The organism is Geodermatophilus sp. CPCC 205761, assembly GCF_051383655.1.
GTDB lineage: Bacteria > Actinomycetota > Actinomycetes > Mycobacteriales > Geodermatophilaceae > Geodermatophilus.
In genome coordinates this window covers 1-166045 of the sequence record NZ_JALPKQ010000005.1, presented here as the reverse complement: position 1 = coordinate 166045, position 166045 = coordinate 1, and the positions used below count along the sequence as shown (strand labels likewise).

The 166045-nt window shown below is 74.3% G+C and carries 149 protein-coding genes, 1 tRNA gene, 3 pseudogenes and 1 riboswitch; of the genes and pseudogenes, 75 read left to right on the top strand and 78 right to left on the bottom strand.

Features of this window, described 5'->3' with window-relative positions; all coding sequences use genetic code 11:
* A partial coding sequence (locus MY526_RS04860; RefSeq protein ID WP_436703369.1) for a hypothetical protein occupies positions 1-192 on the bottom strand: 192 nt, incomplete at its 3' end.
* A 163-nt stretch (positions 193-355) separates the two neighbouring features.
* On the opposite strand from MY526_RS04860, the gene MY526_RS04855 reads away from it, so the two are divergent.
* The 6 genes from MY526_RS04855 to MY526_RS04830 all read left to right on the top strand — a co-directional run bounded on the left by MY526_RS04855 (position 356) and on the right by MY526_RS04830 (position 8119).
* The gene (locus MY526_RS04855; protein ID WP_436703368.1) at positions 356-1819 is read left to right on the top strand and encodes an O-antigen ligase family protein; all 1464 of its coding nucleotides are present in this window, start codon (positions 356-358) and stop codon (positions 1817-1819) included.
* Entirely contained in the window at positions 1809-2966 is a 1158-nt protein-coding gene (locus MY526_RS04850; protein WP_436703367.1) for a glycosyltransferase, read from the top strand. Before MY526_RS04855 ends, MY526_RS04850 begins: the two co-directional genes overlap by 11 nt.
* Entirely contained in the window at positions 2963-4069 is a 1107-nt protein-coding gene (locus MY526_RS04845; protein WP_436703366.1) for a hypothetical protein, read from the top strand. The genes MY526_RS04850 and MY526_RS04845 overlap by 4 nt, the downstream gene beginning before the upstream one ends.
* 81 nt (positions 4070-4150) lie before the next feature.
* On the top strand, positions 4151-5401 hold the full coding sequence (locus MY526_RS04840) for a hypothetical protein (protein WP_436703365.1): 1251 nt from the start codon (positions 4151-4153) through the stop codon (positions 5399-5401).
* A 168-nt stretch (positions 5402-5569) separates the two neighbouring features.
* Positions 5570-6628, top strand: a complete 1059-nt coding sequence (locus tag MY526_RS04835; RefSeq protein WP_436703364.1) for a glycosyltransferase — start codon at positions 5570-5572, stop codon at positions 6626-6628.
* Between the two features lie 258 nt (positions 6629-6886).
* Complete coding sequence (locus MY526_RS04830) at positions 6887-8119, top strand: hypothetical protein (protein ID WP_436703363.1); 1233 nt, start codon at positions 6887-6889, stop codon at positions 8117-8119.
* 83 nt (positions 8120-8202) lie between these two features.
* On the opposite strand, the gene MY526_RS04825 is transcribed toward MY526_RS04830, so the two are convergent.
* From MY526_RS04825 to fdh, 7 genes and pseudogenes are all read right to left on the bottom strand, one after another.
* Positions 8203-9144: a glycosyltransferase family 2 protein gene (locus MY526_RS04825; RefSeq protein ID WP_436703362.1), complete on the bottom strand. Its 942-nt coding sequence runs from the start codon at positions 9142-9144 to the stop codon at positions 8203-8205.
* Between the two features lie 46 nt (positions 9145-9190).
* Entirely contained in the window at positions 9191-10381 is a 1191-nt protein-coding gene (locus MY526_RS04820) for an ABC transporter ATP-binding protein (protein ID WP_436703361.1), read from the bottom strand.
* Positions 10382-10484: 103 nt separating this feature from the next.
* Positions 10485-11324, bottom strand: coding sequence for an ABC transporter permease (locus MY526_RS04815; RefSeq protein ID WP_436703360.1), 840 nt, complete (start codon positions 11322-11324; stop codon positions 10485-10487).
* Positions 11325-11374: 50 nt separating this feature from the next.
* The gene (locus tag MY526_RS04810) at positions 11375-13267 is read right to left on the bottom strand and encodes an ArnT family glycosyltransferase (RefSeq protein ID WP_436703359.1); all 1893 of its coding nucleotides are present in this window, start codon (positions 13265-13267) and stop codon (positions 11375-11377) included.
* A gap of 210 nt (positions 13268-13477) precedes the next feature.
* Entirely contained in the window at positions 13478-14512 is a 1035-nt protein-coding gene (gene nrfD / locus MY526_RS04805; RefSeq protein ID WP_436688824.1) for an NrfD/PsrC family molybdoenzyme membrane anchor subunit, read from the bottom strand.
* A gap of 40 nt (positions 14513-14552) precedes the next feature.
* Positions 14553-15620, bottom strand: a complete 1068-nt coding sequence (locus MY526_RS04800) for a 4Fe-4S dicluster domain-containing protein (RefSeq protein ID WP_436688822.1) — start codon at positions 15618-15620, stop codon at positions 14553-14555.
* A gap of 10 nt (positions 15621-15630) precedes the next feature.
* Positions 15631-18921, bottom strand: a pseudogene (fdh, locus tag MY526_RS04795) (formate dehydrogenase).
* A 196-nt stretch (positions 18922-19117) separates the two neighbouring features.
* Between fdh and MY526_RS04790 the strand changes: the two are divergent.
* Positions 19118-21061: a PAS domain S-box protein gene (locus tag MY526_RS04790; RefSeq protein ID WP_436703358.1), complete on the top strand. Its 1944-nt coding sequence runs from the start codon at positions 19118-19120 to the stop codon at positions 21059-21061.
* Positions 20992-21663 carry an EAL domain-containing protein gene (locus tag MY526_RS04785; RefSeq protein ID WP_436703371.1) on the top strand — a complete coding sequence of 224 codons (672 nt, stop codon included), beginning with the start codon at positions 20992-20994 and terminating at the stop codon, positions 21661-21663. Before MY526_RS04790 ends, MY526_RS04785 begins: the two co-directional genes overlap by 70 nt.
* Before the next feature lie 85 nt (positions 21664-21748).
* On the opposite strand, the gene MY526_RS04780 is transcribed toward MY526_RS04785, so the two are convergent.
* A complete protein-coding gene (locus MY526_RS04780) occupies positions 21749-22618 on the bottom strand; it encodes a type IV toxin-antitoxin system AbiEi family antitoxin (protein WP_436703357.1) in 870 nt (289 codons plus the stop codon).
* 296 nt (positions 22619-22914) lie between these two features.
* Between MY526_RS04780 and MY526_RS04775 the strand changes: the two genes are divergently transcribed.
* The 4 genes from MY526_RS04775 (at position 22915) to MY526_RS04760 (ending at position 27584) form a co-directional block, all read left to right on the top strand.
* Positions 22915-23724, top strand: coding sequence for an MBL fold metallo-hydrolase (locus tag MY526_RS04775; RefSeq protein ID WP_436703356.1), 810 nt, complete (start codon positions 22915-22917; stop codon positions 23722-23724).
* Entirely contained in the window at positions 23721-24359 is a 639-nt protein-coding gene (locus MY526_RS04770; protein ID WP_436703355.1) for a DedA family protein, read from the top strand. Before MY526_RS04775 ends, MY526_RS04770 begins: the two co-directional genes overlap by 4 nt.
* On the top strand, positions 24356-26509 hold the full coding sequence (locus tag MY526_RS04765; RefSeq protein ID WP_436703354.1) for a phage holin family protein: 2154 nt from the start codon (positions 24356-24358) through the stop codon (positions 26507-26509). Before MY526_RS04770 ends, MY526_RS04765 begins: the two co-directional genes overlap by 4 nt.
* An 85-nt stretch (positions 26510-26594) precedes the next feature.
* The gene (locus MY526_RS04760; protein ID WP_436688812.1) at positions 26595-27584 is read left to right on the top strand and encodes a glucosyl-3-phosphoglycerate synthase; all 990 of its coding nucleotides are present in this window, start codon (positions 26595-26597) and stop codon (positions 27582-27584) included.
* Here the strand turns inward: MY526_RS04760 and MY526_RS04755 are convergent.
* On the bottom strand, positions 27541-28890 hold the full coding sequence (locus tag MY526_RS04755) for a phage holin family protein (RefSeq protein WP_436703353.1): 1350 nt from the start codon (positions 28888-28890) through the stop codon (positions 27541-27543). The two genes, MY526_RS04760 and MY526_RS04755, sit on opposite strands and share 44 nt — an antisense overlap.
* Before the next feature lie 133 nt (positions 28891-29023).
* On the opposite strand from MY526_RS04755, the gene MY526_RS04750 reads away from it, so the two are divergent.
* Genes MY526_RS04750 through MY526_RS04740 form a run of 3 tightly spaced genes read left to right on the top strand, consistent with a single transcriptional unit; the run spans position 29024 to position 31120 of the window.
* Positions 29024-29827 carry a glycosyltransferase gene (locus MY526_RS04750; RefSeq protein ID WP_436703352.1) on the top strand — a complete coding sequence of 268 codons (804 nt, stop codon included), beginning with the start codon at positions 29024-29026 and terminating at the stop codon, positions 29825-29827.
* Between the two features lie 59 nt (positions 29828-29886).
* Entirely contained in the window at positions 29887-30360 is a 474-nt protein-coding gene (locus MY526_RS04745) for a DUF5946 family protein (RefSeq protein ID WP_436703351.1), read from the top strand.
* Between the two features lie 46 nt (positions 30361-30406).
* Positions 30407-31120, top strand: coding sequence for a TetR/AcrR family transcriptional regulator (locus MY526_RS04740; RefSeq protein ID WP_436703350.1), 714 nt, complete (start codon positions 30407-30409; stop codon positions 31118-31120).
* A 9-nt stretch (positions 31121-31129) separates the two neighbouring features.
* On the opposite strand, the gene MY526_RS04735 is transcribed toward MY526_RS04740, so the two are convergent.
* From MY526_RS04735 to MY526_RS04725, 3 genes are all read right to left on the bottom strand, one after another.
* Positions 31130-31699 (bottom strand): TetR-like C-terminal domain-containing protein, encoded by a 570-nt coding sequence (locus MY526_RS04735; protein ID WP_436688806.1) that lies wholly within the window; start codon positions 31697-31699, stop codon positions 31130-31132.
* Positions 31700-31866: 167 nt separating this feature from the next.
* Positions 31867-32199 carry a hypothetical protein gene (locus tag MY526_RS04730; RefSeq protein WP_436688804.1) on the bottom strand — a complete coding sequence of 111 codons (333 nt, stop codon included), beginning with the start codon at positions 32197-32199 and terminating at the stop codon, positions 31867-31869.
* 42 nt (positions 32200-32241) lie between these two features.
* Complete coding sequence (locus MY526_RS04725; RefSeq protein WP_436688802.1) at positions 32242-33132, bottom strand: 1,4-dihydroxy-2-naphthoyl-CoA synthase; 891 nt, start codon at positions 33130-33132, stop codon at positions 32242-32244.
* Positions 33133-34210: 1078 nt separating this feature from the next.
* On the opposite strand from MY526_RS04725, the gene MY526_RS04720 reads away from it, so the two are divergent.
* A complete protein-coding gene (locus MY526_RS04720; RefSeq protein ID WP_436690912.1) occupies positions 34211-35017 on the top strand; it encodes an endonuclease/exonuclease/phosphatase family protein in 807 nt (268 codons plus the stop codon).
* A 36-nt stretch (positions 35018-35053) separates the two neighbouring features.
* On the opposite strand, the gene MY526_RS04715 is transcribed toward MY526_RS04720, so the two are convergent.
* Positions 35054-35518 carry an NUDIX domain-containing protein gene (locus tag MY526_RS04715; RefSeq protein ID WP_436690914.1) on the bottom strand — a complete coding sequence of 155 codons (465 nt, stop codon included), beginning with the start codon at positions 35516-35518 and terminating at the stop codon, positions 35054-35056.
* Between the two features lie 54 nt (positions 35519-35572).
* Here MY526_RS04715 and MY526_RS04710 point away from each other — a divergent pair, with 54 nt between their 5' ends.
* From MY526_RS04710 to MY526_RS04700, 3 genes are read left to right on the top strand one after another with little or no spacing between them, the layout of a single operon-like run.
* Positions 35573-36142, top strand: coding sequence for a TIGR00730 family Rossman fold protein (locus MY526_RS04710; protein WP_436690916.1), 570 nt, complete (start codon positions 35573-35575; stop codon positions 36140-36142).
* A gap of 48 nt (positions 36143-36190) precedes the next feature.
* Complete coding sequence (locus MY526_RS04705; protein WP_436703349.1) at positions 36191-37165, top strand: alpha/beta fold hydrolase; 975 nt, start codon at positions 36191-36193, stop codon at positions 37163-37165.
* Between the two features lie 10 nt (positions 37166-37175).
* Complete coding sequence (locus tag MY526_RS04700) at positions 37176-38297, top strand: NAD(P)/FAD-dependent oxidoreductase (protein WP_436703348.1); 1122 nt, start codon at positions 37176-37178, stop codon at positions 38295-38297.
* A gap of 4 nt (positions 38298-38301) precedes the next feature.
* Here the strand turns inward: MY526_RS04700 and MY526_RS04695 are convergent, their stop codons facing one another.
* The 3 genes from MY526_RS04695 to MY526_RS04685 form a co-directional block, all read right to left on the bottom strand.
* Entirely contained in the window at positions 38302-38916 is a 615-nt protein-coding gene (locus MY526_RS04695; protein ID WP_436703347.1) for a GerMN domain-containing protein, read from the bottom strand.
* Complete coding sequence (locus MY526_RS04690) at positions 38913-40286, bottom strand: sensor histidine kinase (RefSeq protein WP_436690924.1); 1374 nt, start codon at positions 40284-40286, stop codon at positions 38913-38915. The genes MY526_RS04695 and MY526_RS04690 overlap by 4 nt, the downstream gene beginning before the upstream one ends.
* Before the next feature lie 79 nt (positions 40287-40365).
* A complete protein-coding gene (locus MY526_RS04685; RefSeq protein ID WP_436703346.1) occupies positions 40366-41103 on the bottom strand; it encodes a response regulator in 738 nt (245 codons plus the stop codon).
* Positions 41104-41244: 141 nt separating this feature from the next.
* Here MY526_RS04685 and MY526_RS04680 point away from each other — a divergent pair, with 141 nt between their 5' ends.
* The 5 genes and pseudogenes from MY526_RS04680 to MY526_RS04660 form a co-directional block, all read left to right on the top strand.
* Complete coding sequence (locus MY526_RS04680) at positions 41245-41589, top strand: STAS domain-containing protein (RefSeq protein WP_436690928.1); 345 nt, start codon at positions 41245-41247, stop codon at positions 41587-41589.
* Positions 41586-41831: an STAS domain-containing protein gene (locus MY526_RS04675; RefSeq protein ID WP_436690930.1), complete on the top strand. Its 246-nt coding sequence runs from the start codon at positions 41586-41588 to the stop codon at positions 41829-41831. Before MY526_RS04680 ends, MY526_RS04675 begins: the two co-directional genes overlap by 4 nt.
* Before the next feature lie 143 nt (positions 41832-41974).
* Entirely contained in the window at positions 41975-42469 is a 495-nt protein-coding gene (locus MY526_RS04670; protein ID WP_436690932.1) for a DUF2975 domain-containing protein, read from the top strand.
* Positions 42469-42705: a helix-turn-helix domain-containing protein gene (locus MY526_RS04665; RefSeq protein WP_436690934.1), complete on the top strand. Its 237-nt coding sequence runs from the start codon at positions 42469-42471 to the stop codon at positions 42703-42705. The genes MY526_RS04670 and MY526_RS04665 overlap by 1 nt, the downstream gene beginning before the upstream one ends.
* Positions 42621-42854 (top strand): annotated as a pseudogene (locus MY526_RS04660) (ATP-binding cassette domain-containing protein); the annotation flags it as partial. The gene MY526_RS04665 and the pseudogene MY526_RS04660, both read left to right, overlap by 85 nt.
* Positions 42855-43171: 317 nt before the next feature.
* On the opposite strand, the gene MY526_RS04655 reads toward MY526_RS04660, so the two are convergent.
* The gene (locus MY526_RS04655; RefSeq protein WP_436690936.1) at positions 43172-43888 is read right to left on the bottom strand and encodes a Crp/Fnr family transcriptional regulator; all 717 of its coding nucleotides are present in this window, start codon (positions 43886-43888) and stop codon (positions 43172-43174) included.
* A 296-nt stretch (positions 43889-44184) separates the two neighbouring features.
* On the opposite strand from MY526_RS04655, the gene MY526_RS04650 reads away from it, so the two are divergent.
* From MY526_RS04650 to MY526_RS04640, 3 genes are read left to right on the top strand one after another with little or no spacing between them, the layout of a single operon-like run.
* Complete coding sequence (locus MY526_RS04650) at positions 44185-44970, top strand: ANTAR domain-containing protein (protein ID WP_436703345.1); 786 nt, start codon at positions 44185-44187, stop codon at positions 44968-44970.
* Positions 44967-45740 carry a GAF domain-containing protein gene (locus tag MY526_RS04645; protein ID WP_436703344.1) on the top strand — a complete coding sequence of 258 codons (774 nt, stop codon included), beginning with the start codon at positions 44967-44969 and terminating at the stop codon, positions 45738-45740. Before MY526_RS04650 ends, MY526_RS04645 begins: the two co-directional genes overlap by 4 nt.
* 40 nt (positions 45741-45780) lie before the next feature.
* Entirely contained in the window at positions 45781-46104 is a 324-nt protein-coding gene (locus MY526_RS04640; protein ID WP_436703343.1) for a hypothetical protein, read from the top strand.
* A 508-nt stretch (positions 46105-46612) separates the two neighbouring features.
* Here MY526_RS04640 and MY526_RS04635 read toward each other — a convergent pair.
* The 4 genes and pseudogenes from MY526_RS04635 to MY526_RS04620 all read right to left on the bottom strand — a co-directional run bounded on the left by MY526_RS04635 (position 46613) and on the right by MY526_RS04620 (position 50968).
* On the bottom strand, positions 46613-47686 hold the full coding sequence (locus MY526_RS04635; RefSeq protein ID WP_436703342.1) for a nitrilase-related carbon-nitrogen hydrolase: 1074 nt from the start codon (positions 47684-47686) through the stop codon (positions 46613-46615).
* Positions 47687-47750: 64 nt separating this feature from the next.
* Positions 47751-48956 carry an MFS transporter gene (locus MY526_RS04630; RefSeq protein WP_436690945.1) on the bottom strand — a complete coding sequence of 402 codons (1206 nt, stop codon included), beginning with the start codon at positions 48954-48956 and terminating at the stop codon, positions 47751-47753.
* 99 nt (positions 48957-49055) lie between these two features.
* Positions 49056-49574 (bottom strand): annotated as a pseudogene (locus tag MY526_RS04625) (UGSC family (seleno)protein).
* Positions 49571-50968, bottom strand: coding sequence for a thioredoxin family protein (locus MY526_RS04620; protein ID WP_436690947.1), 1398 nt, complete (start codon positions 50966-50968; stop codon positions 49571-49573). The pseudogene MY526_RS04625 and the gene MY526_RS04620 overlap by 4 nt, the downstream one beginning before the upstream one ends.
* Positions 50969-51086: 118 nt before the next feature.
* Here MY526_RS04620 and MY526_RS04615 point away from each other — a divergent pair, with 118 nt between their 5' ends.
* Together MY526_RS04615 and MY526_RS04610 are read left to right on the top strand one after the other, a co-directional pair.
* Positions 51087-51737, top strand: coding sequence for an amidase family protein (locus MY526_RS04615; RefSeq protein ID WP_436703341.1), 651 nt, complete (start codon positions 51087-51089; stop codon positions 51735-51737).
* Between the two features lie 8 nt (positions 51738-51745).
* Positions 51746-52039 carry an antibiotic biosynthesis monooxygenase family protein gene (locus MY526_RS04610; protein ID WP_436690953.1) on the top strand — a complete coding sequence of 98 codons (294 nt, stop codon included), beginning with the start codon at positions 51746-51748 and terminating at the stop codon, positions 52037-52039.
* 102 nt (positions 52040-52141) lie between these two features.
* On the opposite strand, the gene MY526_RS04605 is transcribed toward MY526_RS04610, so the two are convergent.
* From MY526_RS04605 to MY526_RS04555, 11 genes are all read right to left on the bottom strand, one after another.
* Entirely contained in the window at positions 52142-52972 is an 831-nt protein-coding gene (locus tag MY526_RS04605) for an FAD binding domain-containing protein (protein WP_436703340.1), read from the bottom strand.
* Positions 52969-53490: a (2Fe-2S)-binding protein gene (locus MY526_RS04600; protein ID WP_436703339.1), complete on the bottom strand. Its 522-nt coding sequence runs from the start codon at positions 53488-53490 to the stop codon at positions 52969-52971. Before MY526_RS04600 ends, MY526_RS04605 begins: the two co-directional genes overlap by 4 nt.
* Positions 53487-55922 (bottom strand): xanthine dehydrogenase family protein molybdopterin-binding subunit, encoded by a 2436-nt coding sequence (locus tag MY526_RS04595; RefSeq protein ID WP_436703338.1) that lies wholly within the window; start codon positions 55920-55922, stop codon positions 53487-53489. Before MY526_RS04595 ends, MY526_RS04600 begins: the two co-directional genes overlap by 4 nt.
* A gap of 410 nt (positions 55923-56332) precedes the next feature.
* Positions 56333-56419 (bottom strand) — tRNA-Ser (locus MY526_RS04590).
* 41 nt (positions 56420-56460) lie between these two features.
* Positions 56461-57327 carry a hypothetical protein gene (locus MY526_RS04585; RefSeq protein ID WP_436703337.1) on the bottom strand — a complete coding sequence of 289 codons (867 nt, stop codon included), beginning with the start codon at positions 57325-57327 and terminating at the stop codon, positions 56461-56463.
* Positions 57328-57724: 397 nt separating this feature from the next.
* Positions 57725-58432: a class I SAM-dependent methyltransferase gene (locus tag MY526_RS04580; protein ID WP_436703336.1), complete on the bottom strand. Its 708-nt coding sequence runs from the start codon at positions 58430-58432 to the stop codon at positions 57725-57727.
* Positions 58433-58471: 39 nt separating this feature from the next.
* The gene (locus MY526_RS04575) at positions 58472-59509 is read right to left on the bottom strand and encodes an ABC transporter ATP-binding protein (RefSeq protein WP_436703335.1); all 1038 of its coding nucleotides are present in this window, start codon (positions 59507-59509) and stop codon (positions 58472-58474) included.
* Positions 59506-60549, bottom strand: a complete 1044-nt coding sequence (locus MY526_RS04570) for an ABC transporter ATP-binding protein (RefSeq protein ID WP_436703334.1) — start codon at positions 60547-60549, stop codon at positions 59506-59508. Before MY526_RS04570 ends, MY526_RS04575 begins: the two co-directional genes overlap by 4 nt.
* Positions 60546-61451, bottom strand: a complete 906-nt coding sequence (locus MY526_RS04565; protein ID WP_436690969.1) for an ABC transporter permease — start codon at positions 61449-61451, stop codon at positions 60546-60548. Before MY526_RS04565 ends, MY526_RS04570 begins: the two co-directional genes overlap by 4 nt.
* Positions 61448-62389 (bottom strand): ABC transporter permease, encoded by a 942-nt coding sequence (locus tag MY526_RS04560; RefSeq protein WP_436703370.1) that lies wholly within the window; start codon positions 62387-62389, stop codon positions 61448-61450. Before MY526_RS04560 ends, MY526_RS04565 begins: the two co-directional genes overlap by 4 nt.
* A complete protein-coding gene (locus MY526_RS04555; protein WP_436703333.1) occupies positions 62386-63918 on the bottom strand; it encodes an ABC transporter substrate-binding protein in 1533 nt (510 codons plus the stop codon). Before MY526_RS04555 ends, MY526_RS04560 begins: the two co-directional genes overlap by 4 nt.
* A gap of 230 nt (positions 63919-64148) precedes the next feature.
* Here MY526_RS04555 and MY526_RS04550 point away from each other — a divergent pair, with 230 nt between their 5' ends.
* Positions 64149-65102 carry a UDP-glucuronic acid decarboxylase family protein gene (locus MY526_RS04550; RefSeq protein WP_436703332.1) on the top strand — a complete coding sequence of 318 codons (954 nt, stop codon included), beginning with the start codon at positions 64149-64151 and terminating at the stop codon, positions 65100-65102.
* Between the two features lie 48 nt (positions 65103-65150).
* Here MY526_RS04550 and MY526_RS04545 read toward each other — a convergent pair whose 3' ends face one another.
* Together MY526_RS04545 and MY526_RS04540 are read right to left on the bottom strand one after the other, a co-directional pair.
* Positions 65151-66074: a hypothetical protein gene (locus tag MY526_RS04545; RefSeq protein WP_436690975.1), complete on the bottom strand. Its 924-nt coding sequence runs from the start codon at positions 66072-66074 to the stop codon at positions 65151-65153.
* Between the two features lie 46 nt (positions 66075-66120).
* Entirely contained in the window at positions 66121-66999 is an 879-nt protein-coding gene (locus MY526_RS04540; RefSeq protein ID WP_436690977.1) for a sulfotransferase domain-containing protein, read from the bottom strand.
* A 121-nt stretch (positions 67000-67120) separates the two neighbouring features.
* Here MY526_RS04540 and MY526_RS04535 point away from each other — a divergent pair, with 121 nt between their 5' ends.
* From MY526_RS04535 to MY526_RS04520, 4 genes are read left to right on the top strand one after another with little or no spacing between them, the layout of a single operon-like run.
* Positions 67121-68527 (top strand): hypothetical protein, encoded by a 1407-nt coding sequence (locus MY526_RS04535; protein ID WP_436690979.1) that lies wholly within the window; start codon positions 67121-67123, stop codon positions 68525-68527.
* 5 nt (positions 68528-68532) lie between these two features.
* Positions 68533-69858 carry a lipopolysaccharide biosynthesis protein gene (locus tag MY526_RS04530; RefSeq protein WP_436690981.1) on the top strand — a complete coding sequence of 442 codons (1326 nt, stop codon included), beginning with the start codon at positions 68533-68535 and terminating at the stop codon, positions 69856-69858.
* Positions 69855-70778, top strand: a complete 924-nt coding sequence (locus tag MY526_RS04525) for a sulfotransferase family protein (protein WP_436703331.1) — start codon at positions 69855-69857, stop codon at positions 70776-70778. The genes MY526_RS04530 and MY526_RS04525 overlap by 4 nt, the downstream gene beginning before the upstream one ends.
* Positions 70775-71965 carry a glycosyltransferase family 4 protein gene (locus MY526_RS04520; protein ID WP_436690985.1) on the top strand — a complete coding sequence of 397 codons (1191 nt, stop codon included), beginning with the start codon at positions 70775-70777 and terminating at the stop codon, positions 71963-71965. The genes MY526_RS04525 and MY526_RS04520 overlap by 4 nt, the downstream gene beginning before the upstream one ends.
* Here MY526_RS04520 and MY526_RS04515 read toward each other — a convergent pair.
* On the bottom strand, positions 71928-73124 hold the full coding sequence (locus tag MY526_RS04515) for a glycosyltransferase (RefSeq protein WP_436690987.1): 1197 nt from the start codon (positions 73122-73124) through the stop codon (positions 71928-71930). The two genes, MY526_RS04520 and MY526_RS04515, sit on opposite strands and share 38 nt — an antisense overlap.
* The gene (locus tag MY526_RS04510) at positions 73121-74041 is read right to left on the bottom strand and encodes a sulfotransferase family protein (protein WP_436690989.1); all 921 of its coding nucleotides are present in this window, start codon (positions 74039-74041) and stop codon (positions 73121-73123) included. The genes MY526_RS04515 and MY526_RS04510 overlap by 4 nt, the downstream gene beginning before the upstream one ends.
* Positions 74042-74183: 142 nt before the next feature.
* Between MY526_RS04510 and MY526_RS04505 the strand changes: the two genes are divergently transcribed.
* From MY526_RS04505 to MY526_RS04490, 4 genes are all read left to right on the top strand, one after another.
* On the top strand, positions 74184-75683 hold the full coding sequence (locus MY526_RS04505) for an exopolysaccharide biosynthesis polyprenyl glycosylphosphotransferase (protein WP_436703330.1): 1500 nt from the start codon (positions 74184-74186) through the stop codon (positions 75681-75683).
* 91 nt (positions 75684-75774) lie between these two features.
* Positions 75775-77370: a glycosyl hydrolase family 28-related protein gene (locus tag MY526_RS04500; protein ID WP_436703329.1), complete on the top strand. Its 1596-nt coding sequence runs from the start codon at positions 75775-75777 to the stop codon at positions 77368-77370.
* Between the two features lie 27 nt (positions 77371-77397).
* Complete coding sequence (locus MY526_RS04495; RefSeq protein ID WP_436703328.1) at positions 77398-79038, top strand: glycosyl hydrolase family 28-related protein; 1641 nt, start codon at positions 77398-77400, stop codon at positions 79036-79038.
* Between the two features lie 172 nt (positions 79039-79210).
* Positions 79211-80749: a glycosyl hydrolase family 28-related protein gene (locus tag MY526_RS04490; RefSeq protein WP_436703327.1), complete on the top strand. Its 1539-nt coding sequence runs from the start codon at positions 79211-79213 to the stop codon at positions 80747-80749.
* Between the two features lie 5 nt (positions 80750-80754).
* Here MY526_RS04490 and MY526_RS04485 read toward each other — a convergent pair whose 3' ends face one another.
* Positions 80755-82290: an amidase gene (locus tag MY526_RS04485; RefSeq protein ID WP_436703326.1), complete on the bottom strand. Its 1536-nt coding sequence runs from the start codon at positions 82288-82290 to the stop codon at positions 80755-80757.
* A gap of 113 nt (positions 82291-82403) precedes the next feature.
* Here MY526_RS04485 and MY526_RS04480 point away from each other — a divergent pair, with 113 nt between their 5' ends.
* Positions 82404-83153, top strand: coding sequence for a trimeric intracellular cation channel family protein (locus MY526_RS04480; RefSeq protein WP_436691001.1), 750 nt, complete (start codon positions 82404-82406; stop codon positions 83151-83153).
* A 2-nt stretch (positions 83154-83155) separates the two neighbouring features.
* Here MY526_RS04480 and MY526_RS04475 read toward each other — a convergent pair whose 3' ends face one another.
* The gene (locus MY526_RS04475; RefSeq protein ID WP_436691003.1) at positions 83156-85990 is read right to left on the bottom strand and encodes a SpoIIE family protein phosphatase; all 2835 of its coding nucleotides are present in this window, start codon (positions 85988-85990) and stop codon (positions 83156-83158) included.
* Positions 85991-86182: 192 nt separating this feature from the next.
* On the opposite strand from MY526_RS04475, the gene MY526_RS04470 reads away from it, so the two are divergent.
* Together MY526_RS04470 and MY526_RS04465 are read left to right on the top strand one after the other, a co-directional pair.
* Positions 86183-87277: an EAL domain-containing protein gene (locus MY526_RS04470; RefSeq protein ID WP_436691005.1), complete on the top strand. Its 1095-nt coding sequence runs from the start codon at positions 86183-86185 to the stop codon at positions 87275-87277.
* A 73-nt stretch (positions 87278-87350) separates the two neighbouring features.
* Entirely contained in the window at positions 87351-87524 is a 174-nt protein-coding gene (locus MY526_RS04465) for a DUF1059 domain-containing protein (protein WP_436691007.1), read from the top strand.
* Positions 87525-87576: 52 nt separating this feature from the next.
* Here the strand turns inward: MY526_RS04465 and MY526_RS04460 are convergent, their stop codons facing one another.
* Complete coding sequence (locus MY526_RS04460; RefSeq protein WP_436703325.1) at positions 87577-88500, bottom strand: aldo/keto reductase; 924 nt, start codon at positions 88498-88500, stop codon at positions 87577-87579.
* A gap of 156 nt (positions 88501-88656) precedes the next feature.
* Between MY526_RS04460 and MY526_RS04455 the strand changes: the two genes are divergently transcribed.
* The 6 genes from MY526_RS04455 to MY526_RS04430 all read left to right on the top strand — a co-directional run bounded on the left by MY526_RS04455 (position 88657) and on the right by MY526_RS04430 (position 93991).
* Complete coding sequence (locus MY526_RS04455; protein ID WP_436691011.1) at positions 88657-89019, top strand: HU family DNA-binding protein; 363 nt, start codon at positions 88657-88659, stop codon at positions 89017-89019.
* Positions 89020-89164: 145 nt separating this feature from the next.
* Positions 89165-90421: a serine hydrolase domain-containing protein gene (locus MY526_RS04450; RefSeq protein WP_436703324.1), complete on the top strand. Its 1257-nt coding sequence runs from the start codon at positions 89165-89167 to the stop codon at positions 90419-90421.
* Between the two features lie 64 nt (positions 90422-90485).
* Complete coding sequence (gene folP, locus MY526_RS04445; protein ID WP_436703323.1) at positions 90486-91391, top strand: dihydropteroate synthase; 906 nt, start codon at positions 90486-90488, stop codon at positions 91389-91391.
* A gap of 65 nt (positions 91392-91456) precedes the next feature.
* On the top strand, positions 91457-91837 hold the full coding sequence (locus MY526_RS04440) for a VOC family protein (protein WP_436691017.1): 381 nt from the start codon (positions 91457-91459) through the stop codon (positions 91835-91837).
* 43 nt (positions 91838-91880) lie between these two features.
* A complete protein-coding gene (locus MY526_RS04435; protein WP_436691019.1) occupies positions 91881-92306 on the top strand; it encodes a PaaI family thioesterase in 426 nt (141 codons plus the stop codon).
* A 71-nt stretch (positions 92307-92377) separates the two neighbouring features.
* Positions 92378-93991 (top strand): AMP-binding protein, encoded by a 1614-nt coding sequence (locus MY526_RS04430; RefSeq protein ID WP_436703322.1) that lies wholly within the window; start codon positions 92378-92380, stop codon positions 93989-93991.
* Positions 93992-94067: 76 nt separating this feature from the next.
* Here the strand turns inward: MY526_RS04430 and MY526_RS04425 are convergent, their stop codons facing one another.
* Positions 94068-94703 (bottom strand): hypothetical protein, encoded by a 636-nt coding sequence (locus MY526_RS04425; RefSeq protein ID WP_436691023.1) that lies wholly within the window; start codon positions 94701-94703, stop codon positions 94068-94070.
* 100 nt (positions 94704-94803) lie between these two features.
* On the opposite strand from MY526_RS04425, the gene MY526_RS04420 reads away from it, so the two are divergent.
* Both MY526_RS04420 and MY526_RS04415 read left to right on the top strand, forming a co-directional pair.
* Positions 94804-95796, top strand: a complete 993-nt coding sequence (locus tag MY526_RS04420; RefSeq protein ID WP_436691025.1) for an NAD(P)H-quinone oxidoreductase — start codon at positions 94804-94806, stop codon at positions 95794-95796.
* Positions 95797-95853: 57 nt separating this feature from the next.
* A riboswitch (guanidine-III (ykkC-III) riboswitch) is annotated at positions 95854-95918 on the top strand.
* A gap of 10 nt (positions 95919-95928) precedes the next feature.
* Complete coding sequence (locus tag MY526_RS04415) at positions 95929-96243, top strand: DMT family transporter (protein ID WP_436691027.1); 315 nt, start codon at positions 95929-95931, stop codon at positions 96241-96243.
* Here MY526_RS04415 and MY526_RS04410 read toward each other — a convergent pair.
* The 5 genes from MY526_RS04410 to MY526_RS04390 form a co-directional block, all read right to left on the bottom strand.
* Positions 96240-96875 (bottom strand): anti-sigma factor family protein, encoded by a 636-nt coding sequence (locus MY526_RS04410; RefSeq protein WP_436691029.1) that lies wholly within the window; start codon positions 96873-96875, stop codon positions 96240-96242. The two genes, MY526_RS04415 and MY526_RS04410, sit on opposite strands and share 4 nt — an antisense overlap.
* On the bottom strand, positions 96872-97396 hold the full coding sequence (locus tag MY526_RS04405) for a sigma-70 family RNA polymerase sigma factor (protein WP_436691031.1): 525 nt from the start codon (positions 97394-97396) through the stop codon (positions 96872-96874). The genes MY526_RS04410 and MY526_RS04405 overlap by 4 nt, the downstream gene beginning before the upstream one ends.
* On the bottom strand, positions 97396-97839 hold the full coding sequence (locus MY526_RS04400; RefSeq protein WP_436691033.1) for a hypothetical protein: 444 nt from the start codon (positions 97837-97839) through the stop codon (positions 97396-97398). Before MY526_RS04400 ends, MY526_RS04405 begins: the two co-directional genes overlap by 1 nt.
* Positions 97840-97865: 26 nt before the next feature.
* Positions 97866-98033: a hypothetical protein gene (locus MY526_RS04395; protein ID WP_436691035.1), complete on the bottom strand. Its 168-nt coding sequence runs from the start codon at positions 98031-98033 to the stop codon at positions 97866-97868.
* Positions 98034-98133: 100 nt separating this feature from the next.
* Positions 98134-99357 (bottom strand): cysteine desulfurase-like protein, encoded by a 1224-nt coding sequence (locus MY526_RS04390; RefSeq protein WP_436703321.1) that lies wholly within the window; start codon positions 99355-99357, stop codon positions 98134-98136.
* Between the two features lie 88 nt (positions 99358-99445).
* Between MY526_RS04390 and MY526_RS04385 the strand changes: the two genes are divergently transcribed.
* On the top strand, positions 99446-100003 hold the full coding sequence (locus MY526_RS04385) for a bacterial proteasome activator family protein (protein ID WP_436691039.1): 558 nt from the start codon (positions 99446-99448) through the stop codon (positions 100001-100003).
* 122 nt (positions 100004-100125) lie between these two features.
* Entirely contained in the window at positions 100126-100419 is a 294-nt protein-coding gene (locus tag MY526_RS04380; RefSeq protein ID WP_436691041.1) for a hypothetical protein, read from the top strand.
* Positions 100420-100509: 90 nt separating this feature from the next.
* Here MY526_RS04380 and MY526_RS04375 read toward each other — a convergent pair whose 3' ends face one another.
* From MY526_RS04375 to serS, 3 genes are read right to left on the bottom strand one after another with little or no spacing between them, the layout of a single operon-like run.
* Entirely contained in the window at positions 100510-101313 is an 804-nt protein-coding gene (locus MY526_RS04375; RefSeq protein ID WP_436691043.1) for an HAD family hydrolase, read from the bottom strand.
* A complete protein-coding gene (locus MY526_RS04370) occupies positions 101306-102247 on the bottom strand; it encodes an HAD family hydrolase (RefSeq protein ID WP_436691045.1) in 942 nt (313 codons plus the stop codon). Before MY526_RS04370 ends, MY526_RS04375 begins: the two co-directional genes overlap by 8 nt.
* Positions 102244-103539, bottom strand: coding sequence for a serine--tRNA ligase (gene serS, locus MY526_RS04365; RefSeq protein WP_436703320.1), 1296 nt, complete (start codon positions 103537-103539; stop codon positions 102244-102246). The genes MY526_RS04370 and serS overlap by 4 nt, the downstream gene beginning before the upstream one ends.
* Positions 103540-103653: 114 nt before the next feature.
* On the opposite strand from serS, the gene MY526_RS04360 reads away from it, so the two are divergent.
* From MY526_RS04360 to MY526_RS04350, 3 genes are all read left to right on the top strand, one after another.
* Positions 103654-105084, top strand: a complete 1431-nt coding sequence (locus MY526_RS04360) for a GuaB1 family IMP dehydrogenase-related protein (protein WP_436703319.1) — start codon at positions 103654-103656, stop codon at positions 105082-105084.
* On the top strand, positions 105081-105428 hold the full coding sequence (locus tag MY526_RS04355) for a metallopeptidase family protein (RefSeq protein WP_436691051.1): 348 nt from the start codon (positions 105081-105083) through the stop codon (positions 105426-105428). Before MY526_RS04360 ends, MY526_RS04355 begins: the two co-directional genes overlap by 4 nt.
* Positions 105429-105517: 89 nt before the next feature.
* A complete protein-coding gene (locus tag MY526_RS04350; protein WP_436691053.1) occupies positions 105518-105847 on the top strand; it encodes a GroES family chaperonin in 330 nt (109 codons plus the stop codon).
* A gap of 6 nt (positions 105848-105853) precedes the next feature.
* Here MY526_RS04350 and MY526_RS04345 read toward each other — a convergent pair whose 3' ends face one another.
* Entirely contained in the window at positions 105854-106321 is a 468-nt protein-coding gene (locus MY526_RS04345; RefSeq protein WP_436703318.1) for a MarR family winged helix-turn-helix transcriptional regulator, read from the bottom strand.
* 81 nt (positions 106322-106402) lie between these two features.
* Between MY526_RS04345 and MY526_RS04340 the strand changes: the two genes are divergently transcribed.
* Positions 106403-108547, top strand: a complete 2145-nt coding sequence (locus tag MY526_RS04340) for an MMPL family transporter (RefSeq protein WP_436703317.1) — start codon at positions 106403-106405, stop codon at positions 108545-108547.
* Positions 108548-108562: 15 nt separating this feature from the next.
* On the top strand, positions 108563-109453 hold the full coding sequence (locus tag MY526_RS04335) for a ketopantoate reductase family protein (protein ID WP_436691059.1): 891 nt from the start codon (positions 108563-108565) through the stop codon (positions 109451-109453).
* 96 nt (positions 109454-109549) lie between these two features.
* Here MY526_RS04335 and pheA read toward each other — a convergent pair whose 3' ends face one another.
* Positions 109550-110485, bottom strand: coding sequence for a prephenate dehydratase (pheA, locus tag MY526_RS04330; RefSeq protein ID WP_436691061.1), 936 nt, complete (start codon positions 110483-110485; stop codon positions 109550-109552).
* A gap of 99 nt (positions 110486-110584) precedes the next feature.
* On the opposite strand from pheA, the gene MY526_RS04325 reads away from it, so the two are divergent.
* The 3 genes from MY526_RS04325 (at position 110585) to larC (ending at position 116405) form a co-directional block, all read left to right on the top strand.
* Positions 110585-112252, top strand: coding sequence for a diguanylate cyclase (locus tag MY526_RS04325; protein WP_436703316.1), 1668 nt, complete (start codon positions 110585-110587; stop codon positions 112250-112252).
* Between the two features lie 113 nt (positions 112253-112365).
* The gene (locus MY526_RS04320; protein ID WP_436691065.1) at positions 112366-115122 is read left to right on the top strand and encodes a diguanylate cyclase domain-containing protein; all 2757 of its coding nucleotides are present in this window, start codon (positions 112366-112368) and stop codon (positions 115120-115122) included.
* A gap of 104 nt (positions 115123-115226) precedes the next feature.
* The gene (larC, locus tag MY526_RS04315; protein ID WP_436691067.1) at positions 115227-116405 is read left to right on the top strand and encodes a nickel pincer cofactor biosynthesis protein LarC; all 1179 of its coding nucleotides are present in this window, start codon (positions 115227-115229) and stop codon (positions 116403-116405) included.
* Here larC and MY526_RS04310 read toward each other — a convergent pair.
* Entirely contained in the window at positions 116390-117481 is a 1092-nt protein-coding gene (locus MY526_RS04310) for an MFS transporter (protein WP_436691069.1), read from the bottom strand. The genes larC and MY526_RS04310 overlap by 16 nt on opposite strands.
* 206 nt (positions 117482-117687) lie before the next feature.
* Between MY526_RS04310 and MY526_RS04305 the strand changes: the two genes are divergently transcribed.
* Together MY526_RS04305 and MY526_RS04300 are read left to right on the top strand one after the other, a co-directional pair.
* Positions 117688-118290, top strand: coding sequence for a TMEM165/GDT1 family protein (locus MY526_RS04305; RefSeq protein WP_436703315.1), 603 nt, complete (start codon positions 117688-117690; stop codon positions 118288-118290).
* A 106-nt stretch (positions 118291-118396) separates the two neighbouring features.
* Entirely contained in the window at positions 118397-119878 is a 1482-nt protein-coding gene (locus tag MY526_RS04300; RefSeq protein WP_436703314.1) for a diguanylate cyclase domain-containing protein, read from the top strand.
* Here MY526_RS04300 and MY526_RS04295 read toward each other — a convergent pair.
* Positions 119808-120404, bottom strand: a complete 597-nt coding sequence (locus MY526_RS04295; protein WP_436703313.1) for a TetR/AcrR family transcriptional regulator — start codon at positions 120402-120404, stop codon at positions 119808-119810. The two genes, MY526_RS04300 and MY526_RS04295, sit on opposite strands and share 71 nt — an antisense overlap.
* Before the next feature lie 73 nt (positions 120405-120477).
* Here MY526_RS04295 and MY526_RS04290 point away from each other — a divergent pair, with 73 nt between their 5' ends.
* Entirely contained in the window at positions 120478-120858 is a 381-nt protein-coding gene (locus MY526_RS04290; protein ID WP_436703312.1) for a hypothetical protein, read from the top strand.
* A 6-nt stretch (positions 120859-120864) separates the two neighbouring features.
* On the opposite strand, the gene MY526_RS04285 is transcribed toward MY526_RS04290, so the two are convergent.
* Positions 120865-121767: a haloalkane dehalogenase gene (locus MY526_RS04285; RefSeq protein ID WP_436691079.1), complete on the bottom strand. Its 903-nt coding sequence runs from the start codon at positions 121765-121767 to the stop codon at positions 120865-120867.
* A gap of 11 nt (positions 121768-121778) precedes the next feature.
* Complete coding sequence (locus tag MY526_RS04280; RefSeq protein ID WP_436691081.1) at positions 121779-122375, bottom strand: DinB family protein; 597 nt, start codon at positions 122373-122375, stop codon at positions 121779-121781.
* A gap of 92 nt (positions 122376-122467) precedes the next feature.
* Between MY526_RS04280 and MY526_RS04275 the strand changes: the two genes are divergently transcribed.
* On the top strand, positions 122468-123223 hold the full coding sequence (locus tag MY526_RS04275) for a MerR family transcriptional regulator (RefSeq protein ID WP_436691083.1): 756 nt from the start codon (positions 122468-122470) through the stop codon (positions 123221-123223).
* Positions 123224-123270: 47 nt separating this feature from the next.
* On the opposite strand, the gene MY526_RS04270 is transcribed toward MY526_RS04275, so the two are convergent.
* Together MY526_RS04270 and MY526_RS04265 are read right to left on the bottom strand one after the other, a co-directional pair.
* Positions 123271-124068: a methyltransferase domain-containing protein gene (locus MY526_RS04270; RefSeq protein WP_436691085.1), complete on the bottom strand. Its 798-nt coding sequence runs from the start codon at positions 124066-124068 to the stop codon at positions 123271-123273.
* A gap of 61 nt (positions 124069-124129) precedes the next feature.
* Positions 124130-125668 carry a glycerol-3-phosphate dehydrogenase/oxidase gene (locus MY526_RS04265; RefSeq protein ID WP_436703311.1) on the bottom strand — a complete coding sequence of 513 codons (1539 nt, stop codon included), beginning with the start codon at positions 125666-125668 and terminating at the stop codon, positions 124130-124132.
* Positions 125669-125684: 16 nt separating this feature from the next.
* Here MY526_RS04265 and MY526_RS04260 point away from each other — a divergent pair, with 16 nt between their 5' ends.
* Positions 125685-127391, top strand: coding sequence for an FAD-binding oxidoreductase (locus tag MY526_RS04260; RefSeq protein WP_436703310.1), 1707 nt, complete (start codon positions 125685-125687; stop codon positions 127389-127391).
* Between the two features lie 95 nt (positions 127392-127486).
* Here the strand turns inward: MY526_RS04260 and MY526_RS04255 are convergent, their stop codons facing one another.
* Both MY526_RS04255 and MY526_RS04250 read right to left on the bottom strand, forming a co-directional pair.
* Positions 127487-127657 (bottom strand): hypothetical protein, encoded by a 171-nt coding sequence (locus MY526_RS04255; RefSeq protein ID WP_436703309.1) that lies wholly within the window; start codon positions 127655-127657, stop codon positions 127487-127489.
* Entirely contained in the window at positions 127650-129104 is a 1455-nt protein-coding gene (locus MY526_RS04250) for an FAD-binding oxidoreductase (protein WP_436703308.1), read from the bottom strand. Before MY526_RS04250 ends, MY526_RS04255 begins: the two co-directional genes overlap by 8 nt.
* Positions 129105-129282: 178 nt before the next feature.
* Between MY526_RS04250 and MY526_RS04245 the strand changes: the two genes are divergently transcribed.
* The 3 genes from MY526_RS04245 to MY526_RS04235 all read left to right on the top strand — a co-directional run bounded on the left by MY526_RS04245 (position 129283) and on the right by MY526_RS04235 (position 134550).
* On the top strand, positions 129283-132693 hold the full coding sequence (locus MY526_RS04245; protein ID WP_436691095.1) for a BTAD domain-containing putative transcriptional regulator: 3411 nt from the start codon (positions 129283-129285) through the stop codon (positions 132691-132693).
* 122 nt (positions 132694-132815) lie between these two features.
* A complete protein-coding gene (locus MY526_RS04240; RefSeq protein WP_436691096.1) occupies positions 132816-133286 on the top strand; it encodes a DUF7144 family membrane protein in 471 nt (156 codons plus the stop codon).
* A gap of 37 nt (positions 133287-133323) precedes the next feature.
* The gene (locus MY526_RS04235; RefSeq protein ID WP_436691098.1) at positions 133324-134550 is read left to right on the top strand and encodes an arginine deiminase; all 1227 of its coding nucleotides are present in this window, start codon (positions 133324-133326) and stop codon (positions 134548-134550) included.
* A 63-nt stretch (positions 134551-134613) separates the two neighbouring features.
* Here the strand turns inward: MY526_RS04235 and araA are convergent, their stop codons facing one another.
* The 8 genes from araA to MY526_RS04195 all read right to left on the bottom strand — a co-directional run bounded on the left by araA (position 134614) and on the right by MY526_RS04195 (position 145134).
* Positions 134614-136125: an L-arabinose isomerase gene (gene araA / locus MY526_RS04230; RefSeq protein ID WP_436691100.1), complete on the bottom strand. Its 1512-nt coding sequence runs from the start codon at positions 136123-136125 to the stop codon at positions 134614-134616.
* 10 nt (positions 136126-136135) lie between these two features.
* Complete coding sequence (locus MY526_RS04225) at positions 136136-136816, bottom strand: L-ribulose-5-phosphate 4-epimerase (RefSeq protein ID WP_436691102.1); 681 nt, start codon at positions 136814-136816, stop codon at positions 136136-136138.
* A gap of 99 nt (positions 136817-136915) precedes the next feature.
* Positions 136916-138511: a xylulokinase gene (locus tag MY526_RS04220; RefSeq protein ID WP_436703307.1), complete on the bottom strand. Its 1596-nt coding sequence runs from the start codon at positions 138509-138511 to the stop codon at positions 136916-136918.
* Between the two features lie 139 nt (positions 138512-138650).
* Positions 138651-139685, bottom strand: coding sequence for a LacI family DNA-binding transcriptional regulator (locus tag MY526_RS04215; protein ID WP_436691106.1), 1035 nt, complete (start codon positions 139683-139685; stop codon positions 138651-138653).
* Between the two features lie 83 nt (positions 139686-139768).
* Entirely contained in the window at positions 139769-141034 is a 1266-nt protein-coding gene (mmsB, locus tag MY526_RS04210; RefSeq protein ID WP_436691108.1) for a multiple monosaccharide ABC transporter permease, read from the bottom strand.
* On the bottom strand, positions 141031-142569 hold the full coding sequence (gene mmsA, locus MY526_RS04205; protein WP_436691110.1) for a multiple monosaccharide ABC transporter ATP-binding protein: 1539 nt from the start codon (positions 142567-142569) through the stop codon (positions 141031-141033). Before mmsA ends, mmsB begins: the two co-directional genes overlap by 4 nt.
* Positions 142570-142727: 158 nt before the next feature.
* Positions 142728-143876, bottom strand: coding sequence for a multiple monosaccharide ABC transporter substrate-binding protein (gene chvE, locus MY526_RS04200; protein WP_436691112.1), 1149 nt, complete (start codon positions 143874-143876; stop codon positions 142728-142730).
* Between the two features lie 322 nt (positions 143877-144198).
* The gene (locus tag MY526_RS04195) at positions 144199-145134 is read right to left on the bottom strand and encodes a DUF5926 family protein (RefSeq protein ID WP_436691114.1); all 936 of its coding nucleotides are present in this window, start codon (positions 145132-145134) and stop codon (positions 144199-144201) included.
* A gap of 215 nt (positions 145135-145349) precedes the next feature.
* Here MY526_RS04195 and MY526_RS04190 point away from each other — a divergent pair, with 215 nt between their 5' ends.
* Positions 145350-146558, top strand: a complete 1209-nt coding sequence (locus MY526_RS04190; protein WP_436703306.1) for a cytochrome P450 — start codon at positions 145350-145352, stop codon at positions 146556-146558.
* Here MY526_RS04190 and MY526_RS04185 read toward each other — a convergent pair.
* The gene (locus tag MY526_RS04185) at positions 146548-147840 is read right to left on the bottom strand and encodes a PIN domain-containing protein (RefSeq protein WP_436703305.1); all 1293 of its coding nucleotides are present in this window, start codon (positions 147838-147840) and stop codon (positions 146548-146550) included. The genes MY526_RS04190 and MY526_RS04185 overlap by 11 nt on opposite strands.
* Before the next feature lie 336 nt (positions 147841-148176).
* On the opposite strand from MY526_RS04185, the gene MY526_RS04180 reads away from it, so the two are divergent.
* Complete coding sequence (locus tag MY526_RS04180; protein WP_436691119.1) at positions 148177-149793, top strand: long-chain fatty acid--CoA ligase; 1617 nt, start codon at positions 148177-148179, stop codon at positions 149791-149793.
* Positions 149794-149812: 19 nt separating this feature from the next.
* Here the strand turns inward: MY526_RS04180 and MY526_RS04175 are convergent, their stop codons facing one another.
* On the bottom strand, positions 149813-150142 hold the full coding sequence (locus tag MY526_RS04175; RefSeq protein ID WP_436691199.1) for a rhodanese-like domain-containing protein: 330 nt from the start codon (positions 150140-150142) through the stop codon (positions 149813-149815).
* Positions 150143-150197: 55 nt separating this feature from the next.
* Here MY526_RS04175 and MY526_RS04170 point away from each other — a divergent pair, with 55 nt between their 5' ends.
* The 3 genes from MY526_RS04170 to MY526_RS04160 are packed head-to-tail and all read left to right on the top strand — an operon-like array spanning position 150198 to position 152978.
* Positions 150198-150707, top strand: coding sequence for a PH domain-containing protein (locus MY526_RS04170; protein ID WP_436691121.1), 510 nt, complete (start codon positions 150198-150200; stop codon positions 150705-150707).
* Positions 150704-152185: a PH domain-containing protein gene (locus MY526_RS04165; RefSeq protein WP_436691123.1), complete on the top strand. Its 1482-nt coding sequence runs from the start codon at positions 150704-150706 to the stop codon at positions 152183-152185. Before MY526_RS04170 ends, MY526_RS04165 begins: the two co-directional genes overlap by 4 nt.
* Positions 152186-152219: 34 nt before the next feature.
* Positions 152220-152978, top strand: a complete 759-nt coding sequence (locus MY526_RS04160) for a VOC family protein (protein ID WP_436691125.1) — start codon at positions 152220-152222, stop codon at positions 152976-152978.
* On the opposite strand, the gene MY526_RS04155 is transcribed toward MY526_RS04160, so the two are convergent.
* From MY526_RS04155 to MY526_RS04140, 4 genes are all read right to left on the bottom strand, one after another.
* The gene (locus MY526_RS04155) at positions 152956-154287 is read right to left on the bottom strand and encodes a glutamate mutase L (protein WP_436703304.1); all 1332 of its coding nucleotides are present in this window, start codon (positions 154285-154287) and stop codon (positions 152956-152958) included. The genes MY526_RS04160 and MY526_RS04155 overlap by 23 nt on opposite strands.
* On the bottom strand, positions 154284-155384 hold the full coding sequence (locus MY526_RS04150) for a saccharopine dehydrogenase family protein (RefSeq protein WP_436691129.1): 1101 nt from the start codon (positions 155382-155384) through the stop codon (positions 154284-154286). The genes MY526_RS04155 and MY526_RS04150 overlap by 4 nt, the downstream gene beginning before the upstream one ends.
* Before the next feature lie 181 nt (positions 155385-155565).
* Complete coding sequence (locus tag MY526_RS04145) at positions 155566-157212, bottom strand: solute symporter family protein (RefSeq protein WP_436691131.1); 1647 nt, start codon at positions 157210-157212, stop codon at positions 155566-155568.
* Positions 157205-157609, bottom strand: a complete 405-nt coding sequence (locus MY526_RS04140; protein WP_436691133.1) for a DUF485 domain-containing protein — start codon at positions 157607-157609, stop codon at positions 157205-157207. The genes MY526_RS04145 and MY526_RS04140 overlap by 8 nt, the downstream gene beginning before the upstream one ends.
* A gap of 158 nt (positions 157610-157767) precedes the next feature.
* Here MY526_RS04140 and MY526_RS04135 point away from each other — a divergent pair, with 158 nt between their 5' ends.
* Entirely contained in the window at positions 157768-159075 is a 1308-nt protein-coding gene (locus MY526_RS04135; protein ID WP_436691135.1) for a Rieske 2Fe-2S domain-containing protein, read from the top strand.
* Between the two features lie 3 nt (positions 159076-159078).
* Here MY526_RS04135 and MY526_RS04130 read toward each other — a convergent pair whose 3' ends face one another.
* The gene (locus MY526_RS04130; protein WP_436691137.1) at positions 159079-159258 is read right to left on the bottom strand and encodes a hypothetical protein; all 180 of its coding nucleotides are present in this window, start codon (positions 159256-159258) and stop codon (positions 159079-159081) included.
* 37 nt (positions 159259-159295) lie between these two features.
* On the opposite strand from MY526_RS04130, the gene MY526_RS04125 reads away from it, so the two are divergent.
* Positions 159296-160510, top strand: coding sequence for an MBL fold metallo-hydrolase (locus tag MY526_RS04125; RefSeq protein ID WP_436691139.1), 1215 nt, complete (start codon positions 159296-159298; stop codon positions 160508-160510).
* A 42-nt stretch (positions 160511-160552) separates the two neighbouring features.
* On the opposite strand, the gene MY526_RS04120 is transcribed toward MY526_RS04125, so the two are convergent.
* The 4 genes from MY526_RS04120 to MY526_RS04105 form a co-directional block, all read right to left on the bottom strand.
* Positions 160553-161407, bottom strand: a complete 855-nt coding sequence (locus MY526_RS04120) for an Fpg/Nei family DNA glycosylase (RefSeq protein WP_436703303.1) — start codon at positions 161405-161407, stop codon at positions 160553-160555.
* A gap of 136 nt (positions 161408-161543) precedes the next feature.
* Positions 161544-163052 carry an NAD-dependent malic enzyme gene (locus MY526_RS04115; RefSeq protein WP_436703302.1) on the bottom strand — a complete coding sequence of 503 codons (1509 nt, stop codon included), beginning with the start codon at positions 163050-163052 and terminating at the stop codon, positions 161544-161546.
* Positions 163053-163107: 55 nt separating this feature from the next.
* Complete coding sequence (locus tag MY526_RS04110; RefSeq protein ID WP_436691145.1) at positions 163108-163548, bottom strand: SRPBCC domain-containing protein; 441 nt, start codon at positions 163546-163548, stop codon at positions 163108-163110.
* Between the two features lie 4 nt (positions 163549-163552).
* Positions 163553-164863: a DUF309 domain-containing protein gene (locus tag MY526_RS04105; protein ID WP_436703301.1), complete on the bottom strand. Its 1311-nt coding sequence runs from the start codon at positions 164861-164863 to the stop codon at positions 163553-163555.
* A gap of 153 nt (positions 164864-165016) precedes the next feature.
* Between MY526_RS04105 and egtA the strand changes: the two genes are divergently transcribed.
* The coding region (gene egtA / locus MY526_RS04100; protein ID WP_436703300.1) for an ergothioneine biosynthesis glutamate--cysteine ligase EgtA at positions 165017-166045 on the top strand (1029 nt) is incomplete at its 3' end.

Genomic DNA, 166045 nt, shown 5'->3' with positions numbered 1-166045 from the left:
CCGCAAGGTCATCAAGCGCGCCTCCACCATCAAGAAGGCGAAGGTTGCCTGACCCGGCACTAGTAGCGCGCCGTCCTCCAGTCCGGCCGACGTGAGACGACGTCGCATGCGGAGTCCCGCGTCACCCCCCGTCACTGTCCGGGCAGCGGTCCGCCGGTCAGCGCCATCGTCGACACGCAGGTGCGACGTCATCCCGGGTAGGGTCCGCGCACCAGATCGGCGGCGATGGCGGTGAAGGCCGATGTCGAAGGGCGTTGTCCCGGTCCCGCGCCGTGCCCCCACCTGCCCTCTCGAACCGCGACAGCGCCCTGCGGACGGTGCCGCCCTCGCCCAACTCGCAGTGTTCTGCGTCGGGGTGGTGCTGTCCTACGGGCTCGGCACACTGACGCAGGCGGTGTTCCTCGTCGGCCTCATGTTCGTCACCCTGGTGCTTCCCGCGTGGCACCGCATGGCCAACCGTCAAGACATCTCCGTCTTCCTGCTCGCACCCACCATCATCTCGGCCACGCAGAACGTCTACCTGCTGACGGTGGCCGATCGGGTCAGCGCCGTGCAGCTCCAGTTCCTGATCGTCGTCAACTACGCGCTCGCGGCGACGCTGCTGCTCTTCCTGCTGCCCTTCCGTGCGGGGTTGCAGGAGCCGGGACGGACGTTGTCCCGCTCCATCTGGACGTGGCTCGTGATCCTGGTCGGCTATGGGGGCATGACGGCCGCGGCCTTCGGTACGGACCCCATGGCGGCGGTCGCCTCCCTCAGGAACCTGACGACTCCCTTCCTCTTCTGCCTCCTCGGTCTCTACGCCTCATCACTGGCCAGCCCGGCGCGGTACGCGCGGATGGTCGCGGTCCTCGGGGTGGTGGTGGTGGCGTTCGGCCTCTACGAGTTGCTCTCGCCGGACTTCTGGCAGCGCAGCGGCATCGCCGCGCTGTGGGACGGCAAGGGCATCGCCGTAGCGCCCGGCACGGGCCTACCGGCCAACTTCTACTCGTCGGAGTTCATCGGCGGCAGCCAGATACGCAGGATGGCCGGCTCCTTCGCGGACCCGGTGAACCTGGGGACGTTTCTCCTCGCCGCGCTCATCGCCGCCTGGATGACGAGGAAGTGGCTGAGCATGGTGCTCATCACGTGCGGCGTGGTGGCTGCGGTGAGCAAGGGAGCGATCCTCGGCATCCTGGTGTTCCTGACACTCTGGTTGCGCCGGCGCACCAGCCCCGGCCTCTTCATCCTCCTGTCACTCCCCATCCTCGGCGCCGCCGTGGCCATGTACGTGTTCGTCCAGGACAACTCGACGGGCAGCACCACAGCGCACATCAACGGGTTGACCGCAGCCTTCGTCGAACTGCCGCAGCACCCGTTCGGACGGGGACTGGGCAACATCGGGGTCCTCGCCGGCCTGCTCGGCCAAGGAGCGACCTCCGCGATCACGGAGAGCGGCGTCGGGATGGTCATCGGCCAACTCGGCATCGTCGGCCTCGTCCTGTACACGTGGTTCTTCCTGGAGCTCGCACGAGCCACACGAACGGTGGCAGACCCACGCGAGAAGCTCGCGGTGATCGGTCTGCTGGCTGCATTCGTGTTGAACGCGGCCTTCAACGAGGTGGCACTCAGCCCCAACTCCGCGGCACCATACTTCCTGCTCACAGGCCTCGTCCTCGGGCGGCAGGCATCTGTGCCCATCCCGGCCAGACGCGTGCCGCCGCGTCATGCAGGAGCGGGCAGCTGGAGTGGGAAGGCCGCGGGTCGGCCTCCCGTGACGATCCCCTCGGAGGGGACACCCATCCGAGGCGTGACGAGAGGAGGCAAGCCCGGTGCCCGGTGACGATGAGATCCCCCAGCAAGGGCCACGGACGCCACGTGGACGAGTCGTCATCATCGGGACACGCGGCTACCCCAGCTACTACGGGGGATTCGAGACACTCGTCCGCCGCCTCGCACCGCACCTCGTCGACGAGGGCTGGGAGGTGACCGTGTACGGGCGCGCCGGATCGACCCGTCCCGACGACCCCGAGCGAGACGCCAGAATCGCCACCGTCGACACTCCGGGACGGGAGAGCAGGTCACTGAGCACGCTCTCGTACGGCCTCACGTCGAGCCTCCATGCTGCGAGAACCCGACCTGACGTCGCTCTGGTGATGAACGTCGCCAACGGCTACTGGCTACCGCTGCTCAAGGCCCGCGGCATACCGACGGTCGTGAACGTCGACGGGATCGAATGGGATCGCGACAAGTGGGGCCGGCTGGCCCGGTCGGTGTTCCGCGGCGGAGCCCGGGCCACTGCTCGCTTCGCCGACGTGCTGGTGTACGACGCGGAGGCCATCCGCGACCGTTGGGTCAGGGACTTCGGGCGCGACGGGGTGGTCATCCCCTACGGAGGCCAGCCGCCCGGGGATCTTCCGCTCCTCGACGGGCTGCGCCACCGGGGATACGCCCTGATGGTGGCCCGTCTGGTGCCCGAGAACACCGTGCCGCAATTCCTCGAGGCCGCTTCGGAGATGAGCCGGGTGGCCGACGTGGTGGTGGTCGGCACCTCGGGTTACGGCGGCGAGCTCGACGCCCGGGTCGCTGCGCTCGCCGCCGGCAACCAACGGATCCGGTGGCTCGGCCACGTCAGTGACGACCGCACGCTGTTCTCCCTGTGGCAACACGCCGGCGCGTACTTCCACGGGCACAGCGTCGGCGGGACGAACCCGGGACTGGTCCAGGCCATGGCGTGTGGAGCGCCGGTCGTCGCCCGGGACACTGTCTTCAACAGAGAGGTGCTCGACGACGCCGGCGTCTTCGTGGGGCCCACGCCGACCGACATCCGCGACGGGATGCTCGCGACCCTGTCGGACCCGTCCCTGCAGGACAAGCTGTCCCAGGCGGCTCTCGCCCGAGCACAGGCCCACTACAGGTGGCCGGACATCAACCAGGCGTACGGGAGAACCCTCATCGACGCCTGTCGCTCCAGCGAGGTCGCGTCATGACCTCGGCGACTTCGCGAACCGCCCTCGGACACAGCGACGCAGCACTGTCGCAGCGACCCCGCCTCAACCGGCTGCGCCTGCGCCGGCCGGCTGAGGGGCGCGCGCAGCGACCTCCGGATCGCCGTCCTCCGCTCGTCGTCGTCAACCCGCTCAGCGCGGCCCTGCGACACTACGAGTCAGAGATCGTCAGTCTCGTGGGCGACGCCGAGACCGCCCCGCTCTCATTGACCACGGCGGAGCCCTCGGTCGATGGTCGGCATCGGCTGCGTTGGCTCGTCAGCTACCTGATCCTCCTCCTGAGGGCAGGTCGGCGAGCACGATCCCGAGCACGCTGCAAGGTGCTCGTCATCTGGCCTGTCGTCGGTTACTGGGACCTGGTCCTGATCCGACTCATCGTCGGGCGAAGTGGCACCCTGGTCATCCACGATCCCGTGCCACTGGTTCGCGCACGGGGTTACGGGGCGGTCGCTCGGTGGGCCGGCGTCCATCTGGGTGGTGGCGTTCGCATCATCGTGCACAGCAGGGTGGCCGCGGACGCACTGGATCCCCGGCTGCGGTCGGAATCCGTCGACCTCCTGCCGCACCCGATGCTCGTCCCCGACTCAGGACGTGACGGTGGTGCCGACCGAAGGCGGCCGATCGTGCGGATCGTGGGCCAGTACAAGGCGCACCGGGATCTCGAGGCCCTCCGCCTGGTTGCGGAGCAACTCGGGGACACCAGGGTGCTGGAGATCCACGGTCGCGGATGGCCGGACGTCCCCGGCTGGCTCGTCCGCGACGCGTTCGTCCCCGAACAGGAGTTGGACCGGCTCATCGCATCGAGCGATGCTGTACTGATCCCGTATCGCCGGTTCTTCCAGAGCGGCATCGCCATGCGCTGCCTGGAACACGGCACCCCGGTCGTCGGCCCCCGTGACTCGAGCCTGAGCGAGGTCTTCGGCCGCCACTCGCATCTGCTCGTCGACGGTCACGACGACTGGTCCCGCGCCATCGACCACGCCACCTCGGAGGGCATCTCGGAGACCCGGAAGGCGGCCGCCCGATGGCGGTCGACCTGCGAGCGCACGTGGAAGGCCTGGCGGAATGGGCCCGCACCGGCGTGACGAAAGCGCCCAGACGCGTGCTCCCGCGGGGTCGGTCATGACGACGCGCAGGAGAAACCGCAGGCACCGCCCTGGCACGCGATGAGTCTCCTGACGAATCGCATCGTCCGAGTCGGGCTTCGGGGCCCCGTCGCCTCCATCGCCTCCCAGGCGGCCGGGCTGCTGCAACTGGCGCTGTTGCTCCTGCACGGAGGGGCAACTGCGGCCACGGACGCCTACCTGTACCTGTTCACGTTGGGACAGACACCGGTTCTCCTCCTCGTCGTGGGCGTCGTGTATCCCATGCTGCTGAACGACCAGCGCATCTCGCCCCGAGGCCTACGCCGTCTGCGGGTCGCAGCACCGCTGCTCGGAGCCACGTTCGTCCTCGCGGGTTCTCTGTGGCTCCACGCGAACCGGGGGCTGGACGGGCAGTTCGTCGCGATCGCCGTCGCCTTGCTCCTCAACGCCGTCCTCCAAGGGAGGTTGTTCTTCCGGGCGGTGGTTGCCGAAGCCGCCGGGGACGCGCTGTGGATCGCCGGGATCGCGCTCCCCGCCAACGTCTGCGCCTGCATCGCCCTCGCCTTCCCCTGGGGATCCTCAGAAGACGCCACGACAGCCATGGTCGTGGCTCTGGTCGCGGGGAACGTCACGCTGCTCGCGGTCATGGCACGACGGAGGATCGGCCACGCGGTCCTGAGTGGGGCAACCGAGAGCGAGCCGGAGAAGATGGCATCGCTCTGGTACTTCGGTCTGGCCTCGGCCAGCCACATCAGCCAAGCGGTCTTCACGTCGCTGGCAGTGATCCTCCCACCTTCGAGCGTGACGATCATCAACGTCGCGACCAAGGTCGTCACGTCGGTCACGGGGACCTTCACGAACGCCGTGATGCCCGTTCTGGTCCACCAGCGGACGGACAGCCCCGCCCAAGCGCGTCGCTTCCAGCGGCTCATGATCGGGCCGCTGCTCGTCGTGGGCGCCGGCGCCTGCGCGGCGGCCGCCGTTCTCAGTCGGCAACTCCTGCCCATCGCGGTCATCGTCGCGGTATGGCTTTTGGCGTCGTCCGCCGCGCACATCGCCCAGCGGACGTCCTTCCGCTTCCTCCCCCCAGTCGCCATGCGGGGTCCGATCGTGGGCGTGGCGGCCATCGTGGCCCTGACCGCGGCCCTGGCCCCGACCCAGGTGTTCGGCGTTTCGATCCTGCTGTGCGCCTATGCCGCCATCGATGCGGTGACGGCGGCCGTCCTGCTCTGGAAACTGCACGATCGGACGATCAGTGTCCTGGCCTGGGCAGTCTTCGCAGCGCTCGTCATCTTCCCGTTCGTGTCGACCACCGGGTTCTCCTCAGCGTGATGATCCAGCCTGTGCGAGTCGGGAGCCGATGTCATGAGTGCTCGTCCCGCTGACCGGGGTTCTACGGGGACGACCGCGCCGAGACGCTCACCCATCCCTTCTGGCCGAGGCATCGGCGATCCGACGGGTGTGCACATCCGGGTACTGGCTGACCTCCGGTCCGAGTCCGTGAGGCTGAGCCCGCTTCTCACGCCGACAGAAACGCACTACTTCGACGCGGGGAGGCGCACGACGTCGACGCACTACTTCGGCGCAGGTCCCGACGTCGTCGACCTGCCCATCCCCCCGCACACCCACCGGACCTCCTTGGTGCGGGCGATGTGGCGGATCGCCACCGCGAGCGCTGCAGTTCTCGAACTGCCGGAGCCGCTGTGGGCCAGGTTCCTGCCGCGCACCGTCTGCCTGGCCATGTCATGGACCCTCTCCGGGCTGCTCCGCGGACGGTGGCGTCGCGCTCGGACGTACGCCATCGAGAACAACGACCCGGTGTCGGCACTCATCGGCAGCCGGGTGCCTCCCGATCCCGTCGCCAAGGCCCTCCGCATGGGCATCGGGCTCCTGGTGCGGCTGATGTACGAGAAGATCGCCTTCGGTTCCGACGCCGCTGCCGCTGCCTACCGGTCCCTGCCTGGAGTCGCACGGATCGAACACCGGGTCTTCACCGAGCTCCCCGCTCGACCCGGGAGACCGGCCTCCCGGCCACCGCTCCAGCGATCAGCCGTCTTCGTGGGTGAGCTCGCACCACGCAAGGGGTTGTCGATCTTGCTGGATGCATGGCGGTACGTGGAGGCAAGGTTCCCGGATGCCCAGTTGCACGTGATCGGGAGTGGACCGCTGTACAGGGCGGCGACCGACTGGGCGGGGACGCGTCCCACGGCACGGACCCTCCACGGCCAGCTGCCGCAGCGCGACGTCATCGAACTCCTGCCCGGGTTCACCGTGCTCGTCGCACCGTCGATCCGATGGGGGCGGTGGCGGGAGCAGATCGGGCTGCCCATCACGGAGGCCCTGCAATCGGGACTCACCGTGGTGACGACGACCGAGACCGGGCTGGCGCCGTGGCTGCGCGAGCACGGCCATCACGTCCTCACGACACCCCTGACGGCCGAGGCGCTGGCCGAGGCCCTCTCCAGTGCTCTCGACGACCCGCTCCCCCGACAACGGGTGCTCGACTCCCTGCCTGCGGTGTCCACACGTGTCGAGTCCGATCGCTGGCTGCACTCCTGAGTCCAGGACGACCGGCTCGACCGGGCGGAGGCGGTCCGCGTCCACCCGTGCGTGCCGACAGACGACCTCTGTCAGCCTCTGCGCAGGCGGCATAGGATCTCGGCCTCGTCCGTCGTGCGATCAGGAGAACGATCTCGGCCTCGGTGCTGACTCAACGGCAGCACACCCTCAGACCTGCGGGGATCCATGCGCGTCAGAAGGTGGCACGGCCGTTCCGCTCGATGGAGGGAGTCCTCCGGCCACCGTCGAGGTCTGGGCGTGGCGATCGTCGTCGCACTCGCCGCGGTCATCAGCACCTCGCTCGGTCTGATGGACGGCGACTGGGAGGGCGCGCCGGAACAACGCCCGGACGTCGGACGACCGGCCGGAGCCAGCGGGTTCTGGCGGCCGGTGGAGCCCCCCGTGGCGACTCCTGCAGCGCACGCCGCGGTGGACGTCGTTGCTCACTGGTACAACGACTTCGGGCTGCAGGCGACCGCCACGGCGCCCCACGAGGCCAACGGCTGGTACGGCTGGTACGACTGGCGGTGGAACGACCCCACCAACGCCGGCAACGGCGTCACGACCTTCGGGTACGACGAGGCTCGGGTGCCTCTCTACGGGCCGTACCGGGGCGACGATCGACGAGTGCTCGGCTGGCACTGCTACTGGCTCGCAGATGCCGGCGTCGGCGCCGTCAGCATCGTCCAGTCCCAGGGCTTCCACTCCGCGGGTTGGGAGGACCCGGACAGCCCGGACCACTGGGTGTACGTGCTCTTCACGGAGACGCCCAACTTCAGCAGCCTCGAGTACGTCCTGTGGCTGCAACCCTCCGGGACCCCTGAGTCGATCGAGGCGCAGAACGACGATCTGATCCGCGCCTACTCGACCTACCCGGGTGCCTACACGTACGTCGACGGCGGTCGACGGTATGCCGTCACGTACCTGTGGGACCTCGAGGGCCTGCGAGGGGTCTACGACGACTACCTGGGGCAGACCAACACGGTCGCCTACCTCAAGGAACTCGCGGCGAAGTTCCGGTCGGTCGGGTACGACGGCGTGATGGTGATGGCACGCCATGGCGGCCTCGTCGTCGCGCAGCCGGACCCGTCCCTGCGCGAGGCCGGTGCGTACGTCGTCTCTGCTGGTTACGAGGACAGGTACGGCTCTGATGCCGACTACGGGCACTCCTACAGCGCGTACGCGACGTCAGCACCGTTCCCCACCGCACGGGATGAGGTGGTGAACGTCGTCACCGCGGCGGAGACGCAGTACCCCCACCCCGGGGACTTCCACCTCGTCGGCTCGACTCCCGACCTGTTCGAAACGGTGCTCGCCCGTGCGGTGGAGTCGGTCCTGACTCACGATCAACTGCGGCTGATCACCGTCTACAACGTGTCGGAGTGGGCCGAGGGCGGCCCGGGTCTCCTGCCCAACCGCCAGGACGGCTTCGGCTACCTGAGGGCGCTGAAGGCTGCCGTGACCGGTCACCCGGAGGAGCACCCTGGCTGATGGCCTGCCCCGTCCCGCTCTGACTTCGACCCGTCAGCCGGCGCCGCGTCGCCGACGCATGGTCGGCGGGCGCGCGCCCGTGCTCACCCCTCTGTCGACCGTGATGGCCTCCGAGATCGAGTGGCGAGGTGGCGCTCGAGTTGTCGCACTGTCTGCCGCCCCCGGCGCGCGATTCGGCGGGGGGAGGACATCAGAGCGTCGGCGAGCGGTCGTCGATAGGGACGCAAGGCACGGGTGAGTGCTCTTCGCACAGCCGGCGGCCCTCCGTTCGGGAGCCCGCTCAGGTAGCCCTCGAACCACGTGAGGAAATAGCTGCGAACTTCGTGGTAGCGACCGTCGCGGAGGACCGTGGCAACGCACGAGTCGGGGTGCTGCCGGTAGTCCAGCCAGACGGCGTCCGAGAAGTAGACGGGCCACCTCAGATAGAGCTTCGCCAAGAAGCCCTGGTCCTCGTACATCTGCCGTACACCGGTGAAGTGTTCCTCGAATCCACCCACGGAGACCACGGCGTCGCGTCGCAGCAGCATGTCGGAGGGGCACGGAGCCGCTGCACCCCCGAGCGGGTACAGGCAGAGCGACGTCTCGGGCGGTCGCACCACGCGACACTGGACGTGCCCGGTGGGCTTGATGGCATCCCCCCCTCCAGCCCAGGACCGCCAGTACCGCACCGTTCCGCAGACCATTCCGAGTTCTGGGTGGGTGTCCATGACGGCGAGCTGGTCGATCAGCTTCCCGGCGTGCCACACATCATCGGCGTCGATGAACGCGATGAAGTCCCCGCGCGCGGCCGCGATGCCGAGGTTCCGGGTTGCGCTCATGCCGCGGTTGACATGCCCCTGGTGTTCCAGATAGCGGACCTGGCCCGGACAGCGCGCAACCCAGTCCAGGGCCATCGCGGTGCTCCCGTCTGTCGACCCGTCGTCGCACAGGAGCAGCTCGAACTCCGCCGTCGTCTGGCCCATCACGCTGCGGATGGCCTCGTCCATGAACTCCTCGCCATTGAAGAAGATCATGATGACGGACACCCGCGGTGGACTCTCACTCATCGCACGACCCCTCTGAGCGCCGCGGTCACGACGTGTCCGACAGCCGATGGACGCTGAACGGGAGTCCGAGCGCCAGCAACCGATCCGGACGATCGATCCCGTTGCCGCTGAGCGTGAACGACAGGGCGGTGGGTTCGTGGATCAGGTTCTCGGTCGAGGTGCCGATCCAGAGGCCGAGGGTGTACTCGCCGACGTTCAGGATCGGGGGGACCTCGAGCTCGGCGCGATGGAGGCCAGGCTCCAGACGGGTCACCCCGTGGTCCCTGAGCGCCTCGTCGAAGACCCTCGTCCCGTCCTGCGTGGTGACGAAGAGGGCCACGTCCAGACCCGGCACGACTCCGTCCAACTCGAACTCCACCTGTATGCGCAGTGCCTCATCACGCATGAGCGCCCCGCCGGTGTTCCCGTTCGCCGACTGGATCCGGAGGTCCCTCACCGTCAGGAGACCTGAGCGGACCGACCTCCACCCCGTGGAGGACACCCCCGAGGCCAGATAGCCGCGGACGATGTCGCTGGTGGCCCCGGAATCGCGGATGCTCCCCACCTCCAGCCACAGGGCACGGCGGCAGAGCCTGTTGAGTGTCGCCAGGTCGTGGCTGACGAAGATGACGGTGCGCCCTTCCCCCTCGGCCTCGGCCATCCTCCCGACGCACTTGCGCTGGAACTCTGCGTCACCGACGGCGAGGACCTCGTCGACGACCAGCACGTCCGGCTCGAGGTGCGCCGCGACCGCAAAGGCCAGGCGCAACTGCATACCGCTGGAGTAGCGCTTGATCGGGGTGTCGAGAAACCGCTCCGTGCCGGCGAACTCGACGATCTGGTCGAATCGGGCGGTGATGTCGCGCCGGCTCATGCCGAGGATGGCGCCGTTGAGGAAGATGTTCTCGCGCCCGGTCAGTTCCCTGTGGAATCCGGTGCCCACCTCGAGCAACGCAGCGACCCGCCCCCGGGTCCTCGCCACACCGGCCGTCGGGGACGTGATCCCCGTGAGGATCTTGAGGATGGTGCTCTTGCCCGCACCATTGCGCCCGACGATCCCCAGGGAGTCACCGTCACCCACGGAGAAGCTGACGTCCCGCAGTGACCACAGGGACTGCTCTCCGGCGCGACGCCGACGGGCCAACTTCCGGGCTGCAGACGTCAGTGCTTCCCGTGCGGTCAATTGCTCGCCGAGGACATAGCGCTTGCTCACGCCCTCGAACTGGACCCGGTCCACGCGGAGAGATTACGTACGCACGAGCGGAGAAAGGGTGTCCCGGCACTGCCGTGCCTGGCACCACGGCCCGGGGCCACCAGGAATCCGTCGGGATCGGCACCGCTCAGATCACGTCGGCGAACGACCGCTGCGCGCGGTTGAAGTACGTCCATCCACCGACGAGCACGACGCCGGCCGTGACCGCCGAGACGGCGAGGGGCCAGCCTGGCCACGGGGCGCCCAGCAGTGACCATCGACCGAGGCCGATGACACCCACCATGGGGTTGACCGCATAGACGAGTTCCTGCCAGCCGCTGAAGAGCGTCGAGGGATACGCGACCGGGCTGGCGAACAACCACAGCTGGAGGATCGGTGCCACCGCGTGCTGGACGTCCCGATACCGGACATTGAGGGCCGACAACCAGAGAGACACCCCGAGCGCGGCGACGAGCAGGAAGACCAGCCAGGCCACCGCCCCGACGATGCGCAGACCGGGGGACTCCTGGTAGTACGCAGCCACGCCTGCCACGAGCAGCAACGAGATCCCCAGGTCCACACCCGGTGGCAGGAGAGCGGCGGCGGGAGCGGCCATGCGCGGGAAGTAGACCTTGGTGACCAGGTTCGCGTTCGTGACCAGGGAGCTGCTCGCTGCCTGCACGGAACTCGCGAAGTACGTCCACGTCACCATGCCCACCAGGGCGAACAGCGGATAGGGGATGCCCTGGCTGCTGATCCCCGCGAGGCGACCGAACACGACCGTGAAGATGGCCACGCTGGCCACCGGCTGGAACAGCACCCACACCACACCGAAGGCCGCCTGCCGGTAGCGCAGCTTGAGGTCGCGGAGGGCGAAGTAGCCGATCAGCTCCCTGGCTCGCCACAACGCCGTCCAGGGAGCGCCATGGACGAGGCCGCGCTCCGTGTTCTCCGTCCACGGCACTGCCGTCTCGGGGGGCATGGGCATGCCGGACATCATCTCCACCGAACAGCGGCTCCGGTGACGCCGCGTACCTGTCACGTGCAGTAGACGTCCGCGCCGCCGGTCGCAGGCTGGAGTCCGTCGGGCAGCGACGGGCGGCCCTGGACCCGCCAGACGGCCAGCTCCGCGTCCGGTTCGGTCACGAGTCGGAGGTGGGCCGGGTCCAACGCGGCCCACCGCCCGATCATCGACGTCCGACAAGCGACCAGGGCGTCCGCGTCCTCGAGCGCGCGGGCGACGGAAGCGAGGTCGTGAGCGGCCACGGGCAGGACCTCCCGCTCGAAGTGGGGCCCGAACAGTGCTCCGACGATCCCGACCTCGTCGATGGCCACGCGGACCCGGCGCACACCGGCGAGGCTGTCGGCTGGGAGACCACCGGTCGGCCCGTTGTCCAACCGCTCCCCGGGAGGCACGGTGAACGCCTGCCAGGCGGCGACCGGGTTGCTGCCGTTGGTCGGCGTCACGGTGCGCACCAGCAACGTCGGCTGCATCGCCAGGACGAGCACCACGACCCCGCCCAGCACGACGGCGGCCCACCGATGCCGCGCGTGCGCCGGCTCCGGCCCGGCCGAGCCGGGGGTCAGGACCTTGGCCACGGCCACCGCTGCGAGGGCGGCCAGGGGGAGGGTGAAACGGGCCCACCACGGAAAGGGCTGGACGAGGAAGGGGACCACGACCACCCCGAGCAGGAGAGCCCAGAGCCGGTCGCGATGCCTGATCGCCGCGATCGTCACCGCGACGAGACAGGGCAGACCGATCCAGAGGAACAGCGAACCCAGTCCCCCTGTCCGGTGCTCGTAGGAGATCCCGGACCGCGGCAGGAGGTCGTGCGCCCATGAGTACGGCACGGCCATGAGGCCCTCGAGGGAGGTTCCCGGGGGCGAGGTCGAGAATCTCCCGGGCTCGACGGCCCCGGGCAACCCCGCAACGGCGACGGGGTAGACGGGGTTGCCTGTCACGAGCAGGTTCTCGACGTACCAGCCCCCGCCTGCGATGAACGCCGGTACGAAGAACATCGCAGTGACCGGCAGGACTCTGGTGCGCTCCTGTCGCAGTGCGACCACCGTCACCGCCACCAGGGACGCCACCGCCCCGAGGACCGCGATGTGCTTCGTCCCGACTGCGAGACCCGTTGCCAGCCCGGCGACGACCAGCCGGCCGTGGCCGTCCCAGGGGTCCCTGGCCCAACGGACCAGGAAGCACACACCGGCCAGCGAGAGCGACGCGGCTGTCACGTCCACGTAGGCCGTCATGGTCTGGGCCAGCAGCGCAGGCGTCATGAGGAACAGGCAGCCCGCGAGCACGGACGGCACCCGCGCGGCCCCGACCGCGCGCGCGAGGCCGATCGTGGCCGTGCCACCGAGCACAGCGCTGAGGACCTGAACCCCACGGGAGAGGACGTCGTCGTGCAGGAGCACCGCAGGCCAGGCCGCCAGCAGTTCGCCGCCCAAGGGGTACCCCGACACCCAGATGCCGGTCTCCGGCCCGGGGAGTCGCCCGTCCTGCACGAGCCAGCCCACCGCCGGCAGGTGGTACCCCAGCGCGTCGTACCCGAAGGGCGCCAGGCGCACCGCGAGTACTGCACGGACGACGAGGTGCCCCGCGACGAGCAGCACCATCGAGGCCGTCACCCACTCCAGCGCAGTACGTGGACGGCGCCAGGACCAGGTCCGTTCCCCACGCCAGGGCTCCGGATCCCCCAGCGCGACGTTGGCGGCGAGGCTGACGACTGCTGCCCCGGCGGATGCAGCGGTCAGAGGGCCAGCGGCGTACGCCGACAGTGCTGCGAGCCCGAAGGACAGCACGACGACGTTGGTGACGGCCAGAACGGCGGTCCCGAGCAGTGCGTCCCAGCCACGGAGCCGCAGCAGGCGGCTCTGCAAGGCCGCAGCCACCAGGATGCAGACCGTGGCGCCGACCAGGTACACGTCGCTCCTCCGTGCCGCGCCCCCCGGACACCGCCGTCCCCGCTGGCACGCGACCGCGCTGCGAGATCGGCTGCACTGGGCAGCGAACGGTACGTGAACCCAGCGCTGCCGTGTGGGTCTCCGTCCGCGCCAGCGCAGGAACGGCCGACGGGCCGGCGATTCGACGGGCCGCCCGTCCGTCGCCCCCCCACGCCCCCGTGGACGCGCCCCTCAGCGCACGATCGAGCCGGCGTCCTCCCGGGCCCTGATCCGCTCCCGCTGCGGGACGACGGTGTACTTCGGGTCCTTGGCGCTGGCCATGCCGGCGTCGAACACCCCGAATCGGGTCAGCAGCGACCCGGCCGCCAGGAGGGCGCCGGAGACGACGGCGCCGGCCCTGGTGCGCCCGACCAGGACGGCCAGCCCGAGACCGGTGGCGCTGCAGGCCTTCGCCGCACGCATGAACGTCCCGGCCCGGCCCTCGTGGTACGGCTCGGCGACGATGCTCTCGTCGTTCTCCACCCCGTGGACCGCGACCAGCTCGATGCCCGCGCCGATGATCGCCATCTTCCGGGCCGGCTCGGACTCCGCCAGCGGCGCGAGCGCCATGCAGAGCCCGCCGCCTGCGGCCATCGCCGAGCCGCCGAAGACGAACGGCAGCCGCGTGTGGAAGGCGTGCCAGGACGGGACGGCGGTGTTGGCCAGCAGCACCGCGGTGTAGGTCGCCATCGGCCCGCCGAAGACCGCCGCCACCAGCCCGCCGAAGCGCTTGAGCCGCGGGAACCAGCCGAGCAGCTCCACGGCCGCCGTCGCCGCGGTCGCCGCGCTGAACGGCGACAGGATGTAGGTGCCGACCGACAGCGGCGACGTCACCTTGATCACCCGCAGCATGTGCAGGAACCGCTCCGGCCGGCCGAGGTCGTGGATGAGGAACCCCACCGAGGCCATCGCGCCGCCACCGGCGACGAACCGCGCCACCCGCGTCAGGCCCGGCCGGCCGCTCAGGTCGGCCATCGCGCCGAGGATCGACGACGACCCCGCGGCGCCACCGAGGAAGAGGTAGAGCGGCACGTCCGGCGTCTTCCACACCGGCGACTTGATGATCGGCCGGCCGTAGTACGAGGTGAACTCCACCTCGTCGACCATCGCCACCTCGCCGCCGGAGCGGCCACCGCCCCGCCGGCGACGCCGCCGGCCGTTCGTCGTGACGTCCGAGCCCCCGGCCCGGCGCCAGCCCGCACCCGGCGTCGCGATCCCCTCGGTCACGCGTTCCCCTCCCTGGGCAGAAATGGCCATTTCTGCCCCATCAGCGAGACCTCCGTGAGCCGAGGACGGCGGACAGCGCCACCCCGACGATCATCGCCGCACTGGCCGCGGCCGCCCGCCACATGGCCGGGAGGTCGCGGGTCGTGACGATCGGGTCCGGTGGCAGGCCGTACACCTCCGGCTCGTCGAGCAGCAGGAAGAACGCGCCCGCGCCGCCGACGCCGTCGTCCTCGTCGCGCCCGTAGAGCCGGGCGGTCTCCACGCCCTGCTCCTTGAGCGTCGCCAGCCGCGCGTCGGCGCGGGCCTGCAGCTCGTCGAGGTTGCCGAACTGGATCGACTGGGTGGGGCAGGCGGTCGCGCAGGCCGGCTGCAGCCCGTCGGTCAGCCGGTCGTAGCAGAGGGTGCACTTGAACACCCGGCCGTCGTCCTTGCGCTGGTTGATGACGCCGTACGGGCACGAGGGCACGCAGTAGCCACAGCCGTTGCAGATGTCGCCCTGGACGACGACCGTGCCGAACTCGGTGCGGAACAGCGCGCCGGTCGGGCAGACGTCCAGGCACCCGGCGTGCGTGCAGTGCTTGCACACGTCCGAGCTCATCAGCCAGCGGATCTGCTTGTCCGCGCCGCTCTGCCCGGTCTGCGGGTCGAACTCGCTCAGCGCCTCGGCGTTGAGCACGCTGGACTGCTGCGCCTCGGCGAGGGTGTCGCGCGGCCCGTCGGCCGGCGAGGGGCCGCTGTCGCGCCGGTCGTCGCCCGGCCGGCCGAACGTCGGCATCGGCAGGTCCACCGCACGGCTCTGCTCGATGAACGCCACGTGCCGCCAGGAGTTGGCCCCCAGCTGCCCGGTGTTGTCGTAGGACATGCCGGACAGGCCGATGACGTCCCGCGTGCCGTGCGAGTCGTCCATCGGCAGCAGGTTCCACTCCTTGCACGCCACCTCGCAGGCCTTGCAGCCGATGCACACCGAGGTGTCGGTGAAGAAGCCCACCCGCGCCGGGTGGTCGCCGTCGTAGCCGGCCTCGCCCTGCACGTCGGGCAGCGGACCGAAGAGCCGGTGGTCCGGGTCCTTCCCGGTGAAGGCCGGGCTCGCCGAGCTGATGGAGGTCACTCCGCTCCCCTCACAACGTCGATCCCTCGCCGGCGTCGGCCTCGACCGGATCCCGGCCGTTCACCCCGACCCGCCCCGACCGCACGCCCGCGCGCCGCCGGTAGGACTCCACGAACTCCAGCAGCTCCTTCCCGCGGGGCCGGCGTCCGGGCCGGATGTCGCAGGTGCTGGCCTTGGACTCCTGGATGTGGGTGTTGGGGTCCAGCACGATGCCCAGCAGGTCGTTGGCGGCATCCCCCGTGGAGATGCCGGCGTAGGACCAGTGGTACGGCACGCCGATCTGGTGCACCACGGTGCCGTCGCGCAGCCGGATCGGCCGGACCCGCTCGGTCACCAGCACCTTGGCCTCGACCGCCGTCCGGGCGCTGACCAGCGTGGCGTACTCGCCGTTGGCCAGCCCGCGGATCGCCGCCAGCTCAGGGCTCACCTCGACGAAGAACTCCGGCTGCAGCTCGGCGAGGTAGGGCAGCGTGCGGCTCATCGCGCCGGCCGTGTGGTGCTCGGTCAGCCGGTAGGTCGTGACCTGGAAGGGATAGACGTCGCTGCGGGCCGGGTTGGTCCGGTTCCACGGCCCCTCGATCCGCTCCAGCGTGGGGTTGGCCTGCTGCTTGTAGAGCGCGTTCTCGACCACCGACTCCGCCGGCTCGTAGTGCGTCGGCAGCGGGCCGTCGACCAGGCCCGCGGGCGCGAACAGCCAGGCCTTGCCGTCGCCCTGCATCACGAAGGGGTCGGTGCCGGCGATCGCGTCCTGCGCCCTCGCGCCGTCCGGCGGCACGTAGTCCGGCCGCTTCTGCGCCTCGAAGTCGGGGACGTCGAGCCCGGTCCAGCGACCGGCCTCCTCGTCCCACCAGACGTACTTCTTCCGCTCGCTCCAGGGCCGTCCCGAGGGGTCGGCCGAGGCGCGGTTGTAGAGGACGCGGCGGTTCAGCGGCCACGCCCATCCCCACTCGGAGGCGACGTCGCCCTGCTCGCGGCCGGGCTTGCGGCGGGCGGACTGGTTGACCTCGTCGGCGTAGACGCCGCAGTAGATCCAGCAGCCGCCCGTCGTCGAGCCGTCGTCGGTCATCTGCAGGTAGGACGACAGCGCCCGCCCGTCGGGGCCGGTGCCGTTGATCTCGCGCAGCACCGCCTCGGCGCTCGGGTCCCTCGTCTCGCCCTCCAGCGGGTAGTCCCAGGTGAGGTCGAGCAGCGGGCGGTCCCGCGGGTCGGTGGAGTCCGCCAGCCGTTCCCGCAGGATCCGGCCCAGGTGGTAGTAGAACCACAGGTCGCTGCGGGCGTCGCCCGGCGGCTCGACCGCCCTGTGCCGCCACTGCAGCACCCGCTGGGTCTGGGTGAAGGTGCCCTCCTTCTCCGCGTGCGTGGCCGCGGGCACGAAGAACACCTCGGTCGCGATCGTCTCCGGCGCCAGCTCGCCGGTCTCGATCTCCGGCGCCTCCTTCCAGAAGGTCGCCGACTCGATCATCTGCAGGTCGCGGACCACCAGCCAGTCGAGGTTGGCCAGCCCGAACCGGTTCATCCGGCTGTTGGGGTGGCCGACCACCGGGTTCTCCCCCACGAGGAAGTAGCCGGAGACCTCGCCCCGGATCATGGCGGCGATCGTCTGGTACGAGCTGTGGTCGCCGCTGATCCTGGGCAGGTGGCCGAAGCAGAAGTCGTTCTCCGGCTGCGCGGCGTCGCCGAACCACGCCTTGAGCAGGCTGACCGTGTAGGACCGCTTGTTGCCCCAGAAGCCGCCCTTGCCGGCCGCGTCGGCGCAGTAGTCGTCCAGCGTGTGGTGCTGGACGGAGTGCGGCATCGGCAGGTACCCGGGCAGCAGGTTGTACAGCGTGGGGACGTCGGTCGACCCCTGGATGCTGGCGTGCCCGCGCAGGGCCATGATCCCGCCGCCGGGCCGGCCGATGTTGCCCAGCAGCGTCTGCAGGATCGACGCCGTCCGGATGTACTGCGCGCCGACGCTGTGCTGCGTCCAGCCCACCGAGTACACCCACGCCGTCGTCCGCTCGCGGCCGCTGTTCTCCGTCACCCACCGGGCGACCTGCAGGAACACCTCCGGCTCGACGCCGCAGACCTCGGAGACCATCTCCGGCGTGTAGCGGTCGAAGTGCCGCTTGAGCACCTGGAACACGCAGCGCGGGTGCTGCAGCGTCTCGTCCCGCTTCGGCTTGGCCGGGATCGGCGGGCCGCCGCTGCCGGCCGCCTGGGCGCGGTCGGCGGACTTGACGTCGGGGTGCTGCTCGGCGCGGTCCTGCTCGGCGGCCCCGGCCGGGTCGTCCGACGACGCGTGCGGCGGCTCCTCCGGCTCGTACTGCCAGCTGGCCTCGTCGTACGTGCGGTGCTCCGGGTCGAACCCCGAGAAGATCCCGTCGAGGTCCTCGGAATCGACGAACTCCTCCCCGACCAGCGCCGACGCGTTCGTGTAGGCGGCCACGTACTCCTTGAAGTACAGCTCGTTGTCGAGCACGTACCGGATCAGCCCGCCGAGGAACGCGATGTCGGTGCCGATGCGCAGCGGCACGTGCAGGTCGGCGATCGCACTGGTGCGCGTGAACCTCGGGTCGATGTGGACGACCTTCGCCCCGCGCGCCTTGGCCTCCGACACCCACTGGAAGCCCACCGGGTGGCACTCGGCCATGTTCGAGCCCTCGATGACGATGCAGTCGGCGTTCGCCAGGTCCTCGAGGGTGTTCGTGGCACCGCCACGACCGAACGAGGTCCCCAGACCGGGGACCGTCGCGGAGTGCTATATGCGGGCCTGGTTCTCGATCTGGATCGCGCCGAGGGCGCTGTACAGCTTCTTCATGAGGTAGTTCTCCTCGTTGTCGAGGGTCGCCCCTCCGAGGCTCGCTACTCCCATGGTCCGGTTGACGCGCCTGCCGTCGTGCTCGTCCTGCCAGCCCTTGCGGCGGGCCTCCAGGACGCGGTCGGCGATCATCTCCATCGCCGTGTCGAGCTCGAGGTCCTCCCACTCCGTCCCGTACGGACGGCGGTACTTGACCGTGGTCACCCGCGTCGGGCTCGTGACCAGCTGCTTGCTCGCGCTGCCCTTGGGGCACAGCCGGCCGCGGCTGATCGGCGAGTCCGGGTCGCCCTCGATCTGGACGATCCGCTCGTCCTTCACGTAGATCCGCTGCCCGCAGCCGACGGCGCAGTACGGGCACACGCTCTGCACGACGCGGTCGGCGGTGGCCGTGCGGCTCACCACGTTCTCCGTCGCCTTGCTGCGCGCGGCCCTGCCGCGTCCGAGCGGGTCGGGGCCGGTCAGCTGCCGGAACACCGGCCACGCGTCGAGCCAGGTCTTCACCCGGTCGACTCTGCCACTTCCCGGGCGATCCGGCGCATCGGGGCGGCGGCTCCTGCGCTGGTCAGATCGCAGCCGCAGCCAGGGCCGACCCCTTACGGGTGAGCGGCCGGCGTCTCCGGCTGGAGAGCGGCCGATCCCGTCCCGATGACCCTGCTGTGACCACCGTCCCCGCCCTCGTGCGCCCGGCCCCCTGCGGGTGCCCGCGCCGCTGCGCCTGCCGCCGGTCATCGCGGCCGCGCTGCTGTCAGCGGCGACGGCCCTGCTGGGGCTCGGCCCGGCCGTGGAGAGCGCCGCCGGTGCCGCCGTCACCCTGACCACGACCTGGTTCGTGCTCGCCTCGGCGCGCGGCACCGCCGCGCCCGCCGGCTGGCGCTGGTACGCGCTGGCCGTGGTCGTCACCGGCGCCGGCGGCGTGCTCACCCCGCTGGTCACCGGCTCCCCCGTCACCGCGCTGCTCGGCGTGATCCCCGGTCACCTGCTCACCGTCGCCGCGCTCGTCGCCATGCGGGGCCGCAACCCGTGGCCGACCGGCCGCACGCAGCTGGCCACGGCGGCCGTCCTCTTCGTCATCGCCACGCTCATCGCCGTCCACGTGGTCCTGCACCCGCTGGCCACCGGCCCGGACTCACCGCGGGCCCTGATCGCCACCGTCCGCACGCTGCCGCTCGTGGTGTCGCTGACCATCGCCGCGGCCCTGCTCCTCCGCGGGACGGTCGACCCCGGGCGCGCACACGTCGCCGGCCTGCTGCTCGCGGCGCAGTCGGTGACCGCCGGCTCCCTGCTGCTCGCCGTGTTCGCCTGGGGCCTCGCCTCGCCGGCGCTCGGGGCGTGGGTGCGGCCGGCGATGGCCGTCGCCGCCGTCCTGCTCTGCCTGGCCTGCCGGCTCGACCTCCCCCGGCCGGCGACGGCCGACCCGCGGCTGCGGACGATCGGTGCCACGGTCTCCCTGCTGCCCCACCTCGTGGTGCTCGTCGCCGGCACGCTGCTGCTGGTCCGGCTGAGCACCGCGTCGGAGGTGGACCGGTTCGACGTCGGCCTCGGCGTGGTCGGCCTGCTCGCCGTGCTCCTGCACCAGGTGGTCATGTGGCGCAGCCAGCACCGGCTGACCGCGGACCTGCTGCGCAGCGAGAACTACTTCCGGACGCTGGTGCGCGGCAGCACGGACCCCGTGGTCATCCTCGACGACCGGATGCGGGTCACCTTCGCCTCCCGCGCGCTCACCGACCTGCTCGGCCGCGACGCCGAGGACGCCGTCGGCCGGACCCTCACCGACTGGCTGCACCCCGACGACCTCGACCTGCTGACGGCGGCCGCGTGCGAGGGGTCCACCGTGCGGACCGGACGCGTGCAGCACTCCGACGGCCGCTGGCGGCTGATCCAGGCGACGGTGCGCGACCTGCGGCAGGACCCCGACGTCGGCGCGTTCGTCCTCTACTGCCGCGACGTGACCCCCGCCCAGCCGACCGGGGGCGGCGCGCCCGCGCTGCTCGAGCTCTCCCTCGCCGACCCGGTCACCGGGCTGCCCAACCGGGCGGCCCTGGTCCGGCGGCTGGCGGCGCCGCGGGCCGGTGGCCGCCCACGGGCGCTGGCCGTGCTCGGCGTCACCGGGTTCCCCGACCTTCCCCCGGAACGGCTGCGCGCCGTGGCCGTCTGCCTCGCCCGCGGCCTGCGCGGGGAGGACTGGCTGGCCCGCACCAAGGACGGCGACTTCGCCGTCGTCGCCTCCGGCACCGTGGCCGACGCCGAGGTGCTGGCCGCCCGTCTCGTGACCGCCGTGGCCTCGCTCGACGGGGCGGACCTGCAGGCCTGCGCCGGGGTCACCGCCCTGCCCGACGACGTCGACCCCGCCGAGGCCCTGCGGGCCGGCGACGTGGCCCTGCGCAGCGCCCGCACCGGTGGCCCGGGCTGCGTCCGCCGCGCCGACGAGGCGCTGCGCCTGGAGCGGGACCGCCGCGACGCCCTGCGCGCCGACCTGGCCGGCGCGCTCGACCGGGATGAACTGCTCCTGGTCTTCCAGCCCGTGGTGGACGTCGTGCTGCACCGCACCGTGTCCGTCGAGGCCCTGCTGCGCTGGCGGCACCCCGTGTTCGGGAACGTCTCCCCACCGAGTTCGTCCCGCTCGCCGAGGAGACGCCGCTGATCACCGAGCTCGGCCGGTGGGTGCTGGAGCGGGCCTGCGCCACCGTGGCCGCGCTGGCCGACACCGAGCTGGCCGTCGCCGTGAACGTCTCCGCCCGGCAGGCGCGCAGCGGGTCGCTGGTGCCCGACGTCCTGGCCGCACTGGCCTCCAGCGGGCTGCCCGCGGCCCGGCTGACCGTCGAGCTCACCGAGTCCATGCTCGTGGACGAGGAGGTCGTCGACGACCTGGTGACCCTGCGCCGGCTGGGCGTCCGGGTGGCCGTCGACGACTTCGGCACCGGGTGGTCGTCGCTGGCCTACCTGGTCGGGCTGCCGATCGACGTGCTCAAGCTGGACCGGCAGTTCCTCGACGGCGTGGAGCACGACCCGCAGCGGCAGGCGCTGTGCCGCTCGGTGCTGCACCTGGGCGGGAGCCTGGACCTGCCGGTGGTGGTCGAGGGCGTCACGACCGACGCCGAGCTGCGGCTGCTGCGCGACATGGGGCACCGCTTCCTGCAGGGGTACGCGCTCGCCCGGCCGCTGGAGGTGGAGCAGCTCGTGGCGGGCGGCTGGCCGACGGGCGTGGTGTCCGCGGCTTCGTCCTCTTCGCCTTCTCCGCGATGATCATGGGGTCGTTGCCGGGCGCCGCGGCGAGTCGTCGCGTGTCGCCTGCACCGAGCCCATGATCAACTTCGAGGTGGGGGCGCCGTCACGGGCGCCAGCCCCGGCTGCGCAGCGCGCCGCGCATTCGTTCCACCACCACCCCGGGACCGGTGAGGTGACGCGCAGCGAAGCGGAGGGTGAGCCAGCCGTCGGCCGCCATCAGCGAGCAGCGGTCGACGTCGCGGCCGAACTGGTCGGCGTCGGCGTGCTGCCGGCCCTCGTACTCCAGGGCGATCCTCCACTCGGGATGGCCCAGGTCGGCGTGGGCCACCTCGTGCCCCCACCGGTCGTGGATCGGGACCTGCAGGTCGGGATCGGGCAGGTCGCTGGTCACCAGCCAGTAGCGGATCAGGCTCTCCGGGCGGGAGGCCGCCTCCCGGCGCAGCAGCGGGGCACAGGTCCGGGCCCGCACCACGCCTCGGGCACGGTCGGCGCGCTCGAGCCGTCGCCCGAGGGTCGCGGGGTCGAGGTGACCGGCGCGCAGCAGGGCATCGCCCACCGCGACGAGCTCCGCAGGGGGCAGCCCGGCCGCCAGGTCGAGGAAGGTCTGGGCGCCCGAGGTGAGGCGCAGCCCTCCACGCGTGGCGACGTCCTCGTCCTCCAGCAGCCGCTCGTGCACGATCAGGCCCGCCCGCCGGGGCAGCTGCCGGCGGGACGGGATGACGACGTGCACGGTCGGCGGGGACGTGAGCGGTGCCCCGTACAACTGGGCCGCCGTCCCGAGGCCGAAGGCGGCGTCCCCCGGCAGGACCAGCGCCCACGCCCGGCACCGCGTCGCCAGCTCCGGCTCGACCGACGAGGAGAGGTACACGCCGCGCCCCAGGCGGACGCCGTCCTGCGCGATCTGTCCCCGCGTCGCTCCGCGGGCCCGCGCGTCCGCCCAGGTGTACGCCGTGCCGAGCTCGATCTCCGTCATGCCGGCGACGGTGCGGACCGCCCGACCGGTCCGGGCCGGTCACGGTCGATCTGTGGACAGCCCCGCGCCCTGTGGACACCCCTCCCCCGCCCCGGTGATCATGGGATCGTTGCGGCCGCAGCGCCGGGTCGTCGCGTGTTCCGCGCACGAAGCCCATGATCAACGCGGGAGGGATCAACGCGGGAGGGATGCGGGAGTCCGGCGGGCGCGCGGCCGGGGGTCACCGTTCGATCAGGGTCTACCCGGAGGGGTCTAACCGGTCCCGGAACGTCACAGGTGAGGTCGATACTGGCCCGGTGAGCGACCCGGCCCTGCACTTCCTCGGCCACTCGACGGTGCGCATCGAGCTGGCCGGGCACGTCGTGCTGACCGATCCCCTCCTCACCCCCCGCGTCGGGCCGCTGCGCCGGGTGGTCCCCCCGCCCGCACCCGAGACGCACGCCGGCGTCGACCTCGTGCTGATCAGTCACCTGCACGGCGACCACCTGCACCTGCCGTCCCTGCAGCTGCTCGGGCCCGACGTGCGGGTCGTCGTCCCGCGCGGCGCCGGTGAGTGGCTGCGCTCCCGTGGCTTCCGGCACGTCGTCGAGGTCATGCCGGGCGAGGGCTTCCCGCACGGCTCGCTGCACGTCACCGCCGTCCCCGCCGACCACACCGGCCACCGGTGGGGTCCGCGGCTCACGCACGGGCCGGACACGCAGGCGATCGGCTACCTGGTCGAGGGCTCCGGGCGGACGGTGTACGTCAGCGGCGACACCGACCTGTTCGACGAGATGCACCTGCTCGGCACCCGGGGTGTCGACGTCGCCCTGCTGCCGGTGTGGGGATGGGGCCCCTCGCTCGGCCCGGGTCACCTCGACCCGGAGGGCGCGGCCGAGGCGGTCGAGCGGCTGCGCCCGCGGATCGCCGTCCCGGTGCACTGGGGCACCCTCGCGGTGCGCGGGAGCACCCTGCTGCCGGGGCTCGGCGCGAAGATGCGCCGCCTCCTCGTCGAGCCGCCCCGTGCCTTCGCGGCCGCGGTCGCCGCGCGCGGGCTGGACACCCTCGTCGCGATCACCGAGCCCGGGCGGCCGGTGGTCGTGCCCAGCCCGACGGGAACGGCATGAGCTCCGGCGCGCTGGCGGCGTGGACTGACGGCTCCGCGATCGGGTACCCGGTCGTGTTCGGGGGCGTGCTGCTGGGCTCGATCGTGCCGGTGGTCCCGACGGGGGCGGTGGTGGGCGCCGGCGCGGCGTTCGCCATGACCGCCTCCGGGCTCAACCTGCCGCTCGTGTTGGTGGTGGCCACGCTGGCCGCCTGGTCCGGGGACGTCGTCACCTTCGCGATCTGCCGGTTCGGCGGCCCGTCGGCGGTGCGCTGGGTGGCCCGCGGGCAGCACGCCGAGCGGATCGACGAGGTCCGCGAGCAGTTCCGCCGGCACGGGTGGCAGATCGTCGTCGTCGGCCGGCTGCTGCCCGCGGGCCGGATCCCGGTGCTGCTCGCGGCCGGCGCCCTGGCCTACCCGTGGCGGCGGCTGCTGCCCGCCTCGCTGCTGGCCGCGTTCCTGTGGGCGGTGGCGTACTCGCTGCTCGGCGTGGTCAGCGGCGGGATCTTCGACTCCCCGCTCACCGCCGTCCTGCTCGCCACCGTGCTCGTGCTCGTCGTCGGCGCGGTGCTCAACGTGGTGAGCGCGCACCGCAAGCGCGTGCCGGCGGCCGAGGAGCCGGCCGAGCCGGACCCCTCCCCCTGCGGACCGGCATGAGCGGGGGAACCCCCTCCGGCCGGGTCCTCCAACGCGGCCGGGCACCGGCCCGCGTGCTGCTCACCTGGGCCGCCACCACCGCGGCGCTCGCCGCACTCGACTCCTGGCTCGCCGACTTCACCATGGACTCCTGGTGGCAGCCGCCGGTCATCGCGCTGCTGCTCGGGCTGCTGACCGCGGTGGTGTGGCCCCTGGTCATGCGGGTCGCCCTGCCGCTGGCCTTCTTCACCCTCGGCCTGGGCAGCTTCCTGCTGCTGGGCGCGGCGGTGCTGGGGCTGTCCTTCCTGGTCCCCGGGGTGGTCATCGAGAACCTGTCCACCGCGGTCACCGTCGGCGTCGGGATGGCCGCCGTCTCCGGCGTGGTCAGCAGCGTGCTGGCCATCGACGAGGACGAGCTGTTCTTCCGCCGCGCCCGCCGCCGGGCCCGGACCACGGCGGACGCCGTGCCGCGACCACCCGGCGTCCTGTTCCTGCAGATCGACGCGCTGTCCTTCGACATCGCCCGCCGCGCCGTCCGCGACGGCTCGATGCCGAACCTGGCCGCCTGGCTGCGCGCCGGCACCCACACGCTGACCTCCTGGCACACCGACTGGAGCTCGCAGACCGGCGCGGCGGTGTGCGGCATCCTGCACGGCTCCAACTGGGACATCCCCGGTTTCCGCTGGTACGACAAGGAGCGGGACCGGATCGTCCGCGTCTCCTCCCCCCACGACGCCTCCGCGCTCGAGCGCGCGCACTCCGACGGCCGGGGGCTGCTCTCCGGCGGCGGCGCCAGCCGCGGCAACCTGTTCACCGGCGACGCCGCGCACGTCAGCCTCACGATGAGCTCGCTGGCGCACGTCGTCCCCGCGTCCAGCCGGCGCACCCGCCAGGCCCGCGACCGCGTCGGCTCGGGGTACTACGCCTACTTCGCCAACCCGGTGAACGCGTTGCGCACCATCGCCGTCTCGGCCGTCGACATCCACCGCGAGCTGGTCGCGGCGGCGCGGGAGCGCCGCGACGACGTCCGGCCCCGGGTGTCGCGCGGCGGGATCTACCCGCTCGCCCGCCCGGGGACGACGGTCATCGCCCGGGACGTCGTCGTCTTCGCGCTGCTCGAGGACATGATGGCCGGCCGGCCGGTCGCGTACGCGGACTTCCTCGGCTACGACGAGGCCGCCCACCATGCCGGGCTGGAGCGGGCCGACAGCCTGGCGGTGCTGCGCAGCATCGACCAGCAGATCGGCCGGCTGCACCGGGCGTCCCAGCTGGCCCCCCGGGAGTACCACCTGGTGTGTCTGTCCGACCACGGGCAGACCCAGGGCGAGGCCTTCGTGCTCCGGTTCGGGGAGTCGGTCGAGGAGCTGGTCGGCCGGCTCTGCGGCGCGGAGCGGGAGCTGCCCGAGCGGCACCTGACCGGCCCGCGGGACAGCCGCCGTCTCACCGAGGGCTGGCAGGTGGGGGCGGCGCTGGCCGAGAGCGGCGGGCCGATCGCCCGCCGGCTGCGGGAACGGGTGGAGCGCGCCGAGGAGGTGCCGCACCACCACGAGCTCGGGACGGAGCGCGAGGGCCGCGCGCCGCGGGTGGCTCCGGGCGTCGTGGTGACCGTCTCCGGCCACACCGCGACGGTGTCCTTCGCCGACATCCCGGGCCGCGTGTCGCTGGAGGAGATCGAGCGGCACTGGCCCCGCCTGCTGCCCGGCCTGGTCGACCACGACGGCGTCGGATTCCTGCTGGTGCACTCGGAGGAGTTCGGGCCGGTGGTCCTCGGCCGCGACGGGGTGCACCGGCTGGCGTCGGGGGCGGTGCTCGGCGAGGACCCGCTCGCGCCCTACGGCCCGCACGCGGCACGGCTGGTCGCCCGGGCCTCGGCGTTCCCCAACTGCGCCGACGTGGTGATCAACAGCCGCTACGACCCCGACACCGACGAGGCCTCCGCCTTCGAGCCGCACGTCGGCTCACACGGGGGCCTGGGCGGACCGCAGCAGCACGGCTTCCTCGTGCACCCGCGGTCCTTCCGGCCGCCGGGGGAGATCGTCGGCGCCGAGCAGCTGCACCGGGTGTTCCGCGGGTGGCTGACCGACCTCGGCCACCCCGAGCCGACCGGGGACGGCGCGGCCGTCGGCCCGCTCAGCGCGACCGCACTCCGGGGTGCCGGTGTGGGGGTGTGACCCGGCGCGGCACAGTGGGTGACGAACGCATGAACTCCGTCGAGGCGCGTGGCGACGCCCCGGCCCGGTCCCGGAAGGTGGGGCGATGAGACCCGACGCGCGCGCCTGGTTCGAGCAGCGCACGACCTCGGCGCCCTCGCTGGCCGGGATCGACCTCGCCGCGCTGCTGCGCGCCAAGCGGCGGGGCGGGCACCGGGTCAGCGTCGTCCTGCCGGCGCGGGACGAGGAGCGCACCGTCGGCGAGCTGGTCGCCGTCCTCCGCGAGCGCTGGGTGCGGCGGGTGCCGCTGGTCGACGAGCTGCTCGTCGTCGACTCGGACTCCACCGACGCGACGGCGCGAGTGGCGCGGGCCGCCGGGGCCGACGTCGTCTCCGCGGCCGACGTCCTGCCCGGCCACGGCAGCCGCCCCGGCAAGGGCGAGGCGCTGTGGAAGTCGCTGGCCGCGACCACCGGCGACCTCGTCGTCTTCCTGGACGCCGACCTCCTCGGCGACGTGACGCACTACGTTCCCGGCCTGCTCGGCCCGCTGCTCACCGAACCGCAGGTCGACTACGTGAAGGGCTGCTACACCCGCCCCCTGCAGGTGGACGGCGCGACCGTGTCCGCCGGTGGCGGCCGGGTCACCGAGCTCACCGCCCGCCCCCTGCTCAACGCGCTGTGGCCCGAGCTGGCCGGGTTCGTGCAGCCCCTCGGCGGGGAGTACGCCGGCCGGCGGTCGGTGCTCGAGAGGGTGCCGTTCGTCTCCGGGTACGGCGTCGAGGTGGGTCTCCTGGTCGACCTGCTGGAGCTGGTCGGCCTGGGCGCGCTGGCGCAGGTGGACCTGGGCGTGCGGCGGCACACGTCGCAGGGCCAGGAGGCGCTCGGGCGGATGGCCGGCCAGGTCGTCTCGACGGTGCTGGCGCGGGCCGGGCGGGGCCGGACGGCGTCGCAGCGCTCGGAGGCCGGCGGGCTGCTCACCCAGTTCCGCCACGACGGGCTGGGCTTCGTGCCGCACAGCACCCCGGTCGCCGTCGACGAGCGTCCGCCGATGATCACCGTCCCGGAGTACCGCGCCCTCCTCGACGTCGTCGGCTGAGCTGTCCACTGCCTCGACCGTCGCGCGTGCGCCGCGGTCCGGGACTGCGGAGGACGCGCGACGGACGACGGATGACCGCGTAGACCAGGGCGAACGACAGCGCCACCAGCACCACCTGCGCGAGCGCGAGCGCACCGGCGTAGCGGGTGGGCACGTCGGTGAAACCGACGTCGAGCACGAGGGCGACCGCCAGCTGGACCGAGCTCTGCAGACCCAGGACCAGGGCGCCGCCTCCGAACAGCGCGGCCGCCAGACCGCCGCTGCGTTCGGTCGCCGACTCGATCCGGGCCTGCAGCGCTCCCAGGTTGCGCCGGACCTGCTCCTCGAGGGCGTCGAGGCTGCGCAACCGCGGGTCGCGCGCGAACGTGACGCGGACGGACTCCAGCAGCGACCCGATCCGGGCGTCGAGCACGTAGTCGTCGGTGGTGGCTCCGACCAGGTGCTCCCAGTTGTCGATCTGGGCCCTCGTCACGTGCTGTCGCTCGACCAGGCTGATCTGGGACGCCCGCCGGACACAGGACAGCGCCGCGCGTCGGAGCGTCACGAACTCGATCAGCTGGGTCCGGTCGGCGTCGAACACGTCGAGGTCGGCGTGGTGCGGGCAGTGCTCCCTGATGACCACGGCGCGGTTCTCGTCGAAGTACCACCCGACGTCGACCCTGTCGTCCTCCACGTCCCGCGGGAGCACCGCCACGCCGTGGGTCAGCGGCGGCAGCGCCTCGTGCGCCAACCGGTCGGCCCGCCGCCCCCAGTCGACGACGTCCTCCCCGGCGGCACGGGGCAGCAACAGCTGGATCTCACTGCCGAACGTCACCGGGAAGGGGTGTTCCAGCACCTCTCTCTGCTGCATCTCCAAGAACGCGGACGCGCCGGTCACGGTCTCGTGCGCCGCCGCACGCAGTTCGTCCGGCGTGCAACGCCGTCGGCGCCGCCCGAATGCGTTCATCAATTGCAGGAACAGGTAGTTCAGCGCCCCTCGGCCCCATCCGTGGGCGATCTCCTGATCACCGAGGTACCAGCGCAGATCGGCGTCGGGCTGCCACATCGCGCGTTCGATGGCGAGGACCGTGGGGAGCTCGGCCCCGGGGTGACCGTCGCAGGTGATCTCGTCGAAGCGGACGGACGGTCGCAGGACGATGAGGCCCGACATGTGGACGAGCAGGTGGTAGCGCAGCGGCATCGCGACCGTCACCGCCCGGCCCGCCACCTCGATCGTCCCCTCGACGCGGGCCGGGCCGTCCCACACGGCTCGCGCGACCTGTCGCCGACGCAGCGTCGACAACTCGTAGAATCCATGGGCGCTCATGTCGAGAGCCCTCCAGTGCAATCTGGAGGACGTGGCCCGACGCAACAGTTCGTGTGGGCCATGACAAGCATGGACCCCTGTGTGATAGGCGCGGAAATATGACAGACAGCCATTCTCGACAACCCCCGCGCCGGTGATCACATTCGCGATCGTATGTCACGACGAAGCGCAGACCGTGGCATCTGTGGTGGAACAGGCGCTCGTGGCGGCCGGTGCGGGAGACGTCGTCGTGGTCATCGACAGTGCGTCGACGGACGGCACCGCCGAGGTGGCCCGGGATGCGGGCGCCGCGGTGATCCCGGCCCCCCTCGGCAAGGGTGCGGCCATGGGCGTGGCGTGCGAGCGACTGGCGACGGAGTGGATCTGCTTCCTCGACGGGGACCTCACCGACTCGGAACACAACATCCCGGCGCTCCTGGCGAGAGAGGTCCGCAGCGGTGGTGGCTCGCCGCACGTCGTGGGTGACTTCGACGACGGGCTGGACGCGGTCCTGACCAACACCGACGGCTTCTACCGGCCTCTGGTGAGAGCCCTGTTCCCGGAGGTCAGCGAGGTCATGGGCAGCAAGCCGCTGACCGGCTTCCGGGCGCTGCGGGCCGACTCGATCTCCCTGCCGCTCCCACCGCACTTCGGGGTCGAGGCGCACCTCAACATCACGACGACCCTGCTCCACGGCGCCCCGGCGGTGGTGCCACTGGGTCGCTTCACCGGCAGGCTCAAGGCCAACCGCACGCGGACGACGGAGATCACCGGAGCGGTCCTCGACCTGGCCGAGCGGTTCGGCCGGCTGCACCCCCGGCAGCGGCCCGCGTGGCAGGCCTGGGTCGACGACGTCCTGCGCGTCGCCCTCGGCTGGCACGCCGACGACGACCAGGGCACCTACCGCGCGGCACTCATGGGCGCGGCGAGCCGCCCTCTCCCGTCCGCCACCGCCTGACCGGGGCCGAGCCCCCCCGTCGTCCCGCACGTCCGACCGGGCTGCGGCACGATCGGCGGGTGCCCCTCCCCCGAACCCCCGGCAGCCCGCGACCCGAGACGGCGGCGGGGGTGCCCACCGTCCGCTGCCCGGGCTGCGGATCGGTGCTCGCCCCGGCGCCGGGCGACGACCCGACGCCGTCCGGGGTCCCGGCCGCCTGCACCCGGCTGTTCGAGGAGACGGTCCGCGGCGTGCGCGAGGACGCGGCTGCCGACCCGCAGGCCGCCGCCGTGTTCGCGCTCGCCGACGCCGCCTACGCCGCCCAGCACGCCCGTACCGATCCCGAGCAGGTGCGGCGCACCGTCGAGACGCTCGCCGCCCGGCTCGGCGAGCCCGCCGCGCCGGCCGCCGGCCGGGTGACGTCGCCCACGGTCTGGCGGACGACGATCGCCGACGTGGCAGCGGATCTCGACGTCATCGACCTGTCCGTGCTGGTCGAGACGTGGGCCCGGGCCGTGCTCGCGGACTGGTCGCTGTCGGTCGCCGACGTGTGAGCCGCGACGTCGAGCGCTGCCTACGCTTCGGAGTTACTCTTTAACGGTGAGTGACTTGACCGACCGTCGGGCACGGAAGAAGGCGCAGACCCGAGCGCTGATCCGCCGGACCGCGCAGGAGCTCTTCGCCGCGCGCGGCTTCGAGTCGGTCACCATCGCCGACATCGCCGGTGCCGCGGACGTGGCCGTGCAGACCGTCTTCAACCACTTCTCGACGAAGGAAGACCTGTTCTTCGACGGCCGCACGCCGTGGGTGGAGGGCGCCGCCGAGGCGGTGCGCTCGCGGCCGCGGTCGGTGCCGCCGCTGGCCGCGCTGCGCGAGTACCTCGTCGGGGTGCTGGGCGGTCTGGCGGGCCAGCACGAGTGCGGCGAGCGGCGTCGCTACATCGCGACGATCGAGCCCTCCCCGGCGCTGCGCCTGCGCGAGCTCGAGCTGGTCCACGAGGCGGAGCGGCGCACCGCCCAGGCCCTGGTCGAGGCATGGGCGGACGGCGACACCTCCGGCGCCCGGGTGCCGGAGGACCCGGCCACCGCCGCGGCGCTGACCGCGGCCACCTGGGTCGCCGTCTCGCGCGTCCTGCTCGTCGGCCAGCGCCCGGTCCTCGGCGACCGCGCCGACGCCGCCCGGTCCGCGGCGACGATCGTGTCCCTGGCCGAGCAGGTGCTGGGCGACCTCGAGCTCGGCTTCGGCGCGCTGCCGGCCGCACCCCCCGCGCACTCGGTCACCGGCTGGCCGGAGCAGGCCCGCCAGGCCGGCTGACCGCGCCGGTCAGACGCTGGCGCCCTCGCGCACCGGCTGGAGGATCGGCAGCAGCACCTCGTCGACGACGCGTCGCACCTGGTCGCCGGTCATCACGCCGGTGGCCGAGGTGAACCGCTGCCACCAGAAGGCCTCGAGCACCGAGCCGAGCAGGGCCAGCCGCGGCTCGGGCAGCTCCTGACCGCGGTCGGCCGCACGCGAGCCGATCACGGTCACGGCCTCGGCCAGCGGGCGGACCAGCGCGTCGTCCAGCCCGGCGCGCAGGTCCTCGTCGTGGCGCGCGGCGCCGACGAGGCTCGCGGTGGCGCGCTCCTCGCGGTCCAGCGGCCGCCGCCAGCGGTCGACGAGGGCACGGAGGTCGTCCCGCAGTGAGCCGGTGTCGGGTGGCACCCGCACGAGCGAGAACCGGCCGACGGCCTGGCGGGCCATGGCCGCCATCGTCGGCCAGCGGCGGTAGATCCCCGCCTTGCCCGCGCGGGCTCGGGCGGCGACCCGGTCGCTGTTGAGCTTCCCCCAGCCCTCCTCGGCCAGGATGTCGACGGCGACGGAGAGCAGCTGGTCGGAGAGCTCGGCGCTCAACGGGCGGCCCGGGGTACCCGTCACGCCGTCGCCCGGTCAGAGGTGGACGTCACCGCGACATCGTGGACTCCGGTTGCAATGTCCACAATGACCCCGACCGGAACTCACAGCCTTTTTCTTGACACCCTCAACCTCCCGCGACGGGCGGCGACAAGACGTGTGCGGGATCAGGCCCCGGCCGCGCTCTCCACGTGGACCTGCAGACTCGCGCCGTCGTCGACCAGCCAGCCCTTGCTCCCGGCGTACTCGAGCATCCCGTCCCACTGCTGCGCCCAGTCCCCGGCGCCGGCCTGCGGTTCGGCCGCCGCCCGGAGCGCCTCGACGTCCAGGAAGCCGGTCTCGGCGTCCTGCAGGCGGCCCAGACCGGCGTCCCGCAGCACCTGGTCGGCCTCCTCGTCGGTCACCGCACCCAGCGCCAGGTGCAGCCTCTTCAGGTCGTCGACGTCGACGACCCGCACCTCGGGCAGCTCGTCGGCGCCACCCACCACCTCGACGATCACGCGGACCTCCTCACCTCGGGGCACTCATGGCCATCTCTGCCCTCAGACATGCCAGGGGAAGCGCCCGAAGTCGGGATCCCGCTTCTCCAGGAAGGCGTCCCGGCCCTCGACGGCCTCCTCGGCCATGTAGGCCAGCCGGGTCGTCTCCCCCGCGAAGAGCTGCTGGCCGACCAGCCCGTCGTCGATGAGGTTGAACGAGTACTTGAGCATCCGCTGGGCGGTCGGGCTCTTGGCCACGATCCGACGGCCCCAGTCCAGCGCGGTGGACTCGAGCTCGGCGTGCGGGACGACCCTGTTCACCATGCCCATGCGGTGGGCGTCGTCGGCGGTGTACTCGTCGCCGAGGAAGAAGATCTCCCGGGCGAGCTTCTGGCCGACCTGGCGGGCGAGGTATGCCGAGCCGAAGCCGCCGTCGAAGCTGCCGACGTCGGCGTCGGTCTGCTTGAAGCGGGCGTGCTCGGCGCTGGCCAGGGTGAGGTCGGAGACGACGTGCAGGCTGTGCCCGCCGCCGGCGGCCCACCCGGGGACGACGCAGATGACGACCTTGGGCATGAACCGGATCAGCCGCTGCGCCTCCAGCACGTGCAGCCGGCCGCTGCTGCGGCCCTTGTCGTGCTCGTAGCCGTACTTCCCGCGCACCCGCTGGTCGCCGCCGGAGCAGAACGCCCAGCCGCCGTCCCTGGGGCTCGGGCCGTTGCCGGTGAGGAGCACGCAGCCGACGTCGGTGGACAGCCGCGCGTGCTCCAGCGCGGTGATCAGCTCGTCGACGGTCTGCGGGCGGAACGCGTTGCGCACCTCGGGCCGGTCGAACGCGATGCGGACGACGCCGGCGTCCACGGCGCGGTGGTAGGTGAGGTCGGCGAAGTCGAAGCCCTCGACCGGCTGCCACGCCGCGCTGTCGAAGATCTCGGAGACGTCGTCGCGGGCGGTCATGGTCCCGAACCTAGTGCGCGCCGCGCGGGCGACCCTCACGGGACGAGCCCGCCTCCCGGACCCGCGACACCCTCGGCGACCCCGTCGACGACGCCGCCCAGCCCGCCGGTGACCTCCTCGATGAGGCCGCACAGGCAGTCGTCCCCGCCCGAGTCGTCCGGGGCCGGCGCGGGGGCCGGGGTGGGCGTGGGGGTCGGGGTGGGCGTAGGGGTCGGGGTCGGTGGAGGGGCAGGCGCGGGTGCCGGAGTCGGGCGGGGCGCGGGGGCGGGCGGCGACGCGGGGCGGGGCGCGGGGGTGGAGTCGTGGGCCGGGCCGGGGACCGGGTGCGGGGTCGCCGGAGACGGCGTCCACGCCGCCGGATCCGGCTTGGGCGCCGGCCCGGCGGCGGGGGCGCCGACCGGAGGGCTGCCGGCCAGGCCGCCCCCGGACGGGGCACCGGCCGACGGGCTGACCGCCGGGCCACCGGGGGCGGCCGCGCCCGGTGCCGACCCGGCCCCGGGTGCGCCCGCCGCCGAGCCGGGCGGGAGTGCGCCCGTGGCGGAGCCGGGCGCGGGTGCGCCCGCAGGGGAGCCGCCCGGAACGGACCCGTCCGCCGGCGGCCCTGCACCCGGTGCAGCCGGGGGCGACGCCCCTGCCTCGGCACCGCGGTCAGCGGTACCCGGCACCGGAACGCCCACCGGCCCCTCAGCCCGAGGCGGAGGGGCCGGCGACCACCGGACCGCGCCGCCGATGCCCCCGGCGTCCTCCCCGGACCGCGCCGACCCGCCGATGCCGGTGGCGTCCCGCTGGGCGACCGGGCCGGGAGGTCCCGCCCCGCGCACCGCGAGGACGACGACAGCGGCGCCGGCACCGAGCAGGACGGCGAGGAGCAGCAGCGCGAGCGGCCACCGTCGGCGGGCTGCCGACGGCAGGCGACGGGGGCAGACCGAGCCGGGCCGGGCCGGGCCGGCGGCGAGATGGCGAGCTCGGGGCGACAGGGCCGGACCTCCGACGAAGCGACGCGGTGTGCTCACCGTAGGTGCTCGGATACGCACGGGCACGTCGAGGCGGAGGCGCAGCCGCCGGTAGCGTCCGCGGCGTGGCCGAGCCGCGCGCCGTGCGGATCGGCACCCTCAACATCGCCTCGGGCCGCAGCCCGGCCGGTCGCGTCCTGGCGCCGGCCGAGCTCGCCGCGGCGGTCGCGGGCCTCGACGTCGACGTGCTCGCCGTCCAGGAGGTCGACGCCGGGCAACCGCGTTCGCGGGGCGCCGACCAGGCCGCCGTCCTCGCCGCGGGGCTCGCCGCCGGCGACTGGCGCGGCGCGGCCACCGTCGCCGGCACCCCCGACCCCTTCCGCAGCTGGACGCCGGCCGCACCGGCGCTGCGGGGGCCGGGCGAGGCGCCGGGCGGACCGCTCTACGGCATCGCGCTGATCAGCCGGCTGCCCGTGCTCGAGTGGTCGGTGCTGGGGCTGGGTGCCGGGCGGGCGCGGTTGCCGGTGAAGGGTCCCGACCCGCGCACCGGCGGGCTGCGGTGGTGGTGGGTGCCCGACGAGCCGCGGATCGCCGTCGCCGCGCGGCTGGCCCACGTGACCGTCGTCGGCACGCACCTGTCCTTCGCGCCGCACACCTCGGTGGGCCAGCTGCGGCGGCTGCGCCGGTGGCTGGCCGGGATGGAGGGGCCGGTCGTCGTCGCCGGCGACCTCAACCTGCCCGGCCGACTGCCGGCCCGGCTGCTGGGCGCCACCCCGCTGGTGCGGGAGCGCAGCTTCCCCGCTCCCGAGCCGAGGGTGCAGCTGGACCACGTGCTCGCCGTCGGCGGCGGCCTGCGCGCGAGCGACCCCGCGGCGACGGTGCTGCCCGTCGGCGACCACCGGGCGCTCGCTGTCACGGTCGTCCCCGGCTGAGGTGCCCGTCGATCTCCGCGGGAACCGACGGAGGGGTCAGGTGAGCAGGGGGTGCAGGCGGTCCAGGGAGGCCGCGAAGCCGGGGTGCAGCGGCACCGAGGCCAGGTCTGCCAGCGGGATCCAGGCCACGCCCTCGCTCTCACCGTCCAGCCGCAGGTCACCCGGCTCGATGCCGCGGATCGGCCGGGCCAGCACGGTCGTGTACGACCAGCCGCCGTGGTCGTCGACCGAGCGGGGACCGAGGACGACGGCGTCCGGCAGCAGCCCCAGCTCCTCCCGCACCTCCCGCAGCGCACCGTGCTCCGGGGACTCCCCCGCGTGCAGCGCACCGCCCGGCGTGCCCCAGGTGCCGCCGTGGTGGGACCACGTCGCCCGGTGCTGGAGCAGCAGCTCGACGCCGTCGGCCCCGTCGCGGTGCACGAGCAGCCCGGCCGCACCGAGCAGTCCCCAGTGCCGGTGGCCGAACGAGCACGTCACCCAGCCGTCGGTGGAGGAGAACACACCCCCAGTCAACCCCGTGCCGGCGCGATCCCGCCGCGTGCCAGGCTCGGGGGCGTGCGCGTCGCCGTCTTCACCGGGTCCCAGAGCGGGCCGCCGTCCCACCAGGAGGCCGCCGCCGGCCTCGCCGCCGACCTGGCCCGGGCCGGGGTGGGCATCGTCTACGGCGGCGGGCACGTCGGGCTGATGGGGATCGTGGCCGACGCCGCGCTGGCCGCCGGCGGCGAGGTGGTCGGCGTCATCCCCCAGCACCTGGTGGACGACGAGCTGGCCCACCCCCGGCTGCCGCAGCTGGAGGTGGTCGGCTCGATGCACGAGCGCAAGGCGCGGATGGCCGAGCTCGCCGACGCCTTCGTGGCCCTCCCCGGCGCGGCGGGGACCCTGGAGGAGCTGTTCGAGGCGTGGACGTGGGGGATGCTCGGCCTGCACGCCAAGCCCACGGTGCTGGTCGACGTCGACGGTTTCTGGCAGCCGCTGCTCGCCCAGCTGCGCCGCATGGTGGACGACGGGTACCTCGACGCCCGCCGGTTCGACGCGCTGGGCGTGGTCACCGGCGCCGCCGACCTGCTGGCGTTCGTCGACCGGTACGAGCACCCCGAGCGGAAGTGGACGCCGACGCCACCGTGACACCCGCGCCGTAACCCGGAGGCAACGGCGCGGTGCTGCACTGGGGCGATGGCCTGCACGCCCGTCCACCAGTCCCGCGTCGTCCACGGCTACCTGCGGGCCTTCCTGCGGGCGGGGTCGGGGCCGCCGCTGCTGCTCGTGCACGGCATCGGCAACAGCTCGCAGACGTGGGCCGGCGTCCTGCAGCGGCTGGCGCGGCAGCACACGGTCATCGCCCCCGACCTGCTCGGTCACGGCGACTCGGACAAGCCGCGGGGCGACTACTCGATCGCCGCCTACGCCAACGGCATGCGCGACCTGCTCAGCGTGCTCGACGTGGAGCGGGTCACCGTGGTCGGCCACTCCCTCGGCGGCGGCATCGCGCTGCAGTTCGCCTACCAGTTCCCCGAGCGCTGCGAGCGGCTGGTGCTGGTGGGCAGCGGCGGGCTGGGGCCGGAGCTGTCCGCGGGGCTGCGCCTGGCCACGCTGCCCGGCGCCGAGGTGGCCCTCACCGCGCTGACCGGGGCGTCCCCACCACTGCGGATCGGGTTGTGGGGGCTCGGGCTCGCCGGCCGGATCGCCGGCTGGCAGCGGGTGCGCGACCTCGCCGAGGCCGGCGACGCGCTGCTCGCGCTCAGGGACGTCGAGGCGCGCCGGGCCTTCCTGCGCACGCTGCGCGGCGTCGTCGACACCCGCGGCCAGGCGGTGACCGCCGTCGACCGCCTGTACCTGGCCAACGCCATCCCGATGCTCGTCGTCTGGGGCAGCCGCGACCCGATCGTGCCGGCCGCGCACGCCGAGACGGTGCGCCGTCTGGTGCCGACCGCGCGCGTCGAGGTCTTCCCGGGTGCGGGGCACTGGCCGCACCTGGACGAGCCCGAGCGCTTCTGTGCCGTCCTCGGCGACTTCCTCGACACCACCGAGCCCGCCGTCCACGACCGGGACGGCTGGCGGGCGCTGCTCGCGCAGGGCCGCGACGGCGTCCCGGCACCCCGCGCGCTGCGGCCCCCGGACCGGCCTGCCGACCCGACGGCGACCGCCTAGCGTCGGCACGGTGGAGCGCTGGGACGTCGTCGTCGTCGGAGGCGGCCCGGCCGGGTCGGCCGCGGCGCTGGCCGCCCTGCGCACCGGCGCCACCGTGCTGGTCGTCGACCGTGCGGAGTTCCCCCGCGACAAGGTCTGCGGCGACGGCGTCGCCCCCGAGGCGCTCGACGTGCTCGCCGCCCTCGCCGTCGACCCCGCGGAGCTCACGGCGGGATACCCGGCCGTGCCCCGGCTCTCGCTGCGCTCACCCGGGGGCGCCACCGTGCAGCGGGCGACCGCCCGGCCCTCCCACGTCGTCCCGCGCGAGGTCCTCGACGGCCGGCTGCTGGCCGCGGCGCTGGCCCGCGGGGCCCGGTTCCGCCGGCACGCCGTCCGCGAGCTGCGCCCGGACGCCGACGGCGTGACCGTCGACGGCGCGCTGCGGGCGGGCGTCGTGGTGGGCGCGGACGGCGCCGAGTCCGTCGTCCGCCGGGCGCTGGGGCTGCCCACCAACCGGACCGACCGGCTGGCCGTGGCGATCCGCGGCTACGCCCCCGAGCTGCCCGGGCAGGCCGGCACGCAGGTGCTGGTCACCACCGAGCAGCGCTGGCCGGCCTACGCCTGGTCGTTCCCGCTGGGCGACGGCCGGGCCAACGTCGGCTACGGCGAGCTGGTGTCGGGCGGGGCGACCCGCGCCGCCCTGGTCGAGGGGCTGCACCGGCTGCTGCCCGGCGTCGCACCGGGCCGGCTGCGCGCCCACCGGCTGCCGCTGTCCACCGGCCGGCCGCGGCAGCCCGACGGCCGGGTGCTGCTGGCGGGGGACGCCGCGTCGCTGGTCAACCCGCTGACCGGCGAGGGCATCTTCTACGCGGTGGTCTCCGGTGCGCTGGCCGGTGCGGCCGCGGCGGCGGGTCCCGACGCCGGGGTCCGCTACCGGGCGGCGCTGCACCGGCGGCTGGACGCGCACCTGCGCTCGTCGTCGGCCGCCGCCCGGCTGAGCCGCTGGCCCGCGCTCATGGACGCCACCTTCCGCGCCGCCGCGGCCGACCAGCGGGTGTTCGACGACGTGGTCGCGCTGGGGCTGGCCGACGGCCGGCTGACCCCGCGCGCCCTGACCGGCGCGGTCCGCGAGCTGGCCGTCGGGCGGGCCTGACCGCTCAGGACGGCGGGGCGGGCGCCGCCGTCGGTGCCGGCGTCAGGAGCACCGTGTAGTCCTCGGCCGACAGCGGCTCCGCGGTCAGCTCGCCGGAGGGCAGCGGCGCGTCGATCCGCTGGCCGTCGAGGGTCAGGACGACGGCCGCCACGCCCGGCACGCTGGTCGCCGAGAGCACCAGCTGGGCCGCCGCGCGCCGGCTGGCCTGGCCGGTCGGGACCTCGGCCGGGCCGCTCAGGTCCACCGTCACCGTCCCGTCGGAGACGTCGGCGACCGCGAGCTCGACGTCCGGCGGCAGCGCGGTGGACAGCTGCTCGTCGCGCTCGGCCGCGGTCGGCCCGGCCGCGAGCTCGTCGAGCAGCGCGCCGACCCGGTCGGCCAGCGACGCCCCGGTCACCTCGCGCGGCCGCGGGACCAGCCGGTCGTCCTGCGCCACCAGGTAGACCTGCCCCGAGGCCGCCGACGGCTCCGGCGTCGGCGGAGCGGTGGGCTGCGGGCTGGGCGAGGTCAGGCCGAACGGCACCTCGGACGGCGGGATCTCCTCCGCCGGGCCGCCCGTGGGCACCGCGCAGCCGGCCAGCAGGCAGCAGAGGACGACGGTCAGCAGGCGGCGGCTCACGAGCCGGCCCCCGGCACCGAGAGGACGAACCGGGCCCCGCCGCCGGGCGCCGCGGAACACCACGCCGCCCCGCCGTGCCGGGCGGCGGTCTCCGCCACGATCGCCAGCCCCAGGCCGGCCCCGGGCAGCGAGCGCCGGGCCGCGCGCGGGCCGCGGGCGAACCGCTCGAAGACCCGCTCGCGGTCCTGCACCGGGACCCCCGGGCCCTCGTCGTCCACGCACACCAGGACGGCGCCGTCCCGCCGCCGCACGTGCACCGCGCACGGTCCGCCGGCGTGCCGGTCGGCGTTGTCGAGGAGGTTGCGCACCGCCCGCTCCAGCCCGGTCTTGTCGCCGGTCACCACCGTCTCCTCGTCCGGGTCGCCGTGCAGCAGCGCGGGGTCCTTCCCGCCGGCGGCGAGCACCTCGCGGGCGAGGGCGGTCATCGACACCGGAGCGGCGCGGTCCGACGGCGGGGCGCCGTCCAGGCGGGCCAGCTCGAGCAGGTCGTCGAGCATCCGGCGGAACCGGTCGAGCTCCCGCTCGACCAGCGCGAGGGCCTGGTCGGCCCGGGGGGAGAGCTCCGACCGGCGCGCGGCCAGCACCTCCACGCTGGTGACCACGCCGGTCAGCGGGCTGCGCAGCTCGTGGCTGACGTCGCCGACGAAGCGGGCGTCGCGGTCGATGCGGGCGGCCAGGGCGTCGACCATGCTGTTGAAGCCGGCGACGATGGCCAGCAGGTCGGGGTCGTCGGTGGGGGGCAGCCGGGTGGTCAGCTCGCCGCCGGCGATCCGGGTGGCCGCCGCAGCCACCTGCTCCAGCGGCTGGACGGCGCGCCGGCTGGCCCACGCACCGAAAGCCGCGCCCGCCGCGGTCGCGGCCAGCGCGCCCGCCCCGAGGACCACGGCCAGCGTGCGCAGCACGATCTGCAGCTCGGTCAGCGGCGACAGCTCGTAGAACTCGATCCCCGCGGCCGCCACCGGCACCCCGACCAGCAGCGCGGGACCGCCGGAGGTGTCGACCCGCACGCTGCCGGCCGAGCCGCCGGCGACCAGCTGCCGCAGGTCGCCGGGGACGTCGCGGGCGTCGACGTCCAGGCTGGAGGAGAACCAGGAGTCCCCGCTGCGGACGACGACGTCGGCGCCGCCCGAGGGCACCAGCTCCCCCACGACGTCGCCCACCTCGGTGCCCGCGGTCGCCAGCCGGCTGCTCAGCACGTTGGCGTCGGCGAAGGCCTGCCGGGTCAGCGACCGCTCCCGCTGGTCGAGCAGGTAGTTGCTGGCCAGCAGCCAGGTGGTGCCGACCAGCACGGCCGAGACGAGGAGCGCCCCGACGGCGAAGCCCAGCACGATCCGCGCCCGGAGCCCCCGCGACGCGAGGGCCCACCTCACCGTGCCCTCTGGTTCGCTCCGCGGGGCGCACCGCTCCTCGCTCGCCGGCGCTCGCTGCGATGCTTCCGCCCCTGTCCGCTCACTGCGGATCCAGCCGGTAGCCCAGCCCCCGGACGGTGACCACGATCCGCGGCGCTCCCGGGTCCAGCTCGACCTTGGTCCGCAGCCGCCGGATGTGGACGTCGACGATCCGCTCGTCGCCGAAGAAGCCGTGCTCCCAGACCCGCTCCAGCAGGGCCTGCCGGCTGAAGACCCGGCCGGGCGCCGAGGCCAGCTCGCACAGCAGCCGGAACTCGGTCAGCGTGAGCGGCAGCTGCTGCTCGCCGCGGTGGACCGTGCCGCGCATCTCCCGCAGCACCAGCGGCGCGGCCGGGTGCCGGTCGAGGACCACCTCGGCCGGGGCGCCGGCGTCCGCCGTCCCCGTCGCGCCGGCTCCGGCTCCGGCGCCGGCCCGGCGGCGCAGCGCGCGCAGCCGTGCGGTGATCTCCTTCACCTGGAACGGCTTGGTCACGTAGTCGTCGGCGCCGGCCTCCAGCGCGGCGACGATGTCGTGGGTGTCGGCGCGGGCGCTCACCACGATGATCGGCAGGTCGTGCTCCCGGCGGACCTCCCGGATCACGGCGAACCCGTCCATCGACCCGAGCATCAGGTCGACGACCATGAGGTCCGGCGTCGCCGTCGCGACCAGCGCGACCGCCTCCTCGCCGCTCGCCGCCTCGGCGACGTCGTAGCCCTCGTCCTCCAGCGCCCACCGCAGGGCGGTGCGGATCGGGTCGTCGTCCTCGACGACCAGCAGACGCGGAGCCACTCCCGCCATGCTGCCATCGGCCACCGGGCGTTCGGCCGGTCGTCACAGGATCGCAAAGCAACTCCCGGCCGGTTCTCAATCTCCTCGCGGGAGCCTGTCAGTGGCCGCCTGCAGAGTGGCGGCCATGCGACGGTCCCGAGGAGGACACCGATGACGTTGGCTCCCGCACGGCCCCGGTTCGACACTCCGACCCGGGTCGACGTGGTGACCATCCACCTCGACGACGACCTGCTCGCCGGCGGCCTGGCGGACGTGCGCTGGCTGCTGCACGACGCGCTGCTGGCCGGCGCCCGCCGGCTGGTGGTCGACATCTCCGGCGTGCAGCACCTGTCCAGCTCCGCCGTCGCGAGCTTCCTGTCGGCGCACCGCACCTGCCGGGCGCGGGGCGGGGCGGTGGTGCTGCGCGGGGCGAACCGGCGGACCGAGGACCTGCTGCACCGGACCGGTCTGTGGCGCGTGATCGAAGTCGAGCCGCCGACCGGGGCGGCGGCGTGACCGCCGACCTCACCGAGGTGGTCGACCGGCGTGCAGGGCTGATCCGGGCCAGCGGCCGCCTGACCTCGCTCGGGGCCGACCTGCTGCGCGGCACCGCCGACGGGCTGCGCGGCAGCGGGCACGCCCGCGTGGTGCTGGACCTGCGCGGGGTCAGGGCCGCCGACGCCGCGGGGCTCGACATCCTCCGCGAGCTGCGCCGGGAGTTCGCCGCCGACGGCGGGGAGCTGCTGATCCGCGCCTGAGACCGGCCGGCCGTCGACGGTGCTGCTGCCTGCGGCCGGCCTGCTCTTCCTGGCACTGTGCGGCAACGCCGGCCAACCTCGGGGGCCGACCCTGTCGAGTGTTGCCTATTGACTTTCGATAGATAGAAACTGACGCTCGATGCATGCACACGGTGCGTCGGGCAGTGGGCCCCCTCAGGATCCTGCTCGTGGTGGTGTTCGCGGCCCTGGTGGCTGCGCAGATCTGGGCGCTGCCCGCGCTGGTGCCGGACCTGGCCGAGCCCTCGCTGGAGCAGTCGTTCATGACGTGGACGATGCTCACGGTCCTCGTGCTGGGGCTGCTGTGCGTCCAGGTCGTGATCGTGTGCACCTGGAAGCTGCTGACCCTGGTCACCCACGACCGCATCTTCAGCGCGGGTGCCCTGCCCTGGGTGAACGCGATCGTGTGGGCGATCGCCGTCGGCTGGGGGATGTTGCTGGGCGCCTTCGTCTGCGCCTACTACTTCATCGTCGACGAGGTCAGCGACGACCCGGTGCTGCCCGCGCTGCTGCTGGTCCTGCTGCTCGTCGGCGCCGTGGTGGGGCTGCTCATGGTGGTCATGCGCGCGTTGCTGCGGCAGGCGACGACGCTGCGGACGGACATGGAAGCGGTCATCTGATGCCCATCGTCGTGCGCATCGACGTCGAGCTGGCCAAGCGCAAGATGAGCGTGGGCGAGTTCGCCGAGCGGGTCGGTCTCACGCCGGCGAACGTCGCCGTGCTGAAGAACGGCCGCGCCAAGGCGGTCCGCTTCAGCACCCTGGAAGCCATGTGCCGGGTCCTCGAGTGCCAGCCCGGCGACCTGCTCGAGTGGGTCCCGGAGGACCACCACGCCCCGCACGAGGCCCACCGGTGATCGAGGTCCGCGGCCTGACCAAGCGGTACGGCGACGTCCTGGCCGTCGACGACCTGAGCTTCGACGTCGAGCCGGGCAGGGTCACCGCGTTCCTCGGCCCGAACGGGGCGGGGAAGTCCACGACGATGCGGATGGTCCTCGGTCCGGACCGGCCCACCTCGGGAGAGGCGCTCGTGAGCGGACGGCCGTCGCGACGCTCGCCGAGCCGCTGCGCGAGGTCGGTGCGCTGCTCGACCCGGGCTCGGTCCACCCCGGCCGCAGCCACCTCCGTGGCTGTCGGCCATCGCCGAGGTCCTGCCGGGATCCGGAGCGGGGTTCCTGCTGCTCGGGGAGGTGCCGGGGATGACGCGGGCGTCGTCGGTGGCGGCGCTGCTGGGCTGGGCCGGCGGCGCGCTCCTGCTCGGGTGGCTGCGACTCGCCCGGGACGACGCGAACCGGTGACCACGGGCCGTCCGCGGCCGCGGGCTCACCGGGCCGTGAGCACCGCGTCCGTCGCCCGGCGGATCACGTCGTAGCAGCCGCACGCGTGCGCCTGCAGGCGCGGCCGGTCGGTGATGGTGATGGCGCCGCGGGTGTAGGTGATGCAGCCGTCCTCGGCGAGTGACTGGGCGACCTCGCTGACCGAGGTGCGTCGCACGGCGAGCATCTGCGCGAGGAAGTGCTGGGTGAGCTCGAAGCTGGGGCTGTCCATGCGGTCGGCGGTCATGAGCAGCCACCGGGAGGCTCGCTGGCGCACCGTGTGGACCCGGTTGCAGGCGGCGTTGCGCGACACCTGCGTGAACAGCGCCTGGGCGGAGCGGCGGAGCATGTCGGTCAGCGGACCGTCGACCTCGGTGATGTGCTCGCGCAGGTCCTCGGCGGCCAGCGTCAGCGCGTGGCCGGGGACCTGCACCAGCGAGCGCTCGGTCGGGGTTCCCGCGCCGAGGAACAGCGCCATCCCGACCATGCCCTCCCTCCCGACGGTGGCGGTCTCCACCACCTGGTCGACACCGAGGTCGACGACGACGGAGACCACGCCGACGAGCGGGAAGTGCACCGCCTGGATCGGCTGCCCGGGCTCGTGCAGGACCTGCCCCAAGGGCAGCGGCATCGGCTGCAGATCGGGGAGCAGCGCGGCCAGGGCGTCCTCGCCCAGGCCGGCGAGGACGGTGTTGCGCCGTGCTGTGCGCGGGTCGACCGCCACGATGGACTCCTCCGGTGCCGGGCTGCCGGCGTACCGCGACGCTCTCGGCGGGATCGTGATCCCTCGTCCGCGGTCGGTGTGGTCGGGCGGAGGCTGCCCTTGGTGACAGGGCACACCCATCCTGCCGGACGACGTCAAGCGAGCGGTCCCACGCCCGCCTCCGGCGGCTCAATGTCGGGTAGCGTGCACAGCACGTCGTTCCTCGGCAGAGCGGAGGGCCGGGCGGAGCGAGCCGGTCCGCCTGATCGCCCTCCCGCGGACTCCCGGGCGGCGTGCGATCGAGAGGACCACCTGCGATGACCGGTCCTGCGGACAACGAGAACCCGGCGCACGCACCGGCGGCCTACGACGGACTCAGCCACCTGCTGCTGGCGGAGGAGGACCCCCAGTCGGTGCTCCAGCGGGTGGTCGACCAGGTCAAGCGGGCGATGCCGGACGGCGCCGAGGCGTCGATCACGGTGCTGCGCGACGACCGGCCCACGACGGCGGCCTTCACCGGGGACCTGGCCCTGGACCTCGACGAGACGCAGTACGGGCGTGGCCACGGCCCGTGCCTGGACGCCGCCTTCGGGAGCCACGTCGTCGAGATCGTCGACGGGCACGCCGAGAGCCGGTGGCCGGACTACATCCCGACCTTCCTCGAGCGGGGCGCGGTGAGCTCGATCGCCGTCCCGGTCCCTGCGGCCGGCCTGGTCGCGGGGTTGAACGTCTACGCGCCCTCCGCGCAGACCTTCAGCGAACAGGACCGGCAGACCGTCGTGGAGCTCGCCAGCTACGCCGCGGTCGTGCTGACCAACATGGACACCCTGCAGGACGCGCGCGAGCTGGCCGAGAACCTGCAGAAGGCGCTGGAGTTCCGTTCGGTCATCGAGCAGGCCAAGGGCATCCTGATCGAGCGGTTCAAGCTGACGCCCGACGAGGCGTTCCGGCTGCTGGCCGAGGCCTCCATGCACAACAACCGGAAGGTGCGCGACATCGCCGAGACCCTCGTGCTCACCGGCAGTCTGGAGGTCCGGTTCCCGCTTCCCGACGGTGCGACGAGCACCACTCCCCACGACTCGCAGGAGGGAGGACGCCGATGAGCGACCCCACCCGTCCCGTCGACGACCTGCCGCCGGACGAGCCGGGTCTCGCGGCGCCGGACGCCCTGGCATCGGCGCTGACCCAGATGGCCGGGCTGGTGCTGTCCCGGGAGAGCGTCGACACCGCACTGGAGCTGGTCACCACGCTGGCCGTCACCGTGACCTCCGGCACGCTCGGCGCCGCCGTGACCGTCGTCGACGAGCGCGGCAAGCGTTCCCGAGCGGCCTCCGGCCAGGCGGTCGAGCAGGCCGACGCCCTGCAGTACGAGCTCGACGAGGGGCCGTGCCTGACCGCCTGGCGCACCCAGCAGGTCGTGCGCATCGACGACACGACCACCGACGGGCGCTGGCCGCGGTGGAACGAGGCGGCCGGCCGGCTGGGCGTGCGCTCGGTGCTCAGCGCGCCCCTGCTCGCGGCAGGCGAGTCGATCGGCGCGATGAAGGTCTACGGCACCCGCCCCCTGGCCTACGGTCCGCACGACGAGCAGGTCATGCGTCTGTTCGCCGCCCAGGCGGCGATCCTGCTGGCCAACGCCCAGAGCCTGGGAGAGGCCCGCCGGCTGAGCCGGCAACTGGCCGAGGCGCTCATCAGCCGGGACGCCATCGCCCAGGCCACCGGCGTGCTGCTGGCACGGGGGGCCGCCACCCAGCAGGACGCCTTCGCGTCGCTCGCCGCAGCCGCTCGGCACAGCCACGGCCGGGTCGAGGACGTGGCACGGAGCCTCGTGTCCTCCGTGATCGCGGACAACGCCCGCCCCGGCGCCCCCTGATCCGCCCTCGACCATGACCAACGAGGAGCGCCACCGTCGCATGGACGCCGCCCGCGTCCGCGCCGAGCTGACGGTGCAGGACCTGTGGCTGCAGTACGTGGCGCTCGGCGGCAGCAGTGACGCCTTCGACCTCGACGCCTACCTGCAGGGCCTGGCGCCACTGGAGGCCTTCCAGCAGGACATCCTGGCCCAGGCCCTCAACGAGCGTCTCGAGGACCTGTACCAGGCCGCCCGCATCCCGCTGTCGGACCCGATGCCGGGGACGGGGGACGCGATCCCGCTCCAGGACGCCGTGGACCACCTCCTCCGCAGGCAGCCGCCGGCGGCCGAGGCCCCCGAGGCCTCCGGCGGCGAGCCCGCCTGAGCGCGTCTCCGGTGCTGCCCGGGCCTCAGGTGGACCCGGAGGCCACCGTCCAGCGCGCGACCGCTGACAGGGATCTGCCGTTCGCGCGCGCTCCTCGCAGCGACGTCTCATCGGTCAGCTGACAGCCCCGAGGGCAGTCGAACTCGACGGGGATCCCGTTGAGCCATCCGACGGCCGCGGAGTGCCCGCAGCCGGGACAGGTCTCCCAGGTGACTCGCTCGCTCGCGCTCATGCGCCTGTCCCCCAGGTCGCCGACGTCTTCCCGGCGACCGGTGACGAGGAGGGGTGGGCCCACTCTATGAGCCCGCCCACTCCGTGGATTGCGTTTCTCGTACCCCTGCCGCACGCCGGGCAACCACACGGCAGTCGTCGGAGCCGTCACCGTCGGACAGCGGAGGGGCAGGTCGACACCACGCCGCGGCTGCCTCGTGGTCAACGCCGGATGGCAGCCAGCGCCCCCGGCCGTCCCATGAGGCCCAGAGATCCCCGTGAGGGCCAGGGCCTCCCCCTAGACCCGCCGATCCGGGGGCACCCACACGCCACGCTCCACCATCAGCTGGATCTGCTTCTCGATCACCTGCTCGCGGAACTCCGCGTGGGTGAACGGCGCCCGGTCGGCGTAGAGGTTCGGCGGATAGACCGAGTCGCGGTAGACCAGCTGGTAGAGCTCGGTGCGGAGGTCCTTGGCCCAGTTGTCCCACTGCGCGTGGGTGCGGAAGTGCCGGAGAGCGTCGATGTCGATGGTCCCGGCGACATAGGAGGACCCGGCCCCGTACAGGTGCTGACCGACGACCCGGCCCTTGTAGTCGATCACCATCGACCGCCCGCCGAAGGTGTCGATCGGGTCCTGCGCCTCGGGATACAGGTAGTAGGTGGCCAGGTTGGGGGCCACGACGTAGAAGTTGTTGTCCAGGGCGCGCGCCCGGCTCTGGATCTCGAAGAACTCGTTGCCCGTGTGCGGGTGGGGGTAGGACGCCCGGTAGACGACCTCGGCACCGTTCATCGCCAGCCCGCGTGCGTTCTCGGGGTAGGAGCCCTCGTTCGCCATGAGGACGCCGAGCCGGCCGATCTCGGTGTCGGCCACCGGGAAGAAGGCATCGAGGGTCAGTCCGTGGAGCTCCACCCAGCGGTCCCACACGTCGTGCGGGGTCATCGAGTGCTCGACCGGGTACAGCGTGGTCAGCTTGTAGTGCTTGAGGACGAGTTCGCCCCGCCGGTCGAGGGCGAACCCGACGTTGAAGAACCGGTCGGGGAAGGCCTCGTGGCGCGCTTTGGCCTGTGCGATCACGAAGGTGTCGTAGGTGCGCGCCAGCTCGCCGAGGACATCGGTCTCCGGACCCGGGATGTCGATGGCGCAGTCCCGGGCGAAGGTCGCGTGGTCGAGGTCGAGCACCTCGTCGTTGAACGCTTGCAGACCGCCCTCGGGGATCGCGACGAGCCGCACCGGCAGGTCGAGGCTGGACAGCCAGGACGCGGCCTTGAACAGCTGCGCGATGTGCTCGAGGTTGCGGCCGATGTCGGCGCGGGTGCGGATGCCGCGCACCGCAGGGACGAGGCCCACGGCGGTGTAGGGCTCGGGCATGCGGGGAGTGTTCCACCGAATCGCCGCCGCGGAACGGGGACGACCTCCCGTCTCGAGCCACCGGTCAGGGACGTCCGTCCCGACCGGACGGCGAGGGCGGTCCCGCGCCCGGGGCGAGGTCGGCGCCCGGGATGCGCCGCCCGGCGCCTCGCCGGGGCAGTGTCGCGGACCCGCAGGCGGCAGCGAGTGCGGCTCCGGCGGCGACCAGGAACGCCGTCGAGAAGCTGCCCGACCGGTCGGCGATCCACCCGCCGAGCTGGGGACCCACCAACTGTGCGGACCCGAAGACGAGGGTGACCGCGCCGAAGGCGGCGGCGAACCGCCGGGGGTCGAGCCAGTCAGCGAGGTGAGCGGCGAGCACGGCCGGGGCTCCGGACAGCGCCAGGCCGAACACGAGTGCGGAGAGGGCAGCCCAGGGCTCGTCGCCGACCGGGACCAGCAGGATCGCGGCGGTCATCCCCACGTAGGCCCACGTCATGGCCGCTCGCCGTCCCACCCTGTCCGACCAGCGGCCGAGCAACACCCCGCCGAACATGATGCACACCCCCGCGAGCGCGAAGACGGCAGAGGCGTGGCCGGCGCCGAAGCCGGCGTCGTCCTGATACGCGGCGACCAGGAAGGTCATGTAGATGGAGATCGCCAGGCCGTATCCGCCGTAGGAGAGGGTCGAGCCGATCCACCCGGGGACCGCGCGCAGCGCCCAGATGCGGACCGGACCGGTGACCGGGGCGACCGGGGGACGCAGCCACCGCAGCGCCGCGGCCGCGACGAGCGCCGACAGCACCGCCTCGATGCCCCACACGGGGCGCCACACACCAGGGTCGCCGACGGCGTGCACCACGGCGGTGAGACCGCTGCTCGCCACCACCCCGAGACCGACCCCGCTGCCGGTCAGCCCGATGGCCAGGCCCCGGCGGGACACCCGGACAGCGGATCCGGCGATGCCCGGAGCCGGCACCCAGATCATCGCTCCGCCGAACCCCGCCAGGACCATGCCCGTCACCAGGACCGGCACCGACGGCGCGAGCGAGAGGACCGACAGCCCGGCCGTGGTGAGCAGCAGGCCCGTGCGCACCGAGGTCGCCGGTGCCATGCGGTCGGCAGTGAGGCTGACCAGGAGCGTCCCCGCGAGGTACGCGGTGAGGTTCAGCGTGCCGAGCAGTCCGGCGACGACGTAGGAGTGCACGAGATCGGCGTTGACGGCGGGCAGCAGGAGCGCGTACCCGAAGCGCCCGAAGCCCTGGGCCACGGCGGCGGCCAGCACCAGCACCGGGAGGAGGACCCGTGGCCCGGGAGCGGAGCCGCTGTGTCTCGGAGGGCGAGCACGGAGAGGTCGCACCGGAGCCGCCAGCAGTCGGTCGGGACGGGGCTACGCCGTCGTGGTCACCGAGGCCAGCACGGCCGGATAGGCCGCCTCGGCGACTCGGCGCAGCTCGGCGTCCGTGCGGTCCTGGACCGGATGCGGAACCAGCACGTACGGCGCCGGGAAGCCGAGCGCCGCGCCCTGCAGCCGCGCTGCCTCATCGAACGCCCGACTGGCGAGGAAGACCCCGACCACGCCCCGGCGCTCGAGGTCGGCGATGTCGTGCACACTGCACGACGTGCACGAGCCCTAGTCGGCCAGCGCCTCGATCACCACCTCGCACTGCTCGGTGATCTCGTGCCGCAGGTCGACCGGGGCGATCCGCGCGAACGTCGGCTTGCGGTAGCGGCGCACCGTCGCGCCGTCCTCGCGGAGCAGCTCCTCGAGCCGGTCCAGGACGACGTCCCCACGGGCCTTGCTGATGTCGAGCAGCCCCACGGTGCGGCCCTGCAGCGAGGACGGGCGCGGGAGCGGCGCCCGGACCGGTGCCTGCCGCTCACCGGTGGGATCGAGAACCGTCTTCACGCCCGTACCTCCTGTGTCACCGGGACGCTTCCCGTCCGACCGGCCACCCAACCACCGACGATCGCACTGAACAGGCCGGCGTCGCCGCCGGCGGAGACGATCAGCAGCCCGCCCGGCCGGAACTTCGGCAGCTCGTCGGCGGCGGCCCCGGACGGCAGGCCCTCGGCCATGCCGCCGGCCCCCCGCACCAACTCACCGGCGGGCAGTCTCAGCAAGCCGTCCAGCTCGGCCAGCAGCCGGGTCCGGTCCCACCCGGCTTCGCGGAAGACCCGCCCGTGTTCCGGGGAGACGACGAGCATCGCGTCGAAGGCCATCGGCAGCTTGGGGTGGGCGTTGACGCGCAGGCACGCCGCGAACGTGCGGGCCAGCGACTCCGGATCACGGCTGAGCTGGTCGACCACCGGCTGCACGCCTGATCCGGCGAAGACGGTCACGGCGTCGCCGGGCACCCCTCGCTCGGCCGCCAGCGGAGGGAACGGGCTGTCCTGCTCGCGCTCGGCGAAGCAGAAGGTGAACTTGCCCGGATTGCCCAGGGTCGCCCGGTCGACCTCACCGGGACGGCCGCCCCCGACGTTGCGCACCACCAGCTGCAGTGCCCGACCGATCGTGGCGTTGGCACGGTTGCCCTGCCCGAGGGCGTTGACCCCGCTGTTCATCCCGATCCGGGCGGCGACCGGCCCGTTGACGATGACGACCGGTCCCGCGAAGTAGGTGGTGGCGAGCAGGCCGTGCAACGCGAACTCCTCGGCGGACGCCGCCTCGAGCGCCGCGAGGACGACCGGCAGGTACTCGGGCAGGCAGCCGGCCATCACCGCGTTGACCGCGACCTTCTCGACGGTGCACTCCACGAGGTCCGGCGGGACGACGGCCACCACCTCACCGGGATCGCGGGCCGTCCCGCGCAGCATCCGCAGCACCCGCTCGGGAGTCGGCGGCACGACCGGCAGTCCGTCGGTCCAGCCGCGGTCGAACAACGCCTCGTGCTCGTCCTCGAGGTCGGCCAGCTCCACCCGGCGGCTGGTCAACCCGGTGCTCCCGTACCTCGCCTCCAGGGCGTCGACCCGGGTCGGGTCCACCGACAGGGACCCGCAGCCCGGCCGGTGCTCGGGCAGGCCCGCACCCAGCCCGGCGACGCCGGTCAGCGTCTCCCACTGCTCGCGGCTCCAACCCACCACCCGGGCGGTCTCCACACCGTTGTCGACCCGCAGCAGGGTGGGGACGGTCTCGACGTCCAGCCGGTAGGACAGCTCGAGGGCGGTGTCGTCGTGGTCGAACCAGTCCGGGTCGTCCTGGCACCACACCGCGGCGCCCAGTTGCCGCAGCACCGGCTCGACCAGCACGCAGGTCGGGCAGTCCCGCTTCACGACCGCGACCAGCCCGTCCGGCACGTGCACGGAGTCGACCCTAGCCGCGCCCGCGGTCCGATCCCAGGGCGCGCCCCCAGCCGGAGCGGGGCCCGGTCCCGCCGGCCTTGTCGCAGCCACCCGGCCTCGGCAGACTCCGGTCGTCAGCGTGCCCGGAGGACGAAGGGCGGACGACGATGTCCGACGACGACCTGGCCTACGCCACCGCGACCGAGCTGACCCCTTCGCCCTCGACGATCCCGCCACCTTCGCCGGGGCCACGCGCCGGTCGATCCGTGGCCGGCGGATCGCCCGCAGCCCCGACTTCGGCGTCTACCCGGTCGACCGCCGGGTCGCCGGCGTCGTCCAGCGGGCGGTGCGCGCCTTCGAGGACGCGGGCGCCGCCGTCGATCAGGTCGACCTCGCGTTCGACCACGACCAGCGCGAGCTGAGCGACCTGTGGTGCCGCCTGATCATGCCGCTCAACATCGAGGGCCTCGAGGGACCGAAGGCGCAGGGCCTCGACCTGCTCGGCGACCACCGCGACGACTCCCCGCAGGAGTACCTGCGCTGGATCGTCAACTTCACCGGCCATCCGGCCGCCTCGATACCCGCCGGGGACGTCGACGGGCTGCCGGTCGGCATGCAGATGATCGGCCGTCGCTACTGCGACGCCGACGTCCTCGCCGCGAGCGCGGCATACGGGCGCCTCCGGCCCTGGCAGGACGCCTACGCCCGATGCGCCGCCCGTTCCCTCGCGTCATCTGCTGGGCGCGACCTCGACCTCGACCGATCCTCCGGCCCCGGGAGCCAGCGATGATGACAGTGGTGACCACGACCAGGGTCCGGCCCGGTGGCGAGGCGGAGTGGGACGCCGCGGTGCGGGCCCGGTTCGACTCCGCCCGTGAGCGGCCGGGCTGGATCTCCGGACAGCTCCTCACCTCGGACGATGAGAGCTCCATCCGCGTGATCGTCGGGACCTGGGAGAGCCGCGAGGCCTGGGAGGCCTGGCACGCAGACCCGGCCTTCCTCGATCAACGAGCCACGTTGCAACGCCTGGAGGAGGAGGGCAGCCGGGTGGCGTGGTTCCGGGTGGTCGCCGACGCCCGTGCCCGCGACTGAGGAGCGAGCCGCGCGTGACCCGACCGTGAACGTGTGATCGCCGGTTTCGTCGACCGCGAGCACCATCTGCCTCCTGGGGAGGCAGCGGGAGGCACGTTCTCGTCATCCGCGGGCACCTGCTTGGTTCAGCGCCTCGGCGGTGAGTACCTGCGCGAGGTGAGAGCGGTAGGCCGCGTCGGCGCGCAGGTCCGACGGCGGGCCGGCCCCTTCGGCCGCGCGGACGGCGGCGACGTCGACTCCGGCGCCGCCGGCCAGGGCCTCCTCCACGGCGCGCGCCCGCAGCGGCACCGAGCCCATGTTGACCAGCCCGACGGCGTGCCCGCCGGCGGTCTCCTGGACGGCGACGCCGACGATGGCCCAGTCCTGACTCCGCTGCCGGAACTTCCGGAAGCCCCACCCGCGACCGGGCTGCACCGGCACGCGGATCTCGAGGAGGATGTCGTCCGGCTCGGCCGCGGTCTCCCAGAAGTCGAGGAAGAAGCCGTGCGCGGAGACCTCGCGTTGACCGCTCGGGCGGCGCAGGACGAGCGTCGCATCGAGCGCGAGGAGCACCGCCGGTACGTCGGCCGCGGGGTCGCCGTGCATGACGGCGCCGCCGATCGTCCCGCGGGCACGCACCTGCCGGTCCCCCACGGTGGCCGCCGCCGCGGCCAGCAGCGGCACCTGCTCGCGGACCAGGGACGAGAGTTCGAGGTCGCGGTAGCGCAGGCCGGCACCGAGCCGCAGCACCCCGTCGGACTCTTCCAGTGTGCGCAGTTCCGGCAGCCTGCTGATGTCGATCAGCACCTCGGGCGCCGCCAGGCGGAACTTCATCAGCGGGATGAGCGAGTGTCCACCGGCGAGCCACTTGGCGTCGTCCCCGTGCTCGGCCATGAGCGAGGCGGCGTGCTCGAGGGACGAAGCCTGCAGGTAGTCGAAGCCGGCGGGGATCACCGCTGGCCTGCCTGCTCGGCGCGGTCGGCGTGCGCACGGGCCGCCGGGCCAGGGCCGCCGTTTTCGGCGGCCCAGGTCACCGACTCCACGATCATCTGATAGCCGGTGCAGCGACACAGGTTGCCCTCCAGGCCCTCGCGGATCTCCGCCCGGGACGGCTGAGGGCTGTCCAGCAGCAGACCGGTGGCCGAGACGACCATGCCGGGCGTGCAGTAGCCGCACTGCAGGCCGTGGCACTGTCGGAAGCCCTCCTGCACCGGGGACATCTCCCCGTCGGATGCCAGCCCCTCCACGGTGAGCACCTCGCTGCCGTCGACGGCGGCGGTGAAGACCGTGCAGGACTTCACCGCCACGCCGTCGAGCAGGACCGTGCAGGCACCGCAGTTGCTCGAGTCGCAGCCCACGTGCGTCCCCGTCAGGCCGAGGGTGTCGCGCAGGTAGTGCACGAGCAGCTGGCGGGACTCGACCGGGTGCCGCGTCGTCAGCCCGTTGACGTGCAGCTCGACGTCGTGCCTCATGGGGTCACCTTCCAGTCCTCGTCGCGGCCACCCTCCGGCGGTTCGGGCATCCCCTCGGGCGGTGACGCTCCGGCGTCGGCTTGCGGCGCCGCCACGCCGGGGCTCACCCCGTCGGCGGCCCGGCCGTCGTTCATCGCGGTCCAGACCTTGAACGGGGTCAAGGGCATGTCGATCGTCCGGACCCCGAGGTGGGACAGCGCGTCCACGACGGCGTTGACCACCGCCTGCGGCGCCGCGGTGGCGCCGGACTCACCGAGGCCCTTGGCGCCGAGCGGGTTGAAGCTGGTCTTCACCTCGACGTGGTGGGTCTCCATGTCCGGCAGGTCGGGCGCGCCCGGCACCGCGTAGTCGATCAGCGACGAGGTGACCGGCTGGCCCTCCGGGTCGTACCCGACCTCCTCCAGCAGCGCCTGGGCGATGCCCTGGGCCACGCCGCCCTCCACCTGGCCGCGCGCGGTGAGCGGGTTGATCACCGTGCCGCAGTCGTCCACCGCGACGTAGCGCAGGATGTCGACCTTGCCGGTCGCGCGGTCGACCTCGACCACGCAGGCGTGCGCGCCGCTGGGATAGCTGAGGTTGGTCGGCTCGTAGCAGTCCATCGCCTGCAGCCCGATCTCCATGCCGTCGGGGCACTTGTGCGGCTTGTAGGCGGTCAGGGCGACGTCGGCGAGGGTGACCTCGGTGCCTGGGGTGCCGCGGACGGCGAAGGACTCGCCGTCCTGGACGATGTCGTCCTCGTTCGCCTCGAGCATGTGCGCGGCGATCTGCAGGAGCTTGCGGCGCACCTTGTCACTGGAGCGCATCACCGCCGGCCCGCACACCGGGATGGCCCGGCTGCCCATCGTGCCGATGCCCTCCTGCACGGTGTGGGTGTCGCCGTGCCGGACGGTGATCCGCTCCATCGGGATGCCGCCGAGGGCGTCGGCGGCGATCTGCGCGAAGGCCGTCTCGTGGCCCTGGCCGTGCGGGCTGGTGCCGACCGAGACGACCACGGTGCCGTCGGAGTTCATGCGCACCGTGGAGGACTCCCAGCCGCCGAGATAGCCGAACTGCTCGAACAGCGGCGTCGGCCCGAACCCGCCCATCTCCACGAACGTCGAGAAGCCGATGCCCAGCAGCGGCCGGCTCAGGTCGGCCCGGCGCTCCTCGGCCGCGCGGCGCAGCACCTCGTAGTCGAGGTTCTCCAGCAGCGTGTCCAGCAACCGCGGGAAGTCGCTCTCGTCGTAGACGATGCCCGGCCACTGGGTGGCGAAGGGCATCTCGTCGGGCTGGATGAAGTTGGCCCGCCGCACCTCCAGCGGGTCCCTGCCCAGCTCGTCGGCGACCACGTCCATCACCCGTTCGATGAGGAAGGCTGCCTCGGGCCGGCCCGCGCCACGGTAGGCGCCGATCGGTGTGGTGTTGGTGGCCACGCTCTTGAAGGACGCTGCGATCTTGGCGATCTTGTAGCAGCCGCCAGACATGAAGACCGTGAGCGTGGGCAGTCCCGCTCCTGTCGCGTCCGGCCAGGCGCCGCAGTCCTGGACGATCGCCAGGCGCATGGCCAGCACGCGGCCGTCGTCGTCGAAACCGACCTCGACGTCCTGCAACTGCGCCCGGCCGTGGGTCATCGAGACGAGGTTCTCGCTGCGGGTTTCCACGTACTTGACCGGCCGGCACAGTCGCCGCGACAGCTCGGCGGTGAGGATGAACGCCGGGTAGAAGCTGGCCTTGGCGCCGAAGCCCCCGCCGACGTCCGGCGCGACGACGCGGGTCTCGTGCTGAGGCAGCCCGAACATCGTGGCCAGCTCGTTGCGGATCGGGTGCGGCGCCTGCACGGTCGCGTACAGGGTGAGCCCGGTGGTGTCCCAGTTGGCCAGACAGCCGTTCGGCTCGATCGGTACCGCGGCCAGCCGCTGGTTGCGGATCCGCAGGCTCGTGCGGTGCGGCGCCGCGGCGAGCTCGGCCTCGGCGTCGTCTTCGGTCATGGGCTGGTCCATGACGACGTTGCTGCGCTGCCCCGGCACGATCGGCGCCGCGCCGTCGGCCATGGCCTGCTCGATGGTGGCCAGCACGGGGAGGGCGTCGTGGTCGACGACCACGGCCGCGGCCGCGTCGGCCGCGACGTACCGATCGACGGCGACGACGACGGCGAGCGGCTCACCGACGAAGCGGACGGTGTCCGAGGCCAGGCAGGGCCGCTCCATGCCCGGGATGGACCGGGCGTGCGGCAACCCCGGCAGGTCGGCCGCCGTCCACACGCCCAGGACGCCGGGCATGTCCCGGGCCGCGGAGGTGTCGATGCCGGTGATCCGCGCGTGCGCCTGGACACTGCGCACGTACGCCATGTGCACGGTGCCCGGCAGCTGGATGTCGTCGACGAAGCGGCCCCGACCGGTGAGCAGCGCCGGGTCCTCCTTGCGGACCACAGCGGCCCCGACCATGGAGGCCATCAGTGGGTCACCTGCCCGGGGCCCCCGTCCCGCACCCGGGCGGTCTCCTTGTCGAATCGGTCGAATCGGTCGAATCGGTCGATGAGCTCGTGAACTCGGCACTGGCTCCGGACGCCGGCTTCCGTGGGCATCACGCCCCCCTTGGTGTGCAGTGCAGCCCGTGAGGAGGCCGTTCACGATAGGGAGAACACGTCGGGATCAACTGCCCACCGGACATGACGAGAACAGAGTCGGCGCGGCATCACTGCGACGGGACCTGCGATGGCAGTCCGCATGCGCCCCGCCGTCGTCACCACAGGCTTCGACCAGGTGACCACGAGCCGAGATGCCCAACGAGACCTCGAAGAGCAGTAGCCCGGACCCACGAATCGTGGGTCCGGGCCATGCCGATGTCCTACGACGTCACACGGCGGAGGGCGTGGGATTCGAACCCACGATGGGTTTGACCCCATAGCGGTTTTCAAGACCGCCGCCATCGGCCACTAGGCGAGCCCTCCTGACCGGTCGAGGCTAACCCGCGCGCCCGGCACAGGTCCCCTCAGTCGGTCGAGACGTCCGTGGCGGCGGTGACGCGGAGGCCGCCGCTCCAGCCGATCGACTCGACCTGGAAGCCCAGCTGGGTCAGGACGGTGGCGATCGCGGTGGTCATCGTCTGCTGCACGGCCGCCACCACGTCCGCGCCGCGGACCTGCTGCAGGCTCATGCGGTCGTGCTGGTGCCAGCTGACCAGGATGCCGAGGGAGTCCAGGTCGGGGGACAGGCACACCCCGCCGGCCGGACCGCCGTCGTCCGCGGCGGATCCCGCGCAGTCGTGCAGCGGCAGGCCCGCCTCCGTCAGCGCGGCGCCCACCTCCACGACCAGCGTCGTCCGGGGGTCGGTGTCCGACGGCAGCAGGTCCCAGTCCTCGGACAGCCGCGCGAGGTGGCTCCCGAGCTCGGCGAGCCACGCCCGCTCCTGCGGCGTCTGCCGGAGCACCACCGCGCCGTCGGCCCGCTGCACGCCGTGGACCGGGCGGGTCGAGGGGGACAGCCCCGAGGCCAGCGCGGCCCACTCCGCGTCGATCCGGTCGGTGAACGGGCCGGCCACGAGGTGCGTGCCCGGCTCGTCGTCGGACTCGGCGACCAGCCACCACGCCGGCGCCGACTCCGCGGCACGCCGGCCCGCCGGGTGGGCGGCGACGCCGACCGCCGTCCGCTGCGCGACCTGCGGAGCGGCCGCCTCGCCACGGGAGGAGCGGGATGCGGTGGCACCCTGTCCGCCCCGGCCGGCGGCCGGGCCGGGAACGGTGGCGGCGGGAACGGCGGCCGGCTGGGCGGCCACCGAGTTGCGCTCGTACTCGTATCGGGCCGTCGACCCCCTGCCCAGCGCGACGACCAGGCCGGCCAGCACGACGAAGCCCAGCACGGCCACAGCCGGCCACACGAGCATCACAGCGCCGTCCCGTCGTGCGGGTCGGCCGCCGGGCCGACGGCGGAACGGAGGGCCGTCGGGCCCGACTCGGGTACAGCAAGCGCCTTCACGCACGGCTCCTCGAGGACGTCCATCGCGGCGGGGGAAGTGCCGCGGACAGCCGGAAAGCTAGCTCCCGCGGCGCTCCGTCCGGCCCGCTCCGCCGCCACCGGACCGGCGCCCGTCACCGGATCGTTGCCGCGGGCCGGCAGGGCCGTCGGTGACCCGTCCTCGGCTGCACAGCCTTGTCGACAAGCCCCCCGCGCCTGAGCGTGGCGGCGCCGCGGGAGGTCTCCGGTCATCCCGGCCGGAGCCCGACACGCCGGTGTGTCGGGGCCGGCGGACGACGGGGTCAGACGGCCCGTGCGGTGACGAACGTGCAGATCCCCTGGCCGTAGTGGGCCTTCTGGCGCACCCCGATGACCTTGAGGAGGGCGATCTCGACCCGGTACGCCAGCCGCACGATCCCCCGGTAGAACGTGTCCCCGCCGTTGGTGACCTCGATCTGGTCGAACCCGGCCAGCCGGATGTGCTCGGTGAGCATCCAGTCCGGGAGGATCGTGATGTGGCCGGGCTGGTGGTAGTGCCGGGGCCCGAAGATGTACGGCGCGCCCCGCAGGAACATCTTCAGCCGTGAGTGCGGATGGGTGATGTTCGGCGTGCTCACCAGCAGCTGGTCGCCCGCCCGGAGCAGGGACCGGATCTGGCGCAGCACCTGCCGGGGGTTCTCGACGTGCTCCAGCGTCTCGACGCAGACGACCATGTCGAAGGGGCCGCGGGCCTCGTCGGTCCACTCCGGGTGGTCGAGATCCAGGCGGGCGATCCACTCGTGCGGCGGGTCGAGATCGGTCGGCACGACGTCGAAGCCGGCGTCGCGGAGCCGCAGCGCCAGCGCGCCGCACCCCGAGCCGACCTCGAGGATCCGCCCACCGTCCGGGAGCGCCGCCCGCACCAGCTCCACCGCGTACTCGTGCACCCCTGGGGCGGCGTGGATGCCGTGGCCCTTGTAGGACTGGACGGCCTCCGTCCGCCGGCCACTCCTGCGCTCAGCCACTGCCACCGGCCCAGACTCCCACAGCGGCCCGCCGCTCACCTGCGGTCAGGGGCCACCTCCGACGTCGGCGGTCTGCGCCTCGCCCTCTACCGGCGTCCCGGCGACGCCGTGCAGGTGGCAGGCGGCCAGCTGCCCGGGCGCACCGACCGGCTGCAGCGCGGGGTCGACGTCCGGGCAGGGCTCGAACACCGACGGGCACCGCGTGCGGAACCGGCAGCCGCTGGGCACGTTCGCCGGCGACGGGACGTCGCCGCGCAGCACGATCCGCTGCCGCGCGCGCTCCAGCGCCGGGTGCGGCACCGGGACGGCGGACAGCAGCGCCTGCGTGTAGGGCATCTGCGGCTGGGCGGCGACCGCCGACGCCGAACCGATCTCGACGATCCGGCCCAGGTACATGACCGCGATCCGGTCGGAGATGTGCCGGACGGCAGACAGGTCGTGGGAGATGAACAGCAGGGTCAGCCCGAGCTGGCGCTGCAGCCGGCGCAGCAGGTTGAGCACCTGGGCCTGCACGCTGACGTCGAGGGAGGCGAGGGCCTCGTCGCAGACCAGGAAGTCCGGTTCCCCGGCGAGCGCCCGGGCGATGCCGACCCGCTGCCGCTGCCCGCCGGAGAACTCGTGCGGGTAGCGCGCGGCCACGGCGGGGTCGAGGCCGACCAGCTCGAGCAGCTCGCCGACGCGGGCGGCCCGCTCGCGCCGGCCGGGCCGCAGTCCGTGCACCTCCAGCGGCTCGGCGACCGTCTGCGCCACGGTGCACCGCGGGTCGAGGGAGGCGAACGGGTCCTGGAAGACCATGCCCGCCCGGCGGCGCAGCTGCCGCAGCCCGCGACGGTCCAGCGCGGTGACGTCGACGTCGCCGAAGCGCACCGTCCCGCCGGTCGGGGGCACCAGCCGCAGCAGCGCGTTGCCCAGCGTGGACTTCCCGCAGCCGGACTCCCCCACCAGGCCCAGCGTCTCGCCGCGGACGATGTCGAGGTCCACCCCGTCGACGGCGCGCAGCACCCCGGCCGCCCGGCGGAGGACCCCGCCGCGGATCGGGAAGTGCACCTCCAGCCCGCGCGCGGAGACCAGGACGTCGCTCACGACCGCCCCTCCTCCGGACTCCCCGTCTCGGTGCACCACGTCGCGGCCCGGTGCGGCAGCCCCGAGGGGCCGACGTGGCCACTTCGGCCCTGCCCGACGACGGCGAGCGGCGGCTGCTCGGTCTCGCACCGCGGGTCGGCGCGCACCGGGCAGCGCGGCCAGAAGACGCAGCCGGGCGGCAGGTCGGTCGGCGCGGGCGGCGTGCCGGGCACGGTGGCCAGCTCGGGCGGCGCGCCGTCCACCGCCGGCTGGGTGAGGTCCGGCAGCGCGCCGAGCAGTCCCCGCGTGTAGGGGTGGGCCGGCCGCTCCAGGACGTCGTCCACCGTGCCGTCCTCCACGCACCGCCCGCCGTACACGACCAGCACCCGGTCGGCGATGCCGGCGACGACGCCGAGGTCGTGGGTGATCCAGACGACGCCGGTGCCGTGGTCGGCCTGCAACCGCTCCACCAGGTCGATGATCTGCGCCTGCACGGTGACGTCGAGCGCGGTCGTCGCCTCGTCGGCGATGAGCAGGGACGGCGAGTTGCCCAGCGCGATCGCGATGACCACCCGCTGCCGCATGCCGCCGGAGAGCTCGTGCGGGTACCGGTCCAGCGCCCCCTGCGGGTCGGGCAGCCCCACCTCGCCGAGCAGCTCGGCGGCCCGGCGCCGCGCGTCGGCCTTCGACACCTCCCCGTGCGCGCGGATGCCCTCGACCAGCTGCCGCCCGATCGTCAGCACCGGGTTCAGCGAGGTCATCGGGTCCTGGAACACCATGCCGACGCCGCGGCCGCGCACCCGGCGCAGCCGCTCCGGCGGCATGGTGAGCAGGTCCTCGCCCCGCAGCAGCGCCCGCCCGGTGACCGTGGCCACCCCTTCCGGCAGCAGGCCGAGCAGGGCCAGGACGGAGACGCTCTTGCCGCTGCCGGACTCGCCGACGACGGCCACCGTCTCGCCCTCCCCGACCGAGTAGCTCAGCCCGTTGACCACCGCCGCCGTCCCGCGCGGCGTGCGCAGCCGCACCTGCAGGTCCTCGACCTCGAGCAGCGGCTGGCTCACCGCCCGCCTCCCGACATCAGCGTGCGCTGGCGCGGGTCGAGGACGTCGCGGAGCCCGTCGCCGAGCAGGTTGAAGCAGAGCACGGTCAGGAAGATCGCCATCCCGGGGAAGAAGGCCAGCCACCAGGCCAGGTCGATGAAGCCGCGCCCCTCGGCCAGCATCAGCCCCCACGACGGGTTGGGCGGCTGCGTGCCCAGGCCGAGGAAGGACAGCGCCGCCTCGGCCAGGACGGCGAAGGCCAGGCTGATCGAGGTCTGCACGATGATCGGCGGTGCGGCGTTGGGCAGCACGTGCCGGGTGAGCAGCCGGAAGTCCGAGGCTCCGACCGACCGCGACGCCCGCACGTACACCTCCTCGCGCACGCCGAGCACGCTGGCCCGGGTGACGCGGGCGAAGACCGGGACGTAGACGACGCCGATGGCCAGGGCGGTGTTGCCGGGCCCGGGGCCGCGGACGGCGAGCACCGCGATCGCCAGCAGCACGGCCGGGAAGGCGAACAGGACGTCCATCATCCGCATGAGGACGTCGTCCGCCCAGCGGCCGTAGTACCCGGCCAGCAACCCGACGAGGCCGCCGACGGCCAGCGCGAACGCCACCGCGAGGAACCCGACCCGCAACGAGACGGCGGCGCCGAGGATGACCCGGCTGAGGATGTCGCGGCCGAGGTCGTCGGTGCCGAACGGGTGCTCGCGGCTGGGCGACTGCAGCCGGTCCTCGATCGAGATCTCGTTGGGGCCGCTGGGCGCGAGCGCCTCGTCGAACAGCGCGACCAGCACGATGCCGGCGAGCACCAGCGCCGCGGTCGCCGCCGTCGGGTTGCGGGCGAGCAGCCGCAGCGTCTCCCACCGGCGCCCGTGGAGCGGGGCCTCCTGCGCGGGTTCCGGCACCCGCTGGACACTCATCGGCGGATCCGCGGGTCGATGGCGGTGTAGAGCATGTCCACCACGAGGTTGATGAGCACGAAGATCACCGCGAACAGCAGGATCGCCCCCTGGAGCACGGGGTAGTCGCGGGCCTGCACCGCCTGCAGCGCGAGCTGGCCGAGGCCGGGCCAGGAGAACACGATCTCCACGACCACGACCCCGGACAGCAGGTAGGCCAGCTGCACGCCGGTCACCGTGACCAGCGGCAGCAGCGCGTTGCGCAGCACGTGCCAGGTGAAGACGTGCCGCCCCCGCAGCCCCTTGGCCTGCGCCGTCCGGACGTGGTCGGCGCCCAGCGCCTCCAGCACGCTGGACCGGACGAAGCGGGTGATCACCGAGCCGGACACCACGCCGGTGACGACCGCCGGCATGACCAGCCGCTCCAGCCAGCCGAGCGGGTCCTCGGCCAGCGGCACGTACCCGCCCGACGGCAGCCAGCCCAGCGTGCCGGCGAAGACCAGGATGAGCACGATCGCCATCCAGAACTCCGGCACCGAGATGCCGATCTGGCTGAGCACCGTGGCCACCCGGTCGACCAGCGACCGCGGGTGCAGGGCCGACAGGGTGCCCAGGGGGACGGCGATGGCCAGCGCCACGACGATGGAGGCGAACGCCAGGGTCAGCGTCGCCGGCAGCCGCTCGGCGATCAGCGAGGTCACCGTCTCACCGCTGCGGAAGCTCACCCCGAGGTCACCGCTGAGCGCCCCCCCCGCCCAGCCGAGGAACTGCTCGACCAGTGGCTCGTCGAGCCCCGAGCGCGCCTGCAGCGCGTCGTAGGTCTCCTGGTCGAACCGGGTGCCCAGGGCCAGCCGGATCGGGTCGCCCGGAACGAGGTGGACCAGAGCGAAGACGAGCACGCTCACCCCCGCCAGTACCACCGCCGACTGGCCGGCGCGGCGGAGGAGGAAGGCGGTCAGGGCAGCTCCACCGACTCGAAGTTGATCGCCTTGTCCGGCCGGATCTGGTAGCCGGTCAGCCCGGGCGCCCACGCCTGCACCACCGGGGGGTTGTACAGGTACAGGTAGGAGACGTCGTCGACGATCAGCTGCGCCGCCTGGTCGTAGATCTGCTTGCGGGCGGCCTCGTCGGGCTCCACCGCGCCGGCCTGCAGCAGCTGGTCGACCTGCGGGTTGCTGTAGCCCTGGTAGTTGTTCGCGCCGCCGGTGAGGTGCTGGTCCTGGTAGAAGGCCGCCGGGTCGAGGTTGCCGAGCCACCCGAGGTAGAACGCGTCGTAGTCGCCCTGCCCCTGACGGTCCAGCCAGGTGGCGAAGTCCAGCGTCTCGATGGTGACCTCGACGCCGATCGGCTCCAGCTGGCTGGCGATCACCTGGGCGGCGGTGACCGTCTCCGGGAACTCGTCGGTGACCATCAGCCCCATCGTCAGGGGCGTCTCGACGCCGGCCTGCGCGAGCAGCTGCCGGGCCTGCTCGGGATCGGGCTGGAACGGCGCGTAGTCGAAGTAGAAGGAGCTGTCCTCGGGGATCGCCGTCTGGTTGGGCCGGGCGGCGCCGAACCACGCGGCCTCGGCCACCGCCGCGCGGTCGATGGCGAAGGAGATCGCCCGCCGCACGTCGCGGTTGTCGAACGGCGGACGGTCGTAGTTCATGGACATGTACCAGTAGTCGACGCTGGGGACCGTCTGCAGCTCGATCGAGTCGTCGCCCTGCAGGGTCTCGATCTGCTGCGGGGGGACGTTGTCGGTCCACTGGACCTCGCCGTTCTGCAGCGCGGTCAGCGCGGCGGCCGGCTCGGTGATGTAGCGGAACTCGACGGTTCCGACGCCCGGCGCGCCGCCCCAGAAGTCCTCGTAGGCGGTGAGCACCGTGCTGCTGGCGTCGGAGCTCTCCAGCCGGAACGGCCCGGTGCCGACCGCCTCCGTGGTGAGGTCCAGGGAGTCCGCGGCGCCCTCGGGGATGATCGCCATGCCCTTGAAGGCGCCGATCCGCTCCAGCAGGTTCGGGGTCGGCTGGTTCAGCGTGAGGACGACGGTCTGCGGATCGTCGGCCTCGACCGACGCCACGTTGGCGAAGCGGTCGGCGTTGCTCAGGTCCTCGTCGATGATCCGGTTGAAGGAGTACACGACGTCGGCGGAGTCGAACTCGCTGCCGTCGTGGAAGGTGACGCCCTCCCGGAGCGTGAACGTCCAGGTGAGCTGGTCCGCGCTGGTCTCCCACTCCGTGGCCAGGCTCGATTCCATCGTGAGGTCCTCGGCGTTCGGGACGACGAGGGTGTCGTACACGTTCTCCAGGACCTGGAAGCTCGGGTAGGCGGTGGTCACGTGCGGGTCGAACTGGTCGGGCTGGGCCGACACCGCGGCGACGAGCGTGTCTCCCCCGCCGCCGTCGCCTCCGCCGCCACCGGTGTCGACGCTCTCGCCCCCGCTCCCGCAGGCGGCGAGCGCCAGGGTGGTGACCGCGGCCAGGGTCAGGGAACGGCTGCTGCGCACGAGGGACCTCCGGGCGGCTCGGCGGGTGCGTCCTGCACCCGACCCTGGCCCCGTCCGGTCGACCGCGCAGGTCGGAGCGGCCATCGTTGCCCCTTCGAGACCTCGCGGTACCGCAGACGGCGCTCTCCCCCGATGAGGGGAGGCCGGTCGCGCACCGGCGCGCTACCGTCGGCGGTCCGACCCGCCGGGGGGACGACCGTCCTGCCCGCCCGCGACGAGAGGACCTCTCCATGACCCGTGCTGTGGTGACCGGCGGGGCGGGCTTCCTGGGGTCACACCTGTGCGAGGCGCTGCTCGACCGGGACATCGAGGTGCTCTGCCTGGACAACTTCCTGACCGGGACGCCGGCCAACGTCGCGCACCTGATGGAACGCCCCGGCTTCCGGCTGGTGCGCGCCGACGTGACCGACTACGTCCACGTCCCGGGGCCGGTGGACCACGTCCTGCACTTCGCCTCGCCCGCCTCCCCGATCGACTACGCCGAGCTGCCGATCCAGACGATGAAGGTCGGCTCCATCGGCACCCTGCACTCGCTGGGGCTGGCCAAGGAGAAGCAGGCGCGGTTCCTGCTCGCCTCCACGTCCGAGGCCTACGGCGACCCGCTGGTGCACCCGCAGCCGGAGTCGTACTGGGGCAACGTGAACCCGGTCGGCCCGCGCGGCGTCTACGACGAGGCCAAGCGCTTCGCCGAGGCGCTCACCTCCGCCTACCGGCGCACGAACGGGGTGGACACCGCGATCGTGCGCATCTTCAACACCTACGGCCCGCGCATGCGGCCCTTCGACGGCCGGGCGATCCCGACGTTCATCCGCCAGGCGCTGGCCGGGGAGCCGCTGACCGTCGCCGGTGACGGCAGCCAGACCCGGTCGGTCTGCTACGTCAGCGACCTGGTCGAGGGCCTGATCCGGTTCCTGCTGTCCGACGAACCGGGGCCGATGAACATCGGCAACCCGCACGAGATCCCCGTCCTGGAGCTCGCCGAGCGGGTCAAGGCACTGACCGGGTCGGACTCGCCGATCGAGTTCATCCCCCGCCCCGAGGACGACCCGACGGTCCGCCAGCCCGACATCACGCTGGCGCGCCGGGCGCTGGGCTGGGAACCCCAGGTCTCCCTGGACGACGGCCTCAAGCGGACGATCGACTGGTTCGCCCGGCACCCCGAGGTGGTCAGCGCCCGCTCCTGAGGGCGCCGCTCCTGACGGCGCCGCTCCCGACGGCGGACGCCCGCGCCGTCAGCGGCGGCGCGGCCAGAGCGCCTGGGCGGCGGCCACCGCCGCCGCGGCGAGCACCAGCCCGCCGAGGACGCCGACGGCGACGCTCTGGGTCAGCGACCCGTTGGCCCGCTCCTCGGCCGGCTCGGCCGCGCTGCTGACCCGCGCGACGGCCTGGGGGTCCTCGAGCACGCGCAGGTCGATGTCGAGCCCGGTGATCTGGCTGTTGAGCTGGCGGATCTGGGCCTCGAGCGGGTCGAGCTCGCCGGCGAGGCTGCGCTGGACGGCCAGCCGCTGGTTGAGCAGCCGGGACAGCTCGATCGGGTCGGTCTCGTTGGCCACCGCCTCGTCGAGCGCGGCGACCGGACCGAGGATCTCGCCGCGCCGGTTGTTCAGCGCGTCCCGGTCGCCGACCAGCAGGTCGCGCAGCCGCTGGGTCTGGGCGCGGTCGTCCTCGTGCCGGGCCGTCACGTAGGTCTCGGCCCAGGTCTGCGCCGCCTCCCGCGCCGCCTCCCGGTCGTTGGCCTCGGCGGCGAAGACCAGCGCGCTGGACTCCGGCGTCGCCCGCACCTCCACCTCGACGTCCTCCCCGGCGGCCTCCCGGGCCCGGTCCTGGAACGTGTCGCTCTGGGCGTAGAGGAGCTCGGCGCCGGGCGTCCGGACGACGGCGGCGCCGGCGGTGCGCGGGAACAGCTGCCGGCTGTCCTCGGTGCGCAGGAGGACCGTGGCCTCCGAGCGGTAGACCGGGTCGATCACCGACAGCGAGCCGATGGCCGCGCCGAGGACCAGCAGGAAGACCAGCAGAGCCAGCCACCACCACCGGCCCACGGCCGACAGGTACTCCCGGAGGCCGGGGTCGGCGTCGGCCGGCCGCTGCGCCCGGTGGGTGACGGCGCCCCGCTCGGGCATCGGGCGCGCGGTGTCGTCAGGGGTGGTGTCCAGCACGGCGTCAAGGTACCGGCGGCCACGCGGAAAGTTGTGTCCTGACGGGTCACGATTCCCATGCGGCGAGTGACCGGCCGAGCAACTCGGCGAGCTCGGCGTTGGGCCCACGAAACCGCTCGCGCAGCCGGGCGGCGGTCGCCGGGTCCATCGGCGCCGACGGCGCCGGCCCCTCGTTCAGCCGGTTCACCAGGTAGCGGGCGCGGTAGAGGGTGCGGCTCGGCACCCGCGCGGCCAGCCGGCGCAGCGGGCTCCCGGGCTGCTGGGCGGCGAGGAAGACGCGGGCGAAGCGGGCCGACCGCGGTGCCCGGGCCTCGTTGTGCCCGCGCGCCACGTCGGGCTCGTACGGCGGGAGGCCGGCCAGCTCGAACAGCTCGGCGCACACGCGGGCCGCACCGGTCCGCAGGTCGTCGGACAGGTAGACCCGCCGGCGCTCGGCGGGCACGGCCGCGAACAGTTCCCGGACGTGCGGCGCGTACACACCGTCGCCCGTGTAGTGCATGTCGCGGGCCGCCGGCGGGGTGCCGGCGGGGCGGCCGGCCTCGCGCGCCAGGCCCTCCTCGAAGGTGGCGGCGTCCTCCCAGCCGCGCAGCCGCGCGTACTGGTAGTGCGAGTACGCCCGCGACACCGGGTTCCGCAGGACGGCGACCACCACCGCGTCCGTCGTCTCCGCGATCCGCCGCAGCGCGACCGGGTCGTACAGGGCCATCGTGTGCTTGCCGACCAGCGGCGCGTCGCCGACGCCGGGGTCGTAGTACTTCTCGACCGCCCGGGGCCAGCCGCCGGCGAACTCCTCGTCCCGGCCGAAGAAGGGCATCTCGCGGTGCACGTGCGCGCGGACGTCGGGGTGCCCGGCGAGGTACTGGAACAGTGCGGTCGACCCGCTCTTGGGGGCGCCGACGATCATCAACCTGGGGCCTGGACGCACCGTCGGGATGTTAGGGCAGGTGCGCCGGGAAACCCGGGTGGCTGCGCTACCCTCGCGCCGCCGTACCACGCGGCGTCCGCCGGTGGCCGCGGCGGGGACCCACGCCGCTGGAGGTGCGCTCGTGATCGTGCCCCTGCTCGCGGTCCTCACCTCGATCGTGGTCTGGATCTGGGTCTACCACCGCCTGGTGCACCACCCGCTGGACCTGATGGCCCTCACCCTCTACTACCTGGCGCTGCAGCTGCTGTGGCGCCCGCTGGTGCTGGCCACGGGGCTCGACACGCCGTTCCCGACCGAGCTGTTCTCCGCCCGGGAGACCGAGAAGCTGATCGTCCTGGGCCAGGCGGTCGTCGTCCTGTTCCTGCTCGGGATCTGGGCGGGCGCCCGCTGGCTGTCCCCGCTGGTCGGCCCGGCCCGGCTGCTCTACCCGATGAGCCGCGGCTCCCTGCCGCCGCGGACGCTGCTGCTGCTCGCCGCCGCGCTGACCACGGTGGCGTTCGCCGCCACGGTGCTGCTGTGGATCCGGTACGGCGGGCCGGCCGGCCTGATCCAGGCGGCCAAGGTCGACCGCGACATCGCCGAGAGCCGCGCGCTGCGCTCGATCCCGATGCTCGCCGCGCTGTTCGGCGTCGCCGCCTTCTTCTCGGTGCGGAAGGCACCGCTGCTGCGGCTGGTCGCCCTTGGCCTGGTCGCGCTCAACGGCTACCTGAGCTGGACGTGGGGCGCCCGGGACGTGCCGGTCATCTCGGTGATCGCGCTGGTGGCCGGCTCGCTGATCTTCGGCTCGATCGGACGCCGGGCCGCCCTGCGCACCGGCTGGGACTGGCTGCGCGACCCGCGCTGGCGGCGGCGGTTCCTGCTCGTGCCGGTGCTCGCGCTGCTGCTGGCCTTCTCGCTGCGGACGGCGCGCGACACCGTGCTGTGGGGCGACCTCGCGCCCACCATCCAGGGCCAGAGCACGGTGCGGATGATGGCCGTGGCCACCAACAACACCTTCTACGACTCGCTGCTGCTGCTGCTCGACGACTGGCCCGAGGAGTTCGACTTCCGGAACGGCCAGGACTTCGTGGACGGCACCGTGGCCGCGGTGCCCTCGGCGATCGCCGGCCGGCAGGACCCGTTCGTCTCCCCGGCCGTCCAGCTGGCGCAGACCTACATCGACCGCAACAACGGCTTCCCGGCCACCGCCGCGGGCGACTGGTACGTGAACTTCGGGGTGCTCGGCGTCCTCCTGGGCGGCCTGGTCAGCGGGCTGCTCGCCCGCGCCGGCCAGCTCGCTCTGCGCCGCTTCCTGCGCGACCCGCTGGTCTGGGGCTTCAGCCTGGTCTTCGCGGTGCGCATCTTCCCCGGCGGCTTCTGGGTGACCTCGCTGCCCAAGTGGGTCGGGATCGGCCTGCCGATCATCGCCGTGGCCCTCCTGGTCAACCTGTTCGCCCGCCGCGACAGCGACGTGGGGACCAGCCCGGAGTCCGCCTCCGCGCCGGCGCTGCCGGAGGGCGCACCCGGGCCGGCGGCGTCCGCCTCTTGACCGCTGTGGCACACCGTCCCGGTGGCGTCGGGCAGCACGGCGCCCTGCGGCGCGACGCGGCCCTCGTCGCCGCGGGCCAGCTCGCCGCGATCGCCAGCGCGTTCCTGTTGACCGTGGTCGGGGCGCGACTGCTGCCGCCGGAGGAGTTCGGCGCGCTGTCGTGGGGGCTGAGCTGGCTGACCTTCCTCTCGGTGCTCGCCCAGTACGGGCTGACCCAGGTCGCGACGATCGCCCTGGCCCGCGGGGACACCCGCACGCACGCGAGCCTGCTGCGCCGGCTGCTCGCCGCGCAGGCCGTCGGCGTGGTCGTGGTCGGGGCGCTCTGGTGGGGCGGCGTCGGCCCCCTCGCCGCCGCGTCGGGCACCCCTCCGGAGGCCTACCGCCCCCTGGTCCTCCTCGTCGCCGCCTGGCTGCCGGTCGCCGCCGTCGGGCCGGTTCTGGTCAACGCCTTCCGCGCCCGCGGCCGCTTCGGCCTGTCGCTGGTGTTCGGCGAGCACGTCCGCCGGGTCCTGCTGATCGGCCTGGTCGTGCTGCTGGCCACCACGGCGAGCGTCCTCCCGTCCCTGGAGACGGCGCTGTGGTGGGCCGTCGGGCTGGAGACGGCGTGCTACCTCGTCGGCGTGCTGTGGCTGTTCCAGGAGGTGCGCAGCCGGCAGGCCACGGAGGCCGACTCCTCGCCGTGGCAGCTGCTGCGCTCGGGCGGGCCGTTCACGCTGGCGACCCTGGCGTCGGTCACCGTGCCCCAGGCCGGCACGTGGCTGCTCGCCGCGCTCGCGCCGGTCGCCGAGGTCGCCGTGTTCGCCGTCGCGGTGCGCATCGCGGTGCTGTTCGCGGTCCCGGTGGCGATCGGCATGCGGACGCTGGCCCCGCGGATCGCCGCCGCCTCCGCCGACGGCCGGCTCGCCGACCTCGCCGAGCCGGTCCGGCGGTCCGCCGTCTGGTCGACCGCCGTCACCGCGGCGGCCGTCCTGGCCCTCGCCGTCGCCGGCCCCGTCCTCGTGCCCGCCGTGTTCGGGGACGAGTACGCCGACGCCGTGGTCCCCGCCCTCGTCATGGCCGTCGGTGTCCTGGTCAACGCCTGGACCGGGCCCTGCTCGGTGGTGCTCTCGCACGCCGGGCAGCAGCGCCTGGTCGCCGTCAGCGCGCTGGCGTCGTCGGTGGCGTTCGTCGCGCTGTCGACCTGGTGGGGGTCGACGTGGGGCGCGACCGGTGTGGCCGCCGCCGCGGCGGTGGCGATGAGTGCCCGCAACCTGCACCTCGCGTGGGCGGCGGCCCGCACGCTGGGCATCCGTACGATCGCGCTACCGGCGCGGAAGGGACCCCGATCGTGACCCCCCAGTTCCTGATCATCGGTGCCGCGCGGTCGGGGACGACGGCGCTCTACCAGTACCTGGTCGAGCACCCCCGGCTGTTCCTCACCGAGCCCAAGGAGCCGCACTACTACGCCCTTGCCGGGACGACGCCGTCGTTCACCGGTCCGGGCGACCGGCAGACGATCAACCGGCTGGCGGTGACCGATCCGGAGGCCTACCGGGCGCTCTACCGCGGGGCGCGGCCGGACCAGGTGCGCGGCGAGGCGTCGGTCTCGACCATGTACTACCCGGAGGCGATCGAGCGGATCCGGGCCGACGTCCCGGACGCGCGGCTGGTCTGCATGCTCCGCGACCCGGTGGACCGCGCGTTCTCCGCGTACGGCTTCATGCGCACCCGCGGGTTCGAGCCGTGCGACACCTTCGAGGAGGCGCTGGCCGACGAGGCCCGCCGGATCGAGGCCGGCTGGCACCACATCTGGCACTACACCGCCATGGGCCGGTACGGGGAGCAGTTGGCGCACGTGCTCGAGGTGTTCCCCCGCGAGCAGCTGCTGGTGCTGCGGCACGAGGACATGTCCGCCGACCCCGACGCCGTCCTGGCCCGGGTGCACGAGTTCCTCGGCGTGCCGGTGCTGCCGCACACCGTGGACCCCGATCCGCACCGGTCCGGTGAGCCGCGCAGCACGCTGCTCAGCCGGCTGGTCAGCACCCCGCACCCGGCCAAGCGGTTCGTCGCGCGCCTGGTGCCGAAGGCGCTGCGCCGCCGGCTGCGCCGGGAGATCGTGCGGCGCAACGTCGTCCGGACCAGCTACCGGCCCGAGACCCGGCGGCAGCTGGTGGAGACCTTCCGCCCCGACCTCGACCTGCTCGAGCGGGGAACCGGGCTGGACGTCTCCGCCTGGCGGTCCCCGGAGCGCGCGGCGACGGGCCGGTCGTGACCCGCGCTGGGGGGCGGCTGGTCATGACCGTCCGGCTCCCCGACCGCACCGGCGCGGCCAAGATGGCGCTGGGCTTCGCGCAGGCGCTGCGCGGGGCGGGCCACGAGCTCACGCTCGTGCACGGCGCCGTCCCGCCGGGGGTGCCGAGCATCCTCCCCGACTTCGCCGCCATCGGTGCCCGGACCGTCCTCGAGCCGCGGCTGGAGCGGCCCTGGGACCCCCGGCTCGTCCCGGCGCTGGCCGCCCTGGTGCGCCGCGACGGCGGCCGCTGCGTGATCGGCGTCAACCAGCGCGACCGGGCACCGGCCCTGCTCGCCGCCGCCCGCGCCGGCGTCCCCGGCGTGCTGATGGTGCAGAACCAGCACCACTTCTGGGGCCCGCGGCCGCTGGCCGCGCTCAAGCGCCGCGGGTACCGGACGGTGGTGGCCCGGGCGACCACGCTGGCCGTCTGCACCTCCACCGTCGTGCAGGACGAGATGACCGCCTTCGGCGTCCCGGCCGAGCGCACCGTCGTCCTGCCCAACGGCATCGCCGTGCGCCCGCCGGTCGAGCTGGCCGCCGCAGAGCGGGCGCGGCTGCGCGCCGAGCTGGGCGCCGCCGAGGGCGACGTGCTGCTGCTCAACGTCGGCCGGCTGGACCCGCAGAAGGGCCAGGACCTGCTGCTGGAGGCCCTGGCCGGCCTCGACGCGCCGGTGCACGTCGCGCTGGTCGGCTCGGCCGGGGACTCGGTCGGCGCGCGCCGGACGGCGGAGTACGAGGCGTCGCTGCACCGCCGGGTGCGCGAGCTGGACCTGGCGTGCACCGTCACCTTCCTCGGCTGGCGCGACGACGTCCCCCGGCTGCTGGCCGCGGTGGACGGCTACGTGCACACCGCCCGCTGGGAGGGCCCGGCGCTGCCGCTGGCCGTCATGGAGGCCATGGCCGCCGGCTGCCCGACGGTCTTCACCGACTGCTCCGGCCGCCCGCCGGTGTTCGAGGAGCCGCGGCACGGCCTGCTGGCCCGCAGCGGGGACCCGGCGTCGATCCGGCAGCGCATCGCCGACCTGGTCGCCCTGCCGCCGGCCGAGCGCGCGGCCATGGGCGCCGGGGGCGCGGCGCTGATCCGCGCGCACTACCGGGTGGAGGACCTCGGCCGCACCTTCGCCGGGCTCATCGACGACGTGCTGCAGCGCGCCGGCCGCGGGTGACCAGCTGCTCGTAGAGCTCGACGTGCGCCCGCACCATCGCCTCGGGGGTGAACCGCTCGAGCAGGCGGCGCCGGCCGGCCGCTCCGAGACGCGCCGCCAGCCCCGGGTCGGTGAGCACGCGGACCAGGTCCCGGGCGAGCTCGTCCTCCGCGCCGGGGGGCGACAGCAGCCCCGTCTCCCCGTGGACGACGACCTCCGGGACCCCGCCGACGGCGAAGCCGACCACCGGCTTGGCCGCCGCCATCGCCTCCAGGTTGACGATGCCGAACGCCTCCCAGCGCGACGGCAGGGCCAGGACGTCGATCGCCCGGACGACGTCGGCCAGGTCGTGCCGCCACCCGGTGACGTGCACCCGCCCGGCGAGGCCCAGCTCGGCGGCCAGCCGCTCCACCCGGGCCCGGTGGGTGCCGTCGCCGACCACCACGACGGAGGCCCGCGGCACCGCGGCGGTCACCGCCACCGCGGCGCGGACCAGGGTGTCCGCGCCCTTCTGCTCCTCGACCCGCCCGATCAGCGCGACGAGCAGGGCGTCCGGCGGCAGCCCGAGCTCCGAGCGCAGCCGGGCACGGTCGGCGTCCGTGCCGTCGCGGACCGGCATGCGGCTGGCGTTGGGGATGACGGTGACCCGCCCCGGCCGCAGCACCCGCGAGCGGAGACCGACGTCGCGCATGAACACCGAGCCCACGACGGTGTGCGTGGTGATCCGGTCCAGCGCCCGCTCGGCCAGCCGGAAGAGGGTGCGCCGCGGCTGCGGAACGGCGTCGTGGCCGGCGAAGGCGTGCACCATGTGCACCCGCACCGGCGTCCGGCAGCTCCAGGCCGCGACCCGGCCCATCGCGCCGGCCACCGACGTGTGCGTGTGGACGACGTCGTACCGGTTGCGGCGGATGTCGGCGCGCAGCCGCCCGAACTGGCGGAGCAGCTCCAGCGGGCTGTCCGGGGATGCCTGCTTGAAGTGGCCCACCCCGTGGGAGGGCGCGTAGTCGACGACCCGCAGGCCGGTGGCCCGGATCTCGTCGTCCAGCGGCCCGCCGCCGGAGAGGGCGACGGTGACGTCGAACCGGTCGGGCGGGAGCAGGGCCGACAGCTGGAGCACGTGCTCGGCCGCTCCCCCGACGGTGATGCCGATGACCTGCAGCACGCGCAGCCGGTCGCTCACCGGCCCCCTCCCCCGGCGCTGACGCTGGGCCAGCAGGACAGGTCGCGGCCGACGATCCGCCGGAGGTCGCGCAGGTCGTCGGCGAAGGACTCCGCCAGCCGCTGCCGGGTCGCGGGGGCGACGGTCGCCTGCCGCAGGTTGGCCGACCGGATGCGCTCCCGGGACCGCTCGGGCACCAGCTGCTTGACCAGCCGGCGGGCGGTGGGCGAGCGCCGCAGCAGGTCCATGGCGCCGGCGACCGACCGGCTGCGCGGGACGCCCCCCTCGTTCACCGGGCGGGCCGCGTCGATCGGCACGTCCGGGTCGACGTCCAGGAACCCCAGGACCCGCCGCAGCTGACCGGCGGGGTCGGCGGCGAACTCCTCCTGGACGACCACCAGCAGCCGGTCCCCGAACGTCTCGGCGAACGGCGCGAGCTGCTCGCCGTAGCGGCTGAGCCGGGCGAACTGCCACATGTGGCTCCAGCCCGCCCGGGTGCGCTCCTCCTCCGCGGCCAGGCACTCCTCGAACGACCCCGCGTCGTGCCCCCGCGAGCGCAGGTACTGCCAGCTGGAGAAGGCCCGGTCCACCGGGTCCCGGAGCAGGACGACCAGCCGGCAGCCGGGGGCGCACAGCTGCTGGATCGCCGGGACGGACGCCTCCGGGTAGCACAGCGTGCTCACCGACCCCTCGCCGCGGCGGCGCTCCGGCCGGCCGGCGAACAGCCCCCGCCAGCTCTCCTCGTCGCGCACCGCGGTGCGGTTGATGAGGTCCGCCCCGGGCCCGGCGAAGCGCGGGCCGCCGCCGGGGAACGCGAGGAAGTGCGGCTCCTTGGGGTCGGACACGAAGACGTCCGGGTGCTCCCCCAGGAAAGACGCCAGCGCGGTCGTCCCGCTCCTGGCCGCCCCGATGACCAGGAAGTCCGGGGCGTCGTCCACCGGCCGGATGCTACCGGCGTCGGCTCCCGGCCCCGGCGCAACGACGCCCCCGGATTGGGGGGAGGACGGACCCACGCGCGGGAGTGTGGCGATCACCGCCCGCCGACGAACCTCTCCCTACGACGACAGGCAGGGGTTCGACATGATCGACGTCGGGGGACGGCAGATCCGGGAGACACTCGATCCCGAGGCCGTGCGACACGTGCTCGACGGGTCGGTGCGCACCGCGCCGCGCCCGGACTCCGCCGCGCTGCACCTGCCCGACGCGGAGTCCCGGGAGCACCGCGGCCTGTTCCGGGCCCTGCTGCTCGTGCTGGACGCCGTCGCCCTGGCGCTGCCCACCCTGTGGCTGGGCACGCCCGTGTCCCAGGTGGCGGTCCTCCTCGTGGGCACCCTCGCCGTGCTCGCCTCCTTCGGCTCGCACCGGCCGCGGATCTCCCTGTCGGCCCTCGACGAGGCGCCGCGTCACCTGACCCGGCTCGGTCTGGGACTGCTGCTGGTCGCCCCCGTCGCGCACGCCATGGGTGCCGACCTGGCGCTGGCCGTGCACCTGCTCTGGGCCGTCCCCTGTTTCGTGGCCGGCCGCAGCCTGGGCTACGCCCTGGTCCGCGGCGCGCGCCGGCGTCGCCTCGTCGGCTCCCCCACCCTCGTCCTCGGCGGCGGCCGGCTCGGGATGGACCTGCTGACCACCCTGGACGAGCACCCCGAATACGGCCTGCGCGGGGTCGGGTTCCTCAGCAGCGGGTCCCCGCTCGACGAGCGCGAGCCGCTGGGCCTCATGGAGGACCTCGACCTGGTCCTCGACACCTACGGCGTCCGCAAGGTCGTCGTCGCCTACGGGCCGACCCGCGAGGCCGAGCTGGTCGGCCTGGTGCGCAGTGCCGCCGAGCGCGACATCGAGGTCTACATCGTCCCCCGCTTCTTCGACGTCGGCCTGTCCCCCAACGGCCCCGACGTCGAGGACCTCTGGGGCATCCCGCTGCACCGGGTGCGCCGGGCCGCCCTGCGCCGCGGCGTGTGGCGGGTCAAGCGGGTCATCGACGTCACCGTCTCCGGGGTCTCGCTGACCCTGCTCGCGCCGCTCATGGCGCTGCTCGCCCTGGCCGTGCGGATCAGCAGCCCCGGCCCGATCCTCTTCCGGCAGCCGCGCACCGGGCACGACGGCGCGGAGATCTCGATCCTCAAGTTCCGGACGCTGCGCCCGGCCGCCCCGGTGTCCGCCGCCGCGACGACGGGCTCGCCGCGCAGCACCATGCACGCCCGCCAGATCGACGTCGAGCAGCGCCAGACCCGGATCGGCAACGTCCTGCGCCGGACCAGCCTGGACGAGCTGCCGCAGCTGTGGAACATCCTGCGCGGCGACATGTCCCTGGTCGGGCCGCGGCCGGAGGAGCGCACGTACGCCGCGCAGTTCGCCGACTCGGTCTACGGCTACCGCGACCGGCACCGGCTGGCCGTCGGCCTCACCGGCTGGGCCCAGATCCACGGCCTGCGCGGCGACACCTCCATCGAGGAGCGCGCCCGCTTCGACAACTCCTACATCGAGCACTGGTCGCTCTGGCGCGACCTCGTGATCCTCGTCCGCACCGTGGCCGCGGTGAACCGGCAGGCCTTCACGGCCGTGCGGTCCGCCGCCCGCTGAGCTCCCGGCTCCACCCGCTGCACCGCTCCCCGTCCCCCGCACGAGCCCGCTCCGGCCCGGCCGGCGCCTCCCCCGAAACGAGAGCCCCCCGATGTCCGACCGCACCCGCAGAGCCCGCCGCACGCCCAGCGGCCCCGAGCTGAGCCGCCGCGGCCTGCTGTTCCTGGGCGCGTCCGGCCTGGCCGCCGTGCCGTTCCTCGGCGGCCCGACGCCGGCGGCCCCGGGAGGCGGGCTGCGCACGGTGGGCGACGAGGAGAACGTCCTGGACCTCAAGGACTTCGGCGCGAGGGGGGACGGCGTCCGGGACGACACCCGCGCGGTCCAGCGGCTGATCGAGAGCTCGGCGCGCCGCAAACAGATCGGGATGATCCCCAAGGGCACCTACCGGATCACCGCCAGCCTCCTCGTGCCGTCCGGGACGCAGCTGTACCTCGCCCGCGGCGCCCGGCTGCTCAAGGACTGGGTCGCGCCGGTCGGCCTGCAGGACGCCCTGCTGCGCAACGCCGACCTGTCGCAGCCGCTCACCGGCGTGCAGATCACCGGGCCCGGGACGATGGGCGCCCGCGACCACACCAAGACCGGTGTGGTGATCGGCCTCTACGGGCACGACGTGCTGCTGCGCGACCTCACCATCGACACCTACTCCGGCGGCCAGGCGATCATGTACGCCGGCGACCGGGGCCGGATCGACAAGGTCACCATCCGCAACAGCGCGGAGGAGACCGGCACCGGCGGCATCCGGGTGTTCGGGGGCAGCGACTTCCTGGGCACGAACTGTCACGTCGAGTCCGGCGACGACTGCTACCAGTTCGTGCCGATCGGCAATCCGCTGGCCGAGCCCGCCCTCTACAACCAGAGCATCGCGCGGGGCCGGTTCGTCGACTGCACCGGGCTCAGCACCGTGAGCCGGTTCATGGTCGCGCTGCTGGAGTTCACCGGTGGCGAGCCCGGCACGACGGACATGAACGCCTCGGTGACCGACTGCGCCTTCGAGCGGTGCAGTGGCGCGGCGACCAACCGGGGCATCGTGGTCAAGAACAGCCACAGCACGGGCAGCATCGAGCGGATCGCCTTCACCGACTGCACGGTCGACATGGCCGGCGCCGCGGACGCGTCGACGCAGGAGATCCGCATCCAGACCGACGCCGGCACGGGCGGCGCCATCACGGGGGTCACCTTCACCCGGACCAGCATCACCAACCCGGTGAACAGCATCCTGCGGGTCGGCGGCCCCAACATCAGCGGCCTGACCTTCGACACCTGCGACTTCGCCGCGCCGTCCGGCGCCGCTCCGCTCGTCGCCGTGGTGGACGGCGCCTCCGACGTCACGTTCCGGGGGTGCTCGTTCAGCGGCACCGCGAAGAACGCCACCGGCGTGGCCACGAGCAAGCGGCTGCTGGTGGCCGGTCCGACCGCCCCGGTGACCAACCTGGTCGTCGACGGCAGCCGCTTCACCGACATCGGGAACACGTTCTTCGGCGTCGACGTCATGTCCGCCACCGGCGCCACGATCTCCGGGTCGACCTTCACCGCTCTCGCCGGGGCGACGACCGCCCGCGCCGTCCGGGTGCTGCCGGAAGCCGCGAACGTGGTCATCGGCAGGAACGACGTCTCCGGCATCAGCCACGCCGCGCCGGTCCTGGACCGCGGCGTCGGCACGGTGGTGGCGGCCGGCCCCGGCGCCTGACCGGTCCGGCCGTAGTCTGCCGGCCTGATGGACCACGGCGTCCCGGACCGGCCGCGTCCGGCGGGCACCCCCGAGCCGTCCTCCGCGGGCGGCCGGCTGGTGACCCGCCGGAACGCGCTGCTGCTCGGCGCGCTCGGGGTGGCCGGGGTGGTCGCGGTGCCCGTGGTGTCCGCGCTCCGCACCCCGGCGCCGTCCCCGTCGAGCGCGCCCGCGGCGCCGTCCCCGTCGAGCACCCCGCCCGCGGCGTCGGCGTCGCCCGCCCCGGGCGGTGCGCTCGACCCGCGGGACTTCGGCGCCGTGGGCGACGGCCGCGCCGACGACACCCGGGCCCTGCAGGACCTGGTGGACGCCTCCACCGCGCAGGGGGCGGTCGCGGTCGTCCCGGCCGGCACCTACCGCTGCACCGCCGGCCTGCTCCTGACCACCGGCGCGCGGCTGCAACTGGCCCGCGGCGCGCACCTGCTCAAGGACTGGGCGGCCGAGACCGGGCTGGTCAACGCGTTCCTGCGCAACCGCGACTTCGCGGTGAAGGCAGACGGCGTGCAGATCACCGGGCCGGGCACGATCGGCGCCCGGGACCACAGCAGCACCGGCGTGGTCCTGGCGCTGTACGGCGACGACGTGCAGCTGCGCGAGTTCACCATCGACACCTATGCCGGCGGGCAGGCCGTGATGTTCGCCGGCGACCGGGGTCGCATGGACGGCGTCACCATCCGCAACAGCGCGGTGTCCACCGGCACCGGCGGGATCCGGGTGGTCGGCGGTGCGGACTTCCTCGCGACCGGCTGCCACGTGGAGTCCGGCGACGACTGCCTGCAGTTCGTGCCGATCGGCAACCCCGACGCCGTCCTCTACGACATGGACATCACCGGCGGCAGCTTCGTCGGGTGCACCGGCACCAGCACCACCAGCCGGTTCATGGTGGCGCTGCTCGAGTTCACCAGGGGCGAGCCCGGCACGACCGACATGTCCGCCTCGGTCGTCGACTGCTCCTTCCGCGACTGCCGCGGGGCGGGCACCAACCGCGGCATCGTCGTCAAGAACACGCACAGCCAGGGCCGCATCGCCGGCGTCTCGTTCACCGACTGCTCGGTGGACATGTCGGGCGCCGCCGACGCCGAGACGCAGGAGATCCGCATCCAGACCGACCCGTCCTCGCGCGGGTCGATCTCCGGGATCACCTTCACCCGCACCGACGTCACCCGACCGGTCAACAGCACGGTGCGCATCGGCGGGCCGGGCATCAGCGCCGTCACCTTCGACGGCTGCGCCTTCACCGCGCCGTCGGGCGCGTCCCCGCTGACCCTCGTCGCCGACCAGGTCGACCAGCTCGTGGTGCGGGGCTGCACGTTCACCGGCGCAGCCGGCAAGCGCCAGCTCGTGGCCGGACCGGGGCAGGGCGTGACGGCGCTGTCGGTGGAGGACAGCCGGTTCACCGACGTCCCCGACGGCGTCTGGGCCGTCGACCTGCTCGGCGCCCCCGGCGCGCGCGTCGCCGGCTCGACCTTCCAGGCCGCCCCCGGCGCGACGGACGCCCGGGCGATCCGGGTGTCGCCGGCATCCACCGGGGTCGTGATCGAGCACAACGACGTCACCGGGATCGGCCACCCGGCGCCGATCACCGACCGTGCCGACGGCACGACGATCCGGAGCAACCGCGGCGCCTGACCCCCTCGGGCGCTCACCGTCGGTAGTCCCATCGGGCGCGGTCCGGCACGGATCACGGAGCGCCGTCCGCACCGCGCGACCCGACTGGCGGACCGGTCGGTTCCGCTGCATCCTTCCCGCACCATGCACCGGGGCGCCGCGAGACGCTCCTCGAGTGACGGGCCTTTCCCCCATGGACGTCGACACCGCCAGCCCCCCGCCCCGCTCCCCGATCCTGGCCGCATACCCGGTGCTCAGCCGGCGCGACGTCCTGGTCGTCGGGGGCCTCGCCGCCCTGCCGCTGCTCGTGCCGTGGGGGCACCCCCGGGCGTCGGGGGCGGTGGTCCTCAACCTCCGGGACTACGGCGCCGTGGGCGACGGCGTCGCCGACGACACCGCCGCCGTGCAGAAGCTCATGGACGCGACGGCGACGCAGGCGGCCGTCGGCGTGGTCCCGGCCGGCACCTACCGCTGCACGAGCAGCCTGCACCTGCGCACCGGGGTGCAACTGCAGCTGGAGAGCGGCTCCAAGCTGCTCAAGGACTGGGCCGTGGCCCCCGGCCTCGCCGGCGCTTTCCTCCGCAACGCCGACTTCGCGGCACGGGCGAACGCGGTCCGGATCACCGGGCCGGGCACGATCGGCGCCCGGGACCACAGCCGGACCGGCGTGATCCTGGCCGTGTACGGCGACGACGTGCTGCTGCGCGACTTCACCATCGACACGTACGCCGGCGGGCAGGCGGTCATGTTCGCCGGCGACCGGGGCCGCATGGAGCGGGTGCGCATCGTCAACAGCGCGCGGACCACCGGCACCGGGGGCATCCGGGTGATCGGTGGCACCGGCTTCCTCGCGACCGCGTGCCACGTGGAGTCCGGCGACGACGCCCTCCAGTTCGTGCCCATCGGCGACCCGAGTGCCCTGCTCTACGACCTGCCGATCAGCGGGGGCAGCTTCGTCGGGTGCACCGGCGCCAGCACCACCTGCCGGTTCATGGTCGCCCTGCTGGAGTGGACCGGCGGCGACACGGCCATGAGGAACGCCGCGATCACCGACTGCTCCTTCCGCGACTGCCGGGGGAAGGGCGCCAACCGCGGCATCGTGGTCAAGAACTCACACGGCACCAAGGCCATCGCGCGGCTGTCGTTCACCGACTGCGCGGTCGACATGGCCGGCGCCGCGGACGCCCAGGCGCAGGAGATCCGCATCCAGACCGAGCCGGGGCGGGGAGCGATCACCGACCTCACCTTCACCCGGACCAGCATCACCAACCCGGTGAACAGCGTGCTGCGGACCAGCGGCCCCGGCACCAGGGGCGTCACCTTCGACCAGTGCACCTTCGCGGCCCCGTCGGGCGGCACGGACGTCGTCGCGGTGGTCGACGGGGGCGCGAACGTGCGGATGCGGCGGTCCTCGTTCGCCGGCACCCGGGGGAAGCGGGTGCTCGTCGCCGGGCCCATCGCGCCGGTGGGCAGCCTGACGGTCGAGGAGTGCCGGTTCACCGACATCGGCAACGACCGGTGGGGGGTCGACCTGGTCGCCGCTCCCGGGGCGCGCGTGGCGACCTCGACCTTCACGCGGGCCGCAGGGACCACGACCGCCCGTGCGGTCCGGGTCTCGGCGGCGTGCAGCGGAGTGGTCATCGAGGGCAACGACCTCACCGGGCTCACCAGCACGACCAAGATCACCGACAACGGGACCGGCACGATCGTCCGCAACAACCGCGGCGCCTGACCTCCTCAGCGGGACGGCGGGCGCGGAAAGCCGCCGACCAGCTGCTCGAAGGCGTGCGCCACCTTCAGGCAGGTGGTGTCCTCGAACCGGCGGCCGACCAGCATCATGCCGACCGGGAGCCCCTGCGAGAGCCCGGCCGGGACGCTGGTGGCCGGGTGCCCGCTCACGTCGAACGGCGCGCAGTTGACGATCATCTCCAGCGCCCGGGCGACCCGGACCTCGATCGGGTCGTCCGCCGCCGGGATCTCGGGGGCGACCATCGGCACGGTGGGCATGACCAGCAGGTCGACGTCGGCCAGCGCGGCGTCGTACTGCCGGCGCACCTCGACGGCCAGGTTCTGCGCCATCGCGTAGTGCCGGGTCTGCTCCCGCTCCATCGACCAGCGGCCGGCCAGCGCCACCGCGGTCACCGTCGGCGACCACCGGTCGACCACCTCGCGGCGCTGGCGGCCGTAGTGGGCGACCAGCTCCGGGTCGTAGCGGCCCTCGTAGTTCCACCCGTAGCCGTTGCCCTCGATCATCTGCACCGTGGCGCCGTCGGTGGCGATGACGTTCCAGACGTGCAGGGCGTGCCGGTGCCAGGGCAGGTCGACGTCGACCACCTCGATGCCCAGCTCGCGCAGCCGGCCCGCGGCCGCGCGCACCGTGTCGTCCACGCCCGGCTCGGAGAGCTCCTCCCAGCCGAAGCCCTGGGCGACGACGCCGACCCGCAGGCCGGACACGTCCCCGCCGAGGGCATCCGCGTACTGCTCGGGGGCCAGGTCGGCGGGCTGGCGCGGGTCGTTCCCGTCGCGGCCGGCCAGGACGTCCAGCACGGCCGCGGCATCGGCGACCGTGCGGGTCATCGGGCCGAGGTGGTCGAGCGTCAGCTCGATGGGGAACGCCCCGGTGTAGGGCACCAGGCCGTGCGTGGGCTTGTGGCCGACGATGCCCGAGAACGCGGCGGGCATGCGGATCGACCCGCCCTGGTCCCCGCCGAGGGCGAGGTCGACCTCGCCGGCGGCGACCAGCGCGGCGCTGCCGCTGGAGCTGCCGCCGGTCGTGCGGGACGGGTCCCAGGGGTTGCGCACGGGGCCGGTGACCGACGTGTGGCTGCCGCCGGAGAAGCAGAGGTCCTCGCAGACGGCCTTGCCCGCGACCGTCGCACCCGCCTCGAGCAGGCGGGTCACCACCGTCGCGTCCTCGGCCGGCACGTACCCCTCGACGGTGTGCGAGCCGTTCATCATCGGGACGCCGGCGACGGCGATGTTGTCCTTGACCGCCACGGTCCGCCCGGCCAGGGGACCGTCGGCGGCACCGTGGATGTCGGTGGTCACGTACCAGGCTCCGAGCGGGTTGTCGGTCTCGGCGGGGCGGGTGCTCGGCCGGTCGCCCGGCGCCTGCGGGGCGATGCCGGCGTAGAGCTCCTCGACCGCGTCGTAGGACGTGAGGAAGGCAGCGACGATCGGCGTGTAGGCGGCCACCTCCTCCGGGGTGGGCTTCATGCCGTAGCTGGCCGCCAGCGCGGCGACCTCGTTCTCGTCCGGCGGGCGTACGGGCACGGCTGCCTCCTCGGGCGCGGCGGGGTGCACTGGTGCTGCGCAAGCTTGCGACGCCGCGGCCGTCCTGTCACCAGCAGCGGGAGCCGTCCGGCGGCCAGGGAGAATGCCCGGCCGTGGAGATCCTCGCGGCCGCGACCGAGACCCTGCGGGTGCCGGCCCTGGTCGACCTCGCGGCGATCGTCGTGGGCGCGCTCACCGGCGGCCTGCTGGCGGCGCGCGAGGGGTTCGCCGTGTCCGGCGTCCTGCTGCTGGCGGTCAGCGGCGGGCTCGGGGGCGGGCTGATCCGCGACGTCCTGCTCGCGGAGGGCCCGCCGGTGGCGCTGACCAACCGGGCCTACCTGCCCACGGTCGCGGTCACGGCGATGGTCACGTTCTACTTCTCCGGCTGGCTGTCCCGGCTGACCGGCCTGCTCGTGGTGCTGGACGCCGTCACACTCGGGTTCTTCACCGTCATCGGCGCGCAGAAGGCCCAGCTGGCCGGCCTGCCCAGTGCCTCGGTGGTCTTCATCGGGACGCTGACGGCGGTCGGCGGCGCGCTCATCCGCGACGTCCTGCTCGCCCAGCGGGCCGACATCGTGCAACCGGGCCCCTACAACGCCGTCGCCGCCCTGCTCGGCGCGACCGCGCTGACACTGCTCGCCGGGCCCGCCGGCCTGGACCCCATCCCGGTCGCGGCGCTGGTCATCGTCCTGGTCGCGACGCTGCGCGTGCTGTCGGTGTGGCGCGGGTGGACCGCACCGGTCGCCGTGGACCTGCCCGGGCAGGCGCGCCGCCGGCTCCGGCGGAGCCGCACCGGGGACGGCACCCGCCGGCGCCGCCGCGCCGAGCGCGGCACCCGCTGGCGCCGCCGCGACCGGACCTGACGTCAGGTCGCGGTGCCGGCCCGCGGTTGGACGTCGGGCGCCGGCTCGATCCCCGGCGGGACCTGCTGCGGGCCCGCCTCGGCCGGGCGCGGCTCGGTCTGGCTGAACAGGCGGACGGCGAGGAGCGCGACGTCGTCCTCCGCATCGGGGAGGAAGAGCCGCTCCAGCACCTCGTCGCACAGCTCGTCGAGGGTCAGCCCGGCGGACTCGCGGAGCACCGTGACCAGCTGCTCGGTCCCGGTGTCGAGGTCACGGTCGCGGCGCTCGACCAGCCCGTCGGTGTACAGGAACACCGTGCTGCCGGCCGGGAGTACGGCGACCCGATCGCTGCGCGACGTCCCGGGCAGCACGCCGAGCAGCAGGTCGGCCGGCAGCGGGTCCAGCACGGTCACCTCGCCGTCGGGGGACACCACCACCGGCGGCGGGTGCCCGGCGCTCGACCAGCGCAGCCGGGTCCGGTCCCGCCGCAGGTCGGCGTCGTCCTGCTCGAGACGGGCCACCAGCGCGGTGGCCATCGTGTCGAGCGCCAACCCGCGGATCGCGGCGTCCAGCCGGCTGAGCACCTGGGCGGGCGGCGCGCCGCTGGAGTAGCTGATGCCGCGCAGCAGCCCGCGGACCTGCCCCATCGCCGCCGCGGCGCGGCTGTCGTGGCCGACGACGTCGCCGATGGCCAGCACGGTCGCGCCACCGGCCTCGAGGAACGCGTCGTACCAGTCGCCGCCGATCTCGGCGCCGGCCGCGGCCGGCACGTAGCGGACCACGATCTCGCAGTGGTCGGGCTCCGGCGGCGCGGTGAGCATGCTGTGCTGCAGCGCGTCGGCCAGCACCCGCTGCTGGCCGTAGAGCCGCGCGTGGTGCAGGGCCAGCCCGGCCCGGCGGCCCACCTCGACCGCGGTGTCGATCTCGGCCTGGGTGTGCGGTCCGCGATCGGTGCCGTTGAACAGCCCCAGGGCACCCAGCGTCTGGCCGCGGGCGACCAGCGGCACGACGGTGCCCGAGCGCAGGCCGAGCCGGGACAGCAGCTCCCGGGTCGCGGCCTCCGGGATGGCCCGCGCGATCCGGTCGCCGTCGATGTCGGGGAGCACCAGCGGCCGGCCGGTGCGGGTGACCACCGTGGCCGCGGCGTGGTCGGTCATCACCGCGACCATCGAGTGGACGTACAGCTCCAGCTCGGCGCGCAGCGTGGGGTCGTGGTGCGCCGAGGCCAGCTCGTGCAGCCGGCCCTGTTCGTCGGTGACCACCAGCCAGCACCAGTCGCCGAGGGTGGGGACGACGAGGTCGACGAGCTGGCCGATCTGCTGGCCGATGTCCAGGCTCCCGGAGAGCACCCGGCCGGTGTCGGCCAGCAGCTGCAGCCGCCCGTTGGCCTCCGCCATCGCGGCGACCGCGTCGGCGCGCACGGCGTCGGCCTGCAGCCGCGACGCGGTCAGCGCGATCTGGGCGGTCAAGCCCTCCAGCAGTTCGACGTCGCTCTCGCTGTAGGCGTGCTCGGTGGTCCAGACCACGATGAAGCTGCCGAGCAGCCGTCCCTCGACGCGCAGCGGCAGCGCGGCCAGCGCCCGGGTGCCCAGCACGGCGTTGATGGCCACCATCCGCGGGAACCGTGCCTCGGCCTCCGCCGCGTCGGCGAAGAGCAGCCGTTCCCCGTGCCGGGCCACGTACTGGGTGGGCAGCTCGTCGTCCAGCGGGGTCTCCACCCCGTCCGCCGGCAGCTGGACGTCGGCCTCGCTGGCGACGACGTCGACGATCCGGCGGGTCACGTGCAGGTACAGCTTCTCGTCGCGCGGGTCGAAGACCGCCAGCCCGATGGACTCCGCACCGAGCACCGCGGCGCCGCGCAGCGCGATCTCGGCCAGCTGGGAGACCCGGGTGGCGTTGGCCAGCTCCGCCGCGACCTCCGCGATGGCCGCGGCGCGCTGCACCGCGGCGATGCGCCGCTCCGCCTGGTCGCGGGCGGCGGTGACGTCGACGGCGGTCCCCAGCACCCGGACCGGCCGCCCCGACGGGTCGCAGACCACCCGCCCGCGGGAGACCGTCCAGCGCACGCCGCCGTCGACGCGGACGACGCGGGCCTCCACCAGGTACTCCCCGCTCGTGGCGAGGGCCTCCCGCATGGCCTCGGTCACCGCCGCGCGGTCGTCGGGGTGGATGCGCTCGGTCATGATGTCCTCGACCGAGTCGATCTCCACGGCGCCGTCGAGCCCGAAGATCGCCGCGCAGCGCTCGTCCCAGCGCACCGCGCCGGTGCGCAGGTCGCGCTCCCAGATGCCGATCGCGCTGGCCTCCAGGGCGACGTCCAGCCGGGCCAGCGAGGCGCCGATCGCCGACCGCGCGGCCGACAGCTCCAGCTCGGCGCTGACCGAGGCGGCCATCTGCTCCAGGAGGGCGGCGTCGTCGTCGGACCACGCCCGCGGCACCGGGTCGTAGACGGCGAGGACGCCGACGACGTGGCCGGAGTCGGCCACCAGCGGGGCACCGAGGTAGGCCGCGACCTGGCCCGAGGTGACCGCCGGGAGGTCGACCACCCCCGGGTGCACGGTGGCGTCGGGGACGACGAGGGACTTGCCGCGGCGGACGGTGATCGCGGAGATGGCGCCGGTCAGCAGCGCCGGCCCCCCGACGACGCCCGGCGGCAGGCCGTACCCGCCGACGACGGTGTCCTGGTCGGTGAAGAGCGTGACCTTCGCGTGCCGGATGCCCAGCAGCCGGGCGGCCAGGCCGGAGAGCCGGTCGAAGGCGGCCGGACCGGGCACCTCGACGAGCAGCCGGCGGGCGGCGGCGACGCGGTGCGGGTCGCCGAGGACGTCGGCTCCGGGTGGAGGGCATGCGGACAGCACCAGGCCGAGCCCCCCTCTTCCGCTGCTGCAGCGGACTCCCTGCGCCTGCCGCGACGACGCACCATGCTGACACGTCGGTGGCGGACGACACCGGATCGTCCTCCGAGCGCGATCCGGCGTCGCTCCCCCGCAGGGGTGAGTCCGGGGCCGGAGCCGGTCAAGCGGCCGGGCGCCCGGGACGATGCCGACTGCATGCCGGGGACCCGAGTGCGCACCCTGCCGGACTGCCGGCCGCTGCTCGCCGACCCCGACGACCTGACGCTGGCCTTCCAGCCGATCGTCGACCTCGCCGCCGCGCGCATCGCCGGCTACGAGGCCCTCTCCCGCTTTCCCGGCACCGCCGGGCCGGACGTCTGGTTCTCCGCGGCGGCCGAGTGGGGGGTGGCCGCCGAGCTGGAGGCACTGGCGATCACCAAGGCGCTCGACGCCGTGCCGCTGCTGCCCGAGAACACCTTCCTCACCGTCAACGTCAGCCCGAACCTGCTCGGCAGCGCGCCGGTGCAGGACGCCCTGGCCGGGCGGCCCGACCTGGCCCGCGTGGTCGTCGAGCTCACCGAGCACTCCCCTGTCGACGACCCCGCGGAGCTGCGCCGGCAGACCGACCTGCTGCGTGCCCGTGGCGCGCTGATCGCGCTGGACGACGCCGGCGCCGGCTACTCCGGGCTGCACCAGATGGCCACCCTGCGCCCCCAGCTGGTCAAGCTCGACCGCGCGCTGGTCACCGGCGCCGACAACGACCCCGTCCGCGTCGCGCTGGCCGAGCTGGTCGGCGAGTTCGCCGGCCGCATCGACGCCTGGCTCCTGGCCGAGGGCATCGAGACCCCCGGTGAGCTGGCCGTCTTCCTCCGCCTCGGGGTGCCGCTCGGGCAGGGCTGGGTGCTCGGCCGCCCGGCGCCGTACTTCGCGCCCCTCGCCCCGGAGGTCGTGGACCTGCTGCACGCCCAGGTGGCCCGCGCCCGGCTCACCGAGAGCGTGGCCAGCCTGCTCCGCCCGGTCCGCCAGTGCGACGTCCGCGACGCGCTGCCCGGGATCCCGCCGGCGGTGCTGGTCGGCCCCCTGGGCGAGCCGGTCGGGCTGCTGCTGGCCGACGCCCGGACCGGTGCCGCGTTCACCGCGCCGGTGTCGCTGCGCGTGCACCCGTCCACCGACATCACCGACGCGCTGCGGCGGGCCCTCACCCGCCCCGCGGCCTCCCGCTTCGACCCGGTCGTGTGCACCGACCCGACCGGCGAGGTCCTCGGCCTGCTGCGGGTCGAGGACCTCGCCGCCGCGGCTGCGCGCCGCTGAACCCCAGACCCCGGACGCCCGCCCGGGCGGCCCGGCCCGCACCACCTCCACGACGACGACAAGGACCCCGACGATGAAGACCTTCGCCTGCGGCGACGTCATCCCCGGCTGCAGCGCCCGCTTCTCGGCCGCGGACGAGGGCGGCATCCTCGCCCTGGTCGCCGGTCACGCGGCCGCCGACCACGGCGTCACCGACGTCACGCCCGACCTCGTGGCCGCCGTGCGCCAGCACATCCACACGATCTGAGCCCGCACGGAGTTGATCCGTGGGCATGACGCCCACGGATCAACTCCATCGCTCAGGCCGAGGCGTCGGTGAGCGCCTGCCGCTCGTCGTCGGTGAGCACGAGGTCCTGCATCGGCAGCAGGTCGGCCAGCTGCTCGACCGACCGGCCGCTGGCGATCGGCGCGACGACGGTCGGCTGGTCGGCCAGCCAGCGCAGCGCGACCGCCGCGCCGGTGACCCCGTGGGCGTCCGCGACCTCCGCGAGCGCGGACAGCACCCGGTCGCCCTTCTCCCCCACGTACCTCGCCGCCCCCTTCGCCCGCGGCGAGTCGACCGCCTCGCCCGGCCGGTACTTGCCGGTCAGGAAGCCCCGCGCCAGGGCGAAGTACGGCAGCACCCCCATGCCGCGGGCGGCGACGACGTCGCGCAGCTCGTCCTCGTAGGCCGGCCGCTCCATCAGGTTGTAGTGCGGCTGCAGCGCGACGTAGCGGGTCACCCCCAGCCGCTCCGAGGTCTCCAGCGCCTCGGTCAGCCGCTCCCCCGAGTAGTTCGACGCCGCCGCGTAGCGCACCTTCCCCCCCTGCACCAGCTCGTCGAACGCACGCAGGGTCTCCTCCAGCGGCGTCGTCTCGTCGTCGTAGTGCGCGTAGTACAGGTCGATGCGGTCGGTCTGCAGCCGTCGCAGCGACCCCTCCGCCGCGGTGCGGATCTCCGCCGCCGACAGCGGGTGCTCCTTCTCCAGCGGCGAGGCCTTCGTCGCCACCACCACCCGGTCGCGCATCCCGCGATCGGCCATCCAGGCGCCGAGGATCTCCTCCGAGCGGCCCTTGCCGTAGGACTCGGCGGTGTCGACGAACGGCGCCCGGGTGCTCGGCGTCGCGTCGCCGAAGCGGTCCAGCAGCGCGAAGGACGTCGCCTCGTCCGCCGTCCAGCCGAACACGTTGCCACCCAGGCAGAGGTCGCTGACGGTGAGGTCGGTCCCGGGGATCTGCGGCATGGGCCCCACGCTAGAGGAAGGGCCCTCCTGCCCCCCGACGCTCGCAGGCTCGCGACGGGACCCTGCAGGAGAGCCGCGACCGTCGCCCGACCGGGTGGGACCGGTGGGACGTGAGGGACCCGTTCACCCCCCTCGGTGGCGGGCTGTCGTACCGGCATGGCACGGTGCCCCCGGTCCGGCCTCGGCACATCCGCCGAGGTCGGGACAGTTTCCGTCACCGTCGAGAGGACACCCGTGAACAAGGCAGAACTCGTATCCGCCATCGCCAAGCGCGCCGACGTGCCCGCCGCCACCGTCGACTCGGTGCTCGCCGGCCTCCAGGAGGAGCTGGTCGAGGCCATCACCCGTGGCGAGAAGGTCGCCGTCTCCGGGCTGCTCACCGTCGAGCGCACCCAGCGGTCGGCGCGGACCGGTCGCAACCCGCAGACCGGGGAGTCCATCGACATCCCGGCCGCGAACACCGTGAAGGTCACCGCCGGCTCCAACCTGAAGAAGGCCGCCAGCAACGTCCCCGTGTGACCGCCGGCAGCCCGGCGACGTCCCGGGGCGATCGGCGGCGTCGCCCGTCGGGCGGCCCCCCCGTGTGACCTGGTCCACAGCGCCGTGAGTCAGGATGCGGGGCAGGCGCCGCCCGACGGCGGGCGGCCCGCGGATCGGAGGACACGTGACGACGGCGCTCCAGGTGGACACCGACCCCGCCGAGGTGGGCTTCGACCCGGCCCGGCTGACCCGCATCGACCGGCGGCTGGCCCGCTGGGTGGACGAGGGGCGGCTGCCCGGGTTCCTCGTGACCGTGGCCCGCCACGGCCGGCTGGTGCACGTGGGCCGGTACGGCTCCCGGAACGTGGAGGAGGGGCTGCCGGTCGAGACCGACACCCGGTGGCGCATCTACTCCATGACCAAGCCGATCACCTCGGTCGCGGCGATGATGCTCTACGAGGAGGGCGCCTTCGAGCTCACCGACCCGATCGCCCGCTGGCTGCCGGAGTTCGCCGAGACCCGCGTCTACGTCGCCGGCTCGGCGCTGAAGCCGGTCACCGTTCCGCAGACCGAGCCGATCCGGGTGTGGCACCTGCTCACCCACACCTCGGGGCTGACCTACGGCTTCCACCACACCCACCCGGTCGATGCGATGTACCGGGCCGCCGGGCACGAGTGGGGCACCCCGGCCGGCGCCGACGCCGCCGAGGTGTGCCGCCAGTGGGCTTCGATGCCCCTGGTGTTCCAGCCCGGGACCGAGTGGAACTACGGCGTCTCCACCGACGTCCTCGGCCGGCTGGTCGAGGTGGTCTCCGGCCAGTCGCTGGACGAGTTCTTCGAGCAGCGGATCTTCCGCCCGCTGGGCATGGCCGACACCTCCTTCGGGCTCCGCGAGGACGACGACCCCGAGTCCCTGGCCCGGCTCTACACCGCCGTCCCGGCGCAGCCCGGCGGTCCGGCGACCACCTACGCGCCGCTGGACACGACGGGCGCCGGCGCCCACCGGAAGCCGGCGTTCCTCTCCGGCGGCGGCGGGCTGGTCTCGACCGCCGGTGACTACCTGCGGTTCACCGAGCTGCTGCGCCGCGGCGGCTCCTACGACGGCGGCCGGCTGCTGGGCCCGCGCACCATCGCGCACATGACCCGCAACCACCTGCCGGGCAACGCCGACCTGGAGACCTTCGGCCGGCCGCTGTTCGCCGAGACGCCGCTGCGCGGGGTGGGCTTCGGCCTGGGCTTCTCGATGGTCATCGACCCCGCCCGCTACGGCGTGATGGCCAGCCCCGGCGACTACAGCTGGGGCGGGGCGGCGTCCACCGCGTTCTACGTCGACCCGGTCGAGGACCTCACGGTGGGCTTCTTCACCCAGCTGCTGCCCTCCAGCGTGCTGCCGATCCGGAGCCACCTGCGCACGCTGGTCAACCAGGCCTTGCTCGACTGAGGAGACCGCAGGCATAGGAAGCAATACCTACGTCCTGGCCGCCGGTACGTGGGTATAGCTTCCTATGCCTGCGCACGGGCGGCGTCCGGTGGTCTGGTTGGGTGACGGCGTGCTGCGCCTGGGTGCTCTCGACGTGCCGCCCGGGCGGCTCGTGGTCATGGCCATCGTCAACCGCACCCCCGACTCCTTCTACGACCGCGGCGCCACCTACGAGCTCGCCGCGGCCGTCGAGCGGGTGGACCGGGTGGTCGCCGAGGGCGCGGACATGGTGGACGTCGGCGGGGTGAAGGCGGCTCCGGGCGAGGACGTCGACGCGGCCGAGGAGATCCGCCGCACCGTCGACCTGGTCGCCGCCATCCACGCCGCCCACCCCACGCTGCCGATCTCCATCGACACCTGGCGGGCGGAGGTGGCGCGGGAGGCGCTGGCCGCCGGCGCCGACGTCGTCAACGACGCGTGGGGCGGGGTCGACCCGGAGCTGGCCGCCGTCGCGGCGGAGGCCGGCGCCGGGATCGTGTGCACGCACGCGGGCGGGCTGCCGCCGCGGACCCGCCCGCACCGCATGACCTACGACGACGTCGTGGCCGACGTGGTGGCCCGGACGACGGCGCTGGCCGAGGCCGCGGTCGCGGCGGGCGTGCACCGGGAGCGGGTCCTCGTCGACCCCGGGCACGACTTCGGCAAGAACACCCGGCACTCGCTGGAGGCCACCCGACGGCTGGACGAGCTGGTCGCGACCGGGTGGCCGGTCCTCGTGGCGCTGTCGAACAAGGACTTCGTCGGGGAGACTCTCGACGTCCCGCTGGAGGAGCGGCTGACCGGCACCCTCGCGGCCACCGCGGTGAGCGCCTGGCTGGGCGCGACGGTGTTCCGCGCGCACGACGTCGCGGCGACCCGGCAGACGCTGGACATGGTCGCCGCCATCCGGGGCGACCGGGCGCCGCTGCGCACCACCCGTGGCCTGGCCTGAAGCCCCTGGTCGGCGGCGCTGCGCAGGTCTAGCGTGCCCCGCACCAACGCCGAGGAGGTAGCGGGATGAGCGGCAGGGTCGTGCACTTCGAGATCCCCTTCGACGACGGGGACCGCGCGCGCAGCTTCTACAAGGAGGCCTTCGGCTGGCAGGTCCAGGAGATGCCGGAGATGAGCTACACCCTGGTCATGTCGGGCCCCAGCGGTGAGCAGGGACCGACCGAGCCGGGGTTCATCAACGGTGGGATGATGGCGCGCGAGGGCGGTCCCTCGGGCACGCCGGTCATCGTCGTGGACGTGGAGAGCATCGACGTCGCCCTCGAGCGGATCGAGGAGCTCGGCGGCGCCACGGTGACGCCCAAGATGCCGGTGGGCGACATGGGCTTCGCCGCCTACGTCCGGGACCCGGAGGGGAACGTCCTCGGCCTCTGGGAGACCGCCGGCTGACCCGCACCCGGACCCGGCGGCGGCCTCGATAGGGTCCCGCGCCATGGCCGCCACCGGGTTCCACACCGCCGACGAGCTCAACGCGCTGCTGCCGGGCACGCTGCCGGGCCTGCTGGGCCTCGCGATCACCGCGCACGAGCCCGGCCGGCTGGAGGCCGCGCTCGACGTGCGGCCGGAGCTGCTCGCGCCCAACGGGTACCTGCACGCCGCGACCGTCGTCGGCCTCGCCGACACCTCCTGCGGGCTGGCCACCCGGGCCCTGCTCCCCGAGGGCTCGACCGGGTTCACCACGATCGAGCTGAAGACCAACTTCCTCGGGACGGTGCGCGAGGGCCGGGTCACCACCGTGGCCACCAACGCCCACGCCGGCCGGACGACGCAGGTCTGGGACGCCGTGGTCACGTCCGCGGACTCCGGGAAGACGCTCGCGCTGTTCCGCTGCACCCAGTCGGTGCTGTGGCCCCGGTGATCCGTACCGGCGGGTAACCCCCCTGTGTCCCAGGCCACGTCAGGTGTGAGACTGGCGCCACACCTGACGAGATGAGGAGCTCCTCCGTGGCGCTGGCCAGCCTGTACCCCGACGTCGAGATCCCCGACCTGTCGGTCCCCGCCTACGTGCTGTCCGCGGGCGCGGCGCGGCCCGGGGCCGCGGCGCTGGTCGACGGGCTCACCGGCGACACGATCACCCACGGCCAGCTGACCGCCTACGTCGACCGCGTCGCGGCGGCGCTGCACGCGCGGGGCCTGCGCAAGGGCGACGTCGTCGCCGTCTTCTGCCCCAACACGCCCTGGTACCCGGTGGTCTTCCACGGGATCGCCGCGGCCGGCTGCGTGATGTCGCCGATCAACTCGCTCTACACGCCCGACGAGATCGCCTTCCAGCTGCGGGACTCCGGCGCGAAGGTGCTGATCACCGTCTCGCCGTTCCTCGAGCGGGCGATGGCCGCCGTCGACACGGCGCCGGTCGACGAGATCGTCGTCATGGACGGCGCCGAGGGCCACGCCTCGCTGCTCGACCTGCTCAGCAGCGACGCGCCCTCGGTGCAGGTCGACATCGACCCGGCCACCGACCTGGTCACCCTGCCCTACTCGAGCGGCACGACCGGCCTGCCCAAGGGGGTCATGCTCACCCACCGCAACCTGGTGGCCAACGTGCTCCAGATGCGGCCGATCATGAACGCGTCCGAGGGCGACGAGCGGATCATCGCCGTCCTGCCGTTCTTCCACATCTACGGGCTCACCGTGCTGATGAACCAGGGTCTGGTCGCCGGCACCGTGGTGACGCTGCCGCGCTTCGACCTCGACGACTTCCTCCGTGTCATCCAGGAGCAGAGGATCACCCGGGCCTTCGTCGCGCCGCCGATCGTGCTGGCGCTGGCCAAGCACCCGCTGGTCGACCAGTACGACCTCTCCTCGCTGCGCACCATCACCTCGGGCGCGGCCCCGCTGGACGAGGGGCTGGCGCTCGCCGCGGAGCGCCGGCTGCGCAAGGGCGCCGACACCGGCGTCACCATCGCGCAGGGCTACGGGATGACCGAGTTGTCCCCCGTCTCGCACAGCACCCCCGACGCGGGCATGGAGCCGCCCGGCTTCACCGGCCCGGTGCCGAAGGGCTCGGTCGGCGTGGCCGTGCCGAGCACCGAGTGCCGGCTGGTCGACCCGGCCACCGGTCAGGACGTCGGCTCCGGGGAGCGGGGCGAGCTCTGGGTGCGCGGGCCGCAGGTGATGAAGGGTTACCTGAACAACCCCCAGGCCACGGCCGACACCCTGGACGACGACGGCTGGCTGCACACCGGGGACGTCGCCGTCGTCGACGACCGGGGGGTCTACACCGTCGTCGACCGGGTCAAGGAGCTGATCAAGTACAAGGGCTACCAGGTGGCCCCGGCCGAACTGGAGGCCGTGCTGCTCGGCCACCCCGAGATCGCCGACGCCGCGGTCATCGGCGTCCCGGACGCCGAGAGCGGCGAGGAGCTGCCCAAGGCGTTCGTCGTCCGGGCCGCCGGCTCGACGCTGACCGCCGAGTCCGTCATGGAGTACATGGCCGGCAAGGTGGCGCCGCACAAGAAGATCCGGCTGGTCGAGTTCATCGAGCAGGTGCCCAAGTCCTCCGCCGGGAAGATCCTGCGCAAGAACCTCAAAGCGGCTCCCTGACCTGACCGCTCCGGGCGCACCGGCAGGGACACGGCCGGTGCGACCGGAGCGGAGTCGGTGCGCCCCCCGGGGCGGGTCAGTGCGACGCGCTCCGCACGCCGGCGCGGCGGGCGAGCCAGCGGTCCTCGCCGAGCCGCAGGGCCAGCCGGACCGCGCGCGGCGCGGCCGCCACGACCTGCACCCGCTCGCGGGGCGAGCAGGCGTCCAGGAACCACGGGACGGCGAACCGCGCCGACCCCACGGCCGCCCGGAACCGGTGCTCGCAGCCGAGCAGCTCGCCGGGCCCGTGCCGGTGCTCGGCCCCGGGCTCCTCCAGCAGGTCGGCCAGCTCCGACCACGCCCGCGCCAGGCCGGGGGCGCCGGCGCTCACGCACGCCGCGAACAGCGGAGCGGCCGCCGCCACCGCGTCGCAGGCGGTCCGCAGCGCGGGGTCGTCGGCGCGCCCGGCCACCGCCCGCACGGTCCGGAGCACCCGGTCGGAGAAGCCGACCAGCTCCGCCTGCCGGCGCGGGCAGCAGGGGGCGTCGAAGGCGATCCCGGTGAGCGCGTCGGCCACGTCGCGGGCGCCGGTGCGCAGGGCCCGCCGCTCGACCGGGCAGGCGGTCCCGGCGCGCACCGGCGGTGCCGGGCGGGCGGCGACCTCGACGGGGGCCGGGACGGCGAGCGGGGCGGGTGCCGGAGCCGGGAGCGGGACGGACAACGTCGTCGTCATGCCCGGGACGGTGCCGGGCGCTGCTTCGGGCGCGCTTGCACCGCGCTTGAGCAGCCCACTTGGAGCGCACCGGGACGCCGGTCCTTCTAGGGTCGGGGGCATGCGTGCGGTGACTCTCGACGGAGCGGGTGGACCCGAGGTCATGGGCTGGGGCGAGGTGCCCGACCCGGTCCTCAAGCCCGGTGAGGTGCTCGTCGACGTCGTGGCCACCGCGGTCAACCGCGCCGACCTGCTGCAGCGGGCCGGCCACTACCCGCCACCGCCCGGGTCCAGCGACGTCCTGGGCCTGGAGTGCAGCGGCGTGGTCAGCGAGGTCGGCGAGGGCGTCTCCGGCTGGAGGGTCGGCGACGAGGTGTGCGCGCTGCTCTCCGGCGGGGGCTACGCCGAGCGGGTCGCCGTCCCCGCCGGTCAGCTGCTGCCCCGCCCGGCCGGCGTCGAGCTGGCCACCGCCGCGGCCCTGCCCGAGGTGGTCTGCACCGTCTGGTCCAACGTGTTCATGCTCGCCGGGCTCAAGCGCGGCGACGCCTTCCTCGTGCACGGGGGCTCCAGCGGCATCGGCACCATGGCCATCCAGCTGGCCGCCCGCGTCGGCGCCCGGGTGTTCACCACCGCCGGCAGTGCCGCGAAGCTCGACGTCTGCCGCGAGCTGGGCGCCGAGGTCGGCATCAACTACCGCGACGAGGACTTCGTCGAGTGCGTGCTGGACGAGACCGAGGGGGTCGGCGTCGACGTCGTCCTCGACAACATGGGAGCCAAGTACCTGTCCCGCAACCTCGCCGCCCTGGCCACTGGCGGGCGGCTGGTCTGCATCGGCATGCAGGGCGGCACGAAGGCCGAGATCGACCTGGGCGCGCTCATGCGCAAGCGGGCCTCGGTGCACGCCACGACGCTGCGGGCGCGCCCGGCGACCGGTCCCGGCGGCAAGGCCGAGATCGTCGCCGCCGTCCGGCACGACGTCTGGCCGGACGTCGAGCGCGGCGTCGTCCGGCCGATCGTCGACCGCCGGCTGCCCATGGCCCGCGCCGCCGAGGCGCACCGGGTGGTCGACGCCAGCGAGCACATCGGCAAGGTGCTGCTGGTCAACGACGGCTGACCCGGGCCTGGTGGCCGGTCTCACCGCCCGGCTCCGCACCGTTCGTGCGACCCTGGGGATGGGTCCGCGACCGGACTCCCGGACGAGCACGCCGTACCCGGACAGCGACAAGACGGCGTCCAGGAGATCCCCGTGTACTGGCTCGTCCTCGTCCTGTCCGGCGTCCTCGAGGCCGTCTGGGCCACCGCGCTCGACCGCTCGCAGTGGTTCAGCCGCCCGCTGCCCACCGTCGTCTTCGCCGTGTCGCTGGCCGGCAGCATGGCCGGTCTCGCCTACGCGATGCGCGGTCTCCCCCTCGGCACGGCGTACGCCGTCTGGGTGGGCGTCGGCGTCGCCCTGACCGCGGGCTACGCCATGTGGTCCGGTCAGGAGCCGGTGTCGGCGGTCCGGGTCCTGCTGCTGGCGGGCCTGCTCGGCTGCGTCGTCGGGCTCAAGCTCACCCACTAGCCACCACTCACCAGCGGCGCCCGCACCAGCTCGGCCCCCCGGCCGTCGAGCAGGACCACGGCGGTGACCGTCTCGGCGTCGATGTCGGCCCAGCCGCGCCAGGTGCCGCCGCCATCGTCGTCGACACCCCACCGGCCGGCCGGGTGCACCTGGCCGGCCTCGTCGACCACCACGAGCCGGCACTCCCCCGCGGGTGCGAGGCCGTCGACGGCGATGTCGAGGACCGTGCCGCCACCGCCCTCCGTGGCGGTCACGGCGAACTCCACGCCACCGTTGGCGGCGGTGACCGTGGTGGCGTCCGTGCGCGGCCACGCCGCGATGGCCACCAGGACACCGCCCACCAGGAGCACCAGCAGCGCGGCGATGACCAGCAGCCGGCGGCGGGTCCAGCGCGGCCGGCGGGCGGCGGCGGAGACGCGGTCGAAGAGGTCCGGCGACGGCGCGACCGGAGGGGTGAGCAGGTCCTCCGGCTGCACCAGGGCCAGCAGGCCGGGCAGCTGCGCCAGCTCGGCCAGCTCGGCGTGGCAGTCGTCGCAGTGGCGCAGGTGTTCCTGGACCGCCCGCCGCTCCTCAGGCTCGAGCGCGCCGAGCAGGTAGGCCGCCAGGTCGGGCACCGCGGCACGGCACGTCACGTCGTCACCCCCCGTTCGGCGAGGGCCAGCTTGAGCGCCCGCAGCGCGTAGTAGCAGCGGGACTTGACCGTGCCGGGCGGGATGCCGAGGACGGCGGCCGCCTCGCTCACGGTGCGCCCGCGGTAGTAGGTCTCCACGATCACCGCCCGGTGCTCCGGCGACAGCGCGCCGAGCGCGTCGGTGACGACGATCCGGTCGAGGGCGCCGGCCAGGTCGTCGAGGGCCGGGACGGTGGCCAGCCCGGCGTCGGAGACCTCCGTCGGCCGGGCCCGGCGGGCGCGGTGGGCGTCGATGGCCAGGTGGTGGGCCACGGTGAACAGCCAGGGCCGCACCGGCGACGCCTCGGGGTCCAGCTCCTCGAGGTGCTTCCACGCCCGCACGAGGGTCTCCTGCACGACGTCCTCGGCCCGGTCGCGGTCGCCGCCGCACAGCCGCAGCGCGTACGCCAGCAGGGCCGGGGCGTGCGCGTCGTAGAGGGCCCGCAGCGTGCGCTCGCGGGTCTGCCCGCCCCGGGGCCGCATCAGCCGCTGCGGACCGGCCGGCGGCCGGTCCGCGGGTCGGCCCGCTGCCGCGGGCGGACGGCGGCGACGCAGACGAGCACCGCCGCGCCGACGGCCTCGACCCACACGCTCTGCCAGAACAGCGACGCCTCGGACGACTCGGAGAAGCCGAACAGCCCGACCCACACCGACAGCACGAGGCCACCGAGGGTGCCGAGCAGCAGGGCCGCCCCGAGCACGGCGACGAGGGGCAGCCAGTGCGCCGGCGCGACGAGGACGCCGATGCCGAGGAACGTCGCGGCGATCGACTGGAGCAGGAACAACGGCCCGATCCAGGGGATCGTGTCGTAGTCGGCGTCCCAGAGGTACAGGTGGATGCCGGCGCTGGCGCCGAGCAGCACGGCGCCGACGACCCGCCCGGCCGCCAGCAGCGGACCCGGGACCTCCGGACGCGGTCGACTCATGGCGCACTCCTCGGGGAGCGGGGCGTTCAGTGTGCGGGCAACGCGGCGGGTGCGGTCGTCGAGGTGATCGTGGTGCCGTCGGGGGACGACGGCTGGCCGGAGGCGGCCCCGCCCCCGTCGTCGTCGGAGCCGCGCCCGGCCAGCGCCGGCACGCCGACCGCGAGGACGGTGGAGAGGACCGGTGTCCTCCGCATGGGGAGCTCCCTCTGCCGGGCGGCCTCCTCGCGACGGGGCCGACACCAGGGAGCACGGATCCGCGGGGGGATCGGTTCAACCGGCCCGGCGGAGACGAGCTCAGCGGGGGCGGAGCCCGGCCACCGAGTCGACCAGGTAGCCGACCTCCTCGGCGGTGTTGTAGTGCATGAGGCCGAGCTGCACCGCCCCGCCCTCCTCGTTGACGCCGAGGGCGTCGAAGAGCTCGCGGGCGTAGAAGTCCCCGTCCCAGGCGCAGATCCCGCGGCGGGAGAGCTCCACGGCGACCTGGCGCGGCCGCATGCCGGCGACGGTGAACGACAACGTGGGCGTGGTCCGCGCGGGCGAGCCGAGCACCTGCACGTGGCGCATGGCGCGCAGGGCCTGGTCCAGCCACTCGAACAGGTCGCTCTCGTAGGCGGTCACCGCCGCCATCGACGTGCGCAGCCGGTCCCGCCGGGAGCCGGTGGCCTCCTCGCTCAGCCCGGCGAGGTGGTCGACGGCGGCGGCGACGCCGGCCAGCAGCTCGAAGGCCACCGTCCCGCTCTCGAACCGGTCGGGCACGCGGTCGGGCACCGGCAGCAGCTTCTCGGGGTGCAGGTCGGCCAGCAGGTCGGGGTCGGCGACCAGCGCGGCCACGTGCGGCCCGCACCACCGGTCCGCGGCGACGGCGAGGAAGTCGGCGCCGAGCGCGGTGACGTCGAGCAGGCCGTGCGGGGCGGCGTGCACACCGTCGACGAAGACCAGCGCGCCCACCTCGTGCGCCCGGCGGGCGATCGCCGGCACGTCCGGCCGGGTGCCCAGGGCGCTGCTGGCGGCGGTGACGGCCACGAGCCGGGTGCGCGGGGTGAGCAGCTCGTCGTACTGCCAGTCCGGCAGCTCGCCGGTCTCGATGTCCACCTCGGCCCACCGCACCAGCGCCCCCGACCGCTCGGCGAGCTGCACCCACGGGCGGATGTTGGCGTCGTGGTCGAGCCGGCTGACCACGACCTCGTCGCCCGGCCGCCAGGTCCGGGCCAGGGCGCGGGCCATCGTGTAGGTGAGCGAGGTGGTGTTCGCGCCGAGGACGACGCCGGTGGACACCCCACCCACGAGGTCGGCGACGGCGGCGCGGGCGCTGGCGACCAGGCCCTCCCCCCGGGCGGACGCCGGGAACACCCCGCCCCGGTCGGCCACCGGCACCCGCATCGCCTGGGCGACGGCCAGCACGACGCTCTCCGGCAGCAGCGCACCGGCCGGCCCGTCGGCGTGCACGAAGCCGTCGGAGAGACCGGGGAACAGGCCGCGGACGCGGGCGACGTCCAACCGCCCCTCCCCCGGTCCCATGGCCCTCGACCCTAGACGCTGGCCCTCGGCGCCCAGCGGGCCTCCGGGTGCCCGGCGGGCCCGCCCCGGAGCGGGGGAGGATGGAGGCATGACCGCATCGGGAAACGGCAGTGAACAGGCGCAGCAGGTGGTCGTCGTCGGCCCCGACGGCCGGCCGGTCGGCACGATGCCCCTGCCGCAGGCGCCCGGCGGCGACGGGGCGGACGGCGAGGGCACCATCGGCGACATGGTCGAGCAGCCGGCGAAGGTCATGCGGATCGGCACGATGATCAAGCAGCTGCTCGAGGAGGTCCGGGCCGCGCCGCTGGACGACGCCAGCCGCAACCGGTTGCGCGACATCCACGCCAAGTCGATCCGGGAGCTCGAGGAGGGCCTGGCACCGGAGCTCCGGGACGAGCTGGAGCGGATCACGCTCCCGTTCAGCGAGGGCGAGACGCCCTCGGACGCCGAGCTCCGGATCGCCCAGGCGCAGCTGGTGGGCTGGCTGGAGGGCGTCTTCCACGGCATCCAGACCGCGCTGTTCGCCCAGCAGATGGCCGCGCGGGCCCAGCTGGAGGAGATGCGCCGGCGCGCGCTGCCCGGCGGGCCGTCCAGCGCCGGGCCCCAGCAGCCCGACATCCGCCCAGGGGGAGGCCAGTACCTCTGACCGGGTGACGCCGTCCACCCGATCGGGTGACGGGGACGGTGCGGCCGGTTGGCCGGCCGTGTCCCCGATCACGGTCCGCGTCCGCGGCCGGACACGCCGGCCTGGACGAGACCGGAGCAACGGTGACCACAGAGCAGCACGCGGCGGGGGCGGCGACCCGGCAGGGCGGCACGACGAACGGCATGGGCGTCGGGGGGTTCGTGACGGGCCTGGTGGGGCTCGGGCTCTCCTGGGTGATCCCCCTCGCCGGGATCGTCCTGGGCGTGCTGGGCGTCGTCCTCGGCGGTGTCGGCGTCTCCCAGGGGCGCCGGCGGGGCGCGCCGACCGGTCTGGCGACCGCAGGCGTGGTGCTCGGGGCGCTGGCCATCGTGGCGGCGGTCGTCGTCGTCTGGGCGGTCACCGCGTCGCTCACCTGAGCCCGCCTCGACGAGGAATCGGATCCTCTGCCCGCGTCGGGGCAGCCGACACGCGGGCAGAGGATCCGATTCCTCAGGGGTGACGGGCCGTCACAGAGCCGACAGGAAGGCGGCGACCCCGTCGTCGTCGTTCGTGCCGGTCACGTCGGTCGCCGCGGCCAGCAGGTCGGGGTGGGCGTGCGCCATGGCCACCGCACGCCCGCCGGCCTCCCGCACCCAGTCGAAGGCGGCGATGTCGTTGGGCATGTCGCCGAACACGACGACGTCCTCGGGGCCGACGCCGTGCTCGGCCGCCACCTTCGCCAGGCCGGTGGCCTTGGTGACGCCCAGCGCGGAGATCTCGGCCAGGGCGTCGCTGGAGGAGTTGGTGACCGTCGCGCGGCCGGCCACCACCGACTCCACCAGCGCGACGAACTCGTCCCGCGGCATCGACTCGTGGCGCGCCAGGAGCTTGGCCACCGGCACGGAGACCAGCTCGTCCAGCGGCGCGACGGCCACGCCGGGGGCGTCGACGTCCCACCGGGGCTGGTACACCGGCTCGTGACGGAACTCCAGCCCGTACTCGACGGCGAACCAGGTGTCGGGCTGCTGCCGCCGCAGCTCGGCGGTGACCTCGCGCAGCACCTCGGGCTCCAGCGGGTCCTCGTCGACGATCTCGAACTCGGCGAGGTCCAGCAGCACCGCACCGTTGCAGCACACCGCGGTGCCGTGCCGCAGCACCTCCCGGATGCGCACCATCCAGCGCGGCGGCCGGCCGGTGGCCAGCACGACCGGCACGCCGTCGGCGCGCCAGCGCTCCAGCTCCGCGACCGTCGCCTCGCTCACCGTGTCGTCCCAGCGCAGCAGCGTGCCGTCCATGTCGCTGGCGATGAGCTTCGGCCGCCAGTCAGACACCGGGCTGCCTCCCGTCGACCGGCCGCCCCTCGAACAGCAGGGCCTCCAGGTAGCGGGCGACGCCGTCGGCGTCGTGGCCGCTGGTGACCAGCGGCGTCGCCGCCCGGACGTCGGGGTGGGCGTTGGCCACCGCGACCGCCCGCCCGCCGGCTGACCGCACCGCCGCCAGCATCGGCAGGTCGTTGGGCATGTCGCCGAACACCAGGACGTCGCCGAAGCCCACGCCGTACCGCTCGAGGGCGATCGCCAGCCCGGTGGCCTTGGTGATGCCCGGCGGCAGCACCTCGATGAAGCCGAGCCCGGCGTGCGTCACCTCGGCGTCGGCGGGGTCGACCACCTGGCGGGCGCGGGCGAGCAGCTCGTCCTGCCCGAGGGTGGACGAGCGCAGGAACACCTTGAGCACCGCCCCGGCGGGCAGCACCTGGTGCCGCGGCAGCAGGTGCGCGGGCTCCGGGTAGGGCCAGTCGAAGCCGTGCTGCACCCGCAGCGGGGAGTGCGCCTCGGCCTGCTCGGCGGCGTCCTCCACCGCGACGATCAGCTCGCCGGCGACCGCCTCGATCCGCTCGATCACCGCCGTCGCCTGCGCGCGAGGGAGGCCGACGGTGCGCAGCACCTCGTCGCGCTCGAGGTCGACGACGAAGCCGCCCTGGGCGAGGACGGCGATGCCGCGGCCGTCGAGGGCACCGCGCACGCTGTCCAGCAGGCGCGGGCCGCGGCCGGTCACCCCGACGACCGGGATCCCGGCGTCCCAGCAGGCGGTCAGCGCCGCCCGGGTGCGCGGGCTGACCTCGCCGTCGGAGGTCAGCAGCGTGCCGTCGAGGTCGCTGGCCACCAGCTTGGGCCGCCAGGTGCCGACGTCCCCCAGGTCGACGACGTCGTCCGAGCCGGGGTGGCCCCCGAACGCCGGCAGCACGGCCGGCGGGTCCGCGCTCATGCGACGGGCACCGGCGCCGCCAGCGTCATGCCGGGGGTGAGGGTCTCGTGGCCGCCGAGCCAGGGGCGCAGCGCGGCCGGCACGTGCACCGAGCCGTCGGAGCGCTGGTGCACCTCGAGCAGGCAGGCGATGGTGCGGGCGATCGCGCACAGGGTGCCGTTGAGCGTGGCCGCGGTCTGGTTCTTCCCGTCCGCGTCGCGGTACCGGATGTTCAGCCGCCGGGCCTGGAAGGTGGTGCAGTCCGAGGTGCTGGTGAGCTCGCGGTAGGTGCCCTGGCTGGGGAACCACGCCTCGATGTCGTACTTGCGGGCCGCGCTCGTGCCCAGGTCGCCGGCGGCGATGTCGACCACCCGGTAGGGCAGCTCGAGGGCCTGCAGGAACTCCTCCTCCCAGGCCAGCAGCCGCCGGTGCTCCTCGGCCGCCTCCTCGGGCCGGCAGAAGCTGAACATCTCGACCTTGTCGAACCAGTGCACGCGGATGATCCCGCGGGTGTCCTTGCCGTAGGAGCCGGCCTCGCGGCGGAAGCAGGACGACCAGCCGGCGTAGCGCCGCGGCCCACCGGCCAGGTCGAGCACCTCGTTGGCGTGCATCCCGGCCAGCGCGACCTCCGAGGTGCCGACCAGGTAGAGGTCGTCGCGCTCGACGCGGTAGACCTCCTCGTCGTGCTCGCCGAGGAAGCCGGTGCCCTCCATCGCCTCGGGCCGCACCAGCGCGGGGGCGATGACCGGGGTGAACCCGGCGGCGACGGCGCGGCTGATCGCCAGCTGGGCGAGCGCGAACTCCAGCAGCGCGCCGGGGCCGGTCAGGAAGTAGAAGCGGGCGCCGGAGACCTTGGCCCCGCGCTCCATGTCGATCGCGCCGAGCGCCTCGCCGATCTCCAGGTGATCGCGCACCGGGAAGTCGTAGGCGGGTACCTCGCCGACGGTGCGCATCGTCACCGCGTCGTCCTCACCGCCGGGCGGGACCTCGGGGTGCACGACGTTGGGGATCCGCAGGTGCGCCGCGCGCAGCCCGGCGTCGGCGGCGCGCAGCGCCTCCTCGGCCTCCCTGACCTGCGCGGCGAGGGCCTTGGCCCGCTCGAGGACGGCGGGCCGCTCCTCGGGCGTGGCCTTCTTCACCGCCTGCGAGGCGGCCTTCTGCTCCCCGCGGAGGTCGTCGGCCCGCTTGACCGCCTCCCGGCGGGCGACGTCGGCGGCGAGGAGGTCGTCGACCCGGGACTCGTCGGCCCCGCGGGCGCGCTGGCTGGCCGTGACGAGGTCGGGGTGCTCGCGCAGGAGTCGCAGGTCGATCACCCCCCGATGGTAGGTGGCGGCGCCGACCCGCCCCGCCGCGCGCGCAGGTGACTCCCCCCTCGTGGCGAGATCGCGCGACCTGGCCGCGGTGGGCCGGTGCGGGAGAATGGGGTCATGCGTTTCCTGGGCGGCACCCGGCCGGCGACCGAGCTCACCTACGCCGACGTCTTCATGGTGCCCAACCACTCCACCGTCGGATCACGGCTCGAGGTCGACCTGACCACGCCGGACGGGGTGGGCACGACCATCCCCGTCGTCGTGGCCAACATGACGGCGATCTCCGGCCGGCGGATGGCCGAGACCGTCGCCCGCCGTGGCGGCCTGGCGGTGCTGCCGCAGGACATCCCGGTGGACGTCGTCGGCGAGGTCGTCGCGTGGCTCAAGCAGCGGCACCCCGTCTACGACACCCCCATCACGCTGACGCCGACGTCCACCGTGGCCGAGGCGCTCTCGCTCATGTACAAGCGGGCGCACGGGGTGGTGGTGGTCGTGGAGGCCGGCCGCCCGGTCGGCATCGTCACCGACGGCGCCTGCCAGGGGGTGGACCGGTTCAGCCAGCTGGCGCAGGTGATGACCGAGCCGCTCACCGTCCCCGCCGGCACCGACCTGCCCAAGATCTTCGACGTCCTGTCCGACGAGCGGGTCAACGCCGCCCCCGTGGTCGAGGGCGACCAGCTGGTCGGCGTCGTCACCCGCAAGGGCGCGCTGCGCTCGGCGCTCTACCAGCCGGCGCTGGACGCGAGCGGCCGGCTGCTCACCTCCGCGGCGGTCGGCATCAACGGCGACGTGGCCGGCAAGGCGGCGGCGCTGCTGGCCTCCGGCGTCGACGTGCTCGTGGTGGACACCGCCCACGGGCACCAGGACAAGGCCGTCGAGGCGGTGCGGGCGACGCGGTCGGTGGCCGGCTCGGCGACGGTGGTCGCCGGCAACGTGGTCACCGCCGAGGGCACGCGGGACCTGATCGAGGCCGGCGCGGACGTCGTCAAGGTCGGCGTCGGGCCGGGCGCGATGTGCACCACGCGGATGATGACCGGCGTCGGCCGGCCGCAGTTCTCCGCCGTCGAGGAGTGCGCCGCCGCCGCCCGCGAGCTGGGCCGGCACGTCTGGGCCGACGGCGGCGTCCGGCACCCGCGCGACGTCGCGCTGGCGCTGGCCGCGGGCGCGGCCACCGTGATGGTCGGCTCCTGGTTCGCCGGCACCTACGAGAGCGCCGGCGACGTCCACGACGACGGCTCCGGCCGGCAGTACAAGGAGTCCTTCGGCATGGCGTCGGCCCGGGCGGTCAAGGCCCGGACGGCGACGCAGACCGGCTTCGAGCGGGCCCGCGCCGGGCTGTTCGAGGAGGGCATCTCGTCGTCGCGGATGTACCTCGACCCGGCCCGCCCCGGCGTCGAGGACCTGATCGACCAGATCGTCGCCGGGGTGCGCTCGTCGTGCACCTACGCCGGCGCCCGCACCGTCGACGAGCTGCACGAGCGGGCCGTCCTGGGGGTGCAGAGCGCGGCCGGCTACGAGGAGGGCCGGCCGCTGCCGACCAGCTGGTGAGGCCCCTCCCGCAGGAGGTCTTCGAGGCGCTGGTCTCCGATGCGCTCGACGCGGTGCCGGCCGAGCTCATGGCGCTGCTCGACAACGTCGTCGTCCTCGTCGAGGACCGCAACGAGGAGGACCCGGAGCTGCTGGGTCTCTACGAGGGCTACGCGCTGACCGAGCGCGGCTGGGAGTACGGCGGGGCGCTGCCCGACCGGATCATGATCTACCGCGAGGCGATCTGCGAGATGTGCTCGACCGCCGAGGAGGTCACCGAGGAGGTCACGATCACCGTCGTCCACGAGATCGCGCACCACTTCGGCATCGGCGAGGACCGCCTGCACGAGCTCGGCTGGGGCTGAACCCGGCGGTTTCCGCGGAAACCGCCGGGTTCGTGCCGGACTCTCCGCGCCGCAAGTCCGGGTCGGGGCGCCGCGTAACGTGAGCGGGCGTGGCGGAGGTGAAGGGCAGCGGGCTGCCGATCAAGATGCTCCACGACCGCATCCTGGTCGCGCTGCGCAGGGAGGACGGCGAGCGGCGGTCCATCGGCGGCATCCTGATCCCGGCGACCGCCCAGGTGGCCAAGCGGCTGGTGTGGGGCGAGGCGCGGGGCGTCGGCGCGAGCGTCCGCCAGGTGAAGGTCGGCGACCAGGTCCTGTTCTCCCCCGAGGACCAGCACGAGGTCGAGGTGCACGGCGAGGAGCTGATCATCCTGCGCGAGCGGGACGTGCACGCCGTCGCGGCCGAGCGGATCGAGGAGTCCACCGGCCTGTACCTCTGACACCGGTCAGTCCCCGGCCCGGGCGTGGCGGGTGATCACCTCGGTCATGTCCTCGAGGAACCGGCGGACGACGGCCAGCTCCTCGGCCGAGTAGGCGTCCATCGCGGCGACCAGGTCGCGGTTGAGCCCGCCGAAGAACTCCGCGCCCGCGGCCATCGCCGTGTCCGACATCTCCAGCACCACCCGGCGGCGGTCGTCGGAGCTGCGCACCCGCCGCACGTGGCCGACCCGCTCCAGCCGGTCGAGCAGCGCGGTCACCGACGCCGAGCTGAGCTCCACCGCCTGGCCGAGGGCGCCCGCGGTCAGGGCCTGCCCCCGGCGGGCCGCGTCCATGATCGTGACCAGGGCCCGGACGTCGGTCCGGCCGAGCCCGTGGATCCCGGCGAAGCGCTGGCCGACGGCGTCGAGCTCCACGGTCAGCCGGCGCAGCAGGAGGGCGATCGACTGACGCGCCGAGCCGGTGTCGTCGCCCATGCCGCCTCCCCGTTTGTCCGACCCGCACCACTCGCCTAATCTCTCGATCGTCGAGATTATCGCCGATCGAGAGACGATGTCATGTCCCGGCTGCGCTGGCTCCTCTCCGCCCTCGTCCTGCTCGTCTGGCTCGGCGGCGCGGGTCCGCTGTCCGTCCTCGGCGGGCAGCTGACCTCGCTGCAGGAGAACGACACCGCCGCCTTCCTGCCCGACAGCGCGGAGTCCACCCGCGTGGCGGAGCTCCAGCGGGAGTTCGCGCCGACCCAGGCGATCCCGGCCATCCTGCTGTGGGAGAGCGCCGGCGGCCCGCTGGACCCGGCCGCGCTGGCAACGGTCGCCGAGCGGGTCGAGGCGGCGACCGGCGTGGCCGAGGACGCCGACGCCCTGGCCGGGCAGCCCTCACCACCCATCCCGTCGGAGGACGGGGAGGCGGTGCAGGTCGTCCTGCCGCTCACCCCGGACCTCGGCGACGAGCTCGTGACCGTCGTCGGCGACCTGCGCGAGGTCATCGCCGTCGACGGCACCGACTCCTTCGTCACCGGCCCGGGCGGCATCTTCGCCGACTTCGCCAACGGGTTCGCCGGGATCGACGGGCTGCTGCTGGCGGCCGCGTTCGGCGTCGTCCTGCTCATCCTGCTCGTCGTCTACCGCAGCCCCCTGCTGCCGTTCCTCGTCATCGGGACGGCGGGGCTGGCGCTGACCGCGGCCAACGCGGTCGCCTACCTGCTGGCCGACGCCGGCGCCATCACCGTCAACGGCCAGAGCCAGGGCATCGCGGCGATCCTGGTGGTCGGCGCGGCCACCGACTACGGCCTGCTGCTGGTCGCCCGCTTCCGCGAGGAGCTGCGGCACGAGCGGTCGAAGTACACCGCCATGCGCACCGCGCTGCGCCGGTCGTGGGAGCCGATCGTGGCCTCCGGGGCCACCGTCGTCCTCGGGGTGCTGTGCCTGCTCTTCTCCGACCTCGCGTCCAACCGCGGCCTCGGGCCGATCTCGGCGGTGAGCGTCACCCTGGCGGTCGTCGCCGCGCTGACCTTCCTGCCCGCGGCGCTGGTGCTGCTCGGACGGGCCGCCTTCTGGCCGTTCCGCCCGCAGTTCGGCGTGGACGCGCTAGAGGGCCGCGGCTGGCAGCGGGTGGCCGCCCTGGTCGGCCGGCGGCCGCGCCGGGTGCTCGCGATCAGCACGCTGGCGCTGGTCGCGGCGGCGGTGTTCGCCCCGACCTACGACGCCTCGGGCATCACCTTCTCCGACGCCATCCGGGGCGAGTCGAACGGCGTCGACGGCCAGGAGGCGCTGGCCCGCCACTTCGACGCCGGCTCCGGCAGCCCCACCGTGATCGTCACGCCCGAGGCGAGCTGGCCGCAGGTCGCCGAGGCGGCCGCGGCCACCGACGGCGTGGCCGCCGTCGTGCCGTTCACCGGGGCCGGCGGGCCGCCCCAGCCGGGCGCGCCGCCCGTGGTCGTGGACGGGCTGGTCCGGCTCGACGCCACCCTCGCCGTCGCGGCCGACAGCGTCGAGGCGATCGACGTCGTCCAGGAGCTGCGCACGACCCTCGACGCGGCCGACACCGCGGCGCTGGTCGGCGGCGACACGGCCAGCAACCTCGACGCCCGGGAGACCGCGGCCCGGGACCTGCGGGTCATCGTGCCGAGCGTGCTCGCCGTCATCACCGTCGTCCTGGCGCTGCTGCTGCGGGCGCTGGTCGCCCCGCTGCTGCTCATGGCGACGGTGGTCCTCAGCGTGGCGGCGACCGTGGGCGTGGCCGCGCTGCTGTTCGACAGCGTGTTCGGCTTCCCCGGCAGCGACCCCGGCATCCTGCTCATCGGGTTCGTGTTCCTCGTCGCCCTGGGGATCGACTACAACATCTTCCTCATGACCCGGGCCCGGGAGGAGTCGCTCCGGCACGGCACCCGGGACGGCGTGCTGCGGGCCCTCGCGGTCACCGGCGGGGTCATCACCAGCGCCGGGATGGTGCTCGCCGCGACGTTCGGCGCGCTGTCGGTGCTGCCGCTGCTGTTCCTGACCCAGCTGGCGTTCCTGGTCGGCTTCGGCGTCCTGCTCGACACCTTCGTCGTCCGGTCGCTGGTGGTCCCCTCCGCGGTGCACGTGCTGGGCGACCGCACCTGGTGGCCGAGCCGGCTCGCGAGGGCCCCCAGCCGAGTTGATCATCGTGAGGTGGCGGCCGGACACGCAGGCGAGGGCAGCCACCCGACGATGGTCACCTAGCGGCAGGCTGGACGAGTGGAGTCGCTGCGCATCGCGGTCCTGGGTCCCGGCGGGGTCGGCGGCCTGCTCGGCACGCTGCTGGTCCGGCAGGGGCACGCGGTCACCTGCGTGGCCCGGCCGGAGACCGCCGCCACCATCGAGCGGCACGGACTTCGGCTGGTCAGCGACCGGTACGGCGAGCTGACCGCGCCGGCGCACGGGGCCGAGCGGCTGACCGAGCCGGTCGACGTCTGCCTGGTCACGCCCAAGGCGACCCAGCTGGCGGCCGCGCTGGACCGCCTGCCCCCGGACGTGGTGGGGACGGCGCTGCTCGTGCCCCTGCTCAACGGGCTGGAGCACATGGCCCTGCTGCGCGAGCGCTACCCCGCCGGCCGCGTCGTCGCCGGCGCGATCCGCGTGGTGGCCAGCCGGACGGCGCCGGGCGTGGTGCGGCACGAGGGGTCGCTCGCCGCCGTCCAGCTCACCCCGGGCGCGGAGGTGCTGGCCGACGCGCTCACCGGGGCCGGGCTCGACGTCACCGTCCGCCCCGACGAGGCCGGCCTGCTGTGGGACAAGCTGTCCTTCCTCGCCCCGGTCGCGCTGCTCACCACCGCCCTCGGCGCGCCGCTGGGCGCCGTCCGGGAGCAGCGCGGCGACGACCTCCGGGCCCTGGTCGAGGAGGTCGCGTCGGTGGCACGGGCCGACGGCGCCGAGGCGGACGCCGCCGCCACCCTGGCGTTCATGGCGACGGTGCCCGCCGGCATGACCTCGTCGATGCAGCGCGACGCGGCCGCGGGCACCGAGACCGAGCTGGAGGCGATCGGCGGCGCGGTGCTGCGGGCCGCCGAACGGCACGGCCTCGACGTCCCGGTGACCCGGCGGATCGTGACGGAGCTGCGCTCCCGGCTGTCGCCACCTCCCCGTTGATCATGGGCTCGTTGCCGGGAACTCGCGCGGACCCGCCGCGCGCAGCCGCCACGTCCCCATGATCAACGGCGGCGGGGGCACCTGACCGCCTGACACTCAGGCGCGGCCCTCGCGCACCCGTCGCAGCCAGTCGCCGGCCTCGGCGAACGCGGGGTCGGTCGCCGTCGCGGGCACCGGCTTGCTCTCCCGGCCGTCGGCCCGCGGATAGGAGCCGAGGAAGCGGACGTCGTCGCAGACCCGGTGCAGCGCGGCCAGCGCCTCGCCCACCCGGGCGTCGGCGGCGTGGCCCTCGCAGTCCAGGGCGAAGGAGTAGACGCCGAGCCGCTCGCGGGTCGGCCGGGACTCGATGCGGGTCAGGCTGATCCCGCGGACGGCGAACTCCTGCAGCAGTTCCAGGAGCGCGCCGGTCCGGTCGCTGACCACCGCGACCAGCGAGGTCTTGTCGTCACCGGTCGGCTCGGGCAGCGGCCCGGGCGGGCTGACCAGGACGAACCGGGTCTCCGCGCCCGGGTGGTCGGCGATGTCCTCGACGAGCGCCGCCAGTCCGTACCGCTCGGCGGCGATCGGGGCGCAGACCGCGGCGTCGAGACCGCCCTCGGCCACCTGCCGGGCGGCCTCCGCGGTGGACGTCGCCGGGAGCGGGGGGACGCCGGGCAGCAGCCCGGCCAGCCGGCGGGCGGTCTGGGCGAGGGCGTGCGGGTGGCTCCCGACCGACCGGACGTCGGGCAGCGCGGTGCCCGGCCGGACGGCGAGCACGAACGCCACCGGCATGAAGACCTCGCGACGGATGAGCAGCGGGTCACCGTCGGCCAGCCCGTCCATGGTCGCGGGCACGGAGCCCTCGACCGAGTTCTCCAGGGGCACGAGGGCGGCGTCGGCGTCCCCGGAGCGGACGGCGGCCAGCGCGGCGGCGACGCTCGGCGCCGGCTGCCGGGAGTCCCCCGAGGGGGCGACGAGCCGGTTCAGGGCCGCTTCGGCGAAGGTACCCTCGGGCCCGAGATAGGCGAACCGCGTCGGGGGCTTCGCAGGCATTCGACGAGGGTATGCGGTCGGGTCGGAGCGGGACGCTCCCCCCGGGGAGCTGCCCATCCCGGGCCGGACGGGCCGGGACCACCGCCGTTGGAGGGATGCGTGACCCCGGGCCCGGACCGCACCCGCGACGACGACCTCGACGAGGCGCTCTGGCGGCTCCTGGCGGCCAGCGACCGGGACGACCCGACGGCCTTCACCACCGAGCACGACCGGGCCGAGGCCGCACTCGCCGCCTCTCCCGATCCGCACTGGACCGCCTGGCGGCACGCGCTGGCCGCCCGCCGCGGGCTGGTCGACGGCGACCGGGAGGCCACCGCGGAGGCGGTGGCCGGCGCGCGGGAGGCCCTCGGCCGCTGCCGGCCCGGCCCGCGGACCGCGCTGACCCTGGCCTACCTCGCCCACGTCGAGGTCACCGCCGACCACTTCGACGCCGCGATGCTGCTGGCCATCGACGCCAGCCTGCTCACCGAGCTGCCCACCGCGGACGGGCCGTCGCGGGAGCTGCACCAGGCCCACCTCTGGCTGTCGCTGACCCTCGCCGCGCTCGACCTCGAGGAACTGGCGGTCGCGCAGGCGCTGCAGGGGAACCGGGTCGCGGCCCGGCTGCCCGGCCTGGCGGAGCAGTGGCGGCTGCTCCAGCTGTGCGCCCAGCAGCACGCCGAGCTGGCCCAGACGCTGGCCCGACGCGGATCGGCCGAGCGCGCCCACGAGCTGGCCGCGGCCGCGATCGAGTCCGCCGAGGCCGCCCGGGAGCTGGGCTGGGAGCCCGAGCCGAGCGAGCAGGACCTGCTCGACGTCGTCCAGGCCTGGGCGATGTCCTGCCACGGCGACCTGGACGACGCCCTCGGGCCGATGCGCCGGGCGCACCGGCGGATCCACCGCGACGGCGGCATGTGGCTGCGCGGGTACGCCGACCTGGTGCTGGCCCGGCTGCTCACCCGGCTGGCGCAGGTGGAGGCCGGCGGCGGGCACGACCAGGAGGCCACCGACCTCATGGTGGACGCCGCGGGGGCCTTCGCCGCCACCGGCGACCGGCGGCGCTACCGGCAGTGCCTGCTGGAGCTCGGCCAGAGCACCGCGGCGATGGGGCGCCCCGCCGAGGCCCTGCACTGGCTGGAGGCCTACCGCACCGACACCGGGCGGGCGCACGCCCGCGGCCGGGAGCTGTGGGCGGAGATGTTCATCCGGCGCAGCCGGCTGCGGGAGGCGGAGCGGCAGGCCGCCGTCCTCCGCCGGCACGCGATGGAGGACTCCCTCACCGGCCTGGGCAACCGGCGCAGCGCCGAGCGGCGGCTGGGCAGCATGCGGCTGGGCGAGGAGCCGGTGTCGCTGGCCGTCGTCGACATCGACCGGTTCAAGGAGGTCAACGACGACACGTCGCACTCGCACGGCGACGAGGTGCTGCGCCGGGTCGCCGGCCTGCTGATCGAGCACAGCCGGACCGGCGACGAGGTGTACCGGTGGGCCGGGGACGAGTTCCTCGTCGTCCTCCCGACGGCCACCGAGCAGCAGGCGCTGGCCGCCATGGAGCGGCTGCGCGCCGCCGTGGCCGACGCCGACTGGGGCGACCTGCACCTGCCCGAGTCGGTCACCGTGAGCATCGGGGTGGCCACCGCACCGGCGACCGCCGAGCCGGACGGCTGGCGCTCGCTGTTCGACACCGCCGACCTGTACCTGTTCTCCGCCAAGCGGGGCGGCCGCAACCGGGTCCGCGCGCCCGGCGGCGAGGGCGCGAGCGAGTCGTCCGCGAAGGGAGCGGCGCCGTGATGCGGCCGGCCGGATGGGACGGCTGTGACGAAACGGACGACCCCGATCACACCCTGCGGCGCGCCTCCGGTCCGGTGCTCGACACCGACCAGGACGCCGTGCACAGTGCGCTCGTGCCACCCGGAGCCCTGCACCAACGGGTGACCTCTGCTCTGGCCAACTGGCAGCTCGACGACGCCGAGGAACTGCTCGCCGACGTCGAGAACGACCCCTCGCCCTACGCTCGGCCCGCCGGCACCGGCGAGGACGCTCCCGCGGGCCTCGGCCGGGCCTGGGCCGACACGCTGCGCGCCGAGCTGCTGGTGCGCCGGCTGCGCAAGGCCGGCTTCACCCTGGTCGGCGACCCGGTGGAACCCCCGCACGGCACCGGCTCCCCGCCGGCCCTCGACCTGCACGCCGGGGTCGCCGGGCTCCTCGACGGCTCGGTACCCGGAGCCGAGGACGGCGACCCGCGCTCGGAGTCTGCCTCGCGAGCGGCGCTGGCGATCGCGCTGGTGCGCTCGGCCAAGGCCGCCTTCGACGCCACCGACGACGACCTGCAGCGCGCCGCGGGCCTGGCCCGCCACGCCCGCATCGAGCTGCTCTCCCGCCGCATCGACGCCGCGATGGACGAGGCGGTCGAGGCGGCCAGCCTGCTCGACCCGGGGCTGCCGCCGTCGACGCTGCTGGTCGACACCCTCGGCACGCTCGCCGGCGTGCTCGCCGACCTCGAGCTCATGCCGCTGGCGCTGGACTACCAGCGCCGCGCCCACGAGACCGCCGTGGCCGCCGCCGCGACCCCCGGTGCCCTGACCGACGAGGACGAGGCCCCCGACCTGATCGTCGCCGGCACGGCGACCCACCTCGGTGAGCTGTGCGCCGAGCTGGGTGAGGGGCTGCTCGACGACGGCGTCCCGGAGTCGGCGCTGCCGCACTTCGCCGAGGCCCGCCAGCTGGCCGAGCACGCGCTGGCCCTGCTCTCCCCGGAGGCCCCCACGGCCGTCGTGGCCGCCCAGGTGGTGCACGGGTGGGCGCTCGTGGGGCTGGGCCAGCACACCGCGGCCGCCGGGCCGCTGCGCGCCGCCGTCCGGGTCACCTCGGAGTCCGGCGACGGGATGCTGCTCGCCGCCGCGCTGCTGGCCCTCGGCCGCGCGCTGCGCCGCCAGGGCGACGGCCGTGGCGCCGACGAGCAGCTGGCCACCGCCCTGGCGGTCGCCACCGAGCACGGCCTGCCCCGGTTGCGCCGCGCCGCGCTGCGCGAGCTGTGCACCCTGCACTCGGAGCTGGACGACGCCGGCCGGGCGCTCCCCTACCTGCAGGCCTACCTCGCCGACGAGCTCGACCGCGTCGACGAGCGGCGCACCCGCTGGGTGGAGCTGTTCGGCCGGCGCAAGAGCCTGCTGGAGACCGAGCGCGCCGCCGGCCAGCTGCGCCGGCAGGCCTACGAGGACCCGCTCACCCACCTGCCCAACCGGCGCTACGCGGAGGCGCGGCTGGACGGGCTGCTCTCCTCCGGCGCGGCGCCCGCGCTGGCGGTGGTCGACGTCGACCGCTTCAAGGAGGTCAACGACACCGCCGGGCACCCCACCGGCGACGCCGTCCTGCGCACGGTCGCCGAGCTGCTCATCGCCGGGGTCCGCGACACCGACGAGGTGTGCCGCTGGGCCGGCGACGAGTTCGTCATCCTGCTGCCCGACACCACCGCCGAGCAGGCCGAGCGGGCGCTGGAGCGCACCCGGCGCGCGGTCGCCGAGCACGACTGGGCCGGGCTCGGGGTCGACCTGCCCGTGACGATCAGCGTGGGCATCGCCTCGGCCACCCGGGGCGACGACCGGCGCACCCTGTTCGCCGCCGCGGACGGGGTGCTCTACGACGCCAAGCGCAGCGGCCGCAACCGCGTCGTCCGGCTGTCGGCGGTCACCCAGACCCGCGCCGGGAGCAGCCCGCTGGACGCGCTGTTCGGCCCGCCGAAGCGGCCTGCGACGGCTGTGACGGACGGGTCCGGTGGGGACGACACGGGTGCCGTCGCGTCCCGGGACGGCGCCGTCGTCGCCCCTAGGGTCGTTGCCGTGCAGCCTTCCCCGCTGGACGACCCGGCCGGCGACCCCGGCGGTTTCGCTCCCCTCCTCGTCGAGCCCGCCGACCCGCCGCTCGGGCTGGGCAGCCCGGCCGAGCCCGCCCTCGGTCCGGTGCCGGCCGCCGCCGTCGCGGCCTCGGTCCCGGCCTCGGTCCCGGCCGAGCCCGCTGCGCCCGCCGCGGTGCGCCCGCCGGCCCCGGCCGAGCCCGACGTCATCTGGGCCACCGGCCGCAGCACCGAGCAGGTGCTGACGCTGGTCCGCGCGGCGCGCCGGGAGTTCCCCGACCGGCCCGCCGTGGTGGTGCGCGCCACCGCCGAGACCCTCGTCGCACTGGCCAGCGAGCACGACGCCTACACGACCGTGGACGCCGCGGCGATGTCGGCGGCCGTCGGCCCGCTGCCCGATCCGGCCGGCCGGATCGGCGTGCTCTGCGGCGCCGGCGGCGACCTGCCGGTGGCCGCCGAGGCCGCGTTCGCCGCGCGGGTCACCGGCACCGAGGTTGTGCGGGTCGACGACGTCGGTGGCAGCCGGATCCGCCCGCTGCTGACCGACCGCTCTCTGCTGGACGACGTCGACTGCCTGGTCGTCGTCGCCGGGCTGGACGCCTCGCTGGCCGGGCTGGTCGGCGCGATGACCGACGTCCCGATCGTCGCCGTCCCCACCTCGACCGGGCAGCCCGGCTCGTTCGGCGGCTTCAGCGCGCTGCTGACGATGCTCAACTCGGCGTCGCCGGGGGTCGTGGTCAGCAACATCGACAACGGCCACGCCGCCGGGGTGTTCGCCGCCCGCATCGCCCGGAGAACCCGCCGCTGAGCCCCGTCCCCGGTTGATCGTCGCCGCGTGCGTGGGCGCTACGGCGGGTCGGGCAGCCACCCGCCGATGATCAACCCGGGCGGGACGCGGGGCATGATCCCCGGGTGACCACCATCGGCTGGCTGGACCTGGCGGCGGGGGCCAGCGGGGACCTGCTGCTCGGCGCGCTGGTGGACGCCGGGGTGCCGCTGGAGGTGCCCGCGGCCGCCGTGGCCGCCCTGCCGGTCGAGCCCGTCGAGCTGACGACCGAGCAGGTCAGCCGGCACGGCCTGGGCGCCACCCGCGTGCACGTGCACGCGCCCCCGTCGACCGAGCACCGCACCTGGGCCGACGTGCGCACCCTGCTCGCCGGTGCGGACCTGGCGCCGGCGGTGCGGGACGGCGCGCTCGCCGTCTTCGAGCGGCTGGCCCGCGCCGAGGGCCGGGTGCACCGCGTTCCGCCGGAGGAGGTGCACTTCCACGAGGTCGGTGCGCTGGACGCGCTCGCCGACGTGGTCGGGGTGGTGGCCGCGTTCGAGCACCTCGGCCTGGACCGGCTCGCCGCCTCCCCGGTCGCGCTGGGCAGCGGCTCGGCGCGCAGCGCGCACGGCGTGGTGCCCGTCCCCGCGCCCGCGGTGCTCGAACTGCTCGCCGGGGTGCCGGTGCACGCCGGCCCGGTGCCGGCGGAGGCGTGCACGCCCACCGGCGCAGCGCTGCTGGCCGCCCGCGTCGACGAGTGGACGACGCTCCCGCCGATGCGGGTGAGCCGGGTCGGCGTCGGCGCCGGCGCGCGGGACCCGGAGCAGTTGCCCAACGTCGTCCGCCTGGTGCTGGGCGAGCCGGCCCAGCCCGCGCCCGCGTCGCAGGTCGTGCTGGAGGCCAACGTCGACGACCTCGACCCGCGGCTGTGGCCCGGCGTCATCGAGGCGCTGCTGGCCGCCGGCGCCGCGGACGCCTGGCTGACCCCGATCCTCATGAAGAAGGGCCGCCCCGCGCACACGGTGTCGGCGCTGTGCCCGCCGGGCACCGCGGCCGCGGTGCAGGCGGCGGTGTTCGCGACGACGTCGACGATCGGGCTGCGCGTGACGCCGGTGGGCAAGGTGGCGCTGGAGCGGACCAGCGCGGTGGTGGCGGTGCTCGACGGCACGGTCGGGGTGAAGCTCGCGGTCGCCGACGGGCGGCTGGTCAACGTGAGCGTGGAGTACGAGGACGTGGCCGCCCTCGCCCGCGACCGGGGGCTGCCGGTCAAGGAGGTGCTGCGGGCGGCCACCGCCGCCGCGGAGGCGGCCTACCCGTCGGTCTGAGCCGGCAGGCGGCTGCGCAGGCCCGCCGCCACCACCGGGACGACGGCCAGGACGACGACCGCGATCCCGCTCAGCCCGCCGACCGCCCACGCGGCGAACACCGGCAGCGACGCCAGCTCCACGCCCAGCCCCGCGACCGAGGTCACCGTCGCCCGGTGCGGTCCGGTGATCCGGTGCTGCAGCCGGGCCTCGCCGACCACGAGCACCGCGATGTAGAGGCCGTAGGCGACGCTCAGCGCGAGCAGCGCCGCCGGCCGGGCCCAGACCGCCGCCACGAACAGGAGCAGCCCGGCGACCACCAGCAGCGCGGGGAGCGCGCGATCGGGCAGCCGCTCGGCCCGGCCGGCCAGCGCCCCGCCGAGCGCCCCGGCCAGCGCGGTGGCCAGCACCGCGAACGGGACGGCGGCCGTGGGGACGCCCCAGTCGGCGGCGAGCACCGGGAAGTACTCCTCGACCGCGTCCAGACCGCCGAGCAGCGCGACGGCGAGCACGGTCAGCCGCAGGCCCGGACGGCGCAGCGCCTCGGTGACCCCCTGCCGCAGCGGGACGTCGTCCTCGCCGTCGTCCGCCGCGACGTGCCGGGCCTCCGGGAACCGCAGGGCGAGCGCGGCGGCGGCCAGGCACACGCCCACGCTGGCCCAGCCGACCGCCGCGTACCCGCCGACGGCGAACAGCGCGCTGGCCGCGATCGCGGTCGGCAGCTGGACCAGCAGCTCGGCGGCGGTCATCCAGCCGTTGACGCGGGCGTAGGTCGCCTCCGCGCCCACCGCGGCCAGGCCGTCGTACACCAGCGCCTCGGCCGCGCCCGAGACGAGGGAGGAGGCCACGCCCCAGACGACGAAGCCGACGGCGAAGCTCCACACCGCGGGGGCCGCCGTCCACACGACGAAGCCCGCCGCCTGCAGCGCGCCACCGAGCACCACGACGCCGCGCCGGGACCAGCGGTCGGCCAGGATGCCGGCGGGCACCTCGGTGAGCAGGCCGGTCACCGACCACACCGCGAACAGCAGCGAGATCTGGGCGCCGGACAGGCCGGTGTCGAGGAAGAGCAGCGCGTAGAGCGGGTAGTAGGGCACCAGCTCCGACAGCGCGGCCCAGCCGACCGCCAGCCGGGTCAGGGACCGGGCCGCGGGCGGCGAGCTGTTCGGGGACGGGCGTCAACGGAACGGCATGGCCGGACGGTAGCGAGCGCGCCCTCCCGGCGCACCCGGATTCCGCCCGGCTACCGTGGGAGCCGAGAACTGCGCACCCGCCCGGCGGTGCCGAGCGGAAGAGAGTGCCCGTGCTGTCCCTGACGGTCGTCGCGACCGCGTTCGCCCTCGTGCTGCCGGTCGAGCTGCCCGACAAGACCCTCTTCGCCAGCCTGGTCCTCGCCACCCGGTTCGCCCCGCTGCCGGTCTTCGTCGGCGTCGGGACGGCGTTCGGCCTGCAGGTGGCGATCGCGGTCACCGCCGGCAGCCTGCTCTCGCTGCTGCCGGAGGCGCTGGTCAGCGGCGTCGTGGCCGTGCTCTTCCTCGTGGGTGCGGTGCTGCTGTGGCGCAGCGCGTCCAGCGGCCCCGAGGACGCCGGGGAGGCCGCCGCGGCCCGCGAGCAGACCTCGTTCCTGCGGGCGGCCGCGATCAGCTTCGGCGTCCTGTTCGCCGCTGAGTGGGGGGACCTCTCGCAGCTGGCCACCGCCGGCCTGGCCGCCCGGCTCGACGACCCGTTCTCGGTCTTCGCCGGCGCCTGGGCGGCCCTGCTGACCGTGTCGGCGCTCGCGGTCTTCCTCGGCGCGAAGCTGGCCGACCGGCTGCCGGTGGCGCTGATCAGGCGGCTGGCCGCGCTCCTGTTCCTCGTGTTCGCCGTCGTGGCGGTCGTCGAGACCGTGCGTACGCTGAGCGGCTGACCCCTCCGGGGGACACCGGGGACCGCTGCCTCAACCGGTGACCCGGGGACGTCGTTGCGGTGCCGGACGGCCAGTTCGGCCGGCGAGTCAGGAGGACGCGGGAACCGTGGCACGCGGGGAGCTCGACGAGCGCCGGACCGCGCTGTTGCACGAGTTCGACGTCCTCGGCGTGCGCAGCGACCCCGAGATCGACGGCGTCGTCCGGGTCGCCGCCGCGCTCACCGGGATGCCGTACGCCGCCGTCGACCTGCTGGGCGACGAGGTCCACCCGCTGTCCCCGCACGGGGTCGTCGACCCCCTGTCGCCCCCCGAGGCCCCGCTCAGCGCGATCGTCGCCGCGTGGGACCCGGGCGTGCACGCCATCGCCGACCTGTCCCGCGATCCGCGCTTCGCCGCCAACCCGTGGGTCGACGGCCGCCTGGGCCGGCTGCGCGCCTACGCCGGCGCCCACCTGGTGGTCGACGGCACCACGGTCGGGACGCTGTCGGTGCTCGACGACCGGCCGCACGAGCTGGACCAGGACACCTGCGACCGGCTGGCCGACCTGGCCGGGGTCGTCGTCGGCGTCTTCGAGCGGCGGCGGGCGCACCTCCAGCTGGCCGACACGGCCGCCGCCGAGGTCGTGGCCCGGCGCGAGGCCGAGGCGGCGCACGCCGAACTGGCCCACTCCGAGGCCTTCACCCGCGCCCTGCTCGAGGCCCTGCCGGTCGGGGTGGTCGCCGCCGACGCACACGGCCGGGTCAGCCTGTTCAACGGGGTGAGCCGGGACTGGCACGGGGTGGACGCCCGGCCGGAGGTCGAGCCGGGCGACCTGGCGTCGGTCTTCTCCCTGACCGACCCGGACGGCCGGACGCTCGAGCCGCACGAGGTGCCGCTCACCCGCGCCTACCGCGAGGGCCGGATCACCGACGTCGAGATCCGGATCTCCCCGGCGGGTGGTCCCAGCCGGCTGGTCCGCAGCTCCGGGTGCCAGGTGCGCGGTGCGGACGGCGAGCTGCTCGGCGCGGTCGTCGCCCTGGCCGACGTCACCGCCCAGCGCGAGCTCGAGGAACGGCTGCGCGCCGCCGCTCTGCACGACCCCCTCACCGGGCTGCCCAACCGCAGCCTGCTGATCGACCGGCTCGAGCAGTTCCTGCGGGCCGGTCGGCGCACCCGGGACTCCCTCGCCGTCCTGTTCTGCGACCTCGACGGCTTCAAGCCGGTCAACGACGCCGCCGGGCACGCCGTCGGCGACGAGGTGCTCGTGCAGGCCGTCCGGCGGCTGCAGGCCGCGGTGCGCCCCGGGGACACCGTCGCGCGGATCGGCGGCGACGAGTTCGTGGTGCTCTGCCCGGGGGTCGCGGCCGAGCCGGACGCCCAGGCCGTCGCCGACCGGGTGACCGAGGCGTTCGGCTCACCGCTCGTCGACGGGAGCGGCACCCCGCACCGGGTCGGCGTCAGCGTCGGCGTCGCGCTCTGTTCTCCCGACGACACCCCGGACACCGTCCTGGCCGCGGCCGACGCCGCGATGTACCGGGTCAAGGGCCGCCGGCGGCTGGCCCGGCGCGCTCACCTGGCGGCGGCGGGTCCAGCAGCGCCAGCCGGCTGACCAGCGCGCGCACCTGGCCGTCGAGGTCGGGCGACGCCGCCCCCGTGGCCCGCAGCGTCACCACCCCGTGCAGCGCCGTCCAGACGAGGACGGCGTCCCCGTGGGCGTCCCGGCCGGCCGAGCGCCCGGCCTCCTGGCAGGCGGCGACGGCGGCGACGAGGACGTCGAAGGCCCCCTGCCCGCCGGGGACCTGCCGCCGCTGGAACATCGCGCGGTACCGCGCGGGGGCGGCCAGGCCGGCCCGCACGTAGGCGCGGCACCCGGCCACCAGCCGCTCGACCGGGTCGTCGACGCCGGCGACCGCCTCGGCGATCGCACCCCGCAGGGCCAGGAAGCCCTCCTCGAGGACGGCGTCGAGCAGCGCCGCCAGGTCGGCGAAGTGGCCGTACACGGCGGGGGCGGTGACCCCCGCCTCGCGCGCGACCGCCCGCAGCGTGACCGACTCGACCGAGCCGGTCCGCTCCAGCAGGTGGGCGGCGGCGGCGACCAGGTCGGTGCGGAGACGTCCGGCGGTCCGAGGGGGCACGACCACACTTTACATGCGTTTAGGTCTCGGTCTATCGTGGCTTTACAGTCGTTTAGTCCCCTCGGAGGTCACCGTGCCCGTCATCCCCGACCTGCCCTGGACCGCTCCCCGGACCGGTCCCGGCCCGGGCGTCGTCGTCGTCACTCGCCTGCAGCTGCGCCGGCTGCGGGACGTGCCCGCCTTCCTCCGCGCCTCGCTGGCCATCCGCCGGCAGGTCGGGGACTCGCCCGGCGCGCGGTCGCTGGTGCTGCGCGCGCAGCCGCTGGCCCGCACCTTCACGACGGTCTCGTGGTGGGACGACGCGGCCGCCGTCGCCGCCTTCGCCCGCGCCGAGCCGCACCGCGGCGCGATGCGGCGCTGGCACCCGCGGCTCGAGGACTTCGCCAACACGACGCACGCGGGCACCGAGGGCGTCGTCCCGACGGTGGACCGGCCGACCGGCCAGGCGGTGTGACCGGCCTCAGCGCAGCGTCGGGATCCAGTCGGCCAGCGCCCGGCCCATCTCGTGCGGCGAGTCCTCGGGCACGAAGTGCGCCCCGGGCACGGTCACCTCGGTGAGCGCCGCCCACTTGCGCACGAACGCCCGCTGCCGGCCGACGAGGAGGAACCCCGGGTCGGCGTTCAGGAACAGCTTCGGGACGTCGCTGGTGCGCAGCCACTGCCCGTAGCGGGACACCACGTCCCGGACCCGTGGCGGCACGTTCTCCAGGGGGATCTGCCGCGGCCACTCCAGGGTCGGCCAGCGGTCCTCGGGAGCGGCGAACGGCTGCCGGTACCGGTCGAGCGCCTCCGGGCTCAGCCCGCGGGCGACCGAGGCGGGGAGCAGTCGCTCGACGAAGACGTTCTTCTCCAGCACCGCCGCCCCGCCGTCCGGGCCGCGCATCGTGCGGAAGATCGTGCGCGACTGCGCCGGCCAGTCCGCCCAGGTGAGCGGCGTGACCAGCGCCTCGGTGAAGGCCAGGCCGCGGACAGCGCCGGGGTGCCGGTGCGCCCAGGCGAAGCCGAGCGCCGACCCCCAGTCGTGCAGCACGAAGGTGACCCGGTCGGTCGCGCCGACCTGCTCGAGGAAGCGCTCGATGAACGAGGCGTGCGCGGAGAAGGAGTAGGTGCCCGGGCCGGGCGCCGGCAGCTTGTCCGACTCGCCCATGCCGATGAGGTCGGGCGCGAGGCAGCGACCCAGGTGCCGCACGTGCGGGATGACGTTGCGCCACAGGTAGGACGACGTGGGGTTGCCGTGCAGGAAGACGATCGGGTCGCCCTCGCCGGTCTCGACGTAGGCCATCTCGACGTTGCCGTCGGCCCGCCGGTCCACCCGGACGCGCTTGCGGGGGAAGGGGTCCTCGGGCGAGACGTCGTCGGCCATGGCTGCGATCCTCACCCATCGCCCGGGGCGGCACCCCTCCAGGACCGGGCGGCCGCCTCGATCCGCTCCCGGCGGGCCGCCCACTCCTCCGGGCTGCGCTCCGGGAGGTTCGGGGTGGCCGCGGTCATGCCCGCCGAGCCGTCGATCAGCTCCCGGACCACGTCGGCGTGGCCGGCGTGGCGGGCGACCTCGACCGCCAGGTGCACCAGGACCCGGTGCAGCGTCGGGTACCGCCGCTCCTCCGGCCACCACGCCACCTCGCCGCGGGCGTCGAGCGGCAGCGCCTCGATCGTGGCGTCGGCGTGCTCGGCGGAGAACCGGTACAGCTCGACGATCGCCTCCCGCGTCTCGCCGGCGGCGGCCCACAGGTCGTCGTCCTCCGCGGCGCCCTCGGCGTCCCACGGGTAGGGGCGCCCGGCCGGCCGGCCGAAGACGTCGCCGAGGTAGCCCAGCTGCACGTACGCCACGTGCTTGACCAGGCCGAGCAGGTTGGTGCCGGTGGGGGTCATCGGCCGGCGGACGTCGGAGTCGGAGAGCCCGTCGAGTTTGCCGAGCAGGTCCTCCCGGCGCTGGCGCAGGTACCGGTGCAGCGTCTCCTTCTCGTCCACGGCCTCCACCTTCGCGCACGGCGGTGAGATCGCGCTTGACCCTGACGCGACGTCAGGCTGTGCACTCGTCCCCGTCAGAGAGGAGGAGACGCGTGAACGTGGGAGAGGTGGCCGCCCTGGCCGGGGTCACGGTGCGCACGCTGCACCACTACGACCGGATCGGGCTGCTGTCGCCGTCCGGGCGGACCGGGTCGGGCTACCGGCAGTACTCGCCGGCCGACCTGGACCGGCTGCACCAGGTGCTGCTCTACCGCGAGCTCGGCTTCCCCCTCGAGGAGGTCGCGACCCTGCTGGACGACCCGTCCGCCGATCCCGCCGAGCACCTGCGCCGCCAGCACCGGCTGCTGCGGGACCGGCTGGAGCGCACGCAGGCGATGGTCGCGGCCGTGGAGAAGGAGATGGAGGCGAGAGCGATGGGGATCTCACTGACCCCCGAGGAGCGGTTCGAGGTGTTCGGCGAGCACGACCCGGCGCAGTACGAGGCCGAGACCGAGGAGCGCTGGGGCGGGACCGAGGCCTACGCGGAGTCGAAGCGGAGGACCGCGGCGTACGCCAAGGACGACTGGGTGCGGATCAAGGCCGAGATGGAGGACATCGGCACCCGCTTCGTCCGGGCGATGCAGTCCGGCGTCCCGGCCGACTCGGCCGAGGCCATGGACATCGCCGAGGCGCACCGTCAGCAGATCAGCCGGGACTTCTACGAGTGCACGCCCGAGATCCAGGCGGGCCTCGGCCGGATGTACGTCGAGGACGAGCGGTTCGCCGCGACGTACGAGCGGATGGCTCCCGGGCTGGCGCAGTACGTCAGCACCGCGACCCAGGCCAACGCCGCCCGCCAGGGCGCCTGACGCCCGTGGGGGCAGAAATGGCCATTTCTGCCCCCACGGGTCCTTCCTCAGGGGACGCGGATGAGCAGCTCGCCGTGCAGCATGCCCAGCCAGCCGTCGTCGGCGGCCGCCCAGCGCCGCCACGCCGCGGCGAGCTCCTCGAGACCGCCCGGCGTGGCCAGCCCGTAGGACACCGCCTGCTCGGCGAACGACGACGCGGTGGCCCGGCCGGCCCACGAGGCTCCCCACCACTCGCGCTCGGCCGGGGTGGCGAAGCACCAGGAGCTGGTGGTGGCGGTGACGTCGCGCAGCCCGGCGGCGTGCGCCCAGGACAGCAGCCGCCGCCCGGCGTCCGGCTCGCTGCCGTTGCGCCGGTGCACCTGCCGGTACAGCTCCAGCCAGCGGTCCAGGCCGTCGTCCGCGGGGAACCAGGACACCACTCCGTAGTCGACGTCCCGGACGGCGACCAGCCCACCCGGCCGGCACACCCGGGCCATCTCCCGCAGCGCGGCGACCGGCTCGGTCAGGTGCTGGAGCACCTGGTGGGCGTGGACGACGTCGTAGGAGTCGTCGGCCGCCTCGAGCGCGTAGACGTCGCCGACCGCGAACTCCACCGGGACGCCGGCCCGCTCGGCGGCCGCCCGCGCCTCGTCGAGCGGGGCGGGCGCGACGTCCAGCCCGAGCACCCGCCCGGGCGCCACGCGGGCGGCGAGGTCGACGGTGATCGTGCCCGGGCCGCAGCCCACGTCGAGCAGGTCGAGCCCCGGGCGCAGGTGCGGCAGCAGGTAGCCGGCCGAGTTCTCGGCCGTCCGCCAGCGGTGGGACTGCAGGACCGGCTCGGCGTGCCCGTGCGTGTAGGTGTCCACGCCGACAGCCTCCACCCCTGCGCCCACACAGTGGAACCACCTTCCCACTGCATGAGACGGGTCAGAGCTCCTCGGCGAGGATGCGCTCGGCCGGCGGGACGGCCCGCTCCCGGTCGGCCGGCACCAGACCCACCCGCACCCGCCGGTCGAGCAGGTCGGCGACGGTCCGCGCGCCCTCGGCCCGGACGGCGAACCGCAGCTCCCCCACCGTCTCCGGCCGGCCCTCCACCAGCGGCTCGGCGCCCAGCGCGGCCACTACCGGCGCCTCGGTGCCGTACCGCTCCACCAGCCGGCGCGGAGCCTCGACCCGCTCCAGGGCGACCCGCGGTGCGGCACCCACCAGGGGCAGCCGCGGGGTGCTGGTCCGCCGAGCGCCCGAGCCCAGCCGGCCCACGACCGCGTCAACGGCCTCCTCCGCCATCGCACGGTAGGTGGTCAGCTTGCCCCCGACGACGGTGAGCACCGAGCCGTCCCACCGCAGCAGGTGCCTGCGGGACAGGTCGGCGGTGGCGTCGCCCGGGCCGGCGCCGGCCGAGGCGGGCAGCACCAGCGGCCGCAGCCCCGCGTAGCAGCCGACGACGTCGGTGCGGGTCGGCGGCGCGGTGAGCACCTGGTTGACGGTGTCGAGCAGCTGCTGCACCTCGGCGTCGCTGGGCACCGGGTCCTCGTCGGGGACCGGACCGGGCACCGGCTCGTCGGTCAGCCCCAGGTACACCAGCCCGCCGGGCTGCGGCAGCGCGAAGACGTAGCGGGAGCGCGAGCCGCGCAGCGGCACGGTCAGCGCCGCGGCCGGCGACCCCAGCCGCTCGGCCGGGACGACCAGGTGCGACCCGCGGGAGGGCACCAACCGGATCCCGGGGGCCAGGTGCTGCGCCCAGACCCCCGTCGCGTTCACGACGACGCCCGCGCGCAGGGTCAGCGCCTCGCCGTCGTCCATCTCGACGTGCACGTCGGCGCCGTCGACGGCGCGCACCGCCGCCCCGGTCAGCACCCGCGCACCCGACGCCGCCGCGGTGCGGGCCAGCGCCACGACCAGCCGGGCGTCGTCGATCAGCTGGCCGTCCCAGAAGACGACGCCGCCGCGCCGGCCGCGCACGCCCGGGGTCAGCCGGGCCACCTCGGCCGCGCCGACGCGCCGCGTGCCCGGCAGCGACCGCCGGCCACCGCCCACCGAGGCGCGGACGGCGTCCCCCAGCCGCCCGCCCACCCCGGCCAGCGCGCTGGCCGTGCGGCCGGCGACGTCCGGGACGAGGAACGGCAGCGGCCGGACCAGATGCGGCGCCGTCGCCCCCATGAGGACGGCGCGCTCGCGGGCGCTCTCCCGCGCCAGCCCGAGCTCGCCGTGCGCCAGGTAGCGCAGGCCCCCGTGCACCAGCTTCGACGACCAGCGGCTGGTGCCCGAGGCGAGGTCGGCCCGTTCGAGGAGGACGACCGAGAGGCCGCGCGAGGCGGCGTCCAGGGCCACGCCGGCGCCGGTCACCCCGCCGCCGACCACCACCACGTCGACCCGGCCCCCGGCGACGACGTCGAGGTCAGCGACCCGGCGGGCCGGGGACAGCGCGCCGGCACCGGCACCGTCGGAGGGACCCGCAGCCGGCACCCGGCAGACTGTAGCCGTGCCCGAACAGCCCCGACTGACCATCCAGGGCTGGGGTCGACCCACCAGCCCGCGCGACGCGACGGTGACCGGCGGGCGGGAGGGGGACGACGGCACCCTGGAGCTCGCGCCGTTCCCCGATCTCGCCGAGGTGCTGCCCAAGGCGGCCCGCCGGCACCTGACCAAGGAGCTCGGCTGGACGCAGCGGCCCACCCCGCCGGTGCCGGTGTCGGAGATCCGGCTGGCGCCCTCCCGGCTGGCAGAGGACTGCCGGCAGCGCCTGGGCGAGCTGCTCGGCGAGGAGCACGTCCGGACCGACCGGGCCAGCCGGCTGGAGCACGCCGGCGGCAAGAGCTACCTGGACCTGCTGCGCCGGCGGGAGGGTGACGCCTCCGACGCCCCCGACGCGGTGGTCACCCCCGGCAGCACCGAGGAGACCGCCGCGCTGCTGGCGCTGTGCAGCGAGCTGGGCGTGGTCGTGGTGCCGTTCGGCGGCGGCACCAGCGTCGTCGGCGGCCTGTCGGGGGTCGACGCCGACGACCGGCCGTCGGTCTCGGTCGACCTGGGCCGGATGGCGTCGGTGCGGTCGGTCGACGTTCCGTCGTCCCTGGTGACCGTCGGTCCCGGGATGCGCGGCCCGGCGCTCGAGCAGCGCCTGGAACGGGACGGGCTCACCCTCGGCCACCTGCCGCAGAGCTGGGAGTTCGCCACGCTCGGCGGCTACGCGGCCACCCGCTCGGCCGGGCAGGCCTCCACGGGGGTCGGCCGCTTCGACGACCTGGTCGCCGGCCTCACGCTGGCCACGCCGTCCGGGGTGCTCGAGCTGGGCCACCCGCCGGCCTCGGCTGCCGGCCCTGACCTGCTCAGCCTGGCGCTCGGCTCCGAGGGGGCGCTCGGCATCATCACCGAACTGCGGCTGCGGGTACGGCCCCGGCCGCGGACCCGGGACTACGAGGGCTGGTCGTTCCGGTCGTGGGCGGCCGGGCTGGCCGGGCTGCAACGGCTGGCGCGGCACGACCTGCTGCCCGACGTCGTCCGCCTCTCCGACCCCGACGAGACCCGCGCCAACCTGCTCATGGCCTCCGGGCCGGGGGCGCGGGCGCTGCGCGGCGCGCTGCGGGCGCGGCGGCGCAGCGGCGGATGCCTGCTCGTCGTCGGCTGGGAGGGGCTGCCGCCGCTCGTCCGGGCCCGGCGGCGGGCGGCCGCGTCGGTGCTGCGGGAGTCACGGGCGGCGCGGGTCGGCTCACGGGTCGGCGAGTCGTGGCGCAAGCACCGGTTCGGCGCCCCCTACCTGCGGGACTCGCTCATGGACGCCGGCCTGCTGGTCGAGACCCTGGAGACGGCGGCCACCTGGACGGCGCTGCCCGCGGTCTACGACGCCGTCCGCGGAGCGCTGCAGGAGTCGCTCGGCCGCCGCGGGCGGACGCCGCTGGTCATGAGCCACGTGTCGCACGGCTACCCGACCGGCGCCTCGCTGTACGTCACCGTCCTCGCCGACCGCGACGACGACCTGCCCATCCAGCAGTGGCTGCTGGCCAAGCGGGCCGCGACCGACGCCCTGGTCGCCGCCGGCGGCACGCTCACCCACCACCACGCGGTCGGTGCGGACCATCGCCCCTGGCTGGAGCGCGAGATCGGCCCGCTCGGCGTCGACGTGCTGCGGGCGGTCAAGCAGCGGCTGGACCCGCGGGGCATCTGCAACCCCGGCGTCCTGCTCCCCGACTGACAGCGGACCACCCCTTCCCCCCACGCCTCGCACGCTCGGCGCGGGACCCTGGAGGGTGGCCGTTCCAGTACGTCACCAGCCTCGGGGCGGTGGCCTCACCGCGGCTCGGCCTCCCGGCCGCGGCCCGTCCCGTCGTCGGCACCGCGCCCCTCGCCCTCCCCGAGGGACGGCAGCCCGGGCCGGATCCGGCGGAGGTGCCGGGGGAGGCGGCGGGGCCAGGCGTCCTGCCCCCGCTGCCGCTCCTCCCCCGCCTTCGCGTCAGCCACGGGGGTCGAGGGCGTACCCGAAGGAGAAGACCCCGCGGGGGTCCACCGCCCGCTTGAGCTCGAGCAGCCGCTCGGCCACCGGCGGCGGGTAGGCCGCGGCCACCTCGGCCGGCCCGGCCACGTCGCCCAGGAAGTTGACCATGCAGCCGGGCGCCGCCCAGGGGGCGAGCGCGGACAGCACTCCCCGGCCGACGTGCGGCAGGACGTCGGCCAGCTCGGGGACGGCCGGGCCGAGCACGAGCACCGACCAGGCGGCGTCCCGGCCGGCGACCGCGTTGGGCGCCCCGGGCTGGCGGGCCAGCGCGCCGCCCATCATCCGGATCTCGGCCATGACCAGCGGCACCTCGACCTGCGGACCGGCCGCGGCGAGGAACGCGTCCACCGTCTCCTCGGTGAGCTCGGCGAGCAGCATGCCCTTCTCCCAGCCGGGCATGGGGTCCTTCGGGTCCATGTGCACGGCGTCCATCTCGGTGGTCCGCAGCGGGCCGATGAAGCCGAGCACGATCCGGCCGGCCGCCTTCATCGGCTCGACCAGCCGCTCGCCCTCGGCGAGGTCGTCGCCGCAGTAGGAGTAGCGCAGGTGGACGACGGTCTGCCCGCGCAGCGGCTCGGGCAGCTCCTCCATGGGCGGCAGCCGCAGGACGGCGATGGAGGTGCCGACCTCCTCGGGCATCGTGGGCGCCCAGGTGCGGAAGGCGTGCAGGACGGCGGCGGCGTCCTCGGCGGCGAAGAAGATGCCGCCGCCGACGATCGACCGCACGGGCACCAGCTCGATCTCCAGCGAGGTCACGATGCCGAAGTTGCCCTTGCCGCCGCGGACGGCCCAGAACAGCTCGGGCTCGCTCTCGGCGCAGACGGTCCGCAGGGCGCCGTCGGCGGTGACGATGTCGAAGGAGACGACGGCGTCGGCGGCGAACCCGAACCGGCGGCCCAGCGAGCCCATCCCGCCGCCCAGGGTGTAGCCGACCACCCCGACGTCGGACGACGAGCCGCACAGGCCGGTCAGCCCGTGCTCGGCGGCGGCCGCGAGCAGCTTCTCCCACTTGACGCCGGCCTCCACCCGGGCGGTGCGGCGGCCCGGGTCGACCGTGACGCCCTGCATGCGCCGGGTCGAGACGAGCACCGAGCCCGCGGCGTTGCGGACCGGGCCGTGCCCGGTGGCCTGGACGGCGACCGGCAGGCCGTGCGCGACCGCCCAGGAGACGGCGGCGGCGACGTCGGCCGCGCAGGTGGCGCCCACCGCGACCGCGGGGGTGTGCCTGACGGCGACGTTCCACGCGAAGACCTCGGCGGCCAGCCCCTCGTCGCCGGCGGCGTAGACCGGGCCGTGGACGCGGCTGCGGAGGTCGGCGACGGCAGCGGGCGGGATCCCCGGTCCGGCGTCGTCGGCGGCGGTGCGCGGGGCGGGGATCGTCGGGGACGCGGGGCGGACCTCGGTGGGGCTCATGACGGCGGGTTCCTCGGTGACGGTCGCGGCTCTCGCGCCGCGGGGCTTCTCTCGGACGGGACGACCCTCGCGGCGCGGACTTGCCGGGCACTTGCAGCCGGCTTGCGGCGGCTCTTGCACCCGATGGCGCGCGGGGAGCCCTCCCCTTCCGGCGCCGGACCTGGGAAGATCCCGCGTCGTGCACTACCGCGTCCTCGGGCCCCTCGAGGTCACGGGTCCCGACGGACAGCCGGTCGACGTGGGTGGCGCCAAGCCGCGTGCCCTGCTCACCCTGCTGCTGGCCGAGCCCGGCCGCGCGGTGGCCATCGACCGCATCGTGTCCACGCTCTGGGGCGACGAGCCCCCGCCGACGGTCACCGGCACGCTGCAGGCCTACGTCTCCCACCTGCGGCGGGTCCTGGAGCCCGACCGCGGCCCGCGGGAGGCACCGAAGGTCCTGCTCACCCGGCCCCCCGGCTACCTGCTGCAGGTGGGCCCGGCGGACCTCGACAGCCTGCGGTTCGCCCAGCTGGTCGACGAGGGCGACCGCGCCGTGGAGGCCGGCGACCCGGCCCGCGGCGTCGCGCTGCTCGACCGCGCGCTGCAGCTCTGGCGCGGGGCGCCGCTGGCCGAACTGGGTGACACCCCGACGGCGGCCACCGACCGGCTGCGGCTGACCGAGCTGCACGTGCGCGCCCGCGAGCGACGTTGCGACGCGCTGCTGGCGACGGGCCGGGCCGACACCGCCGTCACCGACCTGCAGCACCTGGTGGCCGAGCACCCGCTGCGCGAGCGGCTGTGGGCGCGGCTGGTCACCGCCCTCTACGCCGCCGACCGGCAGGCCGACGCCCTGGACGCGCTGCGCCGGTGCACCGAGCTGCTGCGCGACGAGCTGGGCATCGACCCCGGCCCGGAGCTCCGCGACCTCGAGCGGGCGGTGCTCCGGCAGGACCCCCGGCTCACCGACCGCGTGCCGCGCCCGGTGCTCTCCGTCGTCCCCCCGCCCGCGCCCATGCCGGCGATCACCCCCGGCGCCGAGACCCTGGTCGGCCGGCAGGCCGAGCTGGCCCACCTGCGCGCGGTCGCCGAGCAGGCGGCCGGCGGGAAGCCCGGGATCGTGGTCCTCGGCGGGGAGGCCGGCATCGGGAAGACCCGGCTGGCCGAGGCGGCCGCCGACGCCGGCCGCGCCGCCGGCTGGACGGTGGCCTGGAGCCGCTGCGCCGACGACGCCGGCGCCCCCGCGCTGTGGCCGTGGACCCAGGTGCTCGAGCAGCTGGCCCAGGAGCCGCTGGACCCGGCGACCGACGCCCCCTCCGCCGACGCCGACGCCGCCCGGTTCGCGCTGTTCCAGGGGCTGCGCGCCCGGCTCACCGCGGCGGCCACCCGCCCGGTCCTGGTCGTGCTCGACGATCTCCAGGGCGCCGACACGACCTCGGTGCAGCTGCTGGGGCTGCTGGCCCGGCACCTGCCCCGCGCGCCGCTGATGATCGTCGTCACCGTACGGACCATCGGCGAGGACCTGCCCGAGCCGGTCGTCGACTGCCTGGCGCGGCTGAACCGGGAGCCGGCCGCGAGCCGGATCCGGCTCGCCGGGCTGAGCACCGAGGACGTCGCCGTGCTGATGGCCGGGCAGCTCGGCGCCGTCGGCGGGCACGCGCTCGCCGAGACCGTCCACGACCGCACCGCCGGCAACCCCTTCTTCGTCGTCGAGCTGGCCCGCTGGATGGTCGGGGCGCACGACCTGCACCTGGACCGGGTGCCGGTGCCGCCGTCGGTCGGCGAGGTGCTGCGGACCCGCCTGGACCGGCTGCCCGCCGGCACGCGGGAGGTGCTCGAACTGGCCGCGCTCGCCGGCCGCGAGGTCCCGCTCGACCTGCTGGAGACCGCCGGCACGGCCGCGGAGGAGGCGCTCGCCGCGCTGGACCAGGCGATGGCGTTCGGACTGGTCGTCGAGGGTCGGCAGCCGTGGAGCTGGCGGTTCACCCACGCGCTGGTGCAGGAGGTGCTGCACGACGACCTGCCGCGGCTGCGCCGGGCCCGGCTGCACGCCCGGCTGGCCGCAGCCCTGGAGCGGCGGGCCACCGGCGGGCGGGCCGACGACCCCCTGGTCGAGCGGCTGGCCCACCACTTCGTCGAGGCGGTGCCGGTCACCGGGCCGGCGCCGGCGCTGCGCTACTCGACCGCCGCCGCGCAGGCCGCCCGGGAGCGGCTGGCCCACGGCGAGGCGGCGGCCCACGTGCGGCGGGCGCTGTCCCTGCTCGACCCGGGCGAGCCCGGTGCCGCCCGCACCCGCCACGACCTGCTGACCGCGCTCGGCAACGACCTGCTCAGCAGCGGCCAGCGGACCGAGGCCCGGGAGGTCGTCGCGGAGGCGATCGCGGTCGCCCGCGAGCTGGGCGACCGCCGGTGCCTCCTGGAGGCGGCGGCGGTGTGGGGCTCGCCGACGCTGTGGAACTGGCGGCCGCACGGCGTCGTCGACCACGAGATGGTGGCCCTGCTCGAGGACCTGCTGGAGAACAGCGACGAGAGGGGTGGGTGGGGCGACGACACGGCGTCGCCCGAGGAGCGGGACCGGCTGACCGCCCGGCTGCTGGGCACCCTCGGGGTGGAGCTGGCCTTCAGCGAGGACCTGCAGCGGGGTCCGCGGTACGCCGAGCGCGCCGTCACGCTGGCCCGCGAGGTCGGCGACCCCGAGCTGCTGGGCCGGACGCTGAACAACTACTCCCTGGCCGTCTGGGGGCGGCCGGGTGCGGCCGAGCTCCGGCTGGCCGCCACCGACGAGGCGCTCACGCTGGCCGGTCGCGGGCTGCCCCGGCGCACCGAGTTCTACGCCCGGCTGCACCGGGCGGCGATCCGGCTGCACCTGTGCGACCTGCGCGGCTTCGAGGCCGACATGGACGCCGGGCGACGGCTGGCGATCTCGCTGTCGGGGCCCGAGGTGCGCCCGCACGTGCTGTGGCAGCAGGCCGGCGCCGCCTGGCTGCGCGGGGACGCCGCCCGGGCCGAGGAGCTGACCACCGAGGCCTACGAGCTGTACCGGAAGGTCACGCCGCACGCCGCGCACGCCTTCGCCGCGCACCAGTTCACCCTGCGCCGGGGCGACGCCCGGCTGCCGGAGGCGATCGAGCTGCTGGTCCGGACCGGCGACGAGGGCAACCCGCTGCTCCAGCTCATGGCGGTGCTGGCCGCGGCGGAGTCCGGCGACCTGACCGAGGCGCGGCGGCTGCGCAAGCGGTGGGGCCGCACGCAGGTCCGCGACTGGGCCAGCGACGTGGCCACCCTCCTGCAGGCGGAGGTGGCCCTGCAGATCGGCGACGAGCCGGAGATCGAGATGGCCACCGTGCAACTGCACCCGTTCCGCGGCCGGCAGGCGGTGCTCGGGACGCCGTCGTTCAGCCTCGGCGCCTACGACGAGCTGCTCGGCCGGATCGCCGAGCGCACCGGCGACACCGTCGCGGCCCGTGAGTGGTGGCTGGCCGCCCGGCGGCAGGGCCGGCTGGTGGGCTCGCCGCACCAGGTCGCGCTGGCGGAGTCACACCTGGCGCGGGTGCCCGAGGAGACCGCGACCCGCCCCCGACGCAAGCGGCCGACCGCCCCGAAGTCGGCCTGAGCCGAGGCGCGCCCGTCGCGGATCGTCCGCACCGAATGAGTCGCCCGGCTCCCTCCGGGACGACGCTGACCGTGGACCACGGCTCCGCTGACCGTGGACCCCGGCCCCGGAGGAGGAACGCGATGAACGAGACCTCGCAGCCCCACCAGGAAGCCAACTGGCAGGCGCAGGCCCGGATCGGCGTCTACGGTGGCCCCTCCGACCGCCCGACGGGCTGGGCGGCGTGGATCGTCTTCGCGGCGGTGCTGCTGACCGTGAGCGGCCTGTTCGCCGTGATGCAGGGCCTGACCGCGCTGCTGAACGACGACTTCTACCAGGTGGGCGCCAGCGACCTGATCGTCGACTCGGACTACGCGGTCTGGGGTTGGGTGCACCTCGTCCTGGGCGTCGTCGCGATGGTCACCGCCTGGGGCCTGCAGCGCGGCAACACGGTCGCCCGCGTGGCCGGCATCGCCATCGCCGTCCTCAGCATCCTGGTCAACCTGGCGTTCCTCCGGGCGTACCCGTGGTGGTCGACCATCGTGATCGCCTTCGACGTCGTGGTCATCTACGCGATCAGCGTGCACGGCGACGAGGTGCGCGGGTCGGCATGAGCGACCGGCGGGAGGCGCGCTGTGCCAGCCTTCCGGCATGGACCCCGCCCCCCTCGGAGCCACCAGCGAGGTCGGCCGGCTGCGCACCGTGCTGCTGCACCGTCCCGGCGCCGAGCTGCGCCGGCTGACGCCGCGCAACAACGACCAGCTGCTCTTCGACGGCGTCCCGTGGGTGCGGCGCGCGCAGGACGAGCACGACGCCTTCGCCGCCGAGCTGACCGCCCGCGGCGTCGAGGTGCTCCACCTGGACCGGCTGCTCGCCGAGGTGCTCGCCGTCCCTGCGGCCCGGACCGAGCTGATCGCCGCGGCCGTGGACGACCCGCGGCTGGGCGCCACGCTGAAGCGGGCGGCCGCCGCGCACCTGGCCGGCCTCGCCCCCGAGGACCTGGCCGGCGCGCTCATCGCCGGGCTCGCCCACGACGAGCTGCCCGGCGGCCGCGGCCTGTCCTTCGAGCTGATGGACCGCGGCGACTTCGTCGTCCGGCCGCTGCCGAACCTGCTGTTCACCCGGGACTCGTCGGTGTGGGTGGGCGACCAGGTCGCGGTCACCTCGCTGGCCATGCCGGCCCGGCACCGGGAGAGCACCATCACCGCCGCCGTCTACACCCACCACCCGCGCTTCGCGGCCGCCGGGCAGCTCTACGACGCCTCGCTGGAGCACCTCGAGGGCGGGGACGTGCTGCTGCTCGCGCCCGGCGTCGTGGCCGTCGGGGTGGGCGAGCGGACGACGCCCGGCGGGGCGGAGCGGCTGGCACGGCGGGTGTTCGCCCGCGGCCTGGCGCACACGGTGCTCGTCGTCCCCATCGCCCAGCGGCGGGCCACGATGCACCTGGACACGATCGCCACGATGGTCGACGCCGACGCCCTGGTCATGTACCCGGCGGTCGCGGACTCGCTGGTCGCCTGGACGGTCACCGCCGGGGTGGGTGGGGCGAGCGAACGGCACGACGACACCACCGACCTGACCGTGCGCGGACCCGCCCCGTTCCTCGAGGCCGCGGCCGCCGCGATGGGCATCGACCGGCTGCGGGTGATCGACACCGGCCTGGACCCGGTCACCGCCGAGCGCGAGCAGTGGGACGACGGCAACAACACCCTGGCCCTCGCGCCGCGGCTGACGGTGGCCTACGAGCGGAACACCGTCACCAACGCCGCGCTGGAGGCGGCCGGGATCGAGGTCGTGCGGATCGCCGGGTCCGAGCTGGGCAGCGGCCGGGGCGGCCCGAGGTGCATGTCCTGCCCCGTCCGCCGCGACCCCCTCTGACGGTTTCCGCGGAAACCGACGCGGGGTGGGCGTCGATTTCCGCGGAAACCGCCGGTCAGGGGGCTACAGGCCCTGGGCGAGGCGGTGGTAAGCGGCGCTCCAGCGCAGCTCCTTGGCCAGCGACCGGCGGGTGGTGTCGGCGTCGATGAGGACCAGTTCGGTCGAGAACACCTCGGCGAGGTCGGTGAGCTCCTCGGCGCCGATCGCCGTCGACAGCACCGTGTGGTGCGGGCCACCCGCGGTGAGCCAGCCCTCGGCCGACGTCTCGAAGTCCGGCCGCGGCTGCCACACCGCGCGGGCCACCGGCAGGTTCGGCAGCGGCTCGGCGGGCTCGACGACGTCGATCTCGTTGGCCACCCAGCGGAACCGGTCGCCGAGGTCGCACCAGCCCACCACGACGCCCTCGCCCGGAGCAGCGGTGAACACCAGCCGCGCCGGGTCCTCGCGGCCGCCGATCGACAGCGGGTGCACCTCCACCTGCGGCTTGTCGCCGGCGATGGTCGGGCAGACCTCGAGCATGTGCGCGCCGAGGATGGCCGGGGTGTCCGCGGCCAGGTCGTAGGTGTAGTCCTCCATGAAGGAGGTGCCCCCGGGCAGCCCGGCGGCGGCGACCTTGAGCGTGTGCAGCAGCACCGCGGTCTTCCAGTCGCCCTCACCGCCGAAGCCGTAGCCGTCGGCCATGAGCCGCTGGACGGCGAGGCCCGGGAGCTGGCGCAGCCCGCCGAGGTCCTCGAAGTTGGTGGTGAAGGCGCCGAAGCCGCCGTCCTCCAGGAAGGTGCGCAGCGCGGCCTCGATGCGGGCCTGGTACCGCACCGCCTCGTGCTTCGGCCCGCCGGGGCCGGCGTCGGAGGCGAACTCGTAGAGGTCGCCGTACTCGGCGACCAGCGCGTCGACGGCGGAGTCCTCGACGGCGTCGACCACGGCGACCAGGTCGTTGACGCCCCAGGTGTTCACCGAGACGCCGAACCGGATCTCGGCCTCCACCTTGTCGCCCTCGGTCACCGCGACGTTGCGCATGTTGTCGCCGAACCGGGCCAGCCTGAGCGACCGCACGGCGGCGGCCGCGGCGGCGGCCCGCGCCCAGGAGCCGACCCGCGCCCGCACCCGCGGGCTGTCCACGTGCCCGGCGACCGTCGTCCGCGGCATGCGCAGCCGGGTCAGGATGAACCCGTACTCCCGGTCGCCGTGGGCGGCCTGGTTGAGGTTCATGAAGTCCATGTCGATCGTCGCCCACGGCAGGGCGGCGTCGGCCTGGGTGTGCAGGTGCAGCAGCGGCTTGCGCAGCGCGTCCAGGCCGCTGATCCACATCTTCGCCGGGGAGAAGGTGTGCATCCAGGTGATGACGCCGACGCACGCCGGGTCCTCGTTGGCCTCGCCCATCGCCCGGCGGATCGCGCCGGCGTCGGTGAGCACCGGCTTCCAGACCACCCGGATCGGGACCTCACCGGCCTGGTCGAGCGCCGCGGCCACCTGCTGGGACTGCGAGGCGACCTGCTGGAGCGTCTCCTCGCCGTACAGCCCCTGGCTGCCGGTCAGGAACCACAGCTCGTGCCCGGTGAACGGGTCCGTGCGCATCAAGCCTTCCTCACTGTCCGTAGACGTTCTGGTAGCGCGCGTACAAGGAGTCGATGTCGGTCCGGTCGATGGGCAGCGGCTGGCCGAGCTGGCGGGAGAAGTGCACCGTCCGGGCGACGTCCTCGGTCATGACCGCCGCCTTGACGGCGGCCTTCCCCGACGGCCCGATCGTGAAGACGCCGTGGTTCTGCATGAGTACCGCCGGCGACCGGGAGCCGCGGAGCGTGGCCACGATGCCCTGGCCGATGGAGTCGTCGCCGATGAGGGCGAACGGGCCGATCGGGATGGGGCCGCCGAACTCGTCGGCCATCGCGGTGAGCACGCAGGGGATCTCCTCGGCGCGCGCCGCCCAGGCCGTGGCGTACGGGCTGTGCGTGTGCACCTGCCCGTTCACCTCGGGCATGTGCCGGTAGACGTAGGCGTGCGCGTCGGTGTCGCTGGAGGGCTTCTTCACGCCGTCGACGGCGTTGCCGTCGAGGTCGCAGACCGTGATCCCCTCCCAGGTCAGCTCGTCGTACTCGACCCCGCTGCCCTTGATGACGAACAGGTCCTCGCCCGGCACCCGCTCGGAGACGTTGCCCGACGTCCAGGTCACCAGCGCGTAGCGGGTCAGGTAGGCGTGCAGCGCGGCCACGTGCTCGCGCTGCGCCCGGTGCGTGCCCCGCTCGGTGCGGGATCGGGTGGTGGTCATACCGGCTGCTCCTCGGGACGTGCTGCGGACGTGGTCTCGGCGTCGGCGTACGGGGTGCGCGCGCTCGTACCCGCGGCCGCAGTGCTCACTGACAGGGACTCACACGCATGTCACGGCGGCTCGCTCGACCGGGAGCCCGGCGACGTACCGCTGCATGAACGCGTCGAAGCCGGCGACGTCGGCCGGCTCCGGCCGAGCGGTATGCAGGCTGGTGCCGGTGAAGACCGTCGTGTCCAGGTAGTCGGCCAGGGTCTGTCCCGGCGTGCGGGCGGTGGCGAAAGCGGCCAGGACGGCGATCCCCCAGGCGCCACCCTCGGCAGCGACGTCCCCGACGGACACCGGGGTGTCGATCGCGGCGGCGAGGAAGCGTTGCGCCACGCCCTTGGTCCGGAACAGGCCGCCGTGCGCGAACATCCGGTCGAGCCGCACGCCCTCGGTCTTCTGCAGGACGTCCATGCCGATCCGCAGCGTGGCGAGGGACGCGAACAGGTGCGTCCGCATGAAGGTGCCGAGGTCGAACCGGCTGTCGGGGGACCGCACGAACAGCGGCCGCCCCTCCTCGAAGTCGGTGATCGGCTCCCCGGAGAGATAGTTGTAGGCCAGCATCCCGCCGCCGTCGGCGGCACCGTCGAGCGCGGCGGAGAACAGGACCTCGAAGATCGCCGACGAGTCCGCCTCGGCACCCAGCGCCCGGGCGAACTCGGTGAACAGACCGACCCAGGCGTTCAGCTCACTGGCCCCGTTGTTGCAGTGCACCATGGCCACCGGGTCGCCGGCCGGCGTGGTCACGAGATCGAGTTCGCGGTGCATCCGGGTGAGTTCGCGCTCGAGCACGACCATGGCGAAGATGCTCGTTCCCGCGGAGACGTTGCCGGTGCGCGGCGCGACCGAGTTGGTGGCGACCATCCCCGTGCCCGCGTCACCCTCGGGTGGGCAGAGCGGGACGCCGGGACGCAGCCGCCCGGTCGGGTCGAGCAGCTTCGCGCCCGCCTCGGTGAGCTCGCCGGCCGGCTGGCCGGCGGACGCGATCCTGGGCAGCAGGCCGACGAGGCTCAGCTCGACCCCGGCCTCCGCAGCCAGCTGGTCGAACCGGGCCAACATCGTGCCGTGGTAACCGCCGGTGCCGGCATCGACGGGGAACATGCCGCTGGCATCGCCGATGCCGAGCACCTTCTCGCCGGTCAGCTGCCAGTGCACGTAGCCGGCCAGGGTCGTCAGGTGATCGAGCGAAGCGACGTGGTCCTCGCGGTCCAGGATCGCCTGGTAGAGGTGCGCGACGCTCCACCGGTGCGGGATGTTGACACCGAACTCCGCGCTGAGCCGCTCTGCCGAGGGGCCCGTGTTCGTGTTCCGCCAGGTGCGGAACGGCGTGAGCAGCTCACCGTCGGCGTCGAACGCCAGGTAGCCGTGCATCATCGCCGACACGCCGAGCGCGCCGACTCCTGCCAGCTCGACCCCGTGGCGTCGCCGTACGTCGTCCGTCAGAGCCGCGACACTCTGCTGCACCCCTGCCCAGACGGCCTCCAGCGAGTACGTCCACCGCCGCTCGACGAACTGGTTCTCCCAGTCGTGGCTGCCGACCGCGAGCGGAGCGTGGTCCGGACCGACGAGCACTGCCTTGATCCGCGTCGATCCCAGCTCGATCCCCAGGGCCGTGCGGCCTCCGGTGATCGCCCCGCCGACATCCATCGTCATCTCTCGCGACCCCTTCGCCACAGAGTGGTGAGCTCGGTTCCCTGGTTCCCGGTGGTGAGCGAAGCACCGCCGGTCCCCGTACCTCGCCGCCGCGGGCGACGTCCGGCAACGGGCATGTTAGCGCTAACACGGACGGACGTCACACCGCGCGGCCCGGTACCGACCCGGTGCTCGACCGGATCAGCAGCTCGGCCGGCACCGGGTCGGGGTGCAGCTCCTCACCCCGCAGCCGGGCCAGGACCAGCTCGACACCACGCCGGCCCAGCTCGGCGAAGTCCTGCCGTACGGTGGTCAGCGGCGGGGTGAAGTACGGCGACTCGGGCAGGTCGTCGAAGCCGACCACGCTGATGTCGCGGGGCGCGTCGAGCCCCTCCTCGTGGAACGCCGCGAGCAGACCGAGCGCCATCTGGTCGTTGGCCAGGAAGACCGCGCTGATCGCCTCGCCGTCCCGCACCCGGCCGGCCAGCCGCTTGCCGGCCACGTACCCCGACGACGGCGTCCAGTCGCCGCCCAGGTGGTCCGGCACCGGGGCCCCGGCCATGGTCAGCTCGGTGCGCCAGCCCTCGATGCGGTCCCGCGCCTCCTGCGAGTCGGCCGGCCCGGTGACGTGGTGGACGGTGCGGTGACCGAGCTCGAGCAGGTGCCGGGTGGCCTGCCGCGCGCCGGCCACCTGGTCCACGCCGACGGCCGGCCACTCCTTGGACCCCCCGCTCTGCACCGCGACCAGCGGCACGGGGGCGTCCAGCCCGTGCAGCGCCTCGGCGGCGTCGTCGTAGGTGCCCAGCGCGACCACGGCGTCCACCGACTGGGCGACGAAGCGGTCGAGGGCCTCGCGCATGGCCCCCGCCGTCGCCTCGTCGAGCACGGTGACGCTCAACGAGTAGCCGGCCGTGCGGGCGGCCTGCTCCAGACCGACCAGCGTCTGCGCCGGGCCGTACTGGTTGATGTTGACCGTGACGAAGCCGATCGTGCGGGTCGATCCGGTGACCAGCGCCCGCGCCGCGGTGTTGGGCCGGTACCCCAACTCGCGGATGGCCCGCTCCACGCGCTCGCGGGTCTGCGGAGCGACGTTGCGGTGGCCGTTGATGACCCGCGAGACGGTCTGGTGCGAGACACCGGCGCGGGCGGCGACGTCGGACATGACCAGCGCGCGGGACGCCCCGTCGGGCTCCACCGTTCCCACTCCCCTCGTCGGGTGCCACCGGTCCGGTGGTGTCGGGGGCGGCCCCGCGGCATGCCGCGGGGCCGCCCGACGGCTCAGCGGGAGCTGCCGGCCCGCCGCTTGTTGTAGACGTCGAAGGCGACCGCGAGCAGCAGCACGAGGCCCTTGACCACCGACTGGATGGACTGGTCGATGCCCATGAGCTGCATGCCGTTGCTCATGACGGCCATGATCAGACCGCCGACCATGGCGCCGACGACGGTGCCCACACCGCCGGTGACGGCCGCGCCACCGATGAAGCAGGCGGCGATGGCGTCGAGCTCGAACATGTTGCCCGCGCCCGGCTGGGCGCCGTTGGACCGCGACGAGAAGACGACGCCGGCGACCGCGGCCAGGAAGCCCATGTTGACGAAGATCCAGAAGTTGACCGCCCGGACCTTCACGCCCGACAGGGTCGCGGCGGCGAGGTTGCCGCCGATCGCGTACACCTGGCGGCCGAACACGGTCCGGTTGGTGATGACGCCGTAGGCGATGATCAGCACGGCGAGGATGATCAGCACGATCGGCAGGCCACGGGCGTGCGCCAGCTGCCAGGCGAACCACATGACCACCGCGCCGACCAGGACGATCTTCGCCACGAACAGCGGGAAGGACTCGACCGGCTGCTGGTACTTGATCCGGGCCAGCCGGGTGCGGAACTGGCTGTAGGCGTAGCCGGCGACGGCGACGCCCCCGATGAGCAGGGTGAACGCGTCGTAGCCGTTGCCGCCGAGGAGCCCGTTGAGGAAGCCGCTGGCGATCCGGCTGTACTCCGACGTGAACGGCGAGAGCGAGATGTTGTCGAGCACCTGCAGCGTGAGCCCGCGGAACAGCAGCATGCCGGCGAGGGTCACGATGAACGCGGGGATGCCGACGTAGGCCACCCAGAAGCCCTGCCACGCGCCGATCGCGAGGCCGACGGCGATCGCCGCGAGCGCCCCGGCCCACCACGGCATGCCCTGGCGGATGACCAGGACGGCGGACGTCGCGCCGGTGAGCGCGACCACCGAGCCGACCGACAGATCGATGTGGCCGGCGATGATCACGATGACCATGCCGATGGCCAGGATCAGGATGTAGGAGTACTGGAGGACGATGTTCGTGACGTTGCCGGGGGACAGCGACGTGCCCCCGGTCAGGATCGCGAACAGCGCCACGATCACCACGAAGGCGACGTAGATGCCGCTCTGCCGCAGGTTGCTCGTCAGCAGGGCGCGGACGTCGCTGGTGCCGGCGTGCAGGGCGACAGCGGGCGCGACGTCCTTGGGCCCCGTCGAGGTCTGGGCCTCCGGCTCCGACGAGGGGGGCACGGTCCTGGTCATGCCGCCAGCTCCTTCTCCTTGGTCATGAGCTCCATCAGGTTCTCCTGGGTCGCCTGACCGACGGGCAGTTCACCGGTGATCCGGCCCGCGGACAGGGTGTAGATGCGGTCGCAGACCCCCAGCAGCTCGGGCAGCTCGGAGGAGATGACCAGCACCGCCTTACCGGATGCGACCAGGCGGTTGATGATCGTGTAGATCTCGTACTTCGCACCCACGTCGATGCCGCGGGTGGGCTCGTCGAGGATGAGCACCTCGGGGTCGGTGTACAGCCACTTGGACAGCACGACCTTCTGCTGGTTGCCGCCCGAGAGCTTGCCGACGACCGAGGCGACGCTCGGGGCCCGGACGTTCATGCTCTTGCGGTAGCCCTCGGCGACCTTGATCTCCTCGTTGCCGTTGACGAAGCCCCTGGTGGCGAGCTTGTTCAGGGCGGCGGCGGAGACGTTGCGCCGGATGTCCTCGATGAGGTTGAGGCCGTAGTGCTTGCGGTCCTCGGTGGCGTAGGCGATCCCGGCGTCGATCGCCTCGGCGACGTTCTTGGGCCGGACCTCCTTGCCGTGCACGAACATCCGGCCGGTGATGTTGCGGCCGTAGGCCCGCCCGAAGATGCTCATCGCCAGCTCGGTGCGCCCGGCGCCCATGAGGCCGGCGATGCCGACGACCTCCCCGGCCCGGACGGTGAAGCTCGCCCCGTCGACGATCTTCCGCTCCTGGGTCGGGTGCCAGACCGACCAGTCCTCGACCCGCAGCACCTCCTCGCCGGGGTGCGACTCCCGCTCCGGGTAGTAGCTCTCCAGGTCGCGGCCGACCATCCCGCGGATGATCCGCTCCTGGGTCACCTCGCCGGCATGCAGGCTCAGCGTCTCGACCGTCTTGCCGTCGCGGATGACCGTCACGTTGTCGGAGACGGCCGTGATCTCGCCGAGCTTGTGCGAGATCATGATGCAGGTGATGCCGCGCTCCCGGAGCTTGCGCAGCAGATCGAGCAGGTGCGCCGAGTCGTTGTCGTTGAGCGCGGCGGTCGGCTCGTCGAGGATCAGCAGCCGCACGTCCTTGGAGAGCGCCTTGGCGATCTCCACCAGCTGCTGCTTGCCGACGCCGAGCTGGCCGACCGGGATGACCGGGTTCTCGTCCAGCCCCACCGAGTGCAGCAGCCGGGCGGCCTCGGCATTGGCCTTGTTCCAGTCGATGAGGCCACCGCGCCCCTTGCGCTCGTTGCCGAGGAAGATGTTCTCGGCGATCGAGAGATAGGGCACCAGGGCGAGCTCCTGGTGGATGATCACGATCCCGACGTGCTCGCTGTCGCGGATGCCGTTGAAGCGGACCGGCTGACCGTCGAGGACGATCTCGCCGTCGTAGCTGCCGGAGGGGTACACCCCCGAGAGGACCTTCATCAGGGTCGACTTGCCGGCGCCGTTCTCGCCGCAGATGGCGTGGATCTCGCCACGCTCCACGGCCAGGGTGACGTTCTCCAGCGCCTTGACGCCGGGGAAGGTCTTGGTGATGGAGCGCATCTCCAGGATGTGATCGGCCATGGACCTCGTCGTCCTCGTCTCGAGCGCTGCGGTGTGGAGCTGTGCTGTCAGGATCGTCGTCCTCCGGCGTTGCGGCGCGCCGAACGGGGAACGACCCCGGTGGTACCGGCCGGGCCCGGCAGCGTCGCTGCCGAGCCCGGCCGGGCTCAGGGGAGAGGTCAGTCGGCCTGGCCGCTGGCGACCTCTTCCTCGGTCCAGTACTCCGTGTCGATCAGCACGGACTGGATGTCGTCCGCGAACACCGTCTCGACGGGAAGCAGGTAGGACGGGACGACCTTGACGCCGTTGTCGTACGTCTCGGTGTCGTTGGCCTCGGGCTCGTTGCCCTCGGCGAACGCCGTGGCGGCGACGACGGCCTGCTCGGCCAGCAGACGGGTGTCCTTGAAGATCGTGGAGCTCTGGACACCGTCGCGGATGAGCTTGACCGAGGCGATCTCGGCGTCCTGACCGGTGACGGGCGGCATCGGGTTGGCGGCGTCGAGCGTCGGGCCGTAGCCGGCGTTCTGCAGCGCGGTGATGATGCCGCGGGAGATGCCGTCATAGGGCGACAGGACACCGTCGACCCGGGAGCCGTCGTTGTACGTGGAGGTCAGCAGGTCCTCCATGCGCCGCTGGGCGGTCTCCTGCTCCCAGCGCAGGATCGCGGCCTGCTCGATGCTCGTCTGACCGGACTTGACGACCAGCGTGCCGCTGTCGATCAGCGGCTGCAGGACCGACATGGCGCCGTCGAAGAAGAAGAAGGCGTTGTTGTCGTCCAGCGACCCGGCGAACAGCTCGATGTTGAACGGGCCGGTGGCGGTGCCGGGCTGCCCTTCCGGGGTCTGCAGGCCCAGGCCGGTGAGCAGGGCGTTGGCCTGCGCGACGCCGACCTGGAAGTTGTCGAACGTGACGTAGAAGTCGACGTTCTCGCTGTCGCGGATGAGCCGGTCGTACGAGATGACCGGGATGTTGTTGGACGCCGCGTTCTCCAGCTGACCGGCCAGGGCCGTGCCGTCGATCGCCGCGATGACGAGGATGTCGGCACCCTCGGTGATCATCTGGTCGATCTGCTGCGACTGGGTGGGGATGTCGTTGTTCGCGTACTGGAGGTCGACGGCGTACCCCTCGCCCTCCAGCTGCTCCTTGACGTTCTCGCCGTCGGCGATCCAGCGCTCGGAGGTCTGGGTCGGCATGGACACGCCCACCGTCAGGTCCTCCGCGTCGCCGCCGCCGGCGCCCCCGCTACCGCCGGCGCCCTCGCCGCCGCACGCCGCCAAGGTCAGCGCCAGGGTGGCACTGAGGGCGGTGAAGCCGAGCCTCTTGCTCACGTGATCTCCTCCTCGAGACTTCTGCGCGCTCGACCCGGCGCAGGCCCGCCCGTGGCGAGCGGAGACAGTGTGAGCGTTAACAACGGGTGCCCGTCAACCCCTGGACGACAAGTCATCGTCACGGTCTCGTAACGCTGCAGCCGTTCGAGTGCACTACGTCGCGACGCGGCGGGCCGGCGGCTGCTGTCCGGTGACGACAGCGGACCGCGAGTGCCGCCGACTCCCACGACTTTCGGCGCGGAAAGTCCGGGCCACCCCACCGACTTTCGACGCGGAAAGTCCGACCGACCCCGGACTCCCCGTGCGGGAGTCCGGGGCGAGCTCAGCGGAGGGTGATCTGGCGGGACAGCAGCCCGGCGCGGGCGCGGCGCTCGTCGGGGGTCAGCGGTTCGGTGGCGGCCAGGGCCTGCTCCAGCCGGGACTGGAACTCCGACGCCGGCCCCGTCCAGTCGGCGGCCGGGGCGTCGGCCGGCAGGTCCCACACCGGGACGACGAGGCCGTGCGCGCGGAACGCACCGGCGTAGCGGGTGCCCTCGCCGAGGGTGATCTGCTCCGCCGCCCGCAGCCGGGCCAGCGCGTCGAGCAGCCGCTCCTCGGCCTCCGGCCGCACCCAGCGCAGGTGCGCCCGCTCCGCGCCCGGCCGCACCCAGTAGGCGGCACCGAGCCCGGGCAGCAGCTCGGTGGGCAGCACCGCCGCGTTGGCCTGCTCCAGCCCGGCCTGCGCGGCCGGTCCGGCGTCGGTGCCCTCGAGCCAGAACCCGAAGTCCGGGTGCACGGTGACCTCGAAGGGCGCGTCGAGGTCGAGCAGCTCCTGCAGCCGGGGCCCCGCCGATCCGGCGCCGCCGATCGGGCCCGGGTCGACGGGGGCGCCGGCCGGTGCCTCGAGCGCCGCGGCCAGCGCCGTCCCGAGGTCGCGGCTGACGTCGTCGGAGGAGGTCTGCAGCTGGACCCCGAGCATGATCTCCCCGCTCGCCCGGACCAGGGCGGGGGCGCCACCGGGCAGCACGCTGGCGAGGGTGACGTCGCGGCCGTCGGCCGTCCTCAGCGGCACCGTCGCGGCGGGCACCAGCTCGCGCAGCGCCACCCAGTGCGGCTCGCCGGGCAGGCCCTCGAACGGCCGGGTGACCGGCGGCGCGTAGCCCGAGCCGTGGCAGTGCTTGTACCGGCGGCCCGAGCCGCAGGGGCACGGCGCCTTGGGGTTGACGTCCCCGTCGGCGGCGGGGGCAGCGGAGCGCTTTCGTGTCGCGGAGCGGGCCATGGCACGAGCCTACGGAGCGGCCGTTCCGGCCCCCGTCCAGAGGCTCCGGCCCCGTCCAGAGGCTCCGGCCCCGTCCAGTGGCTCCGGCCCCGTCCAGAGGCTCGCCCCGAGCGTGCGAGGGGTGAGGAGGACGGGGTCCTTCGACGAGGGGTGAGGAGGACGGGGCCCTCGACGAGGCGGGAGGGGACAGGGGCCCTCTCACTAGGCTCCGCGTGGTGACCAGCACCGCCCCCCTGCTCGATCTCACCGACCCCGCCGTCGTCGCCGACCCCTACCCGGCGTTCGCGCGGGCACGGGCGCACGCGCCGGTGCAGTGGCACGAGGGCCTGGGCCTGTGGCTCGCGTTCACCCACGCGGAGTGCAACGCCGTCCTCCGGGACCGGCGGCTGGGCCGGATCTGGCGGGACAAGGAGCCGGCGGAGCGGTTCGCGGACTTCAACCTCATCCACCGCAACGCCATCCTGGAGATGGAGCCGCCGTCGCACGCCCGCCTGCGCCGGCTGATCAGCACGGCGTTCGCCCGCGGGCACGTCGAGCGGCTGCGACCGTGGGTGGAGCAGCTGGCCGGCCGGCTGGTCGACGAACTGGTCGAGCGCTCCGGCGGGTCAGAGCCGGTCGACGTCCTCTCGAGCATGGCCGAGCAGCTGCCGGTCGACGTCATCGCCGAGCTCCTGGGCGTGCCGCAGGTCGACCGTCCGCTGCTGCGGCCGTGGTCCAACGCGATCGTGAAGATGTACGAGTACGGGCGGACGACGGCCGTCGAGGAGGCCGCCGAGCGCGCCGCGGGCGAGTTCGTCGCCTACCTGCGCGAGCTGGCCGCCGACCGTCGCCGCCACCTCGGCGACGACCTGGTCAGCCACCTGGTCACCGTCCGCGACACCGAGGGCGACCGGCTCACCGAGGACGAGCTGGTCACCACCTGCATCCTGCTGCTCAACGCCGGCCACGAGGCGACGGTCAACGTCACCGGCAACGGACTGCTGGCCCTGCTCCGGCACCCCGACCAGCTGGCCCGGCTGCGCGCCGACCGGGCGCTGCTGCCGACGGCGATCGAGGAGCTCATGCGCTTCGACTCCCCGCTGCAGCTGTTCGAGCGGACCGCCACCGAGGACGTCGGGATCGCCGGCGTGACCGTGCCGCGCGGCCAGAAGATCGCCGCCCTGCTGGGCGCGGCCAACCACGACCCCGCCGTCTTCGCCGACCCGGAGACGCTCGACGTCGGCCGCACGGACAACCCGCACATCTCCTTCGGCGCCGGCGTCCACTTCTGCATCGGGGCGCCGCTGGCCCGCGTGGAGCTGCAGGCCTCCTTCGGCGCGCTGCTGGACCGGACGGCGCGGCTGGAGCTCGGCGGCGAGCCGGTGCGGCGTCCGGAGTTCGTGATCCGGGGCCTGGCGGAGCTGCCCGTCGTGCTCAGGCGGTAAGTGGGGAGTGATCCGGCGGTCCAGGACGGTGCACGGAGGCCCGCGCGATCTCCGGCGGCACGGCGAATCGCTGCGCCTTGCCGGGGCCGTCGTACTCAGCACTGAGAGCCCAGGTCAACGACGGACGGATCACGGCTCGGTCTGCGAGCTCGCGCTGGACGTTGCGAATCGCCCGAGTGAACCCCGTCATCTTCGCGTCAAGCGACCACCCGAGGAGAGACAGCACCTCTGAGCGGTCGAGCACCCCAGTGGGGACCTCAGCGGCAGCGAGCATGACGTCAGCACGACGGGGATAGCCCAGCTCACGTAGCCGCGCGACGACAGCTGCGAACTCGTGTGGCTCCCAGGTCTCGGTGGGAGTCTCGGTCTCGCCGACCTCCGCTGCGCCGACCCCGCTGTCATCGATGGCGCTCTCTTCGAGCTCCGACGTCGGGTCGTTGGCCAACGCGGTCAACAATTGGTCGAGGGTCAGCGTTCGAAAATCGACGCCGGCCCGGCTCCGCATCTCGTCGACGAGCTCGAAACGCGCACTGATCGGCGCGTTCTTGCTCAACAGGCGCCACCAGTCCTCTTTGAGGTCGTTGGTGACCAGCACAACGGGGCGGCCGCTGGTCTTGGCGCCGGCGACCAACTGCTCCCACAGGAAGTAGTCACCGAAGCCGCCGTCCGCCTTGGCAGCGTCCATGTAACCGGGCGGCTGCCTGCGGGCGAAGCGGCTCAGCCCCTGCTGTCGAATCCGTTCATCCTCCTCCAACGTGAAAGGAGCCCCGGTCCGGCCTGCGAACATCTCGCTCAGTGCCGCCAGTACGGCGTCAGAACTCGGGTCGGCGAGCGCTCGTCGAGCCCGGCTGGCCGCGGAGCGCACGCCGATCGCCTGCCGCAGGGATGTGAACGTCTCATCGACCAGCCGACTGAGATCAGCGCGCTCCGTGGAGTCGATGTCCCGGGCGGCCTCTGCAATCAGCTTCTTGACCGAAGTCTCCGCCGTAGCGAGGCCTTGTGTCGGATTGGCGGTCATGACTTCCCGGAGAACCTTGTCCCGGTTCAGCCAGAACTCCCTCTGCACCTGGGCAGGGAGGAACAGTTGATCCTGGATCTTGCGAAGCGCAGCCAGGATGTTCTCGGTGCTCGACCAGTGCACCCGGTAGAGGCCCAGCAGGGCATTTGTGTCGAGTGCGATCAAGCGACCGGCGAGAGGTGTCGTCGACGCATCACCAATCTGTTCGCCAAACACCTCATAGCCCGATCCAATCGACCGTACTGCAACAGCTGACTCGCTCATGGTCCCCTCTCGGGCGCTCCGGTCAGAGACGTTGCCAGGACCATACGGACTCATCCGAATCGCCGACGTGAGACACGTCAGTCCGGTTCTGGGTTGACGACCGCCACCCTCGCCGCAGCGCCGCCGTCCTAGTGGTCTGTCGCGCGGTCGGCGACCACACCGCGAGGACGGCGATCACCTGGCGAGGGCGGCGTGATCGGCCACCGGGCCCGCCGCGTGGGCGCCGGACCCGCGCTGCACCGCGGCTCCGGCGACCACGGGGGAAGGTCCGTCCGCTCGGGCAGGCAGGTGGTCACCTGTGGATCGTGAGCAGGCTCACTGGCACGATCTGAGCCCATGCGTGGGCTGATGCAGGACTATCCCCTGACCATCGATGCGATCTTCCGGCACGTCGAGCAGCACTACGGCGACGGGACGATCGCCACGGCCGGTCCCGGCGGCATCACGCGCAGCACCTACGCGGAATGGGCGCAGCGCACCCGCAGGCTCGGCGGCGTGCTCGACACGCTCGGGATCAGCGCCGACGGCCGGGTCGGCACGTTCGCGTGGAACTCCCAGCGGCACCTGGAGCTCTACTTCGCCGCGCCGTCCACCGGCCGGGTGCTGCACACCCTCAACGTCCGGCTCTTCCCCGAGCAGCTGACCTACATCGCCAACCACGCCGAGGACGAGGTCGTCTTCGCCGACCGCACCGTGCTGCCGCTGCTGTGGCCGCTCATCGACACGATGAAGACGGTCCGGCACGTGGTGGTCATGGACGACGGCGGGGACAACGAGATCCCCGACGACCCGCGGATCCTGGACTACGAGACGCTGCTGGCCGAGGCCGAACCGGTCGAGTTCCACGTCGAGGACGAGAACTCCGCCGCGTCGATGTGCTACACGAGCGGCACCACCGGCAACCCGAAGGGCGTCGTCTACTCGCACCGCTCGACCTGGCTGCACACCATGGGCGTGATGGCGCCCAACGCCTTCGGGCTGGCCATCCGCGACGTCGCGATGCCGGTCGTGCCGATGTTCCACGCCAACGCCTGGGGGATCGCACAGGCCGCGCCCGCCGCCGGCGCCTCGCTGGTCATGCCGGGGTCGATGATGCAGCCGCAGGCGCTGGCCGACCTCATCGTCGACGAGGGCGTCACCTTCACCGCCGGCGTCCCGACGATCTGGCAGGGCGTGCTGCCGCACCTGGCCGGCCGCCCGCACGTGCTGCGCGAGATCGGCTGCGGCGGCTCGGCGGTGCCCCGGGCGCTCAGCGAGGCCTACCGCGAGCAGGTGGGCCTGCCGATCCTGCAGGCCTGGGGAATGACCGAGACCCACCCGGTCGCCTCCTCCGGCGTCCTCCCCCGGCGGTTCGTGGACGCCGACGAGGACACCAAGGCCACCCAGCGCGCCCGTGCCGGCATCCCGTTCCTCGGCGTCGAGGCGCGCATCGTCGACGCCGAGACCCTCGAGCCGCAGCCGTGGGACGACGAGGCCACCGGCGAACTGCAGGTCCGCGGGCCGTGGTGTGCGCAGGACTACTACAACCCGGACGCCGGGGTGGTGCTGTCCACGCCGGACGGCTGGATGCGCACCGGCGACGTCGCGGCGATGGACGAGTACGGCTCGATCCGGATCGCCGACCGCACCAAGGACCTGATCAAGTCCGGTGGTGAGTGGATCAGCTCGGTGGACCTCGAGAACGCGATCATGAGCCACCCGAAGGTGAAGGAGGCCGCCGTCGTCGGCATCCCGCACCCGAAGTGGGACGAGCGCCCGCTGGCCTGCGTCGTCCTCAAGCCGGGCGAGTCCATGACGGAGGACGAGGTGCTCGAGCACCTCAAGCCGCTGGTCGCCAAGTGGTGGCTGCCCGACGCCGTCACGTTCATCGACGAGGTGCCCAAGACCAGCGTCGGCAAGTTCTCGAAGAAGGACCTCCGCGCGAAGTTCGCCGACTTCGAGCTGCCGAGCTGACGGACTCCCCGCGCGCGGCCTAACGGACGAAGGGGGGCCGGCCGGTCTCGCTCACCAGGGGCCGGCCGGCCGCCTCCCACCCGCCCATGCCGTCGCCGACGTTCACCGCGTCGTAGCCGTTCACGTTGAGCCACGCGGCCACCCGCGCGGAGCGGCCCCCGCTGCGGCAGATCACGTAGAGCGGGTCGGCCTCGGGGATGTCGTCGAGCCGCGCCGGGACGTCGCCCATCGAGATGTGCGTGGCGCCGTCGATGTGGCCGTACACCCACTCGTCGTCCTCCCGGACGTCGAGGACGACGGCGTCCTCCGGGAGCTCGGCGGCGGAGACGGTCGGGACCTGCAGCGGCATCACGTCCCCATGATGCACACGGCCGCCGCGCGTCCGGCTGCCAGGATGGACGGCGATGACCGCCTCTCCCGCCGCCCCCGTCCGCGACCCGGCCTGGTCGCTGTCCCGCGCGGCGATCGGCCTCTGGGTGACCGAGGGGGTGCTCGGCGCGCTGTTCTCCGGAGCGCTGGTGGCGGCCTTCGTCCTCTTCGTGCCCGTCGGCGGCCCGGTGCCGGTGCTCCGCTGGCTGCTGCCGGCCCTGGTCGCGGTGTACGCGGTCGTGGCGATCGGCGTCCGGCCGTGGTTCCGCCACCGGGTGCACCGCTGGGAGGTCACCGACGAGGCGGTCTACACGCTCACCGGCTGGCTGACCCGCACCTGGACGCTGGTGCCGGTCTCCCGGATCCAGACCGTCGACGTCACCCGCGGCGTGCTGCAGCAACTGTTCGGCCTGGCCACCGTCGCGGTGCTCACCGCCTCCAGCCAGGGCACGGTGCGGGTCTGGCACCTGGAGGCCGACGTCGCCGCGCGGGTCGCCGACGACCTCGCCCGCCGCGCCGAGGCCGTCCGCGACGAGGCCACGTGAGCCAGGCCGCGGCACCCGCGCGGCGGACCTCGCCGCGGATCGTGCTCGTGCACACCGCCACCTTCCGGCAGGCCCGCCAGCTGGTGCCGGTGCTCATCCCGGTCGTCGCGGTCACCGGTCTGGACGACGGGCTGACCACGGTGGTCGTCCTCGCCGGGACCATCACCGCGCTCTCCCTGCTCGCCGCCGCGCTCAGCTGGTGGCGGTTCAGCTACGCGGACGGGCCGACGGCGATGGTGGTCACCCGCGGCCTGCTGGCGCGGTCGGTGCGCACCGTGCCCAACGACCGGATCCGCGGTGTCGAGGTCGAGACGCCGCCGCTGCACCGGCTGTTCGGGCTGGTCCGCGTGCGCGTGGACGCCGCCGCGGGCGCGGTGGGGGTGAACGAGGAGGAGGTGGTCGTCGACGGCGTCCCGCGGGCCGAGGGCGACCGGCTGCGGGAGTGGCTGCTGGCCCGCCGCGGCGCGGCACCGGTGGACGACGCCGCGCGGGAGGAGCCGGCCGAGGAGGTGTTCGCCCGCTTCGACAACCGCTGGCTGCTGTACGCGCCGCTCGTCGGCAGCTACCTCGTCGTCCCGCTGGCCGCCGTCGGCACGCTGTTCCGGTTCGTCGACGAGCTGCCCGACGGCCTGGTGCCCGACGTGGAGGGACCCGACCTCTCCGACACCCAGCTCCTCGTCCTGGCCCTGCTGGCCGCGGTGCCGCTGCTGGCGCTGGCCGCGGTGGTCGGCGCGGCGGTGGTCAACTGGCGGTTCCGGCTGGTGCGGCGGGGCGGGTCGCTGGTCGCCGTCCGCGGCCTGCTGACCCGGCGGCACACCGAGCTGGAGGTCGACCGGATCCGCGGCGGCACGATCAGCGAGGGCCTGGGCATGCGCTGGGTGCGGGCGGCCCGGGTGAACGCGCTGGTCACCGGGCTCGGGCAGGCCAACCGGCGGGGGCAGCTGCTGCCGCTGGGGCCGCGGACGGAGGCCGGGGCGCTCCTGACGCGGCTGGTCGAGGACCCTGGCCCGCTGCAGCTGCACCCACCGGGGGCCCTGCGCCGGCGGCTGGTCCGCGCGCTGGCGACGGGCCTGCTGGTCACCGCGCTGGGCGGGCTGGCCGCGGCGACGCTGGGCTGGTGGTGGGTGCTCGTCGCCGGGGTGGTGCTCACCGTGCTCGGCGTGCCGATGGGGATCGGCCGGTACCGGGCGCTCGGCCACCGGGCGGGACCGCGGTCGTTCAGCGTGCGCAGCGGCTGGCTGGTGCGGGAGCAGGCGGTGCTGCAGCGCCGCGCCGTGGTCGGCTGGCAGGTGCGGCAGAGCGTGTTCCAGCGCCGGATGGGCCTGGCCACGGTGGTGGCCTGCGTCGGCGCGGGCAGCGGGGGCTACCCGGCGGTGGACATGGCGGCCGGTGAGGTGGCCTCGTACACCGCGGCCGCGTCGTCGGGCACGTGGGCGGGGACGCTCGCGGGCCGAGTTCCTGTCGGTGGGCGGTCCTAGGGTCGCGGCGTTGCCCCGCCGAGAGGAGACGCACGTGCCCGACGTCGACACCAACCAGCCCCTCGGGACGCCGACCTGGGTCGATCTCGCCGTGCCCGACCTGCAGCCGGCGCTGGACTTCTACGGCGCGGTGTTCGGCTGGGAGTTCCGCGTCGGCCCGGAGGAGTACGGCTCGTACACGACCTGCCTGCTGCGTGGCCGGCCGGCCGCGGCCGTCTTCGTCGACCCCGCGCGCACCCCGGCGTGGGACGTCTACCTGGCCACGCCGGACTGCGACGCCACCGCCGCGCTGGTGCGCGAGGCCGGCGGCACGCTGCTCCAGGAACCGGACGACGTGCTGACCCAGGGCCGGATGGCGATGGTCCGCGACCCGGTCGGCGCCCGCGTCGGGCTGTGGCAGGGCCGCGACCACGTCGGCTGCCAGGTGGTCAACGAACCGGGATCGCTGGTCCGCAACGACCTGGTCACGCCCGACCCGGAGCCGGCTCGGGCGTTCTACGCGCGGGTGTTCGGCTTCACCCTCGACGGCAACCCCGACCTGCCCGACTTCGACTTCACCTTCCTGCGCCGGCCCGACGGCCACGAGGTCGGCGGGATCATGGGCGCTCCGGGTGCACCGGCCTCGGCCTGGAGCACGGTGTTCGAGGTGGCCGACACCGACGCGGCGGTGCGCGCGGCGGTCGGGGCCGGTGGGACGTCCCCGGGCGCCGAGGACTTCGTCTACGGGCGGATGGCCACCGTCGTCGACCCGTTCGGCGCGGAGTTCGCGGTCATCGCCCGGCCGCCGAGCTGACCGCGTCCGCGGCCTCCAGCGTGGTGACCAGCCCGGCCGCGGCACCGGGGTGCTCACCGGCCAGCAGCCCGGCAGCGGCGAGCACGTACCGCCGGTCGACGACGACGCGCGCGCCGGCCAGCACGCCGCCGGCTCCGCCGCGGTCGGCGGCCACCCGGGCGACCGCCTCCTCCAGCGCGACCGGCCCGGCGTGCCGGAACACCCCGCCGGAGAGGACGACGAGGCCGCAGGTGCGCGCACCGGCCCCGCCGGGCCCGTACGCCGCCTCTGCGCGCAGGTGCCGGCGCAGCGCGATGATCGCCGCCGCGACGCCCCGGTCCAGCGGGTCGTCGCCGGGCACCGGGAGCTGCTCCGCGGCGGCGGCCGAACGCAGCACCTCTGCACTCGCGGCCACGCCGAGGTCGCCCTCGACGGTGCGCCGCGCCGCGGGCACGCCGACCGCCTCGCGGCCCAGGGTCGCCTGCTCCGCGTCGGGGTCGGGCACGCAGTACACGTCGGTGGTCGCGCCGCCGACGTCCAGCACGACCACGCCGGGCTCCTCCGTCCTCGACCGGGCGGCCGCGAGCACGCTCACCCCCGCCAGCACGGCGTCCGGCGTCACCGTGCGCACCCACTGGACCAGCCGCGGGTCGGTCGAGAGCCGGTCGCCGCCGATGACGTGCCGGAGGAACACCTCCCGGATCGCCGCCCGCGCCGACTCGGGGGCCAGCCGGCCGATGTCGGGCAGCACGTTGTCCGCCTCGGTCACCGGCAGCCCGCCGGTCCGCAGCACGGCGGCCACCTCGTCCCGCACCGCGGCGTTCCCGGCCAGCACGACCGGGACGGACCCACGAAGGACCCCGCTGCCCCCCAGCGCTCGCACGCTCGCGCTGGGTCCCTGCAGCGGCGCCGAAGAGGCCAGTGCCACCGCGTTGTGCCGCAGCACCGAGGCCTCTCCGCCGTCGGTGCCGCCGACCAGCAGGACGACGTCCGGCGCGACCTCGGCCAGCGCCGCCAGCCCGGCGTCGTCCAGCGGGCCCGCGGCCACGTGCACCACCCGCGCCCCGGCCGACAGCGCGGCGCGGTGCCCGGCCTCGGCGCTGATCAGCTCCTCGTAGCCGACCACCGCCAGCCGCAGTCCCCCGCCGGCGCTGGAACAGGCGAGCACCGGCGCGTCGGGGAGGTCGGCGAGCGCGGCGAGCACCCCGCGGACGACGTCCTCGGGATCAGTCGGCGCCTGCGCGGTGGCCAGCAGCTCGCCCGCGGGCAGCCCGACGAGAGCGGCCTTGGTCCAGGTGGAGCCGATGTCGACGCAGGCGACGGCGCTCACTCGCGGTGCAGCCCGGCCTCGGCCGCGCCGGCGGTCAGCGCTCCCAGCCCGAAGGCCTGCACCGGGCCCAGCGCGCCGGCGTCCCGCGCCCCGTGCTCGGCGGCGTGCGTGGCACCCCAGGCCAGCAGCTCGGCGGTCAGCCCGTACGGCTCGGGTCCGGCCAGCTCCACCCGGCTGACCAGGGCGCCCGACCGGTCCCGGACCTCGGCGACCGCGCGGGTGCTGGCCTCGGCGAGGGTGCGCTCCGACGGCCCCTCGGCAACCCGGCCGCCCACCAGCGAGGCCAGCCACCGCGTGCCGTGATGGGCCAGCGGCAGCCGGCCCGCGGCGGCCGCCAGCGGGGCCAGCCGGTGCGCGACCGGGGTGAGCGCGCCGAACCAGTCCAGGTGGACGCCGACCTCCTGCAGCGTCGGGGCGAGGTCGGGCAGGGTGAGGTGCTCGGAGCCGCCGATCGACAGCCCGCGGCGGGGTCGGCCGGCGGCCTCGAACCGCCACAACCGCCGTCCGGCGACCTCCTGCGCCAGCCGGCCGCCGGTGAACACGGGGCCGGGCTCGAGCAGCACCCCCATCAGCGAGACCAGCGTGCCGCGGGAGAAGGCCTGCCCGGAGGTGCCGTCGAGGGCGTACCCGACGTCGACGCGGTGCGCCCGGTCGCCGGCCTCGGTCAGCGCCAGCGCGCCGGCGAGCACGCCGGGGACGTAGTCCAGCCCGAAGGCCGGCACCAGGGTCGCGCCGGTGACCGCCGCGCGGGGACCGGCCCGCTCGAACACCCGGCGCAGGAACGGCGGCTCGCCGGTGGAGTCCAGGTAGACCGCGCCGGCGTCGACGGCGGCCTCGACCGCGGGCCAGCCCAGCCGGAGGAACGGCCCGACGGTGCTGACCAGGACGTCGCCGTCGCCGAGCAGCGCCCGCACCGAGGCCGGGTCGGCGGCGTCCGCGCGTGCGGTCTCCAGGCCGCCGAGCCGCTCGGCCGTCCCCGCCAGCCGGTCGGGATCGCGGCCGGCGAGCACCGGCCGCGCACCGCGGGCCACGAGCGCCTCCGCCGTCCGGCCCCCCGTGTAGCCGGTCGCGCCGAAGAGGACGATGCGGGCGGTCACCCTGGCGACCCTAGCCCGCGACTGTCGATCACCGTTCCGGGTGGCGGGGCGGCGGCGTCATCGAGCCGGACCCTTTCCGCAGCAGCCCAGCGGAGCGCCCCGGCCCCGGCGGTTTCCGCGGAAACCGCCGACGGCGACGCGCGAGGCGCGCGCCCCACACGGGGACGCGCGCCTCGGCTGCTCAGTGCTGGACGGCCTTCTCCGCACCGATGCCGGTGAGCGCCCGCACCTCGAGCTCGGCCCACTTCTCCTCGTTCGGCCGCTCCTTGGACAGGACCGTGCCCAGCCAGCCGAGGAAGAACGACAGCGGGATGGACACCAGGCCCGGGTTGCTGAGCGGGAACCAGGAGAAGTCGACGTCCTGGAGCAGTGAGGTGCTCTTGCCCGTCGCCTCGACGATCGGCGCCCCCGACACCACCGGCGAGAAGATGATCAGGGTGATACAGGCGATCAGCCCGCCGTACATCGACCACAGCGCGCCCTGGGTGGTGAAGCGCTTCCAGAACAGCGTGTAGAGGATGGTCGGCAGGTTCGCCGACGCGGCGACGGCGAACGCCAGCGCCACCAGGAAGGCGATGTTCAGCCCGGCCTGGAGCGCCAGGATCCCCAGCCCGATCGAGATGGCGCCGATGATGATCGCGGTGATGCGGGCGACCCGCACCTCTCCGTTCGGCGCCACCTTGCCCTTCTTGATCACCGATGCGTAGACGTCGTGCGCGAACGAGGCCGACGCGGTGATGGTCAGGCCCGCGACGACCGCGAGGATCGTGGCGAACGCGACGCCGGCGATGATGCCGAGCAGCACCGTGCCACCGAGCTCGAACGCCAGCAGCGGTGCCGCCGCGTTCACCGCCCCCGGCGCGCCCAGGATCCTCTCTGGGCCGACGAGCGCACCCGCCCCGTAGCCGATCACCAGGCTGAACAGGTAGAAGATGCCGATCAGCCAGATCGCCCACACGACCGAGCGTCGGGCGTCCTTGGCCGTGGGCACCGTGTAGAAGCGCATGAGCACGTGCGGCAGGCCCGCCGTCCCGAGCACCAGGGCCAGGCCGAGGGAGACGAAGTCCAGCTTGGACGTGCTCGTCGCGCCGTACTGCGCGCCGGGGGCGAGGACGTCGCGGCCTTCGACGGCGTTCTCCACCGAGGCGCCGAGCAGCGCCGACAGGCTGAAACCGAACTGGGCGAGCACCCACAGGGTCATGACCAGCGCGCCGGCGATCAGCAGCGAGGCCTTGATGATCTGCACGTACGTGGTGCCGCGCATGCCGCCGACCAGCACGTAGATGATCATGAGCGCGCCCACGAGGACGACGACCAGCGCCTGCGCCGCCTCGCCGGTGACCCCGAGCAGCAGGGTCACCAGGCCGCCGGCGCCGGACATCTGCGCCAGCAGGTAGAACAGCGAGACCGCGAGGGTGGAGATCGCCGCCGCCGTCCGGACCGGTCCCTGCCGCATCCGGAAGGCCAGGACGTCGGCCATCGTGAAGCGCGCGGTGTTGCGCATCAGCTCGGCGACCAGCAGCAGCGCCACCAGCCAGGCGACGAGGAAGCCGATCGAGTAGAGGAACCCGTCGTAGCCGAAGACCGCGATCGCGCCGGCGATGCCGAGGAACGAGGCCGCGGACAGGTAGTCGCCGGCGATCGCGAGCCCGTTCTGGGTGCCGCTGATGTTGCGGCCGGCCGCGTAGTAGTCGGCGGCGCTCTTGTTGGTGCGGCTGGCCCGGAACGTGATGACCAGCGTGATCGCGACGAAGACCGCGAAGATCGAGATGTTGACGGCCGGCTCGCCGATGGTGCCCGAGTCGGCGGCGAGGATCGCGTCAGCCACGGGTGCCGCCCTTGGTCAGGGTCGGGCCGTCGCCGCGGTCACCGCGGTCACCGCGCGCGTACTCGTGGTGCTCGAGGCGCTCGCGCATCTCGTCGGCGATGGGGTCGGTCTGCCGGTTCGCGTGCGCGACGTACAGGTGGGTGATGACGAACGTCGTCACGAACTGCAGCAGCCCCAGGAGGATGCCGAGGTTGACGTTGCCGAAGACCCGGGTGGACATGAGGTCCGGTGCGTAGGTCGAGAGCAGGACGTAGAGCAGGTACCAGCTCAGGAAGGCGACGGTCATGGGGAAGGCGAAGCGCCGGAAGCGCCGCTTCAGCTCCGTGAACTCCGGCGAGTCCTGGGCCTCGCGGTACTCCTCCGGTGTCAGCAACCTGCGCTCGTCTGGTTGTGTCACGGTGCGTCCTCCCCTGTAGGCCCCCGGTGACCAGCGGAATCGTGATCGGGATCACTGTAGAGAGGGCTCCCGCCGTCGTCTCCTCATCGAGACCTATCCGTGTCACGACCGTCTGTTCGGCGTAACCGTGCGGGAACGCGCCGACGGTGCAATGGGTCATGGCCACATCTGCAGGCAGGTCGACGGGGTGGTTCCCGGTGGCGCGGGCCGACGACGTCGGGACGCGGCCGGTGGCGGTGGGCGCCGGCGGACAGGAGTACGTCGTGGTCCGGCTGCGCCCCGGCGGCGAGGTGAGCGCGTTCCCGGCCCGCTGCCCGCACCGGCTGGTGCCGCTGGCGGCGGGGGAGGTCGTCGACGGACGGCTGCAGTGCCCGTACCACGGCTGGCAGTTCGACGGCGAGGGCCGCTGCGTCTCCATCCCGTCCCTGGGCGCCGAGGGGACGCCGCCCCCGCGGGCCGACCTCACCGTGCCCTGGGCGGTGGAGGAGCGGCACGGCTGGGTCTGGCTGGCACCGGAGCGCACCACCGTCCCCGTGCCGCCGCGGCCGGCCGGAGCGGCGACGGTGGAGCCGGCGCCCGGGGTCCCCGCTCCCGACGGCCCGGTGCTCGGCAACCTCGACCCGGCGCTGGACGGCGCCTGGCACCCGGTGGCGCTCTCCCGCGAACTGCTCCCGGGCGGCTGGCTGCAGGTGCGGCTGCTGGGCCGCACCTGGATGATCCGCCGGACGCGGTCCGGCCTGGACGTCGACCCGCCCGCGTACGGCGTCCGCGAGCGCCTCGGAGTGGTGTGGCTGGCCCCGGCCGAGCCGCGCGACCTGCCGCTGGAGGTGCCCGAGGACGCCGACCGGCGGTTCGTGAGCACCTGGCTGACACCGGTGCGCTCGCCCGGCCCGGCGGGACCGCTGGCCGACACCTTCTTCGACGTCGCGCACGCCCCGTTCGTGCACAGCCGGATCGGCGGCCCACCGGAGGCCGCGGAGGTCCCCCCGTTCGCGGTCGTCCCCGAGGACGGCGGCTTCCGGGCCGAGCTGGAGCGGGCGTACGAGACGCCGCACCACCCCGACGGCGTCGACGGGGCGCCGGTGCGGCGCCGGGCCACCTACACCTACCGGGTGCCCTTCCAGCTGCGGCTGCGGCTGGACTCGCCGGACTCCGGGGCCGTCACCACGATCCTGTGCCTGCTGCAGCCCGAGGACGCGGACTCGACCCGCGTCTACACCCGGATGCTCATGTCGGCCGGCCCCGGCGAGCGGCTGCCCGGCCCCGACCTGCTCGCCCGCGAGGTGGCCATCCAGCGGGCGGTGCTCGCCGAGGACCTCGCGCTCCAGGCCCGGCTGCCCGACGCCGGACTGCCGCTGAGCACGCGGGACGAGCTGCACGTGCGGGCGGACCGGCCCGGTGTCGCGCTGCGGCAGGCGCTCTGCGACTTCGTGCGGGCCGCCTCCGGGCTGCGCGGAGCCGCGTGACGGTCACTCCGCGGGCAGCGGCTCCCCGCACGCCGCGCACCGCGTGGGCGGGTCCTCCTCGGCCATCCGCCCGCAGGCCGGGCAGACCCGCTGCAGCCAGCAGGCCGGGTCGCCGCCCTCCGGCTCGGCGGGACGGCGCGACCCCGGTCGGAGCGGAGCGGGCGCGGGCTCGTCGGACGTCACCGGCACATCATGGCCGCGGGCTGGGATGCTGGCGGGCGTGCCGTCCCCCGCTGCCCTCCGCACCGCACTCGCCGTCGTCGCCACCCTCGCCGGGCCGGCCGCCTGGGTGACACGTGCCGCCTGGGGGCTGCCGACCGCGCTCGGCGCCAGCCGGCGGGAGGTGCGGCCGTACGTCGTCGGGTCGCCGCAGTTCTCGGAGGGCCGCTTCCACAACCGGGTCGCCACCCCGTCGCTGCCGCCGGCCAGCGCCCGCCGCGGCCTGCTCCGCCAGATGCACGAGGAGCGGCACACCGGGCTGCCGGCGCGCCCGGTGCCGCTGGTGCGCCCGGAGCTCCCCGCGGAGGCGGCCGAGCTCGCGGTGACCTGGTTCGGCCACTCCAGCGCGCTCATCGAGGTCGACGGGCGCCGGGTGCTGGTCGACCCGGTGTGGGGCGAGCGCGTCTCGCCGTCCCCCCTGCTCGGCCCGACCCGCCTCCACCCGGCGCCGGGGCCGCTCGCCGACCTGCCGCGGGTGGACGCCGTCCTCGTCTCGCACGACCACTACGACCACCTCGACCTGCCCACCGTCCGTGAGCTGGTGCGGACCCAGACCGCGCCGTTCGTCGTACCGCTGGGGATCGGCGCCCACCTGCGCGGCTGGGGCGTGCCGGAGGAGCGGATCGTCGAGCTGGACTGGGAGGGCGCGGCCACCGTCGCGGGGCTGACGCTGACCTGCACCGAGGCGCGGCACTTCTCCGGCCGGTTCTTCGCCCGGGACACCACGCTGTGGGCCTCCTGGGTGATCTCCGGGCCGCGGCACCGGGCGTTCTTCGGCGGCGACACCGGCTACACGCCCACCTTCGCCGCCATCGGCGCCCGCCTGGGCCCGTTCGACCTGACGCTGCTGCCGATCGGCGCCTACAACGACGCCTGGCAGTACATCCACATGACGCCGGAGGAGGCCGTCCGCGCCCACGGGGACCTCGGCGGGGGCCTGCTCGTGCCGATCCACTGGGCGACGTTCAACCTGGCGTTCCACCGCTGGGCCGAGCCGGTGCAGCGGCTGTGCGCCGCGGCGCAGCGGTCGGAGGTGCAGGTGGCGGTGCCGCGGCCGGGCGAGCGGGTCGACGTCCTGGCGCCGCCGCGGCTCACCGACTGGTGGACGTCGGTCGGGTCGGCCGCCGACGAGCCGGAGGTGGACGGCGACGCCGGGGCGGGCAGCTCGGTGCTGGCACGGGCGGCGTCCTGGCTGGTGGCCCGGCGGCAGGGCTGAGCGGAGTCGCTCGGCGGCGTGTCCGCACTCCAGCGACCCCGCTCAGCGCAGCAGCTTGGACATCCGCCGGTCGGCCAGCGGCTTGCCGCCGGTCTGGCAGGTCGGGCAGTACTGCAGCGAGGTGTCGGCGAAGCTCACCTCGCGGACGGTGTCGCCGCAGACCGGGCACGGCAGCCCGGTGCGGGCGTGCACCTGCAGCCCCGAGCGCTTCTCGCCCTTCATCGTCGCCGCCCGCTGGCCGACCTGACGGTCGAGCGCGTCGGTGAGCGTCGCCCGCATCGCGTCGTAGAGCCGGATCAGCTCGTCGTCGTCGATCCGGTTGGCCATCTTGAACGGCGACAGCCGGGCGGCGTGCAGGATCTCGTCGGAGTAGGCGTTGCCGATGCCGGCGATCACGGTCTGGTCGGTGAGGGTGCCCTTGAGCTGGCCGGAGCGCCCGCCGAGCAGCGCCGCGAACTGCTCGCGGTCGACGGCGAGCGCGTCGGGGCCCAGCCGGGCGATGCCGGGCACCTCGGCCGGCGTCCGGACGACGTACACCGCCAGGCCCTTGCGGGTGCCCTGCTCGGTGAGGTCGAAGCCGTTGCCGTCGTCGAGGTGCACCCGCAGGGCCAGCGGGCCCTTGCCCGGCTTGGGCGGGGCGGCCGGGAGCCCGGTGCGCCAGTGCAGCCAGCCGGCCCGCGCCAGGTGGACGACGAGGTGCAGCCCGGAGACGTCGAGGTCGAGGAACTTCCCGTGCCGCGCGACGCCGGTCAGCTCCAGTCCCGCCAGCGCGGACAGCGGCGGGTCGAAGGTCTTGATCGCCTGGACGGCGGCCAGGTCGACCCTCGTCACCACCTTGCCGACGGCGTTGTCGCGGAGGAACGCGGTCAGCGCCTCCACCTCGGGCAGCTCGGGCACCGGGTCATGATGCCCTGCTCAGCGCCGTCCCCGCCGTCCCCCGATCCGGGCGGTTTCCGCGGAAACCGGCGCCGTCGCGGCCCCGTCCGGAGGCTCGCCCCGAGCCTGCGAGGGGTGAGTGGGACGGGGTCCTTTCTCAGTCGGTGTCGTCGTCGCTGACCGGGGCGGTGGCGCCGGGCTCGTGCCGGGCCTGGTCGGCGACCGCGGCGGCGACCGCCTGCGTGACGGCGGGGTCGAACACGCTCGGGATGATGTAGTTGGCGTTGAGCTGGTCGTCGCGGACCACCGCGGCGATCGCCTCGGCCGCCGCCAGCAGCATGCCGTCGCTGATCTCCCGGGCCCGCGCGTCGAGCAGGCCGCGGAACACGCCGGGGAACGCGAGCACGTTGTTGATCTGGTTCGGCAGGTCGGAGCGGCCGGAGGCGACGACGGCGGCGTACTGCCGGGCGCGGACCGGGTCGACCTCCGGCGTCGGGTTGGCCATCGGGAAGACGACGGCGTCCGACGCCATCCGGGCGAGGTCCTCCGGGCGCAGCACGTTGCCCGCGCTGACCCCGATGAAGACGTCGGCGCCGTCGAGGGCGTCGGGCAGCTCGCCGCGCACGCCGTCGGGGTTGGTGCGCGCGGCCAGCTCGCGCTTGGCCGGGGAGAGCCGCTCGTCGTCGGGCGAGAGGATGCCCTCGCGGTCCCACACCAGCACGCGGCGGGCGCCGGCCTTGAGCATGAGGTGCACGATCGCCGTCCCGGCCGCACCGCCGCCGGCGACGACGATCTTCACGTCCTCGAGCCGCTTGTCCACGACCCGCAGGGCGTTGCGCAGTGCGGCCAGCGCGACGATCGCCGTCCCGTGCTGGTCGTCGTGGAAGACCGGGATGTCGAGCTTCTCGCGCAGCCGGGCCTCGATCTCGAAGCAGCGCGGCGCGGCGATGTCCTCGAGGTTGATGCCGCCGAAGCCGGGGGCGATCAGCTCGACGGTGCGCACGATCTCGTCGACGTCCTGGGTGTCCAGGCAGATCGGCCACGCGTCGATGTCGGCGAACCGCTTGAACAGGACGGCCTTGCCCTCCATGACCGGCATCGCCGCGCCCGGGCCGATGTCGCCGAGGCCCAGCACCGCGGAGCCGTCGGTGACGACGGCGACGGTGTTGCCCTTGATCGTCAGCCGGCGGACGTCGTCGGGGTTGTCCGCCAGCGCGAGGCACACCCGCGCGACGCCGGGCGTGTAGGCCATCGACAGGTCGTCGCGGGTCTTCAGCGGCACCTTCGAGGCGACCTCGAGCTTGCCGCCGAGGTGCAGCAGGAAGGTCCGGTCGCTGACCTTGCGGACCTTCACCCCGGGGACGGAACGCAGCGCGTCGACCATCTCCTCGGAGTGCGCGGCGTCCGCGGCCGAGCAGGTGACGTCGACGGTCAGGCCGTCGGAGCGGGAGTCGACGACGTCGATCGCGGTGACCGCGCCACCGGCGGTGCCGACCGCCGTGGCGATCCGGCCGATCGAGGCGGGGTCGCCGTCGGCGGTGAGCCGGACGGTGATCGAGTAGGACGCCGAGGTGACCGGCCCGCGGGGCGGCGTCGCCGGCCCGCCGAGGGCGGTGTCGTCGGTGCTGGGCGTGGCTGCGGTGTCGGTGCTCATGGCGGGTGCCATCGTCCCACTCCTGCCGGGTGCCGACTCCCTTGCGGTCACAACGGTCGGCCGGGGCTCAGGTCGGCGGCCGCGACACCCGGCCCTCGGCCCGGGCCTTGAGCCCGTCGCAGAACTGCCGGAACGACGGGTTGAGGTCCGGCGTGGTGCGCCCGAGCAGGCCGGCGAGCGGGCCGGTGTGGTCCTCGCGGACGGTGAGCGCCGTGCCGCCGTCCTCCTGCCGGTCGAGCCGGTAGGTGCGCTCGATGACGGCGGCCCCGAGGGGCAGCCCGCCGCGCCAGCGCATGGCCTCGCCGGGGCGCAGCTCGGTGACGGTCACGACGAACGGGCGGCTGCGGATCATCGTGGCGTAGAGCGTGAGCCGCTCCCCGAGCGCGACCCGGCCCTCCACCCGGTCGACGCCGGAGTTCCAGTCCCGCCAGCTGCCGACGTCGACCAGCACCGCCCACACCTGCTCGGGGCTCGCGTCGATCCGGGCGGCCGCCTCGAAGCTCCTCATCCCGTCACCCGGCCTTCACACCCGTGACCTGCAGGTACGTGTTGGGGACGACGATCCCCGGCCCGCCGCCGCGGGTGAAGCTCCCCCACATGTCGCTGAACTCGCGCTCGAGGGCGTCCCGCCCGAGGTCGTCGAGCCGTTCCCACGCCACGTGCACCGGGCCGAACCAGTCCCGGTAGCGCTGCCACTGCGCCGCGACCGAGGGGGCGGTGAACTCGACGGTCCGCTCGCTGTGCTTCACCTGGCGCAGCGCGCCGCGGTCGAAGATCCCCTGCACGCCCTCGGGCGTCCCCCACCGCAGCGGCTCTCCGGCGGCGTCCTCCGGGTCGTGCCGGGCGAGCAGTGCCAGCAGCCGCCCGCCGGGCGCCTCCGGCCGCCATGCGGTCAGGCCCAGCCGGCCGCCCGGCCTGAGCACCCGCACCAGCTCCCGGGCGGCCTGCTCGGGGTCGGCGGCGAACACCACGCCGAAGGTGGAGACGACGACGTCGAAGGAGTCGTCGGGGAACGGCAGCTCTCCGGCGTCGGCGACCTCGGTGCCGATGGTCAGACCCTCGACCTCGGCCCGGCGGAGGGCGTACTCCAGCAGCTCGGGGACGAGGTCGCTGCACACCGCCTCGGCGTCGCGGCGGGCGGCGGCCAGCGCCGTGTTGCCGGTGCCGCCGCCGACGTCGAGCACCCGGTCGCCCGGACGGACGCCCAGGTCGGCGACGAGCTGCTCGCTGCAGGGCACCAGCCGGACACCGACCTTCTGGTAGTCGCCGGCCGCCCAGACCTCGCGGCTCCGCGCGGCGGTGGAGGCCGTCATGCCCGCAGTGTGCCCTCCGTCACACCGGCCCGGAAGTGGCGGGGCGGTCGTGAGGCGCGGGGCGACGTCGCCGGCGCCCGCCCGGTCGGGGTCGGCCGCCAGCTCCCGGGCCCAGGCGACCAGGCCGGGGGCGTCGACGTCGTGCGGCGGGTCGGCGGCGTAGGCCGCGACGTTGCCGGCGCCGCGCTCGAGCAGCGTGGCCGCCCCGCGCGGGTTGCCGCGGCCGACGTGGGTCAGCCCGACGGCGAGCTGCGCCAGGCCCCGCCAGAGCTGCCGTTCGGCCTCCGGGGCGGACTTCCAGGCGTCCTCGAGCACCTCGTGGGCGTGGAACGGCCGGCCGGCGTCCAGCAGCCGCTGCGCCTCGGCGAGGGCGTCGGCCGGGGCACGCACCAGCCCCTCGGGGGCGCGCTCCACCCCGGCCTCCCCGTACGGCAGCGGCCGACCCAGGGCGTCGCGGGGGCGGGCGTTGCGCGCCCGGCCGGCGGGATCGCGGTCGCGGTCGGCGTCCATCCCCCGATCCTGACCCCGATCCCGGCCGACGGCCTTGTCCTGTCGGTGGTCGCGTGCAGGATGGGCACCGAGGACGGCCGCACGACGGGCCGCCCCCGCACCGACCCGCGGTCGACGTCGTCGACCGGTCCGGACCTGGAGGGGGTGGGGCCCGTGGCCCCGGTCATCGAGGAGCGCTCGGTCGCGCTCGACCTGGAGACCGCCGCGGCGCAGGTCGCCGGCGCGGCACTGCGGCCCGGCCCGGTGGGCGCCGTCGGCCTGGAGCTCGAGGCCCACCTGGTCGACCTCGCCGATCCGGCCACCCGCGTGCCGTGGGCGCGGATCGGCCGAGTCGTCGACGCGCTGCCCGCCCTGCCCGGCGGCAGCCGGGTCACCCTCGAGCCCGGCGGGCAGGTGGAGCTCTCGGGTCCGCCGCTGGCCGGCGTCGTCGAGGCGGTGGCGGCGCTGCGCGCCGACCGGGACGCGCTGGCCGCCGTCCTGGCCGCCGAGCGGCTCGGGGTCGCGCCGGTCGGCGCCGACCCGGTGCGCCCGCCGCGGCGGGTCAGCCCGCAGGCCCGCTACACCGCGATGGAGGAGCACTTCGCCGCCGTCGGCTGCGCGGAGGCGGGGACGGCGATGATGACGGGCACGGCGTCGCTGCAGGTCAACCTGGAGGCCGGTCCGCGGGGCGGGTGGAGCCGGCGGGTCGCGCTGGCCCACCAGCTCGGGCCGGTGCTGGTCGCCGTCTCCGCCTGCTCCCCGCTCGCCGCGGGCCGGGCGACCGGCTGGGCGTCGCACCGCCAGCAGGTGTGGGGGGAGATCGACCAGGCCCGGTGCGGCCCGCTCCTGGGCGGCGCCGACCCGGCCGGCGAGTGGGCGGAGTACGCCCTCTCGGCGCCGGTCATGCTCGTCCGGGACCCCACCACCGGCGGAGCCGCGCCGGTGCGGGGGCGGGTGCCGTTCGGCGCGTGGGTCACCGGGGCGGCGCCGCTGGGGGGCCGCCGGCCCACCGCGGCGGACCTGGACTACCACCTGACCACGCTGTTCCCCCCGGTCCGGCCGCGCGGCTACCTGGAGATCCGCTACCTCGACGCGGCGCCCGAGCCGTGGTGGCCGGCGCTCGCGGCGGTGACGGCGACGTCGCCGACCTCGTGCTCTGGGACCCGGGGCTGTTCGGGGTCCGGCCGCACGCCGTCCTCAAGG

Coding starts and splice junctions, on each gene's coding strand:
- MY526_RS04670 (WP_436690932.1), top strand. CDS start 41,975: ATGCACACGGTGCGTCGGGCAGTGGGCCCCCTCAGGATCCTGCTCGTG.
- MY526_RS04650 (WP_436703345.1), top strand. CDS start 44,185: ATGACCGGTCCTGCGGACAACGAGAACCCGGCGCACGCACCGGCGGCC.
- MY526_RS04635 (WP_436703342.1), bottom strand. CDS start 47,686: ATGCCCGAGCCCTACACCGCCGTGGGCCTCGTCCCTGCGGTGCGCGGC.
- MY526_RS04600 (WP_436703339.1), bottom strand. CDS start 53,490: ATGAGGCACGACGTCGAGCTGCACGTCAACGGGCTGACGACGCGGCAC.
- MY526_RS04340 (WP_436703317.1), top strand. CDS start 106,403: ATGTCCCGGCTGCGCTGGCTCCTCTCCGCCCTCGTCCTGCTCGTCTGG.
- MY526_RS04430 (WP_436703322.1), top strand. CDS start 92,378: ATGAGGAGCTCCTCCGTGGCGCTGGCCAGCCTGTACCCCGACGTCGAG.
- mmsA (WP_436691110.1), bottom strand. CDS start 142,569: ATGGCCGATCACATCCTGGAGATGCGCTCCATCACCAAGACCTTCCCC.
- MY526_RS04755 (WP_436703353.1), bottom strand. CDS start 28,890: ATGAGCGCCCATGGATTCTACGAGTTGTCGACGCTGCGTCGGCGACAG.
- MY526_RS04220 (WP_436703307.1), bottom strand. CDS start 138,511: ATGACGATGGATGTCGGCGGGGCGATCACCGGAGGCCGCACGGCCCTG.
- MY526_RS04185 (WP_436703305.1), bottom strand. CDS start 147,840: ATGAGCGAGTCAGCTGTTGCAGTACGGTCGATTGGATCGGGCTATGAG.
- MY526_RS04815 (WP_436703360.1), bottom strand. CDS start 11,324: ATGCCCATGCCCCCCGAGACGGCAGTGCCGTGGACGGAGAACACGGAG.
- MY526_RS04135 (WP_436691135.1), top strand. CDS start 157,768: ATGGCCACATCTGCAGGCAGGTCGACGGGGTGGTTCCCGGTGGCGCGG.
- folP (WP_436703323.1), top strand. CDS start 90,486: ATGCCTGCGCACGGGCGGCGTCCGGTGGTCTGGTTGGGTGACGGCGTG.
- MY526_RS04110 (WP_436691145.1), bottom strand. CDS start 163,548: ATGAGGAGCTTCGAGGCGGCCGCCCGGATCGACGCGAGCCCCGAGCAG.
- MY526_RS04115 (WP_436703302.1), bottom strand. CDS start 163,052: ATGGCACCCGCCATGAGCACCGACACCGCAGCCACGCCCAGCACCGAC.
- MY526_RS04345 (WP_436703318.1), bottom strand. CDS start 106,321: ATGGGCGACGACACCGGCTCGGCGCGTCAGTCGATCGCCCTCCTGCTG.
- MY526_RS04420 (WP_436691025.1), top strand. CDS start 94,804: ATGCGTGCGGTGACTCTCGACGGAGCGGGTGGACCCGAGGTCATGGGC.
- MY526_RS04435 (WP_436691019.1), top strand. CDS start 91,881: ATGGCCGCCACCGGGTTCCACACCGCCGACGAGCTCAACGCGCTGCTG.
- mmsB (WP_436691108.1), bottom strand. CDS start 141,034: ATGACCAGGACCGTGCCCCCCTCGTCGGAGCCGGAGGCCCAGACCTCG.
- MY526_RS04770 (WP_436703355.1), top strand. CDS start 23,721: ATGAGCTCCGGCGCGCTGGCGGCGTGGACTGACGGCTCCGCGATCGGG.
- MY526_RS04550 (WP_436703332.1), top strand. CDS start 64,149: ATGACCCGTGCTGTGGTGACCGGCGGGGCGGGCTTCCTGGGGTCACAC.
- MY526_RS04460 (WP_436703325.1), bottom strand. CDS start 88,500: ATGCCGCAGATCCCCGGGACCGACCTCACCGTCAGCGACCTCTGCCTG.
- MY526_RS04645 (WP_436703344.1), top strand. CDS start 44,967: ATGAGCGACCCCACCCGTCCCGTCGACGACCTGCCGCCGGACGAGCCG.
- MY526_RS04455 (WP_436691011.1), top strand. CDS start 88,657: ATGGCACGGTGCCCCCGGTCCGGCCTCGGCACATCCGCCGAGGTCGGG.
- MY526_RS04395 (WP_436691035.1), bottom strand. CDS start 98,033: ATGCGGAGGACACCGGTCCTCTCCACCGTCCTCGCGGTCGGCGTGCCG.
- MY526_RS04470 (WP_436691005.1), top strand. CDS start 86,183: ATGCCGGGGACCCGAGTGCGCACCCTGCCGGACTGCCGGCCGCTGCTC.
- MY526_RS04705 (WP_436703349.1), top strand. CDS start 36,191: ATGGCCTGCACGCCCGTCCACCAGTCCCGCGTCGTCCACGGCTACCTG.
- MY526_RS04170 (WP_436691121.1), top strand. CDS start 150,198: ATGACCGCCTCTCCCGCCGCCCCCGTCCGCGACCCGGCCTGGTCGCTG.
- MY526_RS04400 (WP_436691033.1), bottom strand. CDS start 97,839: ATGAGTCGACCGCGTCCGGAGGTCCCGGGTCCGCTGCTGGCGGCCGGG.
- MY526_RS04440 (WP_436691017.1), top strand. CDS start 91,457: ATGAGCGGCAGGGTCGTGCACTTCGAGATCCCCTTCGACGACGGGGAC.
- MY526_RS04105 (WP_436703301.1), bottom strand. CDS start 164,863: ATGGACGCCGACCGCGACCGCGATCCCGCCGGCCGGGCGCGCAACGCC.
- MY526_RS04360 (WP_436703319.1), top strand. CDS start 103,654: ATGCGTTTCCTGGGCGGCACCCGGCCGGCGACCGAGCTCACCTACGCC.
- MY526_RS04505 (WP_436703330.1), top strand. CDS start 74,184: ATGATCGACGTCGGGGGACGGCAGATCCGGGAGACACTCGATCCCGAG.
- MY526_RS04565 (WP_436690969.1), bottom strand. CDS start 61,451: ATGAGTGTCCAGCGGGTGCCGGAACCCGCGCAGGAGGCCCCGCTCCAC.
- MY526_RS04665 (WP_436690934.1), top strand. CDS start 42,469: ATGCCCATCGTCGTGCGCATCGACGTCGAGCTGGCCAAGCGCAAGATG.
- MY526_RS04685 (WP_436703346.1), bottom strand. CDS start 41,103: ATGGCGGGAGTGGCTCCGCGTCTGCTGGTCGTCGAGGACGACGACCCG.
- MY526_RS04225 (WP_436691102.1), bottom strand. CDS start 136,816: ATGACCACCACCCGATCCCGCACCGAGCGGGGCACGCACCGGGCGCAG.
- MY526_RS04385 (WP_436691039.1), top strand. CDS start 99,446: ATGACCGCATCGGGAAACGGCAGTGAACAGGCGCAGCAGGTGGTCGTC.
- MY526_RS04250 (WP_436703308.1), bottom strand. CDS start 129,104: ATGAGCCCCACCGAGGTCCGCCCCGCGTCCCCGACGATCCCCGCCCCG.
- MY526_RS04495 (WP_436703328.1), top strand. CDS start 77,398: ATGGACCACGGCGTCCCGGACCGGCCGCGTCCGGCGGGCACCCCCGAG.
- MY526_RS04235 (WP_436691098.1), top strand. CDS start 133,324: ATGGACCCCGCCCCCCTCGGAGCCACCAGCGAGGTCGGCCGGCTGCGC.
- MY526_RS04680 (WP_436690928.1), top strand. CDS start 41,245: ATGACGTTGGCTCCCGCACGGCCCCGGTTCGACACTCCGACCCGGGTC.
- MY526_RS04180 (WP_436691119.1), top strand. CDS start 148,177: ATGCGTGGGCTGATGCAGGACTATCCCCTGACCATCGATGCGATCTTC.
- pheA (WP_436691061.1), bottom strand. CDS start 110,485: ATGCCTGCGAAGCCCCCGACGCGGTTCGCCTATCTCGGGCCCGAGGGT.
- MY526_RS04765 (WP_436703354.1), top strand. CDS start 24,356: ATGAGCGGGGGAACCCCCTCCGGCCGGGTCCTCCAACGCGGCCGGGCA.
- araA (WP_436691100.1), bottom strand. CDS start 136,125: ATGCGCACGGACCCGTTCACCGGGCACGAGCTGTGGTTCCTGACCGGC.
- MY526_RS04725 (WP_436688802.1), bottom strand. CDS start 33,132: ATGACCGCCCGCGACGACGTCTCCGAGATCTTCGACAGCGCGGCGTGG.
- MY526_RS04500 (WP_436703329.1), top strand. CDS start 75,775: ATGTCCGACCGCACCCGCAGAGCCCGCCGCACGCCCAGCGGCCCCGAG.
- MY526_RS04640 (WP_436703343.1), top strand. CDS start 45,781: ATGGACGCCGCCCGCGTCCGCGCCGAGCTGACGGTGCAGGACCTGTGG.
- MY526_RS04465 (WP_436691007.1), top strand. CDS start 87,351: ATGAAGACCTTCGCCTGCGGCGACGTCATCCCCGGCTGCAGCGCCCGC.
- MY526_RS04405 (WP_436691031.1), bottom strand. CDS start 97,396: ATGCGGCCCCGGGGCGGGCAGACCCGCGAGCGCACGCTGCGGGCCCTC.
- MY526_RS04490 (WP_436703327.1), top strand. CDS start 79,211: ATGGACGTCGACACCGCCAGCCCCCCGCCCCGCTCCCCGATCCTGGCC.
- MY526_RS04240 (WP_436691096.1), top strand. CDS start 132,816: ATGAACGAGACCTCGCAGCCCCACCAGGAAGCCAACTGGCAGGCGCAG.
- MY526_RS04425 (WP_436691023.1), bottom strand. CDS start 94,703: ATGACGACGACGTTGTCCGTCCCGCTCCCGGCTCCGGCACCCGCCCCG.
- MY526_RS04840 (WP_436703365.1), top strand. CDS start 4,151: ATGAGTCTCCTGACGAATCGCATCGTCCGAGTCGGGCTTCGGGGCCCC.
- MY526_RS04760 (WP_436688812.1), top strand. CDS start 26,595: ATGAGACCCGACGCGCGCGCCTGGTTCGAGCAGCGCACGACCTCGGCG.
- MY526_RS04175 (WP_436691199.1), bottom strand. CDS start 150,142: ATGCCGCTGCAGGTCCCGACCGTCTCCGCCGCCGAGCTCCCGGAGGAC.
- MY526_RS04370 (WP_436691045.1), bottom strand. CDS start 102,247: ATGAGCGCGGACCCGCCGGCCGTGCTGCCGGCGTTCGGGGGCCACCCC.
- MY526_RS04195 (WP_436691114.1), bottom strand. CDS start 145,134: ATGGCCCGCTCCGCGACACGAAAGCGCTCCGCTGCCCCCGCCGCCGAC.
- MY526_RS04845 (WP_436703366.1), top strand. CDS start 2,963: ATGACCTCGGCGACTTCGCGAACCGCCCTCGGACACAGCGACGCAGCA.
- MY526_RS04595 (WP_436703338.1), bottom strand. CDS start 55,922: ATGGCCTCCATGGTCGGGGCCGCTGTGGTCCGCAAGGAGGACCCGGCG.
- MY526_RS04390 (WP_436703321.1), bottom strand. CDS start 99,357: ATGGGACCGGGGGAGGGGCGGTTGGACGTCGCCCGCGTCCGCGGCCTG.
- MY526_RS04780 (WP_436703357.1), bottom strand. CDS start 22,618: ATGACGGAGATCGAGCTCGGCACGGCGTACACCTGGGCGGACGCGCGG.
- MY526_RS04285 (WP_436691079.1), bottom strand. CDS start 121,767: ATGGCCGACGACGTCTCGCCCGAGGACCCCTTCCCCCGCAAGCGCGTC.